Genomic DNA, 225,822 nt, shown 5'->3' on the forward strand with positions numbered 1-225,822 from the left:
TGTTACATCTCGTTACGGCAGTTGCGGCCTTCTTAGGCACGATCATAAAGAGATGGCATCACAAACAGATGGCGCACGTTTTATGGCAGCCGCGCTGTCTTGTAGTCGCCTCGCGACTGCACCATGTTGGGGTCGTCGATAAGACGCGTAGGACTTATCGACATCACGGTAGGCGACGCGCCTCGGCGCATCGTAACGTTCCGCCACGCGACGCTGCGCGTCGCAACACATCGCTACGCAACGCTTGAGCCGCTGGGGAAGCCCGGCGGCTCGCGCGCGTTTAGCGCGGACGCTTCCCTCAATCGCCTGTGGCTCCGAGACGCCTACCGCAGCCAGCCGGAGGCTGAAACCGAGGAGATCTGACAACGAGGGCGCGAGCTAGTCCCGCGCCGCCGGATCCGCCGGTTCACGCCGGCGGGCCTTACTTCGGTGAGTGCAAATCACCTTGAAGCCAGCGTCCAAGGCCCTTGGACTTCGTGGGGTCTTCAAACGCGGCAAAGCTCGTAAGTACCTGGTTGCAGACAGCGCATTCAAACGTTTGCAAGTCGACGCCCCGGGTGCGTGCTGGCTCGATGCTAACGAGCATCATCTGGGCCTTGCACTTCGGACAGGCAGGGCGCTCAATTGCAGCGAATGGAATGACGGACGAGAGGCGTTGAGATTGGGGCATGATGCTTCCCTCGAACAGGCGGGAGCGCAACACTCTCTGTCACCGGTAATGCCCAGGAGGCGGAGCGGTGATTGTCAGAGTATACGCTCCAGGGATCTCAAACGCGAGCTAATTCGGCCGACGCGCGCGGGCGTGGCCATAACCCAAACCCTTATCGCGTCGGTCTATGGAAGATGGGCGCTGGCAGATTAATGCGCTCCTGCAGTCCTCGCTTGTAGGGGGCCGGACAAACCACCATATGTTAGTCTCACCCCCGTCTGAGGACCATTCTCATGGTTGTTGCTGGCGGCGATTACGTCCATTTCGTTGTGGAGTACGGCGGCAAAATCGAAAAGTGCCGGGTAACGGAGACTGCCCTTCTGAACAGAGAGCGTATGAGCAGAAAGGACGCAGGCTATGCACAGCTCATCGCTATCTTTGTAAGGCACCGAGCCGAGATCGAACATCTCGCTCTCGCGAAGTTGCAGCGGGAGGGGCACTCTGACCGCGGTGTTGTAGTGACCACTGAGGATCTGAACCCTTGATGCAGGTTGGCTGTTCGACGCCCTCACTTGCGCAAGCGACAACGTGGCCATTAGCTGTTGAGCGGCGACGCCTCAACAGCGCGTGTGATGGTCGTAACACATGACCAGCCCTGCTGCGCAACAGACACGTCGTTCTCCTCGCTAGTTAGCGTCGACGCGTTGCATCCGGTCAAGTCGATAGGCCGAGGAAAGTCCGTTCCGAGTCAATCGCGTTGCTTTGATGAGGTCCGAGCCACTTCTGGTCCAGCTCGATAATCGGACATCTTTAGAACCAGTCGGCATGTCTCAAACGTGCCACAAGCGGAAATCCGCACTCGGCCGATGGCCGAAATAGCCACTCGACAAATCAAAGCAGGCCATTGCAACGATCGTTGGAACTTAGCGACTTGAGTCCCGTTCAGCTTTGTTACTCTTTCGAAAGGAATGCCTAATGGCCAACAACAAAAACCCGAATGAGAAGCAGCCCGGCGAGAACCCAGAAGGTAAGTACCACTTCAATCCTGGCAATATGGCGGGAAAAGAGCCCGGAGATGCTGAGCAGACTGCGGAAAACCGTGGCGAGCCGCATGACAAAGAAAAACCCGCCGATTAGACTGACATCGCCAGGCCGCTTCGGCAGGTCCGAAAAGTGCCAATTGCAGCCTTAAAGCTCACAGATTATCGCCTGGATTGCCTGGGCTGGCGCAGGAAATCAGCGCCGTTTACATACGCGTGGACTCGATCGAGGTGGCCCTGAAAAACAGTAGCTTGCAGATCCATCCGGCCGAGGATGCCGGATATCTTGCGGCCGTTGCCGTCGCGAAAGACAACCTGGTGCACGGCCTCGAAGTCTTTGCAGACACAGCGGACGGAAGCGCGGCCCGTGGCGGACCGGTCGACGTGCGCGACTCCAAATCGGGTTCTGCAAGAAGTACCGGGCTCGTTCCGGCAGGGGCACCAAGAAGCGTCGCTACCCGTTCAGTCCCTTGACAGCGGGCCTGCTGCAACGCTCGGACATAGCTGGAAAGCATCAATCTTCAACAGCCGCGGCAGATACCCTTTAGCTTAGCAGTGGTTCGGGCGTCTTCCGCGATGAAGGGGTCCTTGTAGGGCGGCCGCGACGCGTCGCTTTCGACCGCAGCAGGCTTTTGTATTCTCGGAGGAGACGCCGCATCGTAGCAGGCAAGTCGCCCGCTCGTGCTTTCGATCGTGCGGCATTCCGGTCCAGCGGCGAGAGCGCCTTGCGCGCATGCGCAGAGCGTCAATACGGCGAGCGTTATTTTCATCCGATTTCCTTTGCGGGTGGTATCACCCAGCCTATAGCCGCCATTAGAACAGGCCGTATCCGCGAAGCGCAGGCCGCGCCAGCAATTGGCCAATCAGCGCCACCGAATCGTGCAGCCCTGCGGGAGCGCGCTTTTGCGCACGCTCGAACGCGTCAGTCCAACGTATCGCCCTACGTCGACGCTTTCGTTGCTATTTCTTCTTGCCGGACGCGAAACCCGGTTGCCCTCCCGCGGCCTTTTGGCTTGGGGCCGCAGCTATTGTCTTGATCTTCTCTTTCTTGGGCTTCTTGGCTTCCCGATTTCCTTTTTGCTCGCCCTTGGCCATGTCGATCTCCTTTGGGTTGATGATGACGCCGTCATTGCACGCCGAATTTCACAATGTCGCGTAGCGTGTCGCAACTCTTATCGCGCCGTCGATTTCTTCGGCCAGTTCGACTTCCCCGATCTCATGCAGACGGGAAACCATGATCGATGCCTGGGTCGCAGCCATGGAGAACGGTTCGCCCGTTTCATAGCTGAATTTGATGCGCCAGATTCCCCCGTGGTTGCGATGCGGCTCGATCAGCAACACCGGAAGATTGGGTAACCCATTCTCAAGCAGGAGTTTCGATAGCGTAGGCATCACCTCGCCCTTTCAAAGTCTAGCCGACGCCCGAAAGGACATGGCGCCAAGCCTGCATTCATCTCGCGCTGTGGGATCCAGGGCTTGAACCGGGAAGTTCGTTCAGCGCGACCTGAAGACTCGCATTGCGCAACTGTGCGCCCATTGTCCACAAATAGCCATGCATTAGTTGATGCAGCGCCTCGCTGCCGCCGCTCAGCCTCTTGGCGAAATGACTTCCTCTCCACGGATGGCGCGATCCAGCGCATCGACCAGCGTCTGAATCTCGATGAACTGTTGCGTGCCCGCTCGGCTTTATCCCGGTCGAAAGGAGCGGCCAGCACCTTCGCATGCGCGTCCCTGTCCTCGATCATGCGCTCACGGGCTTTCTTCAGCGTTTCAAGTCGCTCGCTCATTCAGGCTCCCTGACCTTTCAACGGACGAATTGGCGCCGGGCAGGCGGCGGTCAACTTTTCATCGCCTGCATCAGCGCCGAAATCTTGATGGTCGCGAAATTGGAGAAGGTGTCCGACACCGCGTATGGCAGAATGATCTGGTCGTTGTGCCGCATCGCTCCGCAGGTATAGACGACGTTGGGGACGTATCCCTCGCGCTCCGATGGCTCGGGCCGCAGCAACGGCTCGCGCGAGCGGGTCAACACCTTCGAGGGGTCGTTCTTGTCGAGCAACGCCGCCCCGATCGAGTATTTGCGCACCGGGCCGACGCCATGCGTCAGCAGCAGCCAGCCTTCATCGAGCTCGATAGGCGATCCGCAATTGCCGATCTGAACGAACTCCCAGGGAAATTCCGGTTTCAGAATGGCCTGACCGCCGCCCCATGTGTACAGGTCGTCGGAATAGATCAGGTAGAGGTTCTCATTGTCCTGTCTCGCGATCATGGCGTATCTGCCGCCGATCTTGCGCGGAAACAGCGCCATGCCCTTGTTGCGTGCCGCGGCGCCCCTCAAGGGCGCCAACCGGAACGACATGAAATCGCGGGTCTCAATCAATTCGGAACGGATCGCTCGCCCGCTATAGGCGGTATAGGTCGCGTAGTAGGTTTTTCGGCCGCCATCGCTGAATTCGACAAAGCGGGCGTCCTCAATGCCGTTCGATTGGGAGGCGGTGACCGGAAAGATGACGCGCTCGCTGAGGTCTTCCTCGGGCTTGAAGACCAATTCGACATGGTCGCCGTCCGGTCCGGATACGCGATGGCAAATCCGGGGACTCGAGGCAAGGCGCGCCGTCGGATCAACGGTCACGCTGCCGTCGGCTGCGAATGTGCCGGATCGAAACGTCAGTGACGATACATGCCCTTCGCCGATGGCGCGGAGGCTGAGGATGAAGCGCAGGCCGCCTTTCGGCGCGTCCGATTGATCGGGGTGCGGCACTATGCTGGGGTTGAACAAGGCAGAGGCTTCGAACGAATACTCATTGAGAAAATAGGCGCCAATGAGCTGGCGCTGGATCTTCGAGAAGATTCCATGCGTGGCGAAAGCGTCCTCCATTTCTTCTGCGCGGGCCTCAAACCTCTCCAGCAGGTTCCGGTGTCGGCCCAGGAAATTTTCAAGAACGTCCGCGAGCTGGGAGGCAACGGCTTCGGAGTCGAGGGCAAGAACCCGGTCGACGATATGATTTGCACGCGTCTTGTCGGTCGGGTTGAGATCGCGAGGTTCAGTCGCCGGCTTGAACGGGCGCACGATCACCCGCGCGGGATCGGGACGCAAATAAAGCGCCTGCCGGTTCAGGAAGATGGCCTGTGACACGGTGTCCTCGATCGCTTGAGCAGGAGGCAAAATTCAGGCACCCACGGCGCGGAGTGCCGTGGGTTTGGTCAGGCCGGCGTTGACGCGCGCAAGCTGGCGAATCTCCGCAAGCCCAAGCAGATAGCACACCACCGACTCGCCGCCGCGATTTTCATTGGCGCGATCGGGGTGCAGTCCATCGCGGCAACTGCCGGTGTGCAGATCGACCAGCGCCACCGACAGGTCGTTGCTGCCGAGAAACCAGGTGAACGCGCGGGTCGCAACCGCTTTCCACTCAGCATCGCCGTCCGCCCGCCATGCCGTGAGGCAGGCAGCGATCGTCGCCGTCGCTTCCACGGGCTGCTGATCGAAGGCGCGGGGGAATTGCCGCAATTCGCCGAAGCCGGCGGTGCCGACGGGGCGGAAATGCCCTGCCGGCGTCGTTTGTCGCGTCATCAGCCAGCGCAGAGACCTCAATCCGGCCTCCATATATTCAGGCGTTTGCGTCGCCGCGCCTGTTATCAGCAGAGCCTGCGGCAGGCGGGCGTTGTCGTAAGCCAACCCTTCCTCGAACCACACCCAGTCCGGTGTTTCGACCGACGCCAAACAAGACATCAACCTGTCGGCAAGAGAATGCCGGATCTCCTGGGCGTGGAGATCATCCGGAGCCACGGCGCAATAAGCGTCCAAACCCAGCAGGGTGAACGCCCACGCCCGGGGTGAGCGAAAGGTCTCCACGGTCGACAGAGCCTCGGCGAACAAGGCGGCAGCCCACTGGCGCCGCGACGGGCTTGCGTCGCTGCGCGCGGTTTCGCCCAGAGCCCAAAGCGTTCGCGCGTGACTGTCTTCGGACCCGCTGGCTTCGAGCCAGGTTCGATTGAAGCCCATGAAGTTGCGAAACCGCCGGGAATCAGGATTCCATGCATGCTGCACGAAAGCAGCGAAGCGGGCCGTCAACGCTTCCGAGAGGGGTTGCTCGCCCGGATTATTGAGAGCGCAGGCCAAAAGCATCGCGCGGGCGTTGTCATCGACGCAGTAACCGTGCGAGCGATCGGGCACCGAATGCACGGCGTGCTGGAACAGGCCGGTATCGTCGCACATCGACAGAAAATGGCCGATTTGCATATCAGGCGCCGCAGGGCTGCGCGGCTCCGGCGATGCCGCATTTGAGGACGCGATGACCTTGAGCCAGTGACCCTGAGACGCACTCTCGAAAACCGACATGTAGTGCTCGGCGGTGCGTTCCCACGTCATGGTCCGGCTGACCGCATAGGCGCGCCGGCACATCGCCTGCCGGCGAACGTCATCGGTGAGTAATTCCGCGATTTCCAGGCCGATCGTGTCCGCATCGCCGAACGGCACCAGGACGCCGCGTCCATTGGCCAACAGTTCGCGCGCGTGCCAGTAAGGCGTCGAGACGACGGGCTTCCCCAGCCCGAAGCTGTAGGCCAACGTCCCCGACGTCATCTGCGCCTCGTTGAGGTAGGGCGTGACATAGACGTCGCACATCGAGATGAATTCGAGCAGCGTGGGCAGATCGACGAACCGGTCGAGGAACACAACATGGTCTTCGACGCCAAGTTCGCGCACCCGCCTTATCAGTCTGTTGCGATACGCCTCGCCCTGGTCTCGAACCAGATTTGGATGCGTTGCGCCGAGCACGACATACACCGCATCAGCGCGACGCTTCAGAATCGATGGCATGGCTTCGATCATGACTTCGATGCCCTTGTTGGGCGACAGCAGGCCGAATGTCAGGATGACCGGCTTGCCGTCAAATCCGAGCCTGACCTTCGCCGCATCGGGCTCGACAAAGGCGGCGTCGGGAATGCCGTGGGCTATGACCTCGATCTTGTCGTCCGGCACCTGATAGACGCTGCGCAGCAGTTCGCGGCCCTTGTTGGCCATCACCACTACCTTCGACGACGCATCGACGATGCGTTCCATGACCGCGCGTTGGGTGGCGGTCGGATTGGCCAGCACGGTGTGGAACGTCGTCACGACCGGCGCGGTGAGGCGCGACATCAGTTCGAGAATGTGGCCGCCGGCCTCGCCGCCGAAAATTCCGAATTCGTGCTGCAGACACACCGCGTCGAACCGGCCGGCATTCAGGAAGTCTGCTGCATGGATGTATTCCTCGATCTTGTCGGCCTGGATCTGAAAAGCGACTGCCTTGGGATAATCATAGGTTTGGCCATTATCGGTCATCGCCACGATGCAGGTCTCCAGATTCGGGCGTGACGTCGATATCGCCTGCTGCAGGTCGGTCGTGAAGGTTGCGATGCCGCAGCGGCGGGGTAGCGAATTGCCGATTACGGCGATGCGGCGAAGCGGTGTCATGCTTGTACCTCGACAGTCTCGCCTGATTTCTGCGAATGGCCGGCGGACATGCTGGCAGATTTGTTCAGCTCTCCGGCGTCCTCCAGTAGGGCGGCAACGGGATCAGGTCCCGGATAAGCCATCAGGCCGCTCATGCCGTCCGCGCCAACCTCGATGCCGGTTCGATCGCCCTCGATGAAGACGGCGTCACCAACCGACATGCTCGTCAACCCGATCCGCGCCCGACCCTCGATCACAAGGATCCAGGTTTCCCGATCGGCATTGAGCGCCCAATTCGAATTCGCCGGCAGGTCGATCCGCTCAATGACGAAATGACGGCTTGTGATCAAAGCTGTTCGAGCCGCGGTGAGGCGTCGTGAACCGGATTGGCTCTGAACCGGCCCGGCGTCGGAAACAGCGACGGCGCGTTCTTCATGCAGTTCGCGCTGCCTGCCATAGTCAAACAGACGGAATGTCGTGTCGCTGCGCTGCTGAATCTCGGCGAGCACGATACCGGCGCCAATGGCGTGGATCGTGCCGGCGGGGACGAAGATGATGTCGCCTTTCGCGACGGGACGCCATTGCGTGAGATGGGCAATCGAGCCGTCCCTGATCGCTGCGCGCAATGCCTGTGGCGCGAGCCGCCGCTTCAGTCCCAGCGCAACCCGCGCACCTGGAACTGCTGCGAGAATGTACCAGGCTTCAGTCTTGCCGTTCGGCAAGCCTATTGAGCGGGCAAATCCATCGTCCGGATGAACCTGAATCGACAAGGGCTCGCTGGTGAACAGTAGCTTGAGCAGCAGGGCCGGGATAGGTGCATGCTTATGCGTGCGCTGAAACCACAACTCTCCAACCGGGTCACCGGCAACGTCGATGCTGCTCCATGGATGGAGATCGCCAACCCCCCACGGTTTGCGCGCAACCTGCACGGCGGCATGCTCAATGGCCATAGATATTTCCTCACCCGTAACGGCATGTCGAGGCGACATGCCGTTGGTCGATACCGTCCATATGATTGGCGTGGCTAAGACGTCGCGACGGGATGTGCGCCGTTATCGCGGTCCCATCGGGCTAAATGATCACATGGGCACTCCGGCGTCAGATAGCAACCTTGCCAGGTCGATTAGTGTTTGGTGGCCCAGGACGGACGAACGCCAGTCCAGGCGGGAAGCGAATTCCATTCGGCCCACCGCATCCGGCGCTCCTCATCGCCGACCCTGATAAAGACAAAGGCGGCATCATCCTTGCCGGTTTTCGAATCAACAAACATTGCCGGAACGCCGTACGCGTCTCTGATGATCGCCGTATTTGCCATTCCGACTCCTGCTTTCTGTTAAGCGCTCGGATTCCCATTGCCGGCATGTCACTTGAGGCGAACTACCACTGAAGAATCACGGCGGCAGCGATCAGCAGCGCAAAAAAGATCGGCAACAGCACCGGAGGCACCAGCCAATCACGAAGGTCGAACTTGAGGGTATCTGACATGTGACCGCCTTTTTGGTTGAGGCGGGAGCGCAACGCTCTCAGTCACCGATAATAGCCCGGGGCGCGCGGTGATATTTCAGATATAGCGACTATCTGCCGAATAGCGAGGAGAATCGCAATTTGTTTTGGGGCAGGACCTGCCGTGCGGTTTTGGGGGCACGACAGCGCGCTGGAAGCGTCATTCTTCACTGACGAGGGCGCACTGAGGCGAATTCAACCAGAAGCCCGCCCCAACGAGCCCGGTATCCTGAACGCGTTCGATTGCAACCGTGATGTGATATGCAGCGGCGGCTGCGAAGTTTACTGACTGGAGACAAGAACGTGCTGTACAGCATCCGACCAACAGTCTACCGTTCAGCTACCGGGTGGCCGTTGCTCCACCTTGAAGCTGTCCATGAAGCGGCGACGTCCGACGTCGCTGCTGGTCGTCGTAGCGGCAGCTAGAGTGCCATCGGAAGGCGCAATCTCTTAAGCTAGATGCTTTTCCAAGCGCGGATGCAAGCGGCGTCTGTGGCTGCGAACGCGCTTTTGTGCGCAACAAAGGAGACCATCATGAGAATACCCGCAATCTTGCAGGGTGAGGCCCGGACGCGCTTCCTCCAAGGTATCGCTTTCGGCGCTGTCGCGGCGATGACGATCGGATTTATCTGGGGCGGCTGGGTCACCGGCGGCACTGCCAGAACTATGAGCGCAATGGCAGAAAGCAGCGGTCGGATGTCTATCTTGGTGCCGATGTGCGTCGCGCAGTTCACTGCGGCTGACGGCGCCGTCGCCAAGTTTAAGGCGGCGGGCTCATATTCAAGGGACAACGTTATCGGCGAATTCGTGAAGACCGTTGCCTCCACGAGTATGGACTATTCCTTCGCCAAAGCGTGCGCAGCCGGCGTGGAAGCCGAACTCTCAAGGACGGCCACAAAGAGCTGAGCGGTCGGTCGCCAAGATTAGGGATCCAGCGAATGAGCGGTCACAGGTTCGGACGGCCTTCCTATTCTGTATATTGCTTGTTAGCAGTCATCCTGTTTGGCTGTTATGTGGTGCTTAATGGCTTTCAGGACGACAACTCCGCAACGATGGCACCGAATCTGACATTCAATCGCTGACGCCTCAACACACCGAGAGGCGCCTCGATCGTTCCACTGACCGTTGTTCGCCACCAGAGAAAGCCTACCGTACTCAGAGAAGGCTAAGGACAACCCATTTCCTTAACTTCCTTGCCATTCTTTCTACCTGTCCATGCGATCCATCCGGCAAACGCAGGTCCGTAATTGGAGGTCATCATGGATGACGCATTCTCGTTCTTAATCTCGGTAGGTATCATTGCCTTTGGAATTTGGATTGCCGCTGGCACGATCGGCACTGGCTCCCCTTTGGTTTGGACGCTCCTGGGACTACTAACCGTAATTGTGGGTTCGATCAGCCTTTATCTGGCAACTCGAGATGTCAGAATCGCGTAGCTGAAATGAAGATTCTGAAATGCGATGAGACCAACCGACGCATAAGCGAGCTGAGGCGGCTTGCTCCTGACCCCGACGGTCAGGTCTCGTTCAATCCCGCTTTCCGCATGCCCTACAGGAATCGCTCCATCAACTCCGGAGTCCGGTAGGGCACGCTTTCCCTGATCCAATCGATCGAGAGCTGCGGCTGCTGGCTTGCGAGCCCTGCTGCCCGCTCCGGGGCACTAAGGGAATGGAATTAGCAGTCAAACATCGTGGGCTGAGCCCTTGCGCCACAGTGTTACAAGCCTATGTGGAGAGCGGCTGCACTCGCTCATTGCGACTGCCAATCCAGAAACAATCACAAAGCCATGGAGGATCGCATGAAGTTCCGTCCGCTCCACGATCGCGTTGTGGTCAAGCGCATCGACGCCGAAGACAAAACCGCAGGTGGCATCATCATTCCGGACAGTGCCAAGGAAAAGCCCTCGCAGGGCGAAGTCACCGCCGTCGGCCCGGGCGGCCGCGACGAAGCCGGCAAGCTGATCCCGATCGACCTCAAAGCGGGTGACCGCGTGCTGTTCGGCAAATGACCGAGGTCAAGATCGACGGTGAAGAGCTCCTGATCATGAAAGAGTCCGACATCATGGGCGTTCTCACTGACGTTCCCGCCGCCAAAAAGAAGGCCGCTTAAGCGCTTTAGTCCGTTCCCTCGTCCTGAGGAGCCGGCGCAGCCGGCGTCTCGAAGGAAGAGGCCTGCAATCCAAATCTCATCCCTCAGGAATCCGCCCAGGTGCGCGGACCTTGGGATATGGGAATACGGAGATCATTATGTCAGCCAAGGAAGTCAAATTCGGCGTTGATGCCCGCGACAGGATGCTGCGCGGCGTCGAAATTCTCAACAACGCGGTGAAGGTCACGCTCGGCCCGAAGGGCCGCAACGTCGTGCTCGACAAGTCGTTCGGCGCTCCCCGCATCACCAAGGACGGCGTCACCGTCGCCAAGGAAATCGAGCTCGACGACAAGTTCGAGAACATGGGCGCGCAGATGGTGCGCGAAGTCGCCTCCAAGGCGGCAGACGCTGCCGGCGACGGCACCACCACCGCGACCGTGCTGGCCGCGGCCATAGTGCGCGAAGGCGCCAAGGCGGTTGCCGCCGGCATGAACCCGATGGATCTGAAGCGCGGTATCGATCTCGCGGTGGAAGCCGTGGTCGCCGACCTAGAGAAGAACTCCAAGAAGGTCACCTCGAACGACGAGATCTCGCAGGTTGGCACCATCTCCGCCAACGGTGACGCCGAGATCGGCAAGTTTCTGGCCGATGCCATGAAGAAGGTTGGCAACGAGGGCGTCATCACGGTTGAGGAAGCCAAGTCGCTTGAGACCGAACTTGAAGTCGTCGAAGGCATGCAGTTCGACCGCGGCTATATCTCGCCCTACTTCGTCACCAACGCCGACAAGATGCGCGTTGAAATGGATGATGTCTATCTTCTCGTCTACGAGAAGAAGCTCTCCAGCCTGAACGAACTGCTTCCGCTTCTGGAAGCTATCGTGCAGACCGGTAAGCCGCTGGTCATCATCGCCGAAGACGTCGAAGGCGAAGCGCTTGCCACCTTGGTCGTCAACCGTCTGCGTGGCGGTCTGAAGGTCGCGGCCGTCAAGGCTCCGGGCTTCGGCGATCGCCGCAAGGCCATGCTGCAGGACATCGCGGTTCTGACCGGTGGTCAGGCGATCTCGGAAGATCTCGGCATCAAGCTCGAGAACGTCACGCTGCAGATGCTCGGCCGCGCCAAGAAGGTGATGATCGACAAGGAAAACACCACGATCGTCAACGGCGCCGGCAAGAAGGCCGACATCGAGGCGCGCGTGCAGCAGATCAAGGCGCAGATCGAGGAAACCACCTCGGACTACGACCGCGAAAAGCTGCAGGAGCGTCTGGCCAAGCTCGCGGGCGGCGTCGCCGTGATCCGCGTCGGCGGCGCGACCGAAGTCGAGGTGAGGGAGCGTAAGGATCGCGTGGATGACGCGATGCATGCGACCCGTGCGGCGGTTGAAGAAGGCATCGTGCCGGGCGGCGGCGTCGCCTTGCTGCGTGCCTCCCTGCATCTCAAGGGGCTGCGCACCAAGAACGACGACCAGAAGACCGGCGTCGAGATCGTGCGCAAGGCGCTATCGGCGCCAGCACGCCAGATCGCGGTCAACGCGGGCGAAGACGGCTCCGTGATCGTCGGTAAGATCCTGGAGAAGGACCAGTACTCCTACGGTTTCGACTCGCAGACCGGCGAATATGTCAACCTGATCTCCAAGGGCATCATCGACCCGACCAAGGTGGTTCGCGTGGCGATCCAGAACGCGGCTTCCGTTGCGGCGCTGCTGATCACCACCGAAGCCATGGTGGCCGAAGTGCCGAAGAAGAACGCAGGCGCCGGCATGACTGCGGGTGGCGGCGGCATGGGCGGCATGGGTGGTATGGATTTCTAAGTCCAACGTTCGGCGCGTGCTTTTCATGAGAGAATTCTCACCTGGTGCGGCAGGGTTTGGCTGATGCTCTTTTTTGGAGATGAGAGAGGCCGATCTTAATTTCATGTCTCCTAACTTTGGATGGTGAGGAGCCAATTAGGTTTGGACGACTATCGTCCCACTTGGAGGACTCAGTTGTGCGTAAAGATAAATCAATGTCGCTTTGGACGCCTGAGACACTAGACGAAAAAGCCAAGGAAGACGCTGAGAACGACAACTACAATCCACCGCATGGATGGTGGCCCGGCCGATACAGCGTGGGTACCGAAGCCCGCGACAGGTACGATCGAGCTTTCAACCTCCATCATAGCGACAAGGACGAGTACTAGGCCGGCTCAGTTGGCGGCCCTTTCATTTGATAACGTCTGGCGGAGGCGCAGGCCCTGAGCGTTTCGAATATTCGGTCCTATCCTGGTTAGGACACTTAATATTTTCAAATAGCAGGAACGATTGATCTTGGGAGTTCTTGGTCCTCAGCAATCGGTGATCCTATCGCCGAGAGCCAAGCCCACTGACCGGTCGACATTTTGCCCCAATGCCCGGCGGAAGGCTTCAAGCGGCCTCAGATGCCACCCGCACAGAGGCCGCTTGCCTTGGTCGAGGCGAAGGTGCTCACGGGCGCGAAAATGACTTGACGAACCGTCTGAGGAAGATCGCCAGCAGCCTATCCCATGACTAGCGGATCAGGTTGTGCTGGAGCCGTCACCGGCTTGTCCTTGCTGGTCCCAGCGAATGAAGGACCAGGCCCTTTCGTGAAGATAGTAGAGGATCATTTTCGTGATCGCCTCCGCGCCGGCGATCGAGCCTCCCACCTTGATGCTACCGGTGAAGACGAAACTCAACACGAAGGTGTCGACGCTACCGGTGACCCTCCAACTGACAGCCTTGACGATCGAGCGGGAATGGGAATCTCGCACCAGAATGAACATCAGTTCCTCTCGCTTCCCTTGCGCCCGCAATGCTCGTGCTCGCGCGATGCGGTGTCGTCGATGCTGAAAAGCTTGCGCCCAAGGACGACAAGGTGGTGGTGAACTGCGAGTTCTGCTCCTCGGTCTACGAATTCACGCCGCAGGAAGCGGGCGTAGAATAGGGGGCGCAACGCCAGGCGTGAAGGTGATCGCCGCACCGGGCCGGAGGTTAGCTCAACGACGCGTGGACCTTGTTGGCGGCATCATAGATTTCGATCTGCAGCATCGGATAAGCCGACTTCAATTTCCGCGCCGATGCTTCGGCAGCCTCGACGGTGTCAAACTCTGACTTGAAATGGCCGTCGACAACCGTCACGAAGCCCTCGGTCGGAGGCCGGTCGGCGCGCATTGCCCTTCTCGGCTTCGCTTCGTCAAGCGAGAGAACTCGTTCTTTCATCGTCATCGTTGGTCCTTTCGAAATTGTCGCGATAGTTTGGTTTGATCTGGCCTGGATCACGCGAAGCGGCTGACGATCCTGCCAGATACCGTCACTGCCTCGCTTGGCCGATCCGGCTCAGCCTGATAAACTCCGGCGGCAAGGGCAGGCGTACAAGGCCGCCTAGGTCCAGTGCCTCGCCGCTTTCCGTGATATCCGAGAACAGCACCTCGACATAGGGATGCTGGCGGTTGAGTGCGGCGCCGCGTTGGTATTTCGCGTTAACGATCCGCTCGATCGCCGCAAGATTGCGCTTGCCCAACGCGTTGTACTGATCGCGGAACAGACTCTGTCGTCCTCCCCGGTGCTCGACGGATTCGACCCAGACGTCCATCACCTTGCGGCCTATGAACGCTTCGACCCGTTCAGTTCCGTGCCATGCGAGAAGCCGTAGCCCGTCCATGTTGTGCGGGCCGTCATCGATGCCGAATTTTGTAAGTGACAAGTTTTTACGTGACATGGGGGATCCTCCTGTTGCCGACGTTGGTTCACCTCGGCAGTCCGTCGGGGACTGCGCCTCCCTCATCGTCCCATCGCGACAGAGCCGCTGCGCGCGATTTCGCGTCGCGATGCGCATCCTCCGTCGAAGCCCTTTCGCGGTCGGCATGATTCTTATGCTTGTGCAGAAAGCGGGCGATCTGCCCGCGAAGCGCCGCCGTCTCCAATAATTCTCCGACCGATGCGGCGGTGTAGAAAATCTCACGTTGCATGGTCTTCGGCAGCGCGCTCCATTGCATGATGATGGCTGCGCCGAGACATCGCAAGACGTGCTCCTCTTCGGCCGCAAGGGCCAGGCCGCGAGCGGGATTCTGTTCCGCTGCGTTCACGGCGCTGTCGTAGTTATCAGATAGTCCCTGCTCGCTATCGGCGAGCGCTGAGTGGCGATCCCTTAGTTTCTGAAAGTTGTCGCTTTCGCCCTGACCGCTCGAACGCTTGATCAGTTCGCCGTATGCGGCTGCCTTTTCGCGGTGCTGTTGAGATCTAAACATGCCGCGTCCTTTCGTTGGAAGTCTCCGCGCGTTCCGACCAATCCCGATGGTTGACGAGGACGGAATTACATGTGGGGATCAAAGGGTCGAATAACGAGCTCCAGTGACAAATCACCACGTCATCAATCGCTGGGTAAAATAGCCATTCCTGACAGATCGTAGCAGTTCAAACGAATGCAGGTTACGATTTGGCTTCCGCAATGCCCGAATAGGGGCTTATGCCGCCGCCGAAGTCAGTGAAGCCATCGGCACGTCGAATGTGTAGACGAACCCGGTTCGCTCATACGTGAGCTGCACGTCGCCCCGGAGTTTCCCGCCGAGCGTGTCGATCAGCCGTGTCCCGAAGCTGCGCTTTTCGGGCAGACGAACTGCGGCACCATTCCTCTCGGTCCATGTGAGGTGCAGGCGCTGCGCCTGTTGATCCAGCGCCTGGCAGATGTCGACGCGCCCTTCCGGGACCGACAGGGCGCCAAACTTCGTGGTGTTGGTGCAAAGCTCGTTGAGCGTCATTGCGATGGCGATGACGGCACCCGACGTCATCCGGATATCGGGCCCCGAAATCGAGAATTTCGGCTCGGCGGGATTGTCGAAGGCTTCGGTGGCGCTGCGAACGATCGTGGCAAGGTTCGCGCTGCTCCATCTTGCCTGCAGAAGAAGATCGTGCGCCCGCCCGAGCGCGAGCAGCCGGCCCTCGATGGCGTGCTGCGCGTGCTTGGCGTCGGGCAACTCGCGCAGGCTCTGCGAGACGATGGCGCCGACGGTTGCGAGCGTATTCTTGATGCAGTGATGCAGCTCCTCGAGGATCAGCTTCTGTAGCTTGTCGGCCGCCTTGCGCTCCCTGGCGTCGATGCCGGCCGTAGCCAGCAAACTCTGTGCATTGATCTCGGGCTGCGCGAGCAGAAGCCGCAGGCTGACATTTTCTGCCGCCAGTTCGTCCTGGTATGGGGATGCGCTGCTTGCGGGACGCGGTTCCGTCCGGCGATCGCCTTCAGACATCGTTGATCGTATCATCATGAGTTGTGGTACCGCACTGATCTTCAGTGGCTGATTGGTGCGCAATCACGCGATTTGAGCCGTATTCGGCGTGGGGAGGAAGATCTGGTGCGGCAGGTTCAATTGCCCCGATACCACGATGATCCTGATGGTCGGCCAACGCTCATGCACGGCATGCGCAAGTCCCACACCGTCCATTTGCCAGGCATCTGGATATCGGTGCAGATCAGCGCGACGTCGGATCGGGAATCCAGAATGGCGACGGCTTCGGCGGCATCCAGTGCCTCGAGTGGCGTGTAAGGACGCTCGCGGGGAATGACGGTCGACTTGGATAGTTGTTCATCTGGGTCAAGTATCTTGCGGTCCGTATGATCCCCGCTGGCTCAACAATGACACCAAAAGCTCGCCGCCAACGGACTAGGCCTCCGTCATACGTCCGGTGCGTCGCGCTTGCCCGCAGAGCAGTTCGTGAAGCTCGGTGGCATTTCGAAGGACGAGTGCTTTGTGAAGCGCCTCGGTGCGCTCTTCCCCCGGGGACATCTCGCGAGCCTCGTCCAGGGCGATCACCGCCTTGGCGTCCAGATCGTGGGCAAGTGCCGATTGGGATTGTTTAATCGCAGATAGCCCGTCCTGCGGTGAAACCGCGTTACGCTCGATCACCATTGAATAACCATCGCAGCGGCGACGAGCAGCACAAGAAAGATCGGCATCAATACCGGGGATACCAGCCACTCACGAAGATTGAATGCGGGGAATTTTGGCATATGACCGCCTTTGGGTTTAGGCGGGAGCGCAAAGCTCTCAGTCACCGATAATAGCCGGGGGCCGCGCGATGATATCGATCATATAGTGATCATCGGCCGAATAGCGAGAAGAATCGCAGTTTGTTTTCTGCGCAGGACCTGACAAGCCTTGTAATGCGACACGACGTAGCCACTTCAGAGAGAGCGCAATCGTATTGCTTCTGCATTTCCTTTGCGGCAGCGTGAAGCTTAGCCACGCCAAATCTTGTCAACGACATTGACCAACCGCACATCGCTTCGATGTGCGTCAGCGGTCGGGACAAGCCATGGCCTTGAGTATGCTTCGGTGCAGCTTGTGCGAAAGCCGGCACGCGCGTGGTTCGCCGGCAAGACCTTGATCGGTGCAAATCAATGATTGAGTTTCCAAATCATAGCCGTTCATATGATCAAACCCGGCGAGCCGTGCGGTTCTGGGGGCATGACAGCGCGCTGGAAGCGTCATTCTTCATAGACGAGGGCGCATTGAGGCGAATTCAACCAAATGCCCGCCCCGATGAGTCCGGTATGCTGAATGCATTCGATTGCAACCGTGATGTGATATGCGCGGCGGCTGCGAAGGTTTACGTCCGTGGAAGCCGGGGGTCTTACGATCTGATCGCCGCAAATTTTTGAAACGAACACTTTTGATCTTAGCTACCACCTAAGGATGCGCCCTGGGCGATGGTACAGCCTTTATGGGTAAGGGATCTTGGCGAGCGTCTCTGGAGGTGGGCTACGGAATTGAGCGGCCTTGCGTCGGAGAGCCCGACATTTGCGATCGCCCGGCACAATCGCCGGGCTTTCGCATGAGAGAGCGCCGCCAACTGAGGCGGCCTCAAGGGCTTTGTTCTACTTCCCTAACTGGACCAGCAACTAACCGATAGGTTGGCACCCATGCCGTGTTCCAGCTTTCCATGGTCACACTGCACACGGAGCATTCAAAACTGCTGATTTGGCGGGCCGGAGCCACCCTCTCTCGGCGCTCATAAACCGCTCCGCACTGACAGGATCGGTTGTGTGCTTCTGACATGCCACTTTATGCGCCACTAATCCAAGACAGGTCACTCACGTTTTCAAACTAGGCCATTGAGGTCGGAAACAGGCCAGTATCGATCTTACGGTGAATCACATCTATCACCCACTCGGCGAGAGCAACAGCAAACTTCCAACGGCGCTGAGGGCCAAGGGCGGCGATCAGCTGAGTCGTTGCCGGATAGGCAAGCATATGAGCGCAAGATCGTGGAGCGCTTCGGAGGACAAAAAGAATTCGAGTTCATCATTCCGCCAGCTAATCCGCCGGAGGGGACAAAGTCTTCTCCTGCGCCCTACAAACCACTTCACTCAACGAATGAGGCCGCCAACTGAGGCGGCCTGACAACGTCTTACGTGGGCGACCTAAGGCCGGGCGATGTGAGCCAGTCATTCATGTGGGAAGCGGCCTCGAGATGCCTGATCTTTCGCTCTAGTTTGGATCGGAGCAAACCAGGTGGCAAACGCGATCCTGCGACTTCTAGGCGCTTCTTCGCGGCCTCAATTTGCTCTTTCAATGTATGGGGCTGGCAGCGGCGTCGCTGCATGCGCAACTCCCTTATGGCGGGAGCGCAACTGTCTCTCAGTCACCGATAGCTACAGTGAACGGAGCGGTGATGAAGAAAAGGTAACCGTTCTATCGGCGAGTGTAAGCGCACTAATCTACAAAACGAGGAATAATTAAGATACTCTCGGCCGGGGAGTTCCCTCAGTCCCAAGGGCGGGACACGGAAAGGGTTTGCCCGGGTCCCTGACGACCCGGAACAGCATCCATCCCTCTAGCACCGCTCGGGATGCTGCCCGACCTCTAATCACGCAGCGGCTCAACGGCACATGAACTTCGTCAATTTTCAAAGCAGGCCACTAGTATTTTCAAACTAGGCCACTGAGGCAGGCCAGTGCCGCCCGGCCTATGGGAACGCATCGGAAGCTTAGGCCATTCAGGAACGTGATGCGGCTGGTCCGGGCGGAGTCCGCTCCGGGTCAAACAACGGACCTAGACGCGCCCGAAAAGGAAGTCCGCTGTGCCCTCATAAACGGGCATCCTCAGCCTGAACGCTCGGGTCCGAAAAGGGTTCAAAAGCCGATATCGGCCAAAGCTGGTGCTACGTCCGTTGAGCTCACAGAAGCGGACTGCGCCGAAACCCTCCCACGGGTCCGCGGGCCAAGAGGCGACATGCCGGATTCAAATTGCCTGCAGGGTCGCGTTCTCTCGCGATGCGGCCGCCGCATCACGCATGACGCCGGACACGGTGCTGTATGCCACCACCCAGGCGGACTTCGCCGCTGGCGTCCAAGCCTCTTTCAACCCCTGCTCCAGTGTCCATAGCAAGGCTGCACCAACCGTTTCGTAATGCCGATCCTCGACGCCATACCGAATATGGTTCCGCCCGAGGATCTCTAGCGTCGGTATCAACGACGGCAAGTCATCGACACTGTTGATCACGGCACTCAATGCCTGGACGAGCTTCCGGCGCTGCTCTTTCATATCTGCATGCTTGAACAATCGCTGCAGCGATGGATCGAGCGTAAACAGTCTCTCATAGAACAAACCAGCCGCGATATCGCTGATCGGAATCACCTTTGCCCAGGTCGTCTTGAGAAGTTCTTTAGTTTCAGGAGACATGGCAGCACTTTCCTATCCGTTTGAATAATCTGGTCGGAACACTGCAAATATGTGCTGGGCCAACGCGCCAAGGTTCGATACCGGCACAATGATTTGTTGAGATCAGTACGTTCTCTTATTGCAAACGGCCCCGAAAGGAGCAGCGGGTCGCAGTTCACCTTCAGACCCACAGCAACGGTCAGACTGACCTGGCCCGGCTCTATCAGGCCTGCTGCGGATTGCTGTCCCGTGACGGCGTTGAAATTATCGTGGACGGTGTTCCCAGCTAACTCGGGTAAAATTGGACGCGAATGTCTTGCCTTGGGTCAAACTCGGAATCGACGCGCTCTATCGTCCATCCTGAAACGCTCCGGGCCGATGTCCGAATGTCCCGAAAAGTGCCAAGAGCGTAAATCTCGTAATTCTTACCCATCACCCATAACCACTGTAGTTTTGACAAAGGTCACGCGCTCAGCGGATGATTTGCTTGTTGGTGGTTTGCATTGGTCGTGAGAACAGCATGATCGGCCCTGAGGGAGGCTGCAATGTCTAGAATGCTCGTGGCGCTGTCGATCGCGTCAATTGTCTTTTGCGGTGCGATTTTCGGATTCTTCTATGCTTGGGTCTGCTCGACGATGTGGGGGCTCGATCAGGCGGACCCCCGTGTCGCAATCGCTGCCATGCAGGCGGTGAATGCCTCCGTGCGCAACGCAATCTGGCCCTTGATGTCCATCTCGCCATCCTTGGAGAGGCGCCAAGCCGCCAGCCCGAAATAGGTTGTCAGAATCAGACCAGTCGCGATCGGAACGGCAAACGATATCCGGCTCACGGTGATACCCCGCCAACGCAACTCATTCCGATTAGGCGCAGCATTTTTTAGTGATTCGAAAAGTGCAGATGCACCGACCTACAGCGGGTTTTCCCCAGCGCTTGATAACATCAGCCGCGAAGCAGCCTCGCGCCGCAAACAAATGCCTCAGCGGCCGGGACGCCTGAGCCACCTCGATCGAGCACCCCAAGAGGAGGATAAAATCGCAGAAGAACGCACGGTTCTGCTTGACCGTGGCTCCTCATTGACGTGAGAATCTCCATCGCTTTCAGAGGTTACAGGAGCAACCTTGGACATTGTTCTCGCGCTTCAGTTGGTCACGACGATCGTCGTCGCGTTGTTTGTGGCATACAACGTTTTTCATTACGTACTTTTTCTCTTGGTGACTCACCTGAAGGACGCGAGCAAGATCGGCCACGAATTGAATCAATTCGAGCAACGCCAACTGATCGAGTGGACACCGCGGCCGAGCGACTTCCTCAAGCACGACGACGAGAAGCGTACATACGATGACGTGTTCGGCGCGTATCGCGACGAGCAAGCGAACTACAGCACGTGCGTTTTTCCCCGCATAGCGTTTTCGCGTCCCTACGAAGCCGAATACGTTCTTTTGAAGCCGAAGGAAGGGATGCGGGTGTTGGATCTCGGGTGCGGATCTGGCGCGGCGGCATACTACCTCGCCAGCCGACGAGACATCGAAATTGTGTGCGTGACTAATTCATCCGTACAGGCGGACATCTGCCGGCGGAAATTTGCAAAACTCGGTGGGCGCGGACAGGTCATCATCACCGACTTCGACAGCCTCGATCTCCCGAGTGAGAGTTTTGACGCCATCTATGCGCTCGAATCGATCGGCTATACCAAAAACTTGGACGCTTGGCTGGTGCGCTGCTGGCGGATGCTCAAGCCGGGAGGAAGCCTGTTGATCCGCTCACCGGGGTCGTTGGATCATTGTCGGCGTAGGGAGGATTACCTGAGCGTCACCGTCTTCTTCGAAAACTGGCGCTACAATTTTGTCGGCGCCAATCTTCTCGTCTACAAGATGCGCCGACTCGGCTTCAACCCGATCCGCTATCGCCGACTGCCATTCTGGGCTTGGGGCCTCACGTGGAACTTCATTCAACACTTGGTGTTGTGGAAGTATCGGCTAAAGATGCGAACATTCGTGGAGTTGGAGCGGATCATTTGGCGCACTTCGAAGGTTTTTGTCTTCGGCAACCCGTACAACACGGTACTGGCTACCAAGCCCGCGGCAGCATCTTGCTCCCGGCAGACTCTTTCACCCTCAGAAGCATTGGGAGGCGTTGCCGAGACTGATCGCTAAAGCGACCCGCCGTTCATTCCGGCCCCGCCATGCAGGCGGATTCTTCTACGAGCTTGTGAAGTACGTCACACGCAGGCTGCAATCGCCAGTCGATGATCCCAATCTGGCTGCGTTCTCCAAAGAATCCGACAAAGAAGGCGCTTCTATCGATTTCAGATCCGGACGCCTGGAAAAGAATATGGGTATCTGACCCGGGCCCCAACCATAATCCCTGATGGGCTCGAGGGCAACGAATGGTCTTCCCCGAAACTGTGAACAAGCAGTGCCGATGCCCGCATCACAATCAAACATAACGTCGAGCACACCGCTAGGAGCGACTCTCGCGCCGGGTGGAGTTACCTTTCGCACTTGGGCGCCAAAAGCTCTGGAGGTGTACATCGCCTTAAAACAAACGACTGGAACCGTGCCCGCTGCTTTCCCCAAAAATCCCGGCGATCTACTCGTGAAAGACGGCCAAGATTTCTGGGCCGGCTTCGTACCCGGACTTAAGGACGGGGATCTTTATCGCTTTTACGTCGTCGGAACGGGGAGCGAGGGCTTCAAGCGTGATCCGTATGCGCGCGAGCTAGAGTTCAACGGGTATCCCGATTGCAACTGCATCGTGCGCGACCCGGGCACGTACCCTTGGCACGACGCCGGGTTCCGTCCGCCGGCTTTCAGCGACCTGATCATCTACCAGTTTCATATTGGCGTGTTCTTTGCGCAGGACCCCGCGGGCACCGATATCCGGCGTCATCGCATCTGCAAAATTCTCGATGTGGTGGACCGCGTCGAATATTTCACGGATCTCGGCGTCAACGCCGTGATGCCGCTGCCGTTTCAGGAATATCAGGGCGAGAACAGCCTCGGCTACAACGGCACGGACCTGTTTTCGCCTGAAATGGATTACGCGGTGCCGGCCGCGGAACTCGCCCCGTATGTGGTGCGCGTGAATCGATTGCTGGCGGCAAAGGGATTCGCCTCACTCACTGCGGCCCAACTCACCGGGCAGATCAATCAGTTCAAGGCGTTCATCGATCTCTGCCATCTCTATGGAATAGCCGTGATCGCGGACGTGGTTTACAACCACGCGGGCGGCGGCTTCGACGATCAGAGCATCAAATTCTTCGATCGACAGCCTTACTCGACGGACAACAACAGCCTTTATTTCACGGACAAGGATCACGCGGGCGGACGCGTCTTCGCGTATTGGAGACAGGAGGTGAGGCAATTCCTGATCGACAATGGCAAGTTGTTGCTACAGGAGTATCACGTCGACGGGCTTCGTTACGATCAGGTCACCGTGATCGCGGAAAGCGGCGGCTGGTATTTCGCCCAGGACCTCACGAACACGCTGCGCTACGTCAAGCCGGAAGCCGTGCAGATCGCCGAATACTGGGACAACGACGCCGGTAACCGTTGGAAAGGCATTGCCGTCCCGCCGTACGGAATGGGCTTCGATATGGGCTACAGTGACGCGCTGCGAGACACCTTGCGCGACCTGATCGCTCAAACCACTGGCGGCCGCAATGCCCGAGTCAATCTCGACAAGCTGCGCGATGCCCTTTACATGACTTACAAAGACTCCTCGCGCTGGACTGTCTTCCAGTGCATCGAGAACCACGACCTGCTCGACTTCAATCACACCGGCCGAGACCGTCAGCCCCGCATCGCCGCGCTCGCTGATCCCACCAACGCACGTTCCTGGTACGCGCGCAGCCGGGCCAAGGTCGCCACGGGTCTTCTCCTGACGGCGCCGGGGGTCCCGATGATCTTCATGGGGCAGGAATTTCTGGAGGACAAATACTGGACGGACTGGCCGGGGCGGCCGGAATTGTTGATCTGGTGGGACGGTCTCGAAGGCAAAGACAAGCACATGTCGGATCAGCATCGCTTCACGCGCGACCTCATGTGGCTCCGGCGAAAGCATCCGGCGCTGCGCGGCGAAGGCATAAATGTGTTCCATGTGCACAACGATACCCGTGTCATCGCTATTCATCGCTGGTTGCCGGGGGTTGGCCGCGACGTAGTCGTGGTCGCGAGCCTGAACGAGAGCACGTTTTACAATCACGGCTATCGCCTCGGCTTTCCTGGCGGTGGCCACTGGAACGAGGTGTTCAACAGCGACATTTACGATCAGTGGTTCAATCCGAACGCGCAGGGCAATCCCGGCGGCATCACGGCCGACGGACCGGGATGGGACGGTCTGCCGACCTCTGCGGAAATCACACTGCCGGCAAACAGTGTTCTGGTGTTCGCGCGAGACGGGGGAGATTTCTGACCGAGGTATCGCTCAGCATGGATAGAATGCGATTCAGGGCCGTACTATCGCGGTCTGTGATGTCCTTGTTCAGCTCATGCTCCTGATCACGGTCGCGATCCTTCTCGCGCTCCGCTGCAAGTGTGACGGCAGCTTTCCAGCTCCGGTCATGCTCACGAGGTGCTGGTCATGAAGAAGATCATATCGTGAAAATCCGTAAAGCCGTGGATCAACGGTTGTCGCTCGGAACGGAGCTTGTCCATCCATTTTTCGCGTCGCTCCTTGCTCAGCAGCTTGCAAAACACGGAGCAGGCGGCGAAGCCATTGCCATATTGGCAGATGCGATTGCACAGACCGAGCGAACTGGTGAGGGCTGGTGGCAACCCCAAAATGTACCGGATGATGGGCGACCTTTGCAAAATGGCAGGCTCGAGTAGTAGGAAGATAGAAGAATACTTTCAGCTTGCGATCGAGCGAGCACAGCTAAGACATGCAAAGTCGCATGAGCTGCGGGCTTGCACTAGTTAGCTTATCTCTGGCTCGACCAGGGCAAGCGCAACGACGCCCGCGACCTCCTCGAGCCCACATACAGCTGGTTCACTGAAGGCTTCGACACGCCGGGACTCAAGCAGGCGAAGGCACTGATCGATAACTTGCAATGAGGATGCATGTCCGGTCGTGGCAGATATTGTTGCAAAAGTCTTTTTGGGGTGACGAACGAAAATTTTCAGGACGCTGACGCGTGTTGCACGTGGCCACGTAAGGGACCACGTCGTTCCTCGTAAAAACGACCACGGACCTGCGTAGCGGCGTGATGGCGCCTCGCATCGTTAACAGCTCTCTGAAAATCACCTTTCGCGAGATTTTCGGGGTCGTTCGATTTTCGACTTTTGCAACAAAATCGGCACTTAGCAGACACCGGCCTCTTGCCGAATGCCCGCTTTGCGCCGGAAGCGGTCGTCCCGACACCGACGCAATTGACCGTGCGCCCCAAGGGCGCGAGCTACCAGTGAGGGAGGGTCTCACCCGGATAATTGTCGATTGGTCCGGAAGCTGGCAGGCGGCTCGGCCGGGTAACTGGCTGGGGCGGAGCCCTGCGACGAAGGCGGCCTTGGGCTGCTGAGCGATTCGATGGGCCGTAACAAAGTGAAGCCCGAGCAGGCCTCGAAAGTTCGAATGCGGATGCCGACCCTCCGGTCATTTGGGGAAGGCCGCACGCGTGGGGAAGTAATCGACACACGCACCCACGCGATCCGCCGGGGTAGTGGGCACGGCACGTCGGAAGGGTGGTTCGCAGTTACAGGGGGAGACCCGTCGCGGACGAGGTAGCGGCCTCAGCATCGCAATAGGCGGTGGTCACGGCGGGAGTCGGACGGGGCAATAGGAGCGTTGATGCCGGGAAATGCCGGTGGAGCAAAGGGCCCCGACTTCTGGTGCGCTTTTGAAGATGGTGAGGTGAAGGTGATTGGTGATGAGCCTGACAACGCCTGATAAGATCCGGAACCTTCAGAGAAAGCTCTACTGCAAGGCGAAGGCGGAGCCCACTTTCCGCTTCTATCTGCTCTACGACAAGATCTGTCGCGAGGACATCCTGCTCCACGCCTATCGTCTCGCTCGCGTCAATGCGGGTGCAGCGGGTGTAGATGGGATGACGTTTTCTCGCATCGAGGAGCAGGGCCTGGAAGCATGGTTGGCGGGCTTGCGCGCGGAACTGGTCTCGAAGACGTACCGACCTGATCCGGTGCGGCGGGTGATGATCCCCAAAGCGAACGGTGGCGAGCGTCCGCTCGGCATTCCAACCATTCGTGATCGTGTGATTCAGACTGCCGCCAAGATCGTGATCGAACCCATCTTCGAGGCTGACTTCGAGGACAATGCCTACGGCTACCGGCCCGCTCGCGGGGCGGTGGACGCGGTCAAGGAAGTGCACCGGCATTTATGCCGGGGCTACGCTGACGTAGTTGATGCTGATTTGTCCAAGTTCTTCGATACGATCCCGCATTCCGAGCTGACAAAGTCAGTAGCCCGGCGTGTCGTGGATCGAAACGTCCTGCGCCTCATCAAGATGTGGCTGAGGGCGCCGATCGAGGAACGGGACGCGGACGACACCCGGCACATGAGTGGTGGCAAGCGAAACACGCGCGGCACACCGCAAGGCGGCGTCGCAAGTCCATTGCTGGCCAACATCTACATGAACCGGTTCCTGAAGCATTGGCGTTTGACTGGCTGCGGCGACACGTTCCAGGCTCACGTCGTCTCCTATGCCGACGACTTCGTTATCCTCAGCCGCGGTCGCGCGGCGGAGGCATTAGCGTGGACGAAGGCGGTGATGACCAAGCTCGGGTTGACGATCAACGAGGCGAAAACTTCGCTGAGAAGCGCCCGACAGGAACGCTTCGACTTCCTCGGCTACTCGTTCGGCGCCCATTGGTTTGAGGCGAACGGGAAGTGGTATCTGGGTGTAAGCCCGTCCAAGAAGAGTGTGCAACGGTTCAAGACAAGAGTCGGCGATCTGCTGGTGCCGAGCAACACCGATCCATGGCCGGAAGTACGTGACAAGCTGAACAGATCACTGCGCGGCTGGTCCAACTACTTTGGCTACGGCTCGCGGGGCAAGGCATACCGTAGCGTCGATCAATACGTCTTTGAACGATTGCGCAGGTTCCTCGCGCGAAGGCACAAGGTGCAAGGGCGCGGCAATCGCCGATTTACATTCGATGTCATTCATCGAGAACTCGGCGTTGTGTGCCTCCAACGCCTGCCCCGAGCGGCCCCGTCGTGTGCCTTGCGGTGAAGCCAGTCGGAAAGCCGGATGCCGGAAATCGGCTCGTCCGGTTTGATGAGCGGGGATGGGAAACGGGGCGATGGCCAAAGGCCCCCAAGCTACCGCGCCCATCCTCGACTCTACCAATTGCGACATAGTGCTTTCTTGTCTCACGTTGCTTTGTCCGCTTCAATCATACGGTGCTGGGTATCGCCCACGCACGCCATCAGCACTGCTCGCTATCGCCGATGAGGTGATCGATGAAGCCGCGAGACTTCGTTGCTGGGCTAATGATTGCGTCTGCGATGCGGCATGCTGTGGCGCATCAGCCGAAAAAGACGAAACGCATCACACTGGTAGCCTCCGTGACCAAGGTCAGCAATATGAGGGCTGACAAGACTTGGCTTTACCGCGCTTTTTCGAGGAGTTGAACCGGCAATAAGCAGAACCGAAGCAGATGGTCTCACAACACCAGGAGAGTCATATGCAATCGAGAGCGCTCGTCCTGAAATACCTCGTCCTCGTATCAGTAGCAGCCATGTTCTTCGTCGCGAGTCCGTCACTCGCGCAACAGAAAGGCGCATCCTCTTCTGAGATGCAAACAAGAGAGGTGCAAGTTAATGGCCTTACATTGCATTACATTGAACTCGGGCAAGGAACTCCAGTGGTGTTGGTGCATGGCACACTGGAGGATTACCGCACGTGGGATGGACAGCTTGAGGCATTGTCGAAGGGATATCGACTAATCTCGTACAGTCGTCGGTATCACTATCCAAATCAATGGCCCAAAGATTCAACAGATTTTTCTGTCACCATACATGCGAGAGACCTGGCTGCCTTCATCAAGGCACTTAATCTAACCCCGGTTCATCTCGTTGGTCATTCGTATGGGGCGTTTATTGCGTTCCTGGTCGCACGAGATCACCCGGAAGCCATTCGCAGTCTGACGCTGGGCGAACCGCCCATAATGCCGTTACTAAAAACTACTCCTGAAGGAGATGCTCTTCTTACCGCCGCTATCACGAGATCAATCGCTACGAGCGAAGCATTCAAGCAGGGGAATGACGAAGAAGGAGTGCGTCGATTTGTGAATGGCGTGTTGGGCGAAGGTTCGTACGAGAAACTCCCACCTTCCGTTCTGAAGCGCCTCATGGATAATGCCCAAGAACTAAAAGGCGCGGCCTCATCGCGAAACCTCCACCCACCCACCACATGCGAGGATGTGCAGAAAGTGAAAGCGCCAACATTGCTCATCGACGGTGAGCGCAGTCCTAAGATGTTCCGTCTCATCAACGACAGACTGGAGCACTGCTTACCGAGCGTAGAACGTGCAACGATTCCGGCGGCATCTCATCAGATGGAGGTTGAGAACCCCCAAGCCTTCAATGAAACGGTGCTTGCATTCATTGCAAAGCACTGAACTGCTGCGGTGCGTGAGTCTGCTGTTGGCCCTTTTGAGACATGCCGAAGCTTGGTATGGATGTCGGCTTTCAGGGCGAAAGCGGAAGTCGCTCGGACATTGCCGATTGTCGCGAATGGCCCAACTCGGACAGAGAGGGCAGCGCCAGTCCGTGAACCGGCATTGGCAGCGAGCTGTGGCCCGAGACGCTCCCCGAAACAGCCGAAGCGCTGGACGCCTACTCCCCTACATATTCGAGACTTTACCAACCGCCACGGAAGTGACGTCGATAGCCCCATCCGCCACGCCAACCCGGACCAGCATACGCATATACAGGAGGTGCCACATAGACGCGCGGTGCCGCATAGACCGGATATTCATCAATCACCGCTGGCGGCGGCGCTACGATGACGGGCCGGCGAACCACGACAACGGGAGCCGTCTCCTCGACAACGACAGGTGGCGGCGTCCGGTACTCGTACGTGTGAGTCTCCCGCCGATAGCTCGGAACTTCGCTATAGGGCGTTACTCCGTTGGCCATTGCCGGCGAGGCAAGAGCTAGTGCACCTGCCGCACCCAAGAGCGCTTTACGCATGGACGTTGCTCCGTTTTTTGATTCCTTGTTTGTTGCCCTGGAAGCAAACGCGAGAACCCGTTGTTAGGTTCATGAACGCGTGTTCAGCGCGCAAGCGCGCGGGCATATCCGCACCCGAGCGCCGCTTATCACTTACGGCCCGGATATTCGAGCGCGATCTACAACCCTCATAGAATCGAAGTTCTTCGATGACTTCCGTTGATGGCACTTTTCCGAAGTCACGAGCGGCTGCAGCAATGTCCGCTGTTGAGGGAAAAGCGCGAGGGCAGGGAGCTATTCGACTTCCGCTGATGGCCCCCTAGCGGACGTTCCGGAGACGCCGGACAATGCACCTTGTGAGGCATAAGAAACGACCAAAAAACAACAGTCTTGCTCAAAGCAGAAGGCTGCTCAGGAATGGGATTCCATTTTCTTCAGAATGTGGCCTGATTGATCGCCGGAAACAGTCTAGCGGAGGCTGCCATGAAAGCATTCGATCGCGTACTGACGACGTTCGGTATTCTTCTTCTGCTTTCCATTCGTGCTGATGCGCACGATCCGTCGATGCCGCATCACGAATGGTTCAACAAGCAGGAAATGAACCCGGCTGCACAGCGTCGGCTCGGTCTTCCCTACAAGTCTTGCTGCAACAACGGCGACGTATTCAAGACCCGCTTCCGGGTTGGTGAAGATCGCTCAGACCAGTGGCAATACCTGAAAGATGGCGAGTGGAAAATCATTCCACCCGACATAATAAAGGAAAGTGATACGCCTGATCGTACCCCCGTCCTGTTCATCAACAGATCGACGGGACAGGAGCTGTGCTTCTTCGTACCGCAAGGAGGCCTCTGATGAGTGGCCTGGATCCGATACCATTCAAACCACGACTGCCGCTTCTGCGGAGGAAAGCTCACTCTCCTCAAAACGATCGTGGAATCTGAAAGCGGAGTTGTCACCCATATGTTTGAATGCCGGCGGTGCGGAGAGCGCACTTGGAGGGAATAAGGCCGCCCAGTTGGCGGCCTCTTTCATTGTTCATCTTCAGTTTCCCGGCGAAGGCGGCCAGCCGCCTGTCGTCGTTCAGCGCGAACCAGACGGCATCCTTTTTCGTGGTCTCCAACCCTTCAAAGAGGAGGAGTAAGGCCGCCTCAGTTGGCAGCTGCCTTCCGTCAGCTGTTGGCCCGAAACCGAAGTCAGGTTTGGCTCTTTGATTGTCGGCTTATCGGGGCAAACCGGAAGCAGCCGAACAATCTTCCGAACGGCGCTTTTTGACCCGCAACGGGCATCAATGGGCCTAGACTCGATGCGGCTCGATTGGGTCAACAGGATTGCTCTCAGCGGCGCATCATCCAGTTTTTCGCGCCAGCACAATGCTCGTCCCGGCCGGCGCGGCGCCGTATTGAATCTCAATGTCAGCGAAACCAGCTTCGTCGAGCCAACTGCGGTGCTCGCGCTCGGTGCCGACGTTACGCACAACGGGCGCGGGATAGTCGGGAAACACGCCGGGCATTGCCTGCAGGTTGCCAATGTAGCGGTTCATCACGCGGAAGAGGGCGCGGATGGCCTCTTGATTCGTGGTGATCGAGTACAGATTGCACATGGTGATCTTTGCGCGGCTGGTTCAGCTTAAGCTTGCGGCCACCGGCGTCACACGATGGCATCCAACGCCTACGCCCTCAGTCGGCCTCGTTTGTTGCTTTACTCGTGGCTTGGACCGCCAATCTAAAGGCGGCGTCAAACATGCCCGTGTACTGCGTCGCGTTAACGTTGGAAATGTGGGCAGAATCTCGAAAGTTGGACTGCCCGTTCCTGACGAGATAGCAATGACTCTTTTCACAGACTAGCGGCAATGGATCAGCTGCGATCAGCCGCGGGTTGCCCTTGTACTTTTGCAAGATTTTGGTGATCTCGGTGCGGAGGTTGCTCATCGTCAGGACGAGGTCGGCTTCGACCTTCCATTCGTCTAGTGCCCGGTCAGCCCGAGCCTGGTTTTCCATCCACCGCTGGGGGACATCGAAGCCAATGCTTAGCAGGGGCATGATCAGAATGACGGTCTTGTCCGAACTAAGTAATCGGTCCACCAAGGCAGAAATCTCGATAGCACTTCGCCAGTTACTTCCGATAACGACTATGCTCGGTTGAGCGTGACCTAGCACGAAATCCATCGTGCTTCGGTTAAACTCGCGGCACGGCTGTTGATCACCGGAGTTCAGTGCAGGATCGTCAATGAATGCCCTGCAGGCACTTTGCGTCGCGATCAGCCCATGTATTCCGTTTCGCAGCGCGGCCGACGAGATCGGTTCAAGGTACTGGTTGGCGAACGAGTCTCCCCACAGGATTGCGGTGGGGTGTCCGGCGACGCCTTCACTTCCAAAGCTGCAGTACGTCTCAGCAGCCCTCTTGACGGAGTTCGAGTTCCTAAAGCATTCGTCTCGTAGCGTACCGTTCCTTCTCGCCTCCTCAGCGGCCAGCAGATATTCAGGCAACCTCCTCGGAAACCCATTGTTCAGGAAAGCCGTTGCAGTGAATGCGAGCAACGAGCAGAACACGATGCTGGCACTCGACACCAGACGGCGCTCCGTCCAAAAATCGCGGCGTTTTCTGACGGGTTGCTCAACGAGATAGTAAGAGGCCGCGCCGAGCAGGACTGACGCGGCCACCATCAGCATCTTTTCCCTGGCATTCACGTCATAGCCGCGGAAAGAGAGCCAGCTCAGCGCAACGACCCAGATCGGCCAGTGCCAAAGATAGATCGAATAGGACCAATCGCCGATACGCTGGATGAACGGCAGCCCAAGCAAGCCGCGTCCATCGGCCTGATGGCGGGCTGCAACGATCAATGCAGCCCCGAGGATTGGCAACAGCGTGAGCGGTCCCGGCCAGTGCGTCTCAGGGAGTGGATAAATGATGCAGGCTGCAACAAGGACCCAGCCCCCGATCGCCACTGCGGGCGCTGTCAGCCACGGAATATCAGGGGTATTCTCCCTACGCCGCTGAAACTCGGACACCGCGATCAATCCACCGGCCAATGGTTCCCATGCTCGCGCTCGCAACGAGAAGAACGCCGAGCCCATCATGTCGCTATGACTCTGCCAGAGGCACCACGCCAAAGAGACAAACCCAACGGCCAAAAATGCGCCCATCATCACGTTGGATCGAGACTTCGAAGGCAGGGCGCGCCGCCATATCAGGGCCGCCACCAAGGGCATCCAGATATAGAATTGCCACTCAATTGCGAGCGACCAAGTATGCAGTAGGGGCTTGGTCTGAGCGGCCATTGCGAAGTAGCCGTTATCAGCATCGAAGGCGAAATTGGAGAGGGCTACCAAGGCGTAGCATGCCTGCCTCAGGTGTCTCAGATATTCGCCGGGCAGCGTGACGAACCATCCAACAATGGCAGATGTAATCACAACAACCGCCAGCGCCGGATAAATTCGCCGCATGCGCATCATGCCGAACGACCAGAGCGAGAACCGCCCCGCAGCCAACTCGGCCAACACCTTGCCCGTCATCAGGTAGCCAGTGATCACGAGGAAGACGTCTACGCCGACGAATCCACCGGCAAATCCTGGTATCTTCAGGTGATAGCCCAGCACAGCCAGCACCGAGAGCGCCCGGAGGGCGTTGATGTCTAGCCGAAAGGTCCCCCCACCTGAGTGCTTGTTTGTCGCAGTGGAGCGTGTATCAGCGCGCAACGGCTGTTGCGCGTCAGCAATGGAATAATACAACAGGGTTCCCCAACCCACTTTCAACCGGGCAAATTCCGGCACTCCGCTATTAGCTGAGGCTAACGGGGTTGTCTTTCAGAAAACTGCTACCGTCCGTCCGTATTTTTACGGGTTGGTTTTTTGCTTATCGCTCTCCCGGCCACCAGGTGGACGGCGGGTTCAACGCTGAAATTTTGGTCGGTCGCAAGGCTACGATGAGGCCGCGCCTGTACGAATATCCGCGAACCTCCGAACAATCCTTGCACCGCAGGTATCGCTCCAGCTCGTGAATGGGCGTTGTTTTCGGTCAGCGCACGATGTCCAGCGCAACAGCCTGATGCGTGCCGCAGCCGCGATGAGGTCCGCGGCGTCAGCCGAGAGGTCGGCTTTGCCTGAAATGGAAATTATTCAGAGTGAACCTGCGGGCCACGGCGCGCGCCTGGCCCTCGCATGTCTCCAGCGCGATCTTCTGGGCAAGCATGACGTCTCCGATCGGCAGAGCGCCGATCGGCATGAAACACAGCCCCTCCTGCAGGCGACCTCTTTTGTCGATCTCGCACACATTCACCGAGGCCCCGGCGTGGATCCTGTACCGCTTTCCGCTGTCGCTTCCGATGACCTCGAAGTAGCCCTTCCTGGCGAACTGCTCTCGCTGCGCCGGCGACAGCCACTCTCGCAAGAGCCGCAGCGAGCGGCCCTCCGGCGTGCCTTCGGCGCCGTGCCTGATGAAGAGGGCTCGCGTCGCGCTTGTGCGGGAGCGGCCGCCCGGCGTCCACAGTCGAAAGCCGAACATGGCCGGGCCGGTTACCCGCCGACCAGCCTGGCGAAGAAGACAGTTTCTTCCGCAGTGGGGTCGAACGATCGTAGGTGCGAGGTCTGGCCCGGACCCGTCCTAACTGCCGCTGTGAAGCCGGCATTGGTGAGCTCATAGAACCGCTGCTCCGCCTTCGCCAGTTCTTGTGCGTCATCCGAACTGAAGGGGTGACGGCGGTCGCCGCTGCGGTCCATCACGATCTGAATCGGCATGATCGTCCTCCTGGGATTGCTGGTGGCAAGGACCTGCTCCAGTATCCGACCGACCTCACGGACTTTCAAGAAGAACATTCCATCGCAATCGCCGTCGTCTGCCGATCGCAGCAAGCGCAATCAGGCTGGCAGACACTCGGGGCAGGTGTCGCCGAGCGAGTCCAGGACGTCCCGAACTTCAGCAATGGCCTCCTTCAGAGGAATGCCTGGCGATTGATCCTCACGAGCAATAGCGATGCCGCGCTCCCGGGCGTGCGGATCGACACGGTCCTGCATCCAACCATGCTCCTCGCATTCGCGGATTGCACTGGCTCCTGCAGCACCGAGATCGCCCAGCCCCGCAGAGTCCGGATCGTGGGCCGCCTTTCTTTGAACATCAGCATCGCGAGCGCTCCTGCCAGACGAATCGGATCGCACCGTCTTCCGTTCGGCTGCTAACACAGAGCGGAGGTAAGAGAATACGAGGTCTGGTGCCTGTTCGAATGCAGGTTCCACATTCGGAGTGATCATTTTCGCGTTAGTTGGATTGATCGTGGTGGATCACGTCAGCGGGTCGATTCTTCCCAATGAGCTTTATTGTGTGGTCGGAGCTGGCTCTTCGATAGCTGAGCCGGGTCGGACGGAAGCAAACTCGTGGAGCGCCAACAATGGCTGCAGCGCCTATAGACCAGAGTGCGCAACTAGCTGGACGTACCATCCGCCGGCAAAGCGCTGCATACATGGTACACTGTGGGAAGCCATTCAGTCCAAGCTGAAGAACCTTTAAGCAAGCTCGGCCCAGCCAATATGAGCCACGTGCGCGGGAGAATTAAGGGATATTGTCTTCCCTCAGTCCTCCAATGCTATAGGGCCGATTGAGAAAGAACTCCCGATTGCCGAGAGCTGTCTCCGCGTACTGATCGATAGCGACAACGATTGCCTGGACGTGCTGGTAACACCAGCCTTCTCGCGGCGCCAAATGCCGGACCTCCGCGAGCGCGTTGATCCATGGTGGGTTCTCAGCTTTTGGGTCGTACCACCTCAGTTCTTGCATCTCACCACCTCCGACCACCGAGAACTTTTCCCTTGGTTGGACCAGGCTGGCATTTCTTCAGTTCATCCCGCTGAATACAAAGGTCGCGGATCTTGGCCAGCATTCGATCGAGCAGCGCTTCTGCTGACGCCGTGGCAATACCTGCTCTTTCGAGTTGAAGGATTTCCTTCCTCTGGCGTGAGACCTGACCCCTCATGTGTTCAATCTCAGACCTGACGAATTCGATGTCGGGCATGTTCGGCTCAGCGGCTTCAAGGGAGAATACATAAGAACATAACGGGAACATCGAGTCAAAGCCGGCGTGCGGCTAATTCCGTCTCGCTTACTGTCGGAACCACGCCCGGCGGATCGTCTTGAATCCAAGCCAACCCTATTTCGGAGTTCTGCGTAGAATGGCCCCGCGTGCCAATTGGAAAGGCTTCCTGCGTTTGTCCCTCGTCACCTGTCCGGTCGCGCTGTACCCTGCCACCTCGGAGAGCGAGAAGATCTCGTTCAATCAGCTCAACCGGAGCACCGGTCACCGCATCAGGTACCTAAAGGTCGACGCCGACACTGGCGAGGAGGTCGCCAACGAGGACATCGTCAAGGGTTATGCGCTCGATAAGGACACCTTCATCGAGGTGACGAAGGAGGAGTTGGAGAACGTCGCGCTGGAATCGACTCGCACCATCGAAATCGACGAGTTCGTTGACCGCGATGAGATCGATCCCCGCTACCTGATCCGTCCCTACTACCTGCGTCCCGACGGCAAGGTCGGTCACGACGCCTTCGCGGTGATCCGAGAGACCACCGCGAGATGGACAAGGTCGCGATCGGCCGCGTGGTGCTGACCAACCGCGAGCACATCATCGCGCTCGAGCCGCTCGACAAGGGGCTCGTCGGCACGCTGCTGCGCTACCCCTACGAAGTCCGTTCGGAGGAGGAGTATTTCGACGAGATTCAGGACGTCAAAGTCACCAAGGACATGCTCGACCTCGCGAAGCACATCGTCGACCAGAAGTCGGGACGGTTCGAGCCCGAGAAGTTCGAGGACCAGTACGAAACCGCACTGATCGACCTCATCAACCAGAAGCGCGCCGGCAAACCGATCACTCCGAAAGAGAAGCCTGCCGCCAGTAACGTCGTCGACCTGATGGAGGCGTTGCGTCGGAGCATCGGTAAGGAGGCCGCGCCGGCGAAGCCCGGCAAAAAGCCGCGCAAGGCGGAGAGCGGCCAGAAGGAAATGCTAATGCCGATCAAAGGCAAGAAGGTAAAGGAAGTGCCTGCGAAAAAAGCGGCGGCCAGGCCGCAGCGCAAGTCAGCCTAGGAGAGTGGTCGGCGGATGTCCGCTTTCGAGTTAACTTCGGACCAAGCCAGACATCCCTTGAGGTCCGAAAAGGGGCCAGGTGCGGACATCCACCATTATTCGGCGCAGTCGTTACGACCGTCCGTCAACACTATCCGATACTCACCTCTTTCCGTAATCCGTGAAAACGTAGTCGCGGTTCTGCACCACCGAGTGGCATGAGAACCCGCACTTCGCGTCATTTTCCTGCGGCGGATTGTCCGCTGCAGTGGCGGGCTTAAACGTATCGGACGCCGCGTCATAGTTGAACTCGGCCCATCCCCATCCGCCGCTGTCCGCGAACCTCTTGCTGTCCTTCACCATGAAACCAGCGTCAAGCTGGGTACCTGGCACCGTTGGCTGACCGGGATACGTCTCTTGTATTTTCGGGTTCCAATGAATTTTCGCCATCTTGGCGCCGTCTGGGAAAGGCTTGCCATTGCCGGGTACGCCTTCCTTATAGGCGTCGATCATTACCGGATTTCCCACGATCACAGCGATCTTGCCTCCGCTCTCGCTCATCGCGATCACTGGCCAGTCCTCGTATCCCCTAAACTCAGAGAACCCGAGGCCATTCGGTACTTGCACAGTGTATTTGTCCTGCGCGGAAATTGCGACACCAGCCGCCAAAACGGCGATCGATACCGAAATGCTGAGACTGATCAGCGTGTTTTTTTTCATTGTCGCATCTCCTAACCCCGTTGTTGGAAATTGCGTCGTCGCATTGTTTCTCCGAGGCTTAGGGCTGCGCCGCCCGTTGCTCACGAAGAACATGATTACAGCATGGATTTGCGCGTTACGAAATGGGGTCCGGTGCCATGGTGCACATCAGTATTTCTGAACTGTCCACGATGTGTCAAAAGCGGAAGGGTCAGTGACATAGTCTTGATGCTGGGCCGTGCCGCATCACATGTCTTTTTGTTACTCGGCTCGCCCGGTTCTCGACCAGGAGAGCCCTGTCGAGTCGTCCTGTAACCCGGCGATCGTCCCGCAATCTGAACTCATCCAGAGGCAATTAAAATGACTACGCAATCGTCACATGCTAGCCCGATCCTGGTGACCGGCGCGGGTGGCGCTGTCGGCTCCATCGGCCGCAATCTCACCGAAATGCTGCTCGCCAAACAGCGCAAGGTGCGCGCCCTGGTGCGCCGCGAGGATGAACGCGCTGAGGCCTTGCGCCAGCTCGGCGCCGAGGTCATGCAAGGCGACCTGACTGACCTCACCGCGATGCACCGCGCGATCGAAGGTTGCGCGAGTGTCTATTTCGGCATGTCGGTTTCGGCCGATTACCTGACGGCCACGGTCAACACCGCCGCCGTGGCGCGCCATCACGGCGTCGAAGCGTTCGTGAACATGTCTCAGATGACCGTTACGCAGATGAGCATCACCGAGAGCACCGACAGCCCGCAGCACAAGCTGCACTGGCTGGCTGAACAGGCTTTGTCCTGGTCGGGCCTCCCGGTCGTCACCATGCGGCCCACGGTCTTCCTCGAAGGGTTCTTCCGCCTTTTCGCTGCCCCGAGCGTGCGGGACGCCGACGAACTGGCGTTGCCAATGGGCGACGGCAAAACCTCACCGATTTCGGCTGTGGACGTGGCGCGCGCCGTATCGGTCGTCCTCGAGGATCCCACGCCGCACATCGGCCAGATCTACAATCTGACCGGCTTTGAATCGGCAGATCTGGAGCACTACGCGCGCGTGTTCTCCGAGGCGCTGGGTCGGACCATCCACTATCGCGACGTGCCACTCTCCGACTGGAGCGAAAAGCTTCTGGGGGCTGGCGTGCCCGCGCACATCGTCAAGCACCTTTCCGTGATGACGGAGCTGAACAAGCAGGGCCGCTACGACCGTATGACGGACGACCTGTTCAAGCTCACCGGCCAGAAGCCGATCAGCATGTACGACTTCATCAAGTTGCATGCCGCTGAATTCACGCGGGGTGGAACCGCGGCTTGAGCGGGCCATTCGACGGGGCCTTTTACTTTTACGAGGCGTTTATCTCAGGCCGTGGCACTGCCGCGAACGAGCGTCAGCATTTCGGGAAGTCCGAGGTTGCGGCGTGCATGGTGGCGGGCCTTGTCAAGGGCGAGGGGTTCGCCGTGGATGCGAGCGTAATGGAGGCCAATGCTAATCGCTATCACGGCAAAGCGCCGGACGAGCTGGACTGGACCGATGCGCAACGTCAGAAGCGTGCCGTGGCCGAGTATCTAGCTGGACTTGAGGCGGAGGCCCAGGACCAGGAAGATAAGGATAACCGTAGTGAGCCGCCGAAGGTGATCTCGCCTTCCGATCCGTCCTCGGCCTGGACGGCCAAGGCTAACAAGCGCGTGCAGTTCGGGTATGGGCTCAACTATCTTATTGACGTCGAGCACGCAGTCAGTGTCGACGTCGAACCAACGCCCGCGCGCACCTATGACGAGGTCGAGTCCACAAAGACAATGCTCGATCGAACCGAGCGTCGCTTTAGTTTGAAGCCGAAGCGCCTTGCTGCTGACACTGCTTATGGAACGGGCCGCTTTCTCGGCTGGCTGGTTGGCCGTGGGATTGCTCCACATATTCCAGTTCGCGACGCAAGCGAGCGCGATGACGGCACCTTTTCACGCATCGACTTCCGTTGGGACAAACGGCGCGGCATCTACATTTGTCCAAACGACAAAGTGCTGCACACCACCGGCATCGTGCACGACGGCAGCATGGTCCGCTACCGTGCCTCCAAACTCGACTGCGATGCGTGTGCGCTGAAGATGCGATGCTGTCCGAATATGGCTGCCCGACAGGTACCTCGTGACATTAATGAAGATGCCCGCGATCTGGCGCGACGGCTGATGGGGACCAAGCGCTTCCTCAAATCGCGGGATGAACGCAAGCGCGTTGAGATGCGCTTTGCTCATCTCAAGACCCACCACGGGTTCGAACGCATGCGGCTCAGAGGTCTCTCCGGCGCCCGCGACGAGTTTCACCTCGCCGCCATCGTGCAGAACCTCAAGACGATGGCGCTCCATCTACTCGGCCCGCCAACAGGTCAGGTGCGCGCGTCGATTGCGTCAGTGGAATGGCAATCCGGGCGAGGTGTTCGCCGACCAGGCCGTGACGCCAGCCGGAAAGACGCCAAAACCCCTTTTCCCAATAGCAAGCCAATCGCCACGGGGCCTCTTTCGACAGCATCCGTCATTCGCGTCGGCTTGGCGATCTCCGCCTTACGTCGGCTTTGCATCAGTGAGCGGACGTTCCATCGTGAGGTTCGCTAGAAGCTGATCTTCGGCTATTTGAGCCGTTCGCGAGGGGCGACCAACCGAAGATGATGGAGGAGAATGTTACCGTTGCCGCACCTTCGCTCCTTAAGAATCGGCGTTCGGCTCGTCAAGAGCGGCGGCGAGGCAGACCGTCGTCAGATAGCCCAAGTCGGCTTGGCGTGCAGCTCACCCAGAGCCCCGGATTCCTACGGAGCCGCCTTCCGCGGAGGCGGCCATGAAGCTCGCCGTCGCAGCCCATGGCCTGGAGCGCCAGAAATGGATCTGTCTCGCCATGGCGTGGCGAGAGCTCGCCCGCGGACGACCGGAACGACATCCCGATAGCGCCAACGCGGAGGCGGCCTAGCCGCAATCGGGCGGGCATTCCGGGCAGGTGTCGCCGATCGAATCCAGCATGTCCTTGACCGCGGCGGCAGCCTCGTCCTGAGAGATGCTAAACGGAGGATCCTGACGGGCGATAGTCAACGCGCGCTCACGAGCGTGGGGATCAGCGCGGTCCTGCATCCAGCCGTGCTCCTCGCACTCGCGTATGGCACCGGCCTCCTGTAGCACCGAGATTGCCCAGCCTCGCAGAGTCCTGATCGCAGGCCGCCTTTCCTTGACCATCAGCATCGAGAGCTCTCCTGCCAAGACGAATCCGGTCGGACCGTCTTCCGTTCCGGCTGCTAACACAGAGCAGGGATTCGAAAATGCGGGTCTAAAGATTATCCCGGATGCTGACGGAGCGAAGAGGCCACGCGCGATCTTGTCTCTAACGTCTGCTGTCCAAGTTGGAGCGGACCAAGATTTGCAAATCTGGAACCGCCGCTTGTGACCCTGGCTGTGTGAAAACGCCGTGCCGCTGTTATGATTCTCCCGTGATTCTAGGGGGGATCGATGAGGCGCTTCGTTGAGGAGGCCGATCGTGGGCAATGGACGCTACTGCCCGAGTGCCTCGATGATTTCATTGACGAGGGCAACCCCGTCCGCGTGATCGACGTGTTTGTCGGTGCGCTCGATTTGGCTGAGATGAGCTTTGAAGGAGTGGAGCCGGCGGCGACTGGTCGGCCCTCGTACCATCCCTCGGTTCTGCTTAAGCTTTACATTTACGGCTACCTAAACCGGGTGCAGTCGAGCCGCCGGCTCGAACGAGAAGCCGGACGCAATGTCGAGGTGATGTGGCTGCTGGGCCGGCTCGCTCCCGATCACAAGACGATCGCGGACTTCCGGAAGGATAACGGCTTGGCGCTGCGCAAGGTCTGTGCGCGCTTCGTCGAACTTTGCCGCGAAATGGGCCTTCTCGCGACGGCGAGCGTCGCCATCGATGGCAGCAAGTTCAAAGCCGTGAACAACCGGGATAAGAACTTCACACGGGCGAAAGTGGAGCGGCGGCGTGCCCAGCTGGAGGAGAGCGTCGCGCGCTATTTGAGCCAACTTGATACCGCCGATCGACAGGAACCGAGCGAGGCGCTGGCGGCGAAGGTGACAAGGCTCACCGAGAAACTGACGAAGCTGAAGAAAGAAATGGGCAAGCTTGCCGTCTACGAGAAGCAGATGCTCGCGTCGCCCGACCAGCAAATCTCTCTGACCGATCCCGACAGCCGATCGATGGCGACGAGCGGCCGCGGTTCCGGCGTCGTCGGCTACAATGTGCAGGTCGCCGTGGATACCAAGCACCACCTGATTGTGACGCATGAGGTAACGAACAACGGTTCAGATCGGGCACAACTTGCCAATATGGGCAAGCAGGCGAAGGCTGTTCTACAGACCGAGACGCTCGAGGCCGTTGCCGATCGCGGCTACTTCAGCAGCGCGGAGATCCTCGCCTGCCACGAGGCCGGCATCACAGTAACTCTGCCCAAGCCGCAGACGTCTGGCGCCAAATCGGATGGACGCTTCGGCAAGCAGGACTTTGTCTATTTGCCGGAGGAGGACGCCTATCGCTGTCCGGCTGGAGAGCAACTGCCATATCGTTTTACGAGCGAGGAAGATGGCAAGCGGATAAGGCGTTACTGGACCAGCGCCTGCCAAAATTGTTCGCTCAAGTCTCAGTGCACGACAGGGCCAGAACGGCGGATTCCACGATGGGAGCATGAGGCCCTGCTCGATGCCGTGCAGCAGCGCCTTGATGCGAACCCGCTCGCCATGCGCCAGCGTCGCGAGACGGTCGAGCATCCGTTCGGCACGATGAAGGCCCGCATGGGGGCGACACACTTCCTCACCAAAACGCTTCCAAAAGCAGCCGCCGAGATGGCTCTCTCGGTCCTGGCCTATAATCTGACACGGGTCATGAACATCGTCGGAGCCAAGCCGCTGATGGCTGCGATCGCAGCCTGAGACTGAACCGATCCTGGCCTCTCATCGACTTCCTGGAAGGGCGTTTTTACACGGCCAAGACCCATTTCGGACATGGCCATAGCCGGACATCGGCGCAGATATCTGCTATATTACCAATTCGATTTCCCCGAGGCTCCGCCAGACGCATGGCCTCATAGGATTGCCCCCGACTATGTCGAAGATGTTGGCTGACTGTGAAGTACTTTACATCCCGTGTTCTTGGCCCGGGCTAAGATGGCGGAAGGCTTCTTACTTTGAAGGAGGCATCCGATGCTCGCGACAATCAAATGGAACTCCCGATATAACGCTCGCGAATGGGTGATGATGGCTGGGGCGCTCGTCGTCCAACTCAGCGCACTGAATGCATTACGAGAGAAGGGTGAACGCAAACCAGGGCGGCCCCTCTGGAAACAGTTTGACGACACCCATCATTGGGACTCAACCGCGGAGGAATGGGTCCCCAACGATGATCAGTGATCGTACAACCTGTTATGCGTTCCGCAGGCCGGATTCCGAGACTTCAGGATGATCCCCCTCGCTAACAGGCCCGTCGAGCCTTGCGGTCGCGTACAAGTAGCTGGATCGGGATGTGAGTTTGTGCCGGCCGCTTGATTTGATAGTGATCAAGCGATTGCTTCTGGCCGTTTGCCTCCGCTTCTGGATGGCCGATCCTGGCACTTAGCGGCCATCTGCCGATGGCGAATGATCCGCTTTGCGCCAAAAGCGCAAATTCCCGACAAATCCGTTACGTAACAGCCATCGCGGCCATTGATCTCGCGACCTACTGCATCTTTCATTGCCATCAGAGAACGTCGTCTTCAAGCCAACGGTTGTTGCTACTTGGGTTTGAACCTAATCGAGCTAAGCAGCGCAGCGGCCGCGATCATCACCAGGATGCCAGCGAGACTGAGCGCGACCTGCATCGGAAGTCCATCCGAGATGTCGACCAGCCCTATGTGGCTGGCGAGCGCCAGCAGAACGCCGAAGCAATAGATCGCCAGCGAGTTCTCGCCACAGCGGATCGCGCCGCGCATCACCGGCGTCGTCAGCCCTCGCCAATTCCGAGGTACGAGCCATACCGCCAAAATTGCAAGTGCAAAAAAATGCAGCAATCGCAAAGGATCGAGATTCGATTTGTCCACTAGGTAAACCAGCTTCGCCAGCGCTTGTGGGACCAGCGCTTCCGGTGGTTTGAGGCTCCAACTCAATGCGATGATCAGGCTAACAGCCAGATAGAGAACGGCAAGCACCAGTGCCGTGCGCGAGGTCACCCACGGCCAAAACCCCTCGCCCGCGATAACGCACCACGCGCCAAGCACAACCAGCAACTGCCAAGCCAGCGGATTGAAGAACCAGACATTGTTGTGCCATGTCGGCACGGTCCAGCCGAAGACCTGCACCAGCGCATAAAGCAGCAGCGAGGCACTGAGTGTCAGGTTCGGCACTCGCAGCAGTAGCCACAGCAGCGGCGCGAACAAAAGATGATAAACCACGAAGAGCGGCAAGACGTCGGTGTTGACGGGACGGTATTGCAGGATCGCCGCGTGCGCGAGCGTTGCGCCGGGATATTCCAACAGAATGCGCGTATTGCTCTCGTCGGCAAAACGTCCGGCGCCTGCGAGGTAAACCATCACGGCGCAAGCGACAGTGAGCAGCAGAAATGCGGCGTAAATGTCCCAGCTTCGCCACAGCGTACGGCTGATCACGCCGGCCCAGCCGTCGCGCGAACATGCCTTGCCGTAGGCCAGCGCGCAGGTCACACCCGAGACGAATATGAACACTTCCGCGGTATCGCTGAAGCCGTAATTCCGCAGCGTCAGCCAGCTTCCGATGTTGTTGGGGACATGGTCAAGAAAGATGCACCAGAGCGCAATGCCGCGGCAAGCATCGATGCGCAGGTCCCGGCCGGGCCCTTTCAGATCCGGCAGCGCGCCCACCAGTGGCTTCGCAGGTGTCGCGAGCAGCTCGGGTTCGAGGTGCAGATGCCGACCGCGCAACACCTTGGCATTGCGTTCGATCTCCGCCAGCGTCCGCCGGATGTCAGTGTTCGGCGCGGCCCTGCCACGATCCTTGTCGAGGTCGAACGGCGCGTCACTATCCGGGCGCCATCGCATCGGCTCCCGAGAAGCGGCCAGATCGATCGAACTGATCGTTACCATCTCGACGGAGCTGTGGGGCGCTGGCGCAGGCACCATCATCATGGTGGCGACGGGCCGAAAGGACGGAAATGACAAGCCTTCCATCGACTCTTCGTCGGTAATAACCTCATATGGGCCAGCCGGTAACAGCCGTTCGACGCTCGCGATCCGGAACGGGTGCTTGAACACCACCGTTTCACGTCGCGATCGGGTCACCGTCATGATCATCCTCGCACGTTGGCGACGAGGCGCCGCCGCAGCGGATAACAGCTGGCATACAGAGACGATGTCGCGGGCGCTGAACGCTCATTGAGCCGGCGCTATTCAGCACTGCGGGCGAAAGCGCTTCCACTGCAAACTGAAACCGGAAACTCCGCTTCAGAGCCCTGCGCGTCCGGGTTAATACTTATCGAATATTGGTTACCGTCCCGACAGCCAATGCTCCAAGTATCGACCCCAGATTCGGTGCCGCCTTGATACATGGTCCGAACAACACCACCACAAGCCTTCTTTCTATTTTTCAGAACGGAGGTCCAGAAAGCGAGATGCCTAGCCTGATCCAGTGCAAGTATCCTCGTCGCCCTTTTGTTAGCGGCGTGGGCCGTTTTGAAAGGCTCGGAAGCTACGGCCTTGGATGGCATGGCCGTTGATCCAGTGGCATCCGCCTTTCTAAAATGCAGATCAGCAAACCAGGGAACCAGCCATATGACGGCGAAGCTCGCGGCAGCCACCAAAAAGAGAATAGGCGATCGCTTCATCATGTCTCTCCCTCCCGGAGATCGAGACATTGGCGGCCATCGCGGCGTCGCGAGGCCCGCAGAAACCTGACGAATTAAGGACTTCGCGAATAGCGCCAATAGAGCTGCAATCCGCTGCGTGCTGGGCTCGAAACTTCGATGAGTAGCTCATCGAAGGTGTCGCACCACCGGCAAGAGGTTTCAGGCAGCGGCACTTACGTGTCGCGAAAGATGAAGGTGGGACTGACTGGCTACTTTTCGAACCGTGTCAGCTCGGCTCGATCCGTTGCGGCGAGTAGCGGACCGAGATGCGTAACCTGGCATCCACCAGCTGGATGTCAAATTCGGTCATACGCGACTTGATCGAAAAGCAGAGGCTGGTCCGATCAGCGGCAAAGTCAATTCACGAATTATGAACGCGTGAAGGTTTAACACAACCGCTGGCTAACTAACGGAAGTGCAGGCTGCGGTGTCGGCGTCGCTGATCTCGATCCATCGGGTTTATCAGCGATACAGCGCGCCCTCGTTAGCGTCGCACAAACTAATTACATCAATTTGCCCGTCGCGCTGAGCGAGAAGGAACATCTGCTTCTGGCCCTCTTCGGACTTCACAGGCTTGGCTGACGATGTCCGCGATTGAGGGCAAAGCCGACCTCTCGGCTGAGCAACCAGACTTCTGAGTTTGATCCGAAGGAGACGTTAGCGAGTGCGGACGCGACGTCTTGCAATTCGCGAGCTTTGTCGCGCGAGGTTCGCTCCGTCCTGTCACGGAAGGCCCTGCCTCTGACAGGAACACTGCCGGAATTCACTGCCTTCTGTAGATTCCGATTAGCTCCAAGGACTCTAGTATGCGCCTTATTCCATATCCGCTAAGCTGGAGCAAAATGCGGTAGTTTTCATCGCGTCCCCATAGGGACAGTTTTATGCCGACAACGCTTCGAGAGATGGCGCTCACAGTCGATCTTGTGGCACGCACCACGCGCGTGGTCGAGGATGCAGGCCCGAGCCCCGGCGCGGTCTACATGACCGATGAAGATTACGACGCGGCCATAGGCAACGTTCTCGCACACGCACCACCTAGTGATGTCTGGCTCTTTGGCTATGGCTCGCTTCTCTGGAAGCCGCTATGTGAATTTAGCGAAAGCCGGATAGCTACAGTTCGGGGATGGCATCGGGCGTTTTGCTATCGGGTGGCCCGCTTTCGCGGCACCCGCGATAAGCCGGGATTGATGCTCGCGCTTGATCGCGGCGGCAGGTGCAAAGGCATGATCTTTAAGCTCCCTCCCGATCAGGTCTCGGCGAGCCTGAATGCGCTATTTCGGCGCGAGATGATGGTTAAACCAGCAGCGAACATACCGCGTTGGGTGACAGCTGAAACGGATGAAGGTCCGGTCCGGGCTCTCAGTATTGTGGTAAACCGCGACAGCCCGCACTACTCTGGGAAATTGCCGTTAGAAGAGGCCGCTGACATTCTGGCATCCGCCGTGGGACACTGGGGCTCCTGCGCAGAATACCTCAGAGAAACTGTGTTCCGATTAGAGGAACTGGGCATTCACGACGAATCGCTATGGCAACTCCAGGCGCTAGTGGCGGAAAGATTGCAATTCACTCTAAGCTCCGAAAATTCGAACTAAGCCGGGTTGCCGTGCCGCTTTGGATGACGGTTGCCAACTGCACCGCTTTTCAAGATATCTCGGATAGACGTAAGGGGCTGAAGCCTCTTTCAGTTTAGGCCAACGTCGCCTATCGGCACCCTTTCGGAAGTGGTGGTCCCGATACGTGATGTCCGCAGTTGGGGGAAGACCGGAAGTGGTCAGCGGTGGAGCAAACCGACGCGATTGACCGTGCGCCCCAAGGGCGCGAGCTACCAGTGAGGGAGGGTCTCACCCGGATAATTGTCGATTGGTCCGGAAGCTGGCAGGCGGCTCGGCCGGGTAACTGGCTGGGGCGGAGCCCTGCGACGAAGGCGGCCTTGGGCTGCTGAGCGATTCGATGGGCCGTAACAAAGTGAAGCCCGAGCAGGCCTCGAAAGTTCGAATGCGGATGCCGACCCTCCGGTCATTTGGGGAAGGCCGCACGCGTGGGGAAGTAATCGACACACGCACCCACGCGATCCGCCGGGGTAGTGGGCACGGCACGTCGGAAGGGTGGTTCGCAGTTACAGGGGGAGACCCGTCGCGGACGAGGTAGCGGCCTCAGCATCGCAATAGGCGGTGGTCACGGCGGGAGTCGGACGGGGCAATAGGAGCGTTGATGCCGGGAAATGCCGGTGGAGCAAAGGGCCCCGACTTCTGGTGCGCTTTTGAAGATGGTGAGGTGAAGGTGATTGGTGATGAGCCTGACAACGCCTGATAAGATCCGGAACCTTCAGAGAAAGCTCTACTGCAAGGCGAAGGCGGAGCCCACTTTCCGCTTCTATCTGCTCTACGACAAGATCTGTCGCGAGGACATCCTGCTCCACGCCTATCGTCTCGCTCGCGTCAATGCGGGTGCAGCGGGTGTAGATGGGATGACGTTTTCTCGCATCGAGGAGCAGGGCCTGGAAGCATGGTTGGCGGGCTTGCGCGCGGAACTGGTCTCGAAGACGTACCGACCTGATCCGGTGCGGCGGGTGATGATCCCCAAAGCGAACGGTGGCGAGCGTCCGCTCGGCATTCCAACCATTCGTGATCGTGTGATTCAGACTGCCGCCAAGATCGTGATCGAACCCATCTTCGAGGCTGACTTCGAGGACAATGCCTACGGCTACCGGCCCGCTCGCGGGGCGGTGGACGCGGTCAAGGAAGTGCACCGGCATTTATGCCGGGGCTACGCTGACGTAGTTGATGCTGATTTGTCCAAGTTCTTCGATACGATCCCGCATTCCGAGCTGACAAAGTCAGTAGCCCGGCGTGTCGTGGATCGAAACGTCCTGCGCCTCATCAAGATGTGGCTGAGGGCGCCGATCGAGGAACGGGACGCGGACGACACCCGGCACATGAGTGGTGGCAAGCGAAACACGCGCGGCACACCGCAAGGCGGCGTCGCAAGTCCATTGCTGGCCAACATCTACATGAACCGGTTCCTGAAGCATTGGCGTTTGACTGGCTGCGGCGACACGTTCCAGGCTCACGTCGTCTCCTATGCCGACGACTTCGTTATCCTCAGCCGCGGTCGCGCGGCGGAGGCATTAGCGTGGACGAAGGCGGTGATGACCAAGCTCGGGTTGACGATCAACGAGGCGAAAACTTCGCTGAGAAGCGCCCGACAGGAACGCTTCGACTTCCTCGGCTACTCGTTCGGCGCCCATTGGTTTGAGGCGAACGGGAAGTGGTATCTGGGTGTAAGCCCGTCCAAGAAGAGTGTGCAACGGTTCAAGACAAGAGTCGGCGATCTGCTGGTGCCGAGCAACACCGATCCATGGCCGGAAGTACGTGACAAGCTGAACAGATCACTGCGCGGCTGGTCCAACTACTTTGGCTACGGCTCGCGGGGCAAGGCATACCGTAGCGTCGATCAATACGTCTTTGAACGATTGCGCAGGTTCCTCGCGCGAAGGCACAAGGTGCAAGGGCGCGGCAATCGCCGATTTACATTCGATGTCATTCATCGAGAACTCGGCGTTGTGTGCCTCCAACGCCTGCCCCGAGCGGCCCCGTCGTGTGCCTTGCGGTGAAGCCAGTCGGAAAGCCGGATGCCGGAAATCGGCTCGTCCGGTTTGATGAGCGGGGATGGGAAACGGGGCGATGGCCAAAGGCCCCCAAGCTACCGCGCCCATCCTCGACTCTACCCTAAGCGACATCACCCCTCTGGCACCCCAGCCATGCGCATGCCCTGATAGACGCGCTCGCGCCCAGCAAGGAAATTCGGATTGTCACTAAGTACGTTGACGCGCAGGCGGCGGATAGTGAAGCTTGGATCGAGCGCAAGTCCCGCTTCTGCTTCGGCCCGCGCCTCATTCAGCGCGCCGACGAGCGCCAAGGCAGCGGCGAGTTGGAAATGCGCGAGGGCGTGATTTCGGTTGGCATTGAGAGCGCGGCGCAGCCAGGCGACCGCATCGGCATCGGCGCCGAGGTTCAACTTGGCGAAGCCGACCCACATCATCCACCGAAAGACGTTGGTATCGCGCGGAGAGAGGCGCAGCGCCTCGAGAATATGGGCCTCGGTTTCCGCGCCGCGACCCATAAAATACTTGGCGTCACCGATCCAACCATGAGCGCTGGCTAGATTTCGATCCAGCAGCAACGCCTGCTCACATTCGGCAATGCCTTGCGCCGCGCGGTTAGTTGCGATTTGGACGACGCCCAGAAGCATGTGGGCCTGTGCGTGCTGTGGTGCCATGGACAGCACTTTAGTCAATACTGTTTCGGCCGCTTCGAGGCGCGCGGCGCGGTCATCGGTCAAAAAGGCGGAGCCGCTCAGGGCATCAACCTGCGCCAGCCCGACCAGCGCCTCAATGTTTCCGGGATCGAGCGCTAGGGCCCGTTCGAAAAAGCCGCGCGCTTGCGCCATGTATCCGTGGGTAGGCCCCTTATTCAGCCAAGCCCTTCCCTGGAAATACAAATCCATCGCATCGGGATGTAGTAAGCGTTCCGATCGCCGCGCCTCAGCCTCAATGAGCTGGGTATCTAGCGTGTTGGCGAGCCGCGCTACAATTTCGTCCTGCATCTCGAACAGATCGGCGACGGGCTTATCGAACCGCTCGGCCCATAGGTGATTGCCGGTTTCGGCGTCGACTAGCTGCACGTTCACGCGAAGCCGGCTGCCGCCACGCTGTACCGACCCTTCAAGGACGTAACGAACGTTTAAATCGTGACCGATCTGTTTGAGATCAACCGCCTTGCCTTTGTAGGTAAATGCGGTGTGTCGGCCAATGACAAAAGAGCCGCTGATGCGCGACAAGTCGGTGGTCAGGCTCTCGGTCACACCATCGACGAAGTAATCTTGCTCGGGATCAGCGCTACGGTTGGTGAACGGCAGCACAACGATGGAAAGATGAGGCGGCGAAGGCGGGTGCGGCTTGGTACCATCAGCCTGTGTCGCCGGGCTACGTCCATCCCGGACCGCCGCATAGGCTCGGACCGGGCGGGTGAGATTTTTGAGGTTCTGCTCGCCCAGATCAATGAACTCGACCGCGACCTTGCCTCGAACGTGATCGTAGACAGACGACGAGATGCAGATGCCGCCGGGCTCTGCGATGCCCTCAAGCCGCGCTGCAGTGTTAACGTCGTCTCCAAAGATGTCGTGCGGCTCGACGATGACGTCACCGATGTTAACGCCCACGCGGAAAGCAATACGCCTGTCTTCCGCCTCAGCGGTTGTAAGCTCCTTGATGCGGGTCTGGAACTGCACAGCAGCGCGGACCGCTTCGACCGCGCTTGGAAACTCCGCCAAGAACCCGTCGCCTGTATTCTTGACGATGCGGCCGCCGTGTTCGGAGATCGCGGGCGTGACACTGTCCGCGAGGAGCGCGGTCAGTTTGGCGTGGGTCGCCTCTTCGTCATTGTGCATCAACCGCGAGTAGCCAGCCACGTCGGCGGCCAATATCGCCGACAACCTCCGCTCAACCCGGACTGGCTGCTCCTGCACCATGGCCTGCAATCCAACCCTAGACGTGATTTTGTACAACGGGTCACATGGGATGCCCATAGGGGCCGATGTCGCATATTGGCCCGAAAGCGAAGCCCGGTCTGGCCCTTTAATTGTCGGCTTATCGGGACAAACCGGAAGAAGCCCAACGATCTTTCGAACGGCGCCTTTTGACCCGTTTCGGACATGGGCATTGCCGGACATCGGCCCGCAATTCTGCTATATAAGCATTCAATGTCCCCGACCCCGGGGGTGCACCTTGAGCGGCGAGTACGTAGAGCGGCGACTGGCGGCTATTCTGGCGGCGGATGTCGCGGGCTCTTGCCGCTTGATAGGGATCGACGAAGAAGGCACGCTGGCGCAACTGAAAGCTCTTAGAAAGACGCTTTTTGATCCCAAAATCAGTGAGCATCGCGGGCGCATCGTCAAGAATACGGGGGACGGCGCGCTCATCGAGTTCGGCAGCGTCGTAGATGCCGTACGCTGCGCCGTCGAAATTCAGCGCGGCATGGCCGAACGAAATACTGACGTGCCACAGGACAAGCGGATCGAATTTCGCATCGGCATTCACGTCGGTGATATTATCATCGCAGACGATGATATCTTTGGTGATGGGGTCAATATTGCGGTGCGTCTCGAAGGGATCGCAGAACCGGGCGGTTTCAGCATTTCGGACGACGCTCACCGGCAAGTTCGTGGCAAGGTAGATATCACCTTTGAGGCTATAGGTTCGCAACCCCTGAAGAATATCGCCGAACCGATGCGGGTCTGGCGCGTGCGCATGGGCCCAAGCTCTTCGCCGGCAACGGTAACAAAACCGCCGACCGAGACTGCGCAGCCGCTTGCTCTCGCCGACAAACCCTCCATCGCAGTGCTGCCGTTTGAGAACATGAGCCGCGATCCGGAACAGGAATATTTCGCCGACGGCATGGTCGAGGACATCATTACCGGACTGTCGCGGTCCAAATCGCTTTTCGTCATCGCGCGACACTCCACCTTTACTTACAAAGGCAAAGCCATCGATATCAAGCAGGTCGGGCGTGACCTTGGCGTTCGCTATGTGCTGGAGGGCAGTGTGCGCAAGGCTGGCAATCGCGTTCGAATTACCGGGCAGCTGATCAATGCTGCAACAGGAGCGCATCTTTGGGCGGACCGGTTCGACAGCCAGCTTGAAGATATTTTCGATCTGCAGGATCGGGTGACGAACAGCGTGATCGGCGCAATCTCCCCTCAGCTTGAACGCGCCGAAATCGAGCGCTCCCAGCGCAAACCGACCGAAAGCCTTCAGGCCTACGACTATTACCTTCGCGCGCTCGCTTGCTATTATAAGTTCACCGGAGACGCGAACGTTGAAGCACTCAAGCTCACCAAAATAGCCAGCGGCCTCGATCCCGAATTCGCCGCGGCATACGCGCTCGGCGCTATTTGCTATGTACCAAGGAAAAGTTTCGGCTGGAGAATCGATGCTGCTGCCCACGGAACAGCTGAAGCCCGGCGGCTCGCAAGGCGGGCGATCGAACTCGATAAGGACGATCCAACGGTGCTTGCAATGGCCGGATTTGCGCTCGCTTACGTAGTGGGTGAGGTCGAGGAGGGCGCAGCCCTTGTCTCGCGAGCGACAAGTCTAAACCCAAATCTGGCTATCGCACGAAATTGGAGGGGGTGGGCCCACCTTTGGCTCGGTGACGTAGATGCTGCGATCGAGCAATTGCAGGCCGCCTTGCGTTTGAGCCCGCTGGATCCACAGATCTTCACTATCCAGACCGGGCTGGCCTTTGCTCATTTTTTCGCCGGCCACATCGCAGACGCCACATCATGGGCAACAACTGCTTTCCGGCAGCAACGAACTTTTTTTACCGCACAATTTATTCTGGCGGCATGCCATGCGATGTCTGGACGGGTTGAGGAAGCACAAGAGGACTGTGCGCGCTTAATGCAACTGTACCCGACCCTAAGCATTTCCAAAATCAGGGACAGGACCCCATTCCGCAGGACGGAAGATATCGAAAGATTGGCGCAAGCTTTCCGGATCGCGGGGATGCCGGAATGACCGCTATTGGCCCTTTTCGGACCTGACAGGCCGGACTGACGAGGTCCGTCTATGGGGGCAAAGCAGACCTTACCGATGCCGTCGCCGAATTCCGAAAATGACCCTGGCTGTGTGAAAACGCCGTGCCGCTGTTATGATTCTCCCGTGGTTCTAGGGGGATCGATGAGGCGCTTCGTTGAGGAGGCCGATCGTGGGCAATGGACGCTACTGCCCGAGTGCCTCGATGATTTCATTGACGAGAGCAACCCCGTCCGCGTGATCGACGTGTTTGTCGGTGCGCTCGATTTGGCGGAGATGAGCTTTGAAGGAGTGGAGCCGGCGGCGACTGATCGGCCCTCGTACCATCCCTCGGTTCTGCTTAAGCTTTACATTTACGGCTATCTGAACCGGGTGCAGTCGAGCCGCCGGCTCGAACGAGAAGCCGGACGCAATGTCGAGGTGATGTGGCTGCTGGGTCGGCTCGCTCCTGATCACAAGACGATCCCGGACTTCCGGAAGGATAACGGCTTGGCGCTTCGCAAGGTCTGTACGCGCTTCGTCGAACTCTGCCGCGAAATGGGGCTTCTTGCGACGGCGAACGTCGCCATCGATGACAGCAAGTTCAAGGCCGTGAATAATCGGGACAGGAACTTCACAAAGGCGAAGGTGCAACGGCGGCGTGCTCAGCTTGAGGAGAGCGTCGCTCGCTATCTGAGCCAGCTTGACCCTTCCGGTCGCCAGTTCGCGGTTGAGTTCGCCCAGCGCCTTCAGCATGGCGAAACCCTCCCGGGTACCGAGTTCGAAGCGGGGCAATCTGGATACGCAGGGGCGGGCGAAGGTCGAACGCGCCGTGGCCGCAGCTATGCGTGGATCAGGCATCTCGTACGATCTGATCTATGCGAACGATCTCACTCCCGAGCGGCTTAAGGAGTTCGAACGCGGGACATGAAGTGTGGGGCACCTGCGCGACCTTCGCTGTCACCGCCTCGGTCCTGGCGAACCTTGCCGGGCATCCTGCTCGTATTGTCCAGGACGGGCCGGACCATGTCGTAGCGGTTGCGGATCGCTGGCTGTTCGATGCGCGGCGAGATGCCCCGTAACAGCCGAATCCGTGATTTCGGACCTTTTCCAAATTTTGGTTGGTGGTTCTGATAGCTTCCGCAGGCCCGCCCCGCGATGTGCATAAGCCACTGAAAAGACGTCGGAAAAACGTGTTTGCCGGAGGCTTATCTGGCTAGTGCGTTGCGGGTGGATGAAATAACCATTGGTGTCGGATGAATTGTCAAAGAGGATTTGCCAACGTGCAAACCCGATGGCGGTAGGTTGGTGCGTTGTTAGCGGTTGACGGGCTCTGCCAGACTTTACTGTGCACGCATCGACCTATTCTGAGGGTCAGGTAGTTTGGGATTTGGAGGTTGCCGTGAAGAAGGCGGTTACAAAGCGGAGGGACAAGGAGTCCCCCAGGCCAAAGCTGAATGTCGGCTTGGCCAACGTGCTCGCTCAGTCGGAAACTGTGTCCAGGGCGTTCGGCCCTAGGTTGGGTTTCATCTTGGTGCTGGCCACCGTTCTAGCGGCGGCCGCGGTCAGTGCAACGAGCTTGTTCCTGTTGGCAAAGGGTGTAGGGCACGTCCTAGGATGAGTGTGAACCACATAGCCTGATAGGTTGTATGGGTGATTTGCTGCAGATCATGGACTAACCGATGGCAAAGCCGAAAGACGTGAACCTCCGGGACTTTTTGACGAACAGCAATCTGGCTGCCCCAAAAAGTCCTCCATGGATTCACAGCACGGCCTCAAGCCGGCTGATTCCGATCCTAAAGGAAGAAAAGCTTCTCGCCGTCAAATGCAACGTCTTCAAGGGCGAAAAGCTCTGTTATCTGTTCGTCGGCCGCGCTGCCTATAAGGGCAGGGACGCGCTGAACCCCGAACCGTGGCAGCTACCGTCCGTGTTCGTCATGAGGTTCAACACCCCGCCACCACTGAAACGGATTCATCCCTTCGACAGAGGGGCTTTCGACAGGGGGCGGATGCCCGACTACCTGACGACGTTCAAATTGGATGATTTTAATGTCGGCACCGACCAGGACCAATCGGAAGGCTGATTTCTCTCTATTTCGAAACACCGCGGCGGTACGTCGACCGGGACGCAAACGACCAAAAGAAGCTAAAAGACGAGCATTTGCTTACCATGAGCCATGCAAAGGTGCTGGCGGTGGCGAAACTGTACAAGGAGGGCTCGACCAAAAACTACGACGACCGGGCGGCGGCTATCGAGCTTCAAGTCGAAGAGGACATTCCACTGAAGAAGGAAAACCTGCTGGGTGTCGTCGTTCCGGAAGAATACATGCGTACGCCTGGCGTCAGGGAATCCCTGAAAGACCTGACGAAAGTGGTTGAGACCTATCGGTTGCTGCCACTGAGCATCAGCCAACATTACGGCCTGATCTATGATTGCGTGGAGCAGGTCTACAAGCGGGCAGGCATCAACCTTTGACCCCCGACGCTATGTCAGTCTCCGCTGCAATTCGACTGTCGCCGGTCGACTCTATTGGCGTGTCCGTCTTCTTGGCCGGCAATTCGATGTACCTTCCTGAAATGGACGCTGACTTCAATATCAGCCGCTTCCTGCACTTCGAGAACGAAGACGGTTACGAGCTGACATCCCTGATTCCCGACGCCTACCGACAGCAGATGTTCCGCATCGGAGATCCTGCACCCATTATCTTCTGGGTAGACCAAGCGCCCTACATCGTGGAAGGCGACGCGGAGAAAGCGAAGCTGGATGAAATCTTCGGCATCAGGGCGCGGACGCATCCCGTTCTGAAAGACCTCGGCGGGATGCTGCACGACGCACGCACGGGAGTTTTCAAGCGCCAGCAGGAGGAGTGGCTCGCCAAGGAACTGGAGGTGTCTTACGGCGACGTGTTCCTGGAGCCGCCAAGCCGGACCAAGTATTGGATACACCGCTACAGGGTTGCCCTCGAAAACGCCCGCCAGCTCACACAACCGCCGCATCCGATCGATGTGCGCCTGCGAAGGGCGTCCACGGAATGGCTGGAGAAGTTCGCCACCAAGGCTGAGCTGCCGATGATAGCATCACTGCTGGGTGAGGCCTCGCAAGGCATTTACTCGGTTCGCCAAATCACTGAAATCATGTTCGCCTATCTCAGCAACAAGCTGTCGACCGCGCGTTCCGCCGAAATTAACAAAATCGCCGCTGACGAGACCATCGGGGCTCTGTTCGCTCACGGCATGTATGAGTTCTACATTGAGAACGGCTGGCCCAACGCGCCGTTCAACTACGCCAAGCTGGACTTCGTTGAAGTGATGAAGCAGCGGTTGGCACAGGGGAAGGAAAGCGGGACGTGGGAGGTGGCTCGTCAGCTCTCGAAGGTCCTATTTGGCGACAGGGACGCCCCGACTGAAGTGGATGATGTGGCGCTCATGTACATCAGGCCGATCCTCGGCACCTATAAGAGCCTGCTGGGTGAGGCAGAGAGTAGGTACGCCTACAACGGCATGAAGTTTACCAGTGAGGGGCTGCTGGACCACTCAAGGGCAATAGTCGACTGCTTCGACCGCATTCAGGAACTGGGCTGTATCATGAATGGCGATGACCGCAAGAACGGCTCGATGATGGATGGCCGCTTCCAAGTCGATCAGGATCAGGTCAAATGGTATCGGGAATACTTGGAAAGCTGAGGCGGCCTCAGTGGCAGGGTACAGAGAGTAGATCTCGCACGTGCGCCTCACGCGCCGCGCCACAGAATGTCGCAGGGTAACGTAGGGTAACATAGAGTGCGATCGCCGGAGACATCTCGCGCCCCCATGCGCCGCGCTGCACCGACGGACAAAACATCGAAAAAATGGCCGTCCGAGCATTGCTAGGCAAGAGAAAACCCCGCCGTCTCCGGCGGGGTTTCATGTTCTTTTTGGAGGTAGCTACCTTTTGGCCGGGTAGAAAATTCTTCCAATGGATATCCAAGGTTACCTAAGTGGACACGAAAACACGCTGGATGGGCAACTTGGGCTGATCGCGTCGGCGCACTGTCATCCGGGCCTTGCACCGCTTCCTTGTGGCTGAGGGCCTCGCCTCCGAAGATCCAACGACCCAGCTTGCCCCTATGCGCCGGCGGCGACGCATTCCCACGGCACTGTCGGTCGAAGAAGTCGGGCGACTCCTAGACACGGCACATCAGGCGGCGAACTGCGCATCCGGGGGCTGTACAAGCAGGCGAGTTACGCGCGCAGGGCCGCATTGCTGGAAACGCTCTACGCCTCGGGAATGCGAATCAGCGAGGCCGTCCGCCTTCCTGCCCAGGCGGCACTCACCAAGTCCGCGCATCTGTTGATTAGGGATAGGGACGACAAGGAGCGCATCGTACCGCTGCATAAGACCGCGCTCGAAGCAATCGGCCTTTGGCGGCGGCTGGCCAATGAATACGGTACGAAGTCCGGCACCTGGCTCTTCCACTCAGTTCGCGACGGAAAAAAGCATCTGACATCACGAGCGGCAGAATTCGAAGTCAAGGAGGCCGCCATCGTCGCCGGCCTGAACAGGCCCGATCTCGTCACACCACGGGTTCTTCGGCACGCGTTCGCCACACACATGCTTGCCAACGGAGCCGACATGCGCGTGGTGCAGACGCTCTTGGGGCATGCCGATCTCGAGACCACCGAGATCTACACCCATGTCCAGCTGTAATGCAGGGATCGGGCTCTAGAATCTGAAGGGGGATTCGCCGGAGCGGGAGCAGGGCACGGTTAAGTGCGCGACGAAACCCCGCGCCGCAGCACTCAACATGCGAGGCGACCGCCAGCGACTTCAACGAGCGGGAGACGAGGGCGTTTCCGCGGGGAAGTGGCACGATCCGCGAAAGCCGTACCTTATGTGCGCGCTGTGGGCCCGGTGCTAGGGCGTCCGCACCTTGATGCCGCCAAGAGCGTTGGCGGTTTTCGCGAAATCCTGGTCGAAGCTGATGAAGGCCTCACAGCCTTCCGCCTTGGCCAGATGCAGGCCATCTGCAAAGTCCATGCCTTGCCTTATCCAGCCCAGCGCCTTCGCTGCGGCGGTAGCATCTTCCAGACTCACGCGCGGCAGCCCCGCGAAATCGGAGAGGGCCTTGGCGCACTGGGCAGCGGAAAACCCATAGACGCTGCGCAGCGCCCACTCGGTCTCCAACAGCACTGTGGTGCAGACGAAGACGTCATTGTTGTCGATCAGCCTGCGTGCCGGGGCAGCCTGTCCGGGATCGTCGCCCACCAGATAGCGGACGATGAGATTAGTATCGATTGCGAGCATTCCGCCGTTTCGCCTCGGCGGCGATCCCCGCCTCCATATCTGCGACTGACCTTGCCGACCCCTTATAGGGTAGGGAACCAAACACGTCTTTCGGCCGGGTGGGCGCAAAGGCGGGCTTCGCCTTCAGCAACACGCCCTCGGGGGTATCCTCCACCACCAGTTGGGTTCCCGCAGGCCAGTGCCGCTGTTCCCGGATCGCCTTGGGCAATATCACCTGGCCCTTGGTCGAGACGGTGGTGGTCAGTTTCTGCTTGGCGGACATGGCGGCTTCATTTGGTAAGACGAAAGTAAGATAGGCCGAATTCGACCGGATGGCAAGACTGCGGGAATATACCGGACAACCTTTATTCGGACTCATCGGGAGCGGGACGAACCGCCGTGGCCCGATGCGGTGCGAAAGTGGGCCCGCCGATACGAAGCAGACTCAAATAGAGCTCGAATGACTCAGATCCAACCGGAAACGACAACGGCACCCGGCACGATTACCGGTCGGTTCGCATAAGGTTTCTTATGCGAAATTCATCAGGATGCCGCCGCTGCAAAATGCAAAAAAGACCCCCATCGGTTTTTGCACAATTTGCGTAAGCGGGATTCTACCGAATTGTCTCAATAAGTGTGCAGGAGGATGAGGGAATCGAGTCGTTCTTTCCTTGAGGTCTGACGACGCTTGGGAGCGGGCGCAGAGTCAGATCGTGCGAATCCGAGTCAGGTCTGTTGCGAACCGATACCGGCAGAAGCGTGGTCAATTTTTCGACCAGTACTAATACGGCAAGAACACTTTTGGTATTTGGGGCGGCGCTTGGCTTACGTTGTCGACGTGCCCGTATTGAGCAAATTGGAAACGGCGGTGACAAGCTGCGCGGGCGCGAACGGCTTTTGCAGTAGGATGCTGTTGGGGACTCCTTGCGACGCCCATTCGTCCGCAGCCGCTCCCGTCATGTAGACGACCGGAATGGCAGGGACTTTTTCCCTAATCTGCCTTGCGACCTCCCAACCGCTTAAGCTGCCCTTCAAGCTAACGTCGGTGACGAGCGCCTTGTAGTTTTTGCGCCCGCTCTTGAACAAGGTCAGGGCTTCTTCCGCTGAGGAGAGAATATCGGTTTCAAAACCGCCTTCGCTGAGCGCATCTTCAACTATGCCCTGCACCGGATACTCGTCCTCGATGACGAGAATTAGAGGCAACTCGGCCACGATTTTCCCCGGCGCGCTTGAGAACCATCAATGTATGTATGTGTCGGGGTGCCCTTGGTTCAAAAGAGCGGACATAACTAGGGCGGAGGGCAATCGTGCGCGGTTGGCCTGCGCTCTAAGCGGTGATCTTTCAGATCAGCCCCAAGAGTATGAAAGCCCCGATCTCGATCAGGACTGCGGTTCCTAGGGTGGCGACGGCAAGAAAGGCGTCAATTGGCGAAAGGTGCATGGCTCGCCTCGCAGTTTTGCGAGCCCCGAGACCCATTGACTAAATACACCTAGGCGAAAAAGGTTGCGGTTCCGAAGGCGCTATCAACCATCTGCGTTTTGCTCGGGAGAGGATGGAATTCCCGCGCCAACGGGGACAGTCCCAACAAGGCCACGCGGTGTAACGCCCACATGGCCTTTGTCGTCTCAAATGAGAAGCGAGTGCCTGATCTGTCGCAGCATCGACAAGTCGGCTGATAGGCGCAACGCCGACCAAGCGGAGTATATTCGCTTGGCGGCGTTGGTAGTGCTCTGGCCGGGTCTTTAAATCCTGGCACCACCAGCATTGTCTGATTGAGGTGACAGCAAGGTAAAGATTGCATCGCGTCCGTAGTTGTACGGGGTGGCGCTCACCAAATCGCCGGTGGCTCGACAGTGAGAAGGTGGGATATAGCGGCACCGAGTTGCGCGGTCGCGAACGGCTTTCGCAGCAGGACGCTATGGGGCACGCCCTGCACGGGCCATTCGTTCCCGGCCACTGCGGTCGTGTAGATAATGGGAAAGGCCGGATCGATCATTCTGGCCTGTCGCGCAACCTCCCACCCGCTGACCGGGCCGGCGAGCCTGATGTCGGCTGTCTAACGTAGGCCGCGGTCCAGTAGGTGATGACGCGAAAAAATCCTGAAAGCTGGAGATTGGCGACGACGATCATCATGCCAAGCAGCAGCGCGATGGTATTGAAGTCGACCGCTCGATACGCTTCGTCGAGCGACAATACGCCGGTGGTGACCATCAAACTGCCGCCCAGCAGGGCCGCCCCGGCCCGGTCGATCCGGTATACCGGTATCTTGCCGAGGGCCATGACGGCGTAGGTTGCAAGAAAGATCAACCATGCAGCAACACTCGTTGTTTCAGGCATCCAGTTCATTCTGCCCATCAAGCCTCGCGTAGCGCTAACGACAAGCTGTAAGCCATGTCTCAAATGGGTCAAACGTGAGGCTTTCGCGATGTCTGCAGGACCTCCGCGTTCCCCCCAGATAGCGACCGAAAAGAGACACGGCAGCAGGTCCGAAAAGTGCCACCTTGCGGATTTTCGTGCCGCACAGGTAGGCGATTGACGCCGCCTAAATCGTGGACCGGCGCCTGGTTCTACCTTGCGACTAAGCCGCTTGCGCTTTCTTTGTAGCCGTGGGTTTGGTCCTCTTCGCCTTCACCAGAGCGGCGTGATCGGCGCTTGTCTGATCGGCATAGGCCGTCGCGAAGGATGCGATCGCGTCATCGAGCGCGTCGCTCTTGCCACTGTAGCCAGCGATCGCGGCCGGATCGCCAGAGCGCGCATGGGCACGCGCGAGCGTTCGACCGCATAGCTGGGCATAGTCGGAGAGTGCCTCGCCTTCGCTGATTTCGCTGACGGTGCCAAGCCTGCGGTTTTTCAGCGTCCGAACATAGAACTGACGGCCGGTCTCATTGTCCTGCGTAGCACCCAGGAAGATGTCGCTGGCGGCCTGCATCATCTGCTGGCCCTCCACAACCCGACGGCCTTGATTTCCTTTGTAGGCAGGCTTGCCGCCGAGCCGTTCCAATACCGATCGCTGCGCTTGTTTGACCTGCAAGAACAAGGGCTCGTTGTCGTCGGTCATGAACAATGCCACGCAGCAGAATGTGCCGACGGATCCGACGCCCACCGCCTTGAAGGCGAGATCCTTCATTGTGAAACGGTCGAGCAACCGCTGCCGATCAGGATTGAGGCCTTTACGATAGGCAGCGAACACGCGCTCGACACCAAGCCGGTGTCGCGGGTCGGCCTTAGGATCGAGATGGAAAATGGTAGGGGGTTTATCGACGATCTTCGGATTATCGCCGCTGACCAGATGCGGGAAATTATCGTCCTTCGCCAAGCCCCTGCCACGCGCCTTAGCAATTACGCCAGCGAGCTGGCGCCGCAGATCATTATTGCCGATCTGCTTGATCTCCTGTTCGAGGTCGATCCGGCTGTGCCAGATCTCCAGCGGCGACAGCTTGGCAAGTGCGGAAATGTGCGACCGATAAGCCTTGACCGTCGCAGCCGCGACCACGCGGGCCTGTTTCTTGCTTGTGCCCGAGGCCGATGCTGCTACCGCTACGCTCGCCGCGAGGCGCTTCAGATCGACGGTGAAATCGACGCCAGGCAGCGTCTCATCAAAATCGTTCACGTCGAACAGGATATTGTCCTCGGGAGTAACGAAGGCGCCGAAGTTCATCAGGTGGCTGTCGCCGCCTGCCTGCACCGGTATTCCGGCCACTGGCTGGGCGGCCAAGTCTGTCGCCATCACCGCCGCGGCGCCGCGCAGGAAGGCGAACGGGTTAAGCGTCATGCGCGCGTAACGCTCCGGCACAAGCTCCGGAACGCGATCCGGATCGCTCTCGGCGAGAATTGCAACGGCATTGCGCGACATCGATCCCTTAAGGTCGGCATGTGCTTCTCGCGGCGTCTCGCGTCGGAGCGCTTTGCCCACTTGGAACCGTTCGCTACGCGAACCCAAAGTGACCGTCATCTGGAAGTGCTCCAATGAAGGACAAACGGTATCTGAAGCCGCCTAGTTGTTCGCAAGCCGCAAGCGTGGCTGTGCGGGACGCCGGTCCGGCCTTGGACTCCCAGGAAGCGGAAGGCAGCGCGCCTTTGTATCTCGTGCGCAGCCACAGTCGTCACACCCGCCCTCGACCCTCGGCCGAGTTCAGTCGATACGTTTCCTTTTCCCAATCTAGATCTTCGTGCTCGCCGTCTTGTCGAGCGCGCCGCGCAATCCCTTGGCAAACTTTCCTCCCTGTTTGGTCCAACCACCGCTTGCCGAGCCCCTGCGTGAGAGCTCGCTGATCATCTATTTCGGTACTGCGCAGCGGTTAATGTTTCTCCATTGCGTTAAGCGGGCGATCTATCTGGCCTGCCTGCTACGGTTCCGACCGATCATCATGACGACCATGGCCGCAGTCCTACGCTGCATGACGGCCATAGTGTCCGACTTGCGTTCCACGGAAGCGACGGGGGCTCGAACGGGGGTGTCGTAGCGTTCATGGCGAGGAGCCCCAGCACGAAGAGAGTCGCGCTAGTTCCGACTTATCCTAAGCGCCTCTTCGGAAGGACTTGGACAGCCTCTAGCGCGCAGCGAACTCATGAGAGCATCGACGCGATGGTCTGTATGTGGTCAGCTCCCGCCGCTACAAGCTCTGCGTAACTGGTGCGACCCTGCGCCGCCGCTATTAATATGCATTCAGCGAGATAGGCTTTCGCGGACACGTTGCAGAACTCTGCAGGCACCCTCAACATTACCTCCTCAAGAGCGATCCGCATTAGTGCAACAACTTCAACATCGAATTGCGGCATGTGGCTCTCCGTTTTCCAACTCAGGATGCCCAGGTCCTGGAGACTTAGGTCGCATCTGACGGTCTGCTTGGGCTGACGTTTGTGATCCAGAAGCCCCTCTGATGCACTTTGTCGACCGGACTGGTTGAAGCCTTGGGCGAGCACGCGGCAAAATCAACTCAATTGAGCGATAGGATTTGTGAAATTTAGGTAAGGACTACATGGGCGATGTGACGGTCTCTCGTCAAAGATCGACGTTTCACTCCGTTCTTAGGCCAATCGAGTCGTAATTGGAGATCGATTGCGTCCGATCGAGCCACGTCCTCGGGATATTCCAGCTCATGAAGAGAGCTCTGAGTCAAGCAAGCGTGGCTGCGCCAAAGCCGGTTACAATTCTAGTCGGGCAAGTCTCATTCACACACAACCATTCCTATGGCCCACAGTATGGGCGTTTCCGGACCTTGACTTTGAACTGCAAAGCTCTGAGCCTTTCTTGGTCGCGGCCCGCTCTGCCCACTGTCTGATGGTCGCGCCATTTTTGGAGGCGCCTATGCAACAAGTGATCGAAGGCTACACGGCAGCAGCCTCCGAACTTATCGGTACTCAGTATGAGCACATATCTTCCGGGGTTACCCCTGAAAGCGGACATTGCTCAATGCAGTCAGCATATCTCAAGGGTGCTAACAACGAACGTGCAGCGCTATTTATCTGATCATTTCCGTGGGTGCGTAATTCTTGATCTTGCACATTTGCCCGATGCACCGAGTAGTGAAGACCTGTTGCCGGCCTGCTATTTTTCCCTCTGCGCAACTGGAGAAGCAAGATGGGTCACCATCGGGAAGCGCAGATCTAGAGAGCCGATCGCCCTGGGCCGGCCGAGACAAAATCGGTGAGCCACACTTTGTGGCACGCGCTAAAGCGCGTACGAGCAAACCCACCGGCAACGGTGACGACTGTGAGGAGGCGCACACCGCAGCCAAAACGCAAGCCCAAGTTCGTCGACTATTGACGGATGCGCTAGACGCGGTGCAAAGATTCTGGGTGAAACGTTGCTTCTCCTGCCGGCCAGGCGATGGTCACTAGCTCACCAATATCAACAACTAAACCGACCGGACTTTCGCTATTCAGTCGGACACGTTCTCCTATCTTCAGGGGTATGCGACGGCTCGCGCCTGATCTCTTCTCCAAAAGAAAGCTGACAACCGGCAGCGCAACCGCGACAAGAACGACAATCCGTGCCCAGTTGATTGGTTGCTCGTAACCGTCCGCCATGCTTGTTGGATCAATCAAGTCGCCACTCCTTCTTTGCCTATGCCGCGAGGGTCGCGAAACCGGGAAATTCGGGCGTACTGGCCGCCTTATCGCGCTCGCCTTTGATTTCTGGAGCGAGCGTGACCTGCGCGGAGTGAATTTGGGCCAGGTCGGCCCAACGCATGTCTTTGTAATTAAAGCCGCGCGCGAGCGTGGGCTTGACGACCATGAAGTAGGGCGAAATGTCGAAATCGCGTGGCGCATAAAAAGACGAGTGACGGATCTCGGCGACTTCGCGCCGCCCTGTCTGGCCCTCCACGCGCTTGATCTCGGGCAGGATCGGATAACGCACGGCGTCGAAAGCTTGCGCAATCAGCGAAGAACAGATGATGCGGCTGGTATCGCCGGAACCGAGCGCGATCGTTCGGCGACGCCAACGCTGCGTTACCGGACTTGGCAATAGATACCGCATCAGGTCGATGACGTTCTTGAAGTCGTAGCCGAGACCAATGCGTTCGGAAGCGTAGCGGCAGACCGTCTCGCAGTCCGCTTGGGTGAGGCCCACCGGCCGGCAGATGCGGGTTCGACAATGCAGATATTTCGACAGCGGCGCCGACACGACTCCTTCATCGATATTGGCTTCGATCAGGACGTGGGGTTCGCCCTCGGTTTCTGCACCGGCGATCGGCCCGACGTACAACGCCGAATGCGACCAAGCCGATTGAGTGAGATATTTGATGCTGCCCGAGATACGACCTTTGCCCTCGACCAGCAAGACATCGCCGGGTCGAAGGGTCTCGCGTAAAGCCGTCAAATCGTTTGGAGCGGACGGCTCACAGCTGACTGGCGGCTGCAGCCGGGCGATCAAGCGTCCGACATTGCCGAACAACGAGCCCATGTCGTCCCTCACCTTGGTGTTCTCTTATGGCAGTGCGGAGCAGCTCACGTGCCGTCCACTACCAGGTTCCTCACCAAGCGTAATCGTGAGAGGTGGACCGGACAACTGAACAGAGGTTGATCCGTATGTAACCTTTTGCAGAGTAGGGCATACCTAAGTTTGACCGGCCGTGTCGCCAATAAGAGTGATGGGAATGGTGCACCTCGTTCAGCTGGCGACATCCCTCATCGTTGATCGCGCTCCAAAAAGGCCTAGCAAGTGATGAAAGTTCAATCCTTCTGCGGAGCTTTGCAGGGTCGAAGGATGACTCCACCTCAACGCTGGGCATTCTCGTCTTCTGGCCCACCGCGTCATTTCGCTGCTGCGCAGTAATCTCGCCGGTTTAGGACCAAAGCGGATATCAACCTCGTTGCGTGACACCACCAGAGTTATGAGTACATGGCCTCGAAGCCGGTCCGTCCAGTCCTCAGATGAAGCCGGTGCGGGGACCCTGCGGTTGACTCGGCCGACGCCTCCGGCTTCAGTTCCTCCTATCCTCCTTGGTCGGCGTTTCGCGCGAGTTTCAGATATTCGTCGGCGACACAGCCACGCCACGCTGTCAATGGGACTGATCGGCTTCTCCTCCTGCTCGCTCCACTCCTCGGCTTGCTTGCGGTACCTATCTGCGGCGTGCGCTGCGTTGGTCGAGGCGATCGACTTGGCGCCGACCTTCGTTGATTGGTTTGGCGGGAAGCCAGCAGGTCATACTCTCGAAGGACAGTCGCTGACGCCCTGGCTGCGGGGACGGGAGCCGGTGCAATGGCGGAAAGTCGTCGTCTCGGAACACGACTATGCGATGCAAGAGGCACGTCGCGCTCAACCGATTAGCCGCAGCCGGTTGTTCATGGCGACGGTCGTTGGAAATATGTCCACGCGCCAGGCTTTCGGCCGATGCTGTTTGATCTGGTGACCGATCCGTCTGTATTCGCAGATCGCGGTGCCTATCTTGCGAGCATGAGCGCAGGAGCATGCGCGAGGCTTTGTTGGAATGGACGCTGACCGATCACAATCGAATTACGACACCTAATACCCGTCGAGGCCTATAGTTCGACTGTTCAGAGCCGATTGGCCGACGCGCACCAGCCAACGGAAAAATCCATCACGTCCGCCACAAGATCCTCCGAACGCTCGTCCCCAATACTTCGAAGTTCATTTTTGAAATCAGTCAGCGCTGCGAAAATGTCATCGCGGTCAACGCCCGATGATATCAATTCGGCAATCAGTTCGCGAATGTAGAGCGCGTCCTTGCCCGCCCTCACAGCTTCTCGTATCGGAGCCAAGATCCATGTCATGAACTACTCCTAAGTCCGTCAAATTTTGATGGCAAGTTCGCTTTTGGGCCGATATCATTGAAAAAGTCGAAAGATGAGCAACTCGGAAAGCCTCGCCAAAGTGATTCCATTAGCTATCTTTTTGAGCTACGAGCCACTTCAGGCGCTGGTACGAGAGCTCCGGTCGCTGTTGTGTGGATCGATGTGGATCCCTCGCATCGTCGCAAGCCAAACGCACCAGCGCGCTTAAGAGTTTCGTTGGCCATCCTGAAGAAACTTTTCAACAACATCGGCGCAATGCGGACGTTCGCGGAAGAGCTGTGTCAGCTAAGTGCCAACGGGCAACATCATTCGATCAGTTTGCTAGGCCCTAAGAGAAGCGATTTGGCACGTACCGTGTAATCCCTTCGGTTCGTCTAGCACGCGCAACGGTACCTGCAGTAAGTTGCATTGCCGCGCCTATAGGCCATTAGTCCGAAGCGGAGATTTGGGCGATGGTTCAATCAAAGGAAAGCGTAGGTGAGTAGAAGCCAGGTATGGAACACGCCGAGCTGCTCCTTGCGTTTTACGCCTCGATGGGTTTTAAGCCCGGTGACTTCATGACCATAGGCATGAACGAGAAGCGAGCTGCGTGGCTTTGTCGCGCTTTAGATAGAGTGACGCACTCCGCGTAGCTCATGCGCTTTAAATTGTTCTGAGCCTCCGCAAAGGAATCCATCATGGCCAAGATGACCAAGAACCAGTTGATTGATGCAATTGCAGACGGAACACAGGTTTCCAAGGGAGACGTAAGGGCCGTCATCGAGCAGATGGCGATTGTAGGCTATAAGGAGCTGAATGAATCTGGCGAGTTCGTCATTCCCGGTTTCGTCAAAATGTCGGTCGTGAACAAGCCTGCTACTGAAGCCCGCAGCGGTGTAAATCCTTTTACGAAAGAGCCTATGGAGTTCGCGGCCAAGCCAGCCAGCAAGTCGGTCAAGGCGTCAGCCCTGAAGGTTGCTAAAGACGCTGTTTGAAGCGGGCGGGTTGGTCGAGGCGTTCATCTGAACTGTGGGTAATTCCATCACACCCTGGACAGACACCTCCACCCGCACACTATGCGCCCCGAGACGGCCTCTCTGGAGGGCCTAGGGGGACAGTCTCGCAAAGGCCATGCGGTGTAATGCCCGCGTGGCCTTTGTTTTTATTAATTTATGATCGTCTGACCGCAAAAACACGGACTCTGTTCCGTTCTCCGTGAACAGATAGTGACTTTAGGTCGCCTTCGTCGGAGCGGTTAGGCTTGGAGATTGTTGCTATCCACCCGAATTCTGGGGAAGCCGGTCGGCACCTCCCGTGAAGATTTTTCGGGGATCAGCCGGCATATGCCTTGTCGAGGTTGGCGATGGCGATTTTTTTCATCTTCATCATGGTCTGCGCGATCAGCCTTTTGCGATCGGGATCGCTCAGGTAACGGCACAACCTGCCAGCACAAGCCGCCGAGCGGCTCTCGCAAATCAGGTTGGCTTTTTGATCTTTGGACGCACGCCATCGATTGACGGGAGACCAAGGGCCTCACGAAGATAAGATAGCGAACCGCTGCCGAAATCTGGCAGGCTAAGCAGCGCAGCGTCGGAAACGTCACGCACGTCCCCAATCGTCTTCAAGCCCGCGGCATGAAGTGTTTTCCGTATCCTGGTGGTAAATCGGACGTTCTCGACGGGGGTGTCGTCTGGAAGCTCTGGGGCCGGATAAAGCATCGGCCCCGCCGCTGCTTCCCGCCTGAGACGTTCTTCCCGCAGCCGCTCCCGATTTTCATGAAATGCCTTCTGAGCGCTTTCATGCTCCGCGATGGCCTCTTCTGCCTCGCGGCTTCTGAGAGTTTTCCGCTCAGCAGCCGAGAGGCCGGCATCGCTGCTTTTCTCGCCGCTCATTTTCGCTTCGCCTTCAGCATTTCGCTCCAGCCGGCGCGTAATCGATAGGTAATGCAGCAGCCAACCCCTGACGGTTTGGTAAGGGTCAGTGCTGCCGCTAGAGAATTTGTATTTGTCCGTCCAGAGCGTCGCGCCGGCGAACGTGACCTCGCCGATCCGGATGACGTCGTGCTGCAGCACATGGATGTTCGTGCCGGCGGCCGTCGCCTTGGCCTTCTCGACGGTCCGGTCGATATCGCAGCCGTACGCCTCGTGATTGCCGGGAACGTAGATGACAGGCCGGTCCTGCAAGCGCTCGTGTAGCCATTTCACCCCGCGCTCCATGCGCGGGATCAAGTCGCCGGCGACCACCAGGACGTCGAATTGCGGACGCGCGTCGCCGGACGGCAGGTCCCAGCCGTGGGTCAGTTCGACATGCAGATCTGACAGGATCCACAACAACACGGTCAGTCCTCGTTATTCGTCGTTTAGAGCTGTGCGTTTCGCAGTACCTCGATGAACTTGCTTTCCTGGCAGACTCTCGATCTCGTCGACCATCCGCGCCTACCGCATGGTGACCTTGATCATTCGACTGGCGTCCACCAGAAGGAATCCTCGCAGATCGCCCACTCGCGACTGGCGTCGATCCACATGATCTCTCCGGTCGCCTGAACTTGGTCGTTCTCGTTGATTCCCATCAAAACGGTCGCCGGGCTGTAGAACTTCGTCGTCGTCCGGATAGCGGAGCAGGTCGACGCCGAGCCGGGCGCGCCGCAGCGTCCGCTGGGGGATATCCGGATCGATCTCGTCCGGATATCCCGGGCGCCAGCCGGTGCGGCACCGATCGGCGAAGGCCTCGATCTTGAGGCGTACGGTCTCAGCATGAACGATCGTCGGCACTACGCGCGCAAGGATCTGCCACGTCGTCTCCGCGCCGGCGATGTCGGTCCGGAACCGGAATTTTCTGTCCCGGTCGAACACCGTCACGTCGCCGTCGGCCCGCACGTAGACCGAGCGGGGACGCTCGCCTTCCTCGATGATCGTGATGACCTTCATACGCGGAGCCTCGCTCTCTCCGGAATCCTCGCCCGTCCGTGTGCGTTCGTTTCGTCGTCAAGAGGCTGTGCGTTTACCAGCGCCTCTACGAATTCGTCGGGCAGCTCCTCGATCCCGAGCGCGACTTGCACCTCGATCGAGCCGCAGCGCGGGCATTCATGGCGCTTCGGGTCGTAGACGAACTCGCCTTCCTGGCCGCAGGCGCGGCAAGATGCTCACATCACCTTTCGAAACCCAGCAACAATGGCCTGCGATCAATTTGCATCGTTGTGTCCGTCTGACTTACAATTTGTTTTCTACGCTGCCCATCTCACCCGCCCGTAAGAGCCCGGCGCGTCTTCTATAATCGTGAGCTTGCCACCGCCAGGTTCACGCGCAGGAACGCGGCCCGAGTCGAGTTGCGTTACCCATTCGTCCCAGACCGGCCACCACGACCCTTGATGAGACGTCGCGCCGGCGAACCATTCGTCTGTGCTGGCGAATAGATTTCTTACTCCACGCAACGCATATGCAACAGGAGCCCGCCAAGGCAATGATAACACTGACTTGAGAACGATTTCCTAAACCGTATATCCGAAGCCGGCATCCGCCAGGGAACTCTCAGACGAGATCCGCTCAATATCGTTCTAGTGCCGGCGAATTCAGTGCGTCTTGAGAACAGTCAGTTCTCCGCGGTCGGCTTTCGCTTTCGCGGCCAGCAATATCTCGCGTGCGGCCTTAATGACTGGCGGTTCAAGCGCTTCGATGCGAGCAGCTACCGCTGGATCTAGGATTCCCTTGCGACCATATCGTCGACGAACGTCGCCGGCGTGCCCCAAAATTCTATCGCGGGTCCGCTGTGCGATTGCCTCGTTGTCGAGAAGGTCGGCAAAAAAATGTCTCGTCGAGTACAGCGAGACATCTGCGCGCGCGATTTTCAGAATTTTTTTCACGTATTGCCATGACTTCGAGAGCGGTTGTGACCAACGCACGCTGCCGTCCTTTCGGACATACTCTTCCCATTCCGGAAAGAGACGCTTCTCCCCTCGGTCAATGAGTTCTTGCATGCGATCGAGCAAACCGAGTTCGATCACGAGCGGGGGAATTGGAACCACTCGACCAGCGGCGTTGGTTTTCAAGCGTCGCAAATCCTCAAGGGCAACGCGACCACCTCTCGCATCGAAATCTCGGAGATCGAAATAACAAAACTGCCCGTCCGACACAATTTGCGAGCATTCCAGTTGACCGACTTCACCCGGACGCATTCCGGTAAAAATGCAGATCAGAAATCCCCAATAGATGTGAGATTGAACAAAATAGTTGCCCGGTTGCCAGATGTGCAATCGATTGCGGCAGCCGGTGAACAGCGGAAGTCTAAGAAGGGCGAGAAGCTCTGTATCCTCGAAGGCGTCGCGTGGCAGGCTGGCCATATTTAAGGGATCGATGCATTCGAATGTCGGCCTTTGACCGGCATAAAGACGTTCCGCGATGGCCCAGTCGATGAACTTGTACAGGCCGCCCCAATACCTCGATTTGATGTTCTTTTCGGTGAGTCGGGTTAGTTTGGACCAGCCGTGCTGCTTGGCGTAATTGAGGCGATCGATAAGTCTCCTTCCCTGCTTACCGGGAATATTCTTAGTCTTCGGGATATCTGGCAGTGCTTCGTCCAGCCGCTTCCAGTCGGTGGCCGTAATTTCCTTGAAGAAGGGGTCTCCGAAGAAATCGACGGCGAATTGAACCACTGCCTGGGCTTCGTTCCGCCCCCGGGTCCTGTGCTGGCGCTTGCGGTCGGCAGGCTTCATGAATTCTGCCAGCGCCTCGGACATGCGCTTCCCTGCAAGTCCGGCTGTCTCGGCATCAGCTCTGGTCTCGGGCGCCGCGGACTGCAATTGCTGGGGCTCCGCGCGGGGAGTGGGCACGGATGTGAAGCGCTTGGCCACCTCGTCCTGAACAATCCGCTCGATCAGCGCGACAGGATCAAGGGGAGCCAGACCAGGGGAGGTCGGGACCGGCAATATTGCGGCCTGATCGAGGCTCTGAGCTTGCTCCTCCGCCCGCCCGTCGGCCCGGCCGGCTTCATAGGAGCGACGGACGGCGCGCTCGGCAATTTGGGCCTCGGCCGCTTTATTCTGATCGACGAAGTCGACCCAGCGGTTGGCAAATCCTGGAAACTGCCGCCCGAGCAGATAGCCTCGCTCCTGCGCCCGGGCGATATAGCTCCTGACCTGGTGCTCGAACGCTAGGCGTTCGGCCAGTCGCCTCTCGCTCCCGGGAACGCCATCTCCGACATAGACGCCCAGGCGGTGGTGCAGAATATTGCCCAGTGCCTCAAGGTCGGCGGCCTGGACGACCTCCACCACCCATTCGAGATTATCCACGAGCCTTCTCCGCGCCTCCTTGAAATCAGCCGTCCTAAGGCTGACACGGAGGAGGGGGCGGCCATAGATTGCGGCAGCGCGTTTCCCCAGCCTTATTTGGATACAGTACCGGCCGTCGGGACGACGGCTGAGATAGGAGGGACGAGCCACGCGTGTGCCTTCCTGGAAGGCGCGGGCGAAGGTGATACATCAGATAGAGATGTATCACCGTCGGACTCGCACCTCCGTTCCGGTCAAGATGCTGAAATTACAGAAGATTTGCGGCATTTGGAGATGTGGTAGCGAGTCCCTCCCCCGCTACCATGGCTGCCGGGAAAATAATTTCCGGGGAAATAAGCACGGATATCGATGTGCCAACCGGCTCCCTCCATCCGACGTTCGACTTAGTAGCTGCTGACATCTACGTCTTCACGGGATGGGAAGCAAACAGAGTTCTGAAGACGGGTCCTGATGCTCCCATGACGCTCAAGGAAGCTTAGGTGGTGGTGTTCACGGATGCCATCTCGGTAGCAACCCTGATGGCTGAGTACCGTCGAGAAAATCTCGTCATATACAAGATCGGTAGGCGGTACTTCACAACGTGGCGCGAGTTGAACGAGATGTTGAGTCCTCATGCTTTGATGCGGACAGAACAGCGTCAGACTGCTTCCTTCGACCAATCGACTTCGATTGAATAGGTCATTGCTGAGACGCTCGCGGCAAATATTCTGATGGGGCGTCGGCGTTTGTTCACGAGCGACCGGAGACGCTCTAGGCTTTCGCGCGGAAAGCGAGGGCCTAGAATTATCGAAATCAATTCGGAATCCAGAAAGCGCATTTCACTTTCGTTCTGTTTGACGATGCGCTCTTCCTCTTCGTAGGCCCATTCTTTGGACTTGGTCAAAAACGAGCGTTGTTCGAACGACAGCCATGCGCGAGTAAATTCGTCGCTCCCAACCTTAGCATTCAATTGATCCATGATCTCGCTGACCAGAATAATGGGGCGTTGGGTCGAGTACTTCACCGAACGCATATAGCGAAAGCCGCTGTCCGCGCTCGGCTGTGTAACAAAGTGATAGGCGATGCCTTTATAGCCGTTGGCATAATGGCTCCATTGAAGTTCTGAAGAGATGCGTCGTGAAAATGAACCGACGTGGCAACGTTCGTTGCGGAAAACCAGAAGCGAGAGCAGCTTATCCAGCAGTTTTGCCTGAAGCTCGGGGGTCTGAAAGCGCGGATCGTCTATTTTGGTTATTGAACTTAATTCTTCGCCAAACTTCAGCTCTGACAGAGCGCCGCCCGGTGCCCATGCGCGCTTCATAAAGGATGCTAGATCGGCGGGAGTCGTATCATTTACAATAACGGGGTTCGCTTCGAATGGGTCATTCAGGGACGAAGCGATTGACAGGGGCATGACACTGTTCAAGACGGTATTTTCGAGATGCCGCCACGAGTCCTCGCTTCGCAAGCCGACAAAACGGTAGATTGAACTTTTCGCTTGCGGAAAGAGCCCGGTATTAGAGGCTGCGAAAAGTGCGGCAGTGGTTGAGTCGTGAAAGTCAGATGGAAAGCTTGCCATTATTTCGACCGTCGTGGGGTGCTTCAGCTGGACTTAGTCGGCCGCCCGAGAGCGGGATCGCGCTCAGCGATACAACGGTTTTTCATTTTCGAATGATTGATCTGACCGAGTGTACCGCGAACTAGTCCTGCCGTCATCGTGCACGAAGAAAGAGTATATCCCGTATTCGTTCGTTTGCTTCAGATGGATGCCGTATCGGACGTCAGCGTGTGATGAAAGGCGAAACACGCCAATTTGCTGGTCTTCGTAGTCGTGAACTTGCGAGCCTGACTGTTCGGCTACCCTGCGCGCGAGATAATAGATATCAACAGCGCTCCTAAGAGACGCTGTGAATGTCCGGTCTTTCAGTTCTTGCATGCAACGCTGAAAGCTCTTCTCGTCATGATCCGGGAAAACAGGTCGCGGCGAGCCACCGTCTTGTATCCGTGCAAGGATCAAGAATTTTGAGATATCGAGATAGGCATCGGAAAGTTCGCCTTCTTCACCCCAGACTGGCTCACCGCTGTACGGGACAAAATGCTTCGTGCCGATTTTGTCGAAGTCTTCATAGACGGGGTATTTGTGTGTGAGTGCAGTTAGGTCAGCTTGAATGCGCGCTTTGTCGGCTTTCAGAAGCTCGCGCTCTTGAGCTTTTGCTTTCCGGTACAGCGCAATCATTCTGTCAGGGTTATCGCGGGAAATGACGTTAGCCAGCTCTCGTTGCAGCACCTCAAGGTATCGGTCGTTGGCGTTGTTTGCCGCTGAGGCCCTTCGTCCGGCTGTACTTGCCATTGAACCAAGCGCGGACTTTTGGGATTGACGGCCAAGGTAAATGCCAGCGACGAATACACCGGCGGCAATGATTAAGACTGAAAAATCCATATTTCTCAGACATGTGGAAGAACAAGTTGTCAGGCTAGGCAACGTTCTCATTCCGTTCTACACAAGTCAAGGTTACTGAAACGGCGACTCGGGGCTTAGAGGATGAAAGGACCGTGCAAGCTTTGCGGTAAGACGGGGGAATTACAACAGAGCCACGTCCTGCCTTCGTTCGCCTTCAAGTGGATGAAGCAAGCTGGGCACATAAGGAGATCCGGCTTGCCGAACCGTCGGTCCCAAGATGGAGAAAAAAGGGAATGGCTATGTTGGGACTGCGAGCAGCTATTCAGCTCGTATGAAACGCCGTTCGCAACGAAGATTTTTCACCCATACGACCTCGACCGATCAATTAAGGTCCGCCACGGCGAGTGGATGTTGAAATTTTGCGCCTCTGTTGCATGGCGGTCTCTTTCTGCTTTGCAAGAAGATGGCAAATTCCAGCGTTTGACCGAGCAACAAGCGGCCTTGGGCGAAAAGGCGCTTGAGACTTGGTCGCGCTTTCTTTTGGGCCGTTATAAGCATACAGGCGACTTCGAGCTGCACGTACTTACGTTCGGCGAAATCGAAAGCGCGTCCTTCTCGATGACTACGCCGAACATCAATCGATATCTTGCGCGCGCAATAGATATGGACTTAGCAGCAAATAGTTCGACGTGCTTCAGCTACTCCAAACTCGGTCCGTTTGCGGTCTTTGGTTTCGTGCAATCGCATCCCGGACAGTGGAAGGGGACGAGAATCCCTAACGGTGCGGGCTGGTTTCAGCCTCGCAGCGTCACTGTGCCAAAGCAGCTTTGGGACTATTTGAACGACAGAGCCCTGCACATCAAACATGTCCTGGAATCAATATCCCCCGCGCAGCAACAAAAGATTGTCGAGACGTTGCGAGCGAACCCCGAACGCTTTTTGCAGTCGGGCCTATTCCGCGCGATGCAACGGGATGTCGAGATGTTCGGTCGGAAGGCGTTCGGTAGTGTTGCCAACGCGCAAGACAATATTGAAAAGCTTGATTAGCTGTCTCCCAATTAGCAAAACCGGTTATGTTGTTCTTAGCAACCTATCCCTTTAGCGCAGAGCTTGAACCACCAATGAGTTGGCTTCAATTCATCGACAGCATGTTTGGCCGGTTGGCTTGGCCATTGGTCGTGCTCATTCTAGCTTTCATGTTGCGTAAGCAGCTCGCGGCACTAACAGATAGGGTTCTTGAACTGAGCTTCGGAGGAGCAACGGTCAAGTTTGGGGACTTGATAGCGAAAGGCACCGAGATAGTCGACGAAGCTCCAGAGGAGCCGGTGAGGGTAAAGGAACAGGCGGAGGCGCTGCAGGAGCATCTCTCTCGAATGCAAGAAGAACGGGAGATTGATGCGCGTGAGGTCTGGGAACGGTACGAAGCGTCTCTAGAAGGACTTCTTAAGCGTCGGGCTGCTCTGCATATCCACGATACAGGGGCTCGAAACGTGTTCATAGCGTTCGAAGAGGTGGAGGATACGTTGACCAGGGCAGGCGCTGCCTTGGGCGTTAAAGCAAGAGGAGCGCCACTAATGCAGATGCTATTGCGTCGCGAATTGGTGACGAATGAGCTTGTCGAGTTGTACAACAGCCTTCGCAACGCTCGGAATGCAATTGCACACGGTGAATCAAATTTGCCGAACGAAGGGGAAGCGATGGAATTTGGGCGACAAGCTACCTTTTTGCTCGCTAGATTGATGATAGTGATTGATAAGATTGTAAGTGAAGGTCGTGCGAGAGGTGAGGAGAAAGATGGTCCCGAGTAAATGAACTAGCATGCGAGTACACAGGCAGTTTGGTACTGACGAGGGTGGTGGCTTCAACGCTGCTACTAAGGCCTATAAGAGTGATCCTTCGCTTGAGAACTACGTCGCTTTGCGCAGGCAACACCCAAGCGCTGAGATCGAAGTCGCTGTTACAGGAGGCATAGACCAGGCGTTCTATATCCAGCCTGTCGTAGAGCGCTTTGGCATAGATATAGACTTGGTGCTGGGCGCCTTGGATGCAGATGCTCAGAAGATAAGCCAATTGTCCCTTCTGCTTATGGAGAAGATGATTGCAGCAAAGCGCTTGTCTCGCAGAGGCCAAACGCAACTGATCAGACGCGGGGCAGCGGTGCCCGATAAGCTCATCGACTGGCTCATCAGCATATCGCTAGATGCGCTGAGCTGGAACGATCATCTATATATACCGCGAGACCTCATTGTCCTGGTTCGCGAGAGAATTGGAGGGGCAAACTTCGAGTATGAGCGAGCATCAAGGGCGCATCAGCAAAAGCACAATGCTGCAATAATCGCTGGTCAGCTCAAAGCACAAGGTATCCGGCCAACCTTCAAGCTTGTTGGCAAAGCGCTGAACGTGGCACCGAGCACCGTGAAGCGGTAGTTTAAGTCGGGAGAATTTGAACGCGAAACAGACGCTTGGGCAAATCTCTGCGACAGCGATGGGAAATTCCTCCCGCTTCCGGGGCTGCGTAAGGACGTTGCAACCAAAAAATAATGCGCAACGGGGTGTCGCCGTTCACTGTTGAATTGGGTTTTAGGAACTGCGACACGGATGTCAAAATGCGAAGACGGAACAGATTGAAGATTCGAGGGCCCTGGTTGTTTGAGGCGGAGGCCGAAGGGCCATTGGCACTGGCCGTGCTGTTCGCACTGGGGTTGGCTATTATCATTGCCAAGGGACGGGAGGCTTTCTGAGAAGGCCCCGCATTAGGTGGCCCGATAAGTCTTTGAAAACAAATGCTCAAATTGGGTGGGGAGCCGTCCGTAGCGCCCCCCGCTACTAATTCTGCCCTTTTGCCGAAGCTGTCAGGATCGCGAGAGGTACCGTGGCAGCTCGCGCTCGAACTCGGGAAAGTAACGGGAGATCACGGTAATGTCGAAACGCCGCAGGATCGATCCTTGAGGTTCGCGATCAAGCAGGAATTGGAATGCTGTCTCGATGCAGCGCTCGGGCGTGTGCGCGCCCTTCGTTAGTCGTTCGCAAGTCTCTCTTGCCATCGTGACGTGATGGCGAGTCTCGCCGTTTCCCACACCGAAGATGACCTCGAATTCAAGTGGATCGCCGTCGCCGGTTCGCTCGACCTTGATCACAGCCTGCTCTCACCGTCGGTCGTTGTATCGATTCATGCTAACACGGCACGCGGTTCAAAGAAAGTTGCGAAGGCTCGCCGCAAGTTTCATTTAACGCCTCTGCGAACGGATGATAGTGGAGCCGAGCGCACGCTTCCTGATGGAACTGCGACCGAACGGAAGATCACGTTGGGAGCCACGTCTTGGGGAGCCATGTCGGATTTTCCATGTCGGATTTTCCATGTGGGATTTTCGGTGGCGAGGCGATCGATCGTCGGCGATTTCCCGGCATTTGGGATGACTTCCTTATCCGCGGTGGGCTCGAGTGGAACTGCTGGCGCGGCAGATTGTTGGCCCACGATTGCCGCGAGCGTCTGAGCGCTCTCACAGAAACTGACGGCGGGCTAAACGTGCCAGCGTCTGACGTCAAAACCGCGGTGAGGCGATGACAAAAGACTATGGAAGCGCACATGGCTCCTGGAAATTTGGCTCGTAGAAATTTGGCTCGTGGAAATTTGCTTTTCAGCCGGCGCCGGGCGTCGATGATAGGCGGGACGACCGTCTTCGCGATCACGGTGATCGCGAATATCGCGCAGGCAACAGTAAATTCTCCGGGCAAGGCTTCCTTCATGGGCAGGCCGGCGACATTGATCGATCGGGTTGCTGGTACTGAAGATAATGGTGGGCCCGGCGATTTCGCCGATCTCGCCGAAAAAGTTCAACCGGCCGTGATTGGGGTGCGTTCCAAAGCGACTGCGACGCGCAAATTTGGTGCGCCTGAACAGCGCGCTCCGAAACGGGAGATTCCAGGGGCGGATCCGGATGCGTCTGGTCGAGGGAAGGCACCGGAAACACTCGAACTGATCAGTGCTGGATCAGGCTTCTTCATCTCTCCGGACGGTTATGCCGTGACCAGCAGTCACGTCGTGGAAGACAACGACACGGCCGAGATCCGAACCCGCGACAACCAGGCCTATTCGGCAAGAGTCATAGGAAGGGACTCGTGGAGTGATATCGCCTTGATCAAGGTCGACGGACGCACCGACTTCAGCTACGTGAAGCTCTCTGACCAGCCGCCGCGCGTGGGTGATTGGGTGCTTACCGCCGGGAATCCGCTTGCGATGGGAGGCACCGTGACGGCCGGTATTGTTTCAGCGCGCGAGCGCGACATCGAGGTTGGTTCAGCGAAGGATTTCATCCAAATCGATGCGGCAATCAACAGCGGCGATGCTGGCGGTCCGAGCTTCAATGCCCGAGGCGATGTCATCGGTGTCAACAGCATGATCTTTTCGCCCTCCCAAGGCTCCGTGGGCGTTGCTTTTGCGGTCCCGGCCGATACGGTCAAGGCAGTGATACCGCAGCTAAAGGAGAAGGGCGCGGTCACGCGCGGATGGATCGGGACTAAAGTTCAATCGGTCACTCCTGAACTTGCCGACGGCCTCGGACTGAGCAATCTCCACGGTGCGATCGTGGTAACGCTTCAAGACAATGGTCCCGCTGCGAAAGCCGGATTGCGAAGCGGAGACGTGATCACCTCGGTGGGTGGTGAGTCAGTCAAGAACGCCAACGAGCTAACCAGGAAAGTCGGTGCGATGGCGCCGGGCTCTTCGACCCAGCTCACGGTGCTTCGGCAAGGAAAAGAGAGCTCGTTGAGCGTGACCTTGGGTCAGCAGCCGAATGAACCCAATGCGTCCGCGGCAAGCCCAAGGGAAAATCCAAGGGAAAATCCAAGGGAAAATCCAAGATAGCTGGCGTTCGGAGCAGTTCGCGAAATCTCGACCCGCGAGAAGTTCGAAGGAGCCGGACGCATACACGTCGGAAGAATCAAGGTGGAGCGTCTTGATGTGTGACTACAGCCTGCATGCCATCCAATCGCGTCCCGCAAGAGCGGGGGACGTGCTGCTAACGGGCGAATTCCCCAATACGGTGACACGCGGGTTCTCCGCGATCGGAGAGCCAGGAATTGCCGTGTGCCTCTCGCCGGGTACCGAACTTGCTTTCAGCGAGGACGTTGTATGCGATCACCCGTTCGCGAAGCTCTTCCCGCAAATGCGGTTTGGGAGCATTGGGGCGCGGCTGGCGCGTTTCCGGCAAATCAATCGGGGAACCAATTCGCACCATGACGGACTGGAATTTGCGAACGGCAAGATCGTGCTTCTCACAAAGCTGCGTCCCGGTCAGAGGGCAACGGTGCTGCAGCTTCCTGCACAGCGCGAGATCGACAGGAAGCCGTTGACGGCGGAGCAGAACCGGCGCTCGTCAGTTCGGGGGCTGTCCTAGTTAGAATTGCGGCTGTCGCCGTCGGCAGATTGAAGTCCGGAGCGGTGTCGATGTCGATATCCATCGGCACGCGCCGGAAGCGTGCGGTTCGGCAATGCGCAGGCGATCGCTCGTTGCGGCGACTTCGATTGTCAAAAAGGATTTGCGATCGCGGCGAAGGGCGGCGCTACAGCAGGCCCATAGCTGGTCTGCGCGATGATGGAGTAGTGCCGCTGATTTGCCCGACGTGCCAAGTGATCGCGGAATCGCTCAAGGTATCATGCCAGCGACCATTGCTACTTTGCATGGGGTTGTGTTCCATATTTCGTAGTTGAGAGCCCGGCCTCCTGCCGCATTGATCTCAACGGCAATGGAATCGAGCTGACCAGTGGCTGGCCGTCACATGACGTAGGGAGGATAGGCCAGGTCCAGGCCCGCGACGAGCTTGCCCAGTTCGCTCAACAGACCGAGCGACGCCGGGGCCGCACCTCGATGGCAATCCCCACCGTGGCGACCGCGATCACGGTGCCTCATCAGACGATGCGGGCGCATAGCGAAGCTCCCAAGGCTATCAGGAGGACCCCGGTGAGTCTGTTGAACCAATCCAGCGCGGCTTTCTGCAAGCTCCGAAACATGGTGTTCGTGCTGAGGGTGAGGAAGAGATACCAGGATGCACTGCCGAGCATCACACCGATGGGCGTCGCCAGCGCGCGTTCCATGATCAGCGGTTGGCCGGTTTCCAGCGCGGGCGCGACACCCAGGTACGGCAGTATCGTCATCGGGTTGGCGGCGGCGATCAACAGGGTCGATGTATAGGCCGAAAGCAAATCTGCGCATGTCGGATCTCCGCATGTCGAGCCGTGCGCTGCGTCCGTGGACACGAGAATGGTTCTGAGGCCTATCAAGACCAGCACGATCCCTCCCGTTATGCGCAGCGGCGTGTGCAGGGCGAGCGTCATCTGCGTCAACACGGTCCCGCTCACCACGGCCAGGCAACTGAACATCCCGTGGGCCGTTGCCGCACCCATGCCGCTCGCAACTCCCATCCGGATTCCGAATGCCAGCGTCCGCTGCACGCACATCAAGCCAATCGGGCCGAACGGGATAGCGACGAACAGGCCCAGCGCCGCCGCCGGCAGCAAGTGCGCGATGAACGGCGTCATTTCCAGAACGGCTTGGCTGCTTCGGTCATGGCCTCTTGCCGCGTCTTGCCGATGTCCTTGAGAAAGTGGTCATCGAGCTCCGCCAGGGCTCGTCGCTGCCGCGACCGCTCCGAACACTGGGCACACCAGCTCAAGAACCGTGTTCCCCATCCAAGTCGACATGTCTCAGCGCCGTCGTGATGGCCGGGCGCTGCGGCCGCTTTCCGACTCGTGAGCGAATTGACGCCTGCGATTGCAAAAATCATCGGATGCTTCATGTGAAACTCCCGTTCGATTTCGATAGATCAGCTTGCAGCAGCGTGAATAGGTCGAGCTGCGACCCGCGGCGGTGAATTGCTTCACAACTCACGCGCTCGTGTCTCCAAGTTGTGAGTTCGCGATTCTGCAAGCCGGCGGATGTCCGCTTTAATGCGATTTGCGGTGATGCTTGATCTGCGATTTGGAAAGTGCGTGCGGGTGCGAAATGGAACGCGCCCGCCCTGCATCAACCCGTCGACCTTTTCAACGGCCCGACACTAGAAAGCGAAGCGGTATGACGGAAGGTCCAATCTGCGGATAATCAATCAGTCCAATTCAGGCGGCGCCTCAGGACTGTATTTGTCGGATTGATTGACCTGAGCGCGTCGCTCACGCCGCTTTCGAGCGTCGAGACGCGCGCTCATCGAAGCATCTGCGCAGCCGCCTCAGCCCTTCGGCAATCCGCGCCGTATCGATCGCCCCATATCCCAGCATGATGCCGGCCTGAGGCTCTCCCTCCAGCGGGAAGGATCGAATGGCAACGCCGAGATCGAAGGCTCGTGATGCAATCGCATCGATATCATCAACCGACGCTGTTCGCGCGTAGGCGGCGATATGCAGCCCGGTGGTCGACGGAACAAGATCGAGGTATTCGCCGAAGTTCCTCTTGATCCCCGCGGTCAGCATCTGATGCCGTTCGCTATAGATGCGGCTCACCTTGCGAATGTGACGCGCAAACGCGCCCTCGTCGATGAACTGCGCCAGCGCGCTCTGCGCCATTGTCGCTGTGTGCCAATCGGTGACAAACTTCGCCTTGTACGCCGCCTCTCGCAGCGACGGCGGCACGACCATGAAGGCCAGCCGGAGAGTCGGCAGCAACGTCTTGGAAAACGTGCCGACATACACAACGCGACCGGTCGTATCGAGGGTCTGAAGCGGCTCGAGCGGACGTCCGCCGAAGCGAAACTCGCTGTCATAGTCGTCCTCAACGACAACCGCGTTGTGGCGCTCGGCCCAGGCAAGCAGTGCACGCCGACGCGGCAGGCTCATGGCCATGCCGAGGGGAAACTGATGCGAGGGCGTCACGTAGACCACCCTGGCCTCGGCCGGCAGCGCCTCCACGACCAGACCTTCGCTGTCGACCGGCACACCGATCACGCGCGCGCCCAGCGCCTTGAACAAGTCCTTTGGAGGCCGATAGCCCGGTTTCTCCACCGCAACGACATCGCCGGGCTCGAGAAGCACGCGTGCGACGATGTCGAGGGCCTGTTGGGTGCCATTCGTCACGATGACGTCGTCGGGCGATCCGGAAACGCTTCGTGAGATGCCGATGTGGCGAGCGATCGCCGCGCGCAGGTCCCAATTGCCCGCAGATTTCTCGTAGACGCCTGCCACCATTTCGTGCGAGTGCAGCGCACGGGCGACAACCCGTCGCCAGGTTTGGTGCGGAAAGAGCGAAGCGTCTGGAATCCCGGCTCTGAAGTCGAAACGCGCCGCGCGGTCAAAGCCGCTCGGAAGCGGTATCGTCTCCCACACTCCACGCACCCGAATTGCGCGGGCTGTCGATCGCCTTGTTTTCGACGCCGGACGTCTTGCCTCAAGCTGATGGCTGACGAACGTCCCGGAGCCCGCATGGGATGTCGCGAACCCTTCCGCAACAAGGCTTTCATAAGCAATCGCCACCGTCGATCGTGCAACCGTCAGCGCGGCGGCTAGTTCTCGCGTGGGAGACAGCCGCTCTCCAGGCCGAAGACGCCCATCCAGAATTGCCTGCCGGATCTGACGGTAGATTTCTCCGCTGAGGTCACTTCGACCAACAAGACTGACATGAAAGGCCACAGTCCTGAGCCCTCTTTCCTTCGCATTGGACCGGCAACCCTACATAAGGGTGTACGTTCCATCATACCGGTCTGCAGGTTCCTTCACGGACTGTCAGAGCCGCGCGGCGGGTGAAGCGCCGTTCTAGGAAACCGGGCAATCTCATAGAATTGGAACCCGTGTCCTCGCACGGCGTTCCCCACCGCGGGCGCGGTGATCGGTCTCGATCGGCTGCAAGGTGCGACGCGGTCTCGGATCCGAGTGTCTGGACGTATGCGACCGCTGATGGCGTGTGGCGCGAACGTCTGAATGCATGTTTCGTCGATTAACTCAGTATAAGAGTCGCGATGACAAAATTTCCCATGACGGCTGCGGGCTACGCTGCCCTTGCAGATGAACTGAGGCACCGCATCCGCGTCGAGCGGCCCGATCTTGTTCAGCGAATTCAGCAGGCGATCGCCGACGATCCAAATCTGGTTGAGAATTCGGAATATCAGGTTGCGCTTGCAGAACAAAGTGTCAACGACACTCGAATTGCCGAGTTGGAAGACAAGCTCGCGCGTGCAGATATCGTCGACGTATCCAAGCTTTCCGGCAATACCATCAAGTTTGGCGCCACGGTGACGCTGATTGATGAGGACACCAGCGAGGAGCGGGTCTGGCAGCTCGTCGGCGAACCGGAAGCCGACGCGAGCAAGGGGAAGATTTCGATAACTTCACCGATCGCCAGGGCGTTAATCGGAAAGAGCAAAGGGGAAATCGTTGCCGTCGAGACGCCAGGCGGCCGCAAGGCGTTCAGGGTCCGACAAGTGGAGTGGTTTGAGGCAAAGCGAAAAAGGCGCGAGCAGGTGTGAAACGGCGGCTCGATCTTCGGGTCGGGCACAGTATCGCATCGGATTGTTATCGCGATCGTCACGCACGCGCCTGGTTCGGGCTGCTAGCCTTTGAACGATGCAGCAACTCGGTAACTTCCTGATCCGAAGTCTGGCCGAAATTCCTGTAGTGCATGCCGACCGCAAAGAACGGATCGGGGGTCTTGAGGCAAATGATCTCGTCTGCCTCCGCACTCAGCTCGTCAAGCGAATCGCGTGGCGCAACCGGCACCGCAAGAACGAGGCGGCCCGGCTTCGCCCTTGCGAGCGCTCTCAGCACGGCTTTCACGCTTCCGCCGGTGGCGATGCCGTCATCGACGACGATGATCGTACGGCCGGCAATCTCTGGCGGTGGATCACCGTCGCGGTAAAGGCGCCGTTGACGCTCGATTTCGGCAAGCTGGCGGGCAGTCTCGGCTTCCAGGTAGGCCGCGCCCGGCTGGATCTCGCGAACGATGTCCTGATTGAGCACGACCTGCGGATGGGCGCCATCGACCACCGCACCGAGCCCGAGTTCCTCATGACCCGGCGCGCCGATCTTGCGCACGAGCGCGACGTCGAGCGTGGCGTGCAGCGCTTGCGCAATCTCGAATCCAACAGGAACGCCGCCGCGCGGCAGCGCAAGCACGACCGCGTCCCTGTCCCTGAACTTCATGAGCGCCGACGCCAGCCGGCGTCCGGCGTCTCGCCGGTCGGCGAAAACCGTATCGGCGTCGATCACCTCTTCGGAGAGGGGCGACGCCAGGAATTGGCGGAACCAGCGCGTGGCATATTGCGTCACCTGCTCGAGCGCGCCGGGTTCTTCGAACAGATGCGTCGCCTTCGGCACGATCACGAGGTCCTTCTCGCAAGAGAGCTCCGCAAAAGCCGAACGGTTGAGCGGAATCACCGCTAGGTCGGCTCCACCAACGATCAGCAGCGTTGGCGCCCTGACGGCATGCAGCGCATGGCCGGCCAAATCCGGGCGACCGCCGCGCGAAACCACCGCAGCGACGTTTTGCCGGTCGGCAGCCGCGACCAGCGCGGCCGCTGCACCGGTGCTTGCGCCGAAATAGCCAATCGGAAACTTCGCGAGCTCTGGCCTGTTGCGGGTCCAGTCCGCGGCGTCTGCAAGCCGTGATGCCAACAGCGGGATATCGAATACGTTGCCGCGGTCCCGCTCCTCCTCCGGGCTGAGGAGATCAAGCAGCAGCGTTGCAAACCCGGCCTCACGGAGGGCCGCTGCGACCTGGTTGTTGCGTGGGCTTAGACGGCCGCTACCGCTGCCGTGCGCAAAAATGACGATGCCGGCCGCATCGTGAGGCACGCCCAAAATGCCCGCAAGGTGGTGCGGACCGACCAGGACTTCGCTGAGCTGTTCTCGTGCACTCGCCATGATCAGAACCCAAAGGGATAGGTCTCGGCCGCGCCCGCTACGGCTCGTGTCGCAAGCGGTGTCACCGCCTTGGTATCTTCGAACCAGACGAACGCGTCGAACTGTTCGGGCAACACCGCCTCGAAGTAGTGGCTGAGGAGTTCCGTCTCGGGTCGATAGATGACGCCAATGGCTCGCTCGAGTCTGGGGCCGGTCAACCTGTCGCGCAGCTCGCTTCGGCCGGGCGGCCGCAAATCGGTCAGTGATCGCGCCAGACCTGTGCGGCGGAACAGGTATTCATAGCTGTCCTCGCGTGCCGGCCGAACCGACTTGATCTCCATCTCGCCGCCCCAATCGGAGGCCGCAGCCACCGTGCCGCGATCCGTGCCGAACCCGATCAAGACAGCCTCGTCGCCGTAGGCGTTGCGGACAAGCTCGCCGATATTGAATTCGCCGCCCCAACCCATCGAAGTTGCCGCGGCGTTGCCGATGTGGGAGTTGTGGGCCCAGACCACCGCCTTCGCCTGCGGGCCGCGTTCCTGCATCACATATTGCAGCGTGTCGAACATGTGACGGTCGCGCAGGTTCCACGACTCGGTCGAGCCGCGATACATGATGCGGTAATACTGCTCGGCGGCGCGCACGATCCGCGCATTCTGCGCGGCATTGAAGAAGGCCGCGCCGCCGTCGTTATACGAAAGCCGGTGCGACAGAAGCTCGCGCAATTGAGCCACCACCTCGTCTTCGCAACTGTCGCGGCCGGACAGCACGGCGCGTCCGTAACCGGCGGGGTCTGCCTGCCACGGCGTCAGGCAGGAATAGCGTTCACGCGCCGCGCGGGCGCGTTCCGGGTCGATGCCTTCGAGATACGCGATGACAGCGGCAATGGAGCTGTTGAGGCTGTAGACGTCGAGCCCCCGGAACTCGACTCTCTGGTCCGCAGCGCATGCGTCGTTGTGGAAGCGCAGATAATCGATGAATTGCTTCACTTCGATATTGCGCCACATCCAGGTCGGAAAACGTTCGAACGGCCGCTCCTTGGGCGGCCCGGATGGCAGTTGCCGCACGAGGTGATCGAGCACTACTGAGTCCGGCCAATCGGCTTCGACCGCGACGATGTTGAAGCCGTGGTGCTCGATCAACTGGCGGGTGATGGCGGCACGTGCCCGATAGAATTCTGAGGTGCCATGTGTCGCTTCGCCGAGCATCACGATTTTAGCAGGGCCGAATCGATCGAAAAAGGACGTGAAATCGTCCTGCTCCGGAGCCGGGAGATGCTCGCCTGCTTCGTGCAGGAGATCGATCAACTCGCGATTGGTCCTCTCGCGAGTTTGTTCGGCTTCCGGTGAAAGGGCCATGCGCCGGGTTCCCTACATGGTCGCTGCGCTTGTCCAGCATCGGCATACCGACGCGCGGCTTGCAGGGATCGTCCTGAGCGCACGCGGGAAACGCCGATCAGCGTGCCTTGTTGAGGCAACTCAAGCGCCGGTCCGACGTTCCTTCGTATCGGCGGAATCGACCGGCAAGGCGTGTGGTTGCACCCCGGAGGACCGAGCGAGCCCGCCGTTGCGACCCTTTCATGAGCACGGGAGTCTGCATATGGTGTTCAAGTTGACGAGTCCTGCATTCGACGACGACCAGCCGATTCCGGCCAAATACACTTGCGACGGCCAGAATGTGTCTCCGCCGCTTCAATGGTCGGATCCCCCGCCGGGTACGAAGAGCTTCGCCCTTATCGTTGAGGACCCGGATGCACCGTCCGGCACGTTTCGGCATTGGGGCATCTACAACATCATGGGCGAGCGGACGATGCTGCCGGAAGCCATCGGTCACGGGCCAAAGACGGAGCGTCTCGGCAAAGGCGTCAACGATTTCGGCGAACTAGGCTATGGCGGGCCGGCGCCGCCCAAGGGTCATGGTACGCATCACTATCACTTCAAGCTGGCGGCTTTGGATGTCGACGAGCTATCGCGTTCGCCCAGCATGCCGATAGTCGACATCTGGAAAGCCGTCGAGAAGCACGCGATCGGCCAGGCTGAACTCGTCGGGACGTACCGCAGGTAGTGGCGACGCGTTGCATGGAACGAGCGGGTCTCGGGGTGCGCCTGTGGCATGCCCGCTCCCGCTCGGCACCTTGTTCCTTCTGTTTGCATCATGCCTCAGCCGGTGACCGCGCCCGCATGTTGCCCGCCCGGCCGCGAGATCCCATGCAGCGCGGTAGCGGCGCCGTCACCCGGCTTGGAAACCGCGATATCGCCGAGCGCAATGATACCGACCAGCCGCTTGTTTCGAGTGAGCACCGGCAACCGCCGCACCTGGATATCGGCCATGTTGCGAGTGACTTCGTCGATATCCTGGTCTTCGAAGCAGTATTTGACATCTGTTGTCATGAAGTCGCCACCGGCAACAGCCCGATATTGAGCGTCGCCATCGCCTCGGCTGCATCCCTGATGCTGTCTTGCGGAGTGCAGAGCTGCACGGTCGTGGTCATGGCATCGCAAACTTTCATCTGGAGCCTCCTCTTGCCTGATAGGCGGCCAACGAAATTTGCAAGCGGACGTTCCCCATATCGACCGGAAATCCAGGTGTGGAACATCGCGGGTACGAGTGTGTTCAACGTTTGGACCAGAGCAAAGCGGAGCGGATGACGATGGTGGGACGGCTGAACGGCAAATCATCAATCGTGACAGGTGCGGCGACGGGAATCGGCGAAGCTATCGCCCATAAATTTGCGCGAGAAGGTGCGAAAGTCATTGTTGCCGGACTGCCCGCCGATCCGGTGGAGGACGTCGTCCATGCCATCCGGGCGCGCGGCGGCGTGGCCGAACCCTTTCTTGGCGATGTTGCGGACGAGGTGGATGCGCAAGCCTGCATCGCCCTGGCGATCGATGCATTCGGCAGGCTCGACATCCTGATCAACAACGCCGGCGTGTTTCCCGAAATTGCCGAATGCCAGGATCACTCGGTCGAGATGTTCGACTACATCGTGCGTAACAATATCCGTTCGGCATTCCTGATGACGAAGTTTGCGCTGCCACATCTGAAGCGCTCGCGGGGTGTTGTGATTTCGACGGGATCAGAGGCCGGCGAAATGGGTGAGCCAACGGCGGCGCCCTACGGTGGTTCGAAGGGCTTCCTTCACGCTTTCATGCGCGGCGTGGCCTACGAACAGGGCAAGCACGGCGTGCGCGCCCTCTGTGTGTGCCCTGGCCCTATCGATACGGCTTGGACGCACAAGGAAACCGGGCCGATGAACGAGCAGATGGAGAAGCAGACTCTTGCCGGTACTGTGCTCGGTCGGCGCGGTACCCCGGAGGAGATGGCCAATGTCTTTGCGTTCGCTGCGTCGGATGAGGCGAGCTTCGTAACGGGGGCGCTGATATTTGCTGACGGCGGCACCACGATTGCGAAGGGCGGCCCGGGGGAGATGGTGCAGAGCTTTGTGAGGGAGCAACCCAAGCCGACGCTCGATCTCAGGCACTCGCACGACGGCCTCAAGGGCAAGCCTGTCGAGAACCGCATGCACTAGATGAAGCTGCGAGCAGAATGCCGGTCGCGATCGAGTCGCTGCTGGTCAGGGCACCGGTACGGCCCGGCCCTTTCTGCCCGATTGCATCCCCTGGCTGAGGCGATCATCCGCGTGCTCGCTGACCGCATCCGTCGGCGGAAATATGCTGTCATATATTGCGCGGGCCTCTTGAATTAAGCGAGCCCGCTCAAGCTCCGGCTTCGGAACAAGTCGAATGACTTCGCCCATGCAGGGTCCCCGTCGGAAGGCATCATTGGTTTGCAGGTAGTTATGTTATAACGTAACATACGGTGGATTAGCGTCCTGTCAAGTCGCGTTTGGTCCGGTCGGCAGGCATCGGGATGCAACACGCCGGTCGCCGGACGACGCCGAAAACGACTGACGCTTCGCCGTCGCATCTATGCGTTGGTAGGCTGGATGCGCCGATGGCGTCGAGCTGATCGAAGAGGCTAGCGCCGCAATGCCGTCTCGGGGATGGCCCTGCGAACCACCTCGCGCATCGCAAAGCTCGAGTGGATGCGCGCCACTCCGGGCATCCGTGAAAGATGTTGCTTGTGGATGCGCTCGAAGTCCGCGATGTCGCGTGCGATGACCTGCAAGTGATAATCGTCGCTGCCCGACATCAAGTGACAGGACACGACATCCGGACAGCGGGCGATCGCCGCTTCGAATGCGGCCAGGTAATCCTCGCTCTGTTTTTCCAGCGTGATGGTGACGACAACGGTCGTGACGAGCCCGAGCGCAGTCGGCTCGAGATCGGCGCGATAGCCCCTGATAATCCCACCTTCCTCGAGTTGGCGGATGCGGCGCGCGCAGGCTGTCGGCGATAGTCCGACCTTTTCGGCGAGCTCGATCTGGCTCGCCCGGGCGTCGGCGAGGAGCTCGCTCAGAATCCGATAATCAATGCGATCCAGTTCATTCACGCGATAAGTCACTAATTTATGGCGTCAACATGCACAATATATGCGCAAATGGCTCCCAGCAAGCCGCAATTCGCCGAGAAGCGCTACCGACTCAGCAGTACTTTTATCTGCAGGCAGATGGCCTCGAATGCAGGAGCAAGCCCATGCGGATCGGTGTGCCCACGGAAATCAAGGTCGAGGAATATCGCGTTGGTCTGACGCCGGCTTCGGTGCGGGAGTATGTGACGCGGGGACACGAGGTGATCGTCGAGCGGGGCGCCGGGATCGGCATTGGCGCAAGCGATGACGTCTACCGTTCGGCCGGCGCTGCAATCGTGGATACGGCCGCGGAAATTTTCGCGACCGCTGATATGGTGGTCAAGGTCAAGGAGCCGCAGCCGAGCGAATGGCGCCAGCTTCGCGACAATCAGATCCTCTTCACCTATTTGCACCTTGCGCCGGACGCGGCGCAGACCAAGGGGCTTCTGGCATCCGGCTGCACTGCGATCGCTTACGAGACGGTGACCGACGCCCATGGAGGGCTTCCCTTGCTTGCGCCGATGAGCGAAGTGGCGGGACGGTTGGCGATCGAGGCTGCGGGCGCTGCCCTGCGGAAATCGGCGGACGGAATGGGTAAGCTGATCGGCGGGGTGCCCGGCGTGGCGCCGAGCAGGATGGCGGTGATCGGCGGTGGCGTGGTCGGCACGCATGCCGCGCGGATGGCCGCAGGGCTCGGCGCCGACATCGTTATCCTGGACCGCTCGCTGCCGCGCCTTCGTGTTCTTGACGAGATGTTCCAGGGGCGCGTGCGCACACGCTATGCAACGCTGGAAGCGATCGAAGAGGAGGTCATTGCGGCCGACGTCGTCATCGGCGCCGTGCTGGTGCCGGGCGCCAGTGCGCCGAAGCTCGTCTCGCGCGCGCATCTCGGCCGCATGAAATACCGTGCCGTACTGGTCGACGTTGCGATCGACCAGGGCGGCTGCTTCGAGACGTCGCGGCCGACGACCCATCAGGCGCCGACCTATCTCGTCGACGAGATCGTGCACTATTGCGTCGCCAACATGCCGGGCGCGGTGCCGGTGACGTCGAGCCATGCGCTCAACAATGCCACGCTGCCGTTCGGCCTTGCGCTGGCTGAAAAGGGCATCCGCGCGCTGATCGAGGATCCGCATCTGCGGGCCGGACTCAACGTGCACCGCGGACAGATCACCAATCGCGCGGTCGCCGACAGCCAGAATTTGCCTGCAGCGGCACCCGAAATGATTTTGGCGGCGTGACGCTGGCCGCCCGCTGGGGGTCGCAAGGTGACGGTGGCGTGACGCCATGGCCGGATTTTGCGGCCCTCACCCAGCAGCCGAGGTTCGAAGCGATCTGAGTCCCGAAATGGCGCGGGGTCGTGGGGGCGCTATGCGTCGGTCGCGCGGCCACACCCTTGAATCGGCTTTGCAATTCGATCGGGCTTCCATCATATAGGCGCCTGATTTCCGCCGCGCGCGCCATTTGGCGACTAATAAGCTCAGGGAGAAAGTCTCGTGGCATATTCGAATACCCAACTCTTCATCAACGGCAAATGGCGTCCGAGCCAGTCGGGCAGGACCATCGCCGTGCTCAACCCGGCAACGGAGGAGACGATCGGCACCGTTGCACATGCCGATCGTGCCGATCTTGATGAGGCGCTGGAAGCCGCCGCCAAGGGTTTTAAGGTCTGGCGCGCGGTGGCGCCGTTCGACCGTTGCAAGATCATGCGCAAGGCGGCCGCGATTATGCGCGAGCGCAATGACGAGATCGCGCCGCTGTTGACGATGGAGCAGGGCAAGACGCTGGCCGAGGCGAAAATCGAAGCGATGGCGGCGGCCGACATCATCGAGTGGTTCGCCGAGGAAGCCAAGCGCGCCTATGGAAGGGTGATCCCGGCCCGTGGTCCTGGCATTTACCAGATCGCAGTCAAGGAGCCGGTTGGCCCGGTTGCGGCCTTTTCGCCCTGGAATTTCCCGATCAACCAGGTCGTTCGCAAGCTCTCCGCGGCTCTCGCAGCCGGCTGCTCCATTATCGTCAAAGCGCCCGAGGAAACCCCGGCATCTCCGGCGCAACTGATCAAGGCGTTCGCCGACGCGGGCGTGCCCGATGGCGTCATCAACCTGGTCTTCGGCGTGCCTTCGGAGATTTCGGAATATCTCATTCCGCATCCGGTGATCCGCAAGATTTCCTTCACCGGATCGACCGTCGTGGGCAAGCAGCTCTCCGCATTGGCGGGCTTGCACATGAAGCGCGCCACCATGGAGTTGGGCGGCCACGCACCGGCAATCGTGTTCAAGGATGCGGACGTCACGTCGGCGGCGAAGATTCTGGCGGCAGCGAAGTACCGCAACGCCGGCCAGGTCTGCATTTCGCCGACCCGCATGTTGGTGCAGGACGATGTATTCCGTGAATTCGTCGACAAATTCGTCGAAGGCGCCAAGTCGATGAAGGTCGGCAATGGTCTCGATCCTGACTCGAAGATGGGGTCGCTCGCCAATCCGCGCCGCGTCACCGCCATCGAGGGCATGGTGCAGGATGCGGTCGGCAAGGGCGCCAAGCTCGAGACCGGCGGTCACCGCGTCGGCAACAAGGGCTACTTCTTCGAGCCGACGGTCGTCAGCGACGTGCCGAAGGATGCGCGCGCCATGAACGAGGAGCCGTTCGGGCCGCTGGCGCTGATCTCGCGGTTCTCGACCTTCGACGAGGTGGCCGAAGAGGCCAACCGCTTGCCGTTCGGTCTCGCATCCTACGCCTTCACCAGCTCGACCAAGACGGCGACCGCGATCGGCGCGGCGATCGAAGCCGGCATGGTCTCGATCAACAGTTTTGGTCTGGCCCTGCCCGAAGTGCCGTTCGGCGGCGTCAAGGATTCCGGCTACGGTTCGGAGGGCGGCACCGAGGCGATGGAGGGTTATTTCAATACCAAGTTCATCACCCAGACCGGGGTGTGAACCAGGTGGCGAAGCCAGCCCGGCTTGCTTCGCTCATGATATGGCCCGACGCTCCACCCAGCGTCGGGCTAATTTTTTACGATCCACGCGAGCAGCAGGATGACGAGCACGATCAGGCCCGCCGACAGGCTCTTCCAGAACACCAGCGGGTCGCGCTCGTAGAGCGAGCGCCGTGACGTGACGGCAGGTTTCGCCCACATCGCGCCGTTTTCGAGCTCGTGCGAGAATTCGATGACGTCGCCGTAGCGTTGCGCACGATCGACGTTGAGCGCCTTGCCGACTACCGCGTCCAGCCAGGCCGGCAGATCAGGGCGATAGCGCGAGAGGTAGGTTGGCTTGCCGAAGCGAGGCCGCGAGAACGGTTCGATTTCGCCGTAGGGATAGGCCGCAGTGAACATCCGGTACACGGTGACGCCGAGCGCATAGAGATCGGAAAATTCGTCGCCGGGCCGCCCGCCGAACAACTCCGGCGCCATGTAGCTCGGCGTGCCCGGGATATCCTCGGCCGGGAAGTCCTCGAGCAACGGCACGCGCGCGACGCCAAGGTCGACCAGCCGCAACCCGCCGGCCTTCAACAGGATAACGTTGTCGGGCTTGATGTCGCGATGGATGATGCCGGCACGATGCAGGGTGGCAACCGCGCGCGCCAGCTTGGTCGCGATGCCGATGCCTTCGGCCAGCGAAAGCTGCGGCGAACGATTGAGGCGCTGCTCCAGCGTTTCGCCCTCGTAGAGCGGCATCACCGAATAGAGACGAGTCTGCCGTTCGGCAGGCAGTTCGATGATCTCTCCGATCCACAGGCTACGCACGCGGGCCGCGACCCATGCCTCGCGGACGAAGGCGAGGCGATAGGAACCCTCACTGGCAACGCGCGGATGTGGAAACTTCAGCACGACCTCGCGGCCCTGCCGCTTGTCAATCGCCTTGAAGAGTCGGCTGTAGCGGCCGTCCGATAATATTTCGCCGAGCGTGAAATCATCGATCACGTCGCCCGTCTCAGGCAAATCCAGGATTGGAAGCGTCGCGATCGAATGGGTGAGCTCGTCCCTGTCGGCGGGTGGCAGGTCGACGACATCGAGCACCAACGCGGTCATGTTGTCGGTGGAGCCGGCACCCAGCGCCGCGTCGACGAGTGCGCGAGCGGATTCTTCCGGCGAGGTGCGCTCGCTCAATAGTAGCTGCAGGCGGTGATCGGCGAGTACGCCGTGGACGCCGTCGCTGCAGATCATAAGCCTGTCGTGTTGCCGCAACCCGACGGTGGCGTAGTCGAAGCGGGCAAAATCCTCGAAGCCGATGGCGCGGTTGAGCAGGTGAGCGAGATCACCGCGTCCGGCGATGTGGTCGGTGGTCAGCCGCTCCAGCCGCCCCTCGCTCAGGCGATAGGCGCGGGTATCGCCGATGTGAATGATGTGGCAAACCCGTCGCGACAGGATGATCGACGAGAAGGCGCAACTCATGCCGCTGAGGCGAGGATCGGTGCGGCCTTGCGTATAGATCCAACTATTGGCGGCTTCCAGCGAGCGCGACGCCCGGCGGCGTACGCCGAGCGTCTCGGGGAGAGAATAATAGGCGTCGATGAAGCAACGAACCGCAAGCTCGGCGGCCTCGCGTCCGCCTTTGTATCCGCCGACACCGTCAGCGACGGCGGCGACGATGTCGCGGTTGCTTACCCCAGATCGGCCGAGACAGGTCCCGACATAATCCTCATTGGCGGAGCGCTTGCCGGTCTCGCTGACGAAGCCGACACGAACCCCGAGATTCCGCTGCGAACCGATTGTCACCCGCGCGACCTGTCAATTTAGCAGCGCGCCGTCAGACCCGCGCTCCCGATGCGGCGCCCCATGTGGTGCGCCAGCGCACCTTGACCATGGCAAGTCCGAGGAAACCAAGCAACGCCAGCAGGCCGAAAAACAGGAAGCCTGCGCCGAAGCCGCCGGTCATGCCCTTGGCGACGCCGAGGGCCTTGGCAAGGAAGAAGCCGCCGATGCCTCCGGCGCAACCCACCATGCCGGTCATCAGGCCGATCTCCTGCCGGAAGCGGAGCGGAATAAGCTGGAACACTGCGCCATTGCCCATGCCGAGCGCGAGGACTCCGATCGAGAATAGCAGCACCGACATCCAGGCGATCCGCGGCATTTCGGTGAGCGCCCAACCCGCAGCCGCTGGCGCGGCCGGCCCCTCCGGCATGAAGGCGATGACGAGATACGCCGCCACGACGACGCCAAAGAACATCGACAGTGAGCGGATGCCGCCGATGCGGTCGGCGATCAGGCCGCCGACGGGGCGGAAACCCGAACCGAAAGCGACGATCAAGGAAACCAGCAGGCCCGCCGCGACGCCTGATACGTGATATTGCACCGTGAAATACAGTGGCAACGCATTGGCCAGTCCGACGAAGCCGCCGAAGGTGATGAAGTAGAAGAACATGAACCAGCGGCTGTCGGGGTCGCGCAGCAGCGTACCATAGGCCTTCAGCGAAATCGGTTTGCGCTCTCCGGGCGCGTCCTTGGCGGCATAGGCGTAGTAGGCGAGGATCAGCACCATCGGAACGAGCAGCACGCCGAACACGGCTTGCCAGCCCCAAAGCTCGGCAATCGTCGGCGCGAACATCGTGTCGAGTACGACACCCATGTTGCCGGCGCCGGCGATCCCCATCACCACGCCCTGATATTGCGGCGGATACCAGCGGCTCGCCTGCGGCAGTGCCACTGCGAAGGAAGCGCCGCCGATGCCGAGCGCGAGACCGAAGATTTCGACCGACAGCTTGCTCGGGAGCCCGAAATAGCAAACCCAGGACGTCGCGGCGATGACGACGAGTTGCGCGACAATTCCGGTCCGTTTGGCGCCGAACAGATCGGCGAGAATGCCCATCGGCACGCGCAGCAATGCGCCGGCCAGAACCGGGATGGCGACGAGCGTGAACTTCTCGTCGACGGCCAGGTTCATGTCATGCACGATGTAGACGATCAACGGACCGAGCGCGACCCAAGCCATGAAGCTTATGTCGAAATAGAGAAAGGCGGCGAGTAGCGTGGGCCAGTGGCCGGCCTTCTTGAATTCAGCAAACTTCATCGAGCAGCCTCGAACAGCGGCCTGTGATACCGCGCGGGCCGCGCGGTGATCTCGGCACAAAGAGACGGAATTTGGGAAGCGAGTCGGCTCGTCGTTGAGACGTACTCTAGGTCTCAGCGTCAGCAAATCACGTGCCAGACAAAGAAGCGCGCCACTTAGCGTGTATTTGCAGTACCTTGCCGGGTGCGCCCAAACTGCCGCGAATGCGGCCGCTGCTCCGTTTGTTGGCAAAACCAGCCGCCCGAACGTGCAGTGTGGTGTTTTATTATGCTGTGCGAAGTATTAACGGAAAAGCTTTCCTGAAAGCCGCCAGTCCGGTGCCGTGCTATTTCCACGGGCACATTGCCATCGAGTCACGGTGAAGTATTCGCGTTGTGCACAATGGATAGCCCTTGCGGGTGATTTTTTGGGCATCCATGCACGCGAAGGTGCAGCCAGTTCCCGATTTATCGGCTGAAGCGCTGTGTTGCGCCCGAAGAATTACGGGTTCGGCGTTGGCACGTCTCTTGAATATGCAAGATATCGATCGTCATAGTCGACGATACTCTGCCCGCCGATGGGCGCTCCTCAATCATCAACAATTCTCGCCAATCGACGATGCAGAGTTGCGTCGCCGAGCGGGGCCATCGGAACCTGAATTAGAAGGCAGAGCATGCTCGACAAAGTAAACAAGCCGAAGTTGGTGGTGATCGGCAACGGCATGGCCGGCATCCGCACGGTGGAATTGCTGCTGGACCGTGCGCCCCATCTCTATGACATCACCGTGTTCGGCTCCGAGCCATACGGCAACTACAACCGAATTCTGCTGTCGCCCGTGCTTGCCGGCGAGAAGACCGTCGACGACATCATGCTCAACACGGAGCAGTGGTACGAGGACAACGGGATCACGCTGCGCAAGGGCGAAATGATCGAGATGATCGATCGGCGTACCTGCGAAGTCGTGACGAGAGAGGGCGCGCGCGTACCCTATGATCGCCTGCTGATCGCCACCGGCTCGAACCCGATCATGTTGCCGCTTCCGGGCAAGGATCTCCGGGGCGTCATCGGCTTTCGCGATATCCAGGACGTCGAGCACATGGTCCAGGCCTCGACGAGCTTCAAGAACGCCGTCGTGATCGGCGGCGGTCTGCTCGGCCTCGAGGCGGCCAACGGCCTGATGAAGCGCGGCATGAACGTCACCGTCGTGCATCTGCTCGACACGCTGATGGAGCGCCAGCTCGATCAGGTCGCGGGCGGATTGCTGCGCAAGTCGCTGGAAGAGCGCGGCATGGTGTTCAAGATGCCGGCGCAAACGGAGGCGATTCTCGGCGAGGATCGCGTAACCGGTGTGCGCTTCGCCGACGGCGAAGAGATCCCTGCTGATCTGGTCGTGATGGCGGTCGGCATCCGCCCGAATGTCGAGCTGGCGCGCAAGGCGGGCCTCTATTGCGAGCGCGGCATCGTGGTCTCCGACACCATGCAGACCTACGACGGCCGAATCTACGCCGTCGGCGAATGCGTGCAGCACCGGCGCCAGACCTACGGGCTCGTGGCTCCCTTGTTCGACCAAGCCAAGGTCTGCGCCAACCACCTCGCCATGAAGGGATTCGCCACCTATGACGGGTCGGTGGTTTCGACCAAGCTGAAGGTGACCGGGATCGACCTGTTCTCCGCCGGCGACTTCGCGCCGGGTGCGGACAAGGAAGAGATCGTCATGCAGGACGCCTCCCGCGGCGTCTACAAGCGCATCATCCTGCGCGACAAGAAGATCGTCGGCGCCGTGCTCTATGGCGATACCATCGACGGCCCGTGGTACTTCCAGCATCTGCGCGACGGCACTGACGTTTCGCAGATGCGCGAGCGGCTGGTGTTCGGCGCCGCCAATCTCGGCGACGGTGGCCATAGCGGCAAGAACTCGGTCGCCGCCATGAGCGATGATACGGAAATCTGCGGATGCAACGGCGTCTGCAAGGGAACGATCGTCAAGGCAATCAGCGAAAAGAAACTCTTCACGATCGACGACGTGCGTGCCCACACCAAGGCGTCGTCGTCGTGCGGCTCCTGTACCGGCCTGGTCGAGCAGGTTCTCGCTTTCACGCTCGGCGGCGACTATTCGGCGGCGCCGAAGGTCAAGCCGATGTGCGCGTGCACCGATCACAGCCACGATGACGCGCGCCGCGTCATCGTCGAGAATGGATTGAAGACCATCCCCGATGTCATGAAGTTCATGGACTGGAAGACGCCGAACGGGTGCCACTCCTGCCGGCCTGCCCTGAACTATTATCTGCTCGCCACCTGGCCCGGCGAGTATCGCGACGATCAGCAGTCGCGCTACATCAACGAGCGCGTTCACGCCAATATCCAGAAGGACGGAACGTACTCTGTCGTGCCGCGGATGTGGGGCGGCGTCACGACGCCGGATGAATTGCGCGCCATCGCCGACGTCGCGGACAAGTTCAAGATTCCGACCGTCAAGGTGACCGGCGGACAGCGCATCGATCTTCTGGGCGTGAAGAAGGAGGACCTGCCCGCCGTCTGGGCCGATCTTAACAATGCAGGCATGGTGTCGGGTCATGCCTATGCCAAGGGATTGCGCACGGTGAAGACCTGTGTCGGATCGGAATGGTGCCGTTTCGGCACGCAGGATTCGACCGGCCTCGGTATCAAGCTCGAGAAGTTCATGTGGGGCTCGTGGACGCCGGCCAAGGTGAAACTCGCGGTCTCCGGTTGTCCGCGCAACTGCGCGGAAGCGACTTGCAAGGACGTCGGCGTCGTCTGCGTCGATTCCGGATTCGAGATCCATTTCGCAGGCGCTGCCGGTCTTCACATCAAGGGAACCGAATTCCTGGCCAAGGCAGCGACGGAGGAGGAGACGCTCGAAATCATTGCTGCGCTGACTCAGCTTTATCGCGAACAGGGCTGGTATCTGGAGCGCATGTACAAGTGGTGCGATCGGGTCGGCCTCGATGCGATCCGCAAGCAGGTGGTCGACGATGTCGCCAACCGCAAGGCGCTGTTCAGCCGCTTCGCCCATTCGCAGCAATTCTCGCAGAGCGATCCCTGGGCGGCGCGCGCCCAGCGCGGCGTCGACCGTAACGAATTCACCCCGCTGGCGGAGCTCGAACTCGCATGACCAAATGGATCGAAATCGGGGCGTTGAACGACATTCCCGTTCTCGGCTCGCGCGTGGTGAGGACGGCCTCGGGAGACATTGCGGTATTCCGGACCAGCGAGGACGAGGTGTTCGCGCTCGACGACCGCTGTCCGCACAAGGGCGGACCGTTGTCGCAAGGCATCGTCCACAACAAGCGCGTCACCTGTCCGCTGCACAATTTCGTCATCGAGCTCAGAAGCGGCATGGCGGTCGCGCCCGACGAGGGATGCACGCGCGCGCATCCGACCAAGGTGGAGAACGGCATGGTCTGGCTTAGCGTCCAAACGGCAGCGGTTGTGCCCGCCGAGTGAGGGTGATCGCCCGTGGCAGTGAAGACAACCTGTCCGTATTGCGGGGTCGGCTGCGGCGTTGTCGCTGACAGAGGTCCCGCCGGCGCCGTGACCGTCCGGGGCGATCCGCTTCATCCCGCCAATTTCGGGCGGCTGTGCGCGAAAGGCTCGGCGCTCGCCGAGACCATCGGCCTCGAGGGGCGGCTGCTCGCGCCTGTGGTCAACGGACAGGAAACGAACTGGGATACGGCGCTCGACCATGTCGCGGAGGCATTTGGCAGAATCATCCGCGAGCATGGACCGGATTCGGTCGCCTTCTATGTCTCCGGCCAGATTCTCACCGAAGACTATTACGTCATCAACAAGCTCGCCAAGGGCTTCATCGGCACTGCGAACATCGACACCAACTCGCGGCTGTGCATGGCCTCGAGCGTGGCAGGCCACAAGCGTGCGTTCGGCAGCGACACCGTTCCGGGTTGCTATGCGGACCTCGAAACCGCCGATCTCCTGGTCCTCGTCGGCTCCAATGCCGCCTGGTGCCATCCGATCCTCTACCAGCGCATGGTGGCGGCCAAGGCCAGCAACCCCGCGTGCCGCATCGTCGTGATCGACCCGCGGCGGACCGCGACATGTGACGGCGCCGATCTGCACCTGCCGCTTCGCTCGGGCAGCGACTCCGTGCTGTTCAACGGGTTGCTCGCGCATCTTGCATCGCGCAATGCCATCGATCGCGCCTTCGTGGATGGCTTCACCACTGGCGCCGAAGCCGCGCTGCGGCAGGTCGCCGGCCAGACGGTCGCACAGACGGCCGACATCTGTGGGCTGGGCGAGGGCGCAGTGGCGTTGTTCTTCGACTGGTTTGCCAAAACCGAGCGGGTGGTCACGCTCTATTCGCAAGGTATCAACCAGTCGAGCAGTGGCGTTGACAAGGTCAACTCGATCATCAATTGTCATTTGTTGACCGGCCGCATCGGGCGGCCCGGTATGGGGCCGTTCTCGCTGACTGGACAACCCAACGCCATGGGCGGCCGGGAAGTCGGCGGGCTGGCCAACCAGCTCGCCGCCCATATGGAGATCGAGAACCCGCAGCACCGCGACATCGTTCAACGCTTCTGGCAATCGCCTGTGATCGCGGACAAGCAGGGCCTCAAGGCCATCGACATGTTCGACGCGATTGCCGATCGGCGCATCAAGGCGGTCTGGATCATGTCCACCAATCCGCTGGTCAGCCTGCCGGATGCCGATCGCGTGCGCCGCGCGCTCGAGGCATGCGAGCTCGTCGTCGTGTCCGATTGCATGCGGCATACCGACACCACGCGTCACGCTCACGTATTGCTGCCGGCGCTCACCTGGGGCGAAAAGGACGGCACCGTCACCAATTCCGAACGCCGCATTTCCCGGCAGCGACCGTTCTTGCCGGCGCCCGGCGCTGCAAGAGCCGATTGGCGGACCGTCTGCGACGTCGCCCGGCGCATGGGCTTTTCGGGGTTCGACTATCCGAGTGCTGCGGCGATCTTCCGCGAGCACGCCGGGCTTTCGAGTTTCGAGAATAACGGGACGCGCGATTTCGATCTGTCCGCCCTGAACACGCTCGACGACCGCGCTTACGATGCGCTTACTCCGATCCAATGGCCTGTGACGCGCGAATATCCGACCGGCACGCCGCGGATGTTCGAAACGCGCGAATTCTTTACTGCCGACCGCAAAGCCCGTTTCGTGCCGGTGACGCCGCGTGCTGCCGTGAACGCGACCAGCCGCGACTATCCGCTGGTGCTCAATACCGGGCGGGTCCGCGATCAATGGCACACCATGACGCGGACCGGGAAATCGCCGCGGCTGCTGGCGCACATCTTCGAGCCCTGTGCGGAATTCCACCCCGACGACGCACGCGCAGCCGGCGTGGAGAATGGCGGGCTTGCGCGGCTGACCAGCCCGTGGGGCGAGATGGTGGCGCGCGTCGTCGTTGCCGCCGAGCAGCGGCGCGGCTGCGTGTTCGTGCCGATGCACTGGAATGGTGAGTATGCCGGCGACGGCCGGGTCAACGCGCTGGTCAATCCGGCGACCGATCCGATCTCCGGACAGCCGGAGTCCAAACACACGCCGGTCAAGGCGGCGGCTTACTTGCCGAAATGGCATGCTTTCATCCTCAGCCGCCGGGAGATCGAGCATCCCGAAGCGGGTTACTGGGTCGGCGGCCTTTCAGGGACGTGCTGGCGGATGGAGCTCGCTGGCGACGAGCGGCCGCCGAGCTGGCGCGATTGGGCGCGGGCGCAACTCCGCGTCGGGCACGACATCGAGTGGATCGCCTATCGCGATCCGAAGGTTGGCCGCTTCCGCTACGCCGCTGTTCGCGACGGCCGGCTGGAGGGTTGCGTGTTCATCGCACCCGATCACAGGCTGGTTTCGCGGTCGTGGCTCTCCGGCCTGTTCGCGGAACAGGAGTTGTCACCGAGTGCGCGGATGTCGTTGCTGACGGGACAGCCGCTCGATGCCGCTCAAGACGTCGGACCCATCGTCTGCTCGTGCTTCGGCGTGGGGCAGCATCAGATATCCGCCGAAATCCAGAAAGGTGCGGCCAGCGTCGACGACGTTGGCCGGCGCCTGAAGGCCGGCACCAATTGCGGCGCCTGCAAGCCGGAGATCGGGAAGCTTTTGCGCGGCGCGGCCGTGCGCGACCCGCATCCGGCATGAAACCGGCCGCACCCGCCGCTAATTCTTGATCGCGTAGAGCGGCGTTCGCAGCGTTAGCTGATACGATGGCTTCGGCGTCCAGGCGATCTGCGCGGTAATGCCGAACAGTCGGTTGTCGTCGTCGTCCATACGGTCGAGGTCGAACCGCACGATCGGCTGGGTGAACGCGGCAAACGGCGTCAGGTTCAGGAGCTGCGCGCCGCCGAAGTGCTGCACGCCGAAGCGGCCGGTAAGCTTCCAGTTGTTGTCCCACTGATAATAGCCGCCGACATAGCCCATGATATCGGGGCTGACGCGGGCGAGCGGGGTATCGACGAAGACTCTGGCGTATTGCGCGCCAGCGAGCAGCCCGCGCGTTTCATCCGCGTTCAGCGCGTAGTCCGCCTCGAGGATGGTGTTGTAGGCCGTCGTGGCCAGCGGCGCGTCGGAAATCGATCGCGTCGCGTTGGCTTGGATGGTGATGGTCGGAAACGTTCCGCCGTTCTGCTGATAGATGTCGGCCTGAAATCCGACGGTAAAGGCGTAGATCGAGAACGTCGTCCAGGGATCGGTACCCGCCTGCGAGGTGGCTCCGCTGACCCCGCCATACACCGAGAGCCAATCGTTGACATCGACGGTCAAGGGCAGGTCGACCGAGACGCTCTGGCTGGACGGCGAGGTCCGGGTTCGGAGCGAGGAAAGGTTCGCCAGCCTCGATAACAACGGAGGCGCGCTGAATCCGATCGAGAGCGAGCCGGCAGGCAGCGTCGAGTAGATGGTTCTCATATCGAGGTAGAAGTTCGGCAGGGCCGGCTTGGTTGTGGCCGCATCTTCCTCATCGTCGTCTTTGTCTTTTCCGAGGGCCAGACCTGAAAGGCAGAACGACACCAGCACGCCGAGCGCCAGGCTTCTGACGGATCGCGCTGGCGCGAACCTCAGCCGCCGAGGTGCAGTGGACTTGGTAATACTGGTGCTCAATCGACGCCGCCTTTGACTGGCCCACATGACCATTTGGCCGCGGCGAATACAAGCAGCGGTCGCCGCGCGGGCCCTCGATCTTGCGGCAGGTGTGGCGCGTTTGCGCCGCGTGGACAAAACCGAGGTCAAGGGATTCTGGGGCCCGGGGCAGGGCAAAGGCGTCATGTGTCGGTGACGAGTTCGCCGGATCTTTCCGTCATTTCGAAGAAATTCCGTTGGACTTCCCGATGATGGAGAACATCACGGCCGCTATGATGCCGGACAGCAGAGATGCCAGGAGAACGCCGAGGCGGACCTGCGCGAGGACGACTTCGTCGTCGAACGCGAGCGTTCCGATGAAGAGGCTCATGGTGAAACCGATGCCGGTCAGGATGGCCGTGGCATAGAATTTCGTCGTCGTGGCCCCGTCCGGCATCGCAGCGAGGCCCAGCCTGACGGCGAGCAGAGAGGCGCCGAAGACGCCGATCTGCTTGCCGATGAACAGCCCCGCGATGATCCCAAGTGGTATCGGCCCTGTCAGCTTTTCCAAGGTCAGCCCATGAAACGATACGCCTGCATTGGCGAAGGCAAAGAGCGGCACGATGGCGAAACTGACCCACGGCTTGAGTGCATGTTCGGTGTCCTCGAGCAGGCTGTGGCCATTATGCCGGGTCAGCGGCATCGCGAAGCCGACAGCGACACCGGCAAGTGTCGCATGCACGCCGGATTTGAGCACGCAGACCCAGGTGAAAAGGCCGGCGATCAAATAGAATGCGGGCCTTCGCACATCGAGCAGGTTGAGGACCACAAGCGCAGCGATGCCGAGTGCGCCGAGCCCCAGCGCCAGAACCGAAAGGTCGGCAGCATAGAACATCGCGATGACGATGATAGCCATGAGGTCGTCGATGATCGCGAGGGCCAACAGAAAAGTCTTTAGCGAGGCCGGTACCTTGCGTCCCAGCATGGCGCAGACGCCGAGCGCAAAGGCGATGTCGGTGGCTGCCGGTATGGCCCAGCCGCGCAACGCCTCGGCATCGCCCCAGTTGATCGCGGCAAAAATGGCGGCCGGCGTGACAAATCCGCCGAACGCGGCGATCACGGGCAATGCCGCTTTCTTCGGGCTCGCCAGCGCACCCTCGATCGCCTCGCGTTTGATCTCGAGGCCGACCAGCAGAAAGAACACCGCCATCAAGCCGTCGTTGATCCAGTGTTCGAGCGTCTTGCTCAGTCCGATCGATGCGATCCGCACCTCGCCGGTCGTATGCAACAGCGCCTGATACTCCGGCCCGAGTGGTGAGTTAGCGACGATGAGCGCTGCGGCTGCGGCGATGCCAAGCGCGATACCGCCATAAAGGTCGGTATTGTCGGCAATGTGAGGCGCGGCCGTCGGAGCCTTGGCCGTCGGAATCTTGGCCGTCGGAGTCTTGGCCGTCATGAACCAGCCTTGCCGGCCTTCTCGATGGCAACGGACAGCGCGAGCTTGGTTTCCGCCACAATGTCCTCGACCAGTTCTTCCCGGCTGACATGGGCAGCCTGGCCGGTGAGCAATCCCTGTTCGGCGAGCATGACCACGCCGTGTAGTGAGGCCCAGACCTTGAGCGCGCTCCGCTCGCGCAACAGTTCTACAGCGGGCGCCTCCAGCGCCTCTACCAGGAGCTCGAAGGTCTCCATTGCGGCACTATGCAGCTCGCTGCCTTTCGGCGCGCATGCCATGGTTCGAGACGCGAACATCAGGCGATAGATGCCGTTGCGGCGCAGGCCGAAATCAAGCGTGAGCTGCGCGAAACGCGACAGCTTCGACTGCTTCGACGGCTTTTCAAGCGCCGCACGCATCATGGCGCTGAACTGGCGAAACGCTTCGGCCGTCACGGCCGTCAGCAGCGTCTCGCGATCGGCGAAATGCTTGTAGGGCGCCGGCTGCGAGACGCCGAGTTTCTTGGCCAGCGCGCTGATGCTGATCGCTTCGGGACCACCTAGTTCCACTTCATGCAACGCGGCTTGAACCAGGGCATCACGAAGATCCCCATGGTGGTAGGCATTCAGCGCTTTACGTGCGGGTCGAGGTGACATTCAGTTCCATGATCTATAACTTTTGCCTTGACAGCACAACGGCAACGCGAATGTAATACGATATAACTTCGCGGTGCTGCGGCGGATCTGTGCCGCTGCGCCGACGAAAGGCCGCGCGAGACAATGCGCGCCACAAAGAGGGGAACGCTGCGATGGCTGCAAAGCTGAAGATCCGCGTCGACCAGGACAAATGCCAGGGACACGCGCGCTGTAAATCACTGGCCCCCGAACTGTTCGAGCTCGACGAATTCGGCAACGCGCACGAAACAGGCGACGGTTCTGTGCCTGCGGGCCTGGAAGACAAGGCCTGGCTCGCCCAGAGTAACTGTCCGGAAATTGCCATCGAGGTGACCGAAGAATAATCCGGTCGCGGATCTTTCATCCATTACGATCTGAACTAACCAAGCAGAGGAATTGCTCCGATGTCCGATTCCGCCAGGATCATGCCCGAGCATCCGCCAGTCACCGACTGGATCAACGATTTCGACCATACCGACCCGGTGTGGACGGAAGATCCGTTTCCGATCTGGGAAGAGCTGCGCGCGGCTTCGCCGGTCGTTCATACCGACCGGTTTCTCGGCTGCTACATGCCGACCACGTACCAGGCGGTGAAGGAAATCGCCTACGACACCGAGCACTTTTCGTCCCGACGCGTGATCGTGCGCGACGTTCGCCCGGAGATTACGGCCCGCGCGCCGCCGATCACCTCCGACCCGCCCGAGCACAAGCCGGCCAAGCAGATTCTGCTGCCGCCTTTCACCCCGGACGCGATGAAGAAGCTGGAGCCGCGGGTCCGCGCGATCTGCAACGAGCTGATCGACGAGTTCATTGCCGACGGCAAATGCGACGCCGCCGCCCGCTACACCAAGCACATTCCGGTGCGCGCCATCGCGCACATGCTCGGGATTCCCGAGAAGGACGGCGACCTCTTCATCAAATGGATTCACGGCATCCTTGAACTCGGCATCAAGGACGACAACGCGCTGATGGAGGCGGTGAAGGAGATGACTGGCTATTTCGCCGGCCAGATCGAGCAACGCAAGAAGAATCCGACCGACGATCTGATCTCGACCCTGATGAAGGCGAAAGACAAGGATGGAAATCCGTTGGCTGACGAACACGTGCTGGGTTCGCTGCGGCTGCTGTTGATCGCCGGCATCGACACCACCTGGAGCGCGATCGGGTCCTCGCTGTGGCATCTGGCCAAGACGCCCGCGGACCGCGAGCGCCTCGTCAAGGAGCCGGAGCTGATGCCGCTCGCAGTTGAGGAATTGCTGCGCGCCTACTCACCGGTGACGATGGCACGTGAGGTGATGAAGGAGACGACGGTCAGCGGCTGCCCGGTCAGGCCCGGCAACATGGTGCTGCTGTCGTTCCCGGCCGCCAACCGCGATCCCGCCATGTTCCCCGATGCCGACAAGGTGGTCATCGACCGCAAGGAGAACCGCCACGCCGCGTTTGGCCTCGGTATTCATCGCTGCGTCGGCTCCAACCTCGCTCGCATGGAAATGACGGTTGCGATCGAGGAATGGCTGAAGCGGATTCCGGATTTCAGGCTCGACCCGGCCGGCAAGGTTACATGGTCGGAAGGCACCGTTCGCGGCCCGCGTCAGTTGCCCCTGCTGTTCGGGAAGGCGAGCTGAGTGCGATACGGGCGTGGCTTCACCTCTCCCGCTTGCGGGGGAGGTCGGATCGCATCATCGGTGCGATCCGGGTGGGGGCTCTCTCCATACGAACGGTGCGACTCGCGGCGCCACCCCTCCGGCTCTTCGATCCAATGCGCTGCTGGCACTTGACCTCGATCTTCGCGTCGCTGAACGGCGGCATCAATAAGAAACAAGAGGCGGAGAGATACACCGCCGGCAGCAGACGGGAGGTCGTGATGAGCCGTATCTTTGGTGCAGTCTGCCAGAACGGATATGTCGTCCGCGATATCCGAGCCGCCATGGATCATTGGGTCAATGTGATTGGCGTCGGGCCCTGGTACTATATCGACAAAGTCAAGACCGATTACTTCCGCCACCGCGGCCAGGACTCCGCCATGGAGATGAGCGTAGCGCTCGCCAATTCCGGCGATGTCCAGATCGAGCTGATCCAGCAGCGCAACGACGCGCCCTCGATGTACAAAGAGTTTCTCGATTCCGGTCGCGAGGGCTTGCAGCATATGTCGTACTGGACCCGCGAATATCAGGCCCTCTACGACCGCGCTCTGTCGCTTGGCTATAAAGTGGGACACGAGGGCCAGATCGGCGGCGAAAAAGGCCGCTTCGCGTATTTCGATACCCAAGCCCATCCCGGCACCGTGGTGGAGATTTCAGACATCAGCGGAAGCAAGGGAAGTTTCTTCGAGCACATCCGCCGGGTTGCCGCCGATTGGGACGGCTCCGATCCGATCCGCGAAGTGGGTGGCCGCTGAGCGATGCGCGATCCGGCAACCGTGAAGTAACCACCGTGAAGTAACCAGAGCGCGGAAGCGTCCGCCAATAAGAACGGCAAGCGCAAGGAGAGGCGAATGGCCAGACTTCCCCTGATCGATCCGGCGACAACCAGCGGCGATGTGCGTGCGTCGTTTGACAGGATGCCGGTCGTATTGAACATCTTCCGCATGATGGCGCATGCCGAGGCCAATTTCATTCCGGCGATGCGGTTCGCCAATTCGATCCTGCACCGCCAGAAGCTCAGCCACGTCAATCGCGAATTGCTGATTCTTCAGGTCGCGCAATGGGAGCACGGCGAATATGAGTGGCGGCAGCATGTTCCGATCGCGCTCGGCGTCGGCGTTACCCAGCGGCAGATCGACTGCATCGAACAGGGCAAATACGAGGACGCCGCCTTCAATGCCGCCGAACAGGCGCTGCTGGCGTTCGGCCGCGAAGTGATCGAGAACGTGCGCGTCGCTGAACCGGTCTTTGCCGCCATGCGCAGGCATTTCAGCGAGCAGGAGATCGTCGAATCGATCCTTGCGATCGGCTTCTACATGACGATGGCGCGGCTGACGGAAGCGACCGAGGTTGATCTCGACCCCGCCGCTGGTATGACCGTCTTCGAGGGCGGCCAGAAGCGAACGGGCTGACATTGACCACGCCCCCGGTTGCAGCGATCATCGGCCGGGTCCAACGATGGCGTGGAGCGAAGGCAATGACAGGTGAGCCCGGTTCGAGCGGTCCGCGACCACTAGGCGAAATCGCCAGCTATCACGCCCACATCTACTACGATCCGGCGACCACGCGGGCGGAGGCCGAGCAACTGCGCACGTGGATCGGCGAGCGCTTTTCGGTCACGCTCGGACGGTGGCACGACGTCAAGGTCGGCCCGCACGATCAGGCCATGTACCAGGTCGCCTTCGCCCGCGAGATATTCCCCGAACTGGTCCCTTGGCTGATGCTCAACCATGGCAATCTGAGCGTTCTGGTCCATCCGAATACGACCAACCCGCGCCGCGATCATCTGGCCGATCCGATCTGGATCGGGCCGGCGCTGGCCGTACATGGCGATAAGCTGCCAGAGGACGCCGAGATGGAAGAGGCGCCGGCACCGAATACCAATCCAATTCTCCGGCCTTGAGCGCGGCTCTGCTGGCGAAAACCCCGGCTCGTTTACCAATACGAGGCTTGAACCTGTGAATTCGGCCGGTCATGATAGCCGTGAGCGATTGTCTCGATTATGCCTTACTTTGGTTTGCATTATGGTGGGACTTATTCGGTGAATCCCTTAGGAATCATTCGATTCAGAAGCGCCGATCCGGGGACGAATGGATAGAGCCAAGACCAGCGCAGCCGGGCTTGCGTCAAGCCGCGGTACCCGATTGCTCCGTGAGATGGCATTCGGGACGGCGGCGCTCGCCATGGCATTGGGGTTGGCCGCCTGGGTGACCGATTTCGACGTGGTCGGCTTGATCAAGCCCGCATCCGCGAATGTCGGCAGCACATCCTCGTTCGACGAGCGCTTCGGCACCGCCTCGGTGCGGCGTTCGCTGACCATCAACTATCCCTGGCGTGCCGCCGCCCGCCCCCAGCGCGCGGACTTCGATGCGGAGTTCGCCTACATCGAAATCCTGTTGGGCGGACAATCGCGCGAGGAGCAATCGCGCGAGGAGAACGTGCAGCCTCCGCCGCCGGCCCCGACCGTCGAAGCGGCCATCCCGCTCCCGAGGTCCCGGCCGGTCATGGCCAACCTTCAGTCGGCGAGAAGCGATCCGCCGCCGGTCTCGTCCGACAACCGCACCATGTTCGAGAAGCTTGCCGATCTGGTGCCGATGCGCTTCTCGCTGGCCTCGTTGACGCCGGGGGATGGGCTGCTCAGCGAGCGCAAGGATCTGGGGGCGCTAGGCTATGACAGTCAGACCGCCGTCTACGACATTTCGGCCCGCGCCGTTTATCTGCCGAGCGGCACCAAGCTCGAGGCACACTCAGGGCTGGGCAACCTGATGGACAATCCGGCACATGTCGACCAGCGCATGGTCGGCGCGACCCCGCCGAACGTTTACGATTTGAAGCCGCGCGAGAAACTGTTTCACGGCGTCGCGGCGCTGCGTATGACCCCGATCGGCGAAAACGAAATGCACGGGCGAACGGGCCTGCTCGTGCACAGCTACCTGCTCGGGCCGAACGGTGATTCCAACGGCTGCGTCTCGATCAAGGACTACGACAGGTTCCTGCAGGCCTACCGGAACGGCGAGGTCAAGCGGCTCGTCGTCGTGCCGAGTCTGCGCGAAGGCCTCACCGCGTCGCGGCGTTCGCCATCTCCGTCATGACCGCAGTTGCGGGCGATACCGCCGATTCCGACACCCCGCTGCGGGCGCTCTTCAAGATCAGCCTGAACGGCAAAACGGTGTCGATCGCCACCGTCGGCCAGGCCTATCGCTTCATCACCAATCTCTCCTCGATCGAATGGATCGAATTCCGCGCGCTGCATGCCGAAGCCGTGCAAGCACTGCAGGGCGCCGCTGATAACGCGATGCTGACCGTGCAGGCGACCGACGCCTTGCGTGCGCTGTTCGTCCGCGCGAAGCTGTTGTGAAGGCGCCGGCCTGTCAGTGGAAGCCCCCACGGTTGGGTCTCATGGATGCTTGAGAAAATACGTCCCAAGAAAAAAACGTCCCAAGGAAAAAATGCCCGCATGCCCTTAAGTCACGCCGAAATTGAAGACGATCGCCTGATCCGGGAATTGTTGCAGAACTGGTCGATCTGGCGCGATGCCGGAGACTGGGAGCGTTTCCGCACGGTCTGGCATCCGGACGGCCGCATGATGGCGACCTGGACGCAGGGCACCGGTGACGAGTTCATCGAAATCAGCAAGCAGGCCTGGGCCAAGGGCGTCAGCATCCTGCATTTTCTCGGCGGCATCTCGGTTGACCTCGCAGGCGCCCGAGCGATTGCGCAGACCAAAATGACGATCTCGCAGCGTGCCGAGGTCGAGGGCGTGCTGTGCGACGTGCTCTGCACCGGGCGATTCTACGACTTCCTCGAAAAGCGGGAGGGACGCTGGGGCATCGTGCTGCGCCAGCCGATCTATGAGAAGGACCGCATGGACCCCGTCACGCCGGGTACGGCGCCGGTGCTGGACAAGGCTCTCCTCGAGCAATTCCCGCCGGGCTACCGCCATCTCGCCTATTTGCAGACCCGCATCGGCTACACGGTCAAGCGCGACATGCCCGGCCTCAAGGGACCCGAGGTCGAGGCCTTGTATGCGCGCGGCGCGGCGTGGCTGCAGGGCAGGCCGCTTAGCTGATCTCCTTGCGCACCGTCGCTGCCGCGTCGCACATCGCCTTCAATTTCCCAAACGCGACATGGCGCGGCATGTATTTCATGCCGCAATCGGGCGCGATGACCAGCCGGTCGGCGGCGACGTGCTTGAGGCCGTTGCGGATGCGGCCGGCCACCACATCGGCGGCTTCGATCTCGGGATTGCCGAGGTCGAGCACGCCGAGCATGATCTTCTTCGACGATAAATCCTTGAGCACGCCGAGATCGAGCTTCGGCTGCGCCGCCTCGATCGAAATCTGCTCGGCACTGGTGTCGGCAAGTTCAGCAAGGAAGGAATAGCCGGCCGGCTTGGTTGAGCCGGGGACGACCGCGGCATAGCCGAAGCACAGATGCACCACGGTCGGCACGGTAATACCTTGCAGGGCGCGGTTGATCGCCTTGACGGCGTAGCGGCGGGCAAGGTCCGGGTTGTTGCGCACCCAGGGTTCGTCGAGCTGGATCACGTCAGCGCCGGCTTTTTGCAAATCGAGCGCTTCGGCGTTGACGGCTTCGGCAAATGCCATCGCCAGCTCCTCGTCGTCCTTGTAGTACTCGTTCTTCGCCTGCTGGCTCATCGTGAACGGGCCGGGCAGGGTGATCTTGGCCGCGCGATCGGTATTCTGGCGCAGAAATTCCATGTCGTGCAGCTCGACCGGGCCGCGGCGTTTTACCGGACCGACCACACGCGGTACCGGCGTTTCGTGTCCGCTGCGCGAGGTGATCATCGCCGGATTTTCGTCATCGATGCCTTCAAGCGCGGTGGCGAAGCGATTCGAATAGCTCTCGCGGCGGATTTCGCCGTCGGTCACGATGTCGATGCCGGCGCGCTCCATGTCCCTGATCGCAACGATGGTGGCGTCGTCCTGCGCTTCTTCCAGGTGCTCCGCAGGCAGCCGCCACATCGCGTGCAGGCGCGTGCGCGGCACCACCTTTGACAACATCGCGCGATCGACCAGCCATTCCGGCTGCGGGTAGCTGCCAACGACGGTGGTCGGCAGAAGATGTTTCGGCAGGTTCATCATCGTCTCCGTGCTCTTGTTGTTATGCCTCTCGTTTCAAGCCGCACGTGTCGCAGCCGCCGCAACCTCGTCTTTCACAGGATTGCGCAGCACGCCGATGCCGGATACCTCGACCTCGACCACGTCGCCATCCTTCATCCACAGCGGCGGCGTGCGGTAGGCGCCGACGCCGCCGGTGGTGCCGGTGACGATGACGTCGCCCGGAACCAGTTCGGTGAAGGTCGAGCAGTAGGCGATCAGGGCAGGGACGTCGAACACGAGGTCCGAGATCGGCGCGGCCTGCACTTCGACGCCGTTGAGGCGGGTCGCAATGGCCTGCTTGCTGATATCAGGGATTTCGTCTGTGGTGACCATCCACGGTCCGAATGCGCCGGTGCCGACAAAATTCTTTCCCGGCGCGAATTGCGAGGTGTGGCGCTGCCAGTCGCGGATGCTGCCGTCATTGTAGCAGGCATAGCCCGCAACATGTGCGAGCGCCTCTTCCCGCGAAATCCGGCGGCCGGCCTTGCCGATGATGACGGCCATCTCGCCCTCGTAATCGAAACGTTCGGATTCCAGCGGCCGGATCATCGGCTGGCCGCCACCGACCTGGCTATTGGCGAAACGGGTGAAGATCATCGGATGCGGCGGCGTGGGATGGCCGCTTTCGGCAAGGTGCGTGGCGTAGTTGACGCCGATGCAGAAGATCTTGTCCGGGTCGGGCACGGTCGGCAGCAACTCGATTTCCGCCAATGCGTAATCGGGACGCTCACCCTGCAGCGCTTTCAGTTCGTCGAGCAATCCGTTGGCGAGCAGCGACTTCAGGGTTGGATAGGCCTTAAGCCGTTTTCCGGCATCGATAATGCCTGCGTTCGTGACCAGGCCGTAGGTTGCCGTCTGACCTGCCTTGAAACTCGCGATCCTCATGTTGTGACACTCTCTTCGATGTTGGAAAGGTAGGGCTGAATGGGCAGCACGATCTTGCCCGACCGGATCGGGACGCAGTCGGGCGGAAAGTCCTGGTGGAAGAGCGCGCCAGCTTCCTCTGCTCGGTCGAGAAAGCGCTCAAGGTGATCCATGGCGCCGCCAGGCAGATCGTGCAGCGCCATCAGGCTCCACGGCTGCGAGCGGCACAGGTCGAGGGCTCGGTCGACCCAGCCATCGGGATCGTCCCAGTCGCGCGGGATCGCGTTCCAGAGCACGCAGCTATGCCTGTTGCGGATGAGGTAGTCGACCACGGAGGGCTTCAACAGCCGCCGATCGAGATTGCCGCCGCCGCCGAACGGCCTGAACCAGCGCTCTGCATGGGCGAGGTTGCCGATTGCATCTTGCGTCCGGCCGATCTCGCTTTGTGCCGCGTTCGGATCGCGTTGCTGCCCGAGCGGCACGGTGTGCGTAAAGGTATGATTGCCGATCCAGTGGCCTTCTTCATGCGCGCGTGCGGCCAGCCCGCGACGTTCGCCATCGCCGAGCTTTTTGCCGATCACGAAGAACGTCGTCTTGATGCCGCGTTCGCGTAAGATATCGAGCACGCGCGGCGTGACGCCAGGCTCGGGACCATTGTCGAATGTCAGCGTCAGGTCGAACACGTTCACACTCCGTCAGGTCGCAGGCTGCAGGGCAGCGGGCGCGACTTCGCCCGCGGAGTCTTGCCCGGCGCGTGTGCCGGTCTGCCAGATCGCGGCCTTGCGCTCGATCCATTTGATGGCGGCGTTGAAGGCGATCGCCATCGCCAGCACCAGCAACACGCCGGCAAACACATGCGGGCTATCGAGAATGGTGCGGTAGCGCGAGATCAGATAGCCGATGCCCGCGGACGAGATCAGCATTTCCGACACCACCACACCGACGATCACAAGCGCGCCGCCGACGCGCAGTCCTGACAGCACGGTCGGGATCGCCGCTGGAATGATGACGCGAACCAGCCGCTGGCTCAGCGTCGCGCCCATGCTGCGGGCGGCCAGCAGCAACTGCGGATCGATGGTCTGTATGCCTGCGGCCGTCGCCAGCATCGTCGGCAGAAAGCCATAGATCGAAGCGAATGCGATCTTGGATTCCGAGCCGATGCCGAGCCAGACCGTGAAGACGGGATAGAGGATGACCAGCGGCACCGCATAGAGGCTCGAGACCATCGGCATGATCAGGATGCGCGGCCGCGGCAGGCTGCCGACGATGGCGCCGAGCAAGATGCCGCCGCCGCAGGCGAACGCCATCGAGATCGCGACCTCGTAGAGCGTGACGGCAAGGGCGTGGCCGTATTCGCCAGCCTCGTTCCATCCGGCCGCGAGCGTCGAGGACAGCGACGGCAGAAACAGTTCCGGAATGAAGCCGGCACGCGGCAGGATCTCCCACAGCACAATGAGGCCGATCACGATCAATCTGCGAAGTGTTGCCGCGCTCATGCCAGCCTCACGCCGATTTGCGAATGTGCCGCCAGATGCGGTCGCGCAGACTGCCGAAGGCGTCGCCGCTCAGCATCTCATAGGTGCGTGGGCGGGGCAGCGAGACCTGCAGATGATCGACGATGCGGCCAGGGCGCGGCGACATCACGATCACCTCGTCGGCGAGATAGACCGCTTCCGTCAGGCTATGGGTCACGAATACCACCGTCTTGCCGGTCGCCGCCCAGATCCGCAGCAGCTCGTCGCCCATGGTCATGCGGGTCTGTTCGTCGAGCGCCGCGAACGGCTCGTCCATCAGCAGCACCGGCGGATCCTGCACCAGGCCGCGCGCAATCGAGACGCGCTGCTTCATCCCGCCCGAGAGCTCATGCGGATGGCGCTTGCCGAAGCCCTCGAGGCCCACAAGCTTCAGGGCGTCCTGCGCTCTAACGCGTCGATCGCTTTTTGTGACGCCGCGCAGCGCCAGCGGAAACTCGACATTTTCTTCCGCCGTCAGCCAGGGGAACAGGCTGGCTTCCTGAAACACCACGCCGACCCGGTTCGGATCGGGCTCGGGGATCGGCGCGCCGCTGATGGTGATGGTGCCGGAGGTCTGCTGGCGCAGGCCGGCCATCATCATCAGAAGCGTCGACTTGCCGCAGCCGCTCGGGCCGACCAGCACCACGAAGCGGCCGGGCCTGACGTCGAGCGAGACGTCCTCCAGCGCGACGACGTCCTGCGTCGTGGTCTTGAAGATTTGCCCGACATTACGGACTTCGATCGCGCCGGCCGGCTTCAGCGGGGTTATGTTCGCCAATGGCTGCATCGTGTTTCCACCCATCTGACCAGTTCATTGAAGGCAATCGCGATGACGGCGATCATCACCACGCCGGCCAGCAATTGCTTCATCTGGAAGTTCTCGCCCCAAGTCGCAATCTGGTGCCCGATGCCGTCGCGCGAGGCGTACATTTCGGCGAGAATGACGCCGGTGAGGTTGAAGATCATCGAGATCCGCAGCGCTTCCAGCAGGACGGGAAGCATGCTCGGCAGGTAGACGCGGAACGCGGTCTGAACAGGTGTCGCGCCATAGGAGCGGGCGACCGTCAAATGCTCGACCTTGACCGACTCCACCGCCGTCGTGGTCGACATGATCACGATGAAGATCGTCGAGAAGAAACCGAAGCCCACCTTCTGCGAAAAGCCGACCCCGAACACCAGGATGAACATCGGCAGGAAGATCGACTTTGGAATGCTGAAGGCGAAGAACAGCAGCGGCTTTGCCACCTCGGCAAAATAGCGGTTCTCCGCGATCAGGAAGCCGATCAGCGCGCCGACGGGAACGGCGAGGGCGAAGGCGGTCACCACCTCGGTTGCGGTCACCGCGAGATCCTTGCGCACGCTCGCGCGCTGCAAGAGCTCGCCAAGTGTTGACAGCGTATCGGAGGCGGAGGGAAGCAGGCGCGGATTGACGATGCCGGTCCGCGACATGATTTCCCACATCGCAAACAGCGCCACCACAATGGCAACCCGCGCCGCCTTTACCGCTAGCCCGCTTTGCATCGCGCGTGTCTCAGAACTTGGTCGGAACCGGCTTGAACTGCGTCGAGATAATTTCCGAGGCCGGCCCAAGGTCCTTCATGCCGCCCGCCTTGGCCATGTCGAGCGCGAGCTGGAGCTGTTCCGGAATCTTCGGACCATCCATGCTGCCGTCGGTTTCCAGCTTCATGATCGTGTTATCATATTCCAGCGCCGCGATCTCGGCGGGAATTTCATAGAGCTCGGTGATCAGCTTGACGGAGGCGTCCTTGTTGGCGCGCATGTACATCAGTGCGCCATAGAGTGCGTTCAGCGTCTTCTGTACGAGTTGCGGCTTGTCCTGCACGTATTTGTCGAGCGCGATCCAGCCGGCGGCGAGGTTCGGCGGCACTTCCTTGGAGAAGTCGAGGATGGTGCGCGCTTCGCCTGATTTGGAGATCTGGAAGCTCAGCGGAGAATAGACGACGGCCGCGTCGACATTGCCGGCGAGCAGGTTCGGAACCAGGCCGCCGCCGCCGACGGGAACGCGGGTGAATTCGATTTTCTTGTCCTGCTGGGTCCACAACGCCAGCAGGTCGGAGCCGGAGCCTGCGGAGGTGATGGCGACCTTCTTGCCGTTCAGGTCCTTCACCCCAAGCGTCGATTTCGAAAGCGTCATCAACTGCCAGCCGTAATAGCCCGTGGCTGCGCTCGCGAGCACCTTGGAGTTCACGCCCTTCTTGCGCCCGGCCGATACCAGCGAAGTGGCGTCGAGAATGACGTCGGCGGCGCCCGCCGCCATCGCCTCAAAGGTCTCGGCGCCGCCGCGATAGATCGTGAGTTCGGCCGTGATGCCTTCCTTCTGGAACAGCTTTTGGCGCACAGCGGTTTCCGCGATCGTCGTGGGCCAGTAGGTTTTCGTCGGAAGCCCGATGCGGACGGTATCGGCAGCTTGCGCCATGCCTGATGCGCCAAGCACGGTGGCGGTCGCAATCGTTGCCAGTATTTGGCGTCGCGTGATTCTCATGGTGACGTTTCCCTTTGCTTTTCTTGATTTGATTTGTTCTTTGAACCGTCGATCAGGCGGGGTCGCCACCTCCGAACGGTTTCGGTGTCGCGAGCTCGACGAGATGCATGGTCGTCATGAAATGCTTCGAGAGCGCCGCGACCGCGGCATCGGCATCGCGCTTCAGCACGGCATGCACGATTGCCGCGTGTTCGGCCTCGACGTCGCGTGTGTGTTCGGTGTTGCGCCGGATCGCAAGCCTTCGATAGCGTTCGCTCTGCTCGTGCAGGACGTCGCGAAAACCGAGCAACCATTGCGAGCCGCAGGCGTTCACCAGCGTGCGGTGAAAGACTCTGTGCCGCACCACCCACTCCTCGTAGTGATGGGTCGGATCGTCGGGGTAGGTGTAGGGCACGGCGCAGAGCGCCGCGAAAGATTTCTCCACCGAGGCAAGCCATGCCGCATCGCCACGCTCGATCGAACGGCGCAACGCCAGCCCTTCGATATCGACGCGGGTCTGTGTCACGTCCCTGAGGTCGGCTGATGATACCGGGCTGACACGAAAGCCGCGCTGGTCGGACGCCTGCACCAACCCGTCCGCGACCAGCCGCGACAGCGCCTCGCGCACCGCGGCGAGGCTGACCGAAAACTGTTTGGCGAGACCGGCGATATGGAGCTTCTGGCCGGGTAGCAGCCGGGTCGAGAGAATATCCGCGCGCAGCCGTTCCTGAACGGCGGAGGTCAGGCTTCGCGGCCGTTCGTCGTCAAGGCGCTCGCCAAAACTCAACCCGATACTGCTCATGGCGGGCAGCTTGGCGAGAGTAGGTAGGATCGTCAATCGAAAATCGATTTTCCGCCTAAACCACTGCCTATGCTTGATTTCCTTTCTCGCCAACTCGGCTTCAAGCCGACGAGCCCAAATATTTCTCGATGAGCCGGATCAAAAATCGTCGTGACAACCTCCTTGCACTTGCTTAGATAATTCGCATGCGAAATAAATTGACCTCATCGATATGAGCCCGCGTCGCGAGCACCGGCTCGTGTTCCTGCTCAACGTCGCGCAGCGCCGGCTGCAGCGCTGGATGGCGGCGCGGTCCCCGCGCAGCGGCGTGACCGCCGCGCAGTCCGGCCTGCTCTTCGTCCTGGGCCAGCGCGACGGCGCCCTGATGGGCGAGGCGGGTGCGGCGCTCGATCTTGGACCACCTGGCATCAGCGGATTGGTGGACCGGATGACGGCGGCGAATCTGATCGAGCGGCGGGCCGATCCGGATGACGGGCGTGCGTGGCGTCTCTGGCTGACGCCGGCCGGCCGCGCGGCGATGGCGCAGTCGAAAGCCGGGCTCGCCGAGGTCAACGCGCGGCTCACGGAAGGGTTTACCGACGCCGAGATCGATGTCGTTGCGCGCTGGCTTACCACCATGCAGAGCAGATTTCCCAAAGGAGAAGACGAATGACCGAGCACATCAAGATCGAGAAGAGCGACGGGATTTTGAGCCTGACGATGGCTCGCCCCGACAAGAAGAACGCGCTGACGAACGCGATGTACGGCGCGCTTGCGGACGCGATCGAGGCCGCCGAGACGGATTCATCCGTCCGCGTGCTGCTGATCCGCGGCGAGGGCGACATGTTCACCGCCGGCAACGACGTTGGCGAGTTTGCGGCCATTGCAACCGGCACACTTCAGGGCGAGCGCCATGTCGGCCGCTTCCTGCAGGCGCTTGCACATTCGAGCCGCCCGCTGGTCGCAGCCGTTCAGGGCCGCGCCGTCGGCATCGGCACCACGATGCTCTTGCACTGCGATCTGGTCGTGTTGGCCGAGAATGCGCTGTTGTCGACCCCGTTCGTTAACCTGGCGCTGGTGCCGGAAGCAGCTTCCAGCCTGCTGATGCCGCTTCGCATCGGCTATGCCCGCGCCTTCGAGATGTTCGCGCTCGGTGAGGCGGTCGATGCCAAATCCGCATTCGCCTGGGGACTTGCCAGCCGCGTGGTGCCGCTCGACAAGCTCGATGCGGAAGCGAAGGCTTTCGCGTCGCGGTTGGCGAAACAGCCGGCAGGCGCCGTCAGCACGACCAAACGGCTGATGCGCAACCCGGAACTCCTGATGGCGCAGATCAAGGCCGAGAGCGAGCAGTTCGCGGCTCGCTTGAAGACGATGGAGGCGCGTGAGGCTTTCGTTGCGTTCGCCGAGCGCCGGCCGCCGGACTTTTCGAAACTGGCAAGCTAGCCGGCACCGGCCGCATTGAAGATGGTTTTTCTCGCCTGCGACGGCGAGGCAATTGACCGCCCGTGGCGGCCCAGCTACCTCTTTGGGCCGCCCGCGGGGGAAACAAATGAACAAGAACAATGACACTTCCGAATTCGACTACGTCATCGTCGGCGCCGGATCGGCCGGATGCGTGCTCGCCAATCGATTGACGGCCGACGGCAAGTACTCCGTCCTGTTGCTGGAGGCCGGGCCGAAGGACACCAATCTCTGGATCCATGTGCCGCTCGGCTACGGCAGGCTGTTCAAGGAAAAATCCGTCAACTGGATGTACCAAACCGAGCCCGAACCGGAATTGAACGGGAGGCAGGTGTTCCAGCCGCGCGGCAAAGTGCTCGGCGGCTCCAGTTCCATCAACGGCCTGCTCTATGTGCGGGGCCAGCATGAGGATTACGATCGATGGCGGCAGCGCGGCAATGCCGGCTGGGGCTATGACGACGTACTGCCCTATTTCAGGAAGGCCGAGAACCAGCAGCGCGGCGCCGACAAATATCACGGCGCCGGCGGCCCGCTGCCGGTATCCGACTGGCGGCATCATGATCCCCTGTCGGAAGCGTTTGTCGTCGCCGCGGCTGAGGCCGGCATTCCGACCAATCCCGATTTCAACGGTGCCACGCAGGAGGGCGCGGGATTTTTCCAGACGACGACAAGGCGTGGGCGCCGGGCCAGCACTGCGTTCTCCTACCTTCGTCCGGCCAGGAAGCGGCCTAACCTTCACATCGAGACTTCGGCGCTGGCGCAGCGCATCCTGTTCGAAGGCCGCCGCGCCAAGGCGGTCGAGTACAAGCAGGAAGGCCGCGTGCGCACTGCACGGGCGCGCAAGGAAATTCTGGTCTCCAGCGGCGCATACAACTCGCCGCAACTGCTGCAGCTATCCGGCGTCGGGCCGGCGGATCTGTTGAAGCAGCACGGCATCGAGATCGTGCTCGATGCGCCCGGCGTCGGCAATGATCTGCAGGACCACATGCAGGTCCGCCTGATCACCCGCTGTGCGCAAAAGTGTACGCTCAACGATGTCGTTAATAACCCGATCCGCAAGATGATGGCGGGCATTCAGTACGCAGCCCTGCGCAAGGGGCCGCTGACGATCGCGGCCGGCACGTCAGGCGCTTTCTTCAAGACCAGCCCACGGCTGGCGTCGCCCGACATTCAGATTCACTTTCTGCCGTTCTCGACCGACAAGATGGGCGAGAAGCTGCATGCGCTTTCCGGGTTCACCGCCTCCGTCTGCCAGTTGCGCCCGGAGAGCCGCGGCTCGCTGCGTATCAGGAGCGCCGATCCTTCCCAACCGCCGGAAATCCGCATCAATTACCTCGCCACCGAAACCGATCGCCGCGCTTTCATCGACGGCATCCGCATCCTGCGCAAGATTCTCGCAGCCCCCGCGCTGAAGGCTTACGCGGTCTCAGAAGTCGATCCGGGTTCGAAGGTGCAGAGCGACGACGAACTGCTGGATTTCTGCCGCCGCACCGGCAGCACGGTCTATCACCCGACCTCGACCTGCCGGATGGGCAGCGATGCGCTCGCGGTCGTCGACCAGCGCTTGCGCGTGCGCGGCATCGAAGGCCTTCGCGTGGTCGACGCCTCGATCATGCCGGACCTGATGTCCGGCAATACCAACGCGCCGACGATTATGATCGCCGAGAAGGCGTCCGACATGATTCTGGAGGACGCGCGGTAGGCAACGGCGCCAGCGGCAAGCACTGCCGTCATCATCCGCCAACGGGTCGCGCGAACGCGCGCCCGATGACAGGCTCCGGCGGATGATCCAGTACGCCGTGACGTCTCGGCTCTTACCTCCGCTGGCGGTTGCCCGCCTTCGCGGGCATGACGACGATGTCGCGCATCATCCCTTCCACCCCCGCACCCGCTCGAGCATCTGCTCGACATGGGCGATCGGCGTTTCCGGCTGGATGCCGTGGCCGAGGTTGAAGATCAGCCGTCCTTGCGCGTAGTTCGCTAGCACGTCGTCGACAGCGCGGTCGAGTGCGGCGCCGCCTGCGATCAACGCCAGCGGATCGAGATTGCCCTGCACGGCGACGCGGTTCTGCACGCGCTCGCGGATCATGGAAGGTTCGGCCGCCCAGTCGATGCTGACCGCGTTGACGCCCGTTGCCTCCACATAGGCCGGCAGCAGCGCGCCGGCGCCGCGGGGAAAGCCGATGATCTTGGCATCCGGCACTTGCGCGCGCACGCCGACAACGATGCGCTTCGCGGGCTCGATCGACCAGCGCTCGAATTCGCGCGGCGGTAGCACGCCGGCCCAGGTGTCGAAGATCTGCAAGCAGTCGGCGCCGGCCTCGAGCTGGCCGAGCAGATACTGGATCGAATTCTCCACCAGCACGTCGATGATTTCAGCGAACGCCTCGGGATGACGGTAGGCCATCATCCGCGCCGGCGCCTGGTCCGGCGTGCCCTGTCCTGCAACCATGTAGGTTGCGACCGTCCAGGGCGCGCCGCAGAAGCCGATCAGCGCGATCTCAGGTGCAAGCTCGCGCTTCACGCGACGTAACGCTTCATAGACCGGCTCCAGCTTGCCGAAATCGGCATGGCGCGCGAGCGCCGCCACATGCTCGGGGGTATCCAGCGGATCAAGCCGCGGACCTTCGCCGGCCTCGAAGCGCACGGAGCGGCCGAGTGCGTAGGCGATGACGAGAATGTCGGAAAAAATGATCGCCGCATCGAAGTTGAAACGGCGGATCGGCTGCAGCGTTACCTCAGCGGCATATTCCGGCGTGAAGCACAAATCGAGGAAACTCCCCGCCTTGGCGCGCAGCTCGCGATACTCCGGCAGATAGCGGCCGGCCTGTCGCATCATCCACACCGGCGGCACCTTCTGCCTGTGGCCGGAGAGCACTTCGACGAAAGGTTTCACGACGGATTTCTGAGACAAAACGTGGATTCCTGCGGGCGCGGCTGGTGCGCCTCTGATACACACAGGTTCCCTCGAGGCCAAGGACGGATAGCGAGGGCGAACGTGGAACCGGCGTAAAACGGGGCCGTTATCTCACTCATGGAGGTTCCTATGGCCCAGAAGTTCAATCCTGCTGCGCATGACAAGCACGCCGACGATCCCCGCGAAGCGCTGAAGGCCGACCGGGAAACCCATGAAAAACTCGAGGCCGGACTGGTCGACACGTTTCCGGCTTCCGATCCCGTGAGTGCTGCGCAACCGGCGCCATCGAAAGCCGATCACGAACATGAGAATCCATCGCTGTGGCACAAGGTTCGCGCCGCCTTCCGCTAATGCAAATGGCGTGAATCGTTTCGCGTGGCAAACGGTCTTCCCAAGGGGAGGCCGTTTCTGTTTGTACTTCAATAATGCGGCGGCGGCTCGTTCGCCGGGCCGGGCAAGTTGCTTTCGGCTTCCCGCAGGCGCTCCTTCAGTTCAGCCAATTGGCGCGTCAAGGAATCGATCTGGTGCCACTGTGCGGTAATCGTGTGATTCAGCACCTCGATCGTCTCATCCTGGAACGTCGCCCGTATTTCCAGTGCGTCGAGGCGCTCGCTCAGTGCGGTGACGTCATTCGTGCGCGCCATCGTTCCCTCGTCGCTGCCGCAGGCCGTGGCCCAGCGCCACGCGTTCATCGAACACGAAGCATTCGCCGCGCCAGCGGCTCTCATTCTCCGGTACGCCTTCGAGATAGCGGAGGATGCCGCCCTTGAGATGATAGACCTCGTCAAATCCGTGCGCCAGCAGATAGGCGCTGGCCTTCTCGCATCGGATACCGCCGGTGCAGAACATCGCAATCTTCTTGTGCTTCGCCGGATCGAGTTTCTGTGAGGCGAATTCCTTGAACTGCCCAAAGCTCTTGATGCCGGGGTCGACGGCGCCTTCGAACGTGCCCATCGCCACTTCGAACGCATTGCGGGTGTCGATCACCAGCGTGTCGGGCGCTGCGATCAGTTCGTTCCAGTCCGACGGCTCGACATAGGTGCCGACCTGGCGCGTCGGATCGACCGCCGTATCTCCGAGCGTAACGATTTCCTTCTTCAGCCGGACCTTCAGCCGCCGAAACGGCATCTCGGAAGCGGTCGAAAACTTGAGTTCGAGATTGCCGAGCCGCCCGCCGAAAAGCGCGCCGTGCTGCAATTCGCCGACGAACGCGTCGATGCTCGCATCGTCGCCCGCAACCGTGCCGTTGATGCCCTCATGCGCCAGCAGAACGCTGCCCTTCAGCCCAAGGCCTGCAGCAAACGAGCGCAGCGGTTCGCGCAACTCCCGGAAGTCCGGCAGCGCGGCGAATTGATAGAAGGCGGCGACCTTGAGCGGCATGGCGATCGTTTATCAGGCGGGCCTCGCAGGGGAAACCCCGTCGTCGTCCCTGCCTAGTGCGCAATCGCGCACAGGCGCAGGGACCCATAACCACCAGTCGTCGGAATGGCAGAAGGCGTCTACCGCACTGCCCATAGGACACAGCGTATGGGCCCCTGCGTTCGCAGGGGCGACGGAGATCGTGACTTTTCTTGGCATGCCAGCCATTGCCCTGCCGGGGATGAATATGCCAAAGAACCGTCTGTAAACCCGCCCGATGCTTCCGCGGGATGCTCAAGAAACGCTGAAAAGAAAGCACTCGCGATGAGGAATTTCCATTTCGCCGGCCGCTCCACGGTCCATGCCCAGAACGCGATGGTGGCAACGTCGCATCCGGAGGCCGCATTGGTCGCAATCGACGTGATGAGGGCGGGCGGCACGGCGGCGGACGCCGCGGTCGCGGCTTGCGCGCTGCTCGGTGTCATCGAGCCGCAATCGACCGGTATCGGGGGCGATTGCTTCGCGCTGATCCAACCCAGGGGCGAGGGCAAGATTGTCGCCTATAATGGCTCCGGTCGCGCGCCGATGGCGGCCAAGGCCGAATGGTACCTCGAACGCAAGATCCATTCGGTACCGCTGACCTCGGCGCATGCGGTGAGCATCCCCGGCGCGATCGACGCCTGGGAGACGATCCTGCGCGACCACGGCAAGATGGGACTCGATACGCTTCTGCAGCCCGCGATCAAGGCTGCCGAGGAAGGCTACGTCGTCGCGCCCCGTATTGCTTTCGACTGGAAGAACCAGTTCGAGAAGCTGAAGAACGGCACCAACACCGAGCGCTATCTGCTGCCGCACGGCAAGCCGGCGGTTGCCGGCGACGTGATCCGCCAGCCCGAACTGGGCAAGACCCTGCGTGCGATCGCCAAGAACGGCCGCGACGCGTTTTATACCGGCGAGATCGCCGAGGACATGGTCGAGACCTTGCGCGGCATCGGTGGCCTGCACACGCTGGAAGATTTCGCCGCACATTCGACCGAGACGACGTCACCGATCGGCACGATGTACAAGGGCCACGATGTCTGGCAGTGCCCGCCGAACGGCCCGGGCATCACCATGCTGGTGATGCTGAACATCCTCTCCCGCTTCGACCTGACCAAGTTTGCGCCGCTCAGCGTCGAGCGTTTCCATCTGGAGGCGGAAGCCGCGCGCATCGCTTACATGATGCGAGAGCAGTACGTCGCCGATCCGCAGCATGTTCATGTCGATGTCGCCGGAATCCTCGCCAAGGAGTTCGCCGAGGAGCACATCAAGAACATCCGGATGGACCGGCTGCTCGAATTGCCGAACGTCGCGCCACCGATGAATCCATCGACCGTCTACATCACGGTGGTCGACAAGGACCGCAACGTCTGCTCGTTCATCAATTCGATCGCGCATTCCTTCGGCTCGGCGATCGTTTCCAATAAGACCGGCATCCTCCTGCAGAACCGCGCCGGCGGTTTCCGGATTCAGCCCGGCCATCCCAACTGCATCGCGCCGGGCAAGCGCCCGCTGCACACCATCATTCCGTCGCTCGCGACCAAGAACGGTCGCGCGATAATGCCGTTCGGCGTGATGGGCGGCCAGTATCAGCCGGTGGGACAGACCCACGTGCTGACCAATATCCTGGACTATGGCTGCGATGTGCAGGAAGCCATCGATATGCCGCGCGGCCTGCACTACGAAGGCGCCTACCAGCTCGAGGACAGCGTGCCGGCCGAGATCGTCGAGGGCCTGAAGAAGATCGGCCACAAGACCACCAGCGTGGTCGGTCCGCTCGGCGGCGGCCAGGCGATCTGGATCGACTGGGACAAGGGTACGCTGACCGGAGGTTCCGATCCCCGCAAGGACGGTTGCGCGCTGGGCTACTGAGCGTCTAGAAGCTCGGTCTCTCCAGAAAGAGGTTCAACAGATGCGCTTCTCGCGACGCACGATCTTCCGAACCGCATTTGCCGCCATGGCAGCCGCGGTTTCAACGCCCGCTGCCATCAGGATGGCAGCGGCCCAGACCGCAGGAAAACCCATGACCACAGCTACAGGCTTGCAGATCATTGACAGCAAGGTCGGCACCGGCGCCTCGCCCAAGACCGGCCAGACCTGCGTCATGCATTACACCGGCTGGCTCTACGAGAACGGCCAGAAGGGCAAGAAGTTCGATTCCTCCGTCGACCGTAACGAGCCGTTCGAGTTCAAGATCGGCCAGCGCCAGGTGATCGCCGGCTGGGACGAAGGCGTCGCATCGATGAACGTCGGCGGCAAGCGCACGCTGATCATTCCGCCCGCGCTCGGTTACGGCGCGCGCGGCGCCGGCGGCGTCATTCCGCCGAATGCGACGCTGATGTTCGACGTCGAATTGCTGGCGGTGAAGTAGCCGCACACTGAACGAGGGAGCGCATCGTGAAGGTCTCGATCCTCGACGACTATTTCGACACGCTGCGCACCCTCGATTGTTTCAGCAAGCTGGCGGGACACGACGTCACGATCTGGAACGATCACGTCCAGGATGTCGATGCGCTGGTGGAGCGCCTGCGCGATACCGAGGCGCTCGTGTTAATCCGCGAGCGCACGCAGATCCGGACACCGCTGCTGGAACGCTTGCCGAAACTGAAGCTGATCAGCCAGCGCAGCGTCTACCCGCATATCGACATCGACACCTGCACCCGGCTCGGCATCGTCGTGTCGTCGAGCCAGCATGCCGATACGCCGTCCTATGCGACCGCCGAATTCACCTGGGGCCTGATCCTGGCGGCGATGCGCGCCATTCCGCAGCAGATGGCAGCGCTCAAGGCCGGCAAATGGCAGATCGGCGTCGGCCACACGCTGCGTGGCAAGACGCTCGGCATTTATGGCTATGGGCGGATCGGTGCCGTCGTCGCGGGCTACGGCAAGGCGTTCGGCATGAACGTGCTGGTATGGGCGCGCGAACCGGCCATGGCGAAGGCCCGCGCCGACGGATACGAGACTGCCGCGAGCAAGGCTGATTTCTTCGAACGATGCGACGTCCTTTCGCTGCACATGCGGCTCGTCGATGCCACGCGCGGCATCGTGAAAGCAGAAGATCTGGCGCGCATGAAGCCGTCGGCGCTTCTGGTCAACACCAGTCGTGCGCCGCTGATCGAGCCGAACGCGCTGGTCAACGCGCTGCGCGCCGGAAGACCTGGCATGGCGGCGGTGGACGTCTACGAAAAAGAGCCGCTTCGCGACGTTAACGATCCGCTCCTGAACATGGACAACGTGGTCTGCACGCCGCATCTCGGCTACGTCTCGCGCGACGAATACGAAATCCAGTTCACGGATATCTTCGATCAAATCGTTGCCTATGCCGCCGGAACACCGACGAATGTTGTCAATCCGGATGTGATGTCCAGACGGCGTTGAATAGGCGGGGTGCGCCCGGCCATGACGAAAACCGGGACGCCCATGCGCCGCCGGCTCCCTTAATCTTCTGGTTTGCAACCCCGGTTTTCGATACCGTTGGGGACAAACGATATTTCGAGAAGGCGCCCAATGACCGGCACGCATGACCACACCCATTCGCACCACTCCCACGATCATGACGAGCGCTGGAAGCATGACGGCGTCCGCGTGATTCCCGGCAATCAGCTCGATCCCAACACGCCCTCGACCGCGGGCATGGACCGCAAGGCCGCGATCAATTTCGCCCGCGTCGGCGCGCAGAAATTGTGGGCGGGCACGGTGACGATCCGGCCCGATGCCAAGACCGGCGCGCATCACCACGGCCATCTCGAAAGCATCATCTATGTCGTGAAGGGCAAGGCGCGGATGCGCTGGGGCGAACATCTGCAGTTCACCGCCGAGGCCGGCCCCGGCGATTTCATCTTCGTGCCGCCCTACGTGCCGCATCAGGAGATCAATGCCAGCCGCGACGAGGTGCTGGAATGCGTGCTGGTGCGCTCTGACGGCGAGGCGGTGGCGATCAATCTCGACATCGAGCCGGTGGAAAAGCCGGAGACCGTGCTGTGGGTCGATCCGGTGCACCGCGATCCCGCCGAGAAGAAGTGACGATTGCAACGTTACCTGGCATCGCAGCCGCTTGAGAGAATCCCATGACGCTTGTTCGCTACGAGAGCACGGGCCACGTCGCCACCATCACGATGGATCGTAGATCCTCGCACAACGCGCTCAACAACGCCTTGTGCGACGAACTGCGGCAGGCCTGGCAGCGTTTTCACGACAGCGACGATCGCGTGGCGGTGCTCGCCTCGTCCGAGGACGCCTATTTCTCGGTCGGCGCCGACGTGAAGGATCTCCCCGTCAACATGTGGCACGCGGTGCCCGGCTTGGGCGTTGAGCTGGACAAGCCGGTCATTGCCGCGACCTCGGGATGGGTCGTCGGCGGCGCCTTCGTGCTGGTGCAGATGGCCGACATGTGCGTGGCCTCGGAGACGACGCGCTTCATCTACCCCGAGGGCAAGATCGGCACCACCGCTGGCGGCGTCTCCTCGGTGATGGCGCGCATGCCGCACAAGATCGCCATGGAATTCCTCCTGGTCGGTGAGGAAATGTCGGCGGAGCGGGCCTATCAGATTGGCTTCGTCAACAAGGTCGCGCCGAAGGGACAGCATGTCGCACTCGCCCAGGAGATGGCCGCAAAAATCGCCGCCAACGCGCCGCTGGTGGTTCGGGCCCTGAAGAAGCTCGCCCGCGATGCGATACCGAAGGGGCCCCTGGAGACGGTCGCCGAGGTGCGCCGGCTGCTCGACGTCGTGCGCGACAGCGACGACCTCAAGGAAGGCGTCAAGGCGTTCGCGGAAAAGCGCAAGCCTGACTTCAAGGGCAGGTAGCGGCTATCCGCCGGCAGGTTCCAGTGACCGTGCGCCAACTCGCCGCCAGAAAAATAATTTGAAACGGGATGTCGGACTTGTCTCCGTCCGTTCGTCCTAGGTCCGAACCCGCGAAAGGAGCCCATCATGGCCAAAATGATCTTCGTCAATCTGCCTGTCAGCGATCTCGCCCGCTCGACCGCCTTCTACCAGGCGATCGGCGGCGAAAAGAATCCGCAATTTTGCGATGATACGGCGTCCTGCATGGTGTTTTCCGAGACCATCTACGTCATGCTGCTGACGCACGACAAATACCGCCAGTTCACCCCAAAGAAGATCGCCGACGCCAAGACCACCAGCCAGGTTCTGATCTGCCTTTCCGCCGACAACCGTGAGGCGGTGGACGATATGGTCAGCAAGGCGCAAGGCGCAGGCGGCGGCGCCGACCCGGGCCCGAAACAGGATTACGGCTTCATGTATGGCCGCAGCTTCGAAGATCCCGACGGCCACCATTGGGAAGTGATGTGGATGGATGTCGCGGCCGCAACCGCTGCGCAATCCGCCACGGCCGCCGCCTGATATGAACGCAGGGTGGGCAAAGCGATAGCGTGCCCACCATTACGTTCGCGATCCACCGAGAGATGGTGGGCACAGCGCTATGGCGCCTTTGCCCACCCTATTTGCGCGTACGCTGGAGCCATCAACGCAGCAACCAGGCCAACTGCGGATAGCGAACAAAAGCAGTTACTGAAATTCATTTGAAGCCGATCAATCTATCCCGACATCGCACCGGGTTGCACGCGTTTCGATGTGGCAGAATTATCACTCGCGCGGCTTACTCGCCCGCAGGTTAGTGATTGCGAAAACGCGTTCGATGCGATGGACATAAAAATCCGGAGCCATCACACTGAATTTCGCCGCAATTTCAGTTCGCTCCAGATTCCGCCCCAGATCGTCCGTGAAGCCAGCGACCCGATCATTTTCTGTTCTGTCCGATTCGATGATGCGCACGGGCATCACCGCGGGACTTCTTTTTGTTCTCGCGCACTTTGCGATGCTGATCGGCGTCACCGCCCCGGAAAAATTCTATTTCGACGAGGTGCATTACGTCCCGGCGGCGCGGCAGATGCTTGAGCCGACGATGCGAGAGCCGATGCTCAATCCGATGCATCCACCGCTCGCCAAGCAGTTCATCGCCCTGTCGATCCATTCATTAGGCGACGGACCGCTGGGCTGGCGATATCCGGCCGTGCTGTTCGGATCGCTCGCCGTTGTTGCGGTGTATCTGTGCGGCCTGGCGCTGTTCGCCGCCCAGAGCCCGGCGATTGCGGCGAGCCTGCTCGCCTTTTTCAATCAGATGCTGTTCTTGCAATCGCGGATCGCGATGCTGGATATTTTTGCGCTCGCTTTCGGCCTGTTCGCCATCGCGGCATTCATGCATGGCTTTCGAAGAGAGCGGCCGCATCTGTGGTTCGCGCTTGCCGGGATCGGCTTTGGCCTATCGGCCGGCTGCAAATGGAGCGGGCTGTTCGCGCTCGCAGTCTGCATCGGAATCGTCGCCGTGATCCGCTTGATGCAAAGCTGGCGCACTCACTTCGCGGATGCCGGGCCGGAGGATTGGTACCGGCCCGATCGCTGGCCCGGTTTCAAGGCCTGGCATTTCGCTGTCTGCTTCGCAGTAATTCCGGCCGTCGTTTATCTTGCCACCTTCATTCCGCTCTACGGATTGTCAGTTTCGGATATTCTGCAGGCGCAACGGCGCATCTTCAACGATAACACGACGAGTGCGATTGCAGGCCACACCTATATGAGTTCATGGCCGTCCTGGCCGTTCCTGGTGCGCCCGGTCTGGTATCTTTTTGACAAGGTCGACGAAGACCATATCGCCGCCGTGGTCTTCCTCGGCAACCCGCTGATCCTGTGGCCGGCGCTGATTGCGGTCGCGATCTGCCTGCGCGACTGGATCGTGACGCGGCGGGCCGACGCCTTCCTGATACTGGCGTTCTATTTCGGCCCATACCTCGCATGGGCATTGCTGCCGCGAACGCTCGGCTTCATCTATTACTATCTGCCGGCGGCGACCACGGCGAGCCTTGCGCTGGTGTATGCCTTGAAGCGCGTCAGCATGCCCGGTTGGGTGCTATGGGCCTACGTTGCAATCGGCTTTGCCGGCTTTGCCGCAATGTTGCCGATATCGGCCGCGTTCATAGGTACCTCGATGGCGACGTTCAGCCGCCTGATGATCTTCCAGAACTGGATTTGAGGCGCCACTCGCGCTGTTTAGCCAATGGAAAATCCGCCTGCCGCGGGCGGCAGGCGGATCGGCTTTCAAAACCTCACTTTTCAAAAACTCACTTGGAGGCGGTCTTGCTATCCATGTTGACGACCTGAACGCGGCGGTTGGTGGGGTCCATCGGCGCATTCGCGTCCTTCGGCTTGGTCTCGCCGTAACCGACCGTCACGAGATTGGAACCGGCGATGCCGTACTTCTCGGTCAGGTACTTCTTGATCGTATCGGCACGTCGCTCGGAAAGATCCTGGTTGTAGGCCTCGCTGCCGATCGCGTCGGTATGACCGGCGACCACAAAGGTCGAACCCTTCAGGCTCGAATCGGAGAGCGCCTTGCCGAGTTCCTGCACAGCGGAAACCGAGTTCTTGCTGATGTCGGCCGAATTGTAGTCGAACTGAATTTCGAGATCGATCTTCGGTTTGCTCGCGGCAAGTTCCGCGATTTCCTGGCGCTCGCCGAGCGACAGCGACCGGGTCTTGCGGTTGCGTAGGGTGTCGACGAAGCCGACTTCCTTGGCCTTTGCGGCAGCATCCACCGGCTGCTGCGGGCCGGTCGAAAGGCCGCGGGTGGCGCCCGGCTTCGGCTTCAGAGCGTCCAGGATCTTGTCGGCCGAGACGGTGTCGCCGGCGACGGCCAGCCCCGCCGTCATCGACAGCGCGGCGCCGATAGTCATGATCGAGAGAAAGGCGGGTCATTGTCGTAATCCTCACTGTTAACGCCTGCAAACTGGCGTGCATGACGTTTTGATGGTGCGACGATAGGACGGGTTCAAAGCAGGCAATGTGATTCAAATCACATTGGTAAAGGCTGCCTGATGTCGAAGTCGAGGCCGGTGACCCCGGAGGTCGCGGCGCTAGCTGCGCCGTCGTGACTGAACGGTCCAAGCAGGTGGCAACGACGCTTCGCCGGACAACGGTCCGCTCCGTCACTTCTCGCCGCTGACTTCGGAAAAGAAAAAAGCGGCTCGTCGCGCCAGTGCCGATCTGTGGACAACAAATCGGCCAGATGCGCGTCTAGCAGAACTACTCGCAAAAAATCTGAAGAAGAATTCGTTCGGGGCAACCAAACGGGCGGGCCGGGTGTTACAGTCAGTCAAACGTCAGCGTGAGTATCTGGGTCATCGCACCAGCGCATCGGAGCCAGCCGGTTCCGGAAGTTCAATGCCAACACTGATCGGCGCGGCGATGATCGCCGCTGCAATCTTGCTGTCGACGCTGCTCAACGCGCTCGGCAGTCGCTATGTCGGGTTTGAAAGCCCGACGGAGGAGAGCGCGTGGCTGGTCGATCGCCTCACTGGCCATGTCTACAAATGCCATGCGCCGCAGCCCGGCCGCGCCTCCTGCGAGGCCGAGATCGCAACCGGCAGCGTCGGAGATCGGCAGAAGCAGTGAGGTGATTTCGCGCCGCGAGGCGGCGGTCAGGGAACCCGGGACTCCCCACACGCGCGAATCCCGCTACATTGCCGTGCGATGCCCCGCACGACTAAGCCCCATCTCCTGACCAAGCTGGAAGCCCGGCGAATCTGGCTGCACGCTCAACGGCTCGACACCAGCGAACCGTTCGGCGCCGGACCGCAAGCGGTCGCGGCCGCGGTGGACCATCTCGGCTATGTCCAGATCGACACCATCCACGTCATCGAGCGCTGCCATCACCACATTCTCTATAGCCGCATCCCGGCTTACGCCCGCGCCGACCTGCGCCAGGCGCAGAGCGTCGACAAGAGCGTGTTCGAATACTGGACCCACGCCCTGTCCTATGTGCCGGCGAAGGATTTTCGCTTCTTCGTTCCGGCGATGCGAGAGCATCGGCGCGAAGGCCACCCATGGTTTGCCTCCGTCAAGCCGGCGGACACCCGCAAGGTGATGCGGCTGTTGCGGCGCGACGGCGCGCTCACCATCCGCGACATCGAGGATGACATCCTGACCGAGAAAGAGCATCTGTGGCAGAGCCGAAAACCCTCGAAGCGGGCGCTGCAGCTTGCCTTCTACACCGGCGAGGTGACGATCTCCGAACGCACCGGCATGCTCAAGACCTATGAGCTGATGACGCGGCATTTCGGTTGGGACAAGCCGCCAAAGCCGGCTCCCTCAGCGGAAATCACCGCGTACCTGCTCGACCGCGCGCTTCGCTCGCAAGGCGTCGTCAGCCTGGATTCCGTCTGCCATCTCGACGCGCCGAGCAAGCCGGCGGTGCGGCGCCTGATCGAGGCGCGGGTGCGGCGCAAGGAACTGGTGCCGGTCGCGCTCGAAGGCGCAGGCAAGCAGGAGCACTGGGCCCGGCCGGAAGTGCTGGAGGCGAATGGGACGGCGGATGCAAGCGATGGCCCGGTGCACATTCTTTCGCCGTTCGACCCACTGATCATCCAGCGCAAGCGCACCGAGCTGTTCTTTGACTACGGCCACCGCTTCGAGGCCTATGTGCCGAAGGAGAAGCGCCTGTTCGGCTATTTCGCGCTGCCGGTGCTGGTCGGCGAAGACATCGTCGCCGCCATCGATCTCAAAACCGACCGCCAGAACAAGAAACTCCTGTTGCAGAAATGGAGCTGGGTCGGCAAGGGCGCGGTGAGGGCGGCGCGCAAGGACTACAAGCGGCGCATCGAGGAAGAGCTGGATCGCTTCGAGCGGTTTCAGTTGGCGGAGTAGCGTTTGCGTTCGGGAACCCGACTCCGCCTCATCGGTTAGTTCCATGTGCCACAGCCCGGGAGGGCGACATGGGCAAGGACAAATCGGTTCTGGAGAAATTCACCGACACGGTGAAGGAGATTGCGAACACCGCGACGGAAGCTGCCAGCCGGGCGCTGAAAGCCGACGAGCCGGGGTTGAAGGCCGACGAACGCGCGGCGGCCTACGTGCCGCTTGCTGCCGATGGTCTCGTGTCCGATCCGCTGATGGTGCCGCCGATCGCAGCCGCGCCCGCACGGCGGAAGCGCACAACGAAACAACGGCGCCGCGCGCCGGCGGCCAGGGCGAGGAAAGCCGGAACGGCCAAGTCTCGAACGGCCAAGTCTCGAGCTGCGAAAGCCCGAGCTGCGAAGGCTGGAGCCGCCAAGACTCGAACCGCACAGGCGCGGAGCGCCAAGAAGACAACGAAGAGGTCGGCCGCAAGGAAATCGAGCAGCCAGAAATCAAGGCCGGCGAGCAAGACCGCGAGTAGCGCGAAGGCCACCGCAAAGAAGTCTCGCAAGAAAGCTCGACGTGCCTGATGCACGGGTGACGGGCGAGGCCATGGCCGGTGGAGGAGTGTTCCAGTTCGGCGTTCGGCGCGAGGACTTCTGAGTTCCGCTGTGCCGGGCTAAGGAGCTGGCTGGTCCGGAGGAAGCAATTACCTCTTAACCTCATCCGTCTTCACGAATTCATGATCTATGACGAATATTGACATTCGTCAGTCGCCATTCGATACTCGTCATCGGTTTCCGCGATGGAGAGTTCGATGTTCGCCCGGTCCATTTTCTCTAGCTATTACAGGCTCTTGACGGGAGCTTTTTTGGCGCTTGCGGTGTTCGTGCTGGCTGGTTGCAATGAAAAAGCGACTGAGGCGGCCGCTCCCGGGCGCCCGGTTCTGGTTGCCACCGTGCACTATGCGGCCGAGACGCCGGAACGCAGTTTCGTTGGCACCATCCGTCCCCGGATCGAGACCGACATGGGCTTCCGCGTCCCCGGCAAGGTCGCCCGGCGTCTGGTCGAGGTCGGCCAGACCGTAGATGTCGGCCAGCCACTCGCCACCCTCGATGAGGTCGATCTGAAGCTGCAGGCCGAACAGGCCGAGGCCGAATTCCGCGCCGCTACTGGCGTGCTGGCACAGGCTGGCGCCGCCGAGCAGCGCGCCAAGGATCTGCGTGCCAAGGGCTGGACCACCGACGCCCAGATGGATCAGAGCCGCGCCGCCGCCGATGAAGCGCGGGCGCGCCTCAATCGCGCCGAGCGGCAGGTCGAACTCACCAAGAACTCGCTGTCCTATGCAACGCTGGTCGCCGATACCCGCGGCGTGGTCACCGCGACCTTGATCGACCCCGGCCAGGTCGTCGCCGCCGGCCAGACCGCGGTCCGCGTCGCCCGCTTTGCCGAGAAGGAGGCCGTGGTCGCGATTCCCGAGACGCTGGTCGGCCGCGCCAAGTCCGGCACCGCCACCGTGACGCTATGGTCGGATTCGGAAAAGAAATATGCCGCGAAGCTGCGCGAGATCGCGCCTTCCGCAGACCCCGCTACGCGGACCTATCTGGCCAAATTCTCGCTGCCGGATGCCGACGACAAAGTCTCGCTTGGCATGACCGCCACCCTGACGCTGGCCGATGGGGCCAGTGAGCGCGTGGCAAAACTGCCGCTGTCGGCGCTGTTCAGCCAGGGCAGCAATCCCTCGCTCTATATCGTCGACGATTCCGGCGCGATCGCACTGAAGCCGGTCGTCGTGAAATCCTACGAGAGCAATGCCGTCGTGATTTCAGGCGGCGTCAACGAAGGCGCCAAGGTGGTTGCGCTCGGCGTGCAGAAGCTCGATCCGGCCCAGAAGGTCCGGGTGGTCTCGTCGCTGTCGTTCTAGCCCCGTCAATTAACCCCGCGCCGTCATTGCGAGGAGCGAACGCTCGCAATGACGGTGGAAGTGCAAACGTATTTCGAAGTTGGAGAGTGACATGAAGCGCTTCAATCTTTCGGGCTGGGCGGTGAGCCATCCGACCCTGATCCTGTTCCTGATGATCGTGCTCGGCGTCGCCGGCTTCTTCTCCTACCAGCGGCTCGGCCGCGCCGAGGACCCGTTCTTCACCGTGAAGGTGGTGAACGTTTCCGCGATCTGGCCGGGCGCAACCGCGCAGGAAATGCAGACCCAGGTGGCCGACCCCATCGAAAAGAAGCTGCAGGAATTGCCGTTCTTCGAGAAGGTGCAGACCTATTCCAAGCCGTCGTTCACGGCGCTGCAGGTGACCTTCAAGGATTCGACGCCGCCGAAGGACGTGCCCTATCTGTTCTATCTGTTGCGCAAGAAGCTCGCCGACGTGCAGGGCCAGTTGCCCGCGGGTCTGCTCGGGCCGAACGTCAACGACGAATTTTCCGACGTCGATTCCATTCTCTACATGATGACCGGCGACGGCGCCGACTACGCGCAATTGAAGAAGGCCGCTGAAGGCATGCGTCAGCGCCTGTTGAAGGTTTCCGGCGTCACCAAGGTCAATCTCTACGGCACCCAGGACGAGCGCATTTTCGTCGAATTCTCCCACGCCAAGCTCGCAACGCTCGGCATCACGCCGCAGGCGCTATTCGATTCGCTCGCCAAGCAGAACAACGTCACGCCCGCCGGCACGGTGGAAACTTCCTCGCAGCGCGTGCCGCTGCGCGTCACCGGCGCACTCGATGGCGCCAAGGCAGTCGCGGAAACCCCGGTCGAAAGCAACGGCCGCGTGTTCCGGCTCGGCGACATCGCGACCGTCACCCACGGCTTCGTCGACCCTCCGACCTTCGTCGCCCGTCAGGAAGGCAAGCCCGCGATCGGCATCGGCGTCGTCACCACCAAGGGCGCCAACATCCTCGAGCTTGGCAAGGAGGTCGAGAAGGCGACTAACGGTTTCATGAAGGCGGTGCCGCAGGGCATCGAGGTCGAGCAGATCGCCGACCAGCCAAAGGTGGTCGAGCGCGCCGTCGGCGAGTTCGTTCATTCCTTCATCGAGGCGCTGGCGATCGTGCTGTTCGTGTCGTTCGTCGCGCTCGGCTGGCGCACGGGTATCGTGGTCGCCATGTCGGTGCCGCTGGTGCTCGCGATCGTGTTCATCGTCATGAACGCGATGTCGATCGACCTGCACCGCATCACGCTCGGCGCGCTGATCATCGCGCTCGGCCTGTTGGTCGACGACGCCATCATCGCGGTGGAGATGATGGTGGTAAAAATGGAACAGGGCTGGGACCGCGTCCGCGCGGCGTCCTTTGCCTGGGAATCAACTGCGTTTCCGATGCTCACGGGGACGCTGGTCACGGCCGCTGGCTTCCTCCCCATCGGCTTTGCCAATTCGGCGGTCGGCGAATATGCCGGCGGCATCTTCTGGATCGTGGCGATCTCGCTGGTCGCGTCCTGGTTCGTGGCGGTGATCTTCACGCCTTATCTCGGCGTCAAGCTGCTGCCTAACATCGCCGTGCACCACAACCACGATCCGCACGCGATCTACGAGACGCGGATGTATCGGGGCCTGCGCGCCGTGGTGCAGTGGTGCGTCGACCACCGTATCAAGGTGGTGGCAGCGACGGTCGGCGTGTTCGCGCTGTCGATCGTGGGCTTTGGCAACGTGCAGCAGCAGTTCTTCCCGCTGTCGGAGCGGCCCGAGCTGTTCCTGCAACTGCGCCTGCCGGAAGGCACCGCCTTCAACGTCACCGAGAAGTCCGTCAAGAAGGCCGAAGCGCTCTTGAAGGACGACAAGGATATCGCGACCTACACCGCCTATGTCGGTCAGGGTTCGCCGCGCTTCTGGCTCGGCCTCAATCCGCAACTGCCCAACGAGGCCTTTGCAGAGATCGTGATCGTCTCCAAGGACGTCGAGGCCCGCGAGCGGATCAAGGCGCGGCTGGAGAAGGCGGTCGCCGAGGGCGACCTGTCCGAAGCGCGCGTGCGCATCGATCGCTTCAATTTCGGCCCGCCGGTCGGTTTCCCGGTCCAGTTCCGCGTGATCGGCCCCGACCCCAACACCGTGCGCGACATTGCCTACAAGGTCCGCGATGTCATGAAGCAAAATCCCAATGTCACGGAGCCGCAGCTCGACTGGAACGAGCAGTCGCCTTACCTGAAGCTCGTGGTCGATCAGGACCGGGCCAGGGCGCTCGGCCTCACCCCGCAGGACGTCTCGCAGGCGCTTGCGATGCTGATCTCGGGCGCGCCGGTCACCACCATTCGCGACGGCATCGAGAAGGTCGGCGTGGTCGCGCGCGCGGTGCCGTCCGAGCGGCTCGACCTCGGCCGCGTCGGCGATCTCACCGTGACCTCGCGCAACGGCGTCGCCGTGCCGCTGCAGCAGATTGCCAGGATCGAATATTCCCATGAGGAGCCGATCATGTGGCGGCGCAACCGCGATATGGCGATCACGGTGCGGACCGACGTCGTCGACGGCGTGCAGGCGCCCGACGTCACCAACCAGATCTGGCCGAAGCTGAAGGAAATCCGCGATCATCTCGAACCGGCCTACCGGATCGAGCCGGGCGGCGCGTTCGAGGAATCCGAAAAGGGCAACGCCTCGATCGCCCTGCTGTTTCCGCTGATGGCGCTGGTGATGCTTACTCTGCTGATGATCCAGTTGCAGAGCTTCTCGCGTCTGATCCTGGTGTTCCTGACCGCGCCGCTCGGCATCGTCGGCGCCTCGCTCGGCCTCAATATTGCCAACCAGCCGTTCGGCTTCGTGGCGCTGCTCGGACTGATCGCGCTGGCCGGTATGATCATGCGCAACGCGGTGATTCTGGTCGATCAGATCGAGGCCGACGTTTCCCAAGGCCTGACGCGGAAGGAAGCCATCGTCGAGGCCACCGTCCGGCGGGCTCGCCCGGTGATCCTGACGGCGCTGGCGGCGATCCTGGCCATGATCCCGCTGTCCCGCTCCGCCTTCTGGGGGCCGATGGCGATCACCATCATGGGCGGCTTGTTTGTTGCAACCTTCCTGACCTTGCTGTACCTGCCGGGCCTTTACGCCCTGTGGTTCAGGAAGAGCCTGGAAGAAAGCGGTCAGGCCGAGCAGCCCGATCTTGCAGCGCAACATCAGGCCAAGGAGCACCCCAAGGGTCCGCACGCAATTCCGCTTGCCGACGCCGCAGAATAATTGAACATTGAGAGCTGACATGACGCTGATTTCGGAGCACATCGAGACTGACACCCGCGAGAAGATCCTCGTGGTGGCGGAGCGTCTGTTCAGGCAGATCGGCTATCAGAAGACGACGGTCGCCGACATCGCCAAGGAATTGCGGATGAGCCCCGCCAACGTCTATCGCTTCTTCGATTCGAAGAAGGCGATTCACGAGGGCGTGGCGCGGACCCTGATGGGCGAGGTCGAGGTCGAGGCGCAACGGATCGCGTCGATGCCCGGACCGGCGGCAGTCCGTCTGCGCGACATGATGAAGACCATCAATCGCATGAACACCGAGCGCTATGTCGGCGATTCCAAGCTGCATGAGATGGTCGAGATCGCGATGCAGGAGGACTGGGGCGTCTGCGTCGCTCACATGGAGATGATTGCCCGGACCATCGGCCAGGTGATCGGGCAGGGCGCCGCCTCCGGCGAGTTCGAGGTTGCCGATTTGCAGCTCGCCTCGCTTTGCGCCTGCACCGCGATGATGCGGTTCTTCCACCCGCAGATGATCGCGCAATGCGCCACCAAGCCCGGCCCGACGATCGACGAAATGATCGATTTCGTGATTGCGGGGCTGTCGCCACGTGCCAAGGCGAATTGAGCTCTCCGCCACTTGACTCCACCGTCATTGCGAGCGAAGCGACTTGTCCGCCGTAGCTTTAGCAAAGGCGGAAGCAATCCATCGCGCCGCGTGCCGTGACATGGATTGCTTCGTCGCAAGCGCTCCCTAGCGCAAACGCTTCGCGTTTGTCGCAGGTAATGACGAAGAAGGACGAGCCGGAATGGACGCCAAGAGCCCAAAAGACCTGCACTACTACGAGCCGAAGAACGGGCACGGCCTCAAGCACGACCCCTTCAACGCCATCATCGCCCCGCGCCCGATCGGGTGGATTTCCTCGCGCGATGGCAAGGGCAACGTCAATCTGGCGCCTTACAGCTTCTTCAACGCCTTCTGCTATCACCCGCCGATTATCGGCTTTTCCTCCACCAACTGGAAAGACAGCGCGGGCAATATCCAGGAGACCGGCGAGTTCGTCTGGAATCTAGCCACGATGGATCTGGCGAAGCAGATGAACGCGACGGCGGCCCACGTTGCCGCTGATGTCGACGAGTTCAAGCTCGCAGGCCTTACGGCCGCGTCCTGCAAGCTCGTCAACGTGCCCCGGGTGGCGGAAAGCCCCGTTGCCTTCGAATGCAAGCTGACGCAGATCATCCAATTGCAGGGCAAGGACGGCGAAAAGGCACAGGCCTGGCTGACGCTCGGCGAAGTCGTCGCCGTCCACATCGACAAGGCCTTCATCAAGGACGGCGTCTACCAGACCGGCCTCGCCCATCCGATCGTCCGCGCCGGCCGCCGCGGCGACTATTTCGAGATCAAGCCGGAAAACATGTTCGAGATGATCCGGCCGGATTAAGCGAATGTAATCCGGATGCAGCCTACGAGTCGTGCGCATGCGCGCCCCACGGCAAACGCGGAACTCCGACGCGCCGAAATGCTTATCGTCGGTATTTCGGAGATTGCCGATGATCCGCTCTTTTGCCGGGCTGACCGTGCTCGCCTGCCTTGTCCACCCGGCCTTCGCAGGCCTCGATGCGGCGGCGGTCAACAACGCGGAGTTCAGGGGCAAGCCGCCGGCCAACGGCAAGATCGATCCCATTGTCGTCAAGGCCCAGGTGCTGCTCGACCGCGCTAATTTCTCGCCGGGCGAGGTCGACGGCGAGCTCGGCGAGAACGCCCAGAAAGCCTTGCGGGCGTTCGCCGAAGCCAAAGGCCTCATCGTCAACAAGCAGCCGCTGACCCCCGAGGTCTGGAGCGCTTTGATCGCGAGCAGCGCGGATGCCATCGTCGTCGACTACAAGGTCGCAGCGGCAGACGTGAAGGGGCCGTTCCTAAAGAAGCTCCCCGCCAGGATGGAAAAAATGAAAGGGCTGAAGGCGCTCAATTACACCAGCCCGCGCGAGGCCATCGCCGAGAAATTTCACATGAGCGAGGCGCTGCTCGCGGCCCTCAACCCCGGCAAGAAATTCGACCAGGCCGACCAGACGATCTCGGTAATCAATGTGATGGCGAAAGAGACGAAACCAATTGCAACCCGTGTCGAGGTCGACAAGAGCGCCCAGACCGTCAAGGCGTTCGCGAATTCCGACCTGATCGCCTTCTTTCCCGCAACCGTCGGAAGCGAAGAAAAGCCGACCCCGAGCGGCGTGCTTAAGGTGACCTCGATCGATGCCCGCCCGTACTACCGCTACAACCCGGATTATAAGTTCAAGGAAGTCAGATCCAGGCGCACCTTCACGATCAAGCCCGGGCCGAACAACCCCGTCGGAACGCAGTGGATCGGACTGTCCGCGGAAGGCTACGGCATTCACGGCACGGCAAACCCGTCGAAAATAAGCAAGGCGGAATCTCACGGCTGCGTGCGTCTCACCAATTGGGACGCCGACAAGTTGGCAAAACTCCTGAAGAAGGGCACCGAGGTCGCGTTCATCGAGCGGCAGGCGGCGAACCGGAAGTGATTTCTCTCAGGCGCAATGCCACCGGATCATTCGTCCGTGGCAAACGCGTCGTAAACCAGCTTCTTGAACGCGGGTGTGATGCGTGCACGTTCGTTCTGGGTCTGCTCCAGCAGGATGTAGATCATGTCCAGCTTCGGGTCGACACCGAAATAGGTGCCGCTGCCGCTATCCCATTTGAGTTCGCCGATCGACCCTGGCGGCGGCGGCTTGGCATTTCCCGGATCGGTGCGCACGGCAAAACCATAGCCGTAGCCGAAGCCATCTCCGGGAAAGTAGTAATAGTCCCGCGCGACGCCGGAGCCGGGCCCGATATGGTCTGACGTCATCGACTTGAATGCGGCCGGGCTAAGGTAGCGTTTGCCATCGAGTTGCCCCCCGTTGAGGATCATCTGGGCAAAACGGGCATAGTCGTTCAGTGTCGAGACCAGCCCGCCGCCGCCGGATTCCCATTCCGGATGGGCGCGGCGTGCAGTCTCCGCAAGTTTCAGGATGGTATCGCTTGGCAGCGGCTCCGCCATCCGCGCGCGTTCGTCGGCACTTTCCAGCACGAATTTCGTGCTGGTCATGCCGAGCGGATCGAGGATGTGCTGCTTTTCAAACTGATAGAGTGTCTGTCCGGATACGATCTCGATGATGCGTCCGAGGACGTCGGTTGAATGTCCGTAACGCCAAAGCGTGCCGGGTTGTCGTGCCAGGGGCAATCTGGCGATGCGATCGGCAAACACCTTGTTGGTGTAACGCCCATCGAAAAGGCCCGATTCCGAATAGGCCTTCATGATCAGCTTGCCGCCGATGTAATCGTACGTGATGCCCGACGTATGGCGCAGCAGATCCATGATGGTCACCGGCCGATCTGCCGGGACAAGCGTCAAGACGTTCTTGCCGTCAATAGTGTCGGAACCGACAAGTACCTTCGCGTCAGCAAACGCCGGAATGAATTTGGAGGCGGGATCGGCGGGCGAGAGCTTGCCTGCGTCGATCAACATCATCGCCGCGACGCTGGTGATTGGCTTCGTCATCGAATGAAGCGCAAAGATCGTATCTGATGTCATCGGAGCCTTGGTATCGACATCCTGAACGCCGAAACATTTCAGATAGACCGGTCTGCCGTGTTGCTGAATCAATACGACGGCGCCCGGCAACCGCCTCGTTGCAACTTCGTTGTTGAAAAATTCAGTGATACGTTCGAGCTTGCTCGGCGATGGCGCGGGGGCCGCTTGGTTGGCTGCTGCCATGTCCGTCCAGATTGCCAGTGACAAGGCCGCAGCAAGAAGTCGTTTGCCGCGAGATCCAGCGGTGCAATGCAACATCTGCCGGGTCGGCGTCTTCATTTTGATTTGCCCCGCGGGCCGACTGATTTGCCGGAGAATTCGACCAACTGTCGAATGACTAGCATGTCGCGCACCTTGTCGCCACGTGGGCAATTGCCCCAAGCGCGATGATGGCAGAGCCTTCCGACAGACATGCGTTGGACGAGGTGATGCCATTTTCGGCTGCAAGCTTGAGCAGGGGGCTGAATCGAAAAGCAGCTCTCGCAACCGGGCACGGACCGGACTAACCTCAGGTTGCCAGGCCGGATCAACGGCCGGCGAACAGATTGGGAGGATGCGATGACACGCCAGGAGCGGCGCGATCCAGAACAGCAGCGCGATCCAGAAGTGACGATTTCACGACGAACGCTTGTCCAGGGTTTGGCGGTATGCGCCGGTGCTACCGTCGCGGGGGCCGGCAGCGCATTGGCCCAGACCGGTCCTGTGGCGCCTCCGTCAACAGTCACCAGCCCGCCGCGCGATTTCAGTCCGCGCGGTGCCCCCACCACCTATTTCTGGGACCCCGACATCATCGCCGTCGATCCATCCTTCAACAATCTCGCCCAGCCCAATACGGCGATCAAGCGCCTCTACACCGGTCTGTTGTGGGCCGAAGGCCCCGCCTGGAGCGCGCAGGGGCGCTATCTCCTGTGGAGCGACATTCCCAATAACAGGCAGATGCGATGGTCGGAGGATGACGGTCATGTCAGCGTCTTCCGTACGCCGTCCAACAACAGTAACGGCAACTCATTCGATTTCCAGGGACGACAGCTTTCCTGCGAGCATCTCACCCGGCGCGTCGTGCGCTATGAGCATGACGGCACCGCAACCGTGCTCGCTGACTCCTATAACGGCAAGAAGCTGAACTCGCCGAACGATGTCGTCGCGCATCCGGACGGCAGCTACTGGTTCACCGATCCGCCCTATGGTGGCATGCTCTATGAGGGTGAGCCTGACGTCGCGGGCGGGCCGAGCAATGCTGCCGGCAAGCTCAATCCGCGGATCGGCCAGCCGGCAGGCTTCGTGCCGGGCAAGCGCGAACTGCCGACCAACTGCTATCGCATCGATCCGTCTGGTCGTGTTGACCTCGTCGTGACCGAGGAACAGGTGCCCGATCCCAATGGCCTCTGCTTCTCGCCTGACTACAAAAAACTGTATGTCGCCTCTACCGGCAAGGGGCCGGGCGACACCGGTCCGGGCGGCAAGGGCGACATGTTCGTGTTCGACGTCGGCACCGACAACAAGCTGACCAACCACAAGCGGTTCAGCGATTTCATGGTCGACGGCGTGAAGTGCGGACCGGACGGCGTGCGCTGTGACGTCAACGGCAATGTCTGGTGCTCCAGCAATGCCGGCCGCGCCGTCGGCTACAGCGGCGTGACGGTATGGTCCCCGGAGGGCAAGCTGATCGGCCGCATCCGTTTGCCCGAAGTGTGCGGCAACATCTGCTTCGGCGGCCCCAAGCGCAACCGCCTGTTCATGGCCGCGAGCCAATCGCTCTACGCCGTGTATACGGCAACGCAAGGCGCGGGGCCGGGCTAGCTTGGTTTTGCCTCGCCGCTGCTCATTCCGGGATGCGCCCCCTTGGGCGCAGGCCCGGAATCCATCGGACCGCAGCTACTGCTGCAGAATGGATTCCGGGCTCTCGCTTCGCGAGCCCCGGAATGACGAGTGGGCGATTCACTAAAATTCGTCATAAATTGGCAACCGCCAACCAACCGCTCCGGCAAAAGTTGGGCACGCTTAAACTGAGCGTTTATTGCGAACGGTCCACCCTTCTTCGCAAGAAGGAAGGCTCGTTCACCAATGCCGATATTCAAATATTTTACCGTCGTAGGATCGACACTGCTCGTACTGCTGTTTGTTTCGAACGCTTACCTCACCGACGACGAAAGCAATTTGCGCTTCGATGGATCGCTGTACGGGAGCGCGCTTTACGCACCTCGCGTGGCAGAAACCCAGGCGACCACGGAGCTTCGCTTTACCCGCGATGTCACGCCTGCCGTTCGCGTCAAGGAAGTATTTGCCGTGTTCGTCCCCAATGAGCGACGCCGCAACAAGCGTGATTCATAACACCGGTGTGCCCGCGGTTGAGGCCGGTGGGCACTCCCGAGCGGCATCCGTTTGGCAACGTTGCCGGTCTCTAAACGCCGGATAATGCAGGCATTTTGGAACGGGCCCGGGCCTCCGCCGTTATCTCCAAGTTCAGTTTCGCTTCATTTCCCGATGCGAAGCGTCTCCGAAACCCGTGCTTTTCAGCTAGGATGAGCCCATGTTTGGTATAGGTGAGGCGAGACGTCGCGCCCTGATCATGAGGAGGTCGCCATGAGCTTCCGCCGCGATTTCATCAGCAAACCGATCTTCGCTTTCGCGCGCGGCGCGATGCCCGCGATGTCCGATACCGAGCGCGAAGCGCTGGAGGCGGGCGATGTCTGGTGGGACGCCGATCTCTTCACCGGCAATCCGGACTGGTCGAAATTGCTGGCTGTCGCGCCGGCGACGCTGACTGAAGAAGAAAAGGCCTTTCTCAACGGTCCCGTCGACGAGCTTTGCGCCATGCTCGACGAGTGGAAGATCAATTGGGAATGGCGTGATCTTCCGCCGGAGGTATGGTCCTTCATCAAGCGCCACAAGTTCTTCGGCATGATCATTCCGAAGGAGTTTGGCGGACTCGGCTTCTCACCTTATGCGCATTCGGAAGTGGTGCGAAAGCTTTCGTCGCGCTCGCTGACCGCCGCCGTCACCGTCATGGTGCCGAATTCGCTCGGCCCCGGCGAGTTGTTGATGCGCTTCGGTACCAAGGAGCAGCAGGATAGATGGCTGCCGCGGCTCGCCGAAGGCGCCGACATTCCTTGCTTCGGCCTGACCAGCCCTGAAGCCGGCTCGGACGCGGCCTCGATGGTCGACACCGGCATTATCTGCAAGGGCAGTTTCGAGGGCCGGGAAGTCATCGGCCTGCGGCTGAACTGGCACAAGCGCTACATCACGCTGGGGCCGGTCTCGACACTGCTCGGTCTCGCTTTCAAGGCCTATGATCCCGATCATCTCGTGGGCCAGCAGGAAGAACTCGGTATTACCGTAGCCCTGATCCCGACCCATCTGCCCGGCGTCGAGATCGGCCGCCGCCATCTGCCGGCGATGCAGATGTTCCAGAACGGTCCGAACTGGGGTCGCGATGTCTTCATCCCGATGGACTACATCATCGGGGGGCAGGAGCGGCTGGGCCAGGGCTGGAAGATGCTGATGACCGCGCTGGCTGCTGGCCGCGGCATCTCGCTGCCGTCGCTGTCCGCCGCGGGGGCGGCGTTTGCGGCACGCACCACCGGCGCCTATGCCCGTATCCGCGAGCAGTTCGGCATCTCCATCGGCAAGTTTGAAGGCATCGAGGAGCCGCTCGCGCGCATCGCCGGCACCGCCTATCTGCTCGATGCCGCGCGGCGGCTGACCTGCGCGGCGCTCAACCAGGGACACCATCCCGCCGTCATCTCCGGCATCATGAAGCTGCACGCCACCGAGCGGATGCGGATCGTGATCGACGACGCCATGGATATCCATGGCGGTAAGGCCGTGATCGACGGGCCGCAGAACTATATGGGCAGCCTCTATCGCGCGGTGCCGGTCGGCATCACCGTTGAAGGCGCCAATATCCTCACGCGAAATCTCATCGTGTTCGGGCAAGGTGCGATCCGCGCTCATCCATTCCTGCTCGACGAAATGAATGCGCTGGGTGAAGCCGATCGGCCTAAGGGCTTGGACGCCTTCGACAAGGCGTTCTGGAGTCATGTCGGCCACAGCTTCAGGACCATGTTCCGTGCCTGGGGCCGAAGCTGGACCTTCGGCCTGTTTGCGCCGGCACCCGATGCCGGCGAGGCAACGCGATTCTATCGCCAGCTCTCGCGCTATTCCGCAGGCTTCGCGCTGTGCTCCGACATGGCGCTGTTGACGCTTGGCGGCGCACTCAAACGCAAGGAAATGCTCTCGGCCCGGTTCGGCGACATTCTGTCCGAACTGTATCTGCTGTCCGCCGCGCTGAAACGCTGGCAGGACGAGGGGCGGCAGAAGGAAGATTTCGCCGCGCTCGAATGGTGCATGGCGACCGGCTTCAAGACCATCGAGAACCGCTTTGCGGAAATTCTGGCCAATCTGCCGAACCGGTTCGTGGCGGTGATCCTGAAATTCCTGATCCAGCCGTTCGGTGCGCGCGTGCTCGGCCCCTCCGACCGCATCGTGCATCAATGCGCGCAGCTCGTGCTGGAGCCATCGGCTGCGCGCGACCGGCTCACCTCCGATCTGTCAGCCGTCGATGATGATGGCGGCATCGCCCGACTGGAGAAGGCGTTCCGGCTGGTGGCGGCTGCGGACGACGTCGCAAAGCAGATGCGCGCCGCGCGGCTGCATGACTGGAGAGAGGCGGTGAAAAAGGGTGTCATCACTCAGGCCCAGGGCGAGAAGCTGCAGGCGGCACATGAAGCCGTTGCCAAGGTGATCGAAGTCGACGATTTCGCGCCCGAGGCGTTGTCGCCGATTTACAGCAAGGGGGCCGACGTGCATCAGTTCTTCCAGGAACTGGGTGAACAGAGGGCGGCAAGCTGATGGCGCGACCGGTCTTTATCGTCGACGGCAGCCGGACGCCGTTCTTGAAAGCGCGCTCCGGCCCCGGGCCCTTCACGCCGGTCGATCTCGCCGTGCAATGCGGCCGGCCGCTTCTGGCGCGGCAGCCATTCGCACCGACCGCCTTTGATCAGGTCATTCTCGGCTGCGTCAACGTCATCGCCGACGAGATGAATCCGGCCCGTGTCGCCGCGCTGCGGCTCGGCATGGGCGAGAAGATGGTCGCCTTCACCGTGCAAATCAATTGCGGCTCCGGCATGCAGTCGATCGACACCGGTTATCGTTACATCCGCGAGGGCGTCTCCGACCTGATCCTAGCAGGCGGCGCCGAAGCGCTGAGCCATGCCCCGCTGGTCTGGCCGCAACAGGGCGTGCGCTGGTTCGCAGGGCTTGCAGGAGCAAAAGGCATCGGCGCGAAAGCCATGGCTGCGCTGAAAGTGAAGCCCGGCTATTTCAAACCGATTATTGGGCTTGAGCGCGGCCTGACCGATCCCATCACCGAACTCAATATGGGTCAGACCGCCGAAGTGGTCGGCCATCTCTTTGGCATCACCCGCGCGCAATCGGATGCCTATGCCGCCGAAAGTCACAAGCGACTCGCAAAGGCGCAATCGCAGGGCTGGCTCAAAGATGAAGTAGAGACCGCATTCGCGCGCGACGGAAAGTTCTACGATCACGACGATGGCGTGCGGCCGGACTCGACACCGGAGAGCTTGGCAAAGCTGAAGCCGGTGTTTGAGCGTCCCTGGGGTAAGGTCACCGCCGGCAATTCCTCGCAGATCACCGATGGCGCGTCCTGGGTGATCCTGGCTTCCGAAGAGGCCGTTGCCAAGCACGGTCTGACGCCGAAGGCGGTCATCCTCGACAGCCAGTGGTCGGCGCTCGATCCCGGCATCATGGGCCTGGGGCCGGTGCTGTCGGCGACGGAGCTTCTCAAGCGCAACAAGCTGACGCTTTCGGATATCGAGAGCTGGGAATTGAACGAGGCGTTTGCGACGCAGGTGCTGGGCTGCCTCGCCGCCTGGAACGACGAAAAATTCTGCAAGGAGATTCTCGGCCTCGACGGCGCGGCGGGCGAGCTCGATCAGACGAAGTTGAACGTCGATGGCGGCGCGATCAGCCTCGGCCATCCCGTAGGCTGCAGCGGCAATCGCATCGTGCTGCATTTGGTCAACGCCATGAAGCGATTGGGCACCAGGCGCGGCATCGCCACCGAATGTATCGGCGGCGGGCAGGGCGGCGCGATGTTGATAGAGACGGTGTGAGCATGGATAGCCAGATCATGAACGTTCTCGGCGATCGCGTGCTCGAACTCGGGCCGGAGCCTGACGCTGAGCGCCCGTACAAGAATTTCAGGCTGACCCGCGATGGCGACGGCGTCGCCTGGCTCTTGTTCGATCGCGAAGGCACCAGCGCCAACACGCTTTCCGCCGATCTGATCGAGGAACTCAGCAAGGTGTTGTCCGAGCTGGAAACCGCGCGGCCGACCGGTCTCGTCATCCGCTCCGCCAAAAAATCCGGCTTCATCGCCGGCGCCGACGTCAACGCCTTTCGCGGCGCCACCGATGTGGCGGCAGTCGAGGCTGAGATCGGCCGCGCGCATGCCGTGATCGATCGGCTCGAAGCCTTGCGCGTTCCGAGCGTGGCCGTGATCCACGGCTTTTGCCTCGGCGGCGGCCTCGAAGTGGCGCTGGCCTGTCAGATGCGGATCGCGATCGAGGACGCGCGGTTTGGCTTCCCCGAGGTGATGCTCGGCCTGCACCCCGGTCTCGGCGGCACCGTACGTTTCACGCAGCTTGTCAATCCGATGCAGGCGATGCCGCTGATGCTGACCGGCAAGACCATCGATGCCCGCCGCGCAAAATCGCTCGGGCTGGTCGATGCCGTGACGCAGGAGCGGCATGTCTTGAATGCCGTGAAGGATGCCGTGTCCGGCCGCTTGAACCGCGCGAAGCCCGGGTTTCTCAACTCCGTTCTCAGCCTCGGCCCGATCAAGGGCTTTCTCGCCTCGCGCATGCGCCGCGAGGCCGGCAAGGCGGCGCGCGAGGAGCATTATCCCGCGCCCTATGCGCTGATCGATCTCTGGGAAAGGCACGGCGGCGACCGGCGGGCGATGCTGAATGCGGAGAAAGCGTCTTTCGCCAGATTGATGGTGACGCCGACCGCGCAAAACCTGATCCGCGTGTTCTTCCTGCGCGAGCAGATGAAGAAGCTCGCGGGATCCGGCAACAGGATCGAGCATGTTCACGTCATCGGCGCCGGCGCCATGGGTGGCGACATCGCCGCCTGGTGCGCCGGCCAGGATTTGCGGGTGACGCTCGCTGACATGAAGCCGGAGCCGATTGCAGGCGCGATCAAGCGCGCTGCCGATCTCTACGGCAAGATCCTGCGCAAGCGAACTGCCGTGCGCGATGCGCTGGACCGGCTGATGCCGGACATGCAGGCCGAGGGCGTCCGCAACGCCGATCTCATCATCGAGGCGGTGCCGGAAAAGCTGGAGCTGAAGCAGAAGGTCTATGCCGACCTCGAACCGAAGATGAAGCCCGGCGCGATTCTTGCTACCAACACGTCGAGCATCCCGCTGCAGGACCTGCGCACCACGCTGCAAAAACCCGAGCGGCTTCTCGGGCTACACTTCTTCAATCCGGTCTCGCGGCTGCAACTCGTCGAAGTCGTCAGCCATGACGGCACCGATGCGCAACTCCTGAAGGAGGCGCTCGCCTTCGTCGGCGCCATCGACCGGTTGCCGCTGCCCGTAAAATCGTCGCCCGGCTTCCTCGTCAACCGCGCGCTGACGCCCTACATGCTGGAAGCGATGCTGATGCTGGACGAGAAGATCGACAAGACGGTCATCGACGCCGCCGCGAAAAAATTCGGCATGCCGATGGGCCCGATCGAACTCGCCGACCAGGTCGGCCTCGACATCTGTCTCGACGTCGGCGACATGCTGCGCTCGAAGTTCGGTGACGCGCTTCCGCCGACGCCGGCCTGGTTGCGTGAGAAGGTTGCCAGAGGCGAACTCGGCCGTAAGGCGGGCAAGGGCTTTTACACCTGGAAGGGCGACAAGGCCGATACCTCATCAGGCCTGCCCGCGACATCGGAACCCTCGGCGGAAATGATCGACAGGCTGATCCTGCCGATGTCGAATGTCTGTGTCTCCTGCTTGCGCGAAGGCATCGTCGACGATGCCGACGCGGTCGACGGCGCCGTCATCTTCGGCACCGGCTACGCGCCGTTCCGCGGCGGTCCCCTGAACTATGCGCGAACCCGAGGGATAGAGAACGTGGTCTCGACGCTGCGGGCGCTTACGGAAAAATTCGGCGGAAGATTTGCGCCGGATGCTGGTTGGGAGAATTTCAAGTGAACGAACCCCGTCTGCACGCGCCGGTCTCGACCGAGAGCGAGACCCGCGGTGATCTCTGCATTCGCACGCTGGCGATGCCGGCCGACACCAACGCCAATGGCGACATCTTCGGCGGCTGGCTCTTGAGCCAGATGGATATCGGCGGCGGCGTTTTCGCTTCCAAGATCGCGAAATCGCGCACGGTGACGGTCGCGATCGAGGCGATGAATTTCCGCAAGGCCGTCTATGTCGGCGACCTCGTTTCGGTCTACGCCAATCTGGTGCGGGTCGGGCGCACCTCGATCACGGTGCATCTCGAAGCCTGGGTCGTGCGCCGCAAGGAGTTGCAACAGATCCTGGTGACCGACGGCAACTTCACCTACGTCTCGATCGACGACAACGGCCGTCCGCAGCCGGTCAGTCCGGACGGCGTGATCAAGACCTAAATCTTACGGGCAGGGACGCTCGTAGCCGTCACGGCCGATGAAGGTGCCGCGGCGCGGGTCATAAGTCTGCGAGCGCATGCAGCGCGGCGTGTCGTCGTAATACCGGGGCGGCGGGGGTGCGTATTGCGCCTGGACGCCGCAATAGCGCGGCGAAACTTCCTGCCACCCGCCGGGCTGCTCCACGTAGCAACCGCCCTGATAGTAGCGATAGCCGCCGGGCCGCGGCTCGCCCTGGGCGCCGATCGCAGCACCCGTCGTCGCCCCGACGATCGCGCCAACCGCCGCACCGCGGCCGCCGCCGAGCGCGCCGCCGACAATCGCGCCCGCCGCGCCGCCGAACAGTGCGCCGCCGAGCGTGCTTTCCTGCGCCGCCGCCTCCTGGAGCGGCGCGCAAGCCGCAAGGGCGACCAGCATCGAGAGCGCGAATTTCGGTATCATGTCAGTTCTCCGGCCATTTGAACGATTCGCTAGCGTGTTCCGAGCCAGCTTTGGCATAGGTTGGCCTTGCGGCGCAACGGCGGAAGCAGGAACAATTGCCCGTCCAACCCGTTGTAGGCCCGGAATAAATCGAGGCTGGGCCATGTCGGACACCTACATCATCGAAGTCGGCTCGCAGCCGGCCGGGATTATCGTGCGCGCTCCCGGCGGCTATCAGTTCTTCGCCGCCTCGCACCGTTTCAACCGGTTGGAAGGACAGATATTTCGCAACGCGCGCGAGGCCGAGCGTGCGGCCTACCATCTTGTCAGCGGGATGACGCTGGCGGCATAACCGCCAGCGCCAGTCTTCCGGCGGTCAGAGCTTGGTGGCCGACCGCGACAGCAGCTTCCAGTCCGAGCCCTGTTTCTGCCAGTTCATCAGGATGTGCAGGTTCTGCGGCGTCTTCTTGCCGTCGGTGAACTCCTGCTCGCCGACGAAGTTGAAGCGCACGATGGCCGCCGGGCCGACGACACGGATCGTGGGGTTCTTGTATTCAAGCGAGGTCCATTTGTATTTCGCATTCTTGACTCCCGCCAGCAGTGCTGCCTTGTCGTCGACAGATCCGCTGGAGTGGCTGTAGCTGAGTTCTTCCGCGCAGAGCGGGGCGATCCCCTCGGCATTGCCGGCCGCCTGCGCTGCACGGAAGGCTTCGACGTTCTTCGCGATGGCATCCTCGTCCGCGCCGGCAAAAGCGGGGACCACGCTCATGAGCCCAACCCCAAGCCCAAGTGCGAGTACGGGCAAGGCGAGCTGACGGCGATCGATCTTCATGGTTTCCTCCATTCGTTTCTGGTTGTGATCACAGTGTCGCCGCCACAAATTGCTTTGTCGAGCGGCCGCACGCATGGTGCTCGCATGGCTTCGGGCGCGGTTGCCTTAACCAGGATTCGTTGTTTCGCCCTGCCAAACGCCTTTGCGGCCTATCTACCTCGTTGACCGCGCTCCTAATCAGCCGCACCATAACGGCATCTTTGTGCCCAAGTCTGTTCTTCAGGGGTGCTGCCATGGCCGGATTGTCCCACCGTCAGACTGAAATCCTCAACATCGCCCGCGCCTTTGGCCGGGTGATGGTGGAAGACCTCGCCAAGCGTTTCGAGGTTTCGGCGCAGACCATCCGAAAAGACCTCAACGACCTCTGCGACCAGCGCTCGCTGACGCGCATCCATGGCGGCGCCATTATCGCCTCCGGCGTGGAGAACCTCGCCTATGAGGCGCGGCGCTTCGTGGCGGCAGAGGAAAAGCGGGCGATCGGCGTGGCCGCTGCATCACGGATTCCGAACGGCTGCTCGCTGTTCATCAACATTGGCACCACGACGGAAGAAGTCGCGAGCGCGCTGACCTCGCATGAGGACCTACTCGTCATCACCAACAACCTCAACGTCGCGATGCTTTTGTACCGGCATCCGCGCATCGAGGTGATCGTGGCGGGCGGCGCGGTGCGCCGTGCCGACGGCGCGGTGATCGGCTCGACCGCGATCAGCCTGATCGGCCAGTTCAAGGTCGACTACGCCATCATCGGGGCGTCTGCGATCGACGAGGAGGGCGCGCTCCTGGACTTCGACTATCGCGAGGTGCAGGCGGCGCAAGCGATCATCGCCAACGCCCGCAGCGTCATGCTGGTCGCGGATTCCACAAAACTCCGCCGCAGCGCGCCGGTGCGCATCGCCCATCTCAGCCAGATCCAGACCTTTGTGACTGACGCGCCGTTGCCGGCAGGTCTTGCCAGTATCTGCAGCCACCGCGGCATCGAGGTGGTCCAGGCGATGGAGAAGCCGGCGGCGGATATCGACGATCCTGCTACTGAGCCTGCCGCGGCCACGACCGCCGCGCCTATCCGCTTGCGCTAGTTTCTGGCCGCGGCGCGTCGTCGCCGCTGTTTTTCACGATTGCCGCACCCGATCATGCTGCACCATTGCCGGCGCTGACTCTTGCTCGTGTCGAGGTAATAGACATCGCAATCAGCGGCAGCGCATTTTCGGATTCTCGTGCGCTCCTCATCGACCAGTAAAGATTCGATCGCCAGCGCGCAGGCATGCAGCGGAATTTCGGGTGTCCGCGGCGAACACCAGCGGTATCTGACCAATCCTCCCGACCGCGAACCGACCAGCGCTCGGGCAGCGTGGGCGGCCTTGATCGCGGCAGCGAGGGCGTCCAGGTCCGGCTGCCGCGTCGGCCGTCCCGAGACTTTCCCTGCCAGGATGTCGTGAAGGTGCTCGCGAAGCCTGCGCGCGCCTTTCACGATGCGATCGGGCGCCGGACCACGCAGCCGCAGCAGCGGCTTAACAATCGGTGGCTCGATAAGTCCAGCCAATTCAGCGAACCGTACCAGGTCATGGTAAGTCGCGAGATTTTCGATCGGCTCGTCAGAGGGCCGCTCATCCAGCGTATTCACGAAATCGAGAGCTGGATGTCCGCCACTCCATTCGAAACCATTGCCGCGGTTGTTCATCTCGTCCTTGTTCGGTGGCTCGTTCTGGCGTAACCATTAAAATGCTCTATTCGGGTTATCATTCCTGCGACCTTGATGGAAGTAGATCATGTCCGAGTTGGCCGCCGATCGGCGCGTGCCCGGGAATTACGTTCGCGGGGCTCTCTACGGACTCGCGGCCGTAAGCATCTGGTCGGGTTGGATTGTTGTGGCTCGGCTCGGGCTAAAGACGAGCCTTACGCCGTGGGACATCGCGGCGCTTCGTTTCGGCGTGGCCGGCGTGCTCCTGCTGCCTTATGTGCTGCAGAAGGGTCTCGCGTTCGAACGCTTGGGGTTGATCGGATTGGCGGCAATCGTGCTTGGCGGTGGCGCTCCCGTGCTGCTCGCCAACACCGGTCTGCTGTTCGCCCCTGCGGCCCATGCCGGTGCCCTGTTTCCCGGAGTGATGCCGCTGGCGGTTGCTATTTTGGCTGCGGCCTTCCTGCACGAAGCGTTCATGGGCGCGAAAAAGATCGGCTTCGCGCTGATCATGATGGGTGTCGCCGGCATCGCATGGAGCACGGCCGGGGCGATCGATCCGAAGCAGACAATGGGACACGCGCTGTTCATCGCCTCCGCGTTTGCGTGGGCCTGCTACACGGTGGCGATGCGGCGGGCGCGGCTTGATGGATTGCATGCTGCAGGCATCGCCGCGGTCGGTGCCTCGATGCTCTATGTCCCCGTCTACGTTCTTGCGGAGGGCACAAGCCTTGGCAGGGCATCTTTGGGTGACGTTGCTCTTCAGGCATTTGTGCAGGGCGTTCTGACGGCGATTGTTTCGCTGGTTTTTTACGGACGCGCGGTCAGCTTGCTCGGCGCTTCAAGCGGGGCCGCCTTTGCCTCACTATCCCCCGTGATGACGGCGGTGATGGCCATACCGATTCTCGGGGAATGGCCGGTGACGCTGGACTGGATCGCTATCGCCTCGATCTCGGCCGGTGTTTACGTCGTGAGCGGCGGACCGCTGCCGGGCCGGGCCTACTCGGATTCTGCGTAGGCAGCATCTGCAGCCACCGCGGCATCGAGGTGGATTCCGGCGGCGAGCCGGCTTCGACCGTGGTCCGGCTGAAGTAGCGGGCGATTATCCGGGCGAGCCGAGCAGCGATCTCGTCTTCAGGAATTCCCGACACTTGGCGAGGCCGGGCCAAACGACAAGAGAAGCCTGCGCATGGGGTAAGAAAGCCTGGTGCAGATTCAGCAACTCCGCATGCATTCCCGGGTAAGGGCCCGGTCCCGGACGCAGGATCGCATCCAGCGCGCCACTTAAGAGGTCTGCGACATCGTCGGTCGAGGTTATCAGAACATAGTCCGGCGACCGTTCTGTGTTCGCAAGTTTCGCCAACAGGCCATCCGGGTCGTCCGTCAAGTTCGGAGAGACACCAAGCCGCAACGCCTTGGTCGGCAATGTGCGGGCGACAGCATCCGCAGCCGCCGACATGCGCTCGAAGGCATCGCTGATGGTGGGCAGCATGGCCTCGCCGTGGCCGGTGAGCGTGAGGCCACGGGGCATGCGCTGAAACAGCGGAACTCCCAGGATCTGCTCCAGATGCTTGATCTGCTGGCTGACGGCGCCCGGCGTTACCGAAAGCTCCTGCGCAGCCAGTTTGAAGCTGAGATGACGACCGGCAGCCTCGAAGGCTCGCAGTCCGTTGAGCGGAGGCAGTCTGTAGCTCACCAGGATTCCATCCATAGGCGTTAGGCGCGCGCAGATTAGAAAATCTGACTCAACTGTCCAGGAAAAATGGTTTGTGCGCGACGAGTGCACCGGTGCACGAGATGATGTTTCGAGAACAGGAGAGACCTAATGCACATCCGACGCATCAATGCCGAAACAGTCACCGTGCCGACGACTGGCTACAGCCAGGCGCTAGAGGTCAGCGGTCACACCCGTCTGCTTTTTGTAAGTGGCCAGATTCCGCTGGGCATCGACGGCACTGTGCCTGAGGGCTTTGAAGCGCAGTGCAGGCTTGCGTGGCGAAATGTCGAGGCTCAGCTCAAGGCAGCCGGCATGACCCTCGACAATCTGGTCATGCACCGGACCTACCTTGCCGACCGGCGCTACGCCCTCGTCAATCGCTCCGTGCGAAACGAGGTACTTGGTGGACGGGAAACAGCGCTGACGGTGGTTATCGCTGGTATCTTCGACGAGGCGTGGCTTCTCGAAGTCGAGGCCGTGGCCGCGGGCTGATACCGAAACCCAATGCGCCGCGGCCTGTGCGGCCAAACCTGAACTTACCCTCAAGTAGGAAGCCCGGTTCCCCGCTTTCGACTTGCTTTCGTTTTTCTTTGTGATTAACTCCCATCCGAAAGCAAAATCGCCGAAGCGAAGAGGCGATCGCCGGGGAAGCGTTTCGTTGGATCGGATATTCGACCTCGCCATCATCGGAGGCGGCATCAATGGCTGCGGCATCGCGCGCGATGCGGCGGGCCGAGGTAATTCCGTTTTCCTGTGTGAAATGAACGACTTGGCGAGTGGAACGTCGTCCTGGTCGACCAAGCTGGTGCATGGCGGGCTGCGCTATCTCGAATATTACGAGTTCCGCCTGGTCCGCGAGGCGCTGATCGAGCGCGAAATCCTTTGGCAGATCGCGCCTCACATTATCAGACCTTTGCGTTTCGTTTTGCCGCACCACGCTGGCTTGCGGCCGGCCTGGCTGCTCAGGTTAGGGTTGTTCCTGTACGACCACATCGGCGGCCGTCATCTCCTGCCGCCGACGCGTTCGGTCGATCTCCTCCATGACGAGGTGGGCAAACCCTTGATCGCCAACCGCTACAGAAGAGGCTTCGAATATTCCGATTGCTTCGTCGATGACGCGCGCCTTGTCGTGCTCACCGCACGCGACGCGGCCGATCGCGGCGCCGAAATCCACACCCGCTCGCGCGCTGTCGAGATCCGGCAGCTGGATGGCATCTGGCACGTGACCGTCGAGAAAGCCATCAGCGGCGAGCGCTCGACCATCCAGGCGCGCGCGCTGGTCAATGCCGGCGGCCCATGGGTCGAGCAGGTGCTGTCGTCGGGCTCAGGCGTCAACGCGCGGGCAAAGGTGCGGCTGGTGCAGGGCTCCCACATCGTGGTGCGCAAGCTCTATGAGCACGACCGCGCCTACATCTTCCAGAATGCCGACGGCCGCATCATCTTCGTCATCCCCTACCAGGACGACTTTACGCTGATCGGCACCACTGATCGGGACTACGACGGCGACCCGGCCAAGGTGAAAGCCAGCCCTGAGGAGATTCAATATCTCTGCGCCTCCGCCAGCGAGTATCTGAAGAAGCCGGTGCTGCCCGCGGATGTGGTCTGGACTTATTCCGGCGTCCGCCCGCTCTATGATGACGGCGCCAGCGAGGCCAAGGCCGCGACCCGCGATTACGTGTTCGAACTCGATACGCCCGGCGGTGCGCCGCTGTTGTCGATCTATGGCGGCAAGATCACGACCTATCGGCGGCTCGCCGAGGAAGCACTGGAACGGCTTTCGCCATATTTGAGCAGCGACAAAGCGAAAGAGGGCTGGACAGGCAACGCGCCGCTGCCTGGCGGCAACATGGATGTTTCGGCGGTCGCTGCGCTGACGGCGGAACTGACGCGGAAGTATCCGTTCCTCACCTCGGCGCATGCCAACCGGCTCGCGCATGCCTATGGCACGCGCGCGACAAAATTGCTCGGCCATGCGAAATCATTGGCTGATCTAGGCCAAGCGTTTGGCGCTACCTTGACCGAAAGCGAGGTCCGGTACCTGATTTCGACCGAGTGGGCTTGCAGCGCCGAAGACGTGGTGTGGCGAAGGTCTAAACTCGGCTTGCGGCTGTCGGCCGATGAAATCGCCGTGCTGGACGAATGGATCAAGGCCAACAGCGCCTCCGGTGAACGTGCCTTGCGCGAAGCGGGAGGGCGGGCATGAGCGTCACCCTCGAACACGTCACGCGAACCGTGGACGGCATGGCGACCATTCGCGACGTCTCGCTGACGCTGGAGCGCGGCACGCTGAGCGTGCTGCTCGGGCCGACGTTGTCGGGCAAGACCTCGATCATGCGGCTGCTCGCCGGTCTCGACAAGCCGTCAACCGGTCGCGTGCTGGTCGACGGCAACGACGTCACCGGCGCCGATGTGCGGCAACGCTCGGTTGCGATGGTCTATCAGCAGTTCATCAATTATCCGTCGCTGACGGTGTACGAGAACATCGCCTCGCCGCTACGCGTGCAGGGCAGGCCCCGCGAGGAGATCGACCGGCGCGTGCAGGAGGCCGCGAAACTCTTGCGGCTCGAGCCCTATCTAAAGCGCACGCCGCTGCAGCTTTCCGGCGGCCAGCAGCAGCGAACGGCGATCGCGCGTGCGCTGGTCAAGGGCGCCGACCTCGTGCTGCTCGATGAGCCGCTCGCCAATCTCGATTACAAGCTCCGCGAGGAGCTGCGCACCGAACTGCCGCGTATCTTCGAGGCGTCGGGCGCGATCTTCGTCTATGCCACGACTGAGCCCTCGGAGGCGCTGCTGCTCGGCGGCAACACGGTGTGCATGTGGGAAGGTCAGGTCCTTCAGGCCGGCAATACATCGCAAGTCTATCGCCGTCCCGATACGCTGCGGGTCGCACAGGTATTTTCAGATCCTCCGCTCAACATCGTCGGTATCGAGAAGAAGAACGGGCAGGTCGCATATGCCGGTGGTATCCAGGCGCCGGCCGCCGGGCTCTATGCGCAGCTTTCCGACGGCCCCTATCGCGTCGGCTTCCGCGCCCACCAGCTCGAAGTGGCGAACGGCATCGCCGGCCGCCACGCGTTTCATGCCACCGTCACCGTGACCGAGATCACCGGCTCGGAAAGTTTCGTGCATCTCAGCCGCGACGCTTCCAACTGGGTTGCCGTGCTGCCGGGCGTGCATGAATATGAGCCCGGCCAGACGCTCGATGCCGTGCTCGATCCCGACAATGTCTTCGTGTTCGACGCCGCCGATCGCCTGGTCGCAGCGCCAGCCCTAGCGTTTTCAAGCGAAATGCGTAGCGTTTCGCATGGAGAAAACGCATCAAAAGCCAACAGCATGTGAGGGAGATGCGATATGGCACGCATTGACCTCGTCGATCTCGCGCATTCCTACGGCGGCAATGACGCTGCGCCCGAATCCTTTGCGTTGAAGCCGGTGACCATGACCTGGCGGCAGGGCGGGGCCTACGCGCTGCTCGGCCCCTCCGGCTGCGGCAAGACCACGCTGCTCAACCTGATTTCCGGCATCGTCACGCCGTCGCGCGGAAAAATCCTGTTCGACGGCGCCGATATCACGCCGCTGTCAACCCAGAAGCGCAATATCGCGCAGGTGTTCCAGTTCCCGGTGATCTACGACACCATGACGGTCGGGCAGAACCTCGCATTCCCGCTGCAGAACCGCGGCGTGCCGAAGGCAGAGGTCGACGCGCGGGTGAGGCAGATCGCCGATCTCCTCGATCTGACGTTCTATCTCGACCGCAAGGCGACGCGCCTGACCGCGGATGCCAAGCAGAAGATTTCGCTCGGCCGCGGCCTGGTCCGTTCCGATGTCGCAGCGGTGCTGTTCGACGAGCCGCTGACGGTGATCGATCCCGAATTAAAGTGGCAGTTGCGCTCGAAGTTGAAAGCGCTGCATCGCGAACTCGATCTCACAATGATCTACGTCACCCATGACCAGACCGAGGCGCTGACTTTTGCCGATACGGTGGTGGTCATGCATGACGGCCGCGTGGTGCAGAGCGGCACGCCGGCCGAACTGTTTGACAAGCCCGCGCATACATTCGTGGGTTACTTTATCGGCTCGCCCGGCATGAACATCGTGCCGGCTGTCGTGAGCGGGCATGAGGCCCGCATCGACGGCCACATCATCGGCCTGCACCGCAATTACGGCGTGCTGCCGGCGAGCGCGAAGATTGAAATCGGCGTGCGGCCGGAATTCGTCAATATCGCCGCTCCCGCGTCCGGCCTGCTATCGGCCGCGATCGAACGGATCGACGATCTCGGTCGCGCCCGCTTCGCCCGCGTTCGCATCGGCGACGCCAAGTTTGCCGCGCGCGTGCCGCCGGGATTCTCCGTGCCCGACAACATGGTCGGGCTGGTGTTCGATCCCGCTCATGTTCACGTCTATGCCGACAGCCGTCTGGTCGAGGGGGTTGCCTGATGGACAAGATCGTCAACCAGAAAGCCTGGTTCCTGGTGCTGCCGGTATTCGCGGTGGTCGCGTTCTCCGCGATTCTGCCGCTGATGACGGTGGTGAACTATTCGATGCAGGACACGTTCGGCAACAACCAGTTCTTCTGGAACGGCGTCGGCTGGTTCAAGGAGCTGCTCGATCCCTCGACCGATCTCGGCGGCCGCTTCCTGGCCTCGCTTGGCCGCAATCTGTTGTTCTCGGCCATCATCCTGGCGATCGAAGTGCCGCTCGGCATCGTGGTGGCGCTGTCGATGCCGCGCGAGGGCTGGACCGTTGCCGTATGTCTTGTGATCCTCGCTTTGCCGCTGCTGATTCCGTGGAACGTGGTCGGCACGATCTGGCAGATTTTCGGCCGGCCCGATATCGGCCTGCTCGGCTATACGCTCAACAGCCTCGGCTTCGACTACAATTACGTCTCCAACGAGTTCGATGCCTGGGCGACCGTCATCGTGATGGACGTGTGGCACTGGACCAGTCTCGTCGCCCTGCTGTGCTATGCCGGGCTGAAGTCGATCCCGGACGCGTATTACCAGGCGGCTCAGATCGACGGCGCCTCGCGCTGGGCGGTGTTCAAGGCGATCCAATTGCCGAAGATGAACCGCGTGCTGCTGATCGCCGTGCTGCTGCGCTTCATGGACAGTTTTATGATCTACACCGAGCCGTTCGTCGTGACCGGCGGCGGTCCGGGCAACTCGACCACCTTCGTTTCGATCGAATTGGTCAAGATCGCGCTCGGGCAATTCGACCTCGGCAAGGCTGCCGCTCTCTCGCTCGTCTACAATTTGATCATCCTGATCGTGTGCTGGGTATTCTACACCGTCATGACCAATGCCGGGGCCGAACGTCCCGCCAAGCAGGGAGGCGCGTGATGCATTCGATTCCCGGCCGCCGACTCATCATCTCGCTGTTTTTGATCTTCCTGCTGTTGCCGATCTACTGGCTCGTCAACATGAGCTTCAAGACCAATGCCGAGATCGTCACCACGATGACGCTGTGGCCGCACCAGCCGACGCTGGAAAACTACAAACGCATCTTCACCGATGAGAGCTGGTATTCCGGCTACATCAACTCGCTGACCTACGTGATCATCAACACTGTGATCTCGATCGCGGTGGCGCTGCCGGCCGCCTACGGCTTCTCGCGCTACCGCTTCCTCGGCGACAAGCATCTGTTCTTCTGGCTGTTGTCGAACCGCATGGCGCCGGCCGCGGTGTTCGCGCTGCCGTTCTTCAATCTCTACTCGGCGATCAACCTGTTCGATACGCCATGGGCGGTCGCGCTGGCGCACTGCATCTTCAATGTGCCGCTGGCGGTCTGGATTCTCGAAGGCTTCGTCTCGGGCGTGCCGCGCGAGATCGACGAGACCGCATTCCTCGACGGCTATTCGTTCCCGCGTTTCTTCGTCAAGATCCTGGTGCCGCTGATCGCGAGCGGCATCGGCGTCGCCGCGTTCTTCTGCTTCATGTTCTCCTGGGTCGAATTGCTGCTGGCGCGTACCTTGACGTCGGTCAACGCCAAGCCGATCTCCGCGATCATGACCCGCACGGTCTCAGCCGCGGGCATGGATTGGGGGCTACTGGCGGCAGCCGGCGTGCTCACCATCATCCCCGGTGCCTTGGTGATCTGGTTCGTCCGCAACTACATCGCGCGCGGTTTTGCGCTGGGCAGGGTGTAGCCATGGAAAACATCGCATGGATGGCCTGGACGCTGCCGACCGCGATCTTCTTCGTGATGCTGGCGCTGACGCTCGGCGTGATGACATGGCTTGGGATTGCGTATCCCGAAGCCGAGCGCGTCGGCATCCTGCGCATTCCGACCACGCGCGGCGACCGGCTTTTCATTTCGCTGGTGCTTGCCGCCGTCATCCATCTGTTGTGGATCGCCTTTGTCGGCACCGATCCGCTTCTGACGCTGCCGATCGGGGAGGGCGTTGAGATTTCGAGCCTGTGGCTCGCAACCCTGATTTCGCTCGTTTCGGCCGTTGCGATCTTTCGCACGGTCTGAAACGGCGGAAAAAGACAGATCCGGGATCAACCCGGGCCTGAATATGTGTTTGTCGCTGCAACCGGAGGATCCAACATGCGACGCTTGAGAGGAAGGAATGGTCCCTTGACCAAGGAGAGCTTTCTGACGATGACCAGCGCGGCTGCGCTGATCGCCGCATCCGTGACCATTGCCGCACCTGCGCGTGCGGATGACGCCGTCAATCAAAGGTGGATCGACAGCGAATTCCAGCCCTCGACGCTGTCGAAGGCGGACCAGATGAAGGAGTTGCAATGGTTCGCCAAGGCCGCCGAGCCCTTCAAGGGCATGGAAATCAACGTCGTGTCGGAAACGATCACGACGCATGAATATGAATCGCGGACGCTGGCGAAAGCCTTCACCGAGATCACCGGGATCAAGGTCAAGCACGACCTGATCCAGGAGGGCGACGTCGTCGAAAAGCTGCAGACCCAGATGCAGTCCGGCAAGAACGTCTATGACGGCTGGATCAATGATAGCGACCTGATCGGCACCCACGTCCGCTACGGCCAGACCGTGATCCTGTCGGACTACATGACGGGCGAGGGCAAGGACGTCACCAACCCGCAACTCGACGTCAACGACTTCATCGGCAAATCCTTCACCACGGGCCCGGACGGCAAGCTCTATCAGCTTCCCGACCAGCAGTTCGCGAACCTGTATTGGTTCCGTTACGACTGGTTCTCCAATCCGGAATACAAGGCCAAGTTCAAGGCCAAGTATGGCTACGAGCTCGGCGTTCCCGTGAACTGGTCGGCCTATGAGGACATCGCCGAGTTCTTCACCAACGACATCAAGGAGATCAACGGCGTCAAGGTCTATGGCCACATGGACTATGGCAAGAAGGATCCCTCGCTCGGCTGGCGTTTCACCGACGCGTGGCTGTCGATGGCCGGCAACGGCGACAAGGGCATCCCGAACGGTAAGCCGGTCGACGAATGGGGCATCCGCATGGAAGGCTGCCGTCCGGTGGGTTCTTCCGTCGAGCGCGGCGGTGACACCAACGGTCCGGCGGCGGTCTATTCGATCACCAAGTATCTCGACTGGATGAAGAAGTATGCCCCGCCGCAGGCGCAAGGCATGACCTTCTCCGAATCGGGACCGGTGCCGGCACAAGGTGCGATCGCCCAGCAGATCTTCTGGTACACTGCCTTCACCGCCGACATGGTGAAGCCCGGTATTGCGGTCGTGAACGCGGACGGCACGCCGAAGTGGCGCATGGCGCCGTCGCCGCACGGCTCGTACTGGAAAGAGGGCATGAAGCTCGGCTACCAGGACGCCGGCTCCGCGACGCTGCTGAAGTCGACCCCGCCCGATCGCCGCAAGGCGGCCTGGCTCTATCTGCAGTTCATCAACTCCAAGACGGTCAGCCTGAAGAAAAGCCATGTCGGCCTCACCTTCGTGCGTGAATCCGACATCTGGGACAAGTCGTTCACCGAGCGCGCGCCGAAGCTCGGCGGCCTGATCGAGTTCTACCGCTCGCCCGCGCGCGTGCAGTGGACCCCGACCGGCAACAACGTGCCTGACTATCCGAAGCTCGCGCAATTGTGGTGGCAGAACATCGGCGATGCATCGTCCGGTGCAAAGACGCCGCAAGCTGCGATGGATGCGCTGGCCGCAGCGCAGGACTCGGTGCTCGAGCGTCTCGAGAAGAGTGGCGTGCAGAAGGAGTGCGGGCCGAAGCTGAACAAGAAGGAGACGGCCGAGTTCTGGTTCGCCAAGGCCGAGAAAGACAAGACCATCGCGCCGCAGCGCAAGCTGGCGAACGAGAAGCCGAAGGGCGAGACCGTCGACTACGACGCGCTGATCAAGTCGTGGCCGGCCACGCCCCCGAAGCGGGCGGAGGCGAAGTGACATCGTAGATGTCATGGCCGGGCTTGACCCGGCCATCCACAAACAAAACCAAAGGCCGGGAGCGATCCCGGCCTTTTTTCTTTCGGCCGTCATTGCGAGGAGCGAAGCGAAGCAATCCATCTCGCTGCAAGCGGAGACGTGGATTGCTTCGCGGAGCCTGTCATCCGGCGGCGCTTTGCGCCGACCGGGTGGCTCGCAATGACGGGGAGAGGGCGTCGCGTCTCTCACTCCGCCGCTTGCGCCGCTGCCAACGTCGGATAATCAGTGTATCCCTTCGCGCCTCCGCCGTAGAACGTCGCCTTGTCCCACTCATTCAGCGGCGCGCCCTGCTTCAGCCGCTCGACCAGGTCAGGGTTCGAGATGAACGGCTTGCCGAAGGCGATCAGGTCGGCGGCGCCGGCTTCGAGCACTTTCGTCGCGAGGTCGAAGTCATAGCCGTTGTTGGCGACGTAGGCTCCGCCAAAGCGCTTGCGCAAGGACGCGTAATCGAACGGAGCGATATCGCGCGGGCCGCCGGTCGCGCCTTCGATGACGTGGATGTAGCTCAGCTTCAGCGCGCTGAGCCCATCCACGATATGATCGAACAGCGGCTGCGGATTGGAATCGGACACGTCGTTGGCCGGCGTTACCGGCGAGATGCGGATGCCGGTGCGCTCGGGGCCTGCGATCGCGGCCACCGCCTGCGACACTTCCAGCATCAGCTTTGCGCGGTTCTCGATTCCTCCGCCGTAAGCATCCGTGCGCTTGTTGGTGCCGTCCTTGGCGAATTGGTCGAGCAGGTAGCCGTTGGCGCCGTGGATCTCGACGCCGTCAAAACCGGCGGCCATCGCGTTCTCGGTGCCGCGCTTGAAGTCGTCGATGATCCCTGGAATTTCCGACAGCTCCAGCGCGCGCGGTTCGGAGATTTCGGTGAAGGTGCCGCCCACAAATGTCTTGCCCTTGGCGCGGATCGCCGAAGGCGCAACCGGCTTGCCGCCGTCGGGCTGCAGCATGGTGTGCGAGATGCGGCCGACATGCCAGATCTGGATGAAGATGCGCCCGCCCTTTTCGTGCACGCGGTCGGTGACCTTGCGCCAGCCTTCGACCTGCTCCTTCGAATAGATGCCGGGCGTGTCCTGATAGCCCTGGCCCTGCTGCGAAACCTGGCTCGCTTCGGTGATGAGAAGTCCTGCGGAAGCGCGCTGGCCGTAATAGTCGACCGCAAGCGGGCTCGGCACCATGCCGGGCGGCACCGCGCGGTTGCGGGTCAGCGGCGCCATCACGAGGCGGTTGGGGAGCGTAATCGGGCCAAGCTTGAAGGGCTCGAACAGTTTGGTCTGGCTCATGTCGGAGATGTCCGGATGGATGATGATAAAGAAGAGTTGGGCATTGCCGGCAATTCTCGCAATCCCCGAGCCATTCGACGTGCGCAGACGAGCTGCGCACGGTACCGGCCGCGCCGGTGTCGAGCAGTAGCGTTTGCGTGCCGCCGTAGGATAATTGTTTCGAAACCGGCATCGGCGCAGCATAGGCAACCTCTCTACGGGTGCCGGATCACATTGGTTCAGGCTTCCTTCATCAAGCTCTGGTGTGCGGCAAATCCCATGCGCCTGTTCTCCAATTCCGCGATCAGCCCTGCGGAATCGACTTGCAGCAGCTCGAACGTCAGGCATTCGCAACCGATGGCGCGGAGCACCTGACTAGCGGCTTTATGGGCGCTATTGCTGAAGCTCTGGTGGTCCATCTGAATTTCCAGGCGGGACTTTCGGTTGCACACCGCTTTCGCGACCGATTGCAGGCGGATGAAGATCTCGTCCCGGTAGTTCTGGGTGCTTTCGAAAGCGGCCCTGGGATCGACGATTTTCGTCCGGACGACATAGACGAGGTTGACGGCAAAGCGATCGGCGGACACCGCGCCTTGCGTGAACCGAAACACTTCGGAGCGCAAATCGATCCGCGCCAATTGGCGGCTGCCGGCGCGGATCCGATGCCGGCCGGGCATCAGGGCCTTTTCAAAACGCCCGTTCCGGTAGAGCAGCACGGTTTCGAACTGCTGCACGCAGACCCGATCGAAGCCGAGCAGCGCCATCACCCCTTTTCTGAACAGGGTCGAAATCCAGGTCCATGCGCCGGCGATTAGAACGATTACAATCAAAGAAAAAACGATAGAGCCCAGAAGTTCACCCACTTTTATCCTTCCCTGCCGTGTTTTTATCTCGTTGGCCGATACCGCGATATCAGCTCTTCTCTTGGCTCTTCCTGCGTCGAAAATAAGTCATTCTATCTGAAGTAGAACGGTTAATCGAAAAAAGCTTGGCTCTCCCCGCCATTTGGATTTCCGATCGGCGCATCATGACGACCGATGGCCCGGCCTTCCCCGTCGTCCCTGCGAACGCAGGGACCCATAGCCACCGCTCTTGTTTTGTCGGCGGGATAGCGGCTCCGGCTTCATTTCCCAGTTCGCATTTGTGGTTATGGGTCCCTGCGTTCGCAGGGACGACACACTGAAGACGACACACTGAATATGCCTCCGCATTCTCGCGACGCATTGCGCCCGAGGTTTTGCTCTCAACCTCCCGCCATCAATGAGAGGGCGCAGGGAAGACCGGGTGCTTGCTGCACCCGCGATCTCGTGTGCAATTGCGCATAGCAAAAGCGCACACGAGCATACAGGTACAGCGGGAGCATCCCGGCCTTCCCTGCGCAATGGCTTTACGGCTTACTTCGTGCTCTTCCTCGGAGAACGGCTCTTTTGCCTCCGTCGCCGGCGGGATACCCCCCGCCAACTTAACGCCAGCACCGCGGCGCCCGAACCACACGACTTCGCTGTACGCTTCCTGCGCGTACGTCTAGCGCCTTCCGCGTCCATCGCATCTCACCGCACGTTCGTGACGATCGCGAGCGCCCCTCAATGGGTGAGAGGGGCGCAGTTATGCAGATGATTTGCCCGTGATGTTAAGCGGAATATTTTTGATTCCTGGGCTTGACGTGATTTCTGATAATCAGAAGTGATTTGCCCCGTCGCGTTGCTTTGCCGCAGTCGCATTGAAGTTTCGCTTGGGGCGCGCCGCAAATCAGTTCGCGGTTCGTAGGGTGGGCAAAGGCGCAAAGCGCCGTGCCCACCATCGTGCAACGCGATCGGTGATGGGATGGTGGGCACGGCGCTGCGCGCCTTTGCCCACCCTACGAATCTGCGAATCGCGAACGTACCGGATGGCGATTGCGTCCCGCGCGCTGCGGGCTACGATAGGGCCAACATCGCGCGACGAGAGGTTCACGATGGCCATCAACACGGACAAGCTCGATGACACCGCACTGGCACTGCTCTATTTGACCCTGCATGACGGCGACCGGGCATGGAAGGGGTTTGCCTGGAGTGTGCTCGGCCGCCTGCACGAAAAAGGCATGATCCACGATCCCGTCGGCAAGGTGAAGTCGGTGGTCTTCACGCATGAGGGGCTGGAGCGGGCGAAGCGACTGTTCAAGGAATTGTTCGAGGAATAGCGCGGCGTCGCGTAGGATGGGTATCGCTTCGCGAAACCCATCGCTATCCCAGCGCCGTCCCGACGACCCGGTTCAACCATCAAACAACGTGAGTTGCGCGGCGCTCTCTAGCTATGCGCGGGAATGTCGGCCCCATCCGTCCCATACTGCCGGATCTTGTTGCGCATGGTGCGCACCGAAAGTCCGAGTAGGCGCGCGGCATGGGTGCGGTTGCCGTGGCAACTCGCCAGCGTCTGCAGCACGAGCTCGCGCTCGATCGCCTCGACCGTCGAGCCGATCAGCATAGGTATGATTTCGTGGGGTGAGGGTTGAGAATCCGACAGCGGAATCTCGGGCACGGGGACACAGTCCACGCCAAGGTAAAGGTCATTATACTCGCGGGGCATCTACACCTCCCGATCGACGCTTGCTCCGGAACGCGGAGCAGAAACATCAGGAATCACTTCCCCCAGCCGCGGGAAGCGTGGGCGCGAATGGTTAACGGAAGGTTAATAGCCACGTGTCTGCATCAGTAGACCATGTGGAGAGGAGATGTAGCCCGCATGAGCGCAGCGATATGCGGGACTGATTCCCGGATGTCGCTACGCTCATCCGGGCTGCGGTTGCAACTCGCTACCGCGCCCGCTCCTTCGCCCGTTCTTCGGCTGTCACTGCTTCTGCAGGCTTACTCGACCGGACCATCAGAAACGTCCCGGAGTCCGCCGTCCCCGGCACCTTCCAGCGCCCGTCGATTTCCGTCGCCTCGGCATTGACGACGCCCTCATAGGACACGGCGCCATAACCGTGGCCGGGCGGCTCGTAACGCTTGATGAACGAGACGGCACTGCCGGATCGATGACCGGCAATCGACGCGTTATGGGTGCTGATCGGGCAGCCGGGCACCGTGCAGGGTTCGGTCACGTTTCCCGTGAGCGCGCCACCGGATTCGATGAGCGTCGCCAGAAACGTGACCATTCCAACGTGCCGCTGAACATAGGTGCCGTCCCAGATACCGGTCAGACTGTCGGTCATTGCGGCCTGGACGCGTGCGCAGTCCTCATAACACCCGATTGCTCTCCTTCACCTTTTCCGCATCCAGATAGAGATCGCTCCCCATCTCCTTGAACTTGGCGCTCATCGCTGCCATCCCATCCTCAATCGTCCCACTCACCGACATGCCCACGCTCGCCGGATCATTCAGCGTTGCCGCATAGTCCCGCACGTCCTGCGTGATCTTCATCGAGCAGAACTTCGGGCCGCACATCGAGCAGAAGTGGGCGACCTTGTGGGCTTCCTTCGGCAGCGTCTCGTCGTGAAAACTCTTTGCCGTATCGGGATCGAGGCCGAGGTTGAACTGGTCGGTCCAACGGAAGTCGAAACGGGCGCGGGAGAGCGCGTCGTCGCGCAGTTGCGCGGCGGGGTGGCCCTTGGCCAAGTCAGAGGCGTGGGCGGCGATCTTGTAGGTGATGACGCCGGTTTTGACGTCGTTGCGGTCGGGGAGACCCAGATGCTCCTTCGGCGTGACGTAGCAGAGCATGGCGCAGCCGAACCAGCCGATCATGGCGGCGCCAATGCCTGAGGTGATGTGGTCGTAGCCCGGCGCGATGTCGGTGGTCAGCGGCCCAAGCGTATAGAACGGGGCTTCGCCGCATTCCTTGAGCTGCTTGTCCATGTTGATCTTGATCTTGTGCATCGGCACGTGGCCGGGGCCTTCGATCATCACCTGGCAGCCCTTGTCCCACGCGATCTTCGTCAGTTCGCCGAGCGTCTCGAGCTCCGCGAATTGCGCGCGGTCGTTGGCGTCGGCGATCGAACCGGGACGCAGGCCGTCGCCGAGCGAGAACGAAACGTCATACTTGCGCATGAGGTCGCAGATCTCGTCGAAATGCGTGTAGAGGAAGCTTTCCTTGTGATGCGCCAGGCACCACTTCGCCATGATCGACCCGCCGCGCGACACGATGCCGGTGACGCGGTTGGCGGTGAGGTGGATGTAGGGCAGGCGCACGCCGGCGTGGATGGTAAAATAGTCGACGCCCTGTTCGCACTGCTCGATCAGCGTGTCCTTGTAAAGCTCCCAGGTCAGCTTGACTGGATCGCCCTCGCACTTCTCCAGCGCCTGGTAGATCGGCACGGTGCCGATCGGCACAGGCGAGTTGCGCAAGATCCATTCCCGCGTCGTGTGGATGTTGCGCCCCGTGGAGAGGTCCATCACGGTGTCGGCGCCCCAGCGGATCGCCCACACCATCTTGTCGACTTCCTCTTCCACCGAGGAGGTGACAGCGGAGTTGCCGATATTGGCGTTGATCTTGGTCAGGAAGTTGCGGCCGATGATCATCGGCTCGAGTTCGGCGTGGTTGATGTTGGATGGGATAATGGCGCGGCCGCGCGCGATCTCGGAGCGGACGAATTCCGGCGTGATGAAGGCGGGCACCGACGCGCCAAAGCTTTCGCCGTCGGCTAGGGCTGCTTCCGCGCGCTCGAGCTGCTTTTTGCGGCCGAGGTTTTCGCGCTCGGCGACGTAGATCATCTCCTTGGTGATGATGCCGGCGCGGGCGAACTCGAGCTGGGTGATCTTGTGGCCGTCGAGGCCGCGGATCGGCTTGTGATGCGCCGTGAAGGCCTTTGCGGCGTGCGAGGCGCCAACATTGCCGTTATCTTCCGGCCTGATCGCGCGGCCCTCATATTCCTCGACGCCGCCGCGCTCCTTCACCCAGGCGAGGCGGTTGCGGGGGAGACCGGCGTTGACGTCGATCACGACGGAGGGGTCGGTATAGGGGCCGGAGGTGTCGTAGACCGGCAGGTTCGGTTCGCCCGCGGCTTCCGAGAGGATGATTTCGCGCAAAGGCACGCGCAGGTCGGACGCGGCGTCCGGCGTAGAAAAGATTTTTCGCGACGAGGGCAGGGGCCCGGTGGTGACGGCGGGCAGCGTGGTGTCGGGGTTGGAGCGAATGTTCATTTCGTATCCTCCGTTATCTTGTTGTCATTCCGGACGGCCCGACCTTCGGATTCATCCGGTAGCGAATGTGTGGCGCGAGCCCCCACCCGTCGCGCGCTGACGCGCGCGCCACCCTCCCCCGCAAGCGGGAGAGGGTAACGAGAACTCGCGGCGCTCTCGGACGTAAATCGGAGAAAGTGACCAAGGGATCGCTGCGCCCCTCTCCCGCTTGCGGGGAGGGCCGGGGTGGGGGTGCCTCCGCGAGCGATGAAGTATCCGTTGTCACCAGATGTTTCTTCCGTCATTGCGAGCGCAGCGAAGCAATCCATCGCACCGCAAGCGGAGATGTGGATTGCTTCGTCGCTGCGCTCCTCGCAATGACGGCTGTGGCTGTTTCGCAAACTCATCACGCCGCCTCCGCGCTTTGGCCGAGCCACTGCCGCACCCGCGCGTCGGGGTCGGCGTTCTGGGTGACGTCGCTGACGACGGCGATCGAGTCGGCGCCGGCGGCGTAGATTTCGGCTGATTGTTCGAACTTGATGCCGCCGATCGCGACCAGCGGGATGTTGCCGATGCGCTTTTTCCATTCGGTGATCTTTGGAATTCCCTGAGGCGCAAAACGCATCGATTTCAGCGTGGTCGGGAAAATCGGACCGAGCGCGATGTAGTCCGGTTTGGCGGCAAGCGCGGTCGCCAACTCCTCGTCGTCGTGGGTGGAGATGCCGAGCGTCAGCCCTGCTTTGCGGATTTCGTTGAGGTCGGCGTCGACCAGATCTTCCTGGCCGAGATGCAGGTGCTTTGCGCCGGCGACGATCGCTGCGCGCCAATAATCGTTGACCACGAGTTTGGCATCGGTGCCCTTGATGACCTCCAGCGCGTCGGTCACGATCTGCAGCGCTCCGGCGTCGTCGAGGTTTTTGGCGCGCAACTGGATGGTGCCGGCGCCGAGCAGCGCCAGCCGCGCCACCCAGGCGACGCTGTCGACCACGGGGTAAAATCGATCAGGATACGGCATGCCAGAACGGTGTCCCGATCACAGGGGTGGAGGGCGAGGCGAAGTCGCGGGCTTCCATCAGGCCGGCTTCGTAAGCGGCGCGGCCGGCTTCGACGCCTGATCGAAACGCGTTCGCCATCGCGACGGGATCGGCAGCTTTTGCCACCGCGGTGTTGAGCAGCACGGCATCGTAGCCGAGTTCGAGGGCGTGGGCGGCATGCGACGGGGCGCCGATGCCGGCATCGACCACCAGCGTCACGTCAGGCAGCCGCTCGCGCATCAGTTTTAGCGCATCGCGGTTGGTGATCCCCTTCGCGCTGCCGATCGGCGCGGCCCAGGGCATCACCACCTTGCACCCCGTTTCGACCAGCCGCATCGCCACCGAAAGATCCTCGGTGCAATAGGGGAACACCTCAAAGCCGTCCTTGATCAGGATTCCGGCGGCTTCGACCAAGCCGACCACGTCGGGCTGCAGCGTGTCGTTGTCGGCGATCACTTCGAGCTTGATCCAGGGCGTACCGAACAATTCGCGCGCCAGCTTTGCGGTGGTCACCGCCTCGCGCACGCTGCGGCAGCCGGCGGTGTTCGGCAGCACGGTGACATCGAGCTCGCGGATTAGCGACCAGAACGCATCGCCGGTCTTGCCGCCGGCAGCCTCGCGCCGCAGCGACACCGTGACGATGTTGGCGCCGGAGGCGCGGATCGCCTCCTGCATGATCGCCGGCGAGGGATAGAGCGCCGTGCCGATCAGCAGGCGGGAGGAGAAGGTTTTGCCGTAGAAGTTCAGCATGGTGTCGCAACTTTCAATTCGTCGTCCCTGCGAACGCAGGGACCCCTAGCGTGAGCGCAATGGCGCTCATCGCGGCCGCGTGATCTCTCTTGTGGCGCCATGGCAGATACCGTCGTTCAGCACGAAGGCCGGTGGTTATGGGTCCCTGCGTTCGCAGGGATGACGTGGGGAGAGTGCGCGCGTTCATCCTCACCCTCCCTGTCGTGGCGTGATGATCTCGATTTCGTCGCCCGCCTTCAGCGCGGTCTCCGCCCAGAGGCTTTTCGGCAGCACGTCGTAATTCACGGCGATCGCGAAATGCGTGCCTTCGTATTCGAGCTCGGAGAGCAGGGCGTCGACGCGCTCCGAAGCGATCTCGCGCTGTTCGCCGTTGATGGTCACACGCATCGCATCACCTCGTTGTCGATCTGGCCGCGCTGCACGTAGGCGAGCGTCAGCTCTGCCAGCGCCGGCGCCACCAGAAAACCGTGGCGGTAAAGGCCGTTGACCGCGATCTTGTTCTTGCGAACCGTGATCCGCGGCAGGTTGTCGGGGAAGGCGGGGCGCAAGCCCGAACCGAATTCGACGATGCGCGCTTCGGCAAAGGCCGGATGCACGGCATAGGCCGCGCCGAGCAGCTCCAGCGCCGAGCGCACGCTGACGCCGGTGTCCTCGGCCTCGATCGAGGTCGCGCCCAGCATGAATTTGCCGTCGCCGCGCGGGATGACGTAGAGCGGCCAGCGCGGATGGATCAACCGCACCGGGCGCGACAGCTCGACTTCGCTCGTCTCGATGATGATCATCTCGCCCTTGACGCCGCGCAGCTCCTTTTGCTCGTCGCGCGCGGAAAGCCCGCGGCAGTCGATCACGATGCCGTCGAGATCTTCCGCACTGATGTCGCAATCGAACTTGATCGTGCCGCCGGCGGCTTCGATGCGCGCATGCAACTCGGGCAGCACCTTGCGCGGCTCGACATGGCCCTCCTCGGCATAGAACAGGCCGTCGCGAAAACGGCCGTCCAGCGAGGGTTCGAGCTCGCCGACGCCGCTTGCGTCGAGCCTGACATGGCCGTTGGTGAGTTTGGCAAAACGCTCGAAATCGGCGCGGTCGCGCGGATGCGCCACCACCAGCGATCCGTTGAACGGGGTATTAGGAAAGAGCTCGCGCCACAAATCGAGCGAGCGGAAGCCGAGCCGGCCGATCACGGGCTCGGACGTCTCTGCCTCGCAATAAGGCGCCAGCATGCCGCCGGCCCAGTGGCTGGTGGAAAGCGTCATAGCGGCGTCACTGCGCTCGTACAGAGTGACGGCGTGGCCGGCCTGTGCGAACAGCAGCGCCTGCCATGCGCCGGCAATGCCCGCGCCGATGATGGAGACGGGGGAATCCCCCCGCAGATCTGACTTCTGGTACATCCCTGTCCCTTCGCCGGTATGACCCGGATCAGGTTCAAAGGGTCACCGCGGTCCCAGACCTCTACTTTGAAGAAGTAGAACTGCCCAAGCTTGCGGTATCTCAGCTCCTCGTCGGAGCACCCCTCGGAACAGGGCTAATGTAGGCAGATGTGCCCGCGTGTCAACGCGGCTTTGCAGGAACTTGCAATGCTGCCGTGTCCCGGACGCAGCGCAGCGCCCTTTAGCGGTGCGCTGCTGAGCCGGGGCCCAGGACGGCTAGTATTGGGTCCCGGTTCTGCGGAGCAGCGCAAACGCGCTGCACCGCGCCCGGGACACGAGATTTAGCTACTTTGTCGCCTGCAGCGCGTTCGCGTCAGCCGGCGTTCCGACCGGCGCGGCGACGATTTTCGGCGTCGCACCGCTCGCCAGCACGGGCGCGATCTGCAGCGGCTTCTCCTGCCGCTGGCGCTTTGCGGCGTAATAATAGCCGCTCGCATAGTAACGCACGGCGCGGCCGTGATCGCCGCCCGCGGCGCGATAGGCGCCGGCGAGATATTTGATGCCCCAGGCGAGATTGGTGTCGGGATCGCGCAGCCCCGCGGCGTCGCCGGTGTAGCCGAGGCCGCGCGCGGTCGGCAGCTTGATCTGCATCAACCCGATGGTGCCGCCGCGTCCGACCAGGTTCGGATGATACTTGCTCTCGCGCACGATCACCCGGTGCACCAGCGCTTCCGGCACGTTGTTGGCGGCGGCGTGGGCGGCGACCATGCTTTGATATTGCGCGCGGCTCTGCGCCATTGCCGAGGGTGAAACCAGGAGCGCTGCCATGGCGGAAAGCCAGACAAACTTCAGAAAACTTTTCATAAAAATTGATCTCGGCGGATGGACGCGTGAACGAGTGGCGCTTTCGATTAGTTCCACTGGCGGGCCAAGATGTGGCGAAAAACGGACGGCATTACGGCGAGATGTCTGCGGGCGATGCATGTGTTAACGAGCACGTCCAGCGTGACGCTTACGTTGTGCGTGCGATGCATTGCATCGAGCGACGTGAATCTGCGTCATGCGGACGCGCAAGGAATGTCGTGCAAAAGACGCAGTCAAGGTGTAAAGAAGACGCCGGGACAAAACCAATTCATTCCGACAGCAAACCTGTCCATTCAACGATATTTAAAAAGCGAGACGTCGTTACGACGTCCGAAGTCTAGGGAGATGCTCCATGGCTCGACTCGACTCCAGCTATCTGCCTCGCGGAAATCCCTGTGCCCAGTGCGGCAAGCCGATCGCGAGACCGGATTGGGTCGAAAGCAGCCCGGGTCGCGCGTCCTTCCTCTGGTTCTGCCGCGCCTGCGACTATCGCTTCGAGGCGATCGCGATTTACGAGGACGCGGATCCCGACGCGCTCGCGGCCTGATCGGCTCAATTAATCTGCAATCGTTAGGCGGCCGGTCGCCGGCTGCGCTGCAGCACCGGCAGTTCTATCCGGACCAGCAGTCCGTGCGGCTGCCGGTCGTGCAGCGACAGCGCGCCGCCATGCGCCAGCACCACAGCATTGGCGATCGACAGCCCCAATCCGAAACCTGCGGCCTCGTCCATGTTGCGGGCGTCGTCGCCGCGCACGAACGGCTCCAGCACATCCTTCTTGCGTACATCCGAAATGCCGGGGCCGTCGTCCTCGACTTCGATGATCGCCAAGTCCGGTGGCAAGTTCGGCGACAAATCCGGTGACATGCGCAGGCGGACGGTCGCCTCGGTGCCGAAGCGGACGGCATTCTCGACCAGATTGGTGATGCTGCGATGCAGATCGTCGGGCCGCACGGTCGCCATCGCATGCGCGGGGCCGTCATAGGCGACCTTGTGCCCGATGTCGGCAAACTGGTCGGTGACGAGCTGCAGCGTGCTGGCAATATCGACCAGCGTCATCGCTTCCACCCCGCGGTCGTTGCGCAGGAACGACAGCACGGATTCCAGCATCGAGCGCATCTGGTCGAGATCGCCGAGCATGCGTTGGCGATGCGTGTGGTCTTCGATGAATTCTGCGCGCAACCGCATCCGCGTGATCGGCGTTCGCAAATCATGGCTGATGGCGGCGAGCATTTTGGTGCGGTCGTCGAGCAGGCCGGTAATGCGCTGGCGCATCCGGTTGAGCGCCTTCGCCAGGAAGCGGATTTCTTCCGGGCCGCGTTCGGGAAGCGGCGCCTCGGTGCCGTTCAGGCTGAAACTTTCGGCCGCCTTCGCAAACGACGACAGCGGCGCGGTTAGCGCCCGCGCCGCCTACAGCCCGAGCATCGACCACCGCCTCTTCCTCGGCACTGTTGATCGACACCAGAGCTGACGTTCCCTCGCCGCGCCTTGCAACCATCCTTTGTCGAATAGGAAAGGATGGTTGTCTCATTTGTCGAGGGCGGAACCGGTAACGCACTGCAGCGTTGGTTCTATACAGATGTGTGGAGGGTTCGATGGCAAGCGATGTCATGGCCAAGCCGCATCAGTTGATCGCGAGCGACCGCGTCGAGGGGACCGCGGTGCGCCGGCCGAACGGGGACATGATCGGCCACATCGAACGGCTGATGATCGACAAGGTCACCGGTAAAGTATCGTATGCAATCCTGAGTTTCGGCGGGTTTCTGGGCCTCGGAGCCAATCTGCTGCCGCTGCCCTGGGGACGGCTTCGCTACAACACGAAGTTCGAAGCCTACGAACTCGACATCGACGATGAAGAGTTGAGGCGCGCGCCGTCATTCCGTGCGGACAAGGATTTCGACTGGGGCGATCGCGCAAAGGAAGCCGAGCTGCATCGCTATTACCGTATGCCGCCTTACTGGGGCGGCTTCTGATGCAGTCGGATCGGCGTGTTTCATGCGAAAACGCGTGGAACACTTGTTGAAGTGCCGGGTTTTCCTCGAAGCGTTTCTGAACTGAGGAGAACGGATATGTTAACGAAAACTGCCGTTGCCGGCCTCGCGGCGTCCGCGTTGCTGGCGAGTGTAGCGTTTGCGCAGCAAAGTCCTTCGGCAACGACTGACAGCGCCAAGACCGCCGCACCTGCGGCTGCAATCGATACCTCGTCGTTCAAGGGTACCTGGCGGGCTTCGAAGCTGGTCGGCCTGAACGTGTACAACGATAGCAACGAAAGCCTCGGCTCGATCAATGATCTGCTGACCGACAAGAGCGGCGATATCAAAGCAGCCGTGATCGGTGTCGGCGGCTTCCTCGGCGTCGGCGAGCACCTGGTTGCGGTGCCCATCGACAAGGTGAAGTTCGTTGATGAGCCGGTTGCCTACACCGGCACCGCGGGTGCGCCCGCTACAGGTGGCGCACGGACAGGCGCAGGCGGAGGCACTGGCACGACGGGTGCTGCGACGGCGCCTGCCGCGCCGAAGAAGAATCCGTGGTATCCGGATCACGCTGTGTTCAGCGCGACGAAGGATCAGCTAAAGGCGATGCCGGAGTTCAAGTACTCGACCGAATGAGGCCGCGGTCTTAAACACCAGGCTCCCTCAAAATGGCTGGACGGCATCACGCCGCCCGGCCATTTGAGTTTGGAAATGCCCGTTCGCGCAATGGTGCAGCGCATCCTATCTGCGCGGATTTCCCGATGATAGGTTGTATCGTGGCAGGAGCATCTGCCTCCTGTCTTGCATGATCCTGCGTCAACGGGAGGACGACATGGCGGACAGCGTCTACAAGGTCATCGAGCTGATCGGCACCAGCAGCGAATCCTGGGAGAAGGCCGCCGCTGGCGCGGTCAGCCGCGCCGGAGAAACCCTGCGGGATCTTCGTGTTGCCGAAGTGGTCCAGCTTGACTTGCAGCTTGACGCCCAAGGCAAGGTCGAAGCCTATCGCGCCAAGCTGAAGGTCTCATTCAAGTTCGAGGGCTCGTAGTCGGCAGTTTCGTAGGGTGGGCAAAGGCGCTTGCGCCGTGCCCACCCTCTATCCAGGATTGTTGCCTTAAGTGGTGGGCACGCTTGCGCTTTGCCCACTCTACGATCTTTGCGCACCCTACAATTTGCAACATCACAGCGCCGACAGCGCGCTGACGTAGACATTGATGGCGCCTTCCGCTTCGGCGATCACGCGCAGCATTTTGGAATCGAAGGCGATGCCGGCGAGCCGCAGCTTGCTGATCTCGGCCGAGACCCGCAGGCCGTTCTCGTTCTTCTGAAGATCGGCGATCGCTGCTGCAATCTTCTTCTGCGCGTTGCCGGCGAACGGCTTGAGGTCGACGACAGCCTTGTCCGCCAGCGTTTTCTGCAAATGCGGGATGGCCGCGCGCGCCGCGGCGCCCAACAGCCCGAAGGCAGCCTCCGACTCGACGGCGAGTTCGATGTCGGTCAGCCGCAGCGTCTGCTCGGGCTGATCGAGCACCGGCTTGCCCCAGATATGCACATTGGCCTCGCCGCCGAGGCCCAAGAAGCTCTTCTTTTCCGTGGCGCTGACCAGAAGCGAGATCAGCAGGCGGTCGCCGGAAGCGGCCACGGTGGCGCGCTTGACCGTGACGTCGACCGCGCCCGACCCGTCTTCAGGAAAAGTCTTCCCGGCGAACTGCGCCTCCACGATCTTGTTGATCTCGGTGAACGGCATGTCGATGGGCACGCCGATCGCGACCCGTCCCGGCGTCGGTGGCACCATCGCGATCGTAGCGGGGAACGGGCAGGACGGCTTGGTTTCGCTCGGTGTGATCCTGGTTTCCGCCTCGATGCCGAGCATCAGTGTCAGGTTCGAAGCATCGACGCGCGGCTGCGCGGCAACCGCCCGGGTGGGGCGCAATTCCAGCCACAGCGCCGGCATCGTCGAACCGGCTGTCGTGCCCTGCAGCGGAATAGAACGGCAGGCCTTGGCCCACTGCACCCGCGCGTTCCGTTCGAAAGTCGGATCGTTGCGCATGCGCGCCTGCACCAGCGCGATTTGCTCGGCGACATTCTGGTCGATCAACGGCTTCACCTGCGCGGGCACGTTGACGCGTGCGCCGGCCACGCTGAGGCTGGTGTCGCCGAGATTGACCTGCGCTGCGAGATTAGGCTCGATGCGCCAGTTCGCGGCGATCTGTGGTCGCGCTGATATGACGACGTTGCCCTTGATCTCGGCGCTGGCGTTGAGGTTCTTGATATTCACGCTGCCGATCTGCTTGGAGACGTTGCCGCCGAGCAGGCTTCCGAGTGCTTCGCCAACCGCACCCGTCGCCTTCGCCGACAGCGAGCCGGTTACGTTCAGTGTGCCCGTCAACGGCGTCGCCAGCGACAGCACGTCCTGCGCGCCGGTCGCTACGATCGGCCCGCGCGACGCGGTCCAGCCGATGTCGGCGTTTTGCAGGATCTGCGAAATCGGATTGTCGGCCTTGCCGGCGAAATTGCGCGGCGCGCCGCGATCGGCGGCATCGCGGATCGCCGACAGCGCAACCGCAATCGGCGCCATCACCGTGGATGCGCGCGCCGCCGGCGGCAGCGGCGACAATTCGGCGAGCGCGGGCGCGCTGTTCGTGGCGCGAGGCGTGACGAAGTCCATCACCTTCAGGCTGACCACAAACGACATGACGAGGACCGCAAGCGCGATCGCAATGGTCTTGACCCGCATCGGCAGGTGCATCGTGCCCCCGGACCCCAATGAATCGCCCCACAACGTTTTACAGGGGTGGCGAGGGGGACGCCACTGCACATTGCCGCGACCTTAGGTCAACGCAAAACGGCCTCGGCGAACGCCAGGGCCGCTTCTCGCATTAAGAAAAGCTAATGCCTCAACGGATGGTCCGGCCGAGATCGGCGCGGCGATCCGTCATCGGCAGCACGATCACCTTGGTTCCGACGCTGACCCGGGAATAGAGATCAATGACGTCTTCGTTGGTGAGGCGGAGGCAGCCTGAAGAAACGCGGGTGCCGATCGTCTCCGGCGCGTTGGTGCCGTGGATGCGATAGATGGTGCCGCCGAGATACATCGCGCGGGCGCCGAGCGGATTACCCGGGCCGCCGGTCATGTGGCGCGGCAAATAGGGTTGGCGGGCGATCATTTGCGGGGGCGGGGTCCAGGCTGGCCATTCGGCCTTGCGGGTGATGGTCTGGGTGCCCGACCAGGTGAAGCCGTCGCGGCCGATGCCGATGCCGTAGCGCATCGCCTGGCCGTTGCCGAGCACGAGGTAGAGATAGGTGTTCGGAGTATCGATGATGATCGTGCCCGGCGCCTCGCGAGTGTAGTAGTTCACGACCTGGCGGCGCAGGCGGGCCGGCAGCTCGAAGCGCTCTTCTTCCTCAGGCGCAGCGGCAACCGGCGGCGGGGCCGCTTCGATCTGGGGCAGGAAGAACGGAAACAGCGGCAGCGGAGCCGCAGTGGCGGGCGTGGAAAATGCGGTGGCGCCAATCGCCAGCGCGCCAAAGGCGGCGGCCGCGAAGCGGCTCAGTATCAATGAATTGGACATGATCGTCCCCCTGTTTGTCGCACCAGTTCGGCGCGTCGTTGGGGAAACCTCTACCGATGAACCGTTTCAGGACATTTGCACGAAATCGCCAAAATGGTTTCGTGGCGTTAGGGAATTGTTTCGTTAAGGTTTCGTTGACGGGCCGTGGGCGTGACGGGCGCAATCTGCTCGTGTAGGTCGGGCTTCAAAGGGTTCAAATCGGAACTCTTGGGATTTGGCGCCGTTGGCGTCGCAGTCCAAAGACAAGCGAGACCGCCATGACGAGACCGCTTTTATTTGGCGCCATTGGCGTGTTGCTCCTATCCGTTCCTGCCAACCCGGCATTGGCAGCACGTGATTCCCAATCCGGGGAGGTGCGCCCAGTTTTATCCGAACGCAAACTGCCAGAACTATGGGCGGGGTAATCCCTACACGAGCTATGGCTGGCGACGAGCGGGACATCGTCACTACTGGAGCCATCGTTATCATCGCCGCCATTGGCGCTGACGCCAACCAGCGGGACGAGCGCGGCGCAGGCAAATCTAATCAGGTCTGGTAGGCGCGCATACGCGGCGTATGGCAACTGTAGCAACGCCGGCGGCGGCGAGCACCTGCCGCGGTCGGCGATGGTGCCGTTGTCACTCGAGCGTTCCGTGTGACATGCCGTCGGCTGCAACAGCGTAGGAGCGTTTCCTAAGTCAGCGGTGCTGCCGCAGCTTCAAGCAAACTGGACTTCTCGTCAGTCTGGGGAGCCTTGTGCTACAGTTGCTCCATCCGCTCAACCGCAGCGAGATTTTCAATTTCTAAAGCCTTTTTGAAGCATTTCCATAGGAGCCGAACATGCGAAAGCTATTTCTCGCGTCCATCATCGCCATGCTGATCAGTTCCGCCCATGCGCAGGGTATCACGCGGGATGAACTTAAGAGAGCAGATTTGACTGGAAAGGACATGGACGTCATCGTCACCATCGTCACTGTCCCGCCCGGAGAAAATCTTCCGAAACATATCCATCCGGGCGAAGAAGTCGTTTACGTACTCGATGGCGCGATGCTTGAGCTATCGGATGGAAGCCAGAGGCAATTTCCCGCTGGAGCAGCCACGATCAATGTTCGTAACGTACCTCATGCCGGCTTCAAGGTTGCAGGCGACAAGGCGCTGAAGATGCTGACCGTTCACATTGTGGATAAAGGAAAGCCTGTCACAGAAGTTGTGAAATGACGAAGTTTTCAAGAACGTCCTAAAAGAACTTCCCGCTGCCGCTTCGCGGCGTCGAGCCACCCTCTCTCCACAACAAGAGAGGGTGGATCGAATGAGTGTCAGCTCATTCGAGACGGGTGATCTCTGGAGGCAACCCCTTCATCCGGCGCCATAGTCGATGCAAAGCATCGGCGTTCTAAGAGACGGCGCCTATGCCACCTTCTCCCATCCCTGGGAGCCCAAAGGGCGCGTGTAACCAATGCCGCCACCCGCCTCTGGAAGCCACTGATCTGTCTGAATGCTTCCCGCCGCTCTGATCCTTCAGGCAGCCGTTGCGCGGCTTCCCACAAGTTCACCAGCAACCGCGCCATATCGATCAATTCATTAAATTCCGGCATTCCAACGGTGCGTTGGCTCAATGTTAGGTCCTCTTGATACGAACGGACTAATATGAGGGAGGATCGCGGCTTGATGGCGCGCGGTCAGTAAGGGAAGAGAGTAATGTACAACTCGCCTTATTGATGCAGTTGCCGCGCGGAAGTACTGGCGCAGCAAAAGGTGCTCTTCTCCACGCACGCGGCGTAACATCGATCTCCAGCTTTTACTCATGTTGAAAACGAGGATCGGTCAGCATTTGCGGCATCCCTGCGTCATGTAGTCGTCATATTAGGGCCGGTGCGTTCTAGGGCTATACGCTGATAAATCGCTTGGCTTCTACCTTTACAGCCGAGGCCAAGGCGAGCTGGGTTCTCTCGCTCTCATGCGCCAGATCGTCCCAATAGGAGGCGATCAGCTTCCGCGGCGATGACTTCAACCGGATCAATAAGCGCAGCGAGTTGGATTGGTCGGGACGTTGGTGATGGACGAGGTTATCGTCCTGCCATGGGCGCATGACGTGCTTTGCAATGCGCAGCCGCTCGGCACAAGGCTGGACCGGCTGCGCACCATTGCGGGCACAGGAACGGACATGAAAGCCGCGAGTTGATCGCTGAATGGCAGAAGTCGATCCTGACAGGGCTATTCGGCTATGAGAAACATCGTGAACGAGACCGGTGAGATCGTCGCCAAGGCAACGCATGACGGCACGTTGGTCGGCGGGCACCACCGCATCGCGGTGGCGGCTAGCCTCGGTCAAAAGCTGCTTTGGCAAGACAGCGGCGAACCTGTGAGCCTTGATGCCTTCTTCAGGCATCCGCATCCGAGTAGTTCTCAGGCGGCACATAGCTTGAGGCGCCCGCTGACGTAGCGCCAACAGGACCAGCCCTCACGGAGTATGACGAGGAGCACATCATCACGTACATGCGCATGCTTGATGCTGATCAACAAGCGACGCCTGCCTTTGCCTGTAACTTTCGACCATGGCAGGCGTAGCCTTCTCGGCTAGCGCCTTGATGGTGTGGAACGGATTGTTAGGGTCGCTTGGGGTCTCGGTCGTGGCAAAGGAGGTGATACAGGCCCCGCGAAGGCAACGGGCTTGGCCACGGGAGGCTGTGGCTGCACGACTGCCGCGTCGTTCACGGGACTGCTGTGGCGGCCTACAATGTAAGCCCCTAGCGCCGTGACAACCAGTAGAACGAGTAGCGTTTTTGCCCGCATACTCGCGCCACTACCGTTAGCCGGTCTTTCGAGCATTCATGGCCCGCTCAACCTCGTCGGCTAGTTGATCCAGATGCCGCGCAAGCCGGTCGAACATCTCGCGCTTCGCTTTGTCGATAGCCAAGTCCCTGACAAGCGCGCATTCGGCCGCGTCTTTGCGCAGCTTCTCCAAATGGGTTTGATAATCCTTCATTGTCTACTGCCTGTCTTAATTTTCCGTGACGGTGGCACGGAGAACAGGAGGCTGACCTAACAAATGTTAGGTCGTGGCCGACATTCGAGAAGGGAAAGAAAGGAAGAGCGCCGCAATACGTCCGGCGCCGGCAAATCTAATCGAAGGGGGAAAGCCCACCTAACCAATCAAGCCTGGCCAGCGCGCATTCGCGGTATGTCGGCTTGGCCGGTGGCAAGGACCGCACGGCGGTCAGCGACCGCGTGGTGGAATTGTTCGAGCGCGAGCCCAATCACCGAGAGGTCGCCGTCCTCGACTGCGCCGTCGTCATAGCAATCGAGCGCGTGACGCAATATGCCGTCGGCTGTGTTCTGCATCTCCGCCAGCTCTTCCGGCGTTTCCGCCTTGCGTACCCTAGAAATCAGGTCGAGCAGTTCGTCGCGATGGCCTACGTACACTTCGCGCTCGTCCCTGTTCCAGTAGTGCTTGAACCAGGCGCCGGCCGAGCCCAAGCCCGACAGGATCAGGATCGCGAACCAGATGTAGTCGGTGTATTTTTCGAGGAACGTTCGCTCGTTGCCGTCGATATAGGCGGCTGCGCCAGCATGCGCCGGTAGTGCGGCGTCCTTTTCGGTATCCGGCTTCTCGATCTGCGAGGCGGTAGGCAATTCACGCGCGAGCTGCTGGCGGTTGGTGAAGAGCTGGCGGGCGAAGGCGGCGACCGCCGTATCCGACAATGACTTCGGCGCGATGATCAGATGGTTGACGGCAACGGTGTCGACCTTGTCTTCCGGCCGCTGCGGCGAAGAGCCGAAGATGCTGGCGGGAATTTCCTCGGATTCGTAGATCGGGTTTTTCTTGGCGATCGCGTCGGAAACCTCGATCGGCAGGAATTTCGGCTCGCCGCGGGCAGCAGCCGTTGCAGCGATCGCGTCCACGGTGATCTTGCTCTTGAGCGGGCCTACCGCCATGAAGGCGTCGACCGACTGATCTTTCGCCATTTCGCCGAGCTGATTGGTGGCGAACTGGCTGATCGTGACCCTATCGGGATTGATGCCGGACTCCTTTAGAATACTGCGCAACAGCGCGACATTGGCCTGCGTCCGCCCGATCACGCCGACGCGGTGGCCGGCCAGTTCATCGAGACTCTTGATCTTGGGCGTGGGCTGCTTCTTCGAACCCTTGGCGGGAAGGCCGGAGGGCGCCCACAGCACGACGACATTCTTGCGCAGGATGGCAACCGACTCGGCATTCGTCGGCAGGTTCAGGTCGCCGCGGGCGACGGCGAGATCGGCCTTGCCGTCCGTGAACAGGGCGATGCTCTCCACCGCCCCTTCCGTCGTGATCGGCGTCAGTCGCACCGAGCTGCCCTCGCGCGCAAAGGTCTGCGCCATCAACTGGATCAGCTTCTGGTCGTCGCTGCCGGCCGGGCCGACCGCAATCCGCAGCGTCGTCGGCCGCAGCACGTAATACAACGTGCCCGCGGCGACGCCGAACGCGAGCATGCCGGCGGCAAGGATCAGAAGCGCATAGCTCTTTCGCTTCCGCCGGCGGCGGGATCGCGCAGAATTGTCGTTGTGGTCTGTCATCTCGCTGTCACGTTACACGAAAATGCGTGGAGGGGGCTTAAAAACATCCTTACATATCGATGACGTCATACGCTTGAAATATCCATGGCTGAACGTCGGATTTGAGAATCATTAATCTCGGGTCCGGGACATGAAGATATTGATTGCGACCGATGCGTGGCATCCGCAGGTGAACGGTGTCGTCCGCACGCTGACGTCGCTGGCGCGCAGCGCCGCTGCGCTCGATGCCGATATCAGCTTCCTCACCCCGGACGGGTTTCCTTCCCTCGGCGTGCCGACCTATCCCGGCTTACGCGTCGCGCTGCCGAACCGGCGCGAGATCGCGCGACGGATCGAAGAGGCGGCGCCCGACGCGATCCATATCGCAACCGAGGGGCCGATCGGCTGGATGGTGCGCGCCTATTGCCGGCGCCGCAAGCTTTCGTTCACCACGTCCTATACGACGCGCTTTCCCGAATATATCGCCGTCCGCACCGGGCTGCCGGCCGCCGTCGGCTATGCGGTGCTGCGGCAGTTTCATGCCGCGTCTTCCACGGTCATGGTCGCCACCGACTCGCTGCGGCAGGAACTTACTGGGCGGGGCTTTCGGAAACTCGGCTTCTGGACGCGCGGCGTCGACACCGAATTGTTCAACCCGCATAATCCAGCGACGCTCGATCTGCCGCGGCCGATCTTCATGACGATGGGCCGCGTCGCGGTGGAGAAGAATCTCGATGCGTTTCTGTCGCTCGACCTGCCGGGATCGAAAGTGGTTGTCGGCGACGGACCGCAGAAGGCGCAGCTCGCGCAAAAATACCCTGACGCAATTTTCCTCGGTGAGAAGAAGGGCGCGGAGTTGACCGCGCATCTGGCCGCCGCCGACGTCTTCGTATTTCCGAGCCTTACCGACACGTTCGGCGTCGTGCAGCTTGAGGCATTGGCCTGCGGCACCCCGGTCGCGGCATTCCCGGTCACCGGGCCAAAGGACGTCATTGCCGATCATCCGATCGGCGCGCTCGACACCGATCTGCGCAGCGCGTGCTTGCGCGCGCTGCCGATGTCGCGCGAGGCCTGCCGGAATTTTGCGCTGGCGCGCTCTTGGGAAAACAGCGCGCGGCAGTTCCTCGGCAATCTGACCGCGCTGCAGCCGAGTCGCGTGTTGCGACCGGTGCGCCGGGCGCCTGCCGCGAGCGCCGTGCAGGGCTGAACCGAAAAGTTCGACCATCAACGCAAGTCATACGCGTGAGACGAGAAGGCAGAACCAACCATGGCAGACATCATCAAGCTTGACGGTACCAGATCCCTGGATTTCGACCGCGAAACGGTCGAGCAGGCCTACGATCGCTGGGCGCCGGTTTACGACCTCGTGTTCGGGGGCGTGTTCAGCAAGGGCCGCAAGGCGGCGATCCAGGCGACCAACAAGATCGGCGGCCGCGTGCTCGAGGTCGGCGTCGGCACCGGCATTTCGCTGCCGCTATACGCGCCGCATCTGCGCATCTTCGGCACCGACATTTCGGAAGCGATGCTGCAGAAGGCGAAGAAGCGCGTCGATGAACTCGGCCTGAAGAACGTCGAGGGCCTTGCCGTCATGGACGCCGAGAATCTCGAATTCCCCGACGATTGCTTCGACGTGGTGATGGCGCAGTATGTGGTCACTGCCGTGCCGAACCCCGAAAAAGCACTCGACGAATTCGCCCGCGTGCTGCGGCCGGGCGGCGAACTCATCATCCTCACCCGCGTCAGCGCCGATGCCGGCATGCGCCGCTTCATCGAGCAGCGGCTGCAGCCGGTGGTGCGTCCGCTCGGCTTCCGCACCGCCGAATTCGCCTGGTCGCGCTATGCGCAATGGCTGGCGGGCGCGCGCGGCATGGAGCTGGCGGAGCGCCGCCTGGTGCCGCCGCTCGGTCACTTCTCGCTGGTGCGCTTTCGGAAAATCGACGTCGCCGCGGCTGCCTGACGTGCCCTGATCTCCGTTGCGCCATCGCGCCGCTGCGAACTGTCACATGTCATTATCATGATGTCACATGCCGGACATCGAATCTCAGTAGACCCGATCCCATCGCAATTTGGGGGAGAACATGATCAAGAACTTTCTGCAGGAACTGCGTACCCAGCGCTGGGACGACCATCGCTACTATCACCACAGCCGCATCAACCAGTCGCTGCACTTCGTCAGCGCGGCGAGCTTCCTGTTCGCCTACGCGATGCTGTTCTTCGATCCCGTGGTTTCGGCGCTGGTCGGCTGGCTGGTCTCGATGACGACGCGGCAGGCCGGCCACTTCTTCTTCGAGCCGCGCGGCTACGACCACGTCAACCAGGCAACCCACGAGCACAAGGAAGAGATCAAGGTCGGCTACAATCTGCAGCGCAAGGTCGTGCTGATGACGATCTGGGCGCTGTCGCCGCTGGTCTTGTATCTCGACCCGACCTTGTTCGGCCTGTTCACGCCCTGGACGTCGCCTGCGGACTTCATGCGGCAGGTCGCCAAGATCTGGCTTGCGGTCGGCATCGGCGGGCTGTTGTTCCGCACTGTCCATCTGTTTTTCATCCGCGACGTCGAGACCGGTCTGGTCTGGATGACCAAGATCCTCACCGACCCCTTCAGCGACCTGAAGCTGTACTACAAGGCGCCGCTGGCTCTCATGAAGGGCGAGCTGATCGATCCGGGTCTGGAGAAGCACGTCAAGCACGCGTGATTGTCGCGGCTTGATCCAGCGAGGCGTCATGGCCGGGCTTGTCCCGGCCATCCACGTTCTTGGGCACCAGCAATCTGCAATGTCAGTAGCAAGAAAGACGTGGATGGCCGGGACAAGCCCGGCCATGACGAAAGAGTCGATTGATATGCTACGAACTCTCAGCCCGTCATTGCGAGCGAAGCGACTCGTCCGCCGTAGCTTTAGCGAAGGCGGAAGCAATCCATCTCTCCGCGCGGGGATACATGGATTGCTTCGTCGCGGAGCCTGTCATCGGGCGGCGCTTCGCGCCGACCCGTTGGCTCCTCGCAATGACGAGAGTGGTCAAGATCAGGCGATGATGGCAGACGGAAGCGCGTTCCTAGCGCCGAAGCCTCTTGGCGAGCATCTCCCGCAGAATCCGCCGCTTGATATCCTTGTTCGTCAGCGAGCCATCATGCCACCACCAGCCGTCGCGCTTCATCTTCTCGCTGGCCGCGATAAATCGGTCGACCACCTCAGCGAAATCCGCATCCGTGTAGTTGAGGCTGAAGATCAGCCGGCCGGTGCCGACCCAGCTCAGCGCCAGCCCTTCGGCGCGCAGGTAGTATTGCAGCATCCAGTTGTAGCGGGACGGCTCGGTATATTGCACCGTCCAGATCGAGGAGATGTTGCTGACGCGGACCGGCAGATCCTGCGCGGCCAGCCGCTCGTTCAGCGCCTTGGCGCGGCCGTTCCAGGTCTCGTCGAGCCCCTGGTAGACGGCATTGAAATTCGGGCTGGCGAGGCGGCTGAGGAATTCGTCCATCGCCGTCATCACGTAAGGGTGCGAATTGAAGGTGCCGCGGGCAAAGCAGACGTCGGCGGGGCGATCGTCGCGGAAGCGCCGCATCAAGTCCTTGGCGCCGCAGACCACGCCGACCGGCAAGCCGCCGGCGAGGCTCTTGCCGTAGGTGACCATATCGGCGCGCACGCCGAAATATTCCTGGGCGCCGCCGGCGGCGAGGCGGAAGCCGACAAAGACTTCGTCGAAGATCAAGACGATGCCGCGTTGGGTGCAAACCTCGCGCAATTTCTTCAGCCAGTCGGTATAGGCCGCGCGGTCGAACGCGCCTTTTCGCGAACTGTCGACGAGTGCGGAATCGCCCGGCGCGTTGGCGTTCGGATGCAGCGCCTGCAAGGGATTGACCAGCACGCAGGCGATGTCCTTGCGCGTGCGCAGCACATGCAGCGTGCGCTCCGACATGTCGGCGAGCGTATAGGTCTCGTGCGGCGAAACCGGATTGCCGACGCCGGGCTGCACGTCGCCCCACCAGCCGTGATAGGCGCCGGCAAAGCGAACCAGATGCGAGCGTTTGGTGTGATAGCGCGCCAGTCGCACCGCCTGCATGACGGCCTCGGTGCCGGACATGTGGAACGAGACTTCGTCGAGGCCGGAAATCTCGCACAGCCGGCGGACGTTGTCGGTGATGACGGGGTGATAGGGGCCGAGCACAGGACCCAGCGCGCGGGCGCGCTTTTCGGCTTCCGTGATGCACTCCTTGTAGAAGTCGTTGCCGAAAATGTTGACGCCGTAGGAGCCGGTCAGGTCGTAGAAGATGTTGCCGTCGACATCGGTGACGGTGACGCCGGCGGAAGACTGCATGAAGGCGCCGGTGCCGAGATTTTCGCGCACCAGCCGGCTGTACTGGAACGGGACGCGGTAGGTTTCCGTAAACTGCAGGTCGGAGATGTGCGTCGCGGCCTCGGCCGTCATCTGCCGGCCCTTGGCGTAGCGCTCCTCATAGAGGCAGGCGAGCCGGAAGAAGGCGTCCTGCCGCTGCATGGCGACATCGCTGGGCGCGCCGTCGGAAGCGAAGAAATTATCGATATCGAATTCGTAATGCGGCACCAGCCGCGCGACCATCTTGGACATTTTGGAATGCCCGGTCAGCGAGCGGTGCTTTGCGCGCGACAGCGCCAGCCGCGCCTGCAATTTGGGGAACACTGCCGCGGCGCCAGCAACCGCAGCGGCGGACAGCGAAAGAATCGGAAGGGACGAATCCATGCCTGAAGCGCTAGCCAATCCTGCTGACAGATTGATGACAATCCGGCGCCTGATCGCCCGCTTCACCCAACAGGAGGACCTCAATTTCCTTCTGACCAACCGCATCCCGCGGGCGGCGCTGACCCGCTTCATGGGCTGGTTCAGCAAGATCGAAAATCCGCTCGTGCGCGATTTCTCGATTGGCTGCTGGCGGCTGTTTTCCGATCTTGATCTGTCGGAAGCCAAGAAAACCGAATTCAAGAGCCTGCACGATTGCTTTACGCGCGAGCTGCGCCCGGGGCTGCGGCCGGCGGATCCCGACCCGCACGTCGTCGTCAGCCCGTCCGACGGCATCATCGGCGCGTTCGGCAAGATCGCCGATACCGAGCTGTTTCAGATCAAGGGCGCGCCTTACTCGCTGATCGACCTGCTCGGCGATCCCGCGCTGGTCGAGCAGCATCGCAACGGCCGCTTCCTGACGCTCAGGCTGACGTCGAGCATGTATCACCGCTTTCACGCGCCGTATGACGCCACGATCAAGAGGGTGACATTTATCCACGGCGATGTCTGGAACGTCAATCCGATCGCGCTGAAACGGGTCGAGCGTCTGTTCTGCAAGAACGAGCGCGCCGTGCTGCAGGCGCGGTTGCCATCGGGCGAGGCGCTGACGCTGGTACCGGTTGCAGCCATTCTCGTCGCCAGCATCCGCCTGCATTTCCTCGATGTCACACTCAACGCGCAGAGCAGGGGACCGGTGGACTTCGCCTGCCTTGCGCGGGTCAAGAAAGGCGACGAGCTCGGCTGGTTCGAGCACGGCTCGACCATCATCGTGCTGGCGCCGGAGAATTTCGAATTTTGCGACAACGTCGCGGAGGGCGGGCGCATCCGCGCCGGCGAACGACTGTTGCGAAAGCCGCAGGTTTAAGCTCGATTCTCGGAACTATTGTCTCTATATGCTCGCGGTCGCAGTTGCGAAAAAGCGGGAAGAGATAGATGGCGAGAGCGCCTGTCATGGCGGCAGGAGGAATCGTGTTGCGGCAGGCGGAGCCGCCGCTGATCGCCGTGGTGCGCCTGCGCAAGCGCAATGAATGGGTCTTGCCGAAGGGCAAGCTCGACGACGGCGAGACGCCGCGCGCCGCTGCCGAACGCGAGGTGATGGAAGAAACCGGGCACGACGTTGCCGTGCATGAATTTCTGGGTACGCTGGCCTATGAATCGCGCGGCGGCGCCAAGGTGGTGCATTACTGGCGCATGGAGGCGGGTGATCTGCCCACGCGCACACCGATGCGCGACGTGAAGGCGGTGGACTGGCTGCCGCTCGCCGACGCCGTCAAACGGCTGTCGCGCGGCTATGAGCGCGCGTTTCTGGAAAATGTCGGGCCGATCGCAATGGCAGCGGCGAATGGTGTGGAAGGCGTAGCGTTGCCGATGTCGGTGCACCCTGTCGAGGTGCCCCAAGCCCAGCGTGTGGGCTTTCTTCAAAATCTGCTTCGGTTATTCCGCTAACTAGTGTCCCGGGCGCGATGCAGCACGCCGGCGCTGCGTCGCAGAACCGGGACCCACATTGCGCGGCTGGGAATGATAGGCCCCAGCTCTGCGGGGCACCGCTGCGTGGCGCACCGCGTCAGGGAATGACGAGAGTGGTTGGCGATTGTACTCAGCTCACGCGTTTCCAGGTCTGGCCGCCGCAGAACATGCCTCCGAAGGCGCAGCCCTGGACGCGCAGTGAGCTGGTGCCCTTCAGCGCGATCGTCGAGTCGTAGTTGCGGCCGCTGTCGGGATCATGAATCCGGCCGGTCCACTTGCTGCCCTGCGGCTTCATGTTGATCAGGATCCTTTCCCCGGTGTTGACGGAATAGCCGCACAGGTTGGCGCCGCATTGCTCGATGCGCACGTTGCCCTTGTTCTCTTCCGTCGCCCAGACGCCGATCGGCGAGTCGGCAGCGGGCGCTGCGGCCTCGGCCGGTTGCGGTGCAGGCGCGGCGGCGGCCGGGGCGGGCGGCGGAGGCGGAGCGGGCGGTGCTTCGGTTTGTGCCGGCGTCGCGGCCGCGACGGTGGTTTGAGCGGGCGCAGGCGTTGCAGTTGGTGCCGCGGGAGCCGCAGGCTGCGGCGCGGCGGCCTGGGCGGGTGCAGGAGCGGGTGCCGCGGGTTTGGCCGGCGCGGTCGCGACGACCTCATCGTCGTCCTTGCTCTTCGAGCCCAAGCCCTTGAGGTCGATGTTGCCGAGCGTGCCGTTATAGCCGGGCGCGGTAATCTTGATGCAGGAAATGGCGTTGCAGCTGCGCGGCGATTCGACACGAATGCGCTCGCCGTTGATCTGGAGGGTAATGCCGCCCGCATGCGCCGAGGTGGTGGCCATCAACAATGCGGCGAGGACGTACAGCTTCTTCATGAGAGCCTCCTGAGCGGCCTGTGAGCGGGTGGCGGTGAATGTGGCCGGACCCTACGCGGGCACAGGGATAAGCTCTGTGATGCAGGTCACGAAGCATCAGGCAGCGCCGAAGCGGCTCGGTGATTCAAATCACATCCGGTCAAGGTTCCCCGCGACTAGTTTTCCGCATCGCTCGCGGGAGGCTTCGATGAAACAGCTTTGTTTTCTCGCCGTGCTGATGCTGCTTGGTTCTTCAGCCCATGCCGGCGCGATTTCATTCAAGATCGGCAGCCATCGGGTGCACATCGAATCCTCCAGGCATTGCCGTTCGACGTCCTGTGCCTCGATGTCGGTCTCCAGAAGCCTCAACTGGCGCCACAAACGCGACCGCCATGAAGAGGACCGCGACCGGGCCATGCCGGCGAAGCCTGCACCACAGACGGTTTCGCCGCCTGTGCCGCCATCGGAGCCGCCCAAGGCCATCGCCGCGCCCCCGCCGGCCGTCTACACCCCGGCCGCATCGATGACGCAAATCGTCGCGGCGCCACTGCCGCCTGCGCCCCCGCCGGCTCAGCAGGTTTCGATTCCATTGCCGCTGCCGCCTGCGAAACCGGCCGAAACTGTCCAGCCTGCGCTACAGGCTGAACGCGTCTCGCGTCAGGCCGAGGATGAACCTTCGGATTCGCCGATCGGCGACTGGCAAACCGAGGGCAAGGGAAGGGTGCGGATCGGAAAATGCGGCAGTGCGCTGTGCGGCTATGTGCTCAATTCATCCTCGAACGAGAAGGGTGAGGCGATTCTGATCAACATGAAGCCGAAGACGGAAAGGCAATGGACCGGCGGCGTCTACAGCCAGGACAGCGGCGAGACGTATTACGGCACGATGTCGATGAAGAGGGTCGATACGCTTCGCGTCGAGGCCTGCGCGTTTCTCCGCTTCTACTGCTCCCGTAACAATTGGAGCCGCATCATGCGCCGCGCTGACAGCCTGGTGATGGTGTCCGAGCCGCGCTCATGAATGGCTCGCGAAAACGCCCGGTGACTTGGCCACCGGGCGTTCGGATCCATTGACTGGACGGGAAGTCTAGAACACGCCAAGCACAATCGCGGCGACGAAGGCGAATGAAACATACGCGGCTACAACGCCAAGTCTGCTGACGAGAGGACTTACGAAATCCATTGGGAAGGCTCCCTGGGTTCACGTCTGCCCGCACCTAACACTTAAGGTTAGCAAAACGTTCCCGGCCCAAAAAGTCAGCGCCGCTGTCCATCCAGGGCTCTCGACGGCCGGAAGCCCCGGCAACGTGGTAAAAAAATCGTTAAATCAACATGTTGAAGAGTCTTTAAATAAATTGGTTGAACGTGCGCGGGATGACGCGCGGAGTTCGTTTGTATCTCGTCGGCTCCTTCGTCCTCGTCTCGCTAGCGGGTTGTGGCCGCGGATTTTTTCAGTCCGCCGAGCGCGAACCGTGGCGTACCGAGGCTGAGATCGCTTGCCTGAAGTCCGGCGCGGTCAAAGAGAGCCCGGAGCTCGTCCGGATCGATCCGATCTCCGGTCCCGGCGTGTGCGGCGCGGAATATCCGCTGAAAGTGGCGGCGCTCGGCGAAAACAACACCTCTTTCGGCTTTGCCGACGAAAGCCTGCGGCCGCCCACCAATATCGGTAATCAGCCGCGCTGGCCGATCGCGCGCGCCCCGGCAGCGGCTCCGTCCCAAGGAAACTATTCCGGAAACTATTCCGGGAACTCTTCTGGGAGCTATTCTGGAAACTATCCGGATCCGGCGCCGCGCCAGCCGAACTATGCTGCGTCGTCGAACGGTCCGATCTCGCTCTCTGCACCGGGTGTTGCCTCGCAGCAGGATGATATCGATCTGCCGCCCGAAGGCGTGCCGACGCCACACGGCGGCGGCTATGCGGCGCCACCGTCCTATCCACCGCGGGACCGTTATACCGCGCCGTCTCCTGCGCGGTATCCGCCGCCATCCTATCCGCCATCGCCGGCCGCGCCGCGGCTCGGGCCTCCGCAAGGCAATTCCGTCAGCGCCTTCGGTCAGGTCTCGATGAAGCCGGCGGCGACGCTGGCGTGTCCGATCGTCTCCGCGCTCGACCGCTGGCTCACCGATTCCGTGCAGCCGGCGGCGATGCGCTGGTTCGGCGTGCGCGTCGTCGAGATCAAGCAGATCTCGGCCTATTCCTGCCGCGGCATGAACGGCAATCCGCATGCGCATATTTCCGAGCACGCGTTCGGCAACGCGCTCGACATCGCAGCCTTCACGCTCGCCGACGGCAGGCGCATCACGGTCAAGGGCGGCTGGCGCGGCGTGCCGGAAGAGCAGGGCTTTCTGCGCGACGTGCAGGCGGCCGCCTGCCAGCAGTTCAACACCGTGCTGGCGCCGGGCTCCAACTCCCACCACGAGGATCACATTCACGTCGACCTGATGCGCCGTCCCTCGCGCCGCACCATCTGTCAACCCGCCGCAGTATCGGGCGAGCAGGTCGCCGCGCGCGCCCAGCGTAACCCTTACGCGTCACGCGATCCGTATTCGACGGGATCGCTCGGAGCCAAGAAATCGATCTCGCGCTGGTTCAGGGGCAACAGCAAGGTCAATGAGGAAGACGAGTACGAGGATCATTAGAATTCGTCGCGTGCAGGAGCGATTTTCCGCTCTGGCTTCGATGGACGAAGACGGACGCGGCTAGCTAGACAATACGAATATCCGTCAATCGAAAATCGTTTCCCTTGCAAAGCAAGGGAACATTCATTTCCTTTGCCAGGGCGTATGAGAAGCAGTCTCCGTAGTTCAATGCTGCAGCATGGCCGGTGCCTTTTCCGAACCGTACGTGGGCTGAGCGGGCCGCACGCGCCTGTTCCTGCGTTACCGGTTCGATCCGGATTCCCGCCGCTTCAATGAAGTCATCCAGCCATCGCTCCGCCTTGTCCGGAGCGACCTTCTTCAGTCCGCGCAGCACAATCGAAGTCTCTACGACGTTGGCGGACGACATGATTGGATCATCGTCGGTAGCGATGCATCGAGCATAATGCGAGGCTTCATCTTCCTGCCGGAAGATCGCAACGATTGCAGAGCTATCAATGACGATCACGTTGGCAGGCCGTTTTCGTCGTATCCAAGAATCTCTTCAGGGCTTCGTCCACTGTCGGGTAAGGCCGCATATCGGCTGCCTATCTTCATCAGCCGTGCGGCGACATTGTCGGTGTTGCGCCGTCGACGCTCGCGAGCCAAACGTTCACGCAACGCCACGGTTACAGCCGATGTAAGGTTCTCGCCCGTGAGCTGAGCCAATTCGGTAGCCAGCTTATGTGCTTCATCGTTCTTGATGTTCAGGTGCATAGCCGCCGCCTCATGCTGATGGTAGAAATATATGGAAATTCTACCATTAGCGCAAGGGGCCCGCGAAATCTACGGCATGGATGGGAAAGTGCTGCCGAATGTCGGCAAGATTTTCCGGTGCGGTGCCCCTTCCGAGAAAGAAGACGCCAGCCTTATCAATCGTTTCCACGCTGGCATGGTGATTGCTTTCCCCTGAAACTACCAAGGGAAAGGTGTATCCGTGATTACGAGTACAGCCAATGCCGGGAGCTATTTGCGCCTCGCGCAAGCATCTCCATCGAGGACGACATTGACGCCGGCAGATGCGTTGCCTGTGGCTGGTGCAGAAGCAAGCACGGCAGCAGGAAATGCGAAGCCAGGAATTCCAGTTTCAGCCGTCAAGGCGCTCGACATCTCGGGACTGAAGATCATCTCGGTCCAGGACAACCCCGAGCTTCGCGACCTGATGGCGACGAGTTGGCTAAGGATGCAAGCCGCTAACTCGACCATTGCAACTGACGTGCCCGATAATGCCCCGCAAAACATCTATGCGACCGTCAAGGTCAACGGCAAGGTCGTTGCGACCCTCTACAACGGCGGCCCCTCGGCGATGACGAACGAGGCCGCAGGAAAGGTTGGAGATCTGCAAGATCCTCCCGGCTTGAATGGCGGTCCCGATTTGGCGCAATGGCGTGCGGAGCGTATCGCAAAGGCTGTGGGCGGCACGGTCGAGAAGGCGTCCACCGCGATCGCGCAATCTGCATGGAAACCACGTCAGACGACGTCGACAGACCATACCCGCGCGCAACTGGATGCGGCCTTCGAAGCAATGATGGCGGAACGACAGACGGCCATCGCGCAGCGGTCTGCGGGCTATTCAACTCCCCACGAATCCTCCGGCGGTTATACGGACTTCAATGCCTGAGGCTCCTCAATCCGTCATAAATGAGCGCATGCCCAAATTACCCAGCCAGCCGCTCCAGCAGATCCTGCACGACGCCCTTCAGCAGATCGAGTTTGTATCCTGTCATCGGCAACGGCTTTGCACCTGACGTCGCTCGTTCTGCGGCAACGGCAATCGCTGCTACATTGGCCCGCTTCCCCTGCACCGCTGCTTCCGCAGCCGCAAGCCGCAGCGGCACCGGGGCGATGCCGCCGGCGGCCAGGCGGACGAACTGGAAGGCGCCGTCCTTTACCACGGCGCGGGCGCAGACTTCGACCAGCGGCCATTCGGCATGGGTGCGGCTGATCGCGCGCTTGTAGAGCGCGCGCTCGCCTTGCAGCGGCGAGGGAAGTGCGACGCTCCTAATCATCTCGCCCGGCTGCAGCGCGTTGTCGGCGGTACCGTTGGAGCCGTCGCCGAGGAGGTCTCCCATTGTCAGGGAGCTCCGCTGGTCGGTCATCACTTTCGCATCATACGCAAGCAGTGCCGCGGCCATGGTCGAGGGATGCGGCGCCACGCAGGGGCCGAGGTCGAACGCGACGTGGTAGAGATGATTGCCGGACCGCGCGGGACAATCCGGTCCGCCCTTCCTGAGACAGGCGATGTGCGGATTGCGAAAATACCAGCAGCGCGAACGTTGCGCGAGATTGCCGCCGAGGGTGGCGAAGTGACGGACCTGCGGCGTCGCCAAGCCTTGCGCGGATGCGGCGATGCCCGGATACGCCGCGGCGAGGCGTGCATCGGCCGCGATGGCGGCAATGGTGGTGAAGGCGCCGAGGCGCACACTGCCATCGGTGTCCCAATGCATCCCGATCATGTCGGGTGCGGCGGCAATATCGATCAACGGCCCCGTCGAGACGCCGCTGCGGCGCCGCTCGGAGAGGTCGGTGCCGGCGGCGCGGAATTCGCCGGCTTGCGTGGCGGTCAGGGCTGTCGGTGTCATGCGGCGGCCCTCCCTTTGAGCGCGGCGACGAGACGGTCGGGGCGGATCGGCAGTTCGGTCAGCCGAACGCCGGTCGCGTGGTGAATGGCATTGGCGACCGCGGGCGAGGTCGGCACGGTTGCGACCTCGCCGATGCCGACACTGCCGCCGAGCACATGATCGAATCCGCGCTGGTCGAAATGCACGTCGATGATGGGCGTGTCCGCGATCCCGGGAATACGATAGTCCTCCATGCCGCCGCTAAGCACGTCGCCGGTGCGGGAGTCGACCTCGCGGGCTTCATAGAGCGCGTAGCCGATGCCTTGAATGACGGCGCCAGTGGCCTGGCTTCGCGCCAGCGCCGGCGCCACGATCTTGCCGACCGCGATGCCGGTATGAACGTTGACGACGCTGACATGGCCGAGCCAGGTATCGATTTCGACTTCGACAACCTGCACCGAGCTCGGCACGCCGGCACCGATCGCAAGATTGGAAAAGCGCCGCATCATCCAGCCGAAGATCCACCCCATGAAGCCGGCCTGCTTGAGCGGCGACTGGATGCCCGGCGCCATCTGCCTGGAGTCTTCCGGCCGCACACCTGATGCGGAGAGGTCGGGCGAGGCCGCCAGCATTTCGCGCCATGGCGCGTTGGAGCCGGGGACCGGTCGCCGTTTTGCGTTCTGCTGGATCGCGGCTTTCAACTGCTCGATGGCGAGCAGCATCGGTGGGATCACCGAAGCCGTGACCCGGCTGCCTCCCGAGCCCGGCCCTTCCGGCAGCTTTGAATCGCCGATCCGGACCTCGACCTCATGCGGCTCCAGCCCGAACTCGCGTGCGAGCGTATTGGCGATCACGGTGCGGGTGCCGGTGCCGATATCCTGCGTCGCCGTACTCGCGATCAGGCGTCCGCCCTTCACGGCTACTTCGACCTTCGAGCCAGGCTGCCACAGATAGAGCCAGTAGCCGGTGGCGACGCCGACGCCGCGGCGATAACGGCCGCTTTGCGCGGCGACCGGCTTCCGGTTGCGCCAGACGTCAAGGTTTGAGGCCCAATCGTACAGCCGCTGACGGTTAGGATCGGGATCCCAGCGTTTGCGCAGCGCAATCGGATCAATATTCATGCGCACCGCCGCTTCATCGATCGCCTGCTCCAGCGCAAACGCCATCGGCGGCCCGCCGGGGCCGCGGAAGGGAGCGCCGGCCGGCAAATTGCTGATGACGTCGAAATCGGCGAGCTCCTTTCCTTCCGCCGGATAAATCAGGCGCGCCAGTGCCGCGATGGTTGAATTGGTTGCAGCTCCTGTATCGGCATAAGCGGCGAACGAGAGCGCTTTCAATTCGCCCTGGTCGGACGGCAGCAGCGCGATCTTCATCTCCGCGGCCGGTCGATAGCCGGTGACCGAAAGCTCTTCGTGCCGATCGTAGGCGACGCGCACCGGCGCCTTGGCCTCGCGCGCCAGTTCGATCGCGGTGGTGGTTTCCACGCCAAGCGCAGCCTTCGAACCAAAGCCGCCGCCGACATGGTCGGCAATCACGCGCACCTTGTCGCGGTCGAGCTTGTAGCGCTTGGCGATCAGCTCCATGAGGTGAAATACCGCCTGCGTCGAGACATGCACGGTGAGTCGATCGCCGTCGAAACGCGCGACCGCCGCATGCGGCTCGAGGCAGGCATGCTGTTGCGTGCCGGTGCGGAAGGTGCCCTCCACCAGCAGCGGGTTGTTCGCGGAGCGCGCGCTGTCGATCCAGCTTCGCACCTTCTTCGGCTTCTTGGAGAACGCCGCCGAGGGACCGCGGATGTTGCCTTTCCAGGAAGCCGGCGCACCGCCGCCTTCGGAGACGTTGCCGGCCTTCTTGCGCGTGGATTTTTCGAACACGACGGGCGCATCGGCCCTGCGCGCTTCATCGAGCCCGATCACCGACGGCAGGCGTTCGCTTACGAGCTTGATGGCAGCGATGGCGGCCAGCGCCGTCTTGCGATCTCTGGCCGCGATCGCCGCGATCGGGTCGCCGACGAAGCGGACGATGCGGTCGTCGCCGAGCAGCGAGATCGCTGCGCTTATACCCGGCATGGCGCGCACGGCGGTGAGATCGAGCTCACCGATGCGCGCATGCGCGAACGGCGAGCGCAGGATTACGCCTTCGAGCTGGCCGTCATGATGGATGTCGACGGTATACTTCGCCGACCCCGTCACCTTGTCGTGCGCTTCCATACGCGGCGGAACGAACTCCTCGCCGTCGAAGCGGCCGGCGCAGGCATCCGCCACGGCACGAAAGATTCCGTCATAGGCGCCGCAGCGGCAGAGATGCCCCGACAGGGCCGCGCCGATTTCCTCGCGCGAGGGCGGCGCCGTTCCCTTGGCCGCACGCCAGGAATCATGAAACGCCGCGGCCTCGACGATGAAGCCCGGCGTGCAGAAGCCGCATTGCAGGGCGTCGTGCGCCATGAAGGCCTTCTGTACCGGGTGAAGTTTTTCCGCGCCGATGCCTTCGACCGTGGTCACGTTTCTATCCGCGGCGGTGCGCGCCGGCATCAGGCAACTCACGGCGGGCTCACCGTCGACCAGCACGGTGCAGGCGCCGCAGACGCCGGCCCCGCAGACAAGCTTGGTGCCGGTGAGGTCGAGCGCGTCGCGCACGACGTCGACCAGCAGCGCATCGGGATCGTCGGGGAGGGAAGCGAGCTTGCCGTTGATCGTCATGGTGCTCATCTGCGATCTCCAGGTTTGCGGGCGGATTTCTTGACTGGCTTCTGCTTGGCCGTGCGCGGTTTCGCCGGGCCGAGGGCGCCGGCGATCAGCGTGCGCAGCATGATTTCCAGATCCTTCAGGAAGGCATCGGCCGGCTGCATCGCGGGGTAGGCGGATTTGGTGCCGTTGACCGCCATCTCCACGCATCGCGCAAGCTCGCGCGGCGTCATGCCGGCGTGGAGAACGAGGCCCTGCTTGCGGCAAACGCGTGTGATCGTCGCGGCGAGCTGATCCGCATAGGCGGCTGCATATTTCTGATAGAGGTCGCGCGCCTGCAGGAGATGTTCGGAGAACAATTCCTCGACATGCGGCGAGCCGTCGAGCGAAGCGGCCAATTGCCCGAGCTTAGCGGAGACCGATGCGACGAGAATATCGGCGAGGCTGCCGCCTTGCTTCTCGGCGGCGCCGGCCGCGGCGATTTCGGCGGCGAGCGCTTCCTCATGCAGCCGTTCGATGACGGCGCGAAACAGCGCTTCCTTGGATTTGAAATGATGGTAGAGCGCCTGCCGCGTCAGCCCGGCGGCGTCCGCCGCCTGTTCGATTGAGGAGCGCCGAAAACCGTGCCGGCGAAACACCAGCATCGCGGCATCGAGAATGCGGGTACGGGCGCTCATTTGACGATTTTGACAAAAATAGGAGAAGTGTCAAATGACGAGATCGCGAACGGGGATCGGTACCGCGACGGCCAGCGTGATGTCACTGATAGGATGGCACTTTATGGGTCCGGCAGTCGTACGGTCCCCTTATGGATCTCATTCCAGCCTCGCCGAAGAGCAGCCGTCGATTGCAGTTTTGGTTTCCGGGGGATTTGTTTCTTCCCGGTTCCTTACCAATCTCCGCTGCGCCGTCGGTCGCTTTCGGATGGTCTTTCGGGCATTGGTCCAGCAATCGATCTCTTGTCGTTACGGGCTCCACCATGCGCGCGTAATCACGCGTCGCGCGCCACTACAACTGTCGCGCGTTCATTTAGATCAATACCAATTCTAATTTCGGTTTGATGATCGCCAGTCGAACCCGTTTGGAGAAATACTAATTCTAAACGCGTGATTGACGCGCCGTGTATCCTTCGCGCACTTCATCGCTGTGGTCACGCTTGTTACTGGTCCCGCGCAAAGCGATGAGGACTGGAAATGATTGCAAGTTTGAAGACCGCGGGATGGCTCGGCGCCGCGCTGCCGATGCTCGCCGCGATGATCGATGTGACGCCGGCGGAAGCGCAATCGTCCGCGCGAGAATTGCCGGCCGTCGTGGTCGACCAGCCCTCACGTCCGCCGGCCGCGCGCTCGCGTCCCGCGCCGAGACGGCAAGCCGTGTCCGCGGCGAGCCGTCGCACCGCCCAGCGGGGGTCGGTGACTTCAGATGCCGCAGCGGCCGCAGGCGCACGCGCGGAAACGGGGACTGGTCCGGTGCGCGGCTATCTCGCCAACCAGAGCGGCACCGGCACCAAGACCGACACGCCGCTGCGTGAAACGCCGCAATCGATCACGGTGGTCACTGCGGACCGCGTCACCGACCAGGGCGCGCTCACGGTGCAGGAATCGCTGCGCTACGTGCCCGGCGTGTTCGCCGACGCCTATGGCCCAGATTCGCGCGGCGACTATCCGCGCGTTCGTGGCCAGGATCCCAACATCTATCTCGATGGCACCCGCATGGTGAACACCTTCACCTTCAACGAATGGCGGCCCGAACCCTACACGCTCTCGCGCATCGAGGTGCTGCGCGGGCCAGCGTCAGTGCTGTATGGCGACACCTCGACGGCCGGCCTGTTAAACCTGATCTCGAAGCGCCCGCAGGCGGAAAGCTTCAACGAGATCGGCGTGCAATATGGCAGCTTCAACCGCAAGCAGGTGCAGCTCGACTCGACGGGCAAGCTGACCAAGGACGGCGAGTGGCTGTACCGCTTCATCGGCGTGCTCCGCGACAGCAATACGCAGAGCGATTTCGTCAAGGACGACCGCATCGTGCTGGCCCCGTCGCTGACCTGGCGGCCGACGAACAACACCAACTGGACCGTGCTCGGCACCTATCAGAAGGACAAGACCGGTTCGTCCACGGCGTTCCTGCCGCATGAGGGCACGTTGTATCCCGGCCCCAATGGATTGATTCCGGTGCGGCGTTTCGCCGGCGAGCCGGGCTTCGACAAATACCAGACCGAGACAGGCGCGATCTCGAGCCTGTTCGAGCACAGCTTTGGCGATGGGCTGAAGATACGCCAGAACATGCGCTATGCCCATGTCGAGGGTATCTACCGGTCGACGTGGCCGGATTTGAATTTCGTTGATCCGAGCAATCCGGATTTCCCGTTTCTCGATTCCAGCAGACGCACCGTGGCACGCAGCGTATGGAGTCGCGAGACGGTCAAGGATAGCCTGACGTCGGACAGCAATGCCGAGTTGAAATTGCTCACCGGGCCGGTTGCGCACAAGCTGCTGTTCGGCGTCGACTACCGCGAGCTCAGGGAGCGCGCGCAATCCGGCTTCGCCACCGACCCCACGCCATTCGATCTCTACGCTCCGGTTTACAGCGGCGTGACCGCTCCGGCGATGTCGCCCGAGCCGGATCTGCGGCAAACCCAACTCGGGCTTTATGCGCAGGACCAGATGCGGCTAGGGCCATGGCTGGCCATCGTCGGACTGCGCCAGGACTACGTCACCAGCGACGTCGTGGGATCGCCGGTGGAAAACACCAAGGCAACCACCGGCCGCGCCGGGCTGATGTATGAGCTGCCGTTCGGCCTGACGCCGTATGTCTCCTACGCGCAGTCGTTCAATCCGAACTTCGGCAGCGGCGTATGTGTCGGTGTTTGCGTAGCCTCGCGCGGTGAGCAAGTGGAGCTCGGCTTCAAGTACAATCCGTTCGCAGGTACTGCTATCAATGGCGCTGTCTTCGACACCACCGAGAAGAACCGGCTGGCAAGCGATCCCGCTGGCTCTCCGTTCTCGGTCCAGACCGGCAAGATCCGGATTCGCGGCGCCGAACTCGAGGTGATCAGCCGCGTGACGCCAGACCTCGATCTGATCGGCGCCTATTCCTACCTCGATGCCCGGGTGGAAAGCGGGGACAATATCGGCAAGCGGGTCGAAACCGTTCCCGATCATCAGGCCTCGCTATGGGCAAAATACCGTCTCACCGCACTCGGCCTGCCGGGCCTGACTGTCGGCGGCGGCGTGCGCTACATCGGCGAGTCCTGGGACGGCAAAGACATCATCCGCACGCCCGATTACACGCTGTTCGACGCGATGATCCGCTACGAAACCGGGCCATGGCGGTTTCAGGTCAACGCCAGCAACCTTGCCGACAAGCGCCATGTCACGACCTGCCTGGCGCGCGGCGACTGCTTTTTCGGCATCGGCCGCACCGTGCTGGGAAGCGCGACGTACAAGTTCTAAGGCATGAACCTGAAAGGGGAGGCCGGTCTTACCCCGGCTTCGCCCGATAGGTCGCCAGAAACATCCGTGTTGCGCTGTCGACCACGCGCGCGATGCGCTCCGCCGACGGCGCCGGCTCGGCCTGAAACACGAACGGCAGAAACAGCGTCGCCTGGCACATCTGCAGGAACTGCGCGGCGGCGAGGCCGCAATCGTCGATCGCAAGATCGTTCGACCGGACATGCGACTGCAGATACTCAGAGAGGCGCCTGATCGTCTTTGCCAGGACGTTCTCGTAGAACTGGCGTCCGACCTCCGGCATCCGTTCGGCGATTGCCATTACCGTGCGGATCGACGAACCGCCGCCCGGCCGGCAGATCGAACCGATATAGGTTCGGCCGAATTCGCTCAGCGTGGTTTCGACATCGCGTTTGGGATCGAGATTGTATTCAATCTTGCTTTTTTCGAGCGCTTCGTCCTCGACGATGGCCTCGAACAGCCGGTTCTTGTCGGCGAAGTAAACGTAAAGCGTGCCTTTGGAGACGCCAGCCGACCGCGCGATCTCGTTCATGCTGGCCCCATCAAAGCCCAGATCCATGAACACCTGCCGCGCGCCGTCCAAAATCTGGCGGCGCTTCGAACTCTCCTCCTCGCCTAACGGATGAAGCGTGTTTGCTGTGGATGCAATCATTGGTTTATCTTCTCGCGAAGGAATTCAACCCGGGATATAGTGGGAAGTCTCTTCTCGCTTTATGGTCGGTATGGTAGCAATCTAACTTGACCGAACCGTTCGGTCAATGATATTTTGGATTAAGGACATCAATGCGGCCGGTTTCGTGGCCTCATGCATCGCGACATTTTGAAATGGGGAGGCCTCGTTAATGGCCGCAGCGAGAGACCAGGCCGCACGCGTCGTTCGCGCCGAACCGGACGGGGCTCAGGACGAAGCCGCGCCTGACGCCGGCCCTCAGTTCGCCGATCAGTTGCGGACTCACGTCGCGGACGAAGCCAGGCGTCGTCCCGCGGAGCCGCCCGGCGCTCCCGCAGCTGAAAAGCCAGCCGCGGCGTCCGTCGATGCACCGGCGGCGAAACCGGGCAAGCGCAAGTTCGTCATGATCGGCGCGCTCGGCTTGCTCGCGCTGGCCGCGATCGGTTACGCCGTCTACTTCGTCCTGGTCGGGCGCTTCTATGTCTCGACGGACGACGCTTACGTTCGCGCCAACAACACCACGCTGGGCGCCCGGGTATCGGGCCATGTCGCGGCTATCCTGCCCCGCGACAACTCGCTCGTTCGCGCCGGCGACGTGATCTTCAGGATCGACGATGGCGACTATAGCATCGCGGTGGAAGCCGCGCGCAGCAAGATCGCGACCCAGCAGGCGACCATCGACCGCATCGGCCGTCAGGTCACGGCGCTGGAAAGCGCCGTCGAGCAGACCAGGGCGCAGCTCGCTTCCGCGGAAGCGGCGATGAAGCGTGCCGGTCTCGACTTCGATCGCCAGCAGACGTTGAGCACCAAGGGCTTTGCCTCACGCGCCGCCTTTGAGGTTTCCGAAGCCAGTCGGGACCAGAGCCTCGCCGCGGTGAAATCGGCGCAGGCCGCCTATGACGCCGCGCGCGACAATGTCGAGGTGACGAAGGCGCAGCAGGCCGAGGCCCGCGCGCAGCTTGCGGAGTTGCAGACCCAGCTTGCCAAGGCGGAGCGCGACCTTGCATTCACCTCGGTGCGCGCGCCCGTCGACGGCACCTTCTCCAATCGCCTCGTCAATGCCGGCGATTTCATCCAGGCCGGGCAGCGGCTCGCCAATGTGGTGCCGCTCAACGACGTCTTCATCGACGCCAACTACAAGGAAACCCAGCTCAAGCGCATCCGTCCCGGCCAGCCGGTGAAGATCTCGGTCGACGCCTACGGTCACCGCAAGTTCGCCGGCGTCGTCGACAGCATTTCACCGGCGGCGGGATCGGTGTTCACCTTGCTGCCACCGGACAACGCCACCGGCAATTTCACCAAGATCGTACAGCGGCTGCCGGTTCGTATTCGCGTGCCGAAGGAAGTCGCGAAGCAGAACCTGCTGCGCGCCGGCATGTCGGTCTACACCACCGTCGACACCCGTGAGGGCGCAGCCGACGCCGACAGCGAGGCCGACCTCGATGCGCCCGGGATGGTTCAACCGCAGTAATTATTCTTGAAGCCCCCGGGCGAAAGCCCGGCGCCTGTGCCGAGCTGATCATGGCCGACGCCACCACCGCATCGCCCTCGCTGATGAACACAGCAGCCGACGAGCGCATCCCCCCGCGACGGCTGTTTGCGTTTCTCTTCATGGTGTTCGGGATGTTCATGTCGATCCTGGACATCCAGGTCGTCTCGGCGTCGCTGCAGCAGATACAAGCCGGCCTTTCGGCCAGTTCCAGCGAAGTGTCGTGGGTGCAGACCTCGTACCTGATCGCCGAGGTGATCGCGATCCCGCTGTCCGGCTTCCTGTCGCGTGCGTTCGGCACACGTCTTCTGTTTGCGATTTCCGCTTCCGGCTTCACCGTCGCAAGCTTGTTCTGCGGTTTTGCCTCGACCATCGAGCAGATGATCGTGTGGCGCGCGATCCAGGGATTTTTGGGCGCGGGCATGATCCCGACCGTGTTCGCATCCGCCTATACGGTGTTCCCGCGTTCGAAAATCCATATCGTCGCTCCGATCATCGGCCTGGTCGCGACACTGGCGCCGACGATCGGGCCGACGGTCGGCGGTTTCATTACAGACACGATGTCGTGGCACTGGCTGTTCTTCATCAACATCGTTCCCGGCATCGCCATCACCCTCGGCGTGTGGGCGCTATGCGATTTTGACAAGCCGAATTTCGCGCTGCTCGAGCATTTCGACTGGTGGGGCCTGCTGTTCATGGCCGGCTTCCTCGGCACGCTCGAATATGTGCTGGAAGAGGGGCCGCAGTCGCAATGGCTGGAAGACACGTCGGTCGCGGTCTGCGCCGCGATCTGTGCGATCTCGGCGATCGCGTTCTTCTGGCGCGTGCTCAGCGTGCGAGAGCCGATTGTCGACCTCAGGACCTTCACCGACCGCAATTTCAGCCTCTGCTGCCTGATCTCGTTCTGCGTCGGCGTCGGCCTTTACGGCCTCACCTATATGTATCCGCGTTACCTCGCCGAAGTGCGCGGCTACAGCCCGATGATGATCGGTGAGACCATGTTCGTCTCTGGTATCGCCATGTTCCTCACCGCCCCGATCGTGGGGCGGCTGATGGCGAAATACGACGTGCGCTACCTGATCGCGATCGGTCTGGTGCTGTTCGCGCTCGGCTCGTACCAGATGACCTGGATGACGAAAGAGTATGATTTCTACGAATTGCTGCTGCCGCAGATTTTGCGTGGAGCCGGCTTGATGCTGGTGATCGTGCCGACCAACACGATCGCGCTCGGCACGCTGGCGCCGGAGCGGGTGAAGAACGCCTCGGGCCTGTTCAACCTGACGCGCAATCTCGGCGGCGCGGTGGGCTTGGCCGTCATCAACCAGGTGCTGAACGAGCGCACCGACCTGCACATCTCGCGGCTCCACGACCGCGTCACCTGGGGCAACGCCGCCGCGGTCGATACCCTCAACATGTTCACCCAGCGCCTGCAGGGCATGGGCGATTCCGCGCTGATGGCGATGAAGCAATTGTCGCAGATCGTGCACCGCCAGGCCGTGGTGATGGGCTATGGCGACGCCTTCTTCATGCTGGCCGTGTTCTATTTCGTCCTGAGCCTGCTGGTGATGGTTCTGAACAAGCCTTCTGCAGCGGCGCTTGGCGGCGACGCGCATTAAAAGGCGGTGTGACAACGCCGTTCACGCTCATGTCATGTTGCAAATCACCCGCGATGCATTTATAAGCTGCGCATTGTCGCTCGAACCGGGGAGATTTGCATGATTTCGATGTATTCGCAGATCGCGCCCTCCTGTCCGATGCTCGCGCTGGTTTTTCGGTCGCGTCGCTGAGCGCGATCTCCGCCGGCCCTGATCGGGCCTCACGCCCGATCTTTCCAAACTTCCCAACGACTTAACGACAGTTTTCAACGACGCATGCGTTCGGCCCAAGGCTGCCCGCGCGTCAAACCAGATGGAGCCGGCTTGCGCCTTTCGCGCAGCCGGATGACGCCATGACCGTTCAAACAGACAAACGTTCCGCGGCGATACGCGTGGTGATCCCGTTTGTGTTCCGCCACTGGCTGCAACAGCCCGGCCGCGCCGCCGTCGTAACCGGCGGCTTGCTGGGAGCAACCGCCGCCGACCTGTTCATGCCTATCTTCTCCGGCCGGCTGGTCGATGCGCTGACGCTGGGCGCCTCCGACCCGGGCGCGCGCCAGGCTGCGTTCGCAGCCTTCGGCGGGATCGTCGCGCTCGGATTGATGTCGATGATCCTGCGCCTGACCGGCCTGCAGGCGATCGTGCCGTTCACGCTCACGACCATGTCAGATGTGTCGCGCGACGCTTTCGCGCGCGTGCAGCGCTTCTCGACCGACTGGCACGCCAACTCGTTTGCCGGCTCCACCGTGCGCAAGATCACGCGCGGCATGTGGGCGCTCGACCTGCTCAACGACACCATCTTGATGGCGCTGCTGCCGTCGCTCCTCGTGCTGGTCGGCTCGATGATCCTGCTCGGGCTGCACTGGCCGGTGTTAGGTGCGGTCATCGCGGTCGGCACGGTTATCTATGTCTCGATGACGATGGCGTTCTCGGTGAACTACATCGCACCGGCTGCGCGCGTCTCCAACGCCTGGGACACCAAGGTCGGCGGGACGCTGGCGGACGCATTGACCTGCAACGCGGTAGTAAAATCCTTCGGCGCGGAAGCGCGCGAGGATGCGCGGCTGGCCGGCGTTGTCGGACGCTGGCGCACGCGCGTGCGTCGGACGTGGTACCGCTATAACTACACCTCGACGGCGCAACTTGCGGTGCTGTTGTGCTTTCGCGGCTCCGTGATCGGCGGGGCGATCTTGTTGTGGATCGCCGGCCGCGCCACGCCGGGCGACGTCACCTATGTGCTGACCAGCTACTACATCATTCATGCTTATCTGCGTGACGTCGGCATGCACATCAACAACCTGCAGCGCTCGGTCAACGACATGGAGGAGCTGGTCGCGATTCACGACGAGCCGATCGGCATTGCCGATGCGCCGGATGCCAAGCCGATCGACATCCAGGGTGGCCGCATCATGTTCGACGATGTGACGTTCCATTACGGCGGCCACCGCGCGCCGCTGTATGACGGACTGTCGGTGGAGATCCGCGCCGGCGAACGGGTCGGCCTGGTCGGCCGCTCCGGCTCCGGCAAGACCACTTTCGTCAAGCTGGTGCAACGGCTCTACGATATTGGCGGCGGGAAAATACTGATCGACGGTCAGGATGTCGCGAAAGCCACGCAGCAATCGCTGCGCAGCCAGATCGCGATCGTGCAGCAGGAACCGATCCTGTTTCACCGCACGCTGGCGGAGAACATCGCCTATGGCCGGCCGGGCGCCAGCATGGCGGCGATCGAGCAGGCGGCGCGGCTCGCCAACGCGCATGACTTCATCCTGCGGCTGCCGAAAGGCTATGGCACGCTGGTCGGCGAGCGCGGCGTCAAGCTGTCGGGCGGCGAACGGCAGCGCGTCGCGCTGGCACGCGCGTTTCTCGCGGACGCGCCGGTGCTGATCCTGGACGAGGCAACCTCGAGCCTTGATTCGGAGTCAGAGGGCCTGATCCAGCAGGCGATGGAGCGGCTGATGAAAGGGCGGACCTCGATCGTGATCGCGCACCGGCTGTCGACGGTGCGCAGCCTCGACCGCATCCTGGTGTTCGACCGCGGCGAGATCGTCGAGCAGGGCACGCATGCGGCGCTGACGGCGCGCCCCGGCGGCCTCTATCGCGGGCTGTTCGAGTTGCAGGCCACCGAGTTCAGCCGCATTTCGGCGGCGGAGTGAGAGCCACATTGTTGCGAACCCGATCGATGTCGGAATATGTTTTCCGGCATCGAGAGGGGCTCGCGCGATGCGCTGGTTTCGATCAGGACGCCGCGAGTTGAGGCGGCTCGCGATCTCGCTGCGGCAGTGAGGGCGCCGGCTTGGCCCGCGTGCGCGTCGAAATGGCGACCGTCACCACGACGGCAGCAGCGAATAGCAGGATCTGCAGCGTGATGGTCTCGCCGTTGAAGAACGCCGCGAGCGCAAAGGTGACGAAGGGTTGCAGCAACTGGATCTGCGAAACCCGCGCGATGCCGCCCATCGCTAGCCCCGCATTCCACGCAAAGAAGCCGATCCATTGCGAGAACAATGCGACATAGAGCAGCCCGAGCCAGGGTTTCAGGGCGATCTGGGTGATATCGGCGGGCATGGTCAGCACGGCTGCCGGGATCGACAGCGGCAGCGCAATCACCAGAATCCAGCTTATGACCTCCCAGCCCGGCATTTGCGAGGTGAGCCGGCCGGAGAATGCGTAGCCGATCGCGGCGACGGCGACCGATGCGAACAGGAATAAATCACCGGCGACCAGCGCGCCGCCGCCTTGCCGCAATGCGAATGCGATCACCAGCGCGGCCCCGGCCACGGAAGCGATCCAGAACAGCGGCCGCGGCCGCTCATGGGTGATCGCGACGGCGACCAGCGCGGTGGCGATCGGCAGTACGCCCAGCACCACGCCGCCATGCGAGGCGTCGACCCTCTGCATGCCCATCGACATCAACAGCGGAAACAGGATCGCGACGCAAAGCATCGCAATGATCAGTTGCGGCCACAGCGCGCGGGGCGGCAGCGGTCGGCGTAACACGAGAAGGAGCACCAGCGAGCACAGCCCGGCGATCGCGGTGCGCAGCGCGGTCAGTGCAATCGGATCAATTTCCGCAACCGCGATCCGCGTCGCCGGCAGCGTGCCGCCGAAGATCGCCATGCCGATGAAGCCCAGCAACAGGCCGAGGCGCTCGCGCGAAGCAGGGGAGCTCATGACGCGATTGGTTAGCCGCTTTGCAGGTCAGCGTACAGCAATCTACTCGGAGCACATGGCGGCTATGCGCGCCTATCTCGGAGCAATGCTGCTCCACACCAATCCGACCCCGGATAGAAACAGCAGAGCCAGCACGACGTCGTAGAAGTTTCGGTCATTCAGGGCGTGATAGGTGCGCATGCCAAGACGGGCGCCGATCAGCGTGCCGGGCAGCGCCAGCATCGCCAGCCAGAACACGTCCAGTTTGACGAAACCGCTGGCGATCTGCAGGCAGAGCGCGGCGCCGAGCACGCTGCCATTGAAGATCTGGAAAACGCCGCGGCGTTGGTCCTTGGTCCAGCCGCGGATACTCGCCCACAAGGTCGGCAGCGGGCCCGACAGGCCGGCGAGGCCGCCGAGGATGCCGCCGGCAAACCCGATAGCTGCGTCTGCCGGCCGGCCGCCGAAGCGGAAGGCCATCGGCTTGCGGATGAAATAGAGTGCGGTGGGAAATACCAGCAGCATCACGCCGACGCTGAGCTTGAAGTTTTGCGGGTCGGCGCGCGCGACCAGTAGCGCCCCGATCGGCATGCCGACAAGACCGCCGGCCACGAACGGCCACGCCAGCTTGAAGTCGAGAACTTTCCACATCGACGGCAGCGTCGAGATCTGCGCGCTCACCGAGCAGATCAGGACCAGCGGCACGGCAATGGCCGGCGGCAAGATGTAGAGCCAGATCCCCAGCGCCATCAGCGCCGTGCCGAAACCGGCAAGTCCGGAGACAAAACCGCCGGCGAGCGCACCGGCGAGCAGGATGGCGTAGGTGGCTAATTCCACTCTTCTCTTTCCCTCTCATCATTCCGGGGCGGTGCGCAGCATCGAACTATGGTGCGCAATCGCGCACCTGAGGTCTGGTCCTTCGGACCATGCCGGAATGACGACGTTTGAATTTAAGCCGACGTTTACACGAGGCGACGGGCAGGTACTATCGCAATCGACGCCTTCAACAATAACCTAGTGGAAACGTCCCAATGAGCTCGACTTTTTCGAAAACCTTCCTCGTCTGTCACGGCGCGTGGTCCGCGGGTTGGGCCTGGAAGAAGATGCATCCGCTGATGCAGGCCGCCGGGCATCGCCTGATCACGCCAACCTACAGCGGTCTCGGCGAGCGCGCGCATCTGGCTCATCCGGGCATCGATCTCAATTCGCATATCGAAGACGTACTTGCCGTCATCAGGTATGAAGACCTGCGCGACTTCGTGCTGATCGGCCACAGCTACGGCGGCATGGTCGCGACCGGCGTCGCCGACCGGGCGCGCGACAAGGTCAAGCAGCTCATTTATATCGACGCTTTCGTGCCACAGGACGGCCAGTCGCTGCTCGATTTGAACGAGACGGGGCGGGCGCGAATGCAGGAGCTTTCGAAGAGCGGTGACGGCTGGCGCGTGCCGCCAAACCCGACGCCGCCAGATACGTCGCCTGCGGACGTCGAATGGCTCAGCGCGCGCCGCGTCGACATGCCGATCAAGTGTTTCGAGACCAAGCTCAAGCTGCAGGGCGGCGCGCTGACGCTGCCACGCAGCTATATCTACGCCACCCGCATCACGCCTGCCGATACTTTTGGACCGTTCGCCAAAATGACAAAGGGCGATCCCGCCTGGAGCTATTACGAGATCGACGCCAGCCATTCGCCGAATGTCACCGCGCCGGAGGCATTGATGGCGCTGCTGCAGAAGATCGTGGCGTAGGCCCGTTACCCCATCTACGGGATGTCGCAGGCGGATTGACTCTCCGCCACGCGCCCAACAAGCTGGCAAACCGGTGGTCGACATCGATCGCGGAGGGCAGGCCATGGCGGCCAGAACGACTTCAGTCATCGAGACGTGGTCAACCGGTCTGGTCGAGCCGGAACGGCGCCTGGACTATTGGATCGGCGCCGTCTGCGAATGTTTTCTCGAAATGGATATCACGACGCCGGTGCGGTCGGGCTTCGACTGCTCCGTTCAGCGCGGGCAACTCGACACGATCGGCATCAACCGCGTCGAGGGCTCGGCGCAGCACGTCTACCGCAGGAAAGCCAGCCTCGCGCGCAGTGCATCGAATTACTATTACCTGCTGTGCAAGACCGACAATGACTGGACCGCCATGCAGAACGGCCACGCGTCGCGCCTGCAGCCCGGTGATCTCGTGCTGCTGGACTCCCGGCGCTGCTATGAGTTCAACTTTCCGGTAACTTCAAACACGCTGTCGCTGGAACTGCCGATCGCGTGGGTCGAATCCTGGATCACCGATCCGGAGCGGCGCATCGGGCAGCGCATTGACGGGCGCGCCGGCTGGGGCGCGGCGCTCAGCGCGTTTGCTTGCCAGTTGACACCGCAACTGGCGATCGAGCGGCCCCTTCCTGCCCAGGTTCTGACCGACCAGCTCGGATCGCTGCTGGCGCTTGCGTTCGGAAGCCAGATTCCGGCCGCGCCCTCCGAGCAGCGCGATGCGGCGAAGCTGTTGGACCAGATCGGCCGGGCCATCCGACTGCGCTACGCCGAACCCGGTTTGACGGCTGCGACCATCGCCGCACATCTGCGTGTCTCGGAACGAACCCTGCATCGCTGTCTCAACAAAGCGGGCCTGACGTTCAGCGGACTGCTCAACGATTGCCGCATGACGGCGGCGCGCAGGATGCTGAGCGAGCCGCGCTTCGATCGCATCAGCGTCGGCGGAATCGGGCTGCGGGTCGGCTTTTCCGATCCGTCCCACTTCATCCGGCAAAGCCGCAGATACCTCGGCATGACGCCGGGCGCCTTCCGGCAGCAGCGCTAGAGGCCTGGCGCAATCAGGCGATGACGGTGGCCGAATCCGGCCATCAGGGAATAGCCGTCGCCATCAATGTCTGATTTCCAGGAAATCAGGGGGAAACGGAATGTCAGACATCTATGTTCTTGTTCACGGCGCGTGGCATACCGGCGCCGAGATGGAAGCGGTGGCCGGACATCTTCGCAAGAGCGGCCACGTCGTGCATTGCCCGACGGTCGCCGGCAACGACAAGGATGACGATCGCGAGAAAACAGGACTCGAGCAGGCGATCTCGTCCGTTGTCGCTTACATCGAGGCGAACAATCTCCGCGATGTCAGGCTGGTCGGCCACTCCTACGGCGGGATGGTGATCTCCGGCGTTGCCGACCGTCTAACTGACAGGATCAAGCGCCTTGTCTACGTCAACGCCTTTGTCCCGCTGGATGGGCAGTGCCTCAACGACATGGTGCCGCCGCACTATGTCGGCCTGTTCGATGCCGTGGCCGCTGCCAACAACAACGCGGTGATGCTGCCGTTCGAAATCTGGCGCGATGCCTTCATCAACGACGCCGATCTCGAACTGGCGAAATCCGCCTACGCCAAACTCAATCTGCATCCGTATAAGACGTTCACCGACAAGATCGCGCTAAAGCGTCCCCTGGCAGAGCTGCCGGTCGGCAAGTCCTATGTCAATTGCAGGCAGGACATTGCCCTGCCGCACGGCCTGCCATGGCATCCGCGCTTGTCGGAGCGGCTCGGCCTGTTCCGGCTGGTCGAATGCGACGGCAGTCATGAGATGTTCTTCAGCAACCCGGCGCGGCTGGCGCAGGCGATCGGGGAGGCGGGGCGCGATTGAGATTGTTTGCGCGACGTCAAAAATGGCGAGGGGCCCGGCGTGTTCGCGCCGAACCCCTCATTCATAACATATCAGCCAGCCTGTAAGCCGGGTTCTGTAGGGCACCATTCTTTCGAATGATACGTGACGGCCATTCCTCTGGGACCATGTTCGCACATGGCCTCGAGCAACCTACCCGGACGGCGAGCCTGACATCGCCCTGCGGCGTTATCGCTTTCGCGAACAGCCCGCGTTGCCGTCCCTATTCGGTTTTGCTCCCGGTGGGGTTTGCCATGCCGTTTCCGTTGCCGGAGACGCGGTGCGCTCTTACCGCACCTTTTCACCCTTACCCTCCGAAGCCCGAAGGCGAAGGAGGGCGGTTCGTTCTCTGTGGCACTTTCCCTAGGGTTACCCCCGCCGGACGTTATCCGGCACCGCATGTCGATGGAGCCCGGACTTTCCTCCCCCGCAGCCTTTCGACCGTAGCGGGAGCGGCCGTCCGGCCGACTGATGCCTTACGAATGGGGATTCCGGCGCGCCGCGTCAAGGAAAAGCGATGGTTAATCGGGTTCCATATGCGCGATTTTGACAGAAGCGGCATGGCGGCATTTGATGCTGGGCTGATCGATTTTGAGGATCGGTAGCGGAGGCGCGATGAACATTCCTGCCGGTCTTGGCGAAGCGCTGCTGCACAGCGCCTCCGACGCAATTATCGCGACCGATTGCGAGGGTCGCATCACGTTCTGGAATCCCGGCGCGGAGCGGATCTTTGGATTCCCGGCTGCAGAAGCCGCCGGCCAGTCGCTCGACCTGATCATCCCTGAGAATTTGCGCGCGCGGCACTGGGCGGGCTTTCGACACACGATGGCGACGGGAACGAGCCGCTACGGCCACGGCGACCTGTTGTCCGTGCCAGGGTTGACCAAGGATGGTCGGCGGATCTCGGTCGAGTTCACCATTGTGTTGCTGCGAGACGGGTCGCAGGAGGTCGCAGGCACGGTGGCGGTGATGCGCGACGTGACGAAGCGCTTTGAGGAAGTCAGGGAGCTGAAGCGGCGGCTCGCCGAGGCCGGCGGTCGTTCCTAAAATACTTCCTTGCCTGCGCAGATTCCGGCGGCCCGGCTTCGGCCCAAAATAATTATTATGGCGATGTCGTTTTCCGATGGGCCCGTTCGACTGGGTGTCGGCGATCCAGCCGATCAAGAGGAGTATCAAGATGCAGTATTTGTTGATGATCTATCGGAGCGAGGCCGAGCTTGGAAAAATGGACGCCGCGGCGCGCAAGCAGATGACGGCGGAATACGGGGCGTTCACCCAATCCATCATCCAGAGCGGCCATTTCAAGGCCGGCGATGGCTTGCAGCCGTCAACGACGGCAACCACCGTGCGGGTCCGCGACGGCAAGGTCATGACGACGGACGGTCCGTTCGCAGAGACGCGCGAACAGCTCGGCGGCTATTATCTGGTCGAAGCTAAGGATCTCGACACCGCACTTGGCATCGCCGCCAGGATTCCCGGCGCCAAGACGGGGTCGATCGAGGTCAGGCCGATCATGATTTATGACTGACGGCAGATGACGCCTATCGAAATCGAAAAAATCTTTCGCGACGAGGCGGGGCGGGCGCTGTCTACGCTGATCCGCCTCGTCGGCGATTTCGATCTGGCCGAGGATGCCTTGCAGGATGCGTTTGCGGTGGCGCTGGAACGCTGGCCCGCCGCCGGCCTGCCGTCCAATCCACGTGCGTGGCTGGTGAATGCCGGTCGCAACAAGGCGGTGGATCGCGTCAGGCGCAACATCGCGTTCCGCGGCAAGCAGCAGGAATCGACGCATGAGTTGCTGCTGAATGCGTCCGAGCCGTGCGAGCCATCCGACGGCGGGGTCGTCGACGACGACATGCTGCGGCTGATCTTTACTTGCTGCCATCCGTCCTTTGCTATCGAAGTGCAGGTCGCGCTGACGCTCAAAACGATATGCGGCCTCACCACGGCCGAGGTCGCGCGCGCATTTCTGGCCAGCGAGGAAGCGATGGCGCAGCGTCTGCTGCGTGCCAAGCAGAAGATTCGCCTCGCCGGCATTCCCTATGAGGTTCCGGAACGCGAGGCGCTGGAGCCGCGCCTGCGCGGCGTGCTCGCCGTGATCTATCTCGTCTTCACCGAAGGCTATGCCGCCACCTCCGGCGCGGATCTGATGCGGCCGGATCTGGCGCGCGAGGCGATCCGGCTGGCGAGGTTGCTCGATGCGCTGATGCCAGCGCGTGGCGAGATCAAGGGGTTGCTCGCCCTGATGCTGTTGCACGATGCCCGCCGCGCCGGCCGCGAGACCGCCGGCGGCGACATCGTGCTGCTGGAAGAGCAGGACCGCAGCCTGTGGGACCAGCGCCAGATCGCCGAGGGCTTGGTGCTGGTGGAGGATGCGTTGCGGATACCGGGGCGGCCGCAATCCTACGCGGTGCAGGCGGCGATCGCCGCATTGCATGCGCGGGCGCCGAGCTATGAAGATACCGATTGGCCGCAGATCGCCGGGCTATATGAAGTGCTACTGCGGATCAGCCCGTCGCCGGTGATTGAACTCAACCACGCCGCTGCCATCGCGATGGTCGACGGCCCGGCACGCGCGCTCGATCTGGTCGATGCGCTGGAAGCGCGGGGCGGACTGAAGGGTTATGAACTGCTGCCGGCCGTGCGCGCCGATTTGCTGCGCCGGCTGGACCGGCGCGATGCTGCGCGCGAAGCCTATCTGGCCGCGACCGCGGCAACGCAGCTTGAGCCGCTGCGGCGATTTTATGCGCGGCGGATCGCTGAGATGGGGTGAGACGGACGGAGATCATTCCGTCATTGCAATGACGGAAAAAGCTACCTCGCCGCCACCGTCGTCATCGCCTCCGCCGGCAGGCTCGCCAACAGCGCATGCAGCGTGCTCATGGTCGAGTGATCGGCGATGCCGTCAACGCGTGCGGGGCGGAAATGGCGCTGGAACGCGGTGACCACTTCCATGGTCGGACCGTCGAACTTGCCGTGGGTCGGGATGTTGTAACCGTACTTGGCGAGCGCCGCCTGCATGTTGGCGACGCCGTCTGAGATGCTGCCGAGCTTGAGCGTTTCGCCGCGCACGATCGGCGCCGGCTGCACCCAATGGCCGACGCCGGAATTCGCCAGCAAGTGCCACGGGAATTTTTCGCCGGGATCTTTCTTGCGCGCCGGCGCGACGTCTGAATGTGCGAGCACGCGATGCGCCGGTATCTTGCGGCGGAGCATGATGCCGCGGCACAGCGCGATCACGGCGGCGATCTGGCGCGATGGGAAATCCGGATAGCCCCAGTCGTGGCCGCTGTTGATGATCTCGACGCCGATCGAGCAGGAATTGATGTCTTCCTCGCCGGCCCAGGAGGATACGCCGGCGTGCCAGGCGCGCTTGGCTTCCGGCACGCTCTGCACGATGCGGCCGTCCTCCAGCACGATGTAATGGGCTGAAACGTCGGTGCCGGGGGTGCAGAGCTGGGCGATCGCGCCTTCCACATCCGGCATGCCGGTGTAGTGCAGCAGGATCATGTCGGCGACGCGGCCGTTGTTGCGGTCGCCATAGTTCGGCGACGGGATGACGTCGGATGCGATCGAGGAATCCGGGGTGAAGGTCTTCATGTCGGCGTTGGCCCTGGGAACGGGAAGGGCGCGTTGACGCCTCGAATCAATACCAGCAGGTGTGAACGAACCAGAAGCCATTTTTTAAACCCAAACCGGGCGGCAGAGCGGCAACATCGTGTTCAAACGGCAATAATCGTTTACTATTCATTTACCGCGTATCCGCGCAATGCGGCGGCCGAGTTCCCTCTCGTATTTTGACCGGGTGTGGGCGGGGCGCATCACCCTTGTTCGGTGTCTCGAAAGCGCGGAAAACCCGCGGCCGACCATCAACGCTTTCTTAACGCTAAGTGCCGTTACTAAGTGGTGAATAGCCGAACCGGGTTGGGGACGGCCGAGGCCCTCTTTCACGCTCGAAATTGCCATGGCAACCCAGCAAATTCCGTCTGGAAATGAGGGGTCGCGGGGCCGGGCGAGAGGCGGCAATCCCACCTGTTCGCGGCCATTTGGCCGGAAAAGCCCGGCGAAGCGCAGAGATTTGAGGCGCAATGGGCCCGTTCGCGTCCAGTTTTCGTACCACAGACTGGAAAACGCCAGAGGACGGCGCATGACCCCGGCTGCGCCGCGTCACATCTCGGTGCTCGGCCGCGAGGCGGTCGAGATGCTCGATCCCAGGGACGGCGGGGTCTATGTCGACGCGACCTTCGGCGCCGGCGGGTACAGCCGCGCCATTCTCGACACCCCGGGAACACAGGTCATCGGCATCGACCGCGACCGGTCGGCGGTTGCCGGCGGGTTCGACCTGGTCGAGCAGTCCGGCGGTCGGCTGACCCTGGTCGAGGACCGATTCTCCAACCTGGCCGAAATCTGCGCGGCGCAAGGTGTGCCTGCGGTGGACGGCGTCGTGATGGACGTCGGGGTTTCCTCGATGCAACTCGATCAGGCCGAGCGCGGCTTCTCGTTCAGGCTCGGCGGCCCGCTCGACATGCGGATGGGTCACGACGGGCCGACGGCGGCCGATGTGGTGGCGAAGGCCTCCGAGAGCGATCTCGCCAACATCATCTATATCTTCGGCGAAGAGCGCCATTCCCGCGCGGTGGCGCGCGCCATCGTGGCGGCGCGGAAAGAGGCGCCGATTACGACCACCCAACAACTGGCCGATATCGTCGGCAAGGTGGTGCGCTCAAAGCCGAACGAGATTCACCCGGCGACGCGCACGTTCCAGGCCTTGCGGATCTTCGTCAACGCCGAACTCGACGAACTGCATCTCGCGCTGGCAGCGGCGGAGCGCGTATTGAAGCCCGGCGGGCGCTTGGTGGTCGTCTCGTTCCATTCGCTGGAAGACCGCATCGTCAAGGATTTCCTCAACGCGCGCGGCAAGGCCGGCGGCGGTTCGCGGCATTTGCCCGAAGTGGCGCAGGCGGCGCCGAGTTTTCAGATTCTGACGAAGCGTCCGGTTACCCCCGGTGAAGCCGAGCTTGCCGCCAATCCGCGCGCGCGTTCGGCAAAACTGCGCGCTGCCGAGCGCACCGCGGCGCCGGCGCATGCAGCAGGCCGCCTGCCGGCGTGGCCTACGCTGGCCGACGTGATGAGGGGAGGCTGATCATGCGGATCATCCACTTTCTCGTCATCGGCGTGCTGGTGTTCGCAGCCGCCTATGTCTACCGGATCAAGATGGAATCGACCGCGCGCGTCGAGCGTGTGCTGCGGCTGAACGCCGAGATACGCGAGCAGCGCGATGCGATTGCGGCGTTGCGCGCGGAATGGGCCAAGCTCGATGCGCCGCTGCGGCTACAGGGGCTTGCCGAGCGCCATCTCAGCCTGAAGCCGCTGGTCGCCACGCAGTATGACCAACTGAAGAATTTGCCGGAACGACCGCCGGCTTTTGCGCGGCCGGGTGCGCCCGATCCGATCGGCGCGATGATCAACACGATCGAGGCTGCCGCCGAGGCGCCGCCCACAACCGGCTCCGTGCCCGCACCGGGAGATCAGCAATGACCGGCCGCGCGCTTGCCAACTCCAGGAGGCCCGCGGAACCGTGGCGGCGTCGGCTGATCCGCAGCCTGCTCTATGGGCGCAACGTCGACCGCGCCGTCAAGGCGCGGGCGCGGGTGGGCCTTGCGATCCTGCTGTTTGCGGCAATCTATGCGGTGCTGGCCGGACGTCTGGTGATGTTCGCCGTCGGCGCCGACAGCCACGGCGGCCGCCGCGCCGCCTCGCAGGACGCGATTGCAACCGCGCGGCCCGACATCGTCGATCGTAACGGCGAGGTGCTGGCGACCGACGTCAAGGCGCCGAGCCTGTTCGGCGAGCCCAGGCGCATCATCGACAAGGATGAGGCGATCGAACTCTTGACCGCGGCGCTGCCGGACCTCGACACCGCGGAGGCGCGCACGCGCCTGTCGTCGCGCAAGGGATTTGTGTGGCTGAAGCGCGAGATCACGCCAAAACAGCAGCACGACATTCACAAGCTCGGCATTCCCGGCATCGGCTTCCTGCGCGAGAACAAGCGCGTCTATCCGACCGGCGCCGCGGTCGCGCATCTGATCGGCCTCGTCAACATCGACAACGCGGGCATCGCCGGGATGGAGAAGTGGCTGGACAACAACGGTCTGGCCGACCTGCACCGCGCCGGCTTCGCCACCGATCGGCTGCAAAAGCCGGTGGAACTGTCGATCGACCTGCGCGTCGAGCACGCGCTGCGCGACGAATTGTTGAAGGCGAAAGAGAAGTACAAGGCCAAGGCAGCTTCCGGCCTCGTCTCCAATGTCAGGACCGGCGAGATCGTAGCCCTGGTGTCGCTGCCGGATTTCGATCCGAACAATCCGAAAGAGGCGCACGACCCCGAGCGCATCAACCGCCTGACCACGGGCGTGTTCGAAATGGGCTCGACCTTCAAGGCGCTGACGCTGGCGATGGCGCTGGATTCCGGCAAGGCCAACCTCAACACGCTCTATGACGGGCGTGGCACGCTGAAGTTCGGCAAGTTCACCATTCACGACACCCATCCGGTCGGCCGCGCGATCACGCTGTCGGAAGTGTTCACCTTCTCCTCCAACGTCGGCGCGGCCAAGATCGCGCTGGCGCAAGGCGTGGAAGCCCACAAGGCCTTCCTGAAAAAGCTCGGCCAGATGGACCGGCTGCGCACCGAGCTGCCGGAAAGCGCTTCGCCAATCGTGCCGAAGCGCTGGACCGAGCTCAACACCATCACGGCTTCGTTCGGCCATGGCATCGCGGTGGCGCCGCTGCAGGCGGTGATGGGCATCAATGCCTGCATCAATGGCGGTCTTTTGATTCCCCCGACCTTCCTCAAGCGGTCGGAAGAGGAGGCGCGGGCCATCGCCAAGAAGGTGCTCCGAACCGAAACCTCCGAGAAGATGCGCTACCTGATGCGGCTGAACGCCGAGATCGGAACCGCCAAGAAGGCCGACGTGAAGGGCTACTATATCGGCGGCAAGACCGGCACCTCGGAAAAGGTGGTCAATGGCCGCTATTCCAAGAAACAGGTGCTCAATTCCTTCACCGCGATCATCCCGGCTGACAATCCGCAGTATCAGTTGCTGGTCATGCTGGACGAGCCGAAGGCGCTGCCGGAAACCCATGGCTTCATCACCTCGGGCTGGAACGCGGTGCCGACCGGCGGCAAGGTGATTGCCCGCATCGGCCCGCTGCTGGGTGTTGAGCCGCGCTTCGATCTGCCGCCGTCCGACCGCCTTATTCTTGCAGCATCGAAGACAACCCAGTAAGGCGTAGGAGGAGCATGATCCGGAAAAGTGGAGACCGGTTTTCCCTCGCGACAAACGCGAAGCGTTTGCGCGGAGATCATGCTCCCAAAATAGAGATAGATCATGATCCAAATCGGATCATGATCCACGCGCGCCAAACTGCGCCGGGCCGGACTGGAACAAGATGAAACTTCGCGACCTCTTCAGCGATGACGCTGCGATCGAGCCGCAGGCGGAAGCTGTCGATGTGAAAGGCCTTAGCGTCGACAGCCGCGCGGTGAAGCCCGGTGATCTGTTCTTCGCGCTCGCGGGGACCAAAACCGACGGCTCGCGCTTCATTTATTCCGCGGTCAAGGCGGGTGCGGTTGCGGTAGCCGGCGAGCGTGTCTCTTCGGACGCCCGCGTTCCCTTCGTCGTCACGCCGAACCCGCGCCGCGCGCTGGCGCTGGCGGCGGCGAGATTTTATCCGCGTCAGCCCGCGACCATCGCGGCGGTGACCGGGACCAGCGGCAAGACCTCGGTCGCGGCGTTCACGCGCCAGATCTGGGAACGGCTCGGGCACGCCTCCGCCAGCATCGGTACCATCGGTCTGGTGTCGCAAAAGCGCACGGTTTACGGCTCGCTGACGACGCCGGACCCGATTGCGCTGCACAGGCAACTCGACGAGATTGCGGGCGACGGCGTGACGCATCTGGCTTTCGAAGCCTCCTCGCACGGGCTCGACCAGTTCCGGCTCGATGGCGTGCGCATCGTCGCCGGCGGCTTCACCAATCTTTCGCGCGATCATATGGATTACCATCCGGATGAGGCGCACTACCTTGCGGCCAAGCTGCGACTGTTCCGCGATCTCATCGCGCCCGATGGCGCGGCCGTGATTTCGGCCGATCATGATTGTTCGCAGCAAGTGATCGAGGCGGCGCAGGCGCGGCGCTTGCGGATCATCGCCGTCGGCGGCAACGCAGATGGCGCGGGCGAAGGCATCCGCCTCGTTGGCGTCACCGTCGATGGATTCGCGCAAGATCTCGCGCTCGAACACCGCGGGCGCAACTACACCGTCAAACTGCCGCTGGTCGGCGAATTCCAGATCGAGAATGCACTGGTCGCCGCAGGACTCGCGATCGGCACCGGCAGCGAGCCGGCCGCGGTGTTCGAGGCGCTCGAGCATCTCGAAGGCGCCAAGGGCCGGCTGGAGCGGGTCGGCGAGCACAATGGCGCGCCGATCTTCGTCGATTACGCGCACAAGCCGGATGCGCTGGCCAAGGCGCTGCAGGCGCTGCGGCCTTACGCGAAGCGCAAGCTCGTCGTCATCTTCGGCGCAGGCGGCGACCGCGACGCCGGCAAGCGTCCCATCATGGGCGCGATCGCGGCCGATAACGCCGACCAGGTCATCGTTACCGACGACAATCCGCGTAGCGAAAATCCGGCTGCAATCCGCGCCGCCATTCTGGCGGCGGCGAAGGGCGCAACAGATATCGGCGATCGCGCGGAAGCGATCCGGGCAGGGATCGCGGCGCTACAGCCTGGCGACGCATTGCTGATCGCTGGCAAGGGGCACGAGACCGGCCAGATCGTCGGCGACAAGGTTTTGCCGTTCAGCGATCACGAGGCGGTGGCGGCCGCGCTCGCAGCGAGGGTGGAATGAGCGCGACGCCATTGTGGACGATTGCCGAGGTTGCGCGCGCGCTGGGGCTGTCAGGCGAGTACCCCGACACGCCGATTGATTTCGTCACGCAGGACAGCCGGCTGGTGAAGCCCGGAAGCCTGTTCGTGGCGTTGAGCGGCATCCCGAGCGGCGGCTTCATCTCCAGTTTTGCCAGCGCGCGCGACGGCTGGGAATTCGCCGACAAGGCCGAGGCGGCCGGCGCGGTGGCGATGATCGTCCCGCACGCCATCGACGGCGTCCGCGTTCCGCAGTTGATCGTCAAGGATACGCTGATCGATGGCCTGTGGGCGCTGGCGCGCGCCGCGCGGGCGCGCTTTGCCGGCCCGGTGATCGGGCTCACCGGCAGCGCGGGCAAGACCAGCACCAAGGAATTCCTCGCCGCCTATCCGAATGCCTACGCGAGCCCGAGCAGCTTCAACAATTTTTGGGGCGTGCCGCTGACGCTGTGCAATGCCAGCCCGCGAGCGAGCGTGTGGGTGGTCGAGATGGGCATGAACCAGACCGGCGAGATCGCGCGGTTGAGCGAGCTGACAAAACCAACGGTCGCGCTGGTGGTGAACGTGCAGCCCGTGCATCTGGAAAAGCTCGGCAGCCTGGAGGCGATCCGGCGCGAGAAGGTGAGCATCGCGCAGGGCCTGCCGAAAGATGGCGTGCTGGTGTTGCCTGACGATGTCGTGGCTCAGGAATGGAACGGCAAGGTCGTTCGCTTCGGCGAAGGTTCGGATATTCACGCATTGAGGCATACGCCGGAAGGCGAGAGCTGGAATGTCGCCGCGCAGGTGAACGGCAGCCGGATCGAATTCGGCCTGACGCCCGGTGCGCCGCATCGTCTGCAGAACGCGTTGGCCGCGCTGGCGTCGATCCATGCCGCGGGGCTCAATCCGGCGGCGCTGGCGAAGGAACTCGGCAATGTCGGCATCATGACCGGCCGTGGCGTGGAGCAGACGGCCCACGGCGTGACCGTGATCGACGACAGTTTCAACGGCAACCCGGCCAGCATGGTGGCCGCGCTCGGCAGCCTGAGGGCGCGGCCGGTGAAATCAGGCCGGCGTATTGCCATTCTCGGCGACATGCTGGAATTGGGCGCCGACGCGCCGGCCTATCACGAGAAACTCGCGAAAGACCTGACGGGAATCGACGGCATCTACTGCGTCGGTCCGTTGATGCGCCATCTATACGACCTCGTACCGGCAGGACGGACGCTCGGCTGGCACGAAGACCCGACGACGCTCGATCCCCAACAAATCGCCGCATTGCTGCGGGACGGCGACGTGGTGGTGGTCAAGGGCAGCAAAAAAATGTTCTGGGTGAACAAGTTTGTGCCCAGGCTGCTGGCCGCCTTGCAGGCAAAGGCGTAAGCTGGTCGCACCCGGCGGCCCGTTGCTTCCGCGAGAGGCGATTCGTCAATACCCCATGCATGACCAAGATTTGCTTGGTTTGAGGATGAAAACGATTATCAAGGCGTTCCCGGAACGAACGCGTTCCCGGAGCGCTTGCCGCCAAAGGCGGCGCAACCAAGCCGCGTGATAGGGCCTACCTGAATGTTTTACTGGCTGATCGAGCTTTCCAATACTGTTCCCGGTTTTGGCATCTTCCGCGGCTTCTTCAACGTGTTTCGCTACATCACCTTCCGCACCGGCGGGGCGATGGTGACGGGCGCGCTGTTCGTGTTCCTGTTCGGGCCCTGGATCATCGATCACTTGCGGCTCAGGCAGGGCAAGGGCCAACCGATCCGCACCGACGGCCCGCAGTCGCATCTGATCTCCAAGAAGGGCACGCCGACGATGGGCGGGCTGATGATCCTGTCAGGCCTCGTGGTGGCGACGCTGTTGTGGGCCAATCCGCTCAACCCCTATGTCTGGATCGTGCTCGCGGTGACGCTCGGCTTCGGCTTCGTCGGATTTTACGACGACTATCTGAAGGTGACCAAACAGAGCCACAGCGGCTTTGCCGGCAAGCTGCGGCTTTTGATCGAAGCGGTGATCGCGCTCGCGGCCTGCTACGCGCTGGTGCGGCTCGGCCGCGATGCGACGTCGACCTCGCTCGCGGTACCCTTCCTGAAGGACGTCGTGATCAATTTCGGCTGGTTCTTCGTGATCTTCGGCGCCTTCGTCATCGTCGGCGCCGGCAACGCGGTGAACCTGACCGACGGTCTCGACGGGCTTGCGATCGTGCCCGTCATGATCGCCGCCGCCAGTTTCGGTATGATCTCGTATCTGACCGGCAACGCGGTGTTCTCCGACTATCTGCAGATCCGCTACGTCGCCGGGACCGGTGAGCTCGCGGTGCTGTGCGGCGCGGTGCTTGGCGCCGGCCTCGGCTTCCTATGGTTCAACGCACCGCCGGCCTCGATCTTCATGGGCGATACCGGCTCGCTCGCGCTCGGTGGCATGCTCGGCGCCACTGCGGTCGCGGTGAAGCACGAGATCGTGCTCGCCGTGATCGGTGGCTTGTTCGTGCTGGAAGCCGTCTCCGTGATCGTGCAGGTGGCCTCGTTCAAGCTGACCGGAAAACGCGTGTTCCGGATGGCGCCGCTGCATCACCATTTCGAGCAGAAGGGCTGGACCGAGCCGCAGATCGTGATCCGGTTCTGGATCATCTCGGTGATGCTGGCGCTGGCCGGCCTCTCCACGCTGAAGCTGCGGTGATCGCTTGATTCCCATCACATCCTTTGCCGGCAAAACGGTCGCCGTGTTCGGCCTCGGCGGTTCGGGCCTGGCGAGCTGCCACGCGCTGAAGGCCGGCGGCGCGGAAGTGATTGCGGGCGATGACAGCGCCGACAATGTCGCCAAGGCGGCGCAGGCCGGTTTCACCACGGCCGATCTGCGCACCGTATCGTGGTCGAATTTCTCGGCCCTGGTCCTCACCCCCGGCGCGCCGCTGACGCATCCGGCGCCGCATTGGTCCGTGCTGATGGCGCGGCAGGCTGGCATTGAGGTGATCGGCGACATCGAACTGTTTTGCCGGGAGCGCCGCCGTCACGCGCCAGAGGCGCCCTTCGTCGCCATCACCGGCACCAATGGCAAGTCCACCACGACGGCCCTGATCGCGCATCTGATGAAGGTCGCCGGCTACGACACCCAGATGGGCGGCAATATCGGCACCGCGATCCTCTCGCTGGAGCCGCCGCGGATGGGACGCGTGCACGTCGTCGAGATGTCGTCTTATCAGATCGACCTCGCGCCCTCGCTCGATCCCTCCGTCGGCATTCTGCTCAATGTCAGCGAAGACCATATCGATCGCCACGGCACGCTCGAAAATTACGCCGCCGTGAAGGCGCGGCTGGTTGCCGGCGTGCAGCCGCAGGGCACCTCCATCGTCGGCGTCGACGACATTTGGTGCCGCAACATTGCCGACCGTCTAGATCAGGCGGGAAAGCGCGTGGTGCGGATCTCCGTGAAGAATCCCTTGCCCGACGGCGTCTATGTCGAGCGCGAAACCATCGTGCAGGTCTCCGGCGGCGCGCGCAACGAGATCGCAAGGCTGGGCGGCATCGGTTCGCTACGCGGCCTGCACAACGCGCAGAATGCGGCATGCGCTTCGGCCTGCGCGCTCGCGATGGGCATCTCCATCGATACCCTGCAAAACGGTCTGCGCAGCTTTCCGGGGCTGGCGCACCGCATGGAGCAGGTCGGCCGCCGTGGCAACGTGCTGTTCGTCAACGACTCCAAGGGCACCAATGCCGACGCCGCCGCGCATGCGCTATCGTCCTTCGCCGACATCTTCTGGATCGCCGGCGGCAAGCCGAAGCAGGGCGGCATCACCGGGTTGACCGAATACTTTCCGCGCATCCGAAAAGCCTATCTGATCGGCGAAGCCGCGCAGGAGTTTGCGGGCACGCTGGGCGAGCGGGTGCCGCACGAGATTTCGGAGACGCTCGATGTGGCAGTGGCCAACGCCGCACGCGACGCCGAAGCGTCCGGGCTCGTCGATCCCGTGGTGCTGTTGTCACCGGCCTGCGCCTCGTTCGACCAGTACCGCAATTTCGAAATCCGCGGCGCCAAGTTTCGCGATCTGGTGACGGCGATGCCTGGCGTGCAGCCGGTGGTGTGATAATGCGGATCCGTAGGATGGGTAGAGTGTAGCGAAACCCATCGCTGCGGCACTGGATTGATGGGTTTCGCTTCGCTCTACCCATCCTACATCCTGCTTATTTCGAGGGCGTCGCAAATGGCAATTCATGCTCCCTCACGCAACCATATTCGTTTCGCGTTTGCGGTGCTCGCGGCGACTCTAGCGTCTCTTGAGGTCGTAGATGCGGATTCGCCGGGTTCCGACGCAGTGTCTTTAAGCGAGTCGTCGATTACGTGGAGCACGGTCAAATACGCGACCTCTGCGGAGAGCGGATTCGTCAGCGGGTCGCTCGACAAGAAAACCATCGTCGATCGCACGTTCAAGACCTACGTGCTCGAGAATCGTTATCTGAAGGTAACGCTGTTGCCTGAATTTGGCGGACGGATTCTTTCGATCATCTACAAGCCGACCGGCCATGAACAACTTTATCGCACCGAAGTAGGCGTGCCTTACGGGATGAAGGCCGGCAACTTCTATTACGACTGGCTGATGGTGTATGGCGGCATCTTCCCCACATTTCCCGATCCCGAGCACGGCAAGACGTGGCTGAAGCCGTGGCAGTTCAAGGTCGTGAAGGAGAGTGCCGGCGAAGTGACGGTATCGATGTCGTTCAAGGATGACTTTGCCTATTCGGCGGCACCGACGCAATTCCTCAAGGAGGCGACGGGTATCGAAGCGACTTACTACGTCACGCTGAAAGCGGACCGCGCCGCGCTTGACGCGCGCGTGGTGCTGAAAAATCCGCAACGCCAGGCGATCGATTACGAGTACTGGACGTGCACGACGCTCGCGCCGGGATCGGACCCGAAGAATCCCAAGACGACCGGCGGCGCAGAAATCATCGCGCCGATCCAGGCCTACAGCACGCCGGCCTGGTCGGCCAATCTGTCTGAAGGTGATGAGAGCTTTGGTCCAGGCAAGAGCCGTTTCGAAAAACTGCGCTACTTCAAGAACTGGCCGACAATGGGCATCGCGTACGCGGCGCCCGATATGCAGGGTGGAAACTTCTGGGGTGTGATCAATCACGACAACGAGGAGGGGATCATCCGCATCGCCGACAATACGGTCACGCGGGGACTGAAGATGTGGACGTGGGGATTTCCGTCGTTCACGAAGGAAGCCGACGCGCGCAAGGACCCGAGCGAAGCGCGGCCTTACGTCGAATTATGGGCCGGTGTGTCGGACCAGTTTTTCCACCGCGCCAAGCTTCCCGCGCAGGGCGAAATGTCTGTTACGGAGACCTACAGCCCGATCGTCGGCATGAGCAACGTCACACACGCGAACGAGAATATCCTGATCAATTTCTCGGCCGCGGCTTCTGAAGTGAATCTTCAGTTCTTTAGCATCGAGCCGGCCACGCCGTTGCGCATAACGTTGAAGCGCGGCGATGCGATGTTGTTCAACGACGCCGTGACAGCCGACCCGAACAACGGAAATCGCATTTCCGCGCCGCTTCCTGCCGGCAGCAGCGGCGATCAGGTGCGGCTGACGATCACGACCACAGACGGGCGAGAACTGATCGCCGCCGAGACGAGGACAAGGTGAAACCTTGCCGGCCGCAATCGTGTCCCGGACGCGTTGCGGCATGTAATGCCGCTACGCAGAGCCGGGACCCACAACGCTTGGCCCCGGCCTGGCAGCGCACCGCTTTGCGCTGCGCTGCATCCGGGGCACGAGATCCCGCTCAAATCATCTGCAATTCATTAACCCCCCATAAACCATCCTGCGCCACCAATGGGCGTTACCTCTGCCATTTTGGGGACGCCCATGCTCGCCCGTGACCAACGCACCCCGTTTTCGGACTGGTGGTGGACCGTGGATAAGCTGCTGCTTGGCGCGATCTTGGCGC

At 61.3% G+C, this 225,822-nt stretch carries 214 protein-coding genes, 1 other RNA gene, 10 pseudogenes and 2 riboswitches (1 of these 227 cut by a window edge); of the genes and pseudogenes, 122 read left to right on the forward strand and 103 right to left on the reverse strand.

All coding sequences use genetic code 11. The features are described from left to right. The first annotated feature begins 942 nt into the window (after nt 1–942). Nucleotides 943–1,194: a DUF1488 family protein gene (locus V1290_RS27220; RefSeq protein ID WP_214493926.1), complete on the forward strand. Its 252-nt coding sequence runs from the start codon at nt 943–945 to the stop codon at nt 1,192–1,194. A gap of 430 nt (nt 1,195–1,624) precedes the next feature. Continuing rightward, nucleotides 1,625–1,786, forward strand: coding sequence for a hypothetical protein (locus tag V1290_RS27225; protein ID WP_334367220.1), 162 nt, complete (start codon nt 1,625–1,627; stop codon nt 1,784–1,786). Nucleotides 1,787–2,649: 863 nt separating this feature from the next. Here the strand turns inward: V1290_RS27225 and V1290_RS27230 are convergent. The 7 genes and pseudogenes from V1290_RS27230 to V1290_RS27260 all read right to left on the reverse strand — a co-directional run bounded on the left by V1290_RS27230 (nt 2,650) and on the right by V1290_RS27260 (nt 8,438). After that, on the reverse strand, nt 2,650–2,784 hold the full coding sequence (locus V1290_RS27230; RefSeq protein WP_334367221.1) for a hypothetical protein: 135 nt from the start codon (nt 2,782–2,784) through the stop codon (nt 2,650–2,652). 48 nt (nt 2,785–2,832) lie between these two features. Beyond that, nucleotides 2,833–3,081, reverse strand: coding sequence for a hypothetical protein (locus tag V1290_RS27235; RefSeq protein WP_334367222.1), 249 nt, complete (start codon nt 3,079–3,081; stop codon nt 2,833–2,835). 195 nt (nt 3,082–3,276) lie between these two features. Continuing rightward, nucleotides 3,277–3,476, reverse strand: a pseudogene (locus V1290_RS27240) (hypothetical protein). Nucleotides 3,477–3,526: 50 nt separating this feature from the next. Further along, on the reverse strand, nt 3,527–4,825 hold the full coding sequence (locus tag V1290_RS27245; RefSeq protein WP_334367223.1) for a glycoside hydrolase family 130 protein: 1,299 nt from the start codon (nt 4,823–4,825) through the stop codon (nt 3,527–3,529). Nucleotides 4,826–4,858: 33 nt separating this feature from the next. After that, on the reverse strand, nt 4,859–7,144 hold the full coding sequence (locus V1290_RS27250) for a glycosyltransferase family 4 protein (protein ID WP_334367224.1): 2,286 nt from the start codon (nt 7,142–7,144) through the stop codon (nt 4,859–4,861). Further along, nucleotides 7,141–8,073: a class I mannose-6-phosphate isomerase gene (locus V1290_RS27255; RefSeq protein WP_334367225.1), complete on the reverse strand. Its 933-nt coding sequence runs from the start codon at nt 8,071–8,073 to the stop codon at nt 7,141–7,143. Before V1290_RS27255 ends, V1290_RS27250 begins: the two co-directional genes overlap by 4 nt. 173 nt (nt 8,074–8,246) lie before the next feature. Then, complete coding sequence (locus V1290_RS27260) at nt 8,247–8,438, reverse strand: hypothetical protein (RefSeq protein ID WP_334367226.1); 192 nt, start codon at nt 8,436–8,438, stop codon at nt 8,247–8,249. A gap of 312 nt (nt 8,439–8,750) precedes the next feature. On the opposite strand from V1290_RS27260, the gene V1290_RS27265 reads away from it, so the two are divergent. The 5 genes and pseudogenes from V1290_RS27265 (at nt 8,751) to groL (ending at nt 12,522) form a co-directional block, all read left to right on the forward strand. Beyond that, on the forward strand, nt 8,751–8,915 hold the full coding sequence (locus V1290_RS27265) for a DUF1488 family protein (protein WP_334367227.1): 165 nt from the start codon (nt 8,751–8,753) through the stop codon (nt 8,913–8,915). 203 nt (nt 8,916–9,118) lie between these two features. Beyond that, nucleotides 9,119–9,532, forward strand: coding sequence for a hypothetical protein (locus V1290_RS27270; RefSeq protein WP_334367228.1), 414 nt, complete (start codon nt 9,119–9,121; stop codon nt 9,530–9,532). Nucleotides 9,533–9,885: 353 nt separating this feature from the next. Beyond that, nucleotides 9,886–10,062 carry a hypothetical protein gene (locus V1290_RS27275; protein ID WP_334367229.1) on the forward strand — a complete coding sequence of 59 codons (177 nt, stop codon included), beginning with the start codon at nt 9,886–9,888 and terminating at the stop codon, nt 10,060–10,062. Between the two features lie 362 nt (nt 10,063–10,424). Next, nucleotides 10,425–10,735, forward strand: a pseudogene (locus V1290_RS27280) (co-chaperone GroES). A 137-nt stretch (nt 10,736–10,872) separates the two neighbouring features. Beyond that, complete coding sequence (groL, locus tag V1290_RS27285) at nt 10,873–12,522, forward strand: chaperonin GroEL (protein WP_334367230.1); 1,650 nt, start codon at nt 10,873–10,875, stop codon at nt 12,520–12,522. A gap of 722 nt (nt 12,523–13,244) precedes the next feature. On the opposite strand, the gene V1290_RS27290 is transcribed toward groL, so the two are convergent. Beyond that, nucleotides 13,245–13,490, reverse strand: a complete 246-nt coding sequence (locus V1290_RS27290) for a DUF2061 domain-containing protein (RefSeq protein WP_334367231.1) — start codon at nt 13,488–13,490, stop codon at nt 13,245–13,247. 3 nt (nt 13,491–13,493) lie between these two features. Between V1290_RS27290 and V1290_RS27295 the strand changes: the two are divergent. Next, a pseudogene (locus tag V1290_RS27295) lies at nt 13,494–13,651 on the forward strand (Hsp33 family molecular chaperone HslO); the annotation flags it as partial. Nucleotides 13,652–13,698: 47 nt separating this feature from the next. On the opposite strand, the gene V1290_RS27300 reads toward V1290_RS27295, so the two are convergent. The 5 genes from V1290_RS27300 to V1290_RS27320 all read right to left on the reverse strand — a co-directional run bounded on the left by V1290_RS27300 (nt 13,699) and on the right by V1290_RS27320 (nt 16,610). Next, nucleotides 13,699–13,878, reverse strand: a complete 180-nt coding sequence (locus V1290_RS27300; RefSeq protein WP_334367232.1) for a hypothetical protein — start codon at nt 13,876–13,878, stop codon at nt 13,699–13,701. Between the two features lie 139 nt (nt 13,879–14,017). Further along, the gene (locus V1290_RS27305) at nt 14,018–14,425 is read right to left on the reverse strand and encodes a signal transduction histidine kinase (protein ID WP_442893699.1); all 408 of its coding nucleotides are present in this window, start codon (nt 14,423–14,425) and stop codon (nt 14,018–14,020) included. A gap of 28 nt (nt 14,426–14,453) precedes the next feature. Beyond that, the gene (locus V1290_RS27310) at nt 14,454–14,954 is read right to left on the reverse strand and encodes a hypothetical protein (protein ID WP_334367233.1); all 501 of its coding nucleotides are present in this window, start codon (nt 14,952–14,954) and stop codon (nt 14,454–14,456) included. A gap of 216 nt (nt 14,955–15,170) precedes the next feature. Beyond that, nucleotides 15,171–15,950, reverse strand: a complete 780-nt coding sequence (locus V1290_RS27315) for a sensor histidine kinase (RefSeq protein WP_334367234.1) — start codon at nt 15,948–15,950, stop codon at nt 15,171–15,173. Nucleotides 15,951–16,364: 414 nt separating this feature from the next. Further along, a complete protein-coding gene (locus V1290_RS27320) occupies nt 16,365–16,610 on the reverse strand; it encodes a hypothetical protein (RefSeq protein ID WP_334367235.1) in 246 nt (81 codons plus the stop codon). Nucleotides 16,611–17,101: 491 nt separating this feature from the next. Between V1290_RS27320 and V1290_RS27325 the strand changes: the two genes are divergently transcribed. Beyond that, nucleotides 17,102–17,362: a DUF1488 domain-containing protein gene (locus V1290_RS27325; RefSeq protein WP_334367236.1), complete on the forward strand. Its 261-nt coding sequence runs from the start codon at nt 17,102–17,104 to the stop codon at nt 17,360–17,362. 1,582 nt (nt 17,363–18,944) lie between these two features. On the opposite strand, the gene V1290_RS27330 is transcribed toward V1290_RS27325, so the two are convergent. Beyond that, nucleotides 18,945–19,385, reverse strand: a complete 441-nt coding sequence (locus V1290_RS27330) for a globin family protein (RefSeq protein ID WP_334367237.1) — start codon at nt 19,383–19,385, stop codon at nt 18,945–18,947. Between the two features lie 628 nt (nt 19,386–20,013). Continuing rightward, on the reverse strand, nt 20,014–20,193 hold the full coding sequence (locus V1290_RS27335) for a hypothetical protein (RefSeq protein WP_334367239.1): 180 nt from the start codon (nt 20,191–20,193) through the stop codon (nt 20,014–20,016). A gap of 289 nt (nt 20,194–20,482) precedes the next feature. Here V1290_RS27335 and V1290_RS27340 point away from each other — a divergent pair, with 289 nt between their 5' ends. From V1290_RS27340 to V1290_RS27360, 5 genes are all read left to right on the forward strand, one after another. Continuing rightward, nucleotides 20,483–21,517 (forward strand): SAM-dependent methyltransferase, encoded by a 1,035-nt coding sequence (locus tag V1290_RS27340; RefSeq protein ID WP_334367240.1) that lies wholly within the window; start codon nt 20,483–20,485, stop codon nt 21,515–21,517. 268 nt (nt 21,518–21,785) lie between these two features. After that, nucleotides 21,786–23,777: an alpha amylase C-terminal domain-containing protein gene (locus V1290_RS27345; protein WP_334369192.1), complete on the forward strand. Its 1,992-nt coding sequence runs from the start codon at nt 21,786–21,788 to the stop codon at nt 23,775–23,777. Between the two features lie 185 nt (nt 23,778–23,962). After that, a complete protein-coding gene (locus V1290_RS27350) occupies nt 23,963–24,193 on the forward strand; it encodes a hypothetical protein (protein WP_334367241.1) in 231 nt (76 codons plus the stop codon). 1,034 nt (nt 24,194–25,227) lie between these two features. After that, nucleotides 25,228–26,550, forward strand: a complete 1,323-nt coding sequence (ltrA, locus tag V1290_RS27355; protein WP_334367242.1) for a group II intron reverse transcriptase/maturase — start codon at nt 25,228–25,230, stop codon at nt 26,548–26,550. A 454-nt stretch (nt 26,551–27,004) separates the two neighbouring features. Beyond that, complete coding sequence (locus V1290_RS27360) at nt 27,005–27,940, forward strand: alpha/beta fold hydrolase (protein ID WP_334367243.1); 936 nt, start codon at nt 27,005–27,007, stop codon at nt 27,938–27,940. Nucleotides 27,941–28,181: 241 nt separating this feature from the next. Here V1290_RS27360 and V1290_RS27365 read toward each other — a convergent pair whose 3' ends face one another. Next, entirely contained in the window at nt 28,182–28,514 is a 333-nt protein-coding gene (locus V1290_RS27365) for a hypothetical protein (RefSeq protein ID WP_334367244.1), read from the reverse strand. A 462-nt stretch (nt 28,515–28,976) separates the two neighbouring features. Between V1290_RS27365 and V1290_RS27370 the strand changes: the two genes are divergently transcribed. Beyond that, nucleotides 28,977–29,345, forward strand: coding sequence for a hypothetical protein (locus V1290_RS27370; protein WP_334367245.1), 369 nt, complete (start codon nt 28,977–28,979; stop codon nt 29,343–29,345). A gap of 595 nt (nt 29,346–29,940) precedes the next feature. On the opposite strand, the pseudogene V1290_RS27375 reads toward V1290_RS27370, so the two are convergent. From V1290_RS27375 to V1290_RS27405, 7 genes and pseudogenes are all read right to left on the reverse strand, one after another. Further along, nucleotides 29,941–30,093: pseudogene (locus tag V1290_RS27375) on the reverse strand (SOS response-associated peptidase); the annotation flags it as partial. 76 nt (nt 30,094–30,169) lie between these two features. Beyond that, nucleotides 30,170–32,263 (reverse strand): acyltransferase family protein, encoded by a 2,094-nt coding sequence (locus V1290_RS27380; RefSeq protein ID WP_334367246.1) that lies wholly within the window; start codon nt 32,261–32,263, stop codon nt 30,170–30,172. An 82-nt stretch (nt 32,264–32,345) separates the two neighbouring features. Continuing rightward, a pseudogene (locus V1290_RS27385) lies at nt 32,346–32,552 on the reverse strand (hypothetical protein); the annotation flags it as partial. 18 nt (nt 32,553–32,570) lie between these two features. Next, nucleotides 32,571–32,993 (reverse strand): hypothetical protein, encoded by a 423-nt coding sequence (locus V1290_RS27390; protein ID WP_334367247.1) that lies wholly within the window; start codon nt 32,991–32,993, stop codon nt 32,571–32,573. Nucleotides 32,994–33,004: 11 nt separating this feature from the next. Continuing rightward, nucleotides 33,005–33,226 carry a hypothetical protein gene (locus V1290_RS27395; RefSeq protein ID WP_334367248.1) on the reverse strand — a complete coding sequence of 74 codons (222 nt, stop codon included), beginning with the start codon at nt 33,224–33,226 and terminating at the stop codon, nt 33,005–33,007. Between the two features lie 120 nt (nt 33,227–33,346). After that, nucleotides 33,347–33,609: pseudogene (locus V1290_RS27400) on the reverse strand (hypothetical protein). 651 nt (nt 33,610–34,260) lie between these two features. Beyond that, complete coding sequence (locus tag V1290_RS27405) at nt 34,261–34,494, reverse strand: hypothetical protein (RefSeq protein ID WP_334367249.1); 234 nt, start codon at nt 34,492–34,494, stop codon at nt 34,261–34,263. Between the two features lie 157 nt (nt 34,495–34,651). On the opposite strand from V1290_RS27405, the pseudogene ku reads away from it, so the two are divergent. Further along, nucleotides 34,652–35,565: pseudogene (gene ku, locus V1290_RS27410) on the forward strand (non-homologous end joining protein Ku). A 141-nt stretch (nt 35,566–35,706) separates the two neighbouring features. On the opposite strand, the gene V1290_RS27415 reads toward ku, so the two are convergent. After that, nucleotides 35,707–36,264: a cytochrome P460 family protein gene (locus tag V1290_RS27415; RefSeq protein WP_334367250.1), complete on the reverse strand. Its 558-nt coding sequence runs from the start codon at nt 36,262–36,264 to the stop codon at nt 35,707–35,709. Nucleotides 36,265–36,639: 375 nt separating this feature from the next. Here V1290_RS27415 and V1290_RS27420 point away from each other — a divergent pair, with 375 nt between their 5' ends. The 3 genes from V1290_RS27420 to V1290_RS27430 all read left to right on the forward strand — a co-directional run bounded on the left by V1290_RS27420 (nt 36,640) and on the right by V1290_RS27430 (nt 39,180). Further along, on the forward strand, nt 36,640–37,539 hold the full coding sequence (locus V1290_RS27420; RefSeq protein ID WP_334367251.1) for an NmrA family NAD(P)-binding protein: 900 nt from the start codon (nt 36,640–36,642) through the stop codon (nt 37,537–37,539). Further along, complete coding sequence (locus V1290_RS27425; protein WP_334367252.1) at nt 37,536–38,831, forward strand: transposase; 1,296 nt, start codon at nt 37,536–37,538, stop codon at nt 38,829–38,831. The genes V1290_RS27420 and V1290_RS27425 overlap by 4 nt, the downstream gene beginning before the upstream one ends. A gap of 220 nt (nt 38,832–39,051) precedes the next feature. After that, nucleotides 39,052–39,180, forward strand: coding sequence for a hypothetical protein (locus V1290_RS27430; RefSeq protein ID WP_334367253.1), 129 nt, complete (start codon nt 39,052–39,054; stop codon nt 39,178–39,180). Here the strand turns inward: V1290_RS27430 and V1290_RS27435 are convergent. After that, entirely contained in the window at nt 39,177–39,446 is a 270-nt protein-coding gene (locus V1290_RS27435) for a hypothetical protein (RefSeq protein ID WP_334367254.1), read from the reverse strand. The genes V1290_RS27430 and V1290_RS27435 overlap by 4 nt on opposite strands. Nucleotides 39,447–39,710: 264 nt before the next feature. Between V1290_RS27435 and V1290_RS27440 the strand changes: the two genes are divergently transcribed. Together V1290_RS27440 and V1290_RS27445 are read left to right on the forward strand one after the other, a co-directional pair. Continuing rightward, nucleotides 39,711–41,150 (forward strand): IS1182 family transposase, encoded by a 1,440-nt coding sequence (locus V1290_RS27440; protein ID WP_334367255.1) that lies wholly within the window; start codon nt 39,711–39,713, stop codon nt 41,148–41,150. 270 nt (nt 41,151–41,420) lie between these two features. Next, nucleotides 41,421–41,627, forward strand: coding sequence for a hypothetical protein (locus tag V1290_RS27445; protein ID WP_334367256.1), 207 nt, complete (start codon nt 41,421–41,423; stop codon nt 41,625–41,627). A 359-nt stretch (nt 41,628–41,986) separates the two neighbouring features. Here the strand turns inward: V1290_RS27445 and V1290_RS27450 are convergent, their stop codons facing one another. Next, nucleotides 41,987–43,351 (reverse strand): OpgC domain-containing protein, encoded by a 1,365-nt coding sequence (locus V1290_RS27450; protein ID WP_442895077.1) that lies wholly within the window; start codon nt 43,349–43,351, stop codon nt 41,987–41,989. Between the two features lie 257 nt (nt 43,352–43,608). Continuing rightward, the gene (locus V1290_RS27455) at nt 43,609–44,049 is read right to left on the reverse strand and encodes a hypothetical protein (protein WP_334367258.1); all 441 of its coding nucleotides are present in this window, start codon (nt 44,047–44,049) and stop codon (nt 43,609–43,611) included. An 899-nt stretch (nt 44,050–44,948) separates the two neighbouring features. Here V1290_RS27455 and V1290_RS27460 point away from each other — a divergent pair. Together V1290_RS27460 and ltrA (V1290_RS27465) are read left to right on the forward strand one after the other, a co-directional pair. Further along, nucleotides 44,949–45,659, forward strand: a complete 711-nt coding sequence (locus V1290_RS27460) for a gamma-glutamylcyclotransferase (RefSeq protein WP_334367259.1) — start codon at nt 44,949–44,951, stop codon at nt 45,657–45,659. Nucleotides 45,660–46,357: 698 nt separating this feature from the next. Continuing rightward, nucleotides 46,358–47,680 carry a group II intron reverse transcriptase/maturase gene (gene ltrA, locus V1290_RS27465; RefSeq protein ID WP_334367242.1) on the forward strand — a complete coding sequence of 441 codons (1,323 nt, stop codon included), beginning with the start codon at nt 46,358–46,360 and terminating at the stop codon, nt 47,678–47,680. A gap of 125 nt (nt 47,681–47,805) precedes the next feature. On the opposite strand, the gene V1290_RS27470 is transcribed toward ltrA (V1290_RS27465), so the two are convergent. Continuing rightward, complete coding sequence (locus V1290_RS27470) at nt 47,806–49,596, reverse strand: adenylate/guanylate cyclase domain-containing protein (RefSeq protein ID WP_334367260.1); 1,791 nt, start codon at nt 49,594–49,596, stop codon at nt 47,806–47,808. 256 nt (nt 49,597–49,852) lie between these two features. Between V1290_RS27470 and V1290_RS27475 the strand changes: the two genes are divergently transcribed. The 6 genes and pseudogenes from V1290_RS27475 to V1290_RS27500 all read left to right on the forward strand — a co-directional run bounded on the left by V1290_RS27475 (nt 49,853) and on the right by V1290_RS27500 (nt 56,327). Continuing rightward, nucleotides 49,853–51,643, forward strand: coding sequence for an adenylate/guanylate cyclase domain-containing protein (locus V1290_RS27475; RefSeq protein WP_334367261.1), 1,791 nt, complete (start codon nt 49,853–49,855; stop codon nt 51,641–51,643). A 162-nt stretch (nt 51,644–51,805) separates the two neighbouring features. Then, nucleotides 51,806–52,363, forward strand: a pseudogene (locus tag V1290_RS27480) (transposase); the annotation flags it as partial. Between the two features lie 959 nt (nt 52,364–53,322). After that, the gene (locus tag V1290_RS27485; RefSeq protein WP_334367262.1) at nt 53,323–53,724 is read left to right on the forward strand and encodes a hypothetical protein; all 402 of its coding nucleotides are present in this window, start codon (nt 53,323–53,325) and stop codon (nt 53,722–53,724) included. An 86-nt stretch (nt 53,725–53,810) separates the two neighbouring features. Next, the gene (locus tag V1290_RS27490; protein WP_334367263.1) at nt 53,811–54,116 is read left to right on the forward strand and encodes a hypothetical protein; all 306 of its coding nucleotides are present in this window, start codon (nt 53,811–53,813) and stop codon (nt 54,114–54,116) included. 59 nt (nt 54,117–54,175) lie between these two features. Further along, the gene (locus tag V1290_RS27495) at nt 54,176–55,324 is read left to right on the forward strand and encodes a hypothetical protein (RefSeq protein WP_334367264.1); all 1,149 of its coding nucleotides are present in this window, start codon (nt 54,176–54,178) and stop codon (nt 55,322–55,324) included. Nucleotides 55,325–55,844: 520 nt separating this feature from the next. Beyond that, nucleotides 55,845–56,327 carry a tyrosine-type recombinase/integrase gene (locus tag V1290_RS27500; RefSeq protein ID WP_334369193.1) on the forward strand — a complete coding sequence of 161 codons (483 nt, stop codon included), beginning with the start codon at nt 55,845–55,847 and terminating at the stop codon, nt 56,325–56,327. A gap of 207 nt (nt 56,328–56,534) precedes the next feature. Here the strand turns inward: V1290_RS27500 and V1290_RS27505 are convergent, their stop codons facing one another. The 6 genes from V1290_RS27505 to V1290_RS27530 all read right to left on the reverse strand — a co-directional run bounded on the left by V1290_RS27505 (nt 56,535) and on the right by V1290_RS27530 (nt 61,683). Continuing rightward, on the reverse strand, nt 56,535–56,924 hold the full coding sequence (locus V1290_RS27505; protein ID WP_334367265.1) for a type II toxin-antitoxin system VapC family toxin: 390 nt from the start codon (nt 56,922–56,924) through the stop codon (nt 56,535–56,537). Further along, nucleotides 56,905–57,186, reverse strand: coding sequence for an AbrB/MazE/SpoVT family DNA-binding domain-containing protein (locus tag V1290_RS27510; RefSeq protein WP_334367266.1), 282 nt, complete (start codon nt 57,184–57,186; stop codon nt 56,905–56,907). The genes V1290_RS27505 and V1290_RS27510 overlap by 20 nt, the downstream gene beginning before the upstream one ends. A gap of 542 nt (nt 57,187–57,728) precedes the next feature. Beyond that, nucleotides 57,729–58,115, reverse strand: a complete 387-nt coding sequence (locus V1290_RS27515; RefSeq protein WP_334367267.1) for a response regulator — start codon at nt 58,113–58,115, stop codon at nt 57,729–57,731. 781 nt (nt 58,116–58,896) lie between these two features. Further along, on the reverse strand, nt 58,897–59,259 hold the full coding sequence (locus V1290_RS27520) for an SLC13 family permease (RefSeq protein ID WP_334367268.1): 363 nt from the start codon (nt 59,257–59,259) through the stop codon (nt 58,897–58,899). A 223-nt stretch (nt 59,260–59,482) separates the two neighbouring features. Then, nucleotides 59,483–60,817, reverse strand: coding sequence for a DUF2252 domain-containing protein (locus V1290_RS27525; RefSeq protein WP_334367269.1), 1,335 nt, complete (start codon nt 60,815–60,817; stop codon nt 59,483–59,485). Nucleotides 60,818–61,470: 653 nt separating this feature from the next. Then, a complete protein-coding gene (locus V1290_RS27530; protein ID WP_334367271.1) occupies nt 61,471–61,683 on the reverse strand; it encodes a hypothetical protein in 213 nt (70 codons plus the stop codon). A 529-nt stretch (nt 61,684–62,212) separates the two neighbouring features. On the opposite strand from V1290_RS27530, the gene V1290_RS27535 reads away from it, so the two are divergent. Then, complete coding sequence (locus V1290_RS27535) at nt 62,213–62,374, forward strand: hypothetical protein (protein ID WP_334367272.1); 162 nt, start codon at nt 62,213–62,215, stop codon at nt 62,372–62,374. A gap of 84 nt (nt 62,375–62,458) precedes the next feature. Beyond that, nucleotides 62,459–62,541, forward strand: a riboswitch (ZMP/ZTP riboswitch). 138 nt (nt 62,542–62,679) lie between these two features. Here the strand turns inward: V1290_RS27535 and V1290_RS27540 are convergent. The 3 genes from V1290_RS27540 to V1290_RS27550 form a co-directional block, all read right to left on the reverse strand. After that, complete coding sequence (locus V1290_RS27540) at nt 62,680–62,952, reverse strand: hypothetical protein (protein ID WP_334367273.1); 273 nt, start codon at nt 62,950–62,952, stop codon at nt 62,680–62,682. A 19-nt stretch (nt 62,953–62,971) separates the two neighbouring features. After that, entirely contained in the window at nt 62,972–63,811 is an 840-nt protein-coding gene (locus V1290_RS27545) for a YiiX/YebB-like N1pC/P60 family cysteine hydrolase (RefSeq protein WP_334367274.1), read from the reverse strand. 1,094 nt (nt 63,812–64,905) lie between these two features. Beyond that, nucleotides 64,906–65,109 carry a hypothetical protein gene (locus tag V1290_RS27550; protein WP_334367275.1) on the reverse strand — a complete coding sequence of 68 codons (204 nt, stop codon included), beginning with the start codon at nt 65,107–65,109 and terminating at the stop codon, nt 64,906–64,908. A 731-nt stretch (nt 65,110–65,840) separates the two neighbouring features. Between V1290_RS27550 and V1290_RS27555 the strand changes: the two genes are divergently transcribed. Continuing rightward, complete coding sequence (locus V1290_RS27555; protein ID WP_334367276.1) at nt 65,841–66,137, forward strand: HU family DNA-binding protein; 297 nt, start codon at nt 65,841–65,843, stop codon at nt 66,135–66,137. A gap of 480 nt (nt 66,138–66,617) precedes the next feature. On the opposite strand, the gene V1290_RS27560 is transcribed toward V1290_RS27555, so the two are convergent. The 5 genes from V1290_RS27560 to V1290_RS27580 all read right to left on the reverse strand — a co-directional run bounded on the left by V1290_RS27560 (nt 66,618) and on the right by V1290_RS27580 (nt 72,845). Further along, nucleotides 66,618–67,478, reverse strand: a complete 861-nt coding sequence (locus V1290_RS27560; RefSeq protein WP_334367277.1) for a metallophosphoesterase — start codon at nt 67,476–67,478, stop codon at nt 66,618–66,620. A gap of 99 nt (nt 67,479–67,577) precedes the next feature. Beyond that, nucleotides 67,578–68,069 (reverse strand): hypothetical protein, encoded by a 492-nt coding sequence (locus tag V1290_RS27565; protein ID WP_334367278.1) that lies wholly within the window; start codon nt 68,067–68,069, stop codon nt 67,578–67,580. Nucleotides 68,070–68,710: 641 nt separating this feature from the next. Beyond that, entirely contained in the window at nt 68,711–70,426 is a 1,716-nt protein-coding gene (locus V1290_RS27570) for a site-specific integrase (protein WP_334367279.1), read from the reverse strand. 637 nt (nt 70,427–71,063) lie between these two features. Continuing rightward, nucleotides 71,064–71,984, reverse strand: a complete 921-nt coding sequence (locus V1290_RS27575; RefSeq protein ID WP_334367280.1) for a DUF2971 domain-containing protein — start codon at nt 71,982–71,984, stop codon at nt 71,064–71,066. A gap of 63 nt (nt 71,985–72,047) precedes the next feature. Further along, a complete protein-coding gene (locus V1290_RS27580; protein WP_334367281.1) occupies nt 72,048–72,845 on the reverse strand; it encodes a hypothetical protein in 798 nt (265 codons plus the stop codon). Nucleotides 72,846–73,061: 216 nt separating this feature from the next. Here V1290_RS27580 and V1290_RS27585 point away from each other — a divergent pair, with 216 nt between their 5' ends. From V1290_RS27585 to V1290_RS27595, 3 genes are read left to right on the forward strand one after another with little or no spacing between them, the layout of a single operon-like run. Continuing rightward, on the forward strand, nt 73,062–73,853 hold the full coding sequence (locus V1290_RS27585) for a hypothetical protein (protein ID WP_334367282.1): 792 nt from the start codon (nt 73,062–73,064) through the stop codon (nt 73,851–73,853). A 26-nt stretch (nt 73,854–73,879) separates the two neighbouring features. Then, entirely contained in the window at nt 73,880–74,614 is a 735-nt protein-coding gene (locus V1290_RS27590) for a hypothetical protein (protein WP_334367283.1), read from the forward strand. Nucleotides 74,615–74,624: 10 nt separating this feature from the next. Next, entirely contained in the window at nt 74,625–75,233 is a 609-nt protein-coding gene (locus tag V1290_RS27595) for a hypothetical protein (protein WP_334367284.1), read from the forward strand. 425 nt (nt 75,234–75,658) lie between these two features. Here V1290_RS27595 and V1290_RS27600 read toward each other — a convergent pair whose 3' ends face one another. Next, entirely contained in the window at nt 75,659–75,943 is a 285-nt protein-coding gene (locus V1290_RS27600) for a hypothetical protein (RefSeq protein WP_334367285.1), read from the reverse strand. Between the two features lie 449 nt (nt 75,944–76,392). Between V1290_RS27600 and V1290_RS27605 the strand changes: the two genes are divergently transcribed. Both V1290_RS27605 and V1290_RS27610 read left to right on the forward strand, forming a co-directional pair. Continuing rightward, complete coding sequence (locus V1290_RS27605) at nt 76,393–77,670, forward strand: S1C family serine protease (RefSeq protein ID WP_334367286.1); 1,278 nt, start codon at nt 76,393–76,395, stop codon at nt 77,668–77,670. 94 nt (nt 77,671–77,764) lie between these two features. Continuing rightward, nucleotides 77,765–78,202, forward strand: a complete 438-nt coding sequence (locus tag V1290_RS27610) for a hypothetical protein (RefSeq protein ID WP_334367287.1) — start codon at nt 77,765–77,767, stop codon at nt 78,200–78,202. A gap of 512 nt (nt 78,203–78,714) precedes the next feature. Here the strand turns inward: V1290_RS27610 and V1290_RS27615 are convergent. The 3 genes from V1290_RS27615 to pdxR form a co-directional block, all read right to left on the reverse strand. Beyond that, nucleotides 78,715–79,344, reverse strand: a complete 630-nt coding sequence (locus V1290_RS27615; RefSeq protein ID WP_334367288.1) for a LysE family translocator — start codon at nt 79,342–79,344, stop codon at nt 78,715–78,717. Next, entirely contained in the window at nt 79,341–79,601 is a 261-nt protein-coding gene (locus V1290_RS27620; protein ID WP_334367289.1) for a DUF1127 domain-containing protein, read from the reverse strand. The genes V1290_RS27615 and V1290_RS27620 overlap by 4 nt, the downstream gene beginning before the upstream one ends. 370 nt (nt 79,602–79,971) lie before the next feature. Beyond that, nucleotides 79,972–81,420, reverse strand: coding sequence for a MocR-like pyridoxine biosynthesis transcription factor PdxR (pdxR, locus tag V1290_RS27625; RefSeq protein WP_442893711.1), 1,449 nt, complete (start codon nt 81,418–81,420; stop codon nt 79,972–79,974). A 326-nt stretch (nt 81,421–81,746) separates the two neighbouring features. On the opposite strand from pdxR, the gene greA reads away from it, so the two are divergent. Beyond that, a complete protein-coding gene (gene greA / locus V1290_RS27630; RefSeq protein WP_334367292.1) occupies nt 81,747–82,253 on the forward strand; it encodes a transcription elongation factor GreA in 507 nt (168 codons plus the stop codon). Nucleotides 82,254–82,311: 58 nt separating this feature from the next. Here the strand turns inward: greA and V1290_RS27635 are convergent, their stop codons facing one another. Further along, a complete protein-coding gene (locus V1290_RS27635) occupies nt 82,312–83,646 on the reverse strand; it encodes a phosphoribosyltransferase family protein (protein WP_334367293.1) in 1,335 nt (444 codons plus the stop codon). A 2-nt stretch (nt 83,647–83,648) separates the two neighbouring features. After that, nucleotides 83,649–84,983: an erythromycin esterase family protein gene (locus V1290_RS27640; RefSeq protein WP_334367294.1), complete on the reverse strand. Its 1,335-nt coding sequence runs from the start codon at nt 84,981–84,983 to the stop codon at nt 83,649–83,651. A gap of 241 nt (nt 84,984–85,224) precedes the next feature. On the opposite strand from V1290_RS27640, the gene V1290_RS27645 reads away from it, so the two are divergent. After that, entirely contained in the window at nt 85,225–85,689 is a 465-nt protein-coding gene (locus V1290_RS27645) for a YbhB/YbcL family Raf kinase inhibitor-like protein (protein ID WP_334367295.1), read from the forward strand. 95 nt (nt 85,690–85,784) lie between these two features. Here V1290_RS27645 and V1290_RS27650 read toward each other — a convergent pair whose 3' ends face one another. Then, complete coding sequence (locus V1290_RS27650; protein ID WP_334367296.1) at nt 85,785–86,015, reverse strand: CBS domain-containing protein; 231 nt, start codon at nt 86,013–86,015, stop codon at nt 85,785–85,787. Continuing rightward, nucleotides 86,012–86,134 (reverse strand): hypothetical protein, encoded by a 123-nt coding sequence (locus V1290_RS27655; protein ID WP_334367297.1) that lies wholly within the window; start codon nt 86,132–86,134, stop codon nt 86,012–86,014. Before V1290_RS27655 ends, V1290_RS27650 begins: the two co-directional genes overlap by 4 nt. Nucleotides 86,135–86,245: 111 nt before the next feature. Between V1290_RS27655 and V1290_RS27660 the strand changes: the two genes are divergently transcribed. After that, nucleotides 86,246–87,154: an SDR family NAD(P)-dependent oxidoreductase gene (locus V1290_RS27660; protein ID WP_334367298.1), complete on the forward strand. Its 909-nt coding sequence runs from the start codon at nt 86,246–86,248 to the stop codon at nt 87,152–87,154. Between the two features lie 45 nt (nt 87,155–87,199). Here the strand turns inward: V1290_RS27660 and V1290_RS27665 are convergent, their stop codons facing one another. Together V1290_RS27665 and V1290_RS27670 are read right to left on the reverse strand one after the other, a co-directional pair. Next, the gene (locus tag V1290_RS27665) at nt 87,200–87,382 is read right to left on the reverse strand and encodes a hypothetical protein (RefSeq protein ID WP_334367299.1); all 183 of its coding nucleotides are present in this window, start codon (nt 87,380–87,382) and stop codon (nt 87,200–87,202) included. Between the two features lie 221 nt (nt 87,383–87,603). Beyond that, nucleotides 87,604–88,077, reverse strand: coding sequence for an Lrp/AsnC family transcriptional regulator (locus V1290_RS27670; RefSeq protein WP_245309210.1), 474 nt, complete (start codon nt 88,075–88,077; stop codon nt 87,604–87,606). Between the two features lie 143 nt (nt 88,078–88,220). On the opposite strand from V1290_RS27670, the gene ald reads away from it, so the two are divergent. Both ald and V1290_RS27680 read left to right on the forward strand, forming a co-directional pair. Next, complete coding sequence (gene ald / locus V1290_RS27675; protein ID WP_334367301.1) at nt 88,221–89,336, forward strand: alanine dehydrogenase; 1,116 nt, start codon at nt 88,221–88,223, stop codon at nt 89,334–89,336. A 255-nt stretch (nt 89,337–89,591) separates the two neighbouring features. After that, nucleotides 89,592–91,028: an NAD-dependent succinate-semialdehyde dehydrogenase gene (locus tag V1290_RS27680; RefSeq protein ID WP_334367302.1), complete on the forward strand. Its 1,437-nt coding sequence runs from the start codon at nt 89,592–89,594 to the stop codon at nt 91,026–91,028. Nucleotides 91,029–91,096: 68 nt separating this feature from the next. Here V1290_RS27680 and V1290_RS27685 read toward each other — a convergent pair whose 3' ends face one another. Together V1290_RS27685 and V1290_RS27690 are read right to left on the reverse strand one after the other, a co-directional pair. Further along, the gene (locus V1290_RS27685; RefSeq protein WP_334367303.1) at nt 91,097–92,809 is read right to left on the reverse strand and encodes a bifunctional protein-serine/threonine kinase/phosphatase; all 1,713 of its coding nucleotides are present in this window, start codon (nt 92,807–92,809) and stop codon (nt 91,097–91,099) included. 31 nt (nt 92,810–92,840) lie between these two features. Continuing rightward, entirely contained in the window at nt 92,841–94,100 is a 1,260-nt protein-coding gene (locus V1290_RS27690; protein ID WP_334367304.1) for an MFS transporter, read from the reverse strand. Between the two features lie 652 nt (nt 94,101–94,752). Between V1290_RS27690 and nirB the strand changes: the two genes are divergently transcribed. Genes nirB through V1290_RS27705 form a run of 3 tightly spaced genes read left to right on the forward strand, consistent with a single transcriptional unit; the run spans nt 94,753 to nt 100,214 of the window. Next, complete coding sequence (gene nirB / locus V1290_RS27695; protein ID WP_334367305.1) at nt 94,753–97,212, forward strand: nitrite reductase large subunit NirB; 2,460 nt, start codon at nt 94,753–94,755, stop codon at nt 97,210–97,212. Beyond that, nucleotides 97,209–97,544: a nitrite reductase small subunit NirD gene (gene nirD, locus V1290_RS27700; protein ID WP_028349497.1), complete on the forward strand. Its 336-nt coding sequence runs from the start codon at nt 97,209–97,211 to the stop codon at nt 97,542–97,544. Before nirB ends, nirD begins: the two co-directional genes overlap by 4 nt. Nucleotides 97,545–97,556: 12 nt before the next feature. Further along, on the forward strand, nt 97,557–100,214 hold the full coding sequence (locus V1290_RS27705; protein WP_334367306.1) for a nitrate reductase: 2,658 nt from the start codon (nt 97,557–97,559) through the stop codon (nt 100,212–100,214). 18 nt (nt 100,215–100,232) lie between these two features. Here V1290_RS27705 and V1290_RS27710 read toward each other — a convergent pair whose 3' ends face one another. The 3 genes from V1290_RS27710 to V1290_RS27720 all read right to left on the reverse strand — a co-directional run bounded on the left by V1290_RS27710 (nt 100,233) and on the right by V1290_RS27720 (nt 103,220). Further along, on the reverse strand, nt 100,233–101,171 hold the full coding sequence (locus V1290_RS27710; protein ID WP_334367307.1) for a hypothetical protein: 939 nt from the start codon (nt 101,169–101,171) through the stop codon (nt 100,233–100,235). A 196-nt stretch (nt 101,172–101,367) separates the two neighbouring features. Next, nucleotides 101,368–102,585 (reverse strand): Na+/H+ antiporter NhaA, encoded by a 1,218-nt coding sequence (nhaA, locus tag V1290_RS27715; RefSeq protein ID WP_334367308.1) that lies wholly within the window; start codon nt 102,583–102,585, stop codon nt 101,368–101,370. Then, nucleotides 102,582–103,220 (reverse strand): TetR/AcrR family transcriptional regulator, encoded by a 639-nt coding sequence (locus tag V1290_RS27720; protein ID WP_334367310.1) that lies wholly within the window; start codon nt 103,218–103,220, stop codon nt 102,582–102,584. Before V1290_RS27720 ends, nhaA begins: the two co-directional genes overlap by 4 nt. A gap of 152 nt (nt 103,221–103,372) precedes the next feature. Between V1290_RS27720 and V1290_RS27725 the strand changes: the two genes are divergently transcribed. The 8 genes from V1290_RS27725 to V1290_RS27760 all read left to right on the forward strand — a co-directional run bounded on the left by V1290_RS27725 (nt 103,373) and on the right by V1290_RS27760 (nt 108,950). Beyond that, on the forward strand, nt 103,373–103,582 hold the full coding sequence (locus V1290_RS27725) for a ferredoxin (protein ID WP_334367311.1): 210 nt from the start codon (nt 103,373–103,375) through the stop codon (nt 103,580–103,582). Between the two features lie 81 nt (nt 103,583–103,663). Further along, the gene (locus V1290_RS27730; protein ID WP_442895078.1) at nt 103,664–104,863 is read left to right on the forward strand and encodes a cytochrome P450; all 1,200 of its coding nucleotides are present in this window, start codon (nt 103,664–103,666) and stop codon (nt 104,861–104,863) included. A 239-nt stretch (nt 104,864–105,102) separates the two neighbouring features. Next, a complete protein-coding gene (locus V1290_RS27735) occupies nt 105,103–105,636 on the forward strand; it encodes a VOC family protein (RefSeq protein WP_334369195.1) in 534 nt (177 codons plus the stop codon). A gap of 96 nt (nt 105,637–105,732) precedes the next feature. After that, nucleotides 105,733–106,293 (forward strand): carboxymuconolactone decarboxylase family protein, encoded by a 561-nt coding sequence (locus V1290_RS27740; protein WP_334367313.1) that lies wholly within the window; start codon nt 105,733–105,735, stop codon nt 106,291–106,293. 65 nt (nt 106,294–106,358) lie between these two features. Beyond that, nucleotides 106,359–106,784, forward strand: a complete 426-nt coding sequence (locus V1290_RS27745) for a DOPA 4,5-dioxygenase family protein (RefSeq protein WP_334367314.1) — start codon at nt 106,359–106,361, stop codon at nt 106,782–106,784. 253 nt (nt 106,785–107,037) lie between these two features. Then, nucleotides 107,038–107,973, forward strand: coding sequence for a DUF2778 domain-containing protein (locus V1290_RS27750; protein WP_334367315.1), 936 nt, complete (start codon nt 107,038–107,040; stop codon nt 107,971–107,973). Continuing rightward, nucleotides 107,970–108,239 (forward strand): hypothetical protein, encoded by a 270-nt coding sequence (locus tag V1290_RS27755; protein ID WP_334367316.1) that lies wholly within the window; start codon nt 107,970–107,972, stop codon nt 108,237–108,239. The genes V1290_RS27750 and V1290_RS27755 overlap by 4 nt, the downstream gene beginning before the upstream one ends. Before the next feature lie 99 nt (nt 108,240–108,338). Further along, complete coding sequence (locus V1290_RS27760) at nt 108,339–108,950, forward strand: nuclear transport factor 2 family protein (protein ID WP_334367317.1); 612 nt, start codon at nt 108,339–108,341, stop codon at nt 108,948–108,950. On the opposite strand, the gene V1290_RS27765 is transcribed toward V1290_RS27760, so the two are convergent. Genes V1290_RS27765 through V1290_RS27800 form a run of 8 tightly spaced genes read right to left on the reverse strand, consistent with a single transcriptional unit; the run spans nt 108,943 to nt 115,702 of the window. Next, nucleotides 108,943–109,983, reverse strand: a complete 1,041-nt coding sequence (locus tag V1290_RS27765) for a 5-methyltetrahydropteroyltriglutamate--homocysteine methyltransferase (protein WP_334367318.1) — start codon at nt 109,981–109,983, stop codon at nt 108,943–108,945. The two genes, V1290_RS27760 and V1290_RS27765, sit on opposite strands and share 8 nt — an antisense overlap. Nucleotides 109,984–110,019: 36 nt before the next feature. Continuing rightward, the gene (locus V1290_RS27770) at nt 110,020–110,889 is read right to left on the reverse strand and encodes a fumarylacetoacetate hydrolase family protein (protein WP_334367319.1); all 870 of its coding nucleotides are present in this window, start codon (nt 110,887–110,889) and stop codon (nt 110,020–110,022) included. Next, entirely contained in the window at nt 110,886–111,551 is a 666-nt protein-coding gene (locus V1290_RS27775) for a polysaccharide deacetylase family protein (RefSeq protein ID WP_334367320.1), read from the reverse strand. Before V1290_RS27775 ends, V1290_RS27770 begins: the two co-directional genes overlap by 4 nt. Before the next feature lie 12 nt (nt 111,552–111,563). Then, nucleotides 111,564–112,364, reverse strand: a complete 801-nt coding sequence (locus V1290_RS27780) for an ABC transporter permease (RefSeq protein ID WP_334367321.1) — start codon at nt 112,362–112,364, stop codon at nt 111,564–111,566. Nucleotides 112,365–112,371: 7 nt separating this feature from the next. Then, nucleotides 112,372–113,169, reverse strand: a complete 798-nt coding sequence (locus V1290_RS27785; protein WP_334367322.1) for an ABC transporter ATP-binding protein — start codon at nt 113,167–113,169, stop codon at nt 112,372–112,374. Then, complete coding sequence (locus tag V1290_RS27790) at nt 113,148–113,903, reverse strand: ABC transporter permease (protein ID WP_334367323.1); 756 nt, start codon at nt 113,901–113,903, stop codon at nt 113,148–113,150. Before V1290_RS27790 ends, V1290_RS27785 begins: the two co-directional genes overlap by 22 nt. 10 nt (nt 113,904–113,913) lie before the next feature. Then, the gene (locus V1290_RS27795; RefSeq protein ID WP_334367324.1) at nt 113,914–114,885 is read right to left on the reverse strand and encodes an ABC transporter substrate-binding protein; all 972 of its coding nucleotides are present in this window, start codon (nt 114,883–114,885) and stop codon (nt 113,914–113,916) included. Between the two features lie 52 nt (nt 114,886–114,937). After that, on the reverse strand, nt 114,938–115,702 hold the full coding sequence (locus tag V1290_RS27800; protein WP_334367325.1) for a GntR family transcriptional regulator: 765 nt from the start codon (nt 115,700–115,702) through the stop codon (nt 114,938–114,940). Nucleotides 115,703–115,877: 175 nt separating this feature from the next. Between V1290_RS27800 and V1290_RS27805 the strand changes: the two genes are divergently transcribed. From V1290_RS27805 to V1290_RS27815, 3 genes are all read left to right on the forward strand, one after another. Further along, the gene (locus V1290_RS27805; RefSeq protein WP_334367326.1) at nt 115,878–116,318 is read left to right on the forward strand and encodes a MarR family winged helix-turn-helix transcriptional regulator; all 441 of its coding nucleotides are present in this window, start codon (nt 115,878–115,880) and stop codon (nt 116,316–116,318) included. Beyond that, nucleotides 116,315–117,088 (forward strand): enoyl-CoA hydratase, encoded by a 774-nt coding sequence (locus V1290_RS27810; RefSeq protein WP_334367327.1) that lies wholly within the window; start codon nt 116,315–116,317, stop codon nt 117,086–117,088. Before V1290_RS27805 ends, V1290_RS27810 begins: the two co-directional genes overlap by 4 nt. Nucleotides 117,089–117,194: 106 nt before the next feature. Further along, nucleotides 117,195–118,808 (forward strand): GMC family oxidoreductase, encoded by a 1,614-nt coding sequence (locus V1290_RS27815; protein WP_334367328.1) that lies wholly within the window; start codon nt 117,195–117,197, stop codon nt 118,806–118,808. 165 nt (nt 118,809–118,973) lie between these two features. Here V1290_RS27815 and hemE read toward each other — a convergent pair whose 3' ends face one another. Beyond that, on the reverse strand, nt 118,974–120,020 hold the full coding sequence (hemE, locus tag V1290_RS27820; RefSeq protein WP_334367329.1) for a uroporphyrinogen decarboxylase: 1,047 nt from the start codon (nt 120,018–120,020) through the stop codon (nt 118,974–118,976). 132 nt (nt 120,021–120,152) lie between these two features. Between hemE and V1290_RS27825 the strand changes: the two genes are divergently transcribed. Continuing rightward, on the forward strand, nt 120,153–120,374 hold the full coding sequence (locus V1290_RS27825) for a hypothetical protein (RefSeq protein WP_334367330.1): 222 nt from the start codon (nt 120,153–120,155) through the stop codon (nt 120,372–120,374). A 68-nt stretch (nt 120,375–120,442) separates the two neighbouring features. On the opposite strand, the gene V1290_RS27830 is transcribed toward V1290_RS27825, so the two are convergent. Next, complete coding sequence (locus V1290_RS27830; RefSeq protein ID WP_028349523.1) at nt 120,443–120,667, reverse strand: SlyX family protein; 225 nt, start codon at nt 120,665–120,667, stop codon at nt 120,443–120,445. Then, nucleotides 120,651–121,403 carry an oxygen-dependent tRNA uridine(34) hydroxylase TrhO gene (gene trhO, locus V1290_RS27835; RefSeq protein WP_334367331.1) on the reverse strand — a complete coding sequence of 251 codons (753 nt, stop codon included), beginning with the start codon at nt 121,401–121,403 and terminating at the stop codon, nt 120,651–120,653. Before trhO ends, V1290_RS27830 begins: the two co-directional genes overlap by 17 nt. A 303-nt stretch (nt 121,404–121,706) precedes the next feature. On the opposite strand from trhO, the gene ggt reads away from it, so the two are divergent. The 6 genes from ggt to V1290_RS27865 all read left to right on the forward strand — a co-directional run bounded on the left by ggt (nt 121,707) and on the right by V1290_RS27865 (nt 126,784). After that, on the forward strand, nt 121,707–123,293 hold the full coding sequence (gene ggt / locus V1290_RS27840) for a gamma-glutamyltransferase (protein ID WP_334367332.1): 1,587 nt from the start codon (nt 121,707–121,709) through the stop codon (nt 123,291–123,293). An 85-nt stretch (nt 123,294–123,378) separates the two neighbouring features. Further along, a complete protein-coding gene (locus tag V1290_RS27845) occupies nt 123,379–123,792 on the forward strand; it encodes an FKBP-type peptidyl-prolyl cis-trans isomerase (protein ID WP_334369196.1) in 414 nt (137 codons plus the stop codon). A 26-nt stretch (nt 123,793–123,818) separates the two neighbouring features. Beyond that, nucleotides 123,819–124,799, forward strand: coding sequence for a D-2-hydroxyacid dehydrogenase family protein (locus V1290_RS27850; protein WP_334367333.1), 981 nt, complete (start codon nt 123,819–123,821; stop codon nt 124,797–124,799). 129 nt (nt 124,800–124,928) lie between these two features. After that, complete coding sequence (locus V1290_RS27855; RefSeq protein ID WP_334367334.1) at nt 124,929–125,444, forward strand: cupin domain-containing protein; 516 nt, start codon at nt 124,929–124,931, stop codon at nt 125,442–125,444. Nucleotides 125,445–125,488: 44 nt separating this feature from the next. Beyond that, nucleotides 125,489–126,226, forward strand: coding sequence for an enoyl-CoA hydratase/isomerase family protein (locus tag V1290_RS27860; protein WP_334367335.1), 738 nt, complete (start codon nt 125,489–125,491; stop codon nt 126,224–126,226). Nucleotides 126,227–126,352: 126 nt separating this feature from the next. Continuing rightward, nucleotides 126,353–126,784, forward strand: coding sequence for a VOC family protein (locus tag V1290_RS27865; RefSeq protein ID WP_334367337.1), 432 nt, complete (start codon nt 126,353–126,355; stop codon nt 126,782–126,784). Between the two features lie 243 nt (nt 126,785–127,027). Here V1290_RS27865 and V1290_RS27870 read toward each other — a convergent pair whose 3' ends face one another. Then, complete coding sequence (locus V1290_RS27870) at nt 127,028–127,216, reverse strand: hypothetical protein (RefSeq protein ID WP_334367338.1); 189 nt, start codon at nt 127,214–127,216, stop codon at nt 127,028–127,030. Here V1290_RS27870 and V1290_RS27875 point away from each other — a divergent pair. Next, nucleotides 127,209–128,468 (forward strand): phospholipid carrier-dependent glycosyltransferase, encoded by a 1,260-nt coding sequence (locus tag V1290_RS27875; RefSeq protein ID WP_442895021.1) that lies wholly within the window; start codon nt 127,209–127,211, stop codon nt 128,466–128,468. The two genes, V1290_RS27870 and V1290_RS27875, sit on opposite strands and share 8 nt — an antisense overlap. Nucleotides 128,469–128,556: 88 nt before the next feature. Here V1290_RS27875 and V1290_RS27880 read toward each other — a convergent pair whose 3' ends face one another. Beyond that, nucleotides 128,557–129,168, reverse strand: a complete 612-nt coding sequence (locus tag V1290_RS27880; RefSeq protein ID WP_334367340.1) for an OmpA family protein — start codon at nt 129,166–129,168, stop codon at nt 128,557–128,559. A gap of 487 nt (nt 129,169–129,655) precedes the next feature. On the opposite strand from V1290_RS27880, the gene V1290_RS27885 reads away from it, so the two are divergent. From V1290_RS27885 to V1290_RS27920, 8 genes are all read left to right on the forward strand, one after another. After that, a complete protein-coding gene (locus V1290_RS27885) occupies nt 129,656–129,886 on the forward strand; it encodes a hypothetical protein (protein ID WP_334367341.1) in 231 nt (76 codons plus the stop codon). Nucleotides 129,887–129,964: 78 nt separating this feature from the next. After that, nucleotides 129,965–131,137, forward strand: a complete 1,173-nt coding sequence (locus V1290_RS27890; RefSeq protein ID WP_334367342.1) for a winged helix-turn-helix domain-containing protein — start codon at nt 129,965–129,967, stop codon at nt 131,135–131,137. A 68-nt stretch (nt 131,138–131,205) separates the two neighbouring features. Continuing rightward, the gene (locus tag V1290_RS27895; RefSeq protein WP_334367343.1) at nt 131,206–131,697 is read left to right on the forward strand and encodes a hypothetical protein; all 492 of its coding nucleotides are present in this window, start codon (nt 131,206–131,208) and stop codon (nt 131,695–131,697) included. Nucleotides 131,698–131,924: 227 nt separating this feature from the next. Beyond that, nucleotides 131,925–133,031, forward strand: a complete 1,107-nt coding sequence (locus tag V1290_RS27900; RefSeq protein ID WP_334367344.1) for an efflux RND transporter periplasmic adaptor subunit — start codon at nt 131,925–131,927, stop codon at nt 133,029–133,031. A 91-nt stretch (nt 133,032–133,122) separates the two neighbouring features. Next, on the forward strand, nt 133,123–136,275 hold the full coding sequence (locus V1290_RS27905; protein ID WP_334367345.1) for an efflux RND transporter permease subunit: 3,153 nt from the start codon (nt 133,123–133,125) through the stop codon (nt 136,273–136,275). Between the two features lie 19 nt (nt 136,276–136,294). Beyond that, the gene (locus tag V1290_RS27910) at nt 136,295–136,903 is read left to right on the forward strand and encodes a TetR/AcrR family transcriptional regulator (RefSeq protein WP_334367346.1); all 609 of its coding nucleotides are present in this window, start codon (nt 136,295–136,297) and stop codon (nt 136,901–136,903) included. Between the two features lie 181 nt (nt 136,904–137,084). Further along, complete coding sequence (locus V1290_RS27915; RefSeq protein ID WP_334367347.1) at nt 137,085–137,717, forward strand: flavin reductase family protein; 633 nt, start codon at nt 137,085–137,087, stop codon at nt 137,715–137,717. Between the two features lie 109 nt (nt 137,718–137,826). Next, entirely contained in the window at nt 137,827–138,819 is a 993-nt protein-coding gene (locus V1290_RS27920; RefSeq protein WP_334367348.1) for a L,D-transpeptidase family protein, read from the forward strand. Nucleotides 138,820–138,845: 26 nt separating this feature from the next. Here the strand turns inward: V1290_RS27920 and V1290_RS27925 are convergent, their stop codons facing one another. Further along, nucleotides 138,846–140,054, reverse strand: a complete 1,209-nt coding sequence (locus V1290_RS27925) for a serine hydrolase domain-containing protein (protein ID WP_334369197.1) — start codon at nt 140,052–140,054, stop codon at nt 138,846–138,848. Between the two features lie 375 nt (nt 140,055–140,429). Here V1290_RS27925 and V1290_RS27930 point away from each other — a divergent pair, with 375 nt between their 5' ends. The 6 genes from V1290_RS27930 to V1290_RS27955 all read left to right on the forward strand — a co-directional run bounded on the left by V1290_RS27930 (nt 140,430) and on the right by V1290_RS27955 (nt 148,529). After that, complete coding sequence (locus V1290_RS27930) at nt 140,430–141,671, forward strand: SMP-30/gluconolactonase/LRE family protein (RefSeq protein ID WP_334367349.1); 1,242 nt, start codon at nt 140,430–140,432, stop codon at nt 141,669–141,671. A gap of 264 nt (nt 141,672–141,935) precedes the next feature. Further along, nucleotides 141,936–142,202, forward strand: coding sequence for a hypothetical protein (locus V1290_RS27935; protein WP_334367350.1), 267 nt, complete (start codon nt 141,936–141,938; stop codon nt 142,200–142,202). A gap of 252 nt (nt 142,203–142,454) precedes the next feature. Next, nucleotides 142,455–144,722 carry an acyl-CoA dehydrogenase gene (locus V1290_RS27940; RefSeq protein WP_334367351.1) on the forward strand — a complete coding sequence of 756 codons (2,268 nt, stop codon included), beginning with the start codon at nt 142,455–142,457 and terminating at the stop codon, nt 144,720–144,722. Further along, on the forward strand, nt 144,722–146,005 hold the full coding sequence (locus V1290_RS27945) for an acetyl-CoA C-acetyltransferase (RefSeq protein WP_334367352.1): 1,284 nt from the start codon (nt 144,722–144,724) through the stop codon (nt 146,003–146,005). Before V1290_RS27940 ends, V1290_RS27945 begins: the two co-directional genes overlap by 1 nt. 2 nt (nt 146,006–146,007) lie before the next feature. Beyond that, a complete protein-coding gene (locus V1290_RS27950; protein WP_334367353.1) occupies nt 146,008–148,104 on the forward strand; it encodes a 3-hydroxyacyl-CoA dehydrogenase NAD-binding domain-containing protein in 2,097 nt (698 codons plus the stop codon). Nucleotides 148,105–148,178: 74 nt separating this feature from the next. Continuing rightward, nucleotides 148,179–148,529, forward strand: coding sequence for an acyl-CoA thioesterase (locus V1290_RS27955; protein ID WP_141686447.1), 351 nt, complete (start codon nt 148,179–148,181; stop codon nt 148,527–148,529). Nucleotides 148,530–148,667: 138 nt separating this feature from the next. On the opposite strand, the pseudogene V1290_RS27960 reads toward V1290_RS27955, so the two are convergent. After that, nucleotides 148,668–148,967, reverse strand: a pseudogene (locus V1290_RS27960) (glycine zipper domain-containing protein); the annotation flags it as partial. A gap of 142 nt (nt 148,968–149,109) precedes the next feature. On the opposite strand from V1290_RS27960, the gene V1290_RS27965 reads away from it, so the two are divergent. Next, nucleotides 149,110–149,298: a hypothetical protein gene (locus V1290_RS27965; RefSeq protein WP_334367356.1), complete on the forward strand. Its 189-nt coding sequence runs from the start codon at nt 149,110–149,112 to the stop codon at nt 149,296–149,298. Nucleotides 149,299–149,322: 24 nt separating this feature from the next. On the opposite strand, the gene V1290_RS27970 is transcribed toward V1290_RS27965, so the two are convergent. After that, nucleotides 149,323–149,778, reverse strand: a complete 456-nt coding sequence (locus tag V1290_RS27970; RefSeq protein ID WP_334367357.1) for a nuclear transport factor 2 family protein — start codon at nt 149,776–149,778, stop codon at nt 149,323–149,325. Between the two features lie 233 nt (nt 149,779–150,011). Between V1290_RS27970 and V1290_RS27975 the strand changes: the two genes are divergently transcribed. After that, complete coding sequence (locus V1290_RS27975; RefSeq protein ID WP_334367358.1) at nt 150,012–150,854, forward strand: DeoR/GlpR family DNA-binding transcription regulator; 843 nt, start codon at nt 150,012–150,014, stop codon at nt 150,852–150,854. Here the strand turns inward: V1290_RS27975 and V1290_RS27980 are convergent. Further along, nucleotides 150,851–151,456, reverse strand: a complete 606-nt coding sequence (locus V1290_RS27980; protein ID WP_334367359.1) for a CGNR zinc finger domain-containing protein — start codon at nt 151,454–151,456, stop codon at nt 150,851–150,853. The two genes, V1290_RS27975 and V1290_RS27980, sit on opposite strands and share 4 nt — an antisense overlap. An 88-nt stretch (nt 151,457–151,544) precedes the next feature. On the opposite strand from V1290_RS27980, the gene V1290_RS27985 reads away from it, so the two are divergent. After that, nucleotides 151,545–152,471, forward strand: a complete 927-nt coding sequence (locus V1290_RS27985) for a DMT family transporter (protein WP_334367360.1) — start codon at nt 151,545–151,547, stop codon at nt 152,469–152,471. 84 nt (nt 152,472–152,555) lie between these two features. Here the strand turns inward: V1290_RS27985 and V1290_RS27990 are convergent, their stop codons facing one another. After that, entirely contained in the window at nt 152,556–153,149 is a 594-nt protein-coding gene (locus tag V1290_RS27990; RefSeq protein WP_334367361.1) for a LysR family transcriptional regulator, read from the reverse strand. Nucleotides 153,150–153,278: 129 nt separating this feature from the next. On the opposite strand from V1290_RS27990, the gene V1290_RS27995 reads away from it, so the two are divergent. The 8 genes from V1290_RS27995 (at nt 153,279) to V1290_RS28030 (ending at nt 161,516) form a co-directional block, all read left to right on the forward strand. Then, entirely contained in the window at nt 153,279–153,662 is a 384-nt protein-coding gene (locus V1290_RS27995) for a RidA family protein (protein WP_334367362.1), read from the forward strand. A gap of 166 nt (nt 153,663–153,828) precedes the next feature. Beyond that, complete coding sequence (gene glpD / locus V1290_RS28000; RefSeq protein ID WP_334367363.1) at nt 153,829–155,373, forward strand: glycerol-3-phosphate dehydrogenase; 1,545 nt, start codon at nt 153,829–153,831, stop codon at nt 155,371–155,373. Next, nucleotides 155,370–156,509, forward strand: coding sequence for an ABC transporter ATP-binding protein (locus V1290_RS28005; protein WP_334367364.1), 1,140 nt, complete (start codon nt 155,370–155,372; stop codon nt 156,507–156,509). Before glpD ends, V1290_RS28005 begins: the two co-directional genes overlap by 4 nt. A 12-nt stretch (nt 156,510–156,521) precedes the next feature. Next, the gene (locus tag V1290_RS28010) at nt 156,522–157,607 is read left to right on the forward strand and encodes an ABC transporter ATP-binding protein (RefSeq protein WP_334367365.1); all 1,086 of its coding nucleotides are present in this window, start codon (nt 156,522–156,524) and stop codon (nt 157,605–157,607) included. Beyond that, a complete protein-coding gene (locus V1290_RS28015) occupies nt 157,607–158,509 on the forward strand; it encodes a carbohydrate ABC transporter permease (protein WP_065743369.1) in 903 nt (300 codons plus the stop codon). The genes V1290_RS28010 and V1290_RS28015 overlap by 1 nt, the downstream gene beginning before the upstream one ends. Further along, a complete protein-coding gene (locus V1290_RS28020) occupies nt 158,509–159,315 on the forward strand; it encodes a carbohydrate ABC transporter permease (RefSeq protein WP_334367366.1) in 807 nt (268 codons plus the stop codon). Before V1290_RS28015 ends, V1290_RS28020 begins: the two co-directional genes overlap by 1 nt. A gap of 2 nt (nt 159,316–159,317) precedes the next feature. Next, nucleotides 159,318–159,644 (forward strand): DUF2160 domain-containing protein, encoded by a 327-nt coding sequence (locus tag V1290_RS28025; protein WP_334367367.1) that lies wholly within the window; start codon nt 159,318–159,320, stop codon nt 159,642–159,644. Between the two features lie 129 nt (nt 159,645–159,773). Then, nucleotides 159,774–161,516: an ABC transporter substrate-binding protein gene (locus tag V1290_RS28030; RefSeq protein WP_334369198.1), complete on the forward strand. Its 1,743-nt coding sequence runs from the start codon at nt 159,774–159,776 to the stop codon at nt 161,514–161,516. Nucleotides 161,517–161,740: 224 nt separating this feature from the next. Here V1290_RS28030 and V1290_RS28035 read toward each other — a convergent pair whose 3' ends face one another. Both V1290_RS28035 and V1290_RS28040 read right to left on the reverse strand, forming a co-directional pair. Beyond that, the gene (locus tag V1290_RS28035) at nt 161,741–162,841 is read right to left on the reverse strand and encodes an alkene reductase (protein ID WP_334367368.1); all 1,101 of its coding nucleotides are present in this window, start codon (nt 162,839–162,841) and stop codon (nt 161,741–161,743) included. Between the two features lie 218 nt (nt 162,842–163,059). Beyond that, a complete protein-coding gene (locus tag V1290_RS28040; protein ID WP_334367369.1) occupies nt 163,060–163,584 on the reverse strand; it encodes an SPFH domain-containing protein in 525 nt (174 codons plus the stop codon). Between the two features lie 1,190 nt (nt 163,585–164,774). Between V1290_RS28040 and V1290_RS28045 the strand changes: the two genes are divergently transcribed. Continuing rightward, a complete protein-coding gene (locus tag V1290_RS28045; protein WP_334367370.1) occupies nt 164,775–164,999 on the forward strand; it encodes a DUF6429 family protein in 225 nt (74 codons plus the stop codon). A 107-nt stretch (nt 165,000–165,106) separates the two neighbouring features. On the opposite strand, the gene V1290_RS28050 is transcribed toward V1290_RS28045, so the two are convergent. The 8 genes from V1290_RS28050 to V1290_RS28085 form a co-directional block, all read right to left on the reverse strand. After that, nucleotides 165,107–165,385 (reverse strand): helix-turn-helix domain-containing protein, encoded by a 279-nt coding sequence (locus V1290_RS28050; RefSeq protein WP_334367371.1) that lies wholly within the window; start codon nt 165,383–165,385, stop codon nt 165,107–165,109. A 226-nt stretch (nt 165,386–165,611) separates the two neighbouring features. After that, the gene (locus V1290_RS28055) at nt 165,612–166,010 is read right to left on the reverse strand and encodes a hypothetical protein (RefSeq protein ID WP_334367372.1); all 399 of its coding nucleotides are present in this window, start codon (nt 166,008–166,010) and stop codon (nt 165,612–165,614) included. A 25-nt stretch (nt 166,011–166,035) separates the two neighbouring features. After that, nucleotides 166,036–167,934 carry a phosphomethylpyrimidine synthase ThiC gene (gene thiC / locus V1290_RS28060; protein ID WP_334367373.1) on the reverse strand — a complete coding sequence of 633 codons (1,899 nt, stop codon included), beginning with the start codon at nt 167,932–167,934 and terminating at the stop codon, nt 166,036–166,038. Between the two features lie 385 nt (nt 167,935–168,319). Beyond that, nucleotides 168,320–168,928, reverse strand: coding sequence for a thiamine phosphate synthase (locus tag V1290_RS28065; RefSeq protein ID WP_334367374.1), 609 nt, complete (start codon nt 168,926–168,928; stop codon nt 168,320–168,322). After that, complete coding sequence (locus tag V1290_RS28070) at nt 168,915–169,697, reverse strand: thiazole synthase (RefSeq protein WP_334367375.1); 783 nt, start codon at nt 169,695–169,697, stop codon at nt 168,915–168,917. Before V1290_RS28070 ends, V1290_RS28065 begins: the two co-directional genes overlap by 14 nt. Before the next feature lie 189 nt (nt 169,698–169,886). Then, entirely contained in the window at nt 169,887–170,084 is a 198-nt protein-coding gene (thiS, locus tag V1290_RS28075) for a sulfur carrier protein ThiS (protein WP_334367376.1), read from the reverse strand. Next, nucleotides 170,075–171,088: an FAD-dependent oxidoreductase gene (locus V1290_RS28080; protein WP_334367377.1), complete on the reverse strand. Its 1,014-nt coding sequence runs from the start codon at nt 171,086–171,088 to the stop codon at nt 170,075–170,077. Before V1290_RS28080 ends, thiS begins: the two co-directional genes overlap by 10 nt. Further along, nucleotides 171,076–171,222: riboswitch (TPP riboswitch) on the reverse strand. (Overlaps the previous gene by 13 nt.) 190 nt (nt 171,223–171,412) lie before the next feature. Next, complete coding sequence (locus tag V1290_RS28085; protein WP_442893713.1) at nt 171,413–171,931, reverse strand: transglycosylase SLT domain-containing protein; 519 nt, start codon at nt 171,929–171,931, stop codon at nt 171,413–171,415. A 352-nt stretch (nt 171,932–172,283) separates the two neighbouring features. Between V1290_RS28085 and V1290_RS28090 the strand changes: the two genes are divergently transcribed. Further along, on the forward strand, nt 172,284–172,478 hold the full coding sequence (locus tag V1290_RS28090) for a hypothetical protein (RefSeq protein WP_334367378.1): 195 nt from the start codon (nt 172,284–172,286) through the stop codon (nt 172,476–172,478). Between the two features lie 23 nt (nt 172,479–172,501). Here V1290_RS28090 and V1290_RS28095 read toward each other — a convergent pair. After that, nucleotides 172,502–173,356: pseudogene (locus tag V1290_RS28095) on the reverse strand (ATP-binding protein); the annotation flags it as partial. A 167-nt stretch (nt 173,357–173,523) separates the two neighbouring features. On the opposite strand from V1290_RS28095, the gene V1290_RS28100 reads away from it, so the two are divergent. The 3 genes from V1290_RS28100 to V1290_RS28110 all read left to right on the forward strand — a co-directional run bounded on the left by V1290_RS28100 (nt 173,524) and on the right by V1290_RS28110 (nt 174,949). Continuing rightward, nucleotides 173,524–173,901 carry a PRC-barrel domain-containing protein gene (locus V1290_RS28100; RefSeq protein ID WP_334367379.1) on the forward strand — a complete coding sequence of 126 codons (378 nt, stop codon included), beginning with the start codon at nt 173,524–173,526 and terminating at the stop codon, nt 173,899–173,901. A gap of 96 nt (nt 173,902–173,997) precedes the next feature. After that, nucleotides 173,998–174,537, forward strand: coding sequence for a PRC-barrel domain-containing protein (locus V1290_RS28105; RefSeq protein WP_334367380.1), 540 nt, complete (start codon nt 173,998–174,000; stop codon nt 174,535–174,537). Nucleotides 174,538–174,733: 196 nt separating this feature from the next. After that, nucleotides 174,734–174,949: a dodecin family protein gene (locus V1290_RS28110; RefSeq protein WP_057847045.1), complete on the forward strand. Its 216-nt coding sequence runs from the start codon at nt 174,734–174,736 to the stop codon at nt 174,947–174,949. A gap of 132 nt (nt 174,950–175,081) precedes the next feature. Here the strand turns inward: V1290_RS28110 and V1290_RS28115 are convergent, their stop codons facing one another. Together V1290_RS28115 and V1290_RS28120 are read right to left on the reverse strand one after the other, a co-directional pair. Then, a complete protein-coding gene (locus tag V1290_RS28115; protein ID WP_334367381.1) occupies nt 175,082–176,650 on the reverse strand; it encodes a DUF4403 family protein in 1,569 nt (522 codons plus the stop codon). A gap of 148 nt (nt 176,651–176,798) precedes the next feature. Beyond that, a complete protein-coding gene (locus V1290_RS28120) occupies nt 176,799–177,473 on the reverse strand; it encodes a L,D-transpeptidase (protein WP_334367382.1) in 675 nt (224 codons plus the stop codon). An 819-nt stretch (nt 177,474–178,292) separates the two neighbouring features. On the opposite strand from V1290_RS28120, the gene V1290_RS28125 reads away from it, so the two are divergent. After that, nucleotides 178,293–178,670, forward strand: coding sequence for a cupin domain-containing protein (locus tag V1290_RS28125; protein WP_334367383.1), 378 nt, complete (start codon nt 178,293–178,295; stop codon nt 178,668–178,670). A 667-nt stretch (nt 178,671–179,337) separates the two neighbouring features. Here V1290_RS28125 and V1290_RS28130 read toward each other — a convergent pair. The 3 genes from V1290_RS28130 to V1290_RS28140 all read right to left on the reverse strand — a co-directional run bounded on the left by V1290_RS28130 (nt 179,338) and on the right by V1290_RS28140 (nt 182,006). Next, nucleotides 179,338–179,841 carry a hypothetical protein gene (locus V1290_RS28130; protein WP_334367384.1) on the reverse strand — a complete coding sequence of 168 codons (504 nt, stop codon included), beginning with the start codon at nt 179,839–179,841 and terminating at the stop codon, nt 179,338–179,340. 420 nt (nt 179,842–180,261) lie between these two features. After that, a complete protein-coding gene (locus tag V1290_RS28135; protein ID WP_334367385.1) occupies nt 180,262–180,438 on the reverse strand; it encodes a hypothetical protein in 177 nt (58 codons plus the stop codon). A 167-nt stretch (nt 180,439–180,605) separates the two neighbouring features. After that, the gene (locus tag V1290_RS28140) at nt 180,606–182,006 is read right to left on the reverse strand and encodes a TAXI family TRAP transporter solute-binding subunit (RefSeq protein ID WP_334367386.1); all 1,401 of its coding nucleotides are present in this window, start codon (nt 182,004–182,006) and stop codon (nt 180,606–180,608) included. A 130-nt stretch (nt 182,007–182,136) separates the two neighbouring features. Here V1290_RS28140 and V1290_RS28145 point away from each other — a divergent pair, with 130 nt between their 5' ends. The 3 genes from V1290_RS28145 to V1290_RS28155 all read left to right on the forward strand — a co-directional run bounded on the left by V1290_RS28145 (nt 182,137) and on the right by V1290_RS28155 (nt 184,681). After that, entirely contained in the window at nt 182,137–183,192 is a 1,056-nt protein-coding gene (locus V1290_RS28145; RefSeq protein ID WP_334367387.1) for a glycosyltransferase family 4 protein, read from the forward strand. Nucleotides 183,193–183,252: 60 nt separating this feature from the next. Continuing rightward, nucleotides 183,253–183,942: a class I SAM-dependent methyltransferase gene (locus V1290_RS28150; protein WP_065749648.1), complete on the forward strand. Its 690-nt coding sequence runs from the start codon at nt 183,253–183,255 to the stop codon at nt 183,940–183,942. A gap of 121 nt (nt 183,943–184,063) precedes the next feature. Next, nucleotides 184,064–184,681: a hypothetical protein gene (locus tag V1290_RS28155; RefSeq protein WP_334367388.1), complete on the forward strand. Its 618-nt coding sequence runs from the start codon at nt 184,064–184,066 to the stop codon at nt 184,679–184,681. Nucleotides 184,682–185,039: 358 nt separating this feature from the next. On the opposite strand, the gene V1290_RS28160 is transcribed toward V1290_RS28155, so the two are convergent. Further along, on the reverse strand, nt 185,040–186,704 hold the full coding sequence (locus V1290_RS28160) for an aminotransferase class III-fold pyridoxal phosphate-dependent enzyme (protein WP_334367389.1): 1,665 nt from the start codon (nt 186,702–186,704) through the stop codon (nt 185,040–185,042). A gap of 34 nt (nt 186,705–186,738) precedes the next feature. Between V1290_RS28160 and asd the strand changes: the two genes are divergently transcribed. Both asd and V1290_RS28170 read left to right on the forward strand, forming a co-directional pair. Next, on the forward strand, nt 186,739–187,608 hold the full coding sequence (gene asd, locus V1290_RS28165; protein WP_334369200.1) for an archaetidylserine decarboxylase: 870 nt from the start codon (nt 186,739–186,741) through the stop codon (nt 187,606–187,608). A gap of 68 nt (nt 187,609–187,676) precedes the next feature. Then, entirely contained in the window at nt 187,677–188,189 is a 513-nt protein-coding gene (locus tag V1290_RS28170) for an NUDIX hydrolase (protein WP_334367390.1), read from the forward strand. 151 nt (nt 188,190–188,340) lie between these two features. Here the strand turns inward: V1290_RS28170 and V1290_RS28175 are convergent, their stop codons facing one another. Further along, nucleotides 188,341–189,075, reverse strand: a complete 735-nt coding sequence (locus V1290_RS28175) for a DUF2147 domain-containing protein (protein WP_334367391.1) — start codon at nt 189,073–189,075, stop codon at nt 188,341–188,343. 187 nt (nt 189,076–189,262) lie between these two features. Between V1290_RS28175 and V1290_RS28180 the strand changes: the two genes are divergently transcribed. Beyond that, nucleotides 189,263–190,072: a DUF2147 domain-containing protein gene (locus V1290_RS28180; protein ID WP_334367392.1), complete on the forward strand. Its 810-nt coding sequence runs from the start codon at nt 189,263–189,265 to the stop codon at nt 190,070–190,072. A 353-nt stretch (nt 190,073–190,425) separates the two neighbouring features. After that, complete coding sequence (locus tag V1290_RS28185; RefSeq protein WP_334367393.1) at nt 190,426–191,691, forward strand: extensin-like domain-containing protein; 1,266 nt, start codon at nt 190,426–190,428, stop codon at nt 191,689–191,691. A gap of 64 nt (nt 191,692–191,755) precedes the next feature. Here V1290_RS28185 and V1290_RS28190 read toward each other — a convergent pair whose 3' ends face one another. Beyond that, nucleotides 191,756–192,157 carry a type II toxin-antitoxin system VapC family toxin gene (locus tag V1290_RS28190; protein ID WP_334367394.1) on the reverse strand — a complete coding sequence of 134 codons (402 nt, stop codon included), beginning with the start codon at nt 192,155–192,157 and terminating at the stop codon, nt 191,756–191,758. Further along, on the reverse strand, nt 192,154–192,405 hold the full coding sequence (locus V1290_RS28195; RefSeq protein ID WP_334367395.1) for a type II toxin-antitoxin system VapB family antitoxin: 252 nt from the start codon (nt 192,403–192,405) through the stop codon (nt 192,154–192,156). The genes V1290_RS28190 and V1290_RS28195 overlap by 4 nt, the downstream gene beginning before the upstream one ends. A gap of 31 nt (nt 192,406–192,436) precedes the next feature. On the opposite strand from V1290_RS28195, the gene V1290_RS28200 reads away from it, so the two are divergent. Then, complete coding sequence (locus V1290_RS28200) at nt 192,437–192,601, forward strand: hypothetical protein (RefSeq protein WP_334367396.1); 165 nt, start codon at nt 192,437–192,439, stop codon at nt 192,599–192,601. A 93-nt stretch (nt 192,602–192,694) separates the two neighbouring features. Beyond that, on the forward strand, nt 192,695–193,309 hold the full coding sequence (locus V1290_RS28205) for a hypothetical protein (protein WP_334367397.1): 615 nt from the start codon (nt 192,695–192,697) through the stop codon (nt 193,307–193,309). 37 nt (nt 193,310–193,346) lie between these two features. Here V1290_RS28205 and V1290_RS28210 read toward each other — a convergent pair whose 3' ends face one another. From V1290_RS28210 to V1290_RS28220, 3 genes are read right to left on the reverse strand one after another with little or no spacing between them, the layout of a single operon-like run. Beyond that, a complete protein-coding gene (locus tag V1290_RS28210; protein WP_334367398.1) occupies nt 193,347–194,270 on the reverse strand; it encodes an FAD binding domain-containing protein in 924 nt (307 codons plus the stop codon). After that, entirely contained in the window at nt 194,267–196,957 is a 2,691-nt protein-coding gene (locus tag V1290_RS28215) for a molybdopterin-dependent oxidoreductase (RefSeq protein WP_334367400.1), read from the reverse strand. Before V1290_RS28215 ends, V1290_RS28210 begins: the two co-directional genes overlap by 4 nt. After that, on the reverse strand, nt 196,954–197,610 hold the full coding sequence (locus tag V1290_RS28220; RefSeq protein WP_334367401.1) for a TetR/AcrR family transcriptional regulator: 657 nt from the start codon (nt 197,608–197,610) through the stop codon (nt 196,954–196,956). The genes V1290_RS28215 and V1290_RS28220 overlap by 4 nt, the downstream gene beginning before the upstream one ends. Nucleotides 197,611–198,126: 516 nt before the next feature. Here V1290_RS28220 and V1290_RS28225 point away from each other — a divergent pair. After that, nucleotides 198,127–200,385, forward strand: coding sequence for a TonB-dependent siderophore receptor (locus V1290_RS28225; protein WP_334367402.1), 2,259 nt, complete (start codon nt 198,127–198,129; stop codon nt 200,383–200,385). A gap of 28 nt (nt 200,386–200,413) precedes the next feature. On the opposite strand, the gene V1290_RS28230 is transcribed toward V1290_RS28225, so the two are convergent. Then, nucleotides 200,414–201,055 (reverse strand): TetR/AcrR family transcriptional regulator, encoded by a 642-nt coding sequence (locus V1290_RS28230; protein ID WP_334367403.1) that lies wholly within the window; start codon nt 201,053–201,055, stop codon nt 200,414–200,416. Nucleotides 201,056–201,245: 190 nt separating this feature from the next. Between V1290_RS28230 and V1290_RS28235 the strand changes: the two genes are divergently transcribed. The 3 genes from V1290_RS28235 to V1290_RS28245 all read left to right on the forward strand — a co-directional run bounded on the left by V1290_RS28235 (nt 201,246) and on the right by V1290_RS28245 (nt 206,313). Continuing rightward, nucleotides 201,246–202,544 (forward strand): HlyD family secretion protein, encoded by a 1,299-nt coding sequence (locus V1290_RS28235; protein WP_334367405.1) that lies wholly within the window; start codon nt 201,246–201,248, stop codon nt 202,542–202,544. A 50-nt stretch (nt 202,545–202,594) separates the two neighbouring features. Then, nucleotides 202,595–204,178, forward strand: a complete 1,584-nt coding sequence (locus V1290_RS28240) for a DHA2 family efflux MFS transporter permease subunit (protein ID WP_334367406.1) — start codon at nt 202,595–202,597, stop codon at nt 204,176–204,178. Between the two features lie 332 nt (nt 204,179–204,510). Further along, entirely contained in the window at nt 204,511–206,313 is a 1,803-nt protein-coding gene (locus tag V1290_RS28245; protein ID WP_334367407.1) for an ABC transporter ATP-binding protein, read from the forward strand. A gap of 82 nt (nt 206,314–206,395) precedes the next feature. On the opposite strand, the gene V1290_RS28250 is transcribed toward V1290_RS28245, so the two are convergent. Together V1290_RS28250 and V1290_RS28255 are read right to left on the reverse strand one after the other, a co-directional pair. Then, complete coding sequence (locus V1290_RS28250) at nt 206,396–207,328, reverse strand: DMT family transporter (protein WP_334367408.1); 933 nt, start codon at nt 207,326–207,328, stop codon at nt 206,396–206,398. Nucleotides 207,329–207,400: 72 nt separating this feature from the next. After that, the gene (locus V1290_RS28255; protein ID WP_334367409.1) at nt 207,401–208,144 is read right to left on the reverse strand and encodes a sulfite exporter TauE/SafE family protein; all 744 of its coding nucleotides are present in this window, start codon (nt 208,142–208,144) and stop codon (nt 207,401–207,403) included. A 194-nt stretch (nt 208,145–208,338) separates the two neighbouring features. On the opposite strand from V1290_RS28255, the gene V1290_RS28260 reads away from it, so the two are divergent. The 3 genes from V1290_RS28260 to V1290_RS28270 all read left to right on the forward strand — a co-directional run bounded on the left by V1290_RS28260 (nt 208,339) and on the right by V1290_RS28270 (nt 210,953). Further along, a complete protein-coding gene (locus V1290_RS28260; protein ID WP_334367410.1) occupies nt 208,339–209,055 on the forward strand; it encodes an alpha/beta fold hydrolase in 717 nt (238 codons plus the stop codon). Nucleotides 209,056–209,158: 103 nt separating this feature from the next. After that, complete coding sequence (locus tag V1290_RS28265) at nt 209,159–210,124, forward strand: helix-turn-helix domain-containing protein (RefSeq protein ID WP_334367411.1); 966 nt, start codon at nt 209,159–209,161, stop codon at nt 210,122–210,124. Nucleotides 210,125–210,224: 100 nt separating this feature from the next. Then, nucleotides 210,225–210,953 carry an alpha/beta hydrolase gene (locus V1290_RS28270; RefSeq protein WP_334367412.1) on the forward strand — a complete coding sequence of 243 codons (729 nt, stop codon included), beginning with the start codon at nt 210,225–210,227 and terminating at the stop codon, nt 210,951–210,953. A gap of 67 nt (nt 210,954–211,020) precedes the next feature. On the opposite strand, the gene rnpB is transcribed toward V1290_RS28270, so the two are convergent. Beyond that, nucleotides 211,021–211,443, reverse strand: an RNA gene (gene rnpB, locus V1290_RS28275) — RNase P RNA component class A. A 143-nt stretch (nt 211,444–211,586) separates the two neighbouring features. On the opposite strand from rnpB, the gene V1290_RS28280 reads away from it, so the two are divergent. The 3 genes from V1290_RS28280 (at nt 211,587) to V1290_RS28290 (ending at nt 213,744) form a co-directional block, all read left to right on the forward strand. Further along, nucleotides 211,587–212,018, forward strand: coding sequence for a PAS domain-containing protein (locus tag V1290_RS28280; protein ID WP_334367413.1), 432 nt, complete (start codon nt 211,587–211,589; stop codon nt 212,016–212,018). Between the two features lie 130 nt (nt 212,019–212,148). Further along, nucleotides 212,149–212,499 carry a YciI family protein gene (locus V1290_RS28285; protein ID WP_334367415.1) on the forward strand — a complete coding sequence of 117 codons (351 nt, stop codon included), beginning with the start codon at nt 212,149–212,151 and terminating at the stop codon, nt 212,497–212,499. Between the two features lie 6 nt (nt 212,500–212,505). Continuing rightward, nucleotides 212,506–213,744: an RNA polymerase sigma factor gene (locus tag V1290_RS28290; protein WP_334367416.1), complete on the forward strand. Its 1,239-nt coding sequence runs from the start codon at nt 212,506–212,508 to the stop codon at nt 213,742–213,744. A gap of 41 nt (nt 213,745–213,785) precedes the next feature. Here the strand turns inward: V1290_RS28290 and V1290_RS28295 are convergent, their stop codons facing one another. Beyond that, the gene (locus V1290_RS28295; protein ID WP_334367417.1) at nt 213,786–214,652 is read right to left on the reverse strand and encodes an N-acetylmuramoyl-L-alanine amidase; all 867 of its coding nucleotides are present in this window, start codon (nt 214,650–214,652) and stop codon (nt 213,786–213,788) included. Between the two features lie 466 nt (nt 214,653–215,118). Between V1290_RS28295 and rsmH the strand changes: the two genes are divergently transcribed. From rsmH to ftsW, 9 genes are all read left to right on the forward strand, one after another. Next, nucleotides 215,119–216,114: a 16S rRNA (cytosine(1402)-N(4))-methyltransferase RsmH gene (rsmH, locus tag V1290_RS28300; protein WP_334367418.1), complete on the forward strand. Its 996-nt coding sequence runs from the start codon at nt 215,119–215,121 to the stop codon at nt 216,112–216,114. Between the two features lie 2 nt (nt 216,115–216,116). Next, nucleotides 216,117–216,509, forward strand: a complete 393-nt coding sequence (ftsL, locus tag V1290_RS28305) for a cell division protein FtsL (protein WP_057847016.1) — start codon at nt 216,117–216,119, stop codon at nt 216,507–216,509. Further along, nucleotides 216,506–218,257, forward strand: coding sequence for a peptidoglycan D,D-transpeptidase FtsI family protein (locus tag V1290_RS28310; protein ID WP_334367419.1), 1,752 nt, complete (start codon nt 216,506–216,508; stop codon nt 218,255–218,257). Before ftsL ends, V1290_RS28310 begins: the two co-directional genes overlap by 4 nt. Nucleotides 218,258–218,420: 163 nt before the next feature. Then, a complete protein-coding gene (locus V1290_RS28315; RefSeq protein ID WP_334367421.1) occupies nt 218,421–219,878 on the forward strand; it encodes a UDP-N-acetylmuramoyl-L-alanyl-D-glutamate--2,6-diaminopimelate ligase in 1,458 nt (485 codons plus the stop codon). Then, nucleotides 219,875–221,257: a UDP-N-acetylmuramoyl-tripeptide--D-alanyl-D-alanine ligase gene (locus tag V1290_RS28320; RefSeq protein WP_334367422.1), complete on the forward strand. Its 1,383-nt coding sequence runs from the start codon at nt 219,875–219,877 to the stop codon at nt 221,255–221,257. The genes V1290_RS28315 and V1290_RS28320 overlap by 4 nt, the downstream gene beginning before the upstream one ends. 183 nt (nt 221,258–221,440) lie before the next feature. Then, entirely contained in the window at nt 221,441–222,547 is a 1,107-nt protein-coding gene (mraY, locus tag V1290_RS28325; RefSeq protein ID WP_057847013.1) for a phospho-N-acetylmuramoyl-pentapeptide-transferase, read from the forward strand. Between the two features lie 4 nt (nt 222,548–222,551). After that, nucleotides 222,552–223,952 carry a UDP-N-acetylmuramoyl-L-alanine--D-glutamate ligase gene (murD, locus tag V1290_RS28330; protein WP_334367423.1) on the forward strand — a complete coding sequence of 467 codons (1,401 nt, stop codon included), beginning with the start codon at nt 222,552–222,554 and terminating at the stop codon, nt 223,950–223,952. Nucleotides 223,953–224,180: 228 nt separating this feature from the next. Then, nucleotides 224,181–225,518 (forward strand): DUF5107 domain-containing protein, encoded by a 1,338-nt coding sequence (locus V1290_RS28335; RefSeq protein WP_334367424.1) that lies wholly within the window; start codon nt 224,181–224,183, stop codon nt 225,516–225,518. Between the two features lie 222 nt (nt 225,519–225,740). Next, nucleotides 225,741–225,822: the 5' portion of a putative lipid II flippase FtsW gene (gene ftsW / locus V1290_RS28340; protein ID WP_334367425.1), read on the forward strand. The gene runs 1,070 nt beyond the window's last position; 82 of the gene's 1,152 nt are visible here — the first part of the coding sequence; its start codon is at nt 225,741–225,743; its stop codon lies beyond the right edge, outside the window.

This window comes from Bradyrhizobium sp. AZCC 1578 (genome assembly GCF_036924675.1).
GTDB lineage: Bacteria > Pseudomonadota > Alphaproteobacteria > Rhizobiales > Xanthobacteraceae > Bradyrhizobium.

Excerpts from the sequence above, each read along its gene's own strand:
- V1290_RS27220 (WP_214493926.1), top strand. The coding sequence starts at position 943 with ATGGTTGTTGCTGGCGGCGATTACGTCCATTTCGTTGTGGAGTACGGC.
- V1290_RS27225 (WP_334367220.1), top strand. The coding sequence starts at position 1,625 with ATGGCCAACAACAAAAACCCGAATGAGAAGCAGCCCGGCGAGAACCCA.
- V1290_RS27230 (WP_334367221.1), bottom strand. The coding sequence starts at position 2,784 with ATGGCCAAGGGCGAGCAAAAAGGAAATCGGGAAGCCAAGAAGCCCAAG.
- V1290_RS27235 (WP_334367222.1), bottom strand. The coding sequence starts at position 3,081 with ATGCCTACGCTATCGAAACTCCTGCTTGAGAATGGGTTACCCAATCTT.
- V1290_RS27250 (WP_334367224.1), bottom strand. The coding sequence starts at position 7,144 with ATGACACCGCTTCGCCGCATCGCCGTAATCGGCAATTCGCTACCCCGC.
- V1290_RS27255 (WP_334367225.1), bottom strand. The coding sequence starts at position 8,073 with ATGGCCATTGAGCATGCCGCCGTGCAGGTTGCGCGCAAACCGTGGGGG.
- V1290_RS27260 (WP_334367226.1), bottom strand. The coding sequence starts at position 8,438 with ATGGCAAATACGGCGATCATCAGAGACGCGTACGGCGTTCCGGCAATG.
- V1290_RS27275 (WP_334367229.1), top strand. The coding sequence starts at position 9,886 with ATGGATGACGCATTCTCGTTCTTAATCTCGGTAGGTATCATTGCCTTT.
- groL (WP_334367230.1), top strand. The coding sequence starts at position 10,873 with ATGTCAGCCAAGGAAGTCAAATTCGGCGTTGATGCCCGCGACAGGATG.
- V1290_RS27290 (WP_334367231.1), bottom strand. The coding sequence starts at position 13,490 with ATGTTCATTCTGGTGCGAGATTCCCATTCCCGCTCGATCGTCAAGGCT.
- V1290_RS27300 (WP_334367232.1), bottom strand. The coding sequence starts at position 13,878 with ATGCGCGCCGACCGGCCTCCGACCGAGGGCTTCGTGACGGTTGTCGAC.
- V1290_RS27305 (WP_442893699.1), bottom strand. The coding sequence starts at position 14,425 with ATGTCACGTAAAAACTTGTCACTTACAAAATTCGGCATCGATGACGGC.
- V1290_RS27310 (WP_334367233.1), bottom strand. The coding sequence starts at position 14,954 with ATGTTTAGATCTCAACAGCACCGCGAAAAGGCAGCCGCATACGGCGAA.
- V1290_RS27315 (WP_334367234.1), bottom strand. The coding sequence starts at position 15,950 with ATGTCTGAAGGCGATCGCCGGACGGAACCGCGTCCCGCAAGCAGCGCA.
- V1290_RS27320 (WP_334367235.1), bottom strand. The coding sequence starts at position 16,610 with ATGGTGATCGAGCGTAACGCGGTTTCACCGCAGGACGGGCTATCTGCG.
- V1290_RS27325 (WP_334367236.1), top strand. The coding sequence starts at position 17,102 with ATGATTGAGTTTCCAAATCATAGCCGTTCATATGATCAAACCCGGCGA.
- V1290_RS27330 (WP_334367237.1), bottom strand. The coding sequence starts at position 19,385 with ATGTCTCCTGAAACTAAAGAACTTCTCAAGACGACCTGGGCAAAGGTG.
- V1290_RS27345 (WP_334369192.1), top strand. The coding sequence starts at position 21,786 with ATGCCCGCATCACAATCAAACATAACGTCGAGCACACCGCTAGGAGCG.
- ltrA (WP_334367242.1), top strand. The coding sequence starts at position 25,228 with ATGAGCCTGACAACGCCTGATAAGATCCGGAACCTTCAGAGAAAGCTC.
- V1290_RS27360 (WP_334367243.1), top strand. The coding sequence starts at position 27,005 with ATGCAATCGAGAGCGCTCGTCCTGAAATACCTCGTCCTCGTATCAGTA.
- V1290_RS27365 (WP_334367244.1), bottom strand. The coding sequence starts at position 28,514 with ATGCGTAAAGCGCTCTTGGGTGCGGCAGGTGCACTAGCTCTTGCCTCG.
- V1290_RS27370 (WP_334367245.1), top strand. The coding sequence starts at position 28,977 with ATGAAAGCATTCGATCGCGTACTGACGACGTTCGGTATTCTTCTTCTG.
- V1290_RS27390 (WP_334367247.1), bottom strand. The coding sequence starts at position 32,993 with ATGTTCGGCTTTCGACTGTGGACGCCGGGCGGCCGCTCCCGCACAAGC.
- V1290_RS27395 (WP_334367248.1), bottom strand. The coding sequence starts at position 33,226 with ATGCCGATTCAGATCGTGATGGACCGCAGCGGCGACCGCCGTCACCCC.
- V1290_RS27405 (WP_334367249.1), bottom strand. The coding sequence starts at position 34,494 with ATGCCCGACATCGAATTCGTCAGGTCTGAGATTGAACACATGAGGGGT.
- V1290_RS27415 (WP_334367250.1), bottom strand. The coding sequence starts at position 36,264 with ATGAAAAAAAACACGCTGATCAGTCTCAGCATTTCGGTATCGATCGCC.
- V1290_RS27430 (WP_334367253.1), top strand. The coding sequence starts at position 39,052 with ATGAAGCTCGCCGTCGCAGCCCATGGCCTGGAGCGCCAGAAATGGATC.
- V1290_RS27435 (WP_334367254.1), bottom strand. The coding sequence starts at position 39,446 with ATGCTGATGGTCAAGGAAAGGCGGCCTGCGATCAGGACTCTGCGAGGC.
- V1290_RS27440 (WP_334367255.1), top strand. The coding sequence starts at position 39,711 with ATGAGGCGCTTCGTTGAGGAGGCCGATCGTGGGCAATGGACGCTACTG.
- V1290_RS27445 (WP_334367256.1), top strand. The coding sequence starts at position 41,421 with ATGCTCGCGACAATCAAATGGAACTCCCGATATAACGCTCGCGAATGG.
- V1290_RS27450 (WP_442895077.1), bottom strand. The coding sequence starts at position 43,351 with ATGATGATGGTGCCTGCGCCAGCGCCCCACAGCTCCGTCGAGATGGTA.
- V1290_RS27455 (WP_334367258.1), bottom strand. The coding sequence starts at position 44,049 with ATGATGAAGCGATCGCCTATTCTCTTTTTGGTGGCTGCCGCGAGCTTC.
- V1290_RS27460 (WP_334367259.1), top strand. The coding sequence starts at position 44,949 with ATGCCGACAACGCTTCGAGAGATGGCGCTCACAGTCGATCTTGTGGCA.
- ltrA (WP_334367242.1), top strand. The coding sequence starts at position 46,358 with ATGAGCCTGACAACGCCTGATAAGATCCGGAACCTTCAGAGAAAGCTC.
- V1290_RS27470 (WP_334367260.1), bottom strand. The coding sequence starts at position 49,596 with ATGGTGCAGGAGCAGCCAGTCCGGGTTGAGCGGAGGTTGTCGGCGATA.
- V1290_RS27485 (WP_334367262.1), top strand. The coding sequence starts at position 53,323 with ATGGCAAAGCCGAAAGACGTGAACCTCCGGGACTTTTTGACGAACAGC.
- V1290_RS27490 (WP_334367263.1), top strand. The coding sequence starts at position 53,811 with ATGAGCCATGCAAAGGTGCTGGCGGTGGCGAAACTGTACAAGGAGGGC.
- V1290_RS27505 (WP_334367265.1), bottom strand. The coding sequence starts at position 56,924 with ATGCTCGCAATCGATACTAATCTCATCGTCCGCTATCTGGTGGGCGAC.
- V1290_RS27510 (WP_334367266.1), bottom strand. The coding sequence starts at position 57,186 with ATGTCCGCCAAGCAGAAACTGACCACCACCGTCTCGACCAAGGGCCAG.
- V1290_RS27520 (WP_334367268.1), bottom strand. The coding sequence starts at position 59,259 with ATGGGCAGAATGAACTGGATGCCTGAAACAACGAGTGTTGCTGCATGG.
- V1290_RS27530 (WP_334367271.1), bottom strand. The coding sequence starts at position 61,683 with ATGCCGCAATTCGATGTTGAAGTTGTTGCACTAATGCGGATCGCTCTT.
- V1290_RS27535 (WP_334367272.1), top strand. The coding sequence starts at position 62,213 with ATGCAACAAGTGATCGAAGGCTACACGGCAGCAGCCTCCGAACTTATC.
- V1290_RS27545 (WP_334367274.1), bottom strand. The coding sequence starts at position 63,811 with ATGGGCTCGTTGTTCGGCAATGTCGGACGCTTGATCGCCCGGCTGCAG.
- V1290_RS27555 (WP_334367276.1), top strand. The coding sequence starts at position 65,841 with ATGGCCAAGATGACCAAGAACCAGTTGATTGATGCAATTGCAGACGGA.
- V1290_RS27565 (WP_334367278.1), bottom strand. The coding sequence starts at position 68,069 with ATGAAGGTCATCACGATCATCGAGGAAGGCGAGCGTCCCCGCTCGGTC.
- V1290_RS27575 (WP_334367280.1), bottom strand. The coding sequence starts at position 71,984 with ATGGCAAGCTTTCCATCTGACTTTCACGACTCAACCACTGCCGCACTT.
- V1290_RS27580 (WP_334367281.1), bottom strand. The coding sequence starts at position 72,845 with ATGGATTTTTCAGTCTTAATCATTGCCGCCGGTGTATTCGTCGCTGGC.
- V1290_RS27590 (WP_334367283.1), top strand. The coding sequence starts at position 73,880 with ATGTTGTTCTTAGCAACCTATCCCTTTAGCGCAGAGCTTGAACCACCA.
- V1290_RS27595 (WP_334367284.1), top strand. The coding sequence starts at position 74,625 with ATGCGAGTACACAGGCAGTTTGGTACTGACGAGGGTGGTGGCTTCAAC.
- V1290_RS27605 (WP_334367286.1), top strand. The coding sequence starts at position 76,393 with ATGGCTCCTGGAAATTTGGCTCGTAGAAATTTGGCTCGTGGAAATTTG.
- V1290_RS27610 (WP_334367287.1), top strand. The coding sequence starts at position 77,765 with ATGTGTGACTACAGCCTGCATGCCATCCAATCGCGTCCCGCAAGAGCG.
- V1290_RS27615 (WP_334367288.1), bottom strand. The coding sequence starts at position 79,344 with ATGACGCCGTTCATCGCGCACTTGCTGCCGGCGGCGGCGCTGGGCCTG.
- V1290_RS27620 (WP_334367289.1), bottom strand. The coding sequence starts at position 79,601 with ATGAAGCATCCGATGATTTTTGCAATCGCAGGCGTCAATTCGCTCACG.
- greA (WP_334367292.1), top strand. The coding sequence starts at position 81,747 with ATGACAAAATTTCCCATGACGGCTGCGGGCTACGCTGCCCTTGCAGAT.
- V1290_RS27635 (WP_334367293.1), bottom strand. The coding sequence starts at position 83,646 with ATGGCGAGTGCACGAGAACAGCTCAGCGAAGTCCTGGTCGGTCCGCAC.
- V1290_RS27640 (WP_334367294.1), bottom strand. The coding sequence starts at position 84,983 with ATGGCCCTTTCACCGGAAGCCGAACAAACTCGCGAGAGGACCAATCGC.
- V1290_RS27645 (WP_334367295.1), top strand. The coding sequence starts at position 85,225 with ATGGTGTTCAAGTTGACGAGTCCTGCATTCGACGACGACCAGCCGATT.
- V1290_RS27650 (WP_334367296.1), bottom strand. The coding sequence starts at position 86,015 with ATGACAACAGATGTCAAATACTGCTTCGAAGACCAGGATATCGACGAA.
- V1290_RS27655 (WP_334367297.1), bottom strand. The coding sequence starts at position 86,134 with ATGAAAGTTTGCGATGCCATGACCACGACCGTGCAGCTCTGCACTCCG.
- V1290_RS27665 (WP_334367299.1), bottom strand. The coding sequence starts at position 87,382 with ATGGGCGAAGTCATTCGACTTGTTCCGAAGCCGGAGCTTGAGCGGGCT.
- ald (WP_334367301.1), top strand. The coding sequence starts at position 88,221 with ATGCGGATCGGTGTGCCCACGGAAATCAAGGTCGAGGAATATCGCGTT.
- V1290_RS27690 (WP_334367304.1), bottom strand. The coding sequence starts at position 94,100 with ATGAAGTTTGCTGAATTCAAGAAGGCCGGCCACTGGCCCACGCTACTC.
- nirB (WP_334367305.1), top strand. The coding sequence starts at position 94,753 with ATGCTCGACAAAGTAAACAAGCCGAAGTTGGTGGTGATCGGCAACGGC.
- nirD (WP_028349497.1), top strand. The coding sequence starts at position 97,209 with ATGACCAAATGGATCGAAATCGGGGCGTTGAACGACATTCCCGTTCTC.
- nhaA (WP_334367308.1), bottom strand. The coding sequence starts at position 102,585 with ATGACGGCCAAGACTCCGACGGCCAAGATTCCGACGGCCAAGGCTCCG.
- V1290_RS27720 (WP_334367310.1), bottom strand. The coding sequence starts at position 103,220 with ATGTCACCTCGACCCGCACGTAAAGCGCTGAATGCCTACCACCATGGG.
- V1290_RS27725 (WP_334367311.1), top strand. The coding sequence starts at position 103,373 with ATGGCTGCAAAGCTGAAGATCCGCGTCGACCAGGACAAATGCCAGGGA.
- V1290_RS27730 (WP_442895078.1), top strand. The coding sequence starts at position 103,664 with ATGCCCGAGCATCCGCCAGTCACCGACTGGATCAACGATTTCGACCAT.
- V1290_RS27735 (WP_334369195.1), top strand. The coding sequence starts at position 105,103 with ATGAGCCGTATCTTTGGTGCAGTCTGCCAGAACGGATATGTCGTCCGC.
- V1290_RS27740 (WP_334367313.1), top strand. The coding sequence starts at position 105,733 with ATGGCCAGACTTCCCCTGATCGATCCGGCGACAACCAGCGGCGATGTG.
- V1290_RS27745 (WP_334367314.1), top strand. The coding sequence starts at position 106,359 with ATGACAGGTGAGCCCGGTTCGAGCGGTCCGCGACCACTAGGCGAAATC.
- V1290_RS27750 (WP_334367315.1), top strand. The coding sequence starts at position 107,038 with ATGGCATTCGGGACGGCGGCGCTCGCCATGGCATTGGGGTTGGCCGCC.
- V1290_RS27755 (WP_334367316.1), top strand. The coding sequence starts at position 107,970 with ATGACCGCAGTTGCGGGCGATACCGCCGATTCCGACACCCCGCTGCGG.
- V1290_RS27760 (WP_334367317.1), top strand. The coding sequence starts at position 108,339 with ATGCCCTTAAGTCACGCCGAAATTGAAGACGATCGCCTGATCCGGGAA.
- V1290_RS27765 (WP_334367318.1), bottom strand. The coding sequence starts at position 109,983 with ATGAACCTGCCGAAACATCTTCTGCCGACCACCGTCGTTGGCAGCTAC.
- V1290_RS27770 (WP_334367319.1), bottom strand. The coding sequence starts at position 110,889 with ATGAGGATCGCGAGTTTCAAGGCAGGTCAGACGGCAACCTACGGCCTG.
- V1290_RS27780 (WP_334367321.1), bottom strand. The coding sequence starts at position 112,364 with ATGAGCGCGGCAACACTTCGCAGATTGATCGTGATCGGCCTCATTGTG.
- V1290_RS27785 (WP_334367322.1), bottom strand. The coding sequence starts at position 113,169 with ATGCAGCCATTGGCGAACATAACCCCGCTGAAGCCGGCCGGCGCGATC.
- V1290_RS27790 (WP_334367323.1), bottom strand. The coding sequence starts at position 113,903 with ATGCAAAGCGGGCTAGCGGTAAAGGCGGCGCGGGTTGCCATTGTGGTG.
- V1290_RS27795 (WP_334367324.1), bottom strand. The coding sequence starts at position 114,885 with ATGAGAATCACGCGACGCCAAATACTGGCAACGATTGCGACCGCCACC.
- V1290_RS27805 (WP_334367326.1), top strand. The coding sequence starts at position 115,878 with ATGAGCCCGCGTCGCGAGCACCGGCTCGTGTTCCTGCTCAACGTCGCG.
- V1290_RS27810 (WP_334367327.1), top strand. The coding sequence starts at position 116,315 with ATGACCGAGCACATCAAGATCGAGAAGAGCGACGGGATTTTGAGCCTG.
- V1290_RS27815 (WP_334367328.1), top strand. The coding sequence starts at position 117,195 with ATGAACAAGAACAATGACACTTCCGAATTCGACTACGTCATCGTCGGC.
- V1290_RS27825 (WP_334367330.1), top strand. The coding sequence starts at position 120,153 with ATGGCCCAGAAGTTCAATCCTGCTGCGCATGACAAGCACGCCGACGAT.
- V1290_RS27830 (WP_028349523.1), bottom strand. The coding sequence starts at position 120,667 with ATGGCGCGCACGAATGACGTCACCGCACTGAGCGAGCGCCTCGACGCA.
- trhO (WP_334367331.1), bottom strand. The coding sequence starts at position 121,403 with ATGCCGCTCAAGGTCGCCGCCTTCTATCAATTCGCCGCGCTGCCGGAC.
- ggt (WP_334367332.1), top strand. The coding sequence starts at position 121,707 with ATGAGGAATTTCCATTTCGCCGGCCGCTCCACGGTCCATGCCCAGAAC.
- V1290_RS27845 (WP_334369196.1), top strand. The coding sequence starts at position 123,379 with ATGGCAGCCGCGGTTTCAACGCCCGCTGCCATCAGGATGGCAGCGGCC.
- V1290_RS27855 (WP_334367334.1), top strand. The coding sequence starts at position 124,929 with ATGACCGGCACGCATGACCACACCCATTCGCACCACTCCCACGATCAT.
- V1290_RS27860 (WP_334367335.1), top strand. The coding sequence starts at position 125,489 with ATGACGCTTGTTCGCTACGAGAGCACGGGCCACGTCGCCACCATCACG.
- V1290_RS27865 (WP_334367337.1), top strand. The coding sequence starts at position 126,353 with ATGGCCAAAATGATCTTCGTCAATCTGCCTGTCAGCGATCTCGCCCGC.
- V1290_RS27875 (WP_442895021.1), top strand. The coding sequence starts at position 127,209 with ATGCGCACGGGCATCACCGCGGGACTTCTTTTTGTTCTCGCGCACTTT.
- V1290_RS27880 (WP_334367340.1), bottom strand. The coding sequence starts at position 129,168 with ATGACTATCGGCGCCGCGCTGTCGATGACGGCGGGGCTGGCCGTCGCC.
- V1290_RS27885 (WP_334367341.1), top strand. The coding sequence starts at position 129,656 with ATGCCAACACTGATCGGCGCGGCGATGATCGCCGCTGCAATCTTGCTG.
- V1290_RS27890 (WP_334367342.1), top strand. The coding sequence starts at position 129,965 with ATGCCCCGCACGACTAAGCCCCATCTCCTGACCAAGCTGGAAGCCCGG.
- V1290_RS27895 (WP_334367343.1), top strand. The coding sequence starts at position 131,206 with ATGGGCAAGGACAAATCGGTTCTGGAGAAATTCACCGACACGGTGAAG.
- V1290_RS27900 (WP_334367344.1), top strand. The coding sequence starts at position 131,925 with ATGTTCGCCCGGTCCATTTTCTCTAGCTATTACAGGCTCTTGACGGGA.
- V1290_RS27905 (WP_334367345.1), top strand. The coding sequence starts at position 133,123 with ATGAAGCGCTTCAATCTTTCGGGCTGGGCGGTGAGCCATCCGACCCTG.
- V1290_RS27910 (WP_334367346.1), top strand. The coding sequence starts at position 136,295 with ATGACGCTGATTTCGGAGCACATCGAGACTGACACCCGCGAGAAGATC.
- V1290_RS27915 (WP_334367347.1), top strand. The coding sequence starts at position 137,085 with ATGGACGCCAAGAGCCCAAAAGACCTGCACTACTACGAGCCGAAGAAC.
- V1290_RS27920 (WP_334367348.1), top strand. The coding sequence starts at position 137,827 with ATGATCCGCTCTTTTGCCGGGCTGACCGTGCTCGCCTGCCTTGTCCAC.
- V1290_RS27925 (WP_334369197.1), bottom strand. The coding sequence starts at position 140,054 with ATGGCAGCAGCCAACCAAGCGGCCCCCGCGCCATCGCCGAGCAAGCTC.
- V1290_RS27930 (WP_334367349.1), top strand. The coding sequence starts at position 140,430 with ATGACACGCCAGGAGCGGCGCGATCCAGAACAGCAGCGCGATCCAGAA.
- V1290_RS27935 (WP_334367350.1), top strand. The coding sequence starts at position 141,936 with ATGCCGATATTCAAATATTTTACCGTCGTAGGATCGACACTGCTCGTA.
- V1290_RS27940 (WP_334367351.1), top strand. The coding sequence starts at position 142,455 with ATGAGCTTCCGCCGCGATTTCATCAGCAAACCGATCTTCGCTTTCGCG.
- V1290_RS27945 (WP_334367352.1), top strand. The coding sequence starts at position 144,722 with ATGGCGCGACCGGTCTTTATCGTCGACGGCAGCCGGACGCCGTTCTTG.
- V1290_RS27950 (WP_334367353.1), top strand. The coding sequence starts at position 146,008 with ATGGATAGCCAGATCATGAACGTTCTCGGCGATCGCGTGCTCGAACTC.
- V1290_RS27955 (WP_141686447.1), top strand. The coding sequence starts at position 148,179 with ATGCCGGCCGACACCAACGCCAATGGCGACATCTTCGGCGGCTGGCTC.
- V1290_RS27965 (WP_334367356.1), top strand. The coding sequence starts at position 149,110 with ATGTCGGACACCTACATCATCGAAGTCGGCTCGCAGCCGGCCGGGATT.
- V1290_RS27970 (WP_334367357.1), bottom strand. The coding sequence starts at position 149,778 with ATGAAGATCGATCGCCGTCAGCTCGCCTTGCCCGTACTCGCACTTGGG.
- V1290_RS27975 (WP_334367358.1), top strand. The coding sequence starts at position 150,012 with ATGGCCGGATTGTCCCACCGTCAGACTGAAATCCTCAACATCGCCCGC.
- V1290_RS27980 (WP_334367359.1), bottom strand. The coding sequence starts at position 151,456 with ATGAACAACCGCGGCAATGGTTTCGAATGGAGTGGCGGACATCCAGCT.
- V1290_RS27985 (WP_334367360.1), top strand. The coding sequence starts at position 151,545 with ATGTCCGAGTTGGCCGCCGATCGGCGCGTGCCCGGGAATTACGTTCGC.
- V1290_RS27995 (WP_334367362.1), top strand. The coding sequence starts at position 153,279 with ATGCACATCCGACGCATCAATGCCGAAACAGTCACCGTGCCGACGACT.
- V1290_RS28005 (WP_334367364.1), top strand. The coding sequence starts at position 155,370 with ATGAGCGTCACCCTCGAACACGTCACGCGAACCGTGGACGGCATGGCG.
- V1290_RS28010 (WP_334367365.1), top strand. The coding sequence starts at position 156,522 with ATGGCACGCATTGACCTCGTCGATCTCGCGCATTCCTACGGCGGCAAT.
- V1290_RS28015 (WP_065743369.1), top strand. The coding sequence starts at position 157,607 with ATGGACAAGATCGTCAACCAGAAAGCCTGGTTCCTGGTGCTGCCGGTA.
- V1290_RS28020 (WP_334367366.1), top strand. The coding sequence starts at position 158,509 with ATGCATTCGATTCCCGGCCGCCGACTCATCATCTCGCTGTTTTTGATC.
- V1290_RS28025 (WP_334367367.1), top strand. The coding sequence starts at position 159,318 with ATGGAAAACATCGCATGGATGGCCTGGACGCTGCCGACCGCGATCTTC.
- V1290_RS28030 (WP_334369198.1), top strand. The coding sequence starts at position 159,774 with ATGACCAGCGCGGCTGCGCTGATCGCCGCATCCGTGACCATTGCCGCA.
- V1290_RS28035 (WP_334367368.1), bottom strand. The coding sequence starts at position 162,841 with ATGAGCCAGACCAAACTGTTCGAGCCCTTCAAGCTTGGCCCGATTACG.
- V1290_RS28040 (WP_334367369.1), bottom strand. The coding sequence starts at position 163,584 with ATGGCGCTGCTCGGCTTCGATCGGGTCTGCGTGCAGCAGTTCGAAACC.
- V1290_RS28045 (WP_334367370.1), top strand. The coding sequence starts at position 164,775 with ATGGCCATCAACACGGACAAGCTCGATGACACCGCACTGGCACTGCTC.
- V1290_RS28050 (WP_334367371.1), bottom strand. The coding sequence starts at position 165,385 with ATGCCCCGCGAGTATAATGACCTTTACCTTGGCGTGGACTGTGTCCCC.
- V1290_RS28055 (WP_334367372.1), bottom strand. The coding sequence starts at position 166,010 with ATGACCGACAGTCTGACCGGTATCTGGGACGGCACCTATGTTCAGCGG.
- thiC (WP_334367373.1), bottom strand. The coding sequence starts at position 167,934 with ATGAACATTCGCTCCAACCCCGACACCACGCTGCCCGCCGTCACCACC.
- V1290_RS28065 (WP_334367374.1), bottom strand. The coding sequence starts at position 168,928 with ATGCCGTATCCTGATCGATTTTACCCCGTGGTCGACAGCGTCGCCTGG.
- V1290_RS28070 (WP_334367375.1), bottom strand. The coding sequence starts at position 169,697 with ATGCTGAACTTCTACGGCAAAACCTTCTCCTCCCGCCTGCTGATCGGC.
- thiS (WP_334367376.1), bottom strand. The coding sequence starts at position 170,084 with ATGCGTGTGACCATCAACGGCGAACAGCGCGAGATCGCTTCGGAGCGC.
- V1290_RS28080 (WP_334367377.1), bottom strand. The coding sequence starts at position 171,088 with ATGTACCAGAAGTCAGATCTGCGGGGGGATTCCCCCGTCTCCATCATC.
- V1290_RS28085 (WP_442893713.1), bottom strand. The coding sequence starts at position 171,931 with ATGAAAAGTTTTCTGAAGTTTGTCTGGCTTTCCGCCATGGCAGCGCTC.
- V1290_RS28090 (WP_334367378.1), top strand. The coding sequence starts at position 172,284 with ATGGCTCGACTCGACTCCAGCTATCTGCCTCGCGGAAATCCCTGTGCC.
- V1290_RS28100 (WP_334367379.1), top strand. The coding sequence starts at position 173,524 with ATGGCAAGCGATGTCATGGCCAAGCCGCATCAGTTGATCGCGAGCGAC.
- V1290_RS28105 (WP_334367380.1), top strand. The coding sequence starts at position 173,998 with ATGTTAACGAAAACTGCCGTTGCCGGCCTCGCGGCGTCCGCGTTGCTG.
- V1290_RS28110 (WP_057847045.1), top strand. The coding sequence starts at position 174,734 with ATGGCGGACAGCGTCTACAAGGTCATCGAGCTGATCGGCACCAGCAGC.
- V1290_RS28115 (WP_334367381.1), bottom strand. The coding sequence starts at position 176,650 with ATGCACCTGCCGATGCGGGTCAAGACCATTGCGATCGCGCTTGCGGTC.
- V1290_RS28120 (WP_334367382.1), bottom strand. The coding sequence starts at position 177,473 with ATGTCCAATTCATTGATACTGAGCCGCTTCGCGGCCGCCGCCTTTGGC.
- V1290_RS28125 (WP_334367383.1), top strand. The coding sequence starts at position 178,293 with ATGCGAAAGCTATTTCTCGCGTCCATCATCGCCATGCTGATCAGTTCC.
- V1290_RS28130 (WP_334367384.1), bottom strand. The coding sequence starts at position 179,841 with ATGCCTGAAGAAGGCATCAAGGCTCACAGGTTCGCCGCTGTCTTGCCA.
- V1290_RS28135 (WP_334367385.1), bottom strand. The coding sequence starts at position 180,438 with ATGAAGGATTATCAAACCCATTTGGAGAAGCTGCGCAAAGACGCGGCC.
- V1290_RS28140 (WP_334367386.1), bottom strand. The coding sequence starts at position 182,006 with ATGACAGACCACAACGACAATTCTGCGCGATCCCGCCGCCGGCGGAAG.
- V1290_RS28145 (WP_334367387.1), top strand. The coding sequence starts at position 182,137 with ATGAAGATATTGATTGCGACCGATGCGTGGCATCCGCAGGTGAACGGT.
- V1290_RS28150 (WP_065749648.1), top strand. The coding sequence starts at position 183,253 with ATGGCAGACATCATCAAGCTTGACGGTACCAGATCCCTGGATTTCGAC.
- V1290_RS28155 (WP_334367388.1), top strand. The coding sequence starts at position 184,064 with ATGATCAAGAACTTTCTGCAGGAACTGCGTACCCAGCGCTGGGACGAC.
- V1290_RS28160 (WP_334367389.1), bottom strand. The coding sequence starts at position 186,704 with ATGGATTCGTCCCTTCCGATTCTTTCGCTGTCCGCCGCTGCGGTTGCT.
- asd (WP_334369200.1), top strand. The coding sequence starts at position 186,739 with ATGACAATCCGGCGCCTGATCGCCCGCTTCACCCAACAGGAGGACCTC.
- V1290_RS28170 (WP_334367390.1), top strand. The coding sequence starts at position 187,677 with ATGGCGAGAGCGCCTGTCATGGCGGCAGGAGGAATCGTGTTGCGGCAG.
- V1290_RS28175 (WP_334367391.1), bottom strand. The coding sequence starts at position 189,075 with ATGAAGAAGCTGTACGTCCTCGCCGCATTGTTGATGGCCACCACCTCG.
- V1290_RS28180 (WP_334367392.1), top strand. The coding sequence starts at position 189,263 with ATGAAACAGCTTTGTTTTCTCGCCGTGCTGATGCTGCTTGGTTCTTCA.
- V1290_RS28185 (WP_334367393.1), top strand. The coding sequence starts at position 190,426 with ATGACGCGCGGAGTTCGTTTGTATCTCGTCGGCTCCTTCGTCCTCGTC.
- V1290_RS28195 (WP_334367395.1), bottom strand. The coding sequence starts at position 192,405 with ATGCACCTGAACATCAAGAACGATGAAGCACATAAGCTGGCTACCGAA.
- V1290_RS28200 (WP_334367396.1), top strand. The coding sequence starts at position 192,437 with ATGGAAATTCTACCATTAGCGCAAGGGGCCCGCGAAATCTACGGCATG.
- V1290_RS28210 (WP_334367398.1), bottom strand. The coding sequence starts at position 194,270 with ATGACACCGACAGCCCTGACCGCCACGCAAGCCGGCGAATTCCGCGCC.
- V1290_RS28215 (WP_334367400.1), bottom strand. The coding sequence starts at position 196,957 with ATGAGCACCATGACGATCAACGGCAAGCTCGCTTCCCTCCCCGACGAT.
- V1290_RS28220 (WP_334367401.1), bottom strand. The coding sequence starts at position 197,610 with ATGAGCGCCCGTACCCGCATTCTCGATGCCGCGATGCTGGTGTTTCGC.
- V1290_RS28225 (WP_334367402.1), top strand. The coding sequence starts at position 198,127 with ATGATTGCAAGTTTGAAGACCGCGGGATGGCTCGGCGCCGCGCTGCCG.
- V1290_RS28230 (WP_334367403.1), bottom strand. The coding sequence starts at position 201,055 with ATGATTGCATCCACAGCAAACACGCTTCATCCGTTAGGCGAGGAGGAG.
- V1290_RS28235 (WP_334367405.1), top strand. The coding sequence starts at position 201,246 with ATGGCCGCAGCGAGAGACCAGGCCGCACGCGTCGTTCGCGCCGAACCG.
- V1290_RS28240 (WP_334367406.1), top strand. The coding sequence starts at position 202,595 with ATGGCCGACGCCACCACCGCATCGCCCTCGCTGATGAACACAGCAGCC.
- V1290_RS28245 (WP_334367407.1), top strand. The coding sequence starts at position 204,511 with ATGACCGTTCAAACAGACAAACGTTCCGCGGCGATACGCGTGGTGATC.
- V1290_RS28250 (WP_334367408.1), bottom strand. The coding sequence starts at position 207,328 with ATGAGCTCCCCTGCTTCGCGCGAGCGCCTCGGCCTGTTGCTGGGCTTC.
- V1290_RS28260 (WP_334367410.1), top strand. The coding sequence starts at position 208,339 with ATGAGCTCGACTTTTTCGAAAACCTTCCTCGTCTGTCACGGCGCGTGG.
- V1290_RS28265 (WP_334367411.1), top strand. The coding sequence starts at position 209,159 with ATGGCGGCCAGAACGACTTCAGTCATCGAGACGTGGTCAACCGGTCTG.
- V1290_RS28270 (WP_334367412.1), top strand. The coding sequence starts at position 210,225 with ATGTCAGACATCTATGTTCTTGTTCACGGCGCGTGGCATACCGGCGCC.
- V1290_RS28280 (WP_334367413.1), top strand. The coding sequence starts at position 211,587 with ATGAACATTCCTGCCGGTCTTGGCGAAGCGCTGCTGCACAGCGCCTCC.
- V1290_RS28285 (WP_334367415.1), top strand. The coding sequence starts at position 212,149 with ATGCAGTATTTGTTGATGATCTATCGGAGCGAGGCCGAGCTTGGAAAA.
- V1290_RS28290 (WP_334367416.1), top strand. The coding sequence starts at position 212,506 with ATGACGCCTATCGAAATCGAAAAAATCTTTCGCGACGAGGCGGGGCGG.
- V1290_RS28295 (WP_334367417.1), bottom strand. The coding sequence starts at position 214,652 with ATGGCTTCTGGTTCGTTCACACCTGCTGGTATTGATTCGAGGCGTCAA.
- rsmH (WP_334367418.1), top strand. The coding sequence starts at position 215,119 with ATGACCCCGGCTGCGCCGCGTCACATCTCGGTGCTCGGCCGCGAGGCG.
- ftsL (WP_057847016.1), top strand. The coding sequence starts at position 216,117 with ATGCGGATCATCCACTTTCTCGTCATCGGCGTGCTGGTGTTCGCAGCC.
- V1290_RS28310 (WP_334367419.1), top strand. The coding sequence starts at position 216,506 with ATGACCGGCCGCGCGCTTGCCAACTCCAGGAGGCCCGCGGAACCGTGG.
- V1290_RS28315 (WP_334367421.1), top strand. The coding sequence starts at position 218,421 with ATGAAACTTCGCGACCTCTTCAGCGATGACGCTGCGATCGAGCCGCAG.
- V1290_RS28320 (WP_334367422.1), top strand. The coding sequence starts at position 219,875 with ATGAGCGCGACGCCATTGTGGACGATTGCCGAGGTTGCGCGCGCGCTG.
- mraY (WP_057847013.1), top strand. The coding sequence starts at position 221,441 with ATGTTTTACTGGCTGATCGAGCTTTCCAATACTGTTCCCGGTTTTGGC.